Annotated in this window: 174 protein-coding genes, 4 tRNA genes and 4 pseudogenes (1 of these 182 cut by a window edge); 95 read left to right on the top strand and 87 right to left on the bottom strand. The window is 63.0% G+C overall.

The genetic code is table 11. The features are described from left to right. From phbB to ACM6IM_RS17375, 7 genes are all read left to right on the top strand, one after another. Positions 1-88: the final stretch of an acetoacetyl-CoA reductase gene (gene phbB, locus ACM6IM_RS17345; protein ID WP_056854789.1), read on the top strand. Its footprint begins 656 nt before the window's first position; the window shows 88 of its 744 coding nt (coding positions 657-744); the start codon falls outside the window, past its left edge; it ends in the stop codon at positions 86-88. A 120-nt stretch (positions 89-208) separates the two neighbouring features. Further along, positions 209-1543 carry a CitMHS family transporter gene (locus ACM6IM_RS17350; protein WP_414865815.1) on the top strand — a complete coding sequence of 445 codons (1335 nt, stop codon included), beginning with the start codon at positions 209-211 and terminating at the stop codon, positions 1541-1543. 286 nt (positions 1544-1829) lie between these two features. Then, positions 1830-2501, top strand: coding sequence for an FCD domain-containing protein (locus tag ACM6IM_RS17355; RefSeq protein ID WP_201190856.1), 672 nt, complete (start codon positions 1830-1832; stop codon positions 2499-2501). A 107-nt stretch (positions 2502-2608) separates the two neighbouring features. After that, positions 2609-3541, top strand: a complete 933-nt coding sequence (locus tag ACM6IM_RS17360) for a 4-hydroxyproline epimerase (protein WP_414865816.1) — start codon at positions 2609-2611, stop codon at positions 3539-3541. Next, on the top strand, positions 3538-4653 hold the full coding sequence (locus ACM6IM_RS17365; protein WP_414865817.1) for an NAD(P)/FAD-dependent oxidoreductase: 1116 nt from the start codon (positions 3538-3540) through the stop codon (positions 4651-4653). The genes ACM6IM_RS17360 and ACM6IM_RS17365 overlap by 4 nt, the downstream gene beginning before the upstream one ends. Then, positions 4646-4882 (top strand): (2Fe-2S)-binding protein, encoded by a 237-nt coding sequence (locus tag ACM6IM_RS17370; protein WP_414865818.1) that lies wholly within the window; start codon positions 4646-4648, stop codon positions 4880-4882. The genes ACM6IM_RS17365 and ACM6IM_RS17370 overlap by 8 nt, the downstream gene beginning before the upstream one ends. Further along, positions 4879-6135: an FAD-dependent oxidoreductase gene (locus ACM6IM_RS17375; RefSeq protein ID WP_414865819.1), complete on the top strand. Its 1257-nt coding sequence runs from the start codon at positions 4879-4881 to the stop codon at positions 6133-6135. The genes ACM6IM_RS17370 and ACM6IM_RS17375 overlap by 4 nt, the downstream gene beginning before the upstream one ends. Before the next feature lie 140 nt (positions 6136-6275). Here the strand turns inward: ACM6IM_RS17375 and ACM6IM_RS17380 are convergent, their stop codons facing one another. Then, positions 6276-6593 carry a DUF6124 family protein gene (locus tag ACM6IM_RS17380; protein ID WP_201190866.1) on the bottom strand — a complete coding sequence of 106 codons (318 nt, stop codon included), beginning with the start codon at positions 6591-6593 and terminating at the stop codon, positions 6276-6278. 1070 nt (positions 6594-7663) lie between these two features. On the opposite strand from ACM6IM_RS17380, the gene ACM6IM_RS17385 reads away from it, so the two are divergent. From ACM6IM_RS17385 to abaF, 9 genes are all read left to right on the top strand, one after another. Then, entirely contained in the window at positions 7664-8413 is a 750-nt protein-coding gene (locus ACM6IM_RS17385; RefSeq protein ID WP_414865820.1) for a helix-turn-helix domain-containing protein, read from the top strand. Positions 8414-8643: 230 nt separating this feature from the next. Further along, on the top strand, positions 8644-9462 hold the full coding sequence (locus ACM6IM_RS17390; protein ID WP_414865821.1) for a transporter substrate-binding domain-containing protein: 819 nt from the start codon (positions 8644-8646) through the stop codon (positions 9460-9462). 10 nt (positions 9463-9472) lie between these two features. Then, positions 9473-11248, top strand: coding sequence for an aconitase X (locus ACM6IM_RS17395; protein WP_414865822.1), 1776 nt, complete (start codon positions 9473-9475; stop codon positions 11246-11248). Then, positions 11241-11906, top strand: coding sequence for an amino acid ABC transporter permease (locus ACM6IM_RS17400; protein ID WP_201190871.1), 666 nt, complete (start codon positions 11241-11243; stop codon positions 11904-11906). The genes ACM6IM_RS17395 and ACM6IM_RS17400 overlap by 8 nt, the downstream gene beginning before the upstream one ends. Before the next feature lie 10 nt (positions 11907-11916). After that, positions 11917-12567: an amino acid ABC transporter permease gene (locus ACM6IM_RS17405; protein WP_192304507.1), complete on the top strand. Its 651-nt coding sequence runs from the start codon at positions 11917-11919 to the stop codon at positions 12565-12567. Further along, entirely contained in the window at positions 12560-13282 is a 723-nt protein-coding gene (locus ACM6IM_RS17410) for an amino acid ABC transporter ATP-binding protein (RefSeq protein ID WP_192304509.1), read from the top strand. The genes ACM6IM_RS17405 and ACM6IM_RS17410 overlap by 8 nt, the downstream gene beginning before the upstream one ends. 133 nt (positions 13283-13415) lie before the next feature. After that, positions 13416-14444 carry a trans-3-hydroxy-L-proline dehydratase gene (locus ACM6IM_RS17415; protein WP_414865823.1) on the top strand — a complete coding sequence of 343 codons (1029 nt, stop codon included), beginning with the start codon at positions 13416-13418 and terminating at the stop codon, positions 14442-14444. Positions 14445-14571: 127 nt separating this feature from the next. Beyond that, on the top strand, positions 14572-15489 hold the full coding sequence (locus tag ACM6IM_RS17420) for a dihydrodipicolinate synthase family protein (protein ID WP_192304513.1): 918 nt from the start codon (positions 14572-14574) through the stop codon (positions 15487-15489). Positions 15490-15562: 73 nt separating this feature from the next. Continuing rightward, the gene (gene abaF, locus ACM6IM_RS17425) at positions 15563-16960 is read left to right on the top strand and encodes a fosfomycin efflux MFS transporter AbaF (RefSeq protein WP_414865824.1); all 1398 of its coding nucleotides are present in this window, start codon (positions 15563-15565) and stop codon (positions 16958-16960) included. A gap of 125 nt (positions 16961-17085) precedes the next feature. Here the strand turns inward: abaF and ACM6IM_RS17430 are convergent, their stop codons facing one another. Continuing rightward, positions 17086-18093: an Ldh family oxidoreductase gene (locus ACM6IM_RS17430; protein ID WP_414865825.1), complete on the bottom strand. Its 1008-nt coding sequence runs from the start codon at positions 18091-18093 to the stop codon at positions 17086-17088. Between the two features lie 393 nt (positions 18094-18486). Between ACM6IM_RS17430 and ACM6IM_RS17435 the strand changes: the two genes are divergently transcribed. Then, positions 18487-19611, top strand: a complete 1125-nt coding sequence (locus tag ACM6IM_RS17435; RefSeq protein ID WP_414865826.1) for a carbon-nitrogen hydrolase family protein — start codon at positions 18487-18489, stop codon at positions 19609-19611. 3 nt (positions 19612-19614) lie between these two features. Beyond that, positions 19615-20655: an AraC family transcriptional regulator gene (locus ACM6IM_RS17440; RefSeq protein ID WP_414865827.1), complete on the top strand. Its 1041-nt coding sequence runs from the start codon at positions 19615-19617 to the stop codon at positions 20653-20655. A gap of 347 nt (positions 20656-21002) precedes the next feature. Here the strand turns inward: ACM6IM_RS17440 and ACM6IM_RS17445 are convergent, their stop codons facing one another. The 11 genes from ACM6IM_RS17445 to ACM6IM_RS17495 all read right to left on the bottom strand — a co-directional run bounded on the left by ACM6IM_RS17445 (position 21003) and on the right by ACM6IM_RS17495 (position 31464). Next, positions 21003-21839: a DUF2242 domain-containing protein gene (locus ACM6IM_RS17445; RefSeq protein WP_414865828.1), complete on the bottom strand. Its 837-nt coding sequence runs from the start codon at positions 21837-21839 to the stop codon at positions 21003-21005. Positions 21840-22070: 231 nt separating this feature from the next. Further along, on the bottom strand, positions 22071-23942 hold the full coding sequence (locus ACM6IM_RS17450) for a SurA N-terminal domain-containing protein (protein WP_414865829.1): 1872 nt from the start codon (positions 23940-23942) through the stop codon (positions 22071-22073). Between the two features lie 231 nt (positions 23943-24173). Then, on the bottom strand, positions 24174-24446 hold the full coding sequence (locus tag ACM6IM_RS17455) for an HU family DNA-binding protein (protein WP_002552737.1): 273 nt from the start codon (positions 24444-24446) through the stop codon (positions 24174-24176). Positions 24447-24594: 148 nt separating this feature from the next. Beyond that, a complete protein-coding gene (gene lon, locus ACM6IM_RS17460) occupies positions 24595-26991 on the bottom strand; it encodes an endopeptidase La (protein WP_192304527.1) in 2397 nt (798 codons plus the stop codon). A 161-nt stretch (positions 26992-27152) separates the two neighbouring features. Then, positions 27153-28436 (bottom strand): ATP-dependent Clp protease ATP-binding subunit ClpX, encoded by a 1284-nt coding sequence (clpX, locus tag ACM6IM_RS17465; RefSeq protein WP_047527529.1) that lies wholly within the window; start codon positions 28434-28436, stop codon positions 27153-27155. A 113-nt stretch (positions 28437-28549) separates the two neighbouring features. Continuing rightward, positions 28550-29185 (bottom strand): ATP-dependent Clp endopeptidase proteolytic subunit ClpP, encoded by a 636-nt coding sequence (gene clpP, locus ACM6IM_RS17470; protein ID WP_201190882.1) that lies wholly within the window; start codon positions 29183-29185, stop codon positions 28550-28552. 94 nt (positions 29186-29279) lie between these two features. Continuing rightward, a complete protein-coding gene (gene tig, locus ACM6IM_RS17475) occupies positions 29280-30590 on the bottom strand; it encodes a trigger factor (RefSeq protein ID WP_201190885.1) in 1311 nt (436 codons plus the stop codon). Between the two features lie 395 nt (positions 30591-30985). Then, positions 30986-31061, bottom strand: a tRNA-His gene (locus ACM6IM_RS17480). Between the two features lie 76 nt (positions 31062-31137). Then, positions 31138-31222 (bottom strand) — tRNA-Leu (locus ACM6IM_RS17485). A gap of 57 nt (positions 31223-31279) precedes the next feature. Beyond that, positions 31280-31355 (bottom strand) — tRNA-His (locus tag ACM6IM_RS17490). A gap of 32 nt (positions 31356-31387) precedes the next feature. Then, positions 31388-31464 (bottom strand) — tRNA-Arg (locus ACM6IM_RS17495). Between the two features lie 275 nt (positions 31465-31739). Here ACM6IM_RS17495 and folD point away from each other — a divergent pair. Together folD and pbpG are read left to right on the top strand one after the other, a co-directional pair. Further along, on the top strand, positions 31740-32594 hold the full coding sequence (folD, locus tag ACM6IM_RS17500) for a bifunctional methylenetetrahydrofolate dehydrogenase/methenyltetrahydrofolate cyclohydrolase FolD (protein WP_201190887.1): 855 nt from the start codon (positions 31740-31742) through the stop codon (positions 32592-32594). A gap of 238 nt (positions 32595-32832) precedes the next feature. Continuing rightward, the gene (pbpG, locus tag ACM6IM_RS17505) at positions 32833-33771 is read left to right on the top strand and encodes a D-alanyl-D-alanine endopeptidase (protein WP_192304535.1); all 939 of its coding nucleotides are present in this window, start codon (positions 32833-32835) and stop codon (positions 33769-33771) included. A gap of 112 nt (positions 33772-33883) precedes the next feature. Here pbpG and ACM6IM_RS17510 read toward each other — a convergent pair whose 3' ends face one another. From ACM6IM_RS17510 to ACM6IM_RS17520, 3 genes are all read right to left on the bottom strand, one after another. Beyond that, positions 33884-34099 (bottom strand): hypothetical protein, encoded by a 216-nt coding sequence (locus ACM6IM_RS17510; RefSeq protein ID WP_201190891.1) that lies wholly within the window; start codon positions 34097-34099, stop codon positions 33884-33886. An 18-nt stretch (positions 34100-34117) separates the two neighbouring features. Then, positions 34118-34324 carry a DUF6021 family protein gene (locus ACM6IM_RS17515; RefSeq protein WP_192304539.1) on the bottom strand — a complete coding sequence of 69 codons (207 nt, stop codon included), beginning with the start codon at positions 34322-34324 and terminating at the stop codon, positions 34118-34120. Positions 34325-34418: 94 nt separating this feature from the next. Next, positions 34419-35093, bottom strand: a complete 675-nt coding sequence (locus ACM6IM_RS17520) for a peptidase C39 family protein (protein WP_192304541.1) — start codon at positions 35091-35093, stop codon at positions 34419-34421. Positions 35094-35291: 198 nt separating this feature from the next. Between ACM6IM_RS17520 and ACM6IM_RS17525 the strand changes: the two genes are divergently transcribed. Then, positions 35292-35459, top strand: a complete 168-nt coding sequence (locus tag ACM6IM_RS17525; RefSeq protein WP_414865830.1) for a hypothetical protein — start codon at positions 35292-35294, stop codon at positions 35457-35459. A gap of 83 nt (positions 35460-35542) precedes the next feature. On the opposite strand, the gene ACM6IM_RS17530 is transcribed toward ACM6IM_RS17525, so the two are convergent. Then, positions 35543-36292 (bottom strand): TerC family protein, encoded by a 750-nt coding sequence (locus ACM6IM_RS17530; RefSeq protein ID WP_414865831.1) that lies wholly within the window; start codon positions 36290-36292, stop codon positions 35543-35545. 27 nt (positions 36293-36319) lie between these two features. Further along, a complete protein-coding gene (locus tag ACM6IM_RS17535; RefSeq protein ID WP_192304547.1) occupies positions 36320-36562 on the bottom strand; it encodes a hypothetical protein in 243 nt (80 codons plus the stop codon). A 133-nt stretch (positions 36563-36695) separates the two neighbouring features. Here ACM6IM_RS17535 and nhaR point away from each other — a divergent pair, with 133 nt between their 5' ends. Then, positions 36696-37595 carry a transcriptional activator NhaR gene (gene nhaR, locus ACM6IM_RS17540; protein WP_201190898.1) on the top strand — a complete coding sequence of 300 codons (900 nt, stop codon included), beginning with the start codon at positions 36696-36698 and terminating at the stop codon, positions 37593-37595. 3 nt (positions 37596-37598) lie between these two features. Here nhaR and ACM6IM_RS17545 read toward each other — a convergent pair whose 3' ends face one another. Next, positions 37599-38753, bottom strand: coding sequence for an MFS transporter (locus ACM6IM_RS17545; RefSeq protein WP_414865832.1), 1155 nt, complete (start codon positions 38751-38753; stop codon positions 37599-37601). A gap of 283 nt (positions 38754-39036) precedes the next feature. On the opposite strand from ACM6IM_RS17545, the gene sstT reads away from it, so the two are divergent. Beyond that, entirely contained in the window at positions 39037-40257 is a 1221-nt protein-coding gene (gene sstT / locus ACM6IM_RS17550; RefSeq protein ID WP_414865833.1) for a serine/threonine transporter SstT, read from the top strand. Positions 40258-40324: 67 nt separating this feature from the next. On the opposite strand, the gene ACM6IM_RS17555 is transcribed toward sstT, so the two are convergent. Further along, positions 40325-40834 carry a DUF1993 family protein gene (locus ACM6IM_RS17555; protein WP_192304555.1) on the bottom strand — a complete coding sequence of 170 codons (510 nt, stop codon included), beginning with the start codon at positions 40832-40834 and terminating at the stop codon, positions 40325-40327. Between the two features lie 207 nt (positions 40835-41041). Here ACM6IM_RS17555 and ACM6IM_RS17560 point away from each other — a divergent pair, with 207 nt between their 5' ends. Next, positions 41042-41689, top strand: coding sequence for a YceH family protein (locus ACM6IM_RS17560; RefSeq protein ID WP_192304879.1), 648 nt, complete (start codon positions 41042-41044; stop codon positions 41687-41689). Between the two features lie 100 nt (positions 41690-41789). Here the strand turns inward: ACM6IM_RS17560 and ACM6IM_RS17565 are convergent, their stop codons facing one another. After that, the gene (locus ACM6IM_RS17565) at positions 41790-42608 is read right to left on the bottom strand and encodes a shikimate 5-dehydrogenase (protein ID WP_414865834.1); all 819 of its coding nucleotides are present in this window, start codon (positions 42606-42608) and stop codon (positions 41790-41792) included. 245 nt (positions 42609-42853) lie between these two features. Between ACM6IM_RS17565 and ACM6IM_RS17570 the strand changes: the two genes are divergently transcribed. The 3 genes from ACM6IM_RS17570 to ACM6IM_RS17580 all read left to right on the top strand — a co-directional run bounded on the left by ACM6IM_RS17570 (position 42854) and on the right by ACM6IM_RS17580 (position 44031). Further along, the gene (locus ACM6IM_RS17570; RefSeq protein WP_201190906.1) at positions 42854-43225 is read left to right on the top strand and encodes a hypothetical protein; all 372 of its coding nucleotides are present in this window, start codon (positions 42854-42856) and stop codon (positions 43223-43225) included. A 316-nt stretch (positions 43226-43541) separates the two neighbouring features. Beyond that, complete coding sequence (locus ACM6IM_RS17575; RefSeq protein ID WP_192304561.1) at positions 43542-43736, top strand: hypothetical protein; 195 nt, start codon at positions 43542-43544, stop codon at positions 43734-43736. Positions 43737-43848: 112 nt separating this feature from the next. Further along, positions 43849-44031, top strand: coding sequence for a hypothetical protein (locus ACM6IM_RS17580; protein WP_192304563.1), 183 nt, complete (start codon positions 43849-43851; stop codon positions 44029-44031). Here the strand turns inward: ACM6IM_RS17580 and ACM6IM_RS17585 are convergent. Beyond that, a complete protein-coding gene (locus ACM6IM_RS17585) occupies positions 44028-45089 on the bottom strand; it encodes an AI-2E family transporter (RefSeq protein ID WP_192304565.1) in 1062 nt (353 codons plus the stop codon). The genes ACM6IM_RS17580 and ACM6IM_RS17585 overlap by 4 nt on opposite strands. A 162-nt stretch (positions 45090-45251) precedes the next feature. Here ACM6IM_RS17585 and yegQ point away from each other — a divergent pair, with 162 nt between their 5' ends. Then, on the top strand, positions 45252-46577 hold the full coding sequence (yegQ, locus tag ACM6IM_RS17590; RefSeq protein WP_192304567.1) for a tRNA 5-hydroxyuridine modification protein YegQ: 1326 nt from the start codon (positions 45252-45254) through the stop codon (positions 46575-46577). A 34-nt stretch (positions 46578-46611) separates the two neighbouring features. On the opposite strand, the gene ACM6IM_RS17595 is transcribed toward yegQ, so the two are convergent. Then, entirely contained in the window at positions 46612-47475 is an 864-nt protein-coding gene (locus ACM6IM_RS17595) for a LysR family transcriptional regulator (protein ID WP_192304569.1), read from the bottom strand. A 96-nt stretch (positions 47476-47571) separates the two neighbouring features. Here ACM6IM_RS17595 and ACM6IM_RS17600 point away from each other — a divergent pair, with 96 nt between their 5' ends. Both ACM6IM_RS17600 and ACM6IM_RS17605 read left to right on the top strand, forming a co-directional pair. Continuing rightward, complete coding sequence (locus ACM6IM_RS17600; RefSeq protein WP_201190908.1) at positions 47572-48477, top strand: DMT family transporter; 906 nt, start codon at positions 47572-47574, stop codon at positions 48475-48477. A gap of 360 nt (positions 48478-48837) precedes the next feature. Next, a complete protein-coding gene (locus ACM6IM_RS17605) occupies positions 48838-50682 on the top strand; it encodes a methyl-accepting chemotaxis protein (protein ID WP_414865920.1) in 1845 nt (614 codons plus the stop codon). 22 nt (positions 50683-50704) lie between these two features. Here the strand turns inward: ACM6IM_RS17605 and ACM6IM_RS17610 are convergent, their stop codons facing one another. Beyond that, the gene (locus ACM6IM_RS17610; RefSeq protein WP_192304575.1) at positions 50705-51421 is read right to left on the bottom strand and encodes a FadR/GntR family transcriptional regulator; all 717 of its coding nucleotides are present in this window, start codon (positions 51419-51421) and stop codon (positions 50705-50707) included. Between the two features lie 213 nt (positions 51422-51634). On the opposite strand from ACM6IM_RS17610, the gene ACM6IM_RS17615 reads away from it, so the two are divergent. Beyond that, the gene (locus ACM6IM_RS17615; RefSeq protein WP_242525444.1) at positions 51635-53038 is read left to right on the top strand and encodes an MFS transporter; all 1404 of its coding nucleotides are present in this window, start codon (positions 51635-51637) and stop codon (positions 53036-53038) included. 25 nt (positions 53039-53063) lie between these two features. Further along, positions 53064-54407 (top strand): glucarate dehydratase, encoded by a 1344-nt coding sequence (gudD, locus tag ACM6IM_RS17620; RefSeq protein ID WP_414865835.1) that lies wholly within the window; start codon positions 53064-53066, stop codon positions 54405-54407. Between the two features lie 43 nt (positions 54408-54450). Here gudD and ACM6IM_RS17625 read toward each other — a convergent pair whose 3' ends face one another. Continuing rightward, on the bottom strand, positions 54451-55329 hold the full coding sequence (locus ACM6IM_RS17625; RefSeq protein WP_414865836.1) for a LysR family transcriptional regulator: 879 nt from the start codon (positions 55327-55329) through the stop codon (positions 54451-54453). Between the two features lie 233 nt (positions 55330-55562). Between ACM6IM_RS17625 and ampC the strand changes: the two genes are divergently transcribed. After that, complete coding sequence (gene ampC / locus ACM6IM_RS17630) at positions 55563-56657, top strand: class C beta-lactamase (RefSeq protein WP_414865921.1); 1095 nt, start codon at positions 55563-55565, stop codon at positions 56655-56657. Positions 56658-56765: 108 nt separating this feature from the next. Here the strand turns inward: ampC and ACM6IM_RS17635 are convergent, their stop codons facing one another. Continuing rightward, positions 56766-57332 (bottom strand): DUF4174 domain-containing protein, encoded by a 567-nt coding sequence (locus ACM6IM_RS17635; RefSeq protein ID WP_414865837.1) that lies wholly within the window; start codon positions 57330-57332, stop codon positions 56766-56768. A 308-nt stretch (positions 57333-57640) separates the two neighbouring features. Here ACM6IM_RS17635 and ACM6IM_RS17640 point away from each other — a divergent pair, with 308 nt between their 5' ends. From ACM6IM_RS17640 to ACM6IM_RS17660, 5 genes are all read left to right on the top strand, one after another. After that, a complete protein-coding gene (locus tag ACM6IM_RS17640) occupies positions 57641-59254 on the top strand; it encodes an ABC-F family ATP-binding cassette domain-containing protein (protein WP_414865838.1) in 1614 nt (537 codons plus the stop codon). Between the two features lie 250 nt (positions 59255-59504). Beyond that, complete coding sequence (locus ACM6IM_RS17645) at positions 59505-60254, top strand: creatininase family protein (protein WP_201190919.1); 750 nt, start codon at positions 59505-59507, stop codon at positions 60252-60254. A gap of 166 nt (positions 60255-60420) precedes the next feature. After that, on the top strand, positions 60421-60819 hold the full coding sequence (locus tag ACM6IM_RS17650) for a sigma factor (protein ID WP_414865839.1): 399 nt from the start codon (positions 60421-60423) through the stop codon (positions 60817-60819). A gap of 40 nt (positions 60820-60859) precedes the next feature. Beyond that, positions 60860-61282 (top strand): organic hydroperoxide resistance protein, encoded by a 423-nt coding sequence (locus tag ACM6IM_RS17655; protein ID WP_201190923.1) that lies wholly within the window; start codon positions 60860-60862, stop codon positions 61280-61282. Between the two features lie 157 nt (positions 61283-61439). Further along, positions 61440-64337: an ATP-binding protein gene (locus ACM6IM_RS17660; RefSeq protein ID WP_414865840.1), complete on the top strand. Its 2898-nt coding sequence runs from the start codon at positions 61440-61442 to the stop codon at positions 64335-64337. 13 nt (positions 64338-64350) lie between these two features. Here the strand turns inward: ACM6IM_RS17660 and ACM6IM_RS17665 are convergent, their stop codons facing one another. The 3 genes from ACM6IM_RS17665 to ACM6IM_RS17675 form a co-directional block, all read right to left on the bottom strand. Beyond that, the gene (locus ACM6IM_RS17665) at positions 64351-64968 is read right to left on the bottom strand and encodes a response regulator transcription factor (RefSeq protein ID WP_201191126.1); all 618 of its coding nucleotides are present in this window, start codon (positions 64966-64968) and stop codon (positions 64351-64353) included. Positions 64969-65045: 77 nt separating this feature from the next. Further along, a complete protein-coding gene (locus tag ACM6IM_RS17670) occupies positions 65046-65417 on the bottom strand; it encodes a response regulator (RefSeq protein WP_201190927.1) in 372 nt (123 codons plus the stop codon). Further along, entirely contained in the window at positions 65417-68254 is a 2838-nt protein-coding gene (locus ACM6IM_RS17675; RefSeq protein WP_414865841.1) for a PAS domain-containing protein, read from the bottom strand. The genes ACM6IM_RS17670 and ACM6IM_RS17675 overlap by 1 nt, the downstream gene beginning before the upstream one ends. Positions 68255-68474: 220 nt before the next feature. Between ACM6IM_RS17675 and ACM6IM_RS17680 the strand changes: the two genes are divergently transcribed. After that, the gene (locus ACM6IM_RS17680; RefSeq protein WP_201190929.1) at positions 68475-68900 is read left to right on the top strand and encodes an organic hydroperoxide resistance protein; all 426 of its coding nucleotides are present in this window, start codon (positions 68475-68477) and stop codon (positions 68898-68900) included. Positions 68901-68981: 81 nt separating this feature from the next. Further along, a complete protein-coding gene (locus tag ACM6IM_RS17685; RefSeq protein WP_414865842.1) occupies positions 68982-70415 on the top strand; it encodes a catalase in 1434 nt (477 codons plus the stop codon). A 145-nt stretch (positions 70416-70560) separates the two neighbouring features. On the opposite strand, the gene ACM6IM_RS17690 is transcribed toward ACM6IM_RS17685, so the two are convergent. Then, positions 70561-71286, bottom strand: coding sequence for an AraC family transcriptional regulator (locus ACM6IM_RS17690; RefSeq protein WP_414865922.1), 726 nt, complete (start codon positions 71284-71286; stop codon positions 70561-70563). Between the two features lie 191 nt (positions 71287-71477). On the opposite strand from ACM6IM_RS17690, the gene ACM6IM_RS17695 reads away from it, so the two are divergent. Continuing rightward, on the top strand, positions 71478-72692 hold the full coding sequence (locus tag ACM6IM_RS17695) for a CynX/NimT family MFS transporter (protein WP_414865843.1): 1215 nt from the start codon (positions 71478-71480) through the stop codon (positions 72690-72692). Positions 72693-72754: 62 nt separating this feature from the next. Here ACM6IM_RS17695 and ACM6IM_RS17700 read toward each other — a convergent pair whose 3' ends face one another. From ACM6IM_RS17700 to ACM6IM_RS17720, 5 genes are read right to left on the bottom strand one after another with little or no spacing between them, the layout of a single operon-like run. After that, positions 72755-73507 (bottom strand): 3-oxoacyl-ACP reductase family protein, encoded by a 753-nt coding sequence (locus tag ACM6IM_RS17700; RefSeq protein ID WP_414865844.1) that lies wholly within the window; start codon positions 73505-73507, stop codon positions 72755-72757. 50 nt (positions 73508-73557) lie between these two features. Next, positions 73558-74343 carry an alpha/beta fold hydrolase gene (locus tag ACM6IM_RS17705; protein ID WP_414865845.1) on the bottom strand — a complete coding sequence of 262 codons (786 nt, stop codon included), beginning with the start codon at positions 74341-74343 and terminating at the stop codon, positions 73558-73560. Positions 74344-74366: 23 nt separating this feature from the next. Beyond that, positions 74367-74870: a cytochrome P460 family protein gene (locus tag ACM6IM_RS17710; RefSeq protein ID WP_371049656.1), complete on the bottom strand. Its 504-nt coding sequence runs from the start codon at positions 74868-74870 to the stop codon at positions 74367-74369. A gap of 24 nt (positions 74871-74894) precedes the next feature. Further along, positions 74895-75965 carry an alpha/beta fold hydrolase gene (locus ACM6IM_RS17715; RefSeq protein ID WP_414865846.1) on the bottom strand — a complete coding sequence of 357 codons (1071 nt, stop codon included), beginning with the start codon at positions 75963-75965 and terminating at the stop codon, positions 74895-74897. 59 nt (positions 75966-76024) lie between these two features. Further along, the gene (locus ACM6IM_RS17720; RefSeq protein ID WP_414865847.1) at positions 76025-77371 is read right to left on the bottom strand and encodes an epoxide hydrolase family protein; all 1347 of its coding nucleotides are present in this window, start codon (positions 77369-77371) and stop codon (positions 76025-76027) included. A gap of 321 nt (positions 77372-77692) precedes the next feature. Between ACM6IM_RS17720 and ACM6IM_RS17725 the strand changes: the two genes are divergently transcribed. Continuing rightward, positions 77693-78910 carry an MFS transporter gene (locus ACM6IM_RS17725; RefSeq protein ID WP_414865848.1) on the top strand — a complete coding sequence of 406 codons (1218 nt, stop codon included), beginning with the start codon at positions 77693-77695 and terminating at the stop codon, positions 78908-78910. Here ACM6IM_RS17725 and ACM6IM_RS17730 read toward each other — a convergent pair. Both ACM6IM_RS17730 and ACM6IM_RS17735 read right to left on the bottom strand, forming a co-directional pair. After that, the gene (locus tag ACM6IM_RS17730) at positions 78907-79692 is read right to left on the bottom strand and encodes a sulfite exporter TauE/SafE family protein (protein WP_414865849.1); all 786 of its coding nucleotides are present in this window, start codon (positions 79690-79692) and stop codon (positions 78907-78909) included. The genes ACM6IM_RS17725 and ACM6IM_RS17730 overlap by 4 nt on opposite strands. Positions 79693-79805: 113 nt before the next feature. Continuing rightward, positions 79806-80555, bottom strand: coding sequence for a hypothetical protein (locus tag ACM6IM_RS17735; protein ID WP_414865850.1), 750 nt, complete (start codon positions 80553-80555; stop codon positions 79806-79808). A gap of 239 nt (positions 80556-80794) precedes the next feature. On the opposite strand from ACM6IM_RS17735, the gene ACM6IM_RS17740 reads away from it, so the two are divergent. The 3 genes from ACM6IM_RS17740 (at position 80795) to ACM6IM_RS17750 (ending at position 83371) form a co-directional block, all read left to right on the top strand. Next, a complete protein-coding gene (locus ACM6IM_RS17740; RefSeq protein ID WP_414865851.1) occupies positions 80795-81943 on the top strand; it encodes an aldose epimerase family protein in 1149 nt (382 codons plus the stop codon). Positions 81944-82049: 106 nt separating this feature from the next. Next, a complete protein-coding gene (locus ACM6IM_RS17745) occupies positions 82050-82871 on the top strand; it encodes an aldo/keto reductase (RefSeq protein ID WP_414865852.1) in 822 nt (273 codons plus the stop codon). 29 nt (positions 82872-82900) lie between these two features. Continuing rightward, entirely contained in the window at positions 82901-83371 is a 471-nt protein-coding gene (locus ACM6IM_RS17750; RefSeq protein ID WP_414865853.1) for a DUF1810 domain-containing protein, read from the top strand. Here the strand turns inward: ACM6IM_RS17750 and ACM6IM_RS17755 are convergent. Then, entirely contained in the window at positions 83336-85696 is a 2361-nt protein-coding gene (locus ACM6IM_RS17755; RefSeq protein WP_414865923.1) for a DNA polymerase II, read from the bottom strand. The genes ACM6IM_RS17750 and ACM6IM_RS17755 overlap by 36 nt on opposite strands. A 205-nt stretch (positions 85697-85901) precedes the next feature. Here ACM6IM_RS17755 and ACM6IM_RS17760 point away from each other — a divergent pair, with 205 nt between their 5' ends. After that, positions 85902-86342 carry a CBS domain-containing protein gene (locus ACM6IM_RS17760; protein WP_017339904.1) on the top strand — a complete coding sequence of 147 codons (441 nt, stop codon included), beginning with the start codon at positions 85902-85904 and terminating at the stop codon, positions 86340-86342. 128 nt (positions 86343-86470) lie between these two features. Here ACM6IM_RS17760 and ACM6IM_RS17765 read toward each other — a convergent pair whose 3' ends face one another. Beyond that, positions 86471-87094 carry a glutathione S-transferase gene (locus ACM6IM_RS17765; protein ID WP_414865854.1) on the bottom strand — a complete coding sequence of 208 codons (624 nt, stop codon included), beginning with the start codon at positions 87092-87094 and terminating at the stop codon, positions 86471-86473. A gap of 158 nt (positions 87095-87252) precedes the next feature. Between ACM6IM_RS17765 and ACM6IM_RS17770 the strand changes: the two genes are divergently transcribed. The 4 genes from ACM6IM_RS17770 to ACM6IM_RS17785 all read left to right on the top strand — a co-directional run bounded on the left by ACM6IM_RS17770 (position 87253) and on the right by ACM6IM_RS17785 (position 89764). Beyond that, entirely contained in the window at positions 87253-87774 is a 522-nt protein-coding gene (locus ACM6IM_RS17770) for a DUF3455 domain-containing protein (protein WP_414865855.1), read from the top strand. 154 nt (positions 87775-87928) lie between these two features. Further along, positions 87929-88450 carry a sigma-70 family RNA polymerase sigma factor gene (locus ACM6IM_RS17775; RefSeq protein WP_225606902.1) on the top strand — a complete coding sequence of 174 codons (522 nt, stop codon included), beginning with the start codon at positions 87929-87931 and terminating at the stop codon, positions 88448-88450. Continuing rightward, on the top strand, positions 88447-89166 hold the full coding sequence (locus tag ACM6IM_RS17780; protein ID WP_414865856.1) for an anti-sigma factor domain-containing protein: 720 nt from the start codon (positions 88447-88449) through the stop codon (positions 89164-89166). The genes ACM6IM_RS17775 and ACM6IM_RS17780 overlap by 4 nt, the downstream gene beginning before the upstream one ends. A 157-nt stretch (positions 89167-89323) precedes the next feature. After that, a complete protein-coding gene (locus ACM6IM_RS17785) occupies positions 89324-89764 on the top strand; it encodes a phage infection protein (RefSeq protein WP_414865857.1) in 441 nt (146 codons plus the stop codon). A gap of 118 nt (positions 89765-89882) precedes the next feature. On the opposite strand, the gene ACM6IM_RS17790 is transcribed toward ACM6IM_RS17785, so the two are convergent. Next, the gene (locus ACM6IM_RS17790; protein ID WP_414865858.1) at positions 89883-90977 is read right to left on the bottom strand and encodes a DUF1615 domain-containing protein; all 1095 of its coding nucleotides are present in this window, start codon (positions 90975-90977) and stop codon (positions 89883-89885) included. Positions 90978-91148: 171 nt separating this feature from the next. On the opposite strand from ACM6IM_RS17790, the gene ACM6IM_RS17795 reads away from it, so the two are divergent. Continuing rightward, the gene (locus ACM6IM_RS17795; protein ID WP_414865859.1) at positions 91149-92684 is read left to right on the top strand and encodes an FAD-dependent monooxygenase; all 1536 of its coding nucleotides are present in this window, start codon (positions 91149-91151) and stop codon (positions 92682-92684) included. A 98-nt stretch (positions 92685-92782) separates the two neighbouring features. On the opposite strand, the gene hemB is transcribed toward ACM6IM_RS17795, so the two are convergent. Next, positions 92783-93757: a porphobilinogen synthase gene (hemB, locus tag ACM6IM_RS17800; RefSeq protein WP_192304640.1), complete on the bottom strand. Its 975-nt coding sequence runs from the start codon at positions 93755-93757 to the stop codon at positions 92783-92785. 240 nt (positions 93758-93997) lie between these two features. Then, the gene (locus ACM6IM_RS17805; protein WP_414865860.1) at positions 93998-94705 is read right to left on the bottom strand and encodes a glutathione binding-like protein; all 708 of its coding nucleotides are present in this window, start codon (positions 94703-94705) and stop codon (positions 93998-94000) included. Positions 94706-95064: 359 nt separating this feature from the next. Between ACM6IM_RS17805 and ACM6IM_RS17810 the strand changes: the two genes are divergently transcribed. Both ACM6IM_RS17810 and ACM6IM_RS17815 read left to right on the top strand, forming a co-directional pair. Continuing rightward, positions 95065-95739, top strand: coding sequence for a histidine phosphatase family protein (locus ACM6IM_RS17810; protein ID WP_192304644.1), 675 nt, complete (start codon positions 95065-95067; stop codon positions 95737-95739). An 83-nt stretch (positions 95740-95822) separates the two neighbouring features. Beyond that, complete coding sequence (locus ACM6IM_RS17815; RefSeq protein ID WP_192304646.1) at positions 95823-96878, top strand: permease; 1056 nt, start codon at positions 95823-95825, stop codon at positions 96876-96878. A gap of 114 nt (positions 96879-96992) precedes the next feature. Here the strand turns inward: ACM6IM_RS17815 and mnmH are convergent, their stop codons facing one another. The 6 genes from mnmH to ACM6IM_RS17845 all read right to left on the bottom strand — a co-directional run bounded on the left by mnmH (position 96993) and on the right by ACM6IM_RS17845 (position 112290). Then, the gene (gene mnmH / locus ACM6IM_RS17820; RefSeq protein ID WP_414865861.1) at positions 96993-98096 is read right to left on the bottom strand and encodes a tRNA 2-selenouridine(34) synthase MnmH; all 1104 of its coding nucleotides are present in this window, start codon (positions 98094-98096) and stop codon (positions 96993-96995) included. Continuing rightward, the gene (gene selD / locus ACM6IM_RS17825; protein ID WP_371051120.1) at positions 98096-99130 is read right to left on the bottom strand and encodes a selenide, water dikinase SelD; all 1035 of its coding nucleotides are present in this window, start codon (positions 99128-99130) and stop codon (positions 98096-98098) included. The genes mnmH and selD overlap by 1 nt, the downstream gene beginning before the upstream one ends. Positions 99131-99262: 132 nt before the next feature. After that, positions 99263-109795: an autotransporter-associated beta strand repeat-containing protein gene (locus tag ACM6IM_RS17830; protein WP_414865862.1), complete on the bottom strand. Its 10533-nt coding sequence runs from the start codon at positions 109793-109795 to the stop codon at positions 99263-99265. Positions 109796-110124: 329 nt separating this feature from the next. Then, positions 110125-111081 (bottom strand): quinone oxidoreductase family protein, encoded by a 957-nt coding sequence (locus tag ACM6IM_RS17835; protein ID WP_414865863.1) that lies wholly within the window; start codon positions 111079-111081, stop codon positions 110125-110127. 30 nt (positions 111082-111111) lie between these two features. After that, a complete protein-coding gene (locus tag ACM6IM_RS17840) occupies positions 111112-111285 on the bottom strand; it encodes a DUF1427 family protein (protein ID WP_192304656.1) in 174 nt (57 codons plus the stop codon). A 231-nt stretch (positions 111286-111516) separates the two neighbouring features. Next, complete coding sequence (locus ACM6IM_RS17845; RefSeq protein ID WP_192304658.1) at positions 111517-112290, bottom strand: AraC family transcriptional regulator; 774 nt, start codon at positions 112288-112290, stop codon at positions 111517-111519. 145 nt (positions 112291-112435) lie between these two features. Here ACM6IM_RS17845 and ACM6IM_RS17850 point away from each other — a divergent pair, with 145 nt between their 5' ends. Then, entirely contained in the window at positions 112436-112663 is a 228-nt protein-coding gene (locus tag ACM6IM_RS17850; RefSeq protein WP_008152143.1) for a DUF6555 family protein, read from the top strand. 88 nt (positions 112664-112751) lie between these two features. On the opposite strand, the gene ACM6IM_RS17855 is transcribed toward ACM6IM_RS17850, so the two are convergent. The 3 genes from ACM6IM_RS17855 to ACM6IM_RS17865 all read right to left on the bottom strand — a co-directional run bounded on the left by ACM6IM_RS17855 (position 112752) and on the right by ACM6IM_RS17865 (position 113949). After that, entirely contained in the window at positions 112752-112916 is a 165-nt protein-coding gene (locus ACM6IM_RS17855; protein WP_192304660.1) for a metallothionein, read from the bottom strand. A gap of 83 nt (positions 112917-112999) precedes the next feature. Further along, on the bottom strand, positions 113000-113452 hold the full coding sequence (locus ACM6IM_RS17860) for a DMT family transporter (RefSeq protein ID WP_192304662.1): 453 nt from the start codon (positions 113450-113452) through the stop codon (positions 113000-113002). A 2-nt stretch (positions 113453-113454) separates the two neighbouring features. Further along, positions 113455-113949 carry a DMT family transporter gene (locus ACM6IM_RS17865; protein ID WP_414865864.1) on the bottom strand — a complete coding sequence of 165 codons (495 nt, stop codon included), beginning with the start codon at positions 113947-113949 and terminating at the stop codon, positions 113455-113457. A 215-nt stretch (positions 113950-114164) separates the two neighbouring features. Between ACM6IM_RS17865 and ACM6IM_RS17870 the strand changes: the two genes are divergently transcribed. Next, positions 114165-115100, top strand: a complete 936-nt coding sequence (locus tag ACM6IM_RS17870) for a LysR family transcriptional regulator (RefSeq protein ID WP_414865865.1) — start codon at positions 114165-114167, stop codon at positions 115098-115100. Positions 115101-115165: 65 nt separating this feature from the next. Here the strand turns inward: ACM6IM_RS17870 and ACM6IM_RS17875 are convergent, their stop codons facing one another. The 3 genes and pseudogenes from ACM6IM_RS17875 to ACM6IM_RS17885 form a co-directional block, all read right to left on the bottom strand. After that, the gene (locus tag ACM6IM_RS17875; protein WP_371051185.1) at positions 115166-115987 is read right to left on the bottom strand and encodes a methyl-accepting chemotaxis protein; all 822 of its coding nucleotides are present in this window, start codon (positions 115985-115987) and stop codon (positions 115166-115168) included. A gap of 84 nt (positions 115988-116071) precedes the next feature. Next, a pseudogene (locus ACM6IM_RS17880) lies at positions 116072-116848 on the bottom strand (cache domain-containing protein); the annotation flags it as partial. A gap of 224 nt (positions 116849-117072) precedes the next feature. Then, on the bottom strand, positions 117073-118389 hold the full coding sequence (locus ACM6IM_RS17885; protein ID WP_414865924.1) for a Na+/H+ antiporter family protein: 1317 nt from the start codon (positions 118387-118389) through the stop codon (positions 117073-117075). 411 nt (positions 118390-118800) lie between these two features. Here ACM6IM_RS17885 and ACM6IM_RS17890 point away from each other — a divergent pair. Next, positions 118801-119871, top strand: a pseudogene (locus ACM6IM_RS17890) (HAMP domain-containing protein); the annotation flags it as partial. 330 nt (positions 119872-120201) lie between these two features. Next, positions 120202-120729: pseudogene (locus tag ACM6IM_RS17895) on the top strand (methyl-accepting chemotaxis protein); the annotation flags it as partial. Between the two features lie 176 nt (positions 120730-120905). On the opposite strand, the gene ACM6IM_RS17900 reads toward ACM6IM_RS17895, so the two are convergent. The 4 genes from ACM6IM_RS17900 to ACM6IM_RS17915 are packed head-to-tail and all read right to left on the bottom strand — an operon-like array spanning position 120906 to position 123501. Beyond that, complete coding sequence (locus ACM6IM_RS17900) at positions 120906-122219, bottom strand: ATP-binding protein (protein WP_414865866.1); 1314 nt, start codon at positions 122217-122219, stop codon at positions 120906-120908. After that, positions 122216-122884 carry a response regulator transcription factor gene (locus tag ACM6IM_RS17905; protein WP_192304673.1) on the bottom strand — a complete coding sequence of 223 codons (669 nt, stop codon included), beginning with the start codon at positions 122882-122884 and terminating at the stop codon, positions 122216-122218. The genes ACM6IM_RS17900 and ACM6IM_RS17905 overlap by 4 nt, the downstream gene beginning before the upstream one ends. A 3-nt stretch (positions 122885-122887) precedes the next feature. Then, a complete protein-coding gene (locus tag ACM6IM_RS17910) occupies positions 122888-123193 on the bottom strand; it encodes a PepSY domain-containing protein (protein WP_192304675.1) in 306 nt (101 codons plus the stop codon). Further along, complete coding sequence (locus ACM6IM_RS17915; protein WP_192304677.1) at positions 123193-123501, bottom strand: PepSY domain-containing protein; 309 nt, start codon at positions 123499-123501, stop codon at positions 123193-123195. Before ACM6IM_RS17915 ends, ACM6IM_RS17910 begins: the two co-directional genes overlap by 1 nt. A gap of 169 nt (positions 123502-123670) precedes the next feature. On the opposite strand from ACM6IM_RS17915, the gene ACM6IM_RS17920 reads away from it, so the two are divergent. From ACM6IM_RS17920 to codA, 4 genes are all read left to right on the top strand, one after another. After that, positions 123671-124750 carry a patatin-like phospholipase family protein gene (locus tag ACM6IM_RS17920; RefSeq protein WP_414865867.1) on the top strand — a complete coding sequence of 360 codons (1080 nt, stop codon included), beginning with the start codon at positions 123671-123673 and terminating at the stop codon, positions 124748-124750. Positions 124751-124825: 75 nt separating this feature from the next. Next, positions 124826-125182, top strand: a complete 357-nt coding sequence (gene queD / locus ACM6IM_RS17925; protein ID WP_028621713.1) for a 6-carboxytetrahydropterin synthase QueD — start codon at positions 124826-124828, stop codon at positions 125180-125182. A 209-nt stretch (positions 125183-125391) separates the two neighbouring features. Continuing rightward, entirely contained in the window at positions 125392-126222 is an 831-nt protein-coding gene (locus tag ACM6IM_RS17930) for an alpha/beta fold hydrolase (RefSeq protein ID WP_414865868.1), read from the top strand. A gap of 134 nt (positions 126223-126356) precedes the next feature. Continuing rightward, positions 126357-127595 carry a cytosine deaminase gene (codA, locus tag ACM6IM_RS17935; RefSeq protein ID WP_414865869.1) on the top strand — a complete coding sequence of 413 codons (1239 nt, stop codon included), beginning with the start codon at positions 126357-126359 and terminating at the stop codon, positions 127593-127595. A gap of 249 nt (positions 127596-127844) precedes the next feature. Here codA and ACM6IM_RS17940 read toward each other — a convergent pair whose 3' ends face one another. After that, the gene (locus ACM6IM_RS17940) at positions 127845-128837 is read right to left on the bottom strand and encodes a diaminopimelate epimerase (RefSeq protein ID WP_414865870.1); all 993 of its coding nucleotides are present in this window, start codon (positions 128835-128837) and stop codon (positions 127845-127847) included. A 164-nt stretch (positions 128838-129001) separates the two neighbouring features. Here ACM6IM_RS17940 and ACM6IM_RS17945 point away from each other — a divergent pair, with 164 nt between their 5' ends. Beyond that, the gene (locus tag ACM6IM_RS17945) at positions 129002-130153 is read left to right on the top strand and encodes an MFS transporter (protein WP_414865871.1); all 1152 of its coding nucleotides are present in this window, start codon (positions 129002-129004) and stop codon (positions 130151-130153) included. A gap of 120 nt (positions 130154-130273) precedes the next feature. On the opposite strand, the gene ACM6IM_RS17950 is transcribed toward ACM6IM_RS17945, so the two are convergent. The 3 genes from ACM6IM_RS17950 to ACM6IM_RS17960 form a co-directional block, all read right to left on the bottom strand. Continuing rightward, on the bottom strand, positions 130274-132697 hold the full coding sequence (locus ACM6IM_RS17950; RefSeq protein ID WP_414865872.1) for a TonB-dependent siderophore receptor: 2424 nt from the start codon (positions 132695-132697) through the stop codon (positions 130274-130276). A 96-nt stretch (positions 132698-132793) separates the two neighbouring features. After that, positions 132794-133777, bottom strand: coding sequence for a FecR family protein (locus ACM6IM_RS17955; RefSeq protein WP_414865873.1), 984 nt, complete (start codon positions 133775-133777; stop codon positions 132794-132796). 40 nt (positions 133778-133817) lie between these two features. Further along, a complete protein-coding gene (locus ACM6IM_RS17960; RefSeq protein ID WP_192304696.1) occupies positions 133818-134318 on the bottom strand; it encodes a sigma-70 family RNA polymerase sigma factor in 501 nt (166 codons plus the stop codon). A gap of 227 nt (positions 134319-134545) precedes the next feature. On the opposite strand from ACM6IM_RS17960, the gene tynA reads away from it, so the two are divergent. Continuing rightward, positions 134546-136828: a primary-amine oxidase gene (tynA, locus tag ACM6IM_RS17965; protein WP_414865874.1), complete on the top strand. Its 2283-nt coding sequence runs from the start codon at positions 134546-134548 to the stop codon at positions 136826-136828. 47 nt (positions 136829-136875) lie between these two features. Here tynA and feaR read toward each other — a convergent pair whose 3' ends face one another. The 3 genes from feaR to paaY form a co-directional block, all read right to left on the bottom strand. Continuing rightward, complete coding sequence (gene feaR, locus ACM6IM_RS17970) at positions 136876-137790, bottom strand: transcriptional regulator FeaR (protein ID WP_414865875.1); 915 nt, start codon at positions 137788-137790, stop codon at positions 136876-136878. A gap of 85 nt (positions 137791-137875) precedes the next feature. Next, entirely contained in the window at positions 137876-138799 is a 924-nt protein-coding gene (gene paaX, locus ACM6IM_RS17975; protein WP_414865876.1) for a phenylacetic acid degradation operon negative regulatory protein PaaX, read from the bottom strand. A gap of 155 nt (positions 138800-138954) precedes the next feature. Further along, positions 138955-139548: a phenylacetic acid degradation protein PaaY gene (paaY, locus tag ACM6IM_RS17980; RefSeq protein WP_201190999.1), complete on the bottom strand. Its 594-nt coding sequence runs from the start codon at positions 139546-139548 to the stop codon at positions 138955-138957. Between the two features lie 363 nt (positions 139549-139911). Here paaY and paaF point away from each other — a divergent pair, with 363 nt between their 5' ends. The 14 genes from paaF (at position 139912) to paaZ (ending at position 154371) form a co-directional block, all read left to right on the top strand. Continuing rightward, positions 139912-140685, top strand: coding sequence for a 2,3-dehydroadipyl-CoA hydratase PaaF (gene paaF, locus ACM6IM_RS17985; protein ID WP_414865877.1), 774 nt, complete (start codon positions 139912-139914; stop codon positions 140683-140685). Positions 140686-140724: 39 nt separating this feature from the next. Then, positions 140725-141516, top strand: coding sequence for a 2-(1,2-epoxy-1,2-dihydrophenyl)acetyl-CoA isomerase PaaG (gene paaG / locus ACM6IM_RS17990; RefSeq protein WP_414865878.1), 792 nt, complete (start codon positions 140725-140727; stop codon positions 141514-141516). 3 nt (positions 141517-141519) lie between these two features. Then, positions 141520-143043, top strand: coding sequence for a 3-hydroxyacyl-CoA dehydrogenase PaaH (paaH, locus tag ACM6IM_RS17995; protein WP_414865879.1), 1524 nt, complete (start codon positions 141520-141522; stop codon positions 143041-143043). Then, positions 143030-143479 carry a hydroxyphenylacetyl-CoA thioesterase PaaI gene (paaI, locus tag ACM6IM_RS18000; RefSeq protein WP_192304712.1) on the top strand — a complete coding sequence of 150 codons (450 nt, stop codon included), beginning with the start codon at positions 143030-143032 and terminating at the stop codon, positions 143477-143479. The genes paaH and paaI overlap by 14 nt, the downstream gene beginning before the upstream one ends. Next, positions 143472-144683 carry a 3-oxoadipyl-CoA thiolase gene (gene pcaF, locus ACM6IM_RS18005; RefSeq protein ID WP_414865880.1) on the top strand — a complete coding sequence of 404 codons (1212 nt, stop codon included), beginning with the start codon at positions 143472-143474 and terminating at the stop codon, positions 144681-144683. Before paaI ends, pcaF begins: the two co-directional genes overlap by 8 nt. 99 nt (positions 144684-144782) lie before the next feature. Continuing rightward, a complete protein-coding gene (gene paaK, locus ACM6IM_RS18010; protein WP_414865881.1) occupies positions 144783-146108 on the top strand; it encodes a phenylacetate--CoA ligase PaaK in 1326 nt (441 codons plus the stop codon). A 340-nt stretch (positions 146109-146448) separates the two neighbouring features. Then, positions 146449-147438, top strand: coding sequence for a 1,2-phenylacetyl-CoA epoxidase subunit PaaA (gene paaA, locus ACM6IM_RS18015; protein WP_192304718.1), 990 nt, complete (start codon positions 146449-146451; stop codon positions 147436-147438). Between the two features lie 28 nt (positions 147439-147466). Next, entirely contained in the window at positions 147467-147748 is a 282-nt protein-coding gene (paaB, locus tag ACM6IM_RS18020; protein WP_007943393.1) for a 1,2-phenylacetyl-CoA epoxidase subunit PaaB, read from the top strand. A gap of 8 nt (positions 147749-147756) precedes the next feature. Next, positions 147757-148518 (top strand): 1,2-phenylacetyl-CoA epoxidase subunit PaaC, encoded by a 762-nt coding sequence (gene paaC / locus ACM6IM_RS18025; RefSeq protein WP_414865882.1) that lies wholly within the window; start codon positions 147757-147759, stop codon positions 148516-148518. Further along, positions 148505-149038 carry a 1,2-phenylacetyl-CoA epoxidase subunit PaaD gene (paaD, locus tag ACM6IM_RS18030; RefSeq protein ID WP_192304722.1) on the top strand — a complete coding sequence of 178 codons (534 nt, stop codon included), beginning with the start codon at positions 148505-148507 and terminating at the stop codon, positions 149036-149038. Before paaC ends, paaD begins: the two co-directional genes overlap by 14 nt. Before the next feature lie 33 nt (positions 149039-149071). Further along, a complete protein-coding gene (paaE, locus tag ACM6IM_RS18035) occupies positions 149072-150148 on the top strand; it encodes a 1,2-phenylacetyl-CoA epoxidase subunit PaaE (RefSeq protein WP_192304723.1) in 1077 nt (358 codons plus the stop codon). A 171-nt stretch (positions 150149-150319) separates the two neighbouring features. Continuing rightward, a complete protein-coding gene (locus ACM6IM_RS18040) occupies positions 150320-150628 on the top strand; it encodes a DUF485 domain-containing protein (protein WP_201191018.1) in 309 nt (102 codons plus the stop codon). Beyond that, positions 150625-152271 carry a cation acetate symporter gene (locus ACM6IM_RS18045; protein ID WP_414865883.1) on the top strand — a complete coding sequence of 549 codons (1647 nt, stop codon included), beginning with the start codon at positions 150625-150627 and terminating at the stop codon, positions 152269-152271. The genes ACM6IM_RS18040 and ACM6IM_RS18045 overlap by 4 nt, the downstream gene beginning before the upstream one ends. 30 nt (positions 152272-152301) lie before the next feature. After that, entirely contained in the window at positions 152302-154371 is a 2070-nt protein-coding gene (gene paaZ, locus ACM6IM_RS18050; RefSeq protein ID WP_192304729.1) for a phenylacetic acid degradation bifunctional protein PaaZ, read from the top strand. Between the two features lie 92 nt (positions 154372-154463). Here paaZ and ACM6IM_RS18055 read toward each other — a convergent pair whose 3' ends face one another. The 7 genes from ACM6IM_RS18055 to ACM6IM_RS18085 form a co-directional block, all read right to left on the bottom strand. Continuing rightward, positions 154464-155303 carry a helix-turn-helix transcriptional regulator gene (locus ACM6IM_RS18055; protein ID WP_414865884.1) on the bottom strand — a complete coding sequence of 280 codons (840 nt, stop codon included), beginning with the start codon at positions 155301-155303 and terminating at the stop codon, positions 154464-154466. Positions 155304-155356: 53 nt separating this feature from the next. Next, the gene (locus ACM6IM_RS18060; RefSeq protein WP_414865885.1) at positions 155357-156775 is read right to left on the bottom strand and encodes an aminotransferase; all 1419 of its coding nucleotides are present in this window, start codon (positions 156773-156775) and stop codon (positions 155357-155359) included. Between the two features lie 30 nt (positions 156776-156805). Then, positions 156806-157909, bottom strand: coding sequence for a polyamine ABC transporter substrate-binding protein (locus tag ACM6IM_RS18065; RefSeq protein ID WP_192304735.1), 1104 nt, complete (start codon positions 157907-157909; stop codon positions 156806-156808). A gap of 186 nt (positions 157910-158095) precedes the next feature. Further along, entirely contained in the window at positions 158096-159646 is a 1551-nt protein-coding gene (locus tag ACM6IM_RS18070) for a sulfite reductase flavoprotein subunit alpha (RefSeq protein WP_414865886.1), read from the bottom strand. Positions 159647-159652: 6 nt separating this feature from the next. Further along, positions 159653-160072 carry a PAS domain-containing protein gene (locus tag ACM6IM_RS18075; RefSeq protein WP_192304747.1) on the bottom strand — a complete coding sequence of 140 codons (420 nt, stop codon included), beginning with the start codon at positions 160070-160072 and terminating at the stop codon, positions 159653-159655. A gap of 193 nt (positions 160073-160265) precedes the next feature. After that, positions 160266-160616: a hypothetical protein gene (locus ACM6IM_RS18080; RefSeq protein ID WP_414865887.1), complete on the bottom strand. Its 351-nt coding sequence runs from the start codon at positions 160614-160616 to the stop codon at positions 160266-160268. A gap of 165 nt (positions 160617-160781) precedes the next feature. Further along, on the bottom strand, positions 160782-161915 hold the full coding sequence (locus ACM6IM_RS18085; protein ID WP_414865888.1) for an MFS transporter: 1134 nt from the start codon (positions 161913-161915) through the stop codon (positions 160782-160784). Positions 161916-162007: 92 nt separating this feature from the next. Here ACM6IM_RS18085 and ACM6IM_RS18090 point away from each other — a divergent pair, with 92 nt between their 5' ends. The 5 genes from ACM6IM_RS18090 to ACM6IM_RS18110 all read left to right on the top strand — a co-directional run bounded on the left by ACM6IM_RS18090 (position 162008) and on the right by ACM6IM_RS18110 (position 167524). Then, positions 162008-162772 (top strand): AraC family transcriptional regulator, encoded by a 765-nt coding sequence (locus ACM6IM_RS18090; protein ID WP_192304753.1) that lies wholly within the window; start codon positions 162008-162010, stop codon positions 162770-162772. A gap of 96 nt (positions 162773-162868) precedes the next feature. After that, positions 162869-163990, top strand: coding sequence for an HlyD family secretion protein (locus ACM6IM_RS18095; RefSeq protein ID WP_414865889.1), 1122 nt, complete (start codon positions 162869-162871; stop codon positions 163988-163990). Then, on the top strand, positions 163987-165579 hold the full coding sequence (locus ACM6IM_RS18100) for a DHA2 family efflux MFS transporter permease subunit (RefSeq protein WP_414865890.1): 1593 nt from the start codon (positions 163987-163989) through the stop codon (positions 165577-165579). Before ACM6IM_RS18095 ends, ACM6IM_RS18100 begins: the two co-directional genes overlap by 4 nt. Before the next feature lie 206 nt (positions 165580-165785). Further along, positions 165786-167141, top strand: a complete 1356-nt coding sequence (locus ACM6IM_RS18105; RefSeq protein ID WP_414865891.1) for a hypothetical protein — start codon at positions 165786-165788, stop codon at positions 167139-167141. Beyond that, positions 167138-167524, top strand: coding sequence for a hypothetical protein (locus ACM6IM_RS18110; protein WP_201191032.1), 387 nt, complete (start codon positions 167138-167140; stop codon positions 167522-167524). Before ACM6IM_RS18105 ends, ACM6IM_RS18110 begins: the two co-directional genes overlap by 4 nt. A gap of 66 nt (positions 167525-167590) precedes the next feature. Here ACM6IM_RS18110 and ACM6IM_RS18115 read toward each other — a convergent pair whose 3' ends face one another. Further along, the gene (locus ACM6IM_RS18115) at positions 167591-168031 is read right to left on the bottom strand and encodes a carboxymuconolactone decarboxylase family protein (protein WP_192304757.1); all 441 of its coding nucleotides are present in this window, start codon (positions 168029-168031) and stop codon (positions 167591-167593) included. Positions 168032-168244: 213 nt separating this feature from the next. Between ACM6IM_RS18115 and ACM6IM_RS18120 the strand changes: the two genes are divergently transcribed. The 3 genes from ACM6IM_RS18120 (at position 168245) to ACM6IM_RS18130 (ending at position 172239) form a co-directional block, all read left to right on the top strand. After that, complete coding sequence (locus ACM6IM_RS18120; protein ID WP_414865892.1) at positions 168245-168751, top strand: sigma-70 family RNA polymerase sigma factor; 507 nt, start codon at positions 168245-168247, stop codon at positions 168749-168751. Continuing rightward, positions 168751-169707 (top strand): FecR domain-containing protein, encoded by a 957-nt coding sequence (locus ACM6IM_RS18125; protein WP_414865893.1) that lies wholly within the window; start codon positions 168751-168753, stop codon positions 169705-169707. The genes ACM6IM_RS18120 and ACM6IM_RS18125 overlap by 1 nt, the downstream gene beginning before the upstream one ends. Positions 169708-169809: 102 nt before the next feature. After that, positions 169810-172239 (top strand): TonB-dependent siderophore receptor, encoded by a 2430-nt coding sequence (locus ACM6IM_RS18130; protein ID WP_414865894.1) that lies wholly within the window; start codon positions 169810-169812, stop codon positions 172237-172239. 155 nt (positions 172240-172394) lie between these two features. Here ACM6IM_RS18130 and ACM6IM_RS18135 read toward each other — a convergent pair whose 3' ends face one another. After that, the gene (locus ACM6IM_RS18135) at positions 172395-173837 is read right to left on the bottom strand and encodes a mechanosensitive ion channel domain-containing protein (protein WP_192304765.1); all 1443 of its coding nucleotides are present in this window, start codon (positions 173835-173837) and stop codon (positions 172395-172397) included. A gap of 103 nt (positions 173838-173940) precedes the next feature. Then, the gene (locus ACM6IM_RS18140) at positions 173941-174807 is read right to left on the bottom strand and encodes a pirin family protein (protein ID WP_414865895.1); all 867 of its coding nucleotides are present in this window, start codon (positions 174805-174807) and stop codon (positions 173941-173943) included. 202 nt (positions 174808-175009) lie between these two features. Between ACM6IM_RS18140 and ACM6IM_RS18145 the strand changes: the two genes are divergently transcribed. Next, positions 175010-175549: a PaaI family thioesterase gene (locus ACM6IM_RS18145; protein WP_192304769.1), complete on the top strand. Its 540-nt coding sequence runs from the start codon at positions 175010-175012 to the stop codon at positions 175547-175549. Between the two features lie 175 nt (positions 175550-175724). Here the strand turns inward: ACM6IM_RS18145 and ACM6IM_RS18150 are convergent, their stop codons facing one another. The 6 genes from ACM6IM_RS18150 to ACM6IM_RS18175 form a co-directional block, all read right to left on the bottom strand. Continuing rightward, positions 175725-178967, bottom strand: coding sequence for a transporter substrate-binding domain-containing protein (locus ACM6IM_RS18150; protein ID WP_414865896.1), 3243 nt, complete (start codon positions 178965-178967; stop codon positions 175725-175727). Further along, a complete protein-coding gene (locus ACM6IM_RS18155) occupies positions 178968-179594 on the bottom strand; it encodes a response regulator transcription factor (protein WP_192304771.1) in 627 nt (208 codons plus the stop codon). A gap of 109 nt (positions 179595-179703) precedes the next feature. After that, the gene (locus tag ACM6IM_RS18160) at positions 179704-180117 is read right to left on the bottom strand and encodes a response regulator (protein ID WP_414865897.1); all 414 of its coding nucleotides are present in this window, start codon (positions 180115-180117) and stop codon (positions 179704-179706) included. Positions 180118-180281: 164 nt separating this feature from the next. Beyond that, a complete protein-coding gene (mgtA, locus tag ACM6IM_RS18165; RefSeq protein WP_414865898.1) occupies positions 180282-182984 on the bottom strand; it encodes a magnesium-translocating P-type ATPase in 2703 nt (900 codons plus the stop codon). A gap of 521 nt (positions 182985-183505) precedes the next feature. Continuing rightward, positions 183506-184843, bottom strand: coding sequence for a lysine N(6)-hydroxylase/L-ornithine N(5)-oxygenase family protein (locus tag ACM6IM_RS18170; protein ID WP_414865899.1), 1338 nt, complete (start codon positions 184841-184843; stop codon positions 183506-183508). A 148-nt stretch (positions 184844-184991) separates the two neighbouring features. After that, positions 184992-185471, bottom strand: coding sequence for a sigma-70 family RNA polymerase sigma factor (locus ACM6IM_RS18175; protein ID WP_414865900.1), 480 nt, complete (start codon positions 185469-185471; stop codon positions 184992-184994). Between the two features lie 323 nt (positions 185472-185794). On the opposite strand from ACM6IM_RS18175, the gene ACM6IM_RS18180 reads away from it, so the two are divergent. Genes ACM6IM_RS18180 through ACM6IM_RS18190 form a run of 3 tightly spaced genes read left to right on the top strand, consistent with a single transcriptional unit; the run spans position 185795 to position 190343 of the window. Continuing rightward, complete coding sequence (locus tag ACM6IM_RS18180) at positions 185795-186967, top strand: efflux RND transporter periplasmic adaptor subunit (RefSeq protein WP_414865901.1); 1173 nt, start codon at positions 185795-185797, stop codon at positions 186965-186967. Beyond that, positions 186968-188941: a MacB family efflux pump subunit gene (locus tag ACM6IM_RS18185; protein WP_414865902.1), complete on the top strand. Its 1974-nt coding sequence runs from the start codon at positions 186968-186970 to the stop codon at positions 188939-188941. 7 nt (positions 188942-188948) lie between these two features. Next, positions 188949-190343, top strand: a complete 1395-nt coding sequence (locus ACM6IM_RS18190; protein ID WP_414865903.1) for an efflux transporter outer membrane subunit — start codon at positions 188949-188951, stop codon at positions 190341-190343. A gap of 120 nt (positions 190344-190463) precedes the next feature. On the opposite strand, the gene ACM6IM_RS18195 is transcribed toward ACM6IM_RS18190, so the two are convergent. Continuing rightward, positions 190464-192092: a PvdJ/PvdD/PvdP-like protein gene (locus ACM6IM_RS18195; RefSeq protein WP_414865904.1), complete on the bottom strand. Its 1629-nt coding sequence runs from the start codon at positions 192090-192092 to the stop codon at positions 190464-190466. 244 nt (positions 192093-192336) lie between these two features. Between ACM6IM_RS18195 and pvdM the strand changes: the two genes are divergently transcribed. The 5 genes from pvdM (at position 192337) to ACM6IM_RS18220 (ending at position 201922) form a co-directional block, all read left to right on the top strand. Then, positions 192337-193704 carry a pyoverdine-tailoring dipeptidase-like protein PvdM gene (gene pvdM / locus ACM6IM_RS18200; protein WP_414865905.1) on the top strand — a complete coding sequence of 456 codons (1368 nt, stop codon included), beginning with the start codon at positions 192337-192339 and terminating at the stop codon, positions 193702-193704. After that, positions 193701-194984: an aminotransferase class V-fold PLP-dependent enzyme gene (locus ACM6IM_RS18205; protein WP_201191057.1), complete on the top strand. Its 1284-nt coding sequence runs from the start codon at positions 193701-193703 to the stop codon at positions 194982-194984. Before pvdM ends, ACM6IM_RS18205 begins: the two co-directional genes overlap by 4 nt. Before the next feature lie 34 nt (positions 194985-195018). Then, on the top strand, positions 195019-195897 hold the full coding sequence (locus ACM6IM_RS18210; RefSeq protein WP_414865906.1) for a formylglycine-generating enzyme family protein: 879 nt from the start codon (positions 195019-195021) through the stop codon (positions 195895-195897). 215 nt (positions 195898-196112) lie between these two features. Next, complete coding sequence (locus ACM6IM_RS18215; RefSeq protein WP_414865907.1) at positions 196113-197777, top strand: cyclic peptide export ABC transporter; 1665 nt, start codon at positions 196113-196115, stop codon at positions 197775-197777. Further along, positions 197777-201922 (top strand): amino acid adenylation domain-containing protein, encoded by a 4146-nt coding sequence (locus tag ACM6IM_RS18220; protein WP_414865908.1) that lies wholly within the window; start codon positions 197777-197779, stop codon positions 201920-201922. Before ACM6IM_RS18215 ends, ACM6IM_RS18220 begins: the two co-directional genes overlap by 1 nt. 317 nt (positions 201923-202239) lie before the next feature. Here ACM6IM_RS18220 and ACM6IM_RS18225 read toward each other — a convergent pair whose 3' ends face one another. Further along, positions 202240-204717, bottom strand: coding sequence for a TonB-dependent siderophore receptor (locus ACM6IM_RS18225; RefSeq protein ID WP_414865909.1), 2478 nt, complete (start codon positions 204715-204717; stop codon positions 202240-202242). A 670-nt stretch (positions 204718-205387) separates the two neighbouring features. Here ACM6IM_RS18225 and ACM6IM_RS18230 point away from each other — a divergent pair. Continuing rightward, entirely contained in the window at positions 205388-205693 is a 306-nt protein-coding gene (locus ACM6IM_RS18230; RefSeq protein ID WP_414865910.1) for a DUF3077 domain-containing protein, read from the top strand. A gap of 299 nt (positions 205694-205992) precedes the next feature. Here ACM6IM_RS18230 and ACM6IM_RS18235 read toward each other — a convergent pair whose 3' ends face one another. From ACM6IM_RS18235 to ACM6IM_RS18250, 4 genes and pseudogenes are all read right to left on the bottom strand, one after another. After that, positions 205993-209217 (bottom strand): non-ribosomal peptide synthetase, encoded by a 3225-nt coding sequence (locus tag ACM6IM_RS18235; RefSeq protein ID WP_414865911.1) that lies wholly within the window; start codon positions 209215-209217, stop codon positions 205993-205995. Beyond that, entirely contained in the window at positions 209214-219524 is a 10311-nt protein-coding gene (locus ACM6IM_RS18240; protein ID WP_414865925.1) for an amino acid adenylation domain-containing protein, read from the bottom strand. The genes ACM6IM_RS18235 and ACM6IM_RS18240 overlap by 4 nt, the downstream gene beginning before the upstream one ends. Continuing rightward, positions 219498-222557: pseudogene (locus ACM6IM_RS18245) on the bottom strand (amino acid adenylation domain-containing protein); the annotation flags it as partial. The gene ACM6IM_RS18240 and the pseudogene ACM6IM_RS18245, both read right to left, overlap by 27 nt. Before the next feature lie 143 nt (positions 222558-222700). Then, a partial coding sequence (locus ACM6IM_RS18250; protein ID WP_414865912.1) for an AMP-binding enzyme occupies positions 222701-223721 on the bottom strand: 1021 nt, incomplete at its 5' end.

The raw sequence follows: 223721 nt of genomic DNA on the forward strand, positions 1-223721 counted from the left end.
AGCGGTATGCGCCTGGCTGGCCTCCGACGAAGCTGGTTACGCAAACGGCGCCGACTTCTCGCTCAATGGCGGCCTTCACATGAGTTGATACTCGTGTGAGACTCAGCGGCGACCCGCTGGATCAAACCAAAAATACAGCGGGAACCTTGATGCGCTTTTTTGCGCAGATCCCATAAAAACAATTGTACTTTACGTCAAGGTGATACAAATGCTCTCAATACTCGGCTACGGCATGATCGTGACCTTCATGGCACTGATCATGACCAAGCGGTTGTCGCCGTTGGTAGCGATGACAACAGTTCCGATCGTTTTCGCACTCATGGCAGGCTTCGGTCCGGACATGGGCAACATGATGATCGATGGCCTGAAAAAGGTAGCGCCGACCGCGGTCATGGTGATGTTCGCGATCCTCTACTTTGGCGTGATGTTCGATACAGGCCTGTTCGATCCGATCATTCGCAAGTTCATCAAACTGATCAACGGCGACCCGATGAAGGCCGTCGTCTTCGCGACCCTGCTGGCAGGCATGGTGTCGCTGGATGGCGACGGCTCGACCACCTACATGATCACCGTCACCGCGATGCTGCCTCTGTTCAAGCGACTCAGGCTCGAACCCTTGTCGCTGACCTGTGTGGTCATCCTGGCAGCAAGTGTGACAAACCTCTTGCCATGGGGCGGCCCACTTGCGCGCGCCGCAGCTTCCCTGCAGGTCGATACGTCCGAGCTGTTCATCCCGCTTATTCCCGTTATGGTGGTGGGCTTCCTAGGCGTTCTGGCGCTGGCCTACTTCATTGGTATTCGCGAGCGTCAACGTCTCGGAAAACTTCGCCTCTCAGTGGGGGCTGCCGCCACCGTTTTTGACGATGAGACTGACGAAGGTCTGCCTTCGATGTCAGACGAAAATGCCGAACTGCGTCGTCCAAAACTGTTTTGGTTGAACGCAGGCCTGACGATTGCCTTGATGGCTGGCCTGGTGGTGGAAATCCTGCCACTGTCCATTTTGTTCATGGTCGCGTTCTCCGTTGCATTGGTAATCAACTACCCACACATGAACGATCAGCGTCGTCGTATTTCCGCGCACGCTCCAACCGCTCTGAACCAGATTGCGATCTTCCTGGCGGCCGGCATCCTCGCGGGCATTCTCTCCGGGACGGGTATGGTCAACGCGATGTCCGCCAGCTTCCTGGCAATGCTTCCTGCGACCTGGGGCCCGTACATGGCTCCGATCACCGCGCTGGCGAGTATTCCGGGCACATTCTTCATGTCCAATGACGCCTTCTATTATGGTGTGCTTCCAGTACTCGCCAAGGCTGCCGAGGTCTATGGCATTACCCACGCTGAAATCGGCCGGGCCTCGCTGGTAGGTCAACCTGTTCACCTTCTGAGTCCTCTTGTGGCCTCGACCTACTTGCTTTGCGGTCTGGCTGGTGTGGAATTCAGCGACCACCAGAAATACACCATGAAATGGGCGTTTGCGCTTAGTTTCCTGATCCTCCTCGCTTGCTTGCTACTGGGCTTGTTCCCTCTGGCTGCTGGTATCTAAGGGGAAGTGAGGAACAACTGGCATCACCCGCTGCAAACCCTTAAAAAATCCCGGAAACAGCAATGTTTTCGGGATTTTTGGTTTTCGCTCGATTGAAGATCAACTTGGACCTGAAAGCCTGACGAAAATGACGTCACCACCGAAAAAATTGCGCCGCTGCTCGCTGTGCAGCGCCGTGATAGATGCTGCAACAGTTGCGCAATCGTCGGGTGCCGAGCGTTCGTCAAATCAAAGTAAAGGCAAATTCGTATACCATATCTGCAACTCAGTCCGAACGATCGCTGCCGTGACCCTACCCAAATTCAACGCTCCCGACCTGGGCAATGCGCCTTCCACCTCGGAAATCATTACCCGCCACCTGCGTGACGCCATCGTCGCCGGGCATTTCGCCGAGGACGAGCCGATCCGTCAGGACGACATCGCCCGCCAGTTCAACGTCAGCAAGATCCCCGTGCGCGAGGCCCTCAAGCGCCTGGAAGCCGAAGGCCTGGTGATGTTCCAGCGCAATCGCGGGGCGATGGTCACGCGGGTGTCCGATGCCGAACTGGCGCAGATGTTCGAAGTGCGCATGCTGCTCGAAGACAAGGTGCTGCGCCTGGCCATTCCCAACATGACCGAAGCCACCTTCGCCCGCGCCGAACGCATCTGCCAGGAGTTCGTCGGCGAGGATGACGTCGGCCGCTGGGCCGAGCTCAACTGGGAACTGCACGCCTGCCTCTACGAACCGGCGCAACGGCCGTTCCTGGTGAACCTGATCCGCTCGGTCAACGACAAACTGGAGCGTTACCTGCGCATGCAGATGAGCCTGTCGTCCGGCAAGGAGCGCGCCGACCACGAACACCGCGAGATCATCGCCGCCTGCCGCGCCGGTGACGTCGACCGGGCGGTGGGTTTGCTCGACGAACACATCGCCGGCGTGTGCAAGACCCTGTTCGAGCACCTGCCCCACCATCACTGACAGCCTGTGCCGATTTCGTCATCGGCGCAGAATAAAACCATCAAGCCGCCAGGCCCCGCACGGGCCACTCTTGCGTTCATCCATCCGAACGCAAGAGTGGCCCTTTCATGAAACGCATCACCGTGATCGACTCCCACACCGGCGGCGAACCGACCCGCCTGGTGACCGCCGGCTTTCCCGACCTGGGCAACGGCAGCATGGCCGAGCGTCGGCAACGGCTGGCGGAGCAACATGATGATTGGCGTGCCGCTTGCGTCCTCGAACCGCGTGGCAGCGACGTGTTGGTCGGCGCACTGCTGTGCGAGCCGGTCGACCTGAGCGCCTGTGCCGGGGTGATCTTTTTCAACAACACCGGCTACCTGGGCATGTGCGGCCACGGCACCATTGGCCTGGTGGCGTCGCTGGCACACCTGGGCAGAATCGGCCCGGGCGTGCACAGCATCGAAACGCCAGTGGGGACCGTGCAAGCCACCTTGCACCCGGACCACTCCGTCAGCGTACGCAACGTGCCGGCCTACCGTTACCGCAAGGCCGTGGCCGTGCAGGTCCCGGGGATCGGCGAGGTGGTCGGTGACATCGCCTGGGGCGGCAACTGGTTTTTCCTGGTCGCCGAACATGGCCTGCGTGTCGCCGGCGACAACCTCGATGCGTTGACCGCCTTCACCTACGCCGTGCAGCAGGCGCTGGACGTTCAGGGAATACGCGGCGAAGACGGCGGTTTGATCGACCATGTCGAGCTGTTCGCCGACGATGACCGGGCCGACAGCCGCAACTTCGTGCTTTGCCCCGGCAAGGCCTACGACCGTTCCCCTTGCGGCACCGGCACCAGTGCGAAACTGGCGTGCCTGGCCGCCGATGACAAATTGCAGCCCGGGCAGATCTGGCGCCAGGCCAGCGTGATCGGCAGCGAGTTCGAAGGCGCCTACGAATGGCAAGGCGAGCGCATCGTCCCGACGATTCGCGGGCGTGCCTTCATCAGTGCCGAAGCCAGCCTGATCATCGAACAGGACGACCCGTTCGCCTGGGGCATTCGCCCATGAGCCAAGGCCAGGCGGCCGATGTGATCGTGATCGGCGCCGGCATCGTCGGCGCCGCCTGCGCCCAGGCACTGGCCCGGCGCGGCTTGCGCGTGCGGGTGCTGGATGCCGGCCTGCACGGTGCAACGGCGGCGGGCATGGGGCACTTGCTGGTGCTGGACGACAACCCGGCCGAACTGGCCCTGAGCCAATACTCGCTGCAACGCTGGCGCGAGCACGCGCCGGACCTGCCCGACGCTTGCGCCTACCGCAGCAACGGCACGTTGTGGCTGGCGGCCAATGCCGAAGAAATGGCCGTGGCCGAGAGCAAATACCTGAACCTGCAAGCCCAGGGCGTCGCCTGCCAATTGATCGGTCGCCACGCCTTGCGCGAGCGTGAACCGGCGTTGCGCGCAGGCCTCGAGGGCGGGCTGTTGATCAACGGCGACGGCATTCTGTATGCCCCGGCGACCGCCCACTGGATGCTCGACAACGCCCATATCGAACAGCAGCGGGCGCGGGTCAGCGAGGTCGATGGCAACCGCGTGCGCCTCGACGACGGCCAGTGGCTGCACGCCGAAGCCGTCATCCTCGCCAACGGCATCCAGGCCAGCGAACTGTGCCCGGAGTTACCGATCGAGCCGAAGAAGGGCCACTTGCTGATCACCGACCGCTACCCCGGCAATGTCACCCACACGCTGGTGGAACTGGGTTATGTGACCAGCGCCCACAACGCCAAGGGACCTTCGACCGCCTGCAACATCCAGCCGCGTCCGACCGGGCAACTGTTCATCGGCGCCTCACGGCAGTTCGGCACCACCGACCCGCAGGTCGAGGGCTGGATGCTGGCGAAAATGCTCAAACGCGCCACCGAGTACATGCCGGGCCTCGCGCAGCTCAACGGCATCCGCGCCTGGACCGGCTTTCGTGCCGCCAGCCCCGACGGGCTGCCGCTGGTGGGCCAGCACCCGCAACGCAAAGGCCTGTGGCTGGCCGTCGGGCACGAGGGATTGGGGGTCACCACCGCGCCCGGCACCGCCGATCTGCTGGTCGCGCAATTGTTCAACGAGACGCCGCCGCTGGCGGCGCAACCCTATCTGCCGCAACGCTTTCTCGGGGAGGCCGTCTATGCCTGATGTGATTGTGGACGGCCACGCCCTGCGGGTGGCCGAGGGCACGACGATCGCCGCAGCGCTGACCCTGGCCGGTGACGGCAGCAGTCGCACCTCGGTCAGCGGCCAGCGCCGCGCACCGCTGTGCGGCATGGGTATCTGCCAGGAATGCCGGGTGACCATCAACGGCCGCCGCCGGCTGGCCTGCCAGACACTGTGCCAGGACGACATGCAGGTGCAGACCCGACCATGAACGAATACGCCGACCTGTTGATCATCGGTGCCGGCCCCGCCGGCATGAGCGCCGCCCTCGCCGCCGCGTCCAGTGGCGCACGCATTGTGCTGCTCGACGACAACCCGCTGCCCGGCGGCCAGATCTGGCGCGACGGGCCTCAGGCCCACCTGCCGAAACAGGCGCGACAGCTGCGCGAACGCCTGGCCGCCAGGGGCAATATCCACCGCCATCCCGGCACTCGCGTGATCGCCTGTCCCGGGCCCAGACAGTTGCTGGTGGAGAACGCCGATCGCGGATGGCTGATCGACTACGACAAACTGATTCTGTGTACCGGTGCCCGCGAATTGCTGCTGCCCTTCCCCGGCTGGACATTGCCGGGGGTCACCGGGGCGGGAGGACTGCAGGCGCTGATCAAGGGTGGCCTGCCGGTGCGGGGCGAACGCCTGGTGATCGCCGGCAGCGGTCCCTTGCTGCTCGCCAGCGCAGCCACCGCGAAACACAACGGTGCCCAGGTGTTGCGCATCGCCGAACAGGCGGCCTCAGCTGCCGTCGCCGGCTTCGCCGTACAACTGCCGCGCTGGCCGGGCAAGCTCGTACAATCCCTGACCCTGTTCGACCGCCAGTACCGCACCGGCACCCACGTCGTGGCGGCGTTGGGCGAAGAAAAGCTCGAAGGCGTGCGTCTGCGCCAACAGGGCAAAATCATCGAACTGGCCTGTGATCGCCTGGCCTGTGGTTTTGGCCTGATTCCCAACACGCAGTTGGGCCAGGCGCTGGGCTGCGAACTCGCGGGCACGGCACTCGCCGTCGATGCCTGGCAGGCCACGACCCTGGCCGATCACTACGCAGCGGGCGAATGCACCGGTTTCGGCGGCAGTGAACGGGCGCTGGTCGAAGGGGCAATCGCCGGACATGCCGCCGTCGGCAACAGCGCAGCGGCCGAACAGTTGTGGCCACGCCGGGCGCGCTGGCAGGGCTTTGCCCGGGCGCTGAACAAGGCCTTCCGCCTTGACCCACAACTCAAGGCACTGGCACACGCCGACACCTTGGTCTGCCGCTGCGAAGACGTACCCTACGCGGCCATTGCCGGACACACGGATTGGCGTAGCGCCAAACTGGCCAGCCGCTGCGGCATGGGCGCCTGCCAGGGCCGCGTATGTGGCGGGGCCTTGCAGTACCTGTTCGACTGGCAACCCTCGGCCCCCAGACCGCCGTTCAGCCCGGCGCGGATTGAAACGTTGTTGTGTGTGGACGAGACCCCGCCGGGGTGAAGGGGTGATGGGTTGAACACTGGAGATCCAATGTGGCAGCGAGCCTGCTCCGGGCGGCGTTCCGACGAGGGTCTTCAACGATGACGCGAGCCGTCTGAGGGCCCGCGTCGCCTGGGCATTTCTCGCGAGCAAGCGCGCTCCTACACGGGATCGAGGTTATCCAGCGCGCGATTCACCGCCAGGTCGGCGAGCATGATGATTTGCTGGATGCCCAACAGCATGTGCCGTTGCGGGCCGTCGACGAACACCGAGAGATCACCCGCCATGACGCTGGCCGAAGCCAGTGATTCGCACGCACTGGCCAACAGGGTTTCAGTGTCGACGTCCGGGGCGATGAGGAACAGGGTGCTGGGGGTGTGGGGGGATGCGGAATTTGACAGCGTGGGGTCAAAGCCCAAGTCGTCCACTGTTTCGTTTTGTTGGGATGATTCAGGGGGATTCGGTGTTGGTTTTGGCATGATGAAAGCTCCGTTTACAGATTTAGCTGCACCATTCGGTTCCAAGCGAAAGGTGGCAGCTGCACGCGGGTTGGAACCCGGGGTAAACGGAACCCGGCAGACCCGAAGGTCTCCCGCGCACAGCCGCCATAACGAAGTGCTGAAAAGCGCGCAAGCATACGTTATGAAGGGCGCTTTTGCGCCGTTTACTCATCGGGGTTCCACGCCCGACCGCTGAATTGGCAGCGATGCGCAGACATTAGGGAGCCACGCCAAAGCACACAAGCCGGCAGATTCTGGCGAAGTTGTAGGCAAAGGCGCAAGGCAAGACCAATGTGGATTCGTCTGACAGAACCACCCCTGCAGGAGCGAGCTTGCTCCGGGCGGCATTCCGACGAGGGTGGCTCAGACACCGCGAACATTCAGGCAGCCTGCGCTATCGTTGGCGACCCTCGCGAGCAAGCTCGCTCCTACAGGGGTTCGCGATACGCTGCTTTGGCTGTTGATCTTGCTTTTGATCCACCCGCCCCTTCGGCAGGCTGAGTGGAGGCATTCATCCGGGGAGCGGGCGCGCAGCGCCGTGCGGCGAAGCCGCACACATCGAGAGGAGGTGCAGCGCAGCAAACCGGAGGCGATGTCCCCGGATGGATGCCGGAGCGAAGGAACGCCGAGCCCAAGCGAGGGGCCGGACGCTTGGGGCGAGCCTTTTTGGTTACTTTTTTGGCGTTTGAAAAAAGTGACCCGCTGTAAGAGCGGAACCATAGGCGGCCGTTACCGCAGCAATGGATATGTACACCAGCAAGAACAGGGTCGACAGACAAACCGACATCGCGAGCAGGCTCGCTCCCACAGGGGATTGTGTACACCCGAAAAAGCAGCGTCAGCTATAAGGCCGCCATCGCTGGCAAGCCAGCTCCCACAAGGATCGTGTACACCAACAAACCGAGGTCAACTGCACCACTGCCATCGCGAGCAGGCTCGCTCCCACAATGGGAGACACAACCCACTGAGTTAAGCGACCACCCCAAGGGTTCCAGCCACGACGCCGAGTCATTATGATCCCAACGTCGCCCACCAGGCCCCTCCCCCCTATGTTCCCGTCACTCACTGCCTTCAAACCTTGCGACCTGCCCACGCTGCTGAGCAGCCTGCAACCGATCGCCACGCTGCTCGACACCCTGTCGGACGTGGCGTTTTTCATCAAGGACAGCGAGGCGCGCTACGTCTTCGTCAACCAGACACTGGCCTTGCGTTGCGGCTTCAAACAGCGCGAAGACCTGCTCGGTCTGACCGCCGACCAGGTGTTCCCGGCGCGCTATGGCCCGCTGTACACCGCACAGGATCGGCGGGTGCTGTCCACCGGCCGCGAGCTGATCGACCAACTTGAACTGCATCTGTACCTGGGCAACCAGCCGGTCTGGTGCCTGACCCACAAACTCGCGCTGCACAATGAACAAGGGCAGATCGTCGGCCTCGCCGGGATCTCCCGCGACCTGCAACTGCCGCAGTCCAACCATCCAGCCTTCCAGAAACTGGCTGCGGTGGACGCGCACATCCGCCGGCATTTCGCGCGCCCGATCAGCCTCGCCGAGTTGACCGCCATCGCCGGGTTCTCCGTGGCGCAACTGGAGCGCCATTGCAAACGGGTGTTCCAACTCACGCCCCGACAGATGATCCACAAGTCGCGCCTGGAAGAAGGCTCGCGACTGCTGCTGGACACCGACCTGCCCATCACCGACATCGCCCTGCGCTGCGGTTACACCGACCACAGTGCGTTCAGTCGCCAGTTCCGCGCCCTGACCAGCCTCTCTCCCAGCCAGTATCGCGAAGGTCGCCGTTAAAATGTTCCGTTAAGGGGCGCTGCACATTGGCCGTGCTCCCTTCCGTAACACCTTCCTCCTCCCCTTCCTTCCGACAGTCTCCCCTCGTTTTGCGCCAACCGCCCTGACTCGCGGGCTGCTGGCCTTTCGCTCGGAAACGGCCATTTCGGCACGCTGCTTGCTAACAGTTAATATCGTATACGAAATCCTCGATACGATATCTAACAGCACTTTCCGATCACGAGGCTTCTATGAAAAACCCCGCATTTGCCGTAGCCCTCAGCGCTGTTCTCAGTACCTCCTTCATCGCCACCGCCCAGGCCGACAAACTCGACGACATCATCGGCTCGGGCAAGCTGCGCTGCGCCGTCACCCTGGACTTCCCGCCCATGGGCTTTCGCGACGCCAGCAACAACCCGGCCGGTTTCGACGTGGACTATTGCAACGACCTGGCGAAAATCCTCGGGGTCGAGGCAGAAGTGGTCGAGACGCCGTTCCCGGACCGTATTCCGGCGCTGGTCTCCGGGCGGGCCGACGTGATCGTCGCTTCCACTTCCGATACCCTCGAACGCGCCAAGACCGTTGGCCTGACCGTGCCGTATTTCGCCTTCCAGATGGTCGTGCTGACCCGCGACAACACCGGCATCAACAGCTTCAACGACATCAAGGGCAAAGCGCTGGGCAACACCAGCGGCACCTTTGAAGCCATCGCCCTGGAAGCCGACGTGAAGAAATGGGGCAGCGGCACCTTCCGCGCCTATCAGTCGCAGAACGACACCCTGCTGGCGGTCGCCCAGGGCCACATCGACGCCACCGTCGTGACCAACACTGTTGCAGCGGCAACGATCAAGTCGGGCAAATACAAAAACCTGAAGATCGCCGGCAATGCGCCCTACACCATCGACTACGTGTCCCTGGGCGCCAAGCGCAATGAGTACGGCCTGCTCAACTACCTCAACCTGTTCGTCAACCAGCAGGTGCGCAGCGGTCGCTACAACGAGCTGTTCACCAAATGGGTCGGCACTGACATCCCGCCGACCGACCTGACCGTACCGAAGGTCTACTACTAAGGTGTCCGGCATGCCTGGGTCCAATGCTCTCAAAGGTCGCAGCCTGATCCCGGGCAGCGCCCAGGGCGCCTTGCTGTTCGCCGATGTCGGGCTGAGTTTCTGGGGCGGAGTCGACCCTTGCAGCGGTGAGGTGATCGACCGTCACCACCCGCTCTGCGGCGAACACCTGGCCGGGCGTGTGCTGGCCATTCCCAGCGGACGTGGTTCGTGCACCGGCAGCAGCGTGTTGATGGAGCTGATCAGCAACGGCCATGCACCGGCCGCGCTGGTACTGGCCGAAGCCGATGAAATCCTGACCCTGGGCGTGCTGGTGGCGCAGACCATTTTCGGGCGTTCCCTGCCGGTGCTGTGCATCGGCCGGGAGGCCTTCGCCGCCTTGCGCGGCAAAGCCTTTGCCCGCCTTGAGAATACTGCGCTGAGGCTGTTCGATCACGTGCCCGTCGATACCTGGCAAGCAACCGCTGCGCCACCGACCGACGAACCCAGCGAGGTGCTCGAACTCAGCGCGCTCGACCGTGCACTGCTCGACGGCGCGCACGGCAAAGCCGCGCAGATGGCGATGCAGATCGTCTTGCGCATGGCCGAACTGCAAGGCGCGCCGCGGCTGATGGATATCACCCAGGCGCACATCGACGGCTGCATCTACACCGGGCCTGCGAGCCTGCGCTTTGCTGAACGACTGGTGCAGTGGGGCGCGAAGGTTCGCGTTCCCACCACCCTCAATTCGATTTCCGTGGACCAGCGTCGCTGGCGCGAACTGGGCATCGACCCGGCGCTCGGCGAGCCGGCCAGTGCCCTGGGTGATGCGTACATGGCGATGGGAGCGCAGCTGAGTTTTACCTGCGCCCCGTACCTGCTCGACAGCGCGCCCCAGGCCGGCGAGCAGATCGTCTGGGCCGAATCCAATGCGGTGGTCTACGCCAACAGCGTGCTCGGCGCACGGACCCTCAAATACCCGGACTACCTGGACATCTGCATCGCCCTGACCGGCCGCGCGCCCTTGATCGGCTGTCATCTGGACACGCACCGCAAGGCGCAACTGCTGATCGAATTACCGCCGTTGAGTGAACTCGACGATGCGTTCTATCCCTTGCTCGGTTACCACATCGGTGCCCTCGCCGGCAGCCGGATCCCGCTGGTGCTCGGGCTGGAGCAGCGCGCGCCGAACCTCGACGACCTGAAAGCCTTCGGCGCGGCGTTCGCCACCACGTCCGCCGCACCGTTGTTCCATATCGCCGGGGTCACTCCGGAAGCCCTGGACCCGGCGCAGGTGTTGGAAGCGGACACGCCACTGCCTGTGGAAAAGATCCGGTTGCAGGACCTGTTGCTCAGTTGGCGCGAACTCAACAGTGCCCAGGACCTGCGGGTGGGCATCGTGTCCCTGGGCAACCCGCACTTTTCACTCGGCGAGTTCGCCCACCTCGCCCGCCTGTGTCGTGGCCGCAGCAAACACCCCGATGTGGCGCTGGCCATTACCTGCGGTCGCGCGGTGCTGGAACAGGCCCGCACAGCCGGGCACCTCGTCGCGATCGAAGCGTTCGGCGCGACCCTGGTGACCGATACCTGCTGGTGCATGCTCGGTGAGCCGGTGATCCCGCCGGGCGCCACAACCCTGATGACCAACTCGGGCAAATACGCCCACTACGCACCGGGTCTGGTGGGGCGCGCGGTGCACTTCGCCAGCCTCGCCGAATGTGTCGACGCCGCTTGCACTGGCGCCGCCAGCGGACGCTTGCCGACCTGGCTGCAACCCGCCCTGCCGATGGAGAGCCCTGCGCATGTTTGACTACACCTTCCAATGGCGCGCCACCCTGCGCGCCCTGCCGGACATGCTCGCCGGCGCCTGGGTCACGTTCGAGACCGCCGCGCTGTCGATGATTTTCGGCGTGCTGATCGCCCTGGCGCTGACGGTCATGCGCGAAACCAGACAGCCGCTGCTGCGCGGTATCGGCAACGGCTGGGTCTCGATCGCCCGCAACACCCCGTCGCTGTTCCAGATCTACATCCTGTACTTCGGCCTTGGCTCATTGGGCCTGCACGTCAGTTCCTGGATCGCCCTGCTCGCCGGGATCACCTTCAACAACGCAGGCTACCTCGCGGAAAACTTCCGTGGCGGGCTCAAGGCGGTGCCCGGCACGCAAGTGCGCGCGGCTCGCTCATTGGGCATGAGTGCCTTCCAGGCCTACCGGTTGATCATCGTCCCGCAACTGCTGCGGATCGTGTTCTACCCCCTGAGCAACCAGATGGTCTGGGCGGTGCTGATGACCTCGCTGGGCGTGATCGTCGGGCTCAACAACGACCTTACCGGCGTGACCCAGGACTACAACGTCAAGACGTTCCGCACCTTCGAATATTTCACCATCGCCGCGGTGCTGTATTACCTGATCGCCAAGGCGATTGTCGCGACGGCCCGGCTGATGGCCTGGCGGTTGTTCCGTTACTGAGGACGTGACCATGCTTTCCACCAGCTTTACCTGGAACGATCTGTTGTTCCTGCTCAACGGCGCCTGGGTCACGTTGCAACTGACCTGCTGGGCCATCCTGCTTGGCACGTTCGCAGGGCTGCTTTTCGGTGTGCTGCGTGCCCTGTTGCCACGGGCCACGCTGCCACTGGCCTGGGTGCTGGACGTGTTTCGCAGCGTGCCGCTGTTGATCCAGTTCGTGCTGTTCAACTCGCTCAAGAGCATCGCCGGCCTGAACATCAGCGCCTTCAGCGTCGGCTGCATCGTGCTCGGGGTCTACGCGGCGGCGTACTTCACCGAGATCGTGCGCGGCGGCGTGCTCTCGGTGCCGCTGACCCTGCGCCGGGCCAGCCGCTCACTGGGCATGAGTTTCTTCCAGGACCTGCGCTGGATCGTCCTGCCGATGGCCACGCGGGTGGCGTTTCCCGGCTGGCTGAACCTGGTCCTGGGCGTCATGAAAGACACCGCGCTGGTGATGTGGATCGGCATCGTCGAATTGCTGCGCGCCTCGCAAACCATCGTGACCCGCATCCAGGAACCGCTGCTGGTGCTGTGCATTGCGGGCCTCATCTACTACGTCATGAGCCTGGTGGTCGCACGCCTCGGCGCTCGTCTGGAAACAAGGTGGCAGGAAAATGATTGAGATCGACAACGTACACAAATCCTTTGGCGACCTCGACGTGGTCAAGGGTGTCAGCCTGACGGTGAACAAGGGCGAAGTGGTCTCCATCATCGGTGGCTCCGGCTCGGGCAAATCGACCCTGCTGATGTGCATCAATGGCCTGGAGCCGATCCAGAAAGGCAGCATCCGCGTGGACGGTGTCGAAGTGCACCAGCGTGGCACCGACCTCAATCGCCTGCGGCAGAAGATCGGCATCGTGTTCCAGCAATGGAACGCCTTCCCGCACCTGACCGTCCTTGAAAACGTGATGCTGGCGCCGCGCAAGGTACTCGGCAAGAGCAAGGCCGAAGCCGAGGCACTGGCGGTGCAACAACTGACCCACGTCGGCCTGGGCGACAAACTCAAAGTGTTCCCCGGCAAGCTCTCGGGCGGCCAGCAACAGCGCATGGCCATCGCCCGCGCCCTGGCCATGTCGCCGGACTACATGCTGTTCGATGAAGCCACCTCGGCCCTCGACCCGCAGCTGGTCGGCGAAGTGCTGGACACCATGCGCATGCTCGCCGAAGACGGCATGACCATGGTGCTGGTGACGCACGAGATCCGTTTTGCCCGGGACGTGTCCGACCGCGTGGCGTTCTTTCGCAACGGTCTGGTGCATGAGATCGGCGCGCCCGACCAGGTGATCGGTAACCCCGTGCACGCCGAGACGGCGGCGTTTCTCAAGTCGGTGAAATAGCGGTGACGCCATCGCGAGCAGGCTCGCTCCCACAATGGATCTGCGGTGGGATCGAAATTTCCGATCCACAGAAGACCGGTGGGAGCGAGCCTGCTCGCGATAGTGCCCAAACAGACAACCCAAGGAGCAAACCATGCGCTCATCGAAAGTGATTCACGTAGTCAGTTGCCACGCCGAAGGGGAAGTCGGCGACGTGATCGTCGGCGGCGTCGCCCCACCGCCCGGCGCCACCGTGTGGGAACAGTCGCGCTGGATCGCGCAGGATGAAACCCTGCGCAACTTCGTGCTCAACGAACCCCGTGGCGGCGTGTTCCGCCACGTCAACCTGCTGGTGCCGGCCAAGGACCCTCGCGCCCAGATGGCCTGGATCATCATGGAGCCGGCGGACACACCGCCGATGTCCGGCTCCAATTCCCTGTGCGTGGCCACGGTATTGCTCGACACCGGCATCCTGCCGATGACCGAGCCGCAGACCCGGCTGGTGCTCGAAGCGCCGGGAGGCCTGATCGAAGCCGTGGCCGATTGCCGTGATGGCAAGGTCGAGCGGGTGGAGGTCAAGAACGTGCCGTCCTTCGCCGATCGCCTGGACGCCTGGATCGAGGTGGAAGGGCTCGGTGCACTCAAGGTCGACACCGCCTATGGCGGCGACAGTTTCGTCATCGTCGACGCCCAGGGCCTAGGCTTCGCCATCCGCCCCGATGAAGCCGCCGACCTGGTGGCGGTCGGGCTGAAAATCACCCGTGCTGCCAATGAGCAGCTGGGCTTTACCCACCCGCTGAACCCGGAGTGGTCGCACATTTCTTTCTGCCAGATCGCGGCGCCCCTGGTCCACGAGAACGGCATCGCCACCGGCGCCAACGCGGTGGTGATTCAACCGGGCAAGATCGACCGCTCGCCCACTGGCACCGGTTGTTCGGCACGCATGGCGGTGTTGCAGGCCAAGGGCTTGATGCAGGTGGGTGATCGCTTCATCGGTCGCTCGATCATCGGTTCCGAATTCCACTGCCGCATTGACTCGCTGACCGAAGTGACGGGCCGCCCCGCCATCTACCCGTGCATTTCCGGGCGGGCGTGGGTCACCGGCACTCACCAGTTGCTGCTCGACCCGAGCGATCCATGGCCTGAAGGCTACCGGCTCTCGGACACCTGGCCCGGCGCCTGAACGCAGCCGCGCTGCTCAGCCGGGCCGACGGCCCACGAAAATCCTGAAAAAACCGAAATAGCACTAGCCGATTCTTTTCATTTTAAATATCGTATACGAAATACAATTAACAAACCCGGAGGCAACAATGAGCAAGCGTATTAACTGGAGTGGCGTCTTCCCTGCCGTGACCACTCAATTCAACGACGACTTCTCGATCAACCTGGAAAAAACCCACGAGGTGATTTCCAACGTCATTCGTGACGGCGTGTCGGGGCTGGTGGTGTGTGGCTCGGTCGGTGAAAACACCTCGCTGACCGCTGAAGAAAAAATCGCTGTGACCGAAGTGGCGGTCGATGCCTCGCGCGGTCGTGTGCCGGTGATCTGCGGCGTGGCCGAGTTCACCAGCGTGCAAGCGGCCAAGGTGGCCAACTCGGTGCGCAAGGTCGGTGTCGATGGCGTGATGCTGATGCCGGCGCTGGTCTACGGTTCCAAGCCGTTCGAAACCGCCGAGCATTACCGCTACGTGGCGAAAAACGCCGACGTGCCGCTGATGGTCTACAACAACCCTCCGATCTACAAAAACGACGTGACCCCGGACATCCTGATTTCCCTGGCCGACTGCGACAACGTGGTGTGTTTCAAGGATTCCTCGGGCGACACCCGCCGCTTCATCGATGTGCGCAATGAAGTCGGTGACCGTTTCGTGCTGTTCGCCGGCCTCGACGACGTGGTGCTGGAAAGCATCGCCGTGGGCGCCGAAGGCTGGGTATCGGGCATGTCCAACGTGTTCCCGAAAGAAGGCGAAACCATCTTCCGCCTGGCCAAGGCCGGTCGCTTTGCAGAAGCCATGCCGATCTACGAATGGCTGATGCCGATCCTGCACCTGGACGCCCGCGCCGACCTGGTGCAATGCATCAAGTTGTGCGAAGCCATCGCCGGTCGCGGCAGCGCGCTGACCCGCCCACCACGCCTGGCCCTGCCGGAAGCCGATCGCGTGTTCGTCGAGCAGATCATGGCCAAGGCCCTGGCCAACCGTCCGCACCTGCCGGACGTCGGTCTCTGAGTGATTGCCGGGCGGGTCCTCGCGGACCCGGCCCGGTTGCCTGTTTTTTTGCGCCGCTACAGGAAACGTCAGCATGCCCAACACTCAACACGCCTCAAGCGCAACCACACCCTCGGGACTCAAGCGTGTCGTGGCCGCCGCCATGGCCGGCACCGTCGCCGAATGGTATGAATTCTTCCTTTATGGCACCGCTTCGGCACTGGTCTTCGGCCAGCTGTTCTTCCGCCAGACCGGCAGCGCCATCGACGGCATCATCGCCGCTTTTGCCCTGTATGCCGTGGGCTTCCTCGCCCGCCCGCTGGGCGGCCTGGTGTTCGGTCACTACGGTGACAAGTTCGGGCGCAAGCGCCTGCTGCAGTTGAGCTTGGTGGTGGTCGGCATCACCACCTTCCTGATGGGTTGCCTGCCCGGCTTCAACGAAATCGGCTACGCCGCGCCGGTGCTGCTGGTGTTGCTGCGACTGATCCAGGGCTTCGCCTTCGGTGGCGAATGGGGCGGTGCGATCCTGCTGGTGTCCGAGCACTGCCCGGACAATCGCCGGGGCTTCTGGGCCAGTTGGCCGCAAGCCGGAGTACCGGCGGGCAACCTGGTGGCGACGGTGGCCTTGCTGCTGTTGTCGTCGAACCTGTCGGAGGAAGCCTTCCTCGCCTGGGGCTGGCGCGTGGCGTTCTGGTTCTCGGCGGTCGTGGTGTTGATCGGCTACTGGATTCGCACCAGCGTCGATGACGCACCGATTTTCAAGGAAGCCCAGGCCCGTCAGGCGCAGACCAAACAACAGCAACTGGGCGTCGTCGAAGTGCTGCGCCACCACTGGCGCTCGGTGCTGGTCGGCATCGGCGCACGGTTCGCCGAAAACATCCTCTACTACACCGTCGTGACGTTCTCGATCACTTACCTGAAACTGGTGGTGCACAAGGACACGACGGAAATTCTGCTGCTGATGTTCGGTGCCCACCTGCTGCACTTCTTCATGATTCCGCTGATGGGCTACCTGTCCGACCTGGTGGGGCGCAAACCGGTGTACCTGACCGGCGCGGTTTTCACTGCATTCTGGGGCTTCGTCGGCTTCCCGATGATGGACACCGGCAACGCCTGGCTGATCATGGCCGCCATCACCCTGGGCCTGGCCATCGAGTCGATGACCTACGCGCCCTACTCGGCGTTGATGGCCGAAATGTTCCCGACCCACGTGCGCTACACCGCGTTGTCGCTGTGCTACCAGGTGGCGCCGATCTTCGCCGGCTCTCTCGCGCCGCTGATCGCCATCACCCTGCTCAACAAGTACCAGAGCTCGACACCCATCGCGTTGTATCTGGTCGCCGCTTCGCTGATCTCCATCGTCGCCGTCGGCCTGACTCGGGAAACCCGTGGCAAGTCGCTGCATCTGGTCGACAGCGAGTCCGCCGCGCGCGTCGCCGCCGTCAACGGCAACGCGGCGGGTGCCACCCGCCCGGACGGTTCGCTGGCCTGACGTGCGACCCTGCGGGAGCCGGTTCACGGGCTCCCGCAGCCGATATCACATGCCTTCATCGCAGGAGTCTGCCTGAGCGCCAGCCACTGCCAATCGGTGGCGCTCTCTTCTCCTCCCGACCCGTCCTATCCCAGCATCGCCTGCAGATCGTGATACAACGCCTCGGGGATCTGCACGCCTTCCACCAGGCTGCGCGCGCGCGCCTCATACCGCCGCTGCGACGGCAACCGTGCGCCCTGGCCCTGGATGCTCTCGAACAACACTTCGGCCCGTGCCAGGTGATGCCCGCTGGCCTCACCGAGAAAACGCTGTGGATCGAAAGCGATGATCAGTTCGCCATGGTAAGGCGAGGACTTGCTGCCAGCGTCGTATGCCAGTGATTCGGCACTGGTGAGGTCGCCGATCAACGGCCCGGCGATCAGTTCGACCATGGCCGCCAGCGCCGAGCCTTTGTGCCCACCGAACGTCAGCATCGCGCCGGCATCGAGCACCACGTTGGCATCGGTGCTCGGCTGCCCCTGCGCGTCGACGCCCCAGCCCTCGGGAATCGACTTGCCCGCGCGTCGATGCAGTTCGATGTCGCCCCGGGCAATCGCACTGGTGGCGAAGTCGAAGACAAACGGCTCCTTGCCCGGACGCGGCCAGCCGAACGCAATGGGGTTGGTGCCAAACACCGGTTGATGGCCACCCGCCGGCGCGACCCAGGCATGGCTGGGGTTGCAGGCCAGGGCCACGAGCCCGGCGGCGGTCAGTTGCTCGATCTCGACCCACAGCGCAGAAAAATGCACACAGCGGTTGATCGCCAGCGCGGCAATCCCGTTGGCCCGGGTTTTCTCCATCAGCAACGGCAGCCCGGCCTGGAACGCCAGCTGCGAGAACCCGCCGGCGGCATCGACACGCACGATCGACGGCGCCTGATCGATCACCTGCGGCTCGGCAGCGGCCGCCACCTTGCCCGCTCTGAGCGAATTCACGCAGCCCAGCACCCGGTACAGGCCATGGGAGGCGCAACCATCGCGCTCGCCGGCAATCACCGTGGCGGACACGGCCTGGGCGTGGGCAAGGTTGAAACCGTTGTGCAGCAAGATCGATTCGGCCAGCTCGCGAGCCTCGGCCAGGGTCAGTCGGATCATAATCCACTCCTTGAACAGACCGTCCAGACTGGCTCACTCGCCGCGCCGAGGCTTGATCGCTTTAGGCAGGGACAATGACGAATTCAGCACATTGGCGATCAAGCCGCAGCAGCGCCCACACTGAACCGGTGTGCGAACGACTGAAACCATCGGTGGAGCGAGCCTGCTCGCGACAGCGGGCTGACAGCCAGCATCGCAGTGCCTGTACAGCCGTTATCGCGAGCAGGCTCGCTCCCACACTGGATTCCGGTCGTTCACGGAATGTGCACGCACAACAAAAAAAATGAAAAAAACAGGGCTGGATCTCCCCCTAAGCCGTTGTTTTACCGTAGCCTCGAACCCACGCTGAATGCCAAATCATCCACCCTGTACACGGCTGTAGACTGTTTTCCCATGCGCAAACTTTTGTACCTGACGTTCTCCATGGCGTTGATCGCCGTCCTGACGACCTACGCCATGTGGGCCGCGGATCGTCCGGCGGGGCATTACCTGTCGGACCTGCGGATCGACCTGGCCATCGACCAGGGCACGCCTGCCGACCGTGGCAACCTGCTGGGCATCCAGCCGGAACTGTTTCCCACCGACTATCAGAGCCCCGACCGCCTGCACCGCAAACTCGCGGCCTATCTGCAAAAAGCCCAGGCGCAGGGCCTGCTGAACGAGAAAACCATCGTCGTACTGCCCGAACACGTCGGCACCTGGTTGATGGTCAGCGGTGAAAAAGACGAGCTGTACCAGGCCAATACCATCAAGGAAGCCATGAACTGGCTGGCGGTGAGCAACCCCGTGAAGTTCTTGCGCGCCCTGATCAGCGCCCGCGGTGAAAACCGCCTGGATGATGCGCACTTGCGCATGAAAGCCAAAGGCATGGCCAAGGATTACCAGGCGCTGTTCGGTGGCCTGGCGAAAGAGTTTCATGTGACGCTGGTCGCCGGCTCCATCGTGCTGCCCGAGCCGAGTGTCATCGACGGCACCCTGAAAGTCGGCCCAGGCGCGCTGTACAACAGCAGCATCGTGTTTGGCAGCGACGGTGTACCGATTGGCCAACCCCAGCGCCAGATGCACCCGGTGTTCGCCCGCAACGATGAGACAACGCCCCCTGGCAAGCCATCGCTGACGGTCATCGATACCCCCGCCGGGCGCCTCGGCGTGCTGATCGGTCGCGACAGCTGGTACCCCGACAACTACCGCCAGCTCGACGCTCAGGGTGCACAATTGGTGGCCGTGCCAGCGTTCGTCAACGGGCGCGGAACGTGGGATCAACCCTGGCGCGGTTTGAAGGACCTGACCTCCGCCGCTGTCAGCCTCAAGGCCGGCGAAGTCAGTGAAGGCCAGGCCTGGCACCGCCTCACACTCACCACGCAACCGGGCAGCCAGGCCATCGCGGGCATGAGCGTGTTCCTGCGTGGACAGTTCTGGGACCAGGGCAGCGCCGGGCAAAGTTTCCTCAGCCGCAATGGACAGCATTTCGCCAGCGACCCCGTGCGTGGTGCGCGTTTGCTGAACCTGTGGCTGTAATCGATGAAACCTACACCGATGCGCCTGGGCGACCTCTCGGTCGGCTTTGTTCACAGCCTGGCCGATGCGGTACGCAGCCACGGCATCGACCCGCAGCCGTTGCTCGAACAATACGGCCTGGACCCGGCCCGGTTGGGCGAAGCCTGCGCGCGCCTGTCGATCCCCCGCTACATGCGCCTGGGTCACAGCGCCATTCAGCTGACCGACAACCCGGGTCTGGGCTTGCGCATGGGCCAGCTCAGCCGCCTGAGCCAGGCGGGTCTGGCCGGGGTCACCGCCGCCCAGGCGCCGACGGTCCGGGAAGCGGCACGTTGCCTGATTCGTTTCGAAGCCCTGTACGGCTCAAACTACCGCGGCCAATCGAGCTTTCATGAAGACGCCCAGGGGGCCTGGCTGCGCTTCTACTCCATCAGCCCGTACAACGCCTATAACCGCTTCGTGGTGGATTCGATCATCGCCGGCTGGTTGCAGCAATTGTCCAGCGTCAGCGCCACGCCGCTGCGCGCCGAACGCATCGAGATCGAATTCGCTGAACCGGATTACCGCGAGGCCTATGCCGTACTCGGGGATTGTCCGATCCAGTTCGACGCCGAACAGAACCAGTTGCGCCTGGGCCTGGCCGCCCTCGCCCAGCGCAACCCGGTGCACTGCCCCAGTACCTGGCGACACCTGCTGCAATTGTGTGAACGGGAACTGGAGCAACTGACACGCACCCGCAGCCTGCGTGAACGCATCACTCAGTTACTGGGCCCGTTGCTCAATGGCGGTCGGGAACCCGACCTGGAAGAAGTGGCGGCACGCCTGAAGCTGCCCACCTGGACCTTGCGTCGCAGACTCGCCGAGGAAGGTACGCAGTTTCGCGCCATTCTCAACGACACCCGTCGCGACCTGGCCATGACCTACATTCGCGATACCGAACTGGCGTTCGGTGAAATCGCCTACCTGCTGGGCTTTGCCTCAGCCGAAGCGTTTCAACGCGCATTCAAACGATGGAGCGGTCAGACACCCGGCGAGTTCCGCCGCAGTCACCGCCAGTCCGCCTGACGCTTACAGCTCGGTAGCGTCTTCGGCCGGCTCCAGTGGGTCGAGTTCGAACGCCTGGTACTCGAGCAGCTCTTCCTGATAATCGTCCATTTCGAATCCTCCTGATAAATAACCTGATCAACTGACCAGTCTCTTGAGCATAAAGTGCCTGCGTGAAAGAAAAATGACGCACGCGACGCTTCGTCGCTACTGAATAAAACGTAGCAGCGAGTCAGGAATTTATCACAGGATTTTTTCACGACAGAGCGCGGGAATGGGCCGGGCTTGACCAGGATCAAGCCTGAACGCGTGCCGGGATCGCGGCCCGTCAGACGATCCCGGGACGGCGGGCCAACTCTACCGGCCGATCACAGGGCGGGAATCGGTTCGCTCGGTGGCGGCAGGTCCGACTGAGGGGGTGGCGTGACGGTTTCCGACGACGGGGCTGGCTCGGTACTTTGCGCCGGGGTCAGCGGGGCGGGCTCAGGTGGCGCTGCAACCGGTTGCGAGACGGGCTCCGGGGTCGCTGCCGGAGCAGGCTCCTGGGCCGGGGTCGGCGTCGGCGTCGGTTCGGCAGCAGGTGCCGGCGCTGGCGCCAAGGGGGCCGGGGCAGCCTGGGGTTCAGGCACACCCAGATCGGTTTTCGGCTTCTCGACGATGTGTGCGGCTTTCTTCGCTTCCGCCGGCAGGAACAACTCGACCAGGGCGAAGAAGCGCTCGTAGAACTTGGCCGACGAGACAGTCTCGCTCGCCACCTTGACCATCGAATCGTCCGACGAGCCAATCGGCATCGACACGGACCCCAGCACACCCACGCCCAGGCTGGCGGAATTGTTGGTCTTCTTCAGTGCGTAGCTGTCCTGCAGGGCGTTGGCGAACATGGTCGCGTGATGCCCTTCGCTGCCGTCGTCGGCACACACCACGCTGAAGCTGATCTCCATGTGCGTCTCGCCGGTCTGCTGGAAGCTCTTGTGACCGGCAATCAGTTTCGGATCGCTGCTGGTGATGATGTAACCCTGACTGAGCAATGCGCGACGGGCGGCTTCGCAGCTCTGCTTGTCGGTGACCGGGTAGTTACGCGAAAAGGTACCGGAATCATCAAAGTTCTCATGCTCATAGATGGCGGCTTTCTTCGACGAGCACCCGGCTGCGGCGGCCAGCACCAACGCCAGCCCGACAACCCGTACGGGAAATGATTTAAACATTGAGCATCCTGATGAAAACGGTCCGACGCGTATTGTGCAACAGATCGTTGCTTAGCGTCGCATCGATTAGTGTCTTGAAACAGTTACAGTGTACTGACCGACATTTACCGCAAAAAGTCGTTCGACAAAAACTTCAGGTGACAGACAGCATCGGCCTGTTCTTCCTGGGCCCACAAAAAAACCCCGGTCTTTCGACCGGGGTTTTCAGGGTGCGGGAAACTCAGCCAGGCCTCAGTAGCGCTGGATGTCCGCTTCGGTTTCCAGCTGCTTGCGGTACGCCGCGAAGTCCTGCTGGCCAATGCGCGACGCAAGGAAGCGACGGTATTGCGCCTTCTCTTCTTCGGTCGGAGCGGCCGCTTCGTTGACAGCGTTCAGGCGCACGATCACCAGGCTACCATCGGCCAGGGTCACGCTGCTGAAGGTCGGCTTGTCCTTGCTAGCCGGTTTCGGCATGCGGAACAGTGCCTGCAACACAGCCGGGTCAACCCCTTCCTGAGCGCGGGTTGCAGTGGCGGTGACCTTCCAGTTCTGACCGTCGATGGCCTTGTCCAGTGGCGCCTTGCCATCGCGCAGGTCGGCGATCAGCTTGTCAGCCCGGGTCTTGGCATCAGCACTGGCGTGCTCCTTGGTCAGCTGGCCACGGATGGCGGCAGACACGCTTTCCAGCGGCAGTTGCGAAGGCTTCAGGTGCTCCTTGGCGCGCAGCACGATCACGGTTTCCGGATCGAGTTCGATGGCGGTGCTGTTGGCACCCTCATCCAGCACTTCAGGACTGAACGCAGCAGCGATCACCGCACGGTTGGCGGCAACACCCTCGCCACCTTCCCGGCCAAACGGCTTGGAGGTGTGAACGGTCAGCTTCAGGTCCTGCGCCGGCTGGGCCAGGTCGGAGGACTCGAACGACGAATCTTCCAATTGCTTGGTCGCCTCGACGAAACGCTGTTCGACCTGTTGGGTTTTCAGCTCGCGGGTCAGTTTGTCCTTGAGGCTGGCGAGGGTCGGAACCTCTGGCGCTTCGACACCCAGCAGCTTGATCAGGTGGAAACCGAAGTCGGTGCGAACCGGCGCGGACACTTGATCCTTGGCCAGCGCGTACAGCGCGGTTTCGAACGCAGGATCGTAGACGCCAGGGCCTGCGTAACCGAGGTCACCGCCGTTGTTCGCCGAGCCTGGGTCCTGGGACAGTTCCTTGGCCAGGGCCTCGAACTTCTCACCCTTGGCCAGACGTGCCTGGATTTCCTCGATTTTGGCCTTGGCTTGCGCCTCGGTCACCTTGTCGTTCACTTCGATCAGAATGTGCGCAGCCCGGCGTTGCTCGGACAGGTTGGCGATTTCTTTCTGATACGCCGCTTGCAGGTCTTCATCCTTGACGGCGACCTGATCGAAGAAGGACGACTTCTTCAATTCGATGTAATCGATGATCACCTGATCAGGTGTCATGAATTCCTTGGCATGCTCGTCGTAGTAGGCCTTGACCTCATCGTCGGTCAACTTGACCGCTGCCGGGTCAGCCTTGACGTTGATGGACGCGAAGTCGCGGGTCTGTTTTTCCAGACGGGCGAAAGCCAGAACCTGGGCATCGGTGACGAAACCGCTGCCGGCCAGACCTGCGCGCAACTGACCGATCAGCATTTCCTGAGCCAGCATCTGGCGGAATTGCATGCGGCTGTAGCCCAGCTGACGAATGACCTGATCGAAGCGCTCCGGACTGAACTTGCCGTCCACCTGGAATTCAGGCGTTTGCAGAATCACCTGGTCCAGCGCCGCCTCGGAGAAAGCGAACTTGGATTTTTCCGCGCCTTGCAGCAGCAGCTTGCGATCGATCAGACCCTTGAGGGCCGCTTCGCGCAGCATTTTTTCGTCGAGCAAGGACGCATCGAAATCCTTACCGAGCTGTTGCATGAGCTGGCGGCGTTGCATATCCACCGCCTGGCTCAGCTCGTTCTGGCTGATTTCGTCGCCATTGACCTTGGCCGCATCATTCTTGTGCGTCGTAGCCTGAAAGATGGCGTCGAAACCGGTCAAGGCCATCAGTACAACGATGACCCCGATAATGGTCTTGGCAATCCAGCCTTGTGAATTGTCCCTGATATTTTGCAGCATGCGTCCCCCAGAAACGGTTGAACTTCAAAAATAGGCAACCGTGGAGCGTGGGTAGAATCCGGATAGAAGAAAGGCGCATCCGAGGATGCGCCTTCTCGTAACTGGCGAAGCGGACCAAGAATTCGAATTTGCGACCCTTGGTGTCTCGGACCGGCAATCTGCCGGCTGGCCTACCGCTCCGCTGCCAGGTCAGGCTTGAGCCCGACCCGGACAGGTAAAACCTGAATCAACTTAGTTGACAGCTTCTTTCAGCGCTTTACCGGCTTTGAAACCTGGTTTTTTAGCGGCGGCGATTTCCAGTGTCTTACCGGTCTGTGGGTTACGACCGATGCGAGCTGGACGATCAGTCACGGAGAAAGTACCGAAACCAACCAGAACTACGGAGTCGCCAGCCTTGAGAGCGCCAGTGACGGATTCGATTACAGCGTCCAGCGCACGGCCAGCAGCAGCTTTCGGGATATCAGCGGATGCAGCGATAGCATCAATCAGTTCCGACTTGTTCACTCTAAAGTCCCCTTATATCTATTTGAGTATGATTCTAAGTTTTTTGGTGAAAGCAAAAACGAGTGCTGAATGGCCTACAGACACTTAAGAGCCGCTTTATAACAAGGGCTCTAAAAAGCTGTCAACAAGCCCCCCAGGCAAATGCGTATTAATGCGTGCTAATTCTTTCCTTAGAGTCAGACTCGCGTTTTTCATCCTTTGCGACGATCTCCGGAGCTACATCGGGCAAGGGCTCCGGCGCGTATTGCAGCGCAATTTGCAGGACCTCGTCAATCCATTTAACCGGTTTAATCTGCAGATCCTGCTTGATATTGTCAGGAATTTCCTTCAAATCGCGGACGTTCTCTTCAGGAATGATCACGGTCTTGATACCACCGCGGTGAGCCGCGAGCAGTTTTTCCTTCAGGCCGCCAATCGCCAATACCTGACCCCGCAGGGTGATTTCGCCGGTCATCGCGACATCGGCACGCACCGGAATGCCGGTCAACGCCGATACCAGTGCCGTGCACATGCCTACGCCCGCGCTCGGGCCATCCTTCGGCGTCGCCCCTTCCGGCATGTGGATGTGCGTGTCGCGCTTCTCGTGGAAGTCCAGGGGAATCCCCAGGCTTTTCGCACGGCTGCGCACGACAGTCTGGGCCGCAGTGATCGACTCGACCATCACGTCACCCAGCGAACCGGTCTTGATCAACTGGCCTTTGCCCGGCACCACGGCCGCTTCGATGGTCAGCAACTCGCCACCCACCTGAGTCCACGCCAGACCGGTCACCTGACCGATCTGGTCCTGGGATTCGGCCAGGCCGTAGCGGAATTTACGTACGCCGAGGAAGTCCTCGAGCATCGACGCGGTGACCTTCACCGAGAAGCGTTTTTCCAGCGCATGCTCTTTGACCGCCTTGCGGCAGACCTTGGCAATCTGGCGCTCCAGCCCACGTACACCGGCTTCGCGGGTGTAGTAGCGGATGATGTCGCGAATGGCGTCTTCTTCGAATTCCAGCTCGCCTTTCTTCAGGCCGTTGGCCGTGATCTGCTTGGGCGAGAGGTATTTGACGGCAATGTTGATCTTCTCGTCTTCGGTGTAGCCCGGCAGACGAATGACTTCCATCCGGTCAAGCAGCGCCGGCGGAATGTTCATGGAGTTCGAGGTGCACAGGAACATCACATCCGACAGGTCGTAGTCGACTTCCAGGTAGTGATCGTTGAAGTTGTGGTTCTGCTCCGGATCGAGCACTTCCAGCAACGCCGATGCCGGATCGCCACGCATGTCGCTGCCCATCTTGTCGATTTCATCGAGCAGGAACAGCGGGTTGCGGACCCCCACTTTTGTCATCTTTTGAATCAATCTTCCTGGCATCGAACCGATGTAGGTCCGGCGATGGCCGCGAATTTCAGCTTCATCGCGCACGCCACCCAGGGCCATGCGTACGAATTTGCGGTTGGTGGCGTGAGCGATCGACTCGGCCAGGGAGGTTTTACCCACACCTGGAGGGCCCACCAGGCACAACACCGGACCACGAATTTTCTTCACGCGCTTCTGCACGGCGAGGTATTCGAGAATACGTTCCTTGACCTCTTCCAGACCGTAGTGGTCGGCATCGAGGATGTCTTCCGCGCGCGCCAGGTCCAGACGCACCTTGCTCTGGGCCTTCCACGGCACCTGGACCAGCCAGTCGATGTAGGAACGCACCACGGTCGCCTCTGCGGACATTGGCGACATCTGCTTGAGCTTGTTCAGCTCACCCTGGGCCTTGGCCAGGGCATCTTTCGGCAGGCCGGCGGCATCGATGCGCTTTTTCAGCTCTTCGATTTCATTGTGGCCTTCGTCGCTGTCGCCCAGCTCTTTCTGAATGGCCTTCATCTGCTCATTCAGGTAGTACTCGCGCTGGCTGCGCTCCATCTGCTTCTTGACGCGACCACGAATGCGTTTTTCGACCTGCAGCAGGTCGATCTCGGCATCCAGCAGCGCCAGGACGTGTTCGACCCGGGCCGACAAATCGATGATTTCGAGAATTTCCTGCTTCTGCTCGATCTTCAGGGCCATGTGTGCGGCCATGGTATCGACCAGGCGACCCGGTTCATCGATGCTGTTGAGCGACGACAGGACTTCAGCCGGGACTTTCTTGCCCAACTGCACATATTGCTCGAACTGGGCCAACAGGCTGCGCACGAACACTTCCGACTCGCGCTCGGGCGCGTCGACTTCATCGATCAGCGAGACTTCGGCACGGCAGTGACCGTCCACTTCGCTGAAGCGCTCGACGGTACCGCGTTGCTCGCCTTCGACCAGAACCTTGACCGTGCCATCAGGCAGCTTCAGCAGCTGCAGGACGGTCGCAATGGTGCCCACGCGATAAAGTGCATCTTCACCGGGATCGTCGTCGGCAGGGTTTCTCTGGGCCAGCAGAAGGATCTGCTTGTCGCCCGTCATCGCGGCCTCGAGGGCTTCGATGGATTTCTCGCGCCCCACGAACAGCGGGATAACCATGTGCGGATAAACCACGACATCACGCAATGGCAAGAGAGGCAATTCGATGGTTGTCTTCATGATTTCGCCTCTACGGCGGCCACAAGGCCGGAAACAGATGGAATTGAGCTTGAAACCAAGATGGGGGCTGCCTTGAAAAAAAACAAGCGCAAAGACAGGGTTAAAACGCGGAAAAAGCAAAGGGGCCCGAAGGCCCCTTCCCTGTTCCAGCTGCGGGACGCTTAGGCGTCTGGCGCAGCCTTGGCAGCCGGCTCACTGTTTTCGTAGATATACAGTGGCTTGGACTTGCCTTCTATGACGCTTTCATCGATCACGACTTTACTCACCTCGGACTGCGAGGGGATTTCGTACATGGTGTCGAGCAGCACACCTTCGAGAATCGATCGCAGGCCACGGGCACCGGTCTTGCGTTCCAGGGCACGTTTGGCCACCGACTTCAGTGCGTCGGCCCGGAACTCCAGGTCCACGCCTTCCATTTCGAACAACTTGGCGTATTGCTTGGTCAAGGCATTCTTCGGCTCGGTGAGGATCTGCATCAACGCAGCCTCATCAAGCTCGTCCAGCGTGGCAAGCACTGGCAGACGACCGACGAATTCCGGGATCAGACCGAACTTGACCAGATCGTCAGGCTCGACTTCACGCAGGGACTCGCCCACCTTCTTGCCTTCTTCCTTGCTGCGCACTTCTGCGTTGAAACCGATGCCACCCTTGGTGGAACGGTTCTGAATGACTTTCTCCAGACCGGAGAACGCACCACCGCAGATGAACAGGATGTTACGGGTGTCGACCTGAAGGAATTCCTGCTGCGGATGCTTGCGACCACCCTGGGGCGGAACGGAAGCGACCGTACCTTCGATCAACTTGAGCAAGGCCTGCTGCACACCTTCACCGGACACATCACGGGTGATGGACGGGTTGTCGGACTTGCGCGAGATCTTGTCGATCTCATCGATGTAGACAATGCCCATCTGGGCCTTTTCCACGTCGTAGTCGCACTTCTGCAGCAGCTTCTGAATGATGTTCTCGACATCCTCACCCACGTAACCCGCCTCGGTGAGGGTGGTTGCGTCGGCGATGGTGAACGGAACGTTCAGCAAGCGGGCCAGTGTTTCGGCAAGCAGGGTCTTACCCGAGCCTGTCGGGCCGATCAGCAAGATGTTGCTCTTGCCGAGTTCGACGTCGTCATTCTTTTTGTCACGCTGATTCAGACGCTTGTAGTGGTTGTACACCGCTACGGCCAGAATCTTTTTCGCGCGTTCCTGACCAATCACGTATTGATCAAGAATGCCGCTGATTTCTTTAGGCGAAGGCAATTTATGCGCGCTGCTCTCGGCCTGTGCTTCCTGCACCTCCTCACGGATGATGTCATTGCACAGGTCGACGCACTCGTCGCAGATAAAGACCGAGGGGCCGGCAATCAACTTGCGTACTTCATGCTGGCTTTTGCCACAGAAGGAGCAATAGAGCAGCTTGCCGTTGTCCTCGCCGTTGCGGGTGTCAGTCATTCGTTCGATCCAAATCCGATAGGCTTGCAACACAAGATGAAGGCTATTGCGGGCTTTTTCAAGCCCGCCGATGATCGGACACGCCGACCAAGCCCTATTTTGAGCCGCTTATTTTACGCTGGGCGCGAAGTGATCACTTCATCGATCAGACCGTACTCACGGGCGGCTTCTGCACTCATGAAGTTATCGCGGTTGGTGTCGCGCTCGATTTCTTCCAGAGTACGCCCGCTGTGCTGGGCCATCAGCTTATTGAGGCGCTCGCGGATGAACAGGATTTCCTTGGCATGGATCTCGATATCCGAGGCCTGGCCCTGAAAACCGCCCAGTGGCTGGTGAATCATCACGCGCGAGTTCGGCAGGCAGTAGCGCTTGCCCGGAGCACCGGCGGTCAGCAGGAAAGCGCCCATGCTGCAGGCCTGGCCGATGCAGGTGGTCGACACGTTGGGCTTGATGAACTGCATGGTGTCGTAGATCGACATGCCCGCCGTCACGGAACCGCCTGGGGAGTTGATATAGAGATGGATGTCCTTGTCCGGGTTTTCCGCTTCAAGGAACAGCAATTGCGCACAGATCAGGTTGGCCATGTAGTCCTCTACCGGACCAACCAGGAAGATCACTCGCTCCTTGAGAAGACGCGAATAGATATCGTAGGCGCGCTCGCCACGAGCAGACTGCTCGACAACCATCGGGACCAGGCCGCCGGCGGCCTGGATATCAGAGTTCTGCTGAATATACGAATTACGGAACATGCTCTGCAGTCACTCCCAAAATAGTTATGTCTTGAAAACGCATAAGCCAGCACGAATGCTGGCTTATGGTGTGTACGTCTTAACGCAGGAACAATCAATCGGCTTGTGGAGCTTCTACCGGCTTGACCGCTTCTTCGTAAGAGACCGATTTGTCGGTCACGCTAGCTTTCTGCAGAACAGTATCCACAACTTGCTCTTCCAGCACAACCGAACGGACTTCGTTCAGTTGCTGGTCGTTCTTGTAGTACCAGGACACGACCTGCTCAGGCTCCTGATAGGCCGAAGCCATTTCCTGGATCATGTCGCGAACGCGCGCTTCGTCAGGCTTGAGTTCGTACTGCTTGACCACTTCAGCCACGATCAGACCCAGCACGACGCGACGCTTGGCTTGCTCTTCGAACAGCTCGGCCGGCAGTTGGTCAGGCTTGATGTTGCCGCCGAACTGCTGAACGGCCTGCACGCGCAGACGATCGACTTCGTTGGACAGCAGGGCCTTCGGCACTTCGATCGGGTTGGAGGCCAGCAGACCGTCCATGACCTGGTTCTTGACCTTGGACTTGATCGCCTGACGCAGTTCACGCTCCATGTTCTTGCGAACTTCGGCGCGGAAGCCTTCCAGGCCGGTTTCCTTGATGCCGAATTGAGCGAAGAACTCTTCGTTCAGCTCTGGCAGCGTTGGCGCGGAAACAGTGTTCACGGTCACGGTGAACTCGGCAGTCTTGCCAGCCAGGTCGAGGTTCTGATAATCCTCTGGGAAAGTCAGGTTCAGAACACGTTCTTCGCCGGCTTTGGCGCCAACCAGACCGTCTTCGAAACCAGGGATCATGCGACCCGAACCCAGTACCAGTTGAGTACCCTTGGCGGAACCGCCAGCGAATACTTCACCGTCAACCTTGCCAACGAAATCGATGTTCAGCTGATCATCGTTCTGGGCAGCGCGATCGGCCACTTCGAAACGGGTGTTCTGCTTGCGCAGCACGTCCAGCATCTTGTCCAGATCCGCATCCGCCACGTCGGCGCTCAGGCGCTCGACACTGATGCCTTCGAAACCGGCAACGGTGAATTCAGGGAACACTTCGAATACGGCAACGTATTCCAGGTCCTTGCCAGCTTCCAGGGATTTCGGCTCGATCGACGGCGAACCCGCCGGGTTCAGCTTCTGCTCGACCACAGCTTCATAGAAGGAGGACTGGATCACATCGCCCACAGCTTCCTGACGCGCATCAGCACCGAAACGCTGACGAATCACGCTCATTGGCACCTTGCCTGGACGGAAGCCGGCAATCTTGGCCTTTTGGGCAGTCTGTTGCAGACGCTTGTTGACCTGAGTCTCGATGCGCTCAGCCGGCACGGTGATGCTCATGCGGCGCTCAAGAGCAGAAGTATTTTCAACAGAAACTTGCATGGATATTCCTCGTTGCACAGACGTTAGCCGGCCGTTACCGACCCAAGAATCAAGGGCATGCATTCTAGAGGGTCAAACTCAAGAAGTCACCCTACTGAAAACGGGTAAAAACACAGCAGGCAATTTAGAGGGAAGAGCGCACCAATGCACCCCGCCCCGACAGCAAATACAACCCCTCACGCCAGGGCTCTGCGACAACCCTTCTATATATAGAAGGAGCCGCCGACCGATACCCTGGCCGTCGCCGCTGCCAGAAAAAGCGGCCAGCAGCGTGGCAGCATCGAGAAACATAAATTCGACGAAACGCCCTGCTCGCGTGGCCCTTGACCCGCCACCACTCAAACCACTGAAACAAAAAAGGCGCCAGACTGTTAAATCTGGCGCCTTTCGGAATATGGGGTGGACGATGGGGATCGAACCCACGACAACGGGAGTCACAATCCCGTGCTCTACCAACTGAGCTACGCCCACCATATTGCGTGACAAAGAAGCCAAACAACCTCTTTGCAGAACTCCAGCCAGGCCAGCGGCTTGAATGAAGCTTATTTGGTGCGGATGAAGAGACTCGAACTCTTACGCCTCGCGGCGCTGGAACCTAAATCCAGTGTGTCTACCAATTCCACCACATCCGCGGATTGAAGCGGTTAAAGCAAAGGCGCCAGACTGTTAATCTGGCGCCTTTCGAAATATGGGGTGGACGATGGGGATCGAACCCACGACAACGGGAGTCACAATCCCGTGCTCTACCAACTGAGCTACGCCCACCATATCGCGTTACTTGTGCCAAAGCTGCCTAATGGCGCACCCGGCAGGACTCGAACCTGCGACCATCCGCTTAGAAGGCGGATGCTCTATCCAGCTGAGCTACGGGCGCCTTATTAATCTGTACCCTTGGAGGACTACAAACTAAGTGCTTTCCGGTTTCGCAAAACCTTGATTCTGCTTGACCTTCATAACCAGTGCTAGGCTGTGCCCGACAAGTGCGACGAATAGTATAGAGCGCCCCAAGGGTCGTCAAATCCTTTTTATAAAAAATTCATTTAATTAAAGGGGTTAGGGGAATTTGCAGACCAAGCGCCTTTGCCCTCACCGCCTGACATGCGAGAATGCGTTCTCTTTTTTTCCCCTCTCGATGGTTAATCACGCGCAATGACTGCACAACTAATCGACGGCAAATCGATCGCCGCCAGCCTGCGCCAGCAGATCGCCAAACGCGTTACCGAGCGCCGCCAGCAAGGCCTGCGCACACCCGGTCTTGCGGTGATCCTGGTCGGCAGCGATCCCGCCTCTCAGGTTTATGTCTCGCACAAGCGTAAAGACTGTGAAGAGGTCGGCTTCATTTCCCAAGCCTACGACCTGCCTTCCGAAACCACCCAGCAAGCGCTGACCGACCTGATCGATCGCCTGAACGAAGACCCGGCAATCGACGGCGTTCTGCTTCAGTTGCCTCTGCCGGAACACCTGGACGCCTCCAAACTGCTGGAGCGCATCCGCCCGGACAAAGACGTCGACGGTTTCCACCCTTATAACGTCGGCCGCCTGGCCCAGCGCATTCCATTGCTGCGTCCGTGCACGCCCAAGGGCATCATGGCGCTGCTGGAAAGCACCGGGGCGGACCTGTATGGCATGGACGCCGTGGTCGTCGGCGCCTCCAACATCGTCGGTCGGCCGATGGCGATGGAATTGCTGCTTGCCGGTTGCACCGTGACCGTCACCCATCGCTTCACCAAGGACCTGGCAGGCCACGTCGGTCGCGCCGACCTGGTGGTGGTGGCTGCCGGCAAGCCCGGCCTGGTCAAGGGTGAGTGGATCAAGGAAGGCGCGATCGTGATCGACGTCGGCATCAATCGCCAAGACGACGGCAAGCTGGTCGGCGACGTCGTCTACGATACCGCCCTGCCCCGTGCCGGCTGGATCACCCCGGTCCCGGGTGGCGTGGGCCCGATGACCCGTGCCTGCCTGCTGGAAAACACCTTGTATGCAGCCGAAACCCTGCACAGCTGAGTCCACGCGGCAAGCCAGGCGACAAACACAGGAACCCCGCCATTGGCGGGGTTCTTTTTGCCCGCAGGTTTAACATGACCACTCGCCGGAAACCTGCTGTTTTGTAGGGGATTTCGAGGACTTTCACCTGTTGATTGAACAACCATCGACAGTTCTTCAGCCATACTCCTAAAATGCGTCGGCTTGAAGAAATAGCCCGTTACAAAACGACTAATCCATACCTTATGAGTCTGCCAGCGTGAAAATTCGTCTTTCCATCCTGAGCCTGTTTTTCGCCTTTACAGGGACGTTCCTCACGCCAACGGTCAATGCAGCCGACACCACCGCCGCCCCCCGAGACGCCAAGCAACTGAAGATCGCCTCCGGCAGTGCCCTGTTGATGGACCTGCAAACCAACAAAGTCATCTACGCCAGCAACCCGGACGTGGTTGTCCCGATCGCCTCGGTCAGCAAACTGATGACCGCATTGGTGGTGGTCGAAGCCAGGCAGAACATGGACGAGTACATTTCCATCAACATCAGCGACACCCCGGAAATGAAGGGCGTGTTTTCCCGGGTCAAGCTCAACAGCGAAATGCCGCGTCGGGAAATGCTGCTGATTGCCTTGATGTCCTCGGAAAACCGCGCCGCTGCCAGCCTGGCCCACCACTATCCGGGTGGCTACGCCGCATTCATTGCCGCGATGAACGCCAAGGCTCGGGCGCTGGGAATGACCAACACCCACTATGTCGAACCGACCGGCCTGTCGCCGCGTAACGTGTCGACGGCGCGCGACTTGAGCAAACTGCTGATCGCTGCCCACAAGTACCCGATCCTGACCGAACTGAGCACCACCAAGGAAAAAACCGTTTCGTTCCGCAAACCCAATTACAGCCTGGGTTTTCGCAACACCGACCATCTGGTCGGCAAACCGAACTGGGATATTTCGCTGACCAAGACCGGCTTTACCAATGAAGCCGGCCACTGCCTGGTGTTGGTGACGCGCATGGGTAACCGCCCGGTGGCGCTGGTGATTCTCGATGCATTCGGCAAGTACACACACTTCGCCGATGCCAGCCGCATTCGCAACTGGGTAGAGACTGGCAAGAGCGCCGACGTTCCATCGGTGGCTTTGCAGTACAAGTCGGAAAAGAACCTGAAGCAACGCCAGGGTGGCGTGGCCGAGGCTTCCAAGTAACGGCCTTCACCCTGTGGGAGCGAGCCTTCCAGCGATGCATGCACTGCAGGCACCTCAGGGTGACTGTCAGCTGGCAATCGCGAGCGGGCTCGTCCCCACAGGGTTTCAACGCTCAGTCATTGGGCAACGGCATCTGGTCATCGTCGGGTATACCGTCTCCGGCGCTCGGATCCCTGGTACCCCGAGGAGGCTCGGTCGGCACCACCGCAGGCCTGGCCAGGGGGTCACGCAGCGGGCTGTCGGGATCCATCACCGGGTCAACGTCGTCTTCCGGGGTGGTGGGAACGCTGTCCGGATGCTTGTCGTCAAAACTCGAATCGGTAGACATACACACCTCACTCGAACGTCAGGGTTTCAGGTCGGCCAATGGGTCGTAGGGTTTGGCGGGCGCTTTGTCGTCCTCGCCCGGCTTGACGTCCCTCGGTGCCTTGGCTGGTCCGGCAGGGTCTACTTGCGGATCGGCCAGGTCGGGAGAATCAGGGTCGAATCCCAGCTCGTCGCCTGAGGAATGCTCGGACGAATGCGGGCCGGAAGGATGCTTGGAATCGGTCATGGGTGCCTCCAGGATCTGGCCCGGAAACATCCGGGCACTTACCCTTCAGAGGACGATCGCACGAGGCCGTGCGATGCAGATGACGAACGGAAGGTTATTGCGCGTCAAGCGCCTTGCGCGCGCGGGCCGCGGCCTGTTCCTGGCCGGCCTGGGCCAGTTCGCTCGCTGCATTCAACCAGCGTTGCCGGTCGACGTTGGCTGGAATCTGGTTCGGCTTCTGGATCAGTACCGCCCAGCCACCGGCGCTCTCGAAGGCAGACTCGAACGAGCCAAAGCTCATCGACTCCCGGCGATTCATCCCGGCTCGCAGCAACACCGTCTGTTTCTGCCGGTCGTAACCGGAAAGAATGACGTAGCGCGACTCAGCCCAGAACGCCGACCCTTCGGTAAACCGCACCATCACCGGGTAGCCGGCGGCCACCTGGGCCAGCAAAGCAGGCAGGTTGCTATCGAGGGGGTAAACGACCATGCCGTATTCACGTGCCAGGTTCGGAATGCTTTGCTGCAACTTCGCTTCAGCGCCCGGGAGATGCAGGGGCTTCTCGAGCAAACCTGGGGTGATGACCACTCCTTGCTGGGACAACAGGCTCGCCAAGACCTGCGGACCGCTTTGATAACTGGTTCCGCGGTAGAACGTGCCACTGAGCTCCACCCGCTCCGGCAGGCGTTTGACCTCCGGTGCCACGCTGCCCGCACAGCCCGCCAGGCCCACCATGCAACCGGCAATCAATGCTGCCATTCGAATTCGCGACATTGCCCGCACCCTCATCCCTCTCTATTCAATCCAAGTGCTGGATCATAGGGCGCCAATCGGCGGCGGTATAGCTTTTACCGGCAGTCACACGATTTCGATAGAGCGAAGTGGTTGGTCACAGGCGACCTTTGGTCAATAGCTTGAAACACAGCACCGACTAGACTGTCACTGGTAAAGAGTGTGTGCCCGTTGCAGGGCAAAGAGGAGGCACTGATGAGCCTGACAATGACCATCGTGATGTTGATTTCCGGCTGGCTGGCGGTCGCCGCCGCCATGTTGTGGGGGGTCCTGCGAATTGCACGCCGGCACCACCACCCTGCCCCGACGGCGCGGGTGGAAAAGATCGAAAAAACTACTGTACGCCACGCCACCGCGCACTGACGGGCAACCGTCACCCATTGCGAATAAATGAAAAGGCCGCCTGGGCTCTTGCGAGCGCAGGCGGCCGTTTTGTTCATCCCCTGTCAGGCTTCGGCAGCCACACGCTTCTGTTTGGCCCGCCGCGACATCATGTTCAGAACTTCGATAGCGGCCGAGAACGCCATGGCTGCGTAGACGTAGCCCTTCGGTACGTGGGCGCCGAAACCTTCGGCGATCAACGTCATGCCGATCATGATCAGGAAGCCCAGCGCCAGCATCACCACCGTCGGGTTGTCGTTGATGAACTTCGCCAGCGGGTCAGCCGCCAGCAACATCACCAGCACCGAGACCACCACCGCGATGATCATGATCGGCAAGTGCTCGGTCATGCCGACGGCGGTAATGATGCTGTCGATGGAGAACACCAGGTCGAGCATCAGGATCTGCCCGATCGCCGCGGCAAAACCCAAGGTCACCGTCGACGTTGCCGTTTTCGGATCCTGCGGAGCCGGGTCCATGCTGTGATGGATCTCGGTCGTTGCCTTCCACAACAGGAACAGGCCGCCGGCGATCAGGATCATGTCCTTCCAGGAGAAGGCATGGCCGAGGATTTCAATGACCGGCGCGGTCAATTGCACGATGAACGCGATGGTGCTCAATAGCGCCAGTCGCATGATCAGCGCCATGCCGATACCCACGCGCCGGGCTCTCTGCCGATATTGCTCAGGCAGTTTATTGGTCAGGATCGAGATGAAAATCAGGTTGTCGATGCCGAGCACGATTTCCATCACCACCAGCGTGGCCAAGGCGACCCAGGCGGTGGGGCTTGCAGCAAGTTCCAAAAGGTATTCCATGGGTCAGTCCTGATTCTTGATGACGGTTTAGATTTCCTGGGACGAAGATTCGGTTTTTTCCTGATCTTCGCCTGACGATTCTTTCTTGCTGATCAGCCCGCCGGTGGCGTCGCTGAGCGCCTGCTCGGCGGCTTTGTGCGTATCGTCGATCGCCTGCTTGGCGCTTTCGGCCGCCTTGCCCATCAGTTGCTGGGCGCTTTTTTCGGCTTGCTCGCAACCGGCCAGTAGCAGCAGAGACGCGGCCAGTAACGCCGTGGTCTTAAGGTTCATGGTGCTTCCTCGATTGAACAGATCGGGCCGCATCGGCAGCCGTTGATAGCGAGGCATTCTAGGCAAGCAAACACTTCAGGAAAATTCGTATTTTTACCGGTTATACTTCGATTTTTACGAACTGTAGAACGCCATGATCAACTATCGCCAATTGCATTACTTCTGGGTGGTGGCCAAGACCGGCAGCATCGTGCGGGCCTGCGAGCAACTGAACCTGACGCCACAGACCATCAGCGGGCAGATCTCCCTGCTGGAACAGACCTACGGCATCGAATTGTTTCGGCGAGTGGGGCGACAGCTGGAACTCACCGAAGCCGGGCGCCAGACCCTGCCGTACGCCGAACAGATGTTTCAGCTCGGTGGTGAACTGGAGTTGATGCTGCGGGCGCAACCCAATGAACAGCAGATCCTGTTTCGGGTCGGCGTGGCCGACGTCGTGCCCAAGTCCATCGTCTACCGCCTGATCGCGCCCACCATGGAACTGCACGAACCGCTGCGCATCACCTGTCGCGAAGACAAACTCGAACGCTTGCTCGCCGACCTGGCGATCCAGCGCCTCGACCTGGTGATTTCCGACAGCCCGATGCCCTCGCACCTGGACATCAAGGGCTACAGCCAGAAGCTCGGCGAATGCGGGATCAGTTTCTTCGCCACCGCCGAACTGGCGGCGCAATACGGTCAGGACTTCCCGCACAGCCTGCAGGGTGCACCGCTGTTGATTCCGGGGCCGGAAACCGTGGTGCGCAGCCGTTTGCAGCGCTGGTTCGCCGAGCAGCAGATCCAGCCACGGATTGTTGGCGAGTTCGACGACAGTGCCTTGATGCAGGCATTCGGGCAATCGGGAAGCGGAATCTTCATCGGCCCGAGCGTGATTGCCGATGAAGTGAAACGTCAGTATGGCGTGCAGTTGCTCGGCCAGACCGACGCGGTCACCGAATCGTTCTACGCCATTTCAGTGGAACGCAAGGTCAAGCACCCCGGTATCGTTGCGATTACCGAAGGTGCCCGACGCGAGCTGTTTACCGCCCTGTAGGACTCAGGCGCAGACTTCCCGGGGCTTGAAGGTCATCAGTGCCATGGCCAGCAGAATCGACATCAGGATCAGGCCGGCCGCCGCAAAGCCCAGGCCTTGCAGGCCGACGCTGTCGATCACCCGACCACCGATCATGGCGCCCAGGCCAATACCGAGGTTGGCCCCGGCAATGTTCAACGACGCGGCAAAGGCTGGCGCCTCGGGCGCGGCCTTCATCAAGCGCACATGGCTGACCAGGAACAGCGCCGCCTGGGTCACGCCCCAGATGCCCATCGCCGCCGCCAGCCCCAGCGGCGAGTGAATGTTCGGCACTAACGTCACCATGCCGGCAATCATGAAGGCGCAAAATGTCATCGAGGCGATCAGCGGGTGACGATCCACCGCGCGCCCACCCAGCGAGTTGCCGATCAGGCCCACCGCGCCGAAGCCCATCAGGCACCAACCGACCACCGTGCCGTTGAAGCCGGCCAGGCGCTCGAGAATATCCGCGAGGTAGGTGTAAGCCGTGAACATGCCGCTGAACACCACGATCGACAGCACGACATGGCCCAGCATTAAGGGGCTGCGCAGGATCTTGAACTGCGAACGCAAACTCACCTGATGCTGGTGCAGGCTGGTTTTCGGCAGGTAGATAAACAGCAGCAGAGCCTTGGCAAAGGCGATCACCGCCAGGATGCCAAAGGCGCTGCGCCAGCCGAATGCATCGGAAATCAGCGTGCCGACCGGGATGCCGAACACCGTTGCGCAGACAATGCCAAAGCCGATCTTGGCGATGGCGCGCCCCGCGTAATCCGGCCCGACGATGTCCACTGCCGTCTCACTGGCCAGGGCCCAGAACACCGGCAACCCCAGCGCGGGCACCAGACGGGCGAACGCCATCACCCAGATGTTCGGCGCGAATGCCGCGAGGGTGTTGGCCAGGCCAAACATGATCAGCACCGAGATGAACAGCTTGCGCCGTTCGAAACGCGCGAAGTATGCCGTCAGGAACGGACCGAATGCCGCCACGGTGAAGGCGAACAGGGTCACCAGCAGGCCGGCCTGGGGAATCGTGACCTCGAGGTCCCGGGCGATGGCCGGCAGCAGGCCGACAATGATGAATTCCGTGGTCAACACCGTGAAACCGGCGGCGGACAACAGGAGGATGGGCAACAGCATGCAGAACTCCAGAAAAACGACGACACCAGCGATAGCCCGAAGGCCCACTGGCAGAGATGAAAATGAGGATGGCCGATGTTAACAGAGTGCTGGCCATCACGGTTGCACGAACCTGCAAATCCAGTGGGCCAATGGGGTGACAGTTGGTCACAGACCGGAAGGCGGAACACGACCAGCGCTGTGATAAAGTCCGCACCCTGCGATTTCCAACCCCTGTCCATCCGCCAGTGACTGGCCCCGATGTCGCAACACCCTCGCACCTGACCCATCAGAGATGTCGTTTATGACTGCTTCATCCCCTTCGCTGTTGCAACGCCTGAAAGGCTTGAGCCTGGTTTCGCAAATCATCATCGGCCTGATCGCGGGCATTGCCGTGGCGCTGATCGCGCCCGAAGTGGCGAAGTCCACGGCGTTCATCGGCAAAGTGTTCGTCTCGGCGCTGAAGGCCGTCGCGCCGATCCTGGTGTTCGTGCTGGTCATGGCGTCGATCGCCAATCACAGGCACGGCCAGGAAACTCACATCCGGCCCATTCTGTTCCTGTACCTGCTCGGCACCTTTGCCGCTGCGGTGGTCGCGGTCGTGGCCAGCATGATGTTCCCGTCGAATCTGGTGCTGAGCACCCACGACGTGGCCGTGACGGCACCGGGTGGCATCGCTGAAGTGCTGCAAAGCCTGCTGTTGAGCGTGGTGGACAACCCGGTCAGTGCCCTGATGAACGCCAACTTCATCGGTATTCTGGCGTGGGCCATCGGCATGGGTATCGCAATTCGCCATGCCGGCGAGACCACGCGCGAAGTGCTCGGCGACCTGTCCAACGGTGTCACCCTGATCGTTCGCCTGGTGATTCGTTTTGCTCCGCTGGGGATCTTCGGCCTGGTGGCTTCGACCCTCGCGACCTCCGGCTTCGGCGCGCTGGTCGGCTATGTGCAACTGCTGGCGGTGCTGCTCGGCTGCATGCTGTTCGTGGCGCTGGTCATGAACCCGCTGATCGTGTTCTGGAAGTTGCGCCGCAACCCCTACCCGCTGGTGATCACTTGCCTGCGCGAAAGCGGGATCACGGCGTTCTTCACCCGCAGCTCGGCGGCGAACATTCCGGTCAATCTGGAGTTGAGCAAGCGCCTGGGTCTGCACGAAGACACCTACTCCGTATCGATCCCGCTGGGCGCGACGATCAACATGGCGGGCGCGGCGATCACCATCACCGTGCTGACCCTGGCAGCCGTGAATACGCTGGGCATCGCCGTGGACATTCCTACCGCCATTCTGTTGAGTGTCGTCGCAGCCATCTGCGCGTGCGGCGCGTCAGGTGTGGCGGGCGGCTCATTGCTGCTGATTCCACTGGCCTGCAGCCTGTTCGGCATCCCCAGCGAAATTGCCATGCAGGTGGTGGCGGTCGGTTTCATCATCGGTGTGTTGCAGGACTCGGCGGAGACGGCGCTGAACTCCTCCACCGATGTACTGTTCACGGCGGCGGCCTGCCTGGGTGAAGAACAGAAGGCGTAGGCTTTTTGCAGCCATGAAAAAGCCCCCGCAACCCAAGGCTGCGGGGGCTTTTTTTGTATCCGGCGGTTTAGAACGCGCCCATGTAATCACGCTTGCCCACTTCCACGCCGTTGTGGCGCAGCAGTGCATAGGCGGTGGTGACGTGGAAGAAGAACTGCGGCAAGCCATAGCTCAGCAGGTAGGCCTGGCCGGAGAAGCGCTTCTCTTTCGGCGTGCCTGGGCGCGTGACGATCTCGATGCCTTCCTTGCCATTGACCTGTTCGGGCTTGATCTCGCCGATGTAGGCCAGAACCTTGGTCAGCAGCGCCTGCAGCTCGGCGAAGGTGGTTTCGGTGTCTTCGTACTTCGGCACTTCGACCTCGGCCAGGCGCGAGGAAACGCCCTTGGCGAAATCAACGGCGATCTGCACCTGGCGCACCAGCGGGAACATGTCCGGGTACAGGCGCGCCTGCAGGAACGCGTTGGCATCGATGTTGCGGGCGGTGGCGTGGGCCTCGGCCTTGTGAAGAACGTCGCTCAGGGCGGTGAGCATTTGCTTGAAAACCGGGATGGAGGCGTCGTACAGGGAAATGGTCATGGCAGTCTCGTGTGATGACAGGAGTGAAACGTGGGAGCGATTATAGCGATGCACGAACCCTGCGGTGCCCGCCGGATGGTAAAAAATAAAGTGAAGCGCCGAGGGGCCTTGGTGACCCGCCAGCGACGAATTCAGTTGCCATTGGCGTGCGCCAATCTAAAGTGCATGCCAGCAGGAGAAGAATATGAACCGGGGTAAGGACGCAGCATCATGAGTGAACAAGAAACCACGTTCGACGAGCCACGGCTCAACAGCACGGAAATCCGCATTCTGGGCTCGTTGATCGAGAAACAGGCCACCAGCCCGGAAACCTATCCGCTGACCCTCAATGCGCTGGTGATCGCCTGCAACCAGAAAACCAGCCGCGAACCGGTCATGAACCTCACCCAGGGTCAGGTCGGCCAGAGCCTGCGTGCCCTCGAGGGACGCGGCTTCACCCGGCTGGTGATGGGCAGTCGCGCAGACCGCTGGGAGCACCGGGTCGACAAGGCCCTGGAATTGGTGCCGGCGCAGGTGATTCTCACTGGACTGCTGTTCCTGCGTGGTCCGCAGACCGTCAATGAACTGCTGACCCGCAGCGGGCGCATGCATGACTTCGAGGATGCCGAGCAGGTCGTGCACCAACTGGAGCGCTTGATCGCTCGCGGGCTGGCCGTGCTGATCCCACGCCAGGCCGGGCAGCGTGAAGACCGCTATACCCATGCCCTGGGTGACCCGGCGGACATCGAAGCGATCCTCGCGGCCCGTCAGAACCCGACCGAGCGCAGCACCGGCGGCGGTGTTTCACTCGAGCGGATCGAAGAGCTGGAGGCGCGGATTGCTGCGCTGGAGGAGCGCTTGGCGCGTCTCGAGTAGTCAGATCCCCGCATTGCCGCCTTCGCGAGCAAGCCGGCTCCCCCAATGGGTCGCAAACCCTGTGGGAGCGAGCCGGCTCGCGACAGGGCTCGCGCAGGCCTCAACCGCGAGCAAATGCCACCGCCTTGCGAAACTGTTCATCCGTCGGACGCACGCCGGTGTACAGCACGAACTGCTCCAGCGCCTGGATCGCAATCACTTCCAGACCGGTGATCACCCGCTTGCCCTCGGCGCGAGCCCTCACGATCAGTGGCGTCTCCACAGGAATGGCCACCACGTCGAAGACCGTCTGCGCAGCCGCGATCGCTTCGCCATCAAAGGCCAACTGATCGGCCTCGGGACCGCCGGTCATGCCGATCGGGGTCACGTTGATCAACATCTGCGGGCGGCGCGCGCCCAACTCGGCTTGCCACTCATACCCCAGCGATTGCGCCAGGGCTCGCCCGGTGTTTTCGTTACGGGCGACGAGCACGCCGTTGCCGTACCCGCCATCGCGCAGGGCACTGGCCACGGCCTTGGCCATGCCACCGCTGCCACGCAGGGCGAAGGTCGATTCCCTGGGCACCTGATGGGTCTCCAGCAATTGAGCGACGGCAATGTAATCGGTGTTGTAGGCCTTGAGATGGCCATGGGTATTGACGATGGTATTGATCGATTGAATGGCGGCGGCGGACGCGTCCAGTTCGTCGACCAGGGCAATGCAGGCTTCCTTGAACGGCATCGAAACGCCGCAACCGCGGATGCCCAGGGCACGGATGCCGCCAACGGCCCCGGTCAAGTCCTGGCTGCTGAACGCCTTGTAATAGAAATTCAGGCCTAATTGCTCGTACAGGTGATTGTGAAAGCGCAGGCCAAAATTCCCCGGACGCCCCGACAGGGACATGCACAGCTGGGTGTCTTTGTTGGGGTTCATTTGCATGAAAAATCTCCTTCGACAGCACTTTCAGATGGACGGGATTAGCCAGGCCATCGCGATCCGTTCGATCATAAGGGTGTGCCTGCCGATGGCAGCGCACACGGTAAAGAAGCCGGTACAGACCTTACACAAAATTTACCCAACGGCTGTGCAGATTTTCCAAATAACGTTGTCTTAGAAGTATCCCCGCGACGATCCCTGGGTCTATTGCAGACACAGGCGCCGGGTTGAAGAACCGAGGAATTATCATGATCCGTAAAATCCCCGCAGTTGCCTTGCTGATCGGCGCTCTGGCTGTCACAGGGCAGGCAGAAGCGCATGGCGGTGGTGGTTGGCAAGGTCCGGCGGTATTTGGCGCGATCGTTGGCTCGGCCATCGTCGGTTCGGCCATCATCAACAGCAACCGACCGGTCTATGTCGCGCCGCAGCCTGTCTACGCGCAGCCTGCACCGGTGTATTACGCGCCACCGCCTCCACCGGTCTATTACCAGCCGGCGCCGGTGTACGTTCAACAACCGGTCTATTACCGCCCCGCTCCGGTCTACTACGGACCACCCCGCGGCTACTACGGGCCGCCACGCGGTTACTACGGACCTCCCCACGGTTATGGCCGCTGGTGAACACGCCCCGCCCTATGGCGGGGCTTTCTTTTGTGGATGCGAGACTGTCTCGCCGAAGGTCTGAATACCTGCGTTGTGCGGGTGACGCTCGCGAGCCGGCGGGCCCAGTCGCACATAGGGCTCATGTCCCCCAGCCATTCGTCGCAAAGGTCTGAATTTCTCTATTAGAGGTCGCTCTCGGGACAGCACGGGTTGCGCAAGCAGGCAAGATTGACTCGCCCCCTTCCCTGCGGAAGCGGTCATATTTTTGTCATGTCAGGCCCGCACGCTGGGACCTGTCCGTCAATAACAGCTTGATTACAACAAGGACGAGCTCATGCCCACGCAAAATCCGCATCGCGATATCAGCTTGTGCACTTCCGGCAAGGTGTACAGCGCCCTGACCGAACTCAAGCACCTCGAGGGTCACCGCAGCGCCAAGTTTCTTTCGCTGATGGCGGAAAACCTGGTGCGCAAAGGGCTGCTCAACGAGCAGGAAGTGGTTCATTTGCTGGACCTGGTGGTCGACTGACCGACAGACGGTCACTTGGGCATGCTTGCGTCAATGACGACTATTGAAAGCGTTGATTTCTCGTTCAAGCGCCAGCCCCTTAAGGTAGCTCCATAGATTGATGGAGGTACTTATGTCCCAGGTTCAGATCATGTCCGTTATCGGTAGCGCGGTTCCCGCATCGCTCAGAGAGCTGGGATTGCTCGCCTGCTGGTACCTGATGCAGGACGGCGAACCGATCAGCGGTCCGCTCACTTCGCTCAATGCCGCCAAGGCCCTGTCGCAACGCCTCGACACCGAGCGATTCAGCGCCTAAGGCAACTGCACCCGCGGTTTGGTTTCGATGAAGATCGCCCAGCTCGACATGAACAGCGCCGCGATCAAGGGCCCGATGACAAAGCCGTTGAGCCCGAAAATCGCCAGGCCGCCCAAGGTCGAGATGAGAATCAGGTAGTCGGGCATCTTGGTGTCCTTGCCGACCAGTATCGGTCGCAGCACGTTGTCCACCAGGCCGATCACGAACACGCCGAACAACCCCAGCACCACCCCCTGCCAGATCGCCCCGCTGAGCAGGAAAAACGCTGCGACCGGTGCCCAGACAATTCCCGCGCCGACCGCCGGCAGCAACGACAGAAAAGCCATCAGCACGGCCCAGAGCAGCGAGCTCGGGATATCGAGAAACCAGAAGATGATTCCGCCGAGTGCGCCCTGGGTGATGGCCACCAGCAGGTTGCCTTTGACCGTGGCCCGCACCACGCGGTTGAACTTGAGCTGCAAACGGCGTTTCTGGTGTTCTTCGAGCGGCACTGCGGTGCGCATTTTGCGCGCCAGCTCCGCACCGTCGCGCAAAAAGAAGAACAGCAGGTAGAGCATGATGAAAAAGCTCACCAGGAATTCGAACGTGCCTTGGCCAAAGCTGAAGGCCTGGTTGGCGATGAACTCGTTGCCACTCACCGCACTCTTGACGATCTTTTCGCGCAGCCCCTCCAGCTCACCGACACCGGCACGATCCAGCAGGTGCTGGAAGTAGTTCGGCAGGCTGTGCTTGAAATGCGAAACATAACCGGCGATGTCCAGCTCGCCACTTTCGATGCGCTTGTACAGCGCAGCGCCCTCTTGGACCAGCAGGATACTGAGAACGATCACCGGCAGAATGGCGATGACCAGGGCAATGCCCAGGGTCAGTCCCGCCGTCAGGTTGCGTTGCCAGCCCAGCTTCAATTGCAGCCGCCGCTGCATCGGCGCAAAGAGAATGCCGAGGATCACCGCCCAGAATACTGCGCCGTAGAACGGCAGCAAAATCCAGATAAACGCCGCCGTGACCAGCCAGAGCAGAATCACCAGCGACTTGTTGTGTACCGTCTGTTCATTCATGTTCGATCCATGTCAGTCCAAAGCCACGCCTGTTGCGCCCTGATGCTTAGTCCGCCACGGTTCGCACGAGTGCCATCCGTTTGTTCATCAAGCATAGATCCAGATCAATGAAACTCGCGGGCAAGACGATTACCCTCGCCGGCTTTTGCGATCGACACGCTCATGACCCTGGCCACACCCGAACTGCTCGCCCCCGCCGGCACCCTGAAAAACATGCGTTACGCCTTCGCCTATGGCGCCGATGCGGTCTACGCCGGCCAGCCGCGCTATAGCCTGCGGGTACGCAACAACGAATTCGATCACGCCAACCTCGCGCTCGGGATCCGCGAGGCGCAGGCCCAGGGCAAGCGTTTCTACGTGGTGGTCAACATCGCCCCGCACAACGCCAAGCTGAAGACGTTCCTCAAGGATCTGGAACCGGTGATCGCCATGGCGCCGGACGCGCTGATCATGTCCGACCCTGGCCTGATCATGCTGGTACGCCGGCACTTCCCACAGATGCCGATTCACCTCTCGGTGCAGGCCAACACGGTCAATTGGGCGAGCGTCGAGTTCTGGCAATTGCAAGGGGTGAGCCGGATCATCCTGTCCCGGGAGCTGTCCCTGGAGGAAATCGATGAAATCCGCCAGCAAGTGCCGGCCATGGAGCTCGAAGTGTTCGTCCATGGCGCGTTGTGCATGGCCTACTCCGGGCGCTGCCTGCTGTCGGGCTACATGAACAGGCGCGACGCCAACCAGGGTACCTGCACCAACGCCTGTCGCTGGAAGTACTCGGCGCAGCAGGCCACGGAGAATACGCTCGGCGAGATCGTGCAGACCTTCGAGCCCGAACCGACCCTGGGCATCGGGGCACCGACCGACCAAGTATTCCTGTTGCAGGAAGCCAATCGCCCCGACGAACTGATGCCCGCGTTCGAGGACGAACACGGCACCTACATCATGAACGCCAAGGATCTGCGCGCCGTGCAGCACGTCGAACGCCTGACGCGGATGGGCGTGCACTCGCTGAAAATCGAAGGCCGGACCAAATCACACTTCTACTGCGCGCGCACCACCCAGGTGTACCGGCAGGCCATCGACGATGCCGTGGCCGGCCGCGCCTTCGACCGCAGCCTGATGACCGATCTGGAATCCCTCGCCCAACGCGGCTACACCGAAGGTTTCCTGCGCCGGCATGTGCATGACGAGTACCAGAACTACCAGAACGGCAGTTCGGTGTCGGAACGTCAGCAGTTCGTGGGCGAACTGACCGGCGAGCGGCGAGACCGGCTGGCGGAGGTCAAGGTCAAGAACCGCTTTGCCCTGGGGGATCACATGGAGCTGATGACCCCCAAAGGCAACTTCCACTTCGACTTGCATCAGTTGCAGGACAGGGACGGCCAATCCATCGACGTCGCGCCGGGGGACGGGCACACCGTGTACCTGCCGATACCGGATGCCGTGGACCTGCGTTTCGGCCTGCTGATGCGCGATCTGGCCAAGGCCTGATCGGTCCGGGCGCACCGTGGCCATGCCAGGGGTGTTACACGAATTCCTCCCGCAACATGGCCACGAAGGCTTCCCGCGCCGGGTGCACCCCGGCGTTTTCGTGCCAGTAGAACAGGTTGTCGATCGCCGTCAGTTCAGGGAACTCGAACCCCGCGCAACCGGCGCCCCTGGCGTATTGATCGAACACACCCCGGGGCACCAGGGCCACCCCCGCCCCCGCGCTCACGCAACCGACAATCGCGCCATAGCTGGCGAGGCTGACGATGGGCAGTGCCTGCCCCTGTCGCAACAGCCAGTGCTCCAGCGCCGCACGATAGGGGCAGCCCTGGGGCCACATGAACACGGTCTTGTCGCGCAAATCGGCAATGTCACGCACCGGCCCCAGTGAGGTCGAGGCGATCAACAACAACTCCTCGCGGTACATGGGTGTGCGTTTGAGGTGCGAGCGCTCGACATCCACCGCGACGATTGCACCGTCGAGCCGATGGCTGACCGTGTCATCGAGCAATTGCCCCCAACTGCCGGTGGTCAGCTCCAGCGCCACCGCCGGGTAACGCTTGTGGAACCTGGCAAGCAGCCGAGGCAGGCGACCGGTGGCGGACGATTCGATGGCACCGATGCGCAGCGGACCCGAGGGTTCGGCCGCAGGATCGACCGCGCGTTTGGCCTCGGCGGTGAGCGCGAGGATCTTCGAGGCGTAGGCGAGGAAGGTCTGCCCAGAGGGGCTGATGCGCAACCCCCGGCCCTCGCGCAGAAACAGCGCGACGCCCAGCTCCGCCTCCAGTGCCTTGATCCGCGCCGTAATGTTCGAGGGCACGCAATGCAACAACTCGGCGGCACGGGCAATGCTGCCGACGTCGGCAACGGTCTTGAACATGCGAATCTGCGACAGCTCCATACATCACCCAAAGTGAACTATCGTCGCAGTATAAGTCAGTTGTGGCGAATGGTCTGACTTCCGATACTCGCAGCACCTGCCTGCCGGTGCCCGACCATGAAAACGCTGCCCCCCACCCCGCTGCACCCCGTCAAAATCATTCTGGCCATGGCGTTTGTCGTGGCGTGCTGGGGCTACTCCCCCAGCGGCATTCACATCGGCCTGCAAGCCTATGACCCCGGGCACCTGGCGTTATTGCGGTTTCTGGTGGCGTCGGCACTCATGGCGCTGATTGCGTCGATCAAGGGCATCAGCCTGCCCCGGCTTCGCGATCTGCCGCTGCTGTTCGGACTCGGATTTTTCGCCGTTAGCCTGCACCACGTGGCGATCAATGTTGGCCAGCAGGGTGTCAGTGCCGGCGCATCGAGTGTCCTGGCGCAATCCACGCCCCTGTTCAGCACGCTGCTGGCGCGATTCGTCTTCAAGGACTGTGTCAGCGCCTGGCGCTGGGGTTGTGTGTTGCTCGGCCTGGCCGGCGTATTGATGGTGGTGGCCGGCGACCGAGGTCTGGGCAGTATCGATGGCCACGGCCTGTTGATCCTGCTGGCGGCGCTGTCCTGGAGCCTTTACTTTGCCCTGCAGAAGCACCATGGCGGGCGTTACGACGGGCTGACGCTGGTGTGCTGCACGGTGTGGTCGGGGACGGTGTTGCTGCTGGTGTATCTGCCGGGACTGGCGACCCAGGTGAGCAACGCCCCGCCCCAGGTGCAACTGGCCGTCCTGGCATTGGGGGTGTTTCCCAGTGCCCTCGCCTACCTGGCCTGGGCATTCGTGCTGGCACACGTCGATCTGAGCCGGGCGACGATGACGCTGTACCTGGTGCCCCCGACCGCCATGGCGATGGCGTCCGTTGCCTTGGGCGAGCGTCCGACCCTGATGATCGTCGGCGGTGCGCTGGTCGTGCTGATCAGCGTGCTGGCGCTGAACCTGGAACGCAAGCCAGCGGTGATCACCGATGCCTGAACGTGCGGCCACCGCGAACGTACCCGGACTGTTTGCTGGCAAACAACGCGTTTGTTGACCCAGGTCAAAACAACTGCAAATGAGCCCCCCGGGACAGTGTATTGGCGCAAAAGTCGACGCCTTTTGCAGTGATAGCACTTAGCCACTCACGTAAGATGGGTCACAGGATGTGCGCAGATAAAAATAGCGGTTCGACAACCTGGCGCCTCAATGAATTCAATATGGACTGAGGTGTAAAGGGCAATGCTCAAGAATGCTCCGCTACGTTTGAAACTGCTGTTGATCCTGGCACTTCCGCTGCTCGGTTTTTTGCTGTTATCCGGTCTGTTTGTCACAAGCAACTATGAAACCTTGCGCGACATGAATACGACGGTAACGGCCAGCGCTACCGCGCAGAAGTTGAGTCGACTGATCACCGCACTGCAACGCGAACGGGGTGCCAGCGGTGTGTTTCTGGGCAGCGGCGGTAAGTCCATGGCCGAGCAGATGGCCTCACTTCGCAAGGACTCCGATGTGTCGATCGAGGCCGTGCGCGGGTTGTCTGCCCAGGGGAACATCCCACTGTCAGATGCCATTCGCGCATTGGAAGGGGTCGCGGCCACGCGCGTACACGTTGATCAATTGAGCATCAGCGGCGTCGACTCGGGCACGCGTTATACCGGGATCGTCAACACCCTGATTGGTTACACCCACTCCCTGGAAGCCAGCGTCAACAACGCAACGGTCATTCACGCACTCAGCGCACTCAATCAGTTCATCGAAATGAAAGAACGGGCCGGGCGCGAGCGGGTACTGCTCGGTCTGGTCTTCAACCAGGGGCATTTCGACGAAACACTGTTGTCGCGTTTCAGCAGTAACCTGGGGGAGTTCTCCGCTTATGCCGATGCGTTCCGGCGCAAGGCTCCGCCCGCCTTGCTGAAACAGTTCGATGAACAGATGCAAACGCCGATTGCCCTCGAAGTTGCCAAGTTGCAACGCCTGGCCTTCGAAATTCCATTGGGACAGCCACTGAACATCAAACCCGAGATGTGGTTTCAAACCTCGACCCAACGCATTGACTTGATGAGCCAGATCGAAGATGCCCTGGGTCAAAGTGTCAGCAACCTGGCGATGCACGAACGGGATCTGGCCAGTCGCGCCCTGTGGCTGACGCTTGGCGCAGTGGTCGTGGCGCTGTTGGTGGTGTCGCTGCTCTCCTTCATCATCATCCGCACCATCAACCGGGCGGTCAGCGACGTCAACCGGGTACTGGACGGGTTGGCACAGCGCGACCTCACGGCGCGCGCCACCTATGAGAGCAAGGACGAGTTCGGCCAGATCTCCCTCAACCTCAACCGCATGGCCGAAGAGATCAGGGGCGTCGTGCAGGAAATCGGCAATGCCACGGCACAAGTGGCGACTGCGGCGGAAGAATCGTCGGCGGTGACGATCCAGACCAGCCAAAGTGTTGGCCAGCAACGCCAGGGCACCGAACAGGTCGCCACCGCAATCAACGAAATGAGCGCGACGGTGCGCGAAGTGGCGCAAAGCACCAACGATGCCGCGCAGATGTCGCGACAGGTCAATCTCAGTACCGAGCAAGGACGCGCGGAGATCGAAAGCACCATCGGACTGATTCGCCAGTTGTCAGGCCAGGCCGAGGACACCGCGCAGATCATCGGCAACCTGAAGGATGAAAGCCACGCGATCTCCTCTGTACTCGACGTGATTCGCGGCATCGCCGAACAGACCAACCTGCTGGCGCTGAACGCGGCGATCGAAGCGGCGCGGGCCGGGGAATTCGGGCGTGGTTTTGCGGTGGTCGCCTCCGAGGTGCGCACCCTGGCGCAGAAGACCCAGGAATCCACAGGCAGCATTCAGCAGATGATCAGCAACCTGCAGGCCGGTTCGGACCATGCGGTCACCTCCATGCAACAGACCCTGGACAAGGCCCAAGATGGGGCGACCAAGGTCGAACGAGCGGGCGAATTGCTGGTGGAGATTGCCGACGGTGTCGCCCGCATCAACGACCGCAACATTCAGATCGCATCCGCCGCCGAAGAGCAGAGCGCCGTGTCGGAAGACATCAATCGCAACGTGAACGAGATCAACGACCTGGTGATCCAGGTGAGTGCCGGCGCCGAACAGACGGCCATTACCAGCCAGGAGCTGGCACGCCTGGCGGAGTACCAGCAACGACTGGTCAATCGCTTCAAGATGGCCTGATCGCTAGCGGGCAGGTCCCCGCTCAGTCGCCACCGGCAAGAAACCGGTCGCGACTGTTGGTCAGGTGCAGCCACATGGCAGCCCGTGCCGCATCCGCATCCTGGCGCTTGATGGCATTGAGAATCGCCTCGTGCTCGAGGTTGGCGAGCTGCCCCAGCTTGCTCAAATCCGTGGCGCCGCGTTCGGCAGCGTTGACTCGGGTCCGGGGAATCATCGCACTGCCCAGGTGCTGCATGATTTCGCTGAAACAGACGTTGCCGGTGGCTTCGGCGATCAACAAGTGAAAGCGCCGGTCGGCCTCGACGCAACTGTCGTTGTTGGCGAGCAGGCTTTGATAGTCGTCCAGGGCCTGGCGCATCTGCGCCAGCTGCGGTTCAGTGCGGCGCACCGCCGCCAGCGCGGCAGCCTGGGTTTCGAGCCCCAGGCGCAACTCCAGAATGCTGCGCACACCCAGCGCGGTATCGACGTTGAGCCGCAACCCCTGCTCCGGCGCGCGCTCGATAACGAAGGTGCCGATGCCGTGCCGCGTTTCTACCAGCCCCGACGCCTGCAACTTCGAGATCGCCTCGCGCACCACCGTGCGACTGACGCCATGTTCGGCAACGATGCTGTTCTCCGACGGCAACTTGTCCCCCGGCAGCAACTGGCCGAGCAGGATGCTCTGGGTCAGTTTGCCGACCAGGTCATGGGCCAGGTTGTGGGTGCGCTTGCGGGCAGGCGCTTCCAGGTCTTCTTGCATGGGGATCATCCAAAAACACGGTTGACGGAATCCTAGCACCGCGGATGGACGGAAGCCTCAACAAACGCACACCAACTTGTATGACAACACTCAACAATTTCGGTAAAACCAGTGAAATCCGACGGATAACCAGGTAGCGAATAATCACGAAATCCCGATTAAATCTCCATAATGCTGGGCAATAGCGCTTGCGAAACAAAAAAATGCAGTTGTATGATGTCTTTCAACAACGCAACACCCCGCATAAAAATAATCAGTGGGAGACATCAAGTGAAAACACCCCTCACCGGGACGCACGGCGGTCTCGATCCGACCCTGCAATCCGCCATCTCGAAAGTGAAACGCCACGTTCTGCCGCTCTTCGTCATCATGTTCATCGTCAACTACATCGACCGCGTGAACATCGGCTTCGTCCGTACCCACATGGAACACGACCTGGGCATTGGCGCTGCCGCCTACGGCTTGGGTGCCGGCCTGTTCTTCATCGGTTACGCGCTGTTCGAAGTCCCCTCCAACCTCCTCCTGCAAAAAGTCGGCGCCCGCGTCTGGCTGACCCGGATCATGCTGACCTGGGGCCTGGTCGCCGCCGGCATGGCGTTCATCCAGAACGAAACCCACTTCTATATTCTGCGATTTTTGCTCGGGGTGGCTGAAGCCGGGTTCTTCCCGGGGGTCATCTACTACTTCACCCGCTGGTTGCCCGGCGTCGAACGCGGCAAGGCCATCGCGATTTTCCTCAGTGGCTCGGCGATTGCCTCGTTGATCTCCGGCCCACTGTCCGGGTTGCTCCTGCAAATCGACGGGCTCGGCCTGCATGGCTGGCAATGGATGTACTTCATTGAAGGCATGTTCTCGGTGGGCCTGTGCGCATTCGTCTGGTTCTGGCTCGACTCCAGACCCCACGACGCCAAATGGCTCGACCGCGCCGAACAGGACGCACTGGTCAAGGCCATCGACGCCGAACAACTGGCCCGCGAAGCCGCGACGCCCGTCAAGCCGTCCCTGGGCACGCTGCTCAAGGATCGTCAGATCATCCTGTTCTGCCTGATCTATTTCTTCATTCAGCTGACCATCTATGCCGCAACGTTCTGGTTGCCGAGCATCATCAAGAAGATGGGCGACCTCAGCGACATTCAGGTCGGGTTGTTCAACTCGATCCCGTGGCTGTTGTCGATCGTCGGCATGTACGCCTTCGCTTCGCTGTCGGCGAAATGGAAACACCAGCAAGCCTGGGTGGCCGCGGCCCTGCTGATCGCGGCGGCGGGGATGTTCATGTCCACCACCGGCGGGCCGATCTTCGCGTTCGTGGCGATCTGTTTCGCGGCGCTGGGGTTCAAGTCGGCCTCGTCACTGTTCTGGCCGATTCCCCAGGCCTACCTCGATGCGCGTATCGCCGCGGGGGTGATCGCGCTGATCAACTCGGTGGGCAACCTCGGCGGCTTCGTGGCCCCCACCACCTTCGGTCTGCTGGAACAACACACCGGCTCGATCCAGGGCGGGCTGTACGGCCTGGCTGCAACCTCGATCATCGCCGCGATCATCGTGTTCGCCGCCCGCAACACGCCCAAGGCCGCATCGCCGACGGCATCGGACAAACCCGCGCCCCAACACGCCTGAACATGGCTTTCAAAAGGATAACAACATGACCGCACATGACACCGCCAAAGCCCCGATCATCACCAGCATGCAAGTCGTTCCAGTGGCTGGCCACGACGGCATGCTGCTCAACCTGAGCGGCGCCCACGGGCCCTTTTTCACCCGCAACATCGTGATCCTCAAGGACAACGCCGGTCACACCGGGGTCGGCGAAGTGCCGGGCGGCGAGAAGATCCGCCAGACCCTGGAAGATGCCCGCTCACTGGTGGTCGGCAGCCCGATCGGCACCTGGCAGAAGATTCTCAATCAAGTGCGCCGGACCTTCGCCGACCGCGACGCCGGTGGGCGCGGCTTGCAGACGTTCGACCTGCGCATCACCATCCACGCCGTCACGGGCCTGGAAGCGGCACTCCTGGATTTGCTCGGTCAGCACCTCGACGTGCCGGTTGCCGCCCTGCTCGGCGAAGGCCAGCAACGCGACGAGGTGAAGATGCTTGGTTATCTGTTTTATGTCGGTGATCGCCAGCAGACGGACCTGGCCTACCGCAGCGAACCGGACGCCGACAATGACTGGTTCCGCCTGCGTCATGAAAAAGCCATGACCGCCGAGGCGGTGGTCCGCCTGGCCGAGGCCGCCCACGCTCGTTATGGTTTCCAGGACTTCAAGCTCAAGGGTGGCGTGCTCAGCGGCGACGAGGAAATCCAGGCCGTCACCGCGCTGGCCGAACGCTTCCCCGATGCGCGCATCACCCTCGATCCGAACGGTGCGTGGTCGCTGAAGGAGGCGATTCGTCTGTGCCGCGACCAACACCACGTCCTGGCCTACGCCGAAGACCCCTGCGGCGCGGAAAACGGTTACTCGGGCCGTGAAGTCATGGCTGAGTTCCGCCGTGCCACCGGCCTGAAAACCGCGACCAACATGATCGCCACCGACTGGCGGGAAATGGGTCATGCGATCCAGTTGCAATCGGTGGACATCCCGTTGGCCGACCCGCATTTCTGGACCATGCAGGGCTCGGTGCGCGTGGCGCAGATGTGCCACGAGTGGGGCCTGACCTGGGGCTCGCACTCCAACAACCACTTCGATATTTCCCTGGCGATGTTCACCCATGTCGCGGCAGCGGCACCGGGTGACATCACCGCCATCGACACCCACTGGATCTGGCAGGACGGCCAGCGCCTGACCAAGGCTCCGCTGCAGATCGTCGACGGTTGTGTGCAGGTGCCGAAGAAACCGGGACTGGGTATCGAGCTGGACATGGACCAACTGGCCAAGGCCCACGAGCTGTACAAGGGCATGGGACTGGGCGCGCGCAATGACAGCGTGGCGATGCAGTTTCTGATTCCGGGTTGGACGTTCGATAACAAGCGGCCGTGTCTGGTGCGGTGATCCAACAGGCATTCAGCGCTCCCACAGGGTCATGGGGTGTCCGCTAGTGCGGGTGGGCCGCCTGCAACAACCACCCCTTGAATGCCGCCATCGCCGACGTTTCCGCACGCGATTGCAAGCGAGTCAGCCAGTAGCTGCCGGTGGTGATGCCGATGGCGAACGGCTGCTCGATGGCGCCCGACGCCAGTTGTCGGGCAAACATCAGGGGCGGCGCCAGCGCCACGCCGGCGCCTTGCAGGGCCGCCTCCATCATCGCCAGCGACGAGTCGAAGACGATGCTGCGCGTCGATGCGACATGGGGCGCCAGGCCAGTGACCTGAAACCACTCAGGCCACTCGTCCGTGCGATAGGATCGCAGCAGCGTCTGCTGCAACAGATCGTCGGGGGCCTGCAATTGCCGGGCAATCTGCGGCACGCACAACACCGACAACGGCGCTTCGATCAGGCGCACTGCTTCAATGCCGTGCCACGCGCCCGCGCCAAACCGGATGGCATAATCCAGGCCCTCGGCGGCAACATCCACCCGGTTGTTGTTGGTCGACAGGCGCAGATCTATGAATGGATGTTTCGCCTGGAAGTCGGCCAGTCGCGGCAGCAACCACCCCACCGCGAACGTCCCCACCGCGCCCACCGTCAACACTTCGCGAAAATGCCCGCCCTCGAAGCGCTCCAGGGTTTGAGCGATACGGTCGAATGAATCGCGCAATACCGGCAGCAGGGTTTCGCCTTCGCTGGTCAGCATCAGCCCGCGTGGCAAGCGCTTGAACAGCGTCACCTTGAGCTGGGCTTCCAGACTCTTGACCTGATGACTCACCGCCGCCTGGGTGACACACAACTCCACTGCCGCCCGGGTGAAACTCAGGTGTCGCGCCGAGGCCTCGAAAGCACGCAGGGCGTTAAGCGGTAGTTGTGGGCGAATCATGCCGACTCCCAAATTTTTCTAATGGCCAGGCCGAGATAACGTCGTTTGTCGCGACTCGGCAAAGTGAATAGATTTTGCCACGCTCATCGGCAGGCCCATTCCACAATCGCTCGGAGTGGGCGGGTACACCCGATAACAATCACATGGACAGCGGCGCACACATGCATAACTTCAAACTCAGCAAGGCCTTATCCTACAGTGCTTTCGGACTTTTCCTCGGCGCAGGTTCCTGCATGGCCGGCAAGGCTGCGGACTCACAGATCGAAGCGGTCGTGAACGGCGCCGTGCTGCCCGTCATGCAACAGCAGAGCATTCCCGGCATGGCAGTGGCGGTCACCGTCAATGGCAAGGCACATTACTTTAACTACGGCGTAGCTTCGAAGGAAACCGGCCAGGCGGTCACTGCCGACACCCTGTTCGAAATCGGTTCTGTGAGCAAGACCTTCACCGCCACCCTCGCCGCCTACGCCCAGGCCAGCGGCAAACTGTCCCTGTCCGACAAGGCCAGCCAGGTCTGGCCAGCCTTGCAGGGCAGCGCATTCGACACTGTCAGCGTGTTGCAACTGGGCACCTACTCGGGCGGTGGATTGCCGCTGCAATTCCCGGCCGAGGCCGACTCGCCGCAGACAATGCTGGCGTACTTCAAACAGTGGAAACCGCTGTATGCCCCCGGCAGCCATCGCCAGTATTCCAACCCGAGCCTGGGGCTGTTCGGCTACCTGGCCGCGCAAAGCCTGGGTGTGCCGTTCGATGACGCCATGGAAAACACCCTGCTGCCCAAGCTGGGGTTGAAGCACACCTACCTCAGGGTGCCGCAGGATCAGATGGGACTTTATGCCCAGGGTTACAACAAGGACGACAAGCCGGTGCGAGTCGGCCCGGGAGCGCTGGATTCGGAGGCTTATGGGGTGAAGACCAGCGCGTCGGACCTGCTGCGCTACGTGCAGGCGAACCTGCAGCCGGCGAGCCTGGAAAAACCCTTGCAGCAAGCCATCGCCATCACCCATACCGGTTACTACCAGGTGGGCAACACGACCCAGGGACTGGGCTGGGAGTTCTACCCGTACCCGGTCAGGCTCGACACCCTGCTGGCGGGCAACTCGGCGCAGATGGCCTATGAGCCGAACACGGTGCAATGGCTCACGCCAGCGCAAGCGCCTCGCCCGGATGCATTGTTCAACAAGACCGGCTCAACCAGCGGCTTCGGTGCGTATGTGGCGTATGTCCCGGGAAAACGGATCGGCATCGTGATCCTGGCCAACCGCAATTATCCGAATGCGGAGCGCGTCAGGATTGCTCATGCGGTGTTGGGTGCGTTGAGCCACTAGTCGGACACCGTGAGAATGCTCGCGATGGCAATCACAGTCGACCTGGTCGCTGCCTGTCACGCCACCATCACCAACAAGTCGGTGGCTCTACCTCGGTAGCGCTGCGGCTCAATCGTCCGGCTGCTCGGGTGGCTTGGCCGGTTTCGCCGGCTTGGCGGGTTTGGCATTCTTGACGCCCTTGGCCGGGGCGGGCTCGGCGGCTGGAGGTGCCGGTGGTGCGGCAGCCGCTGCTTCCTTCTCGGCCATGGGCATGGCGTCGATGGTGGCGAAGATTTTCTGCAGGTCCAGCGCCCTTGATTCTTCGCCCGAGCTTTCGAGTTTCTTCTCTCCGTCCTTGCCCACCAGAATCACTTTGGGCAGCGGCCCTGCCCCCAGCTTCAGGGCACGGATCAGGGCCATCGTGTCCTGTTGGCCGATGTCCTTGCCATCCAGCTGGCCGGACATGTTCAGCACGCTGTACACCTTGATATTGCGGTCGGCGATCCCTTGCTTGTTGGCCGGGTCTTCCAGCGATTTCTTCAGGCTGACCCACGTTGGGTCCACAGTGCTTTGGGCGATGACGATCAGCGGACGGGCCAGGCCTTTGAAGACATCCAATGGCGAATCACCATCAGCGGCGAACAGGGGACCGGTGAAGGCCAGCAGGGTTGTCAGGGTCAGTGACCTGATGAGCATGCGCATCTCCTTTTGATATCCACGCTCTAATGATTGCGCATCGCGGCGATCGTTCCGGGTGACGCACCGCAATTGTGTTTCGCCATGTCCCAAGCTTAGGTCAGGGCAGTCAATGCGCAACAGGCTGGCGATACTGACAATCGGTGATTGCCCCATTGGCCTGTCCGATTTCATAATCGCCGTTCTTTCCGCTTCGCTTGAGGTGTTCGTCCGATGCGCAATTGATGCCGCCGTCCTTTTTGACGGTCCCGTCTTCATTTTTTCCCACACCGTGGGGAAATGATCATTGGCATCCATTGAGAACACCCATGCCCCATTACTGCCTGACGCTGGACAGCGTTGCCTTTTCCCTGCCCGATGGCCGGGCTGTCTTCTCCGACCTTTGCATTGAATTCGATCAGCAAGCCACCGGCCTGGTAGGCCGCAACGGGGTCGGCAAGAGCCTGCTGGCACAGATGCTGGCCGGTAAGCTCGAGCCCACCAGCGGCCGATGTTTGCGCGAAGGCTCTGTCCACTACCTGGCGCAGCAAATCGATCATCCGTCCGCCCTCAGCGTCGCCGGCCTGACGGGCGTGGAACCGGTGCTGCAGGCACTGCAACGCATCGAAGCGGGCAGCGTCGAGCCTGCGGACTTCGACATCGTCGGTGATCGCTGGGATATCCGCCGGCGCCTGCAAGCCGAGCTGCAGGCCCATGGCCTTGGCCATCTCTCGCTGGAACAGCCCGTCCGTCATCTCAGTGGCGGCGAAGCCATGCGTGTGGCGCTGGTGGGTGCGTGGGTCGCCGACCCCGACCTGCTGATTCTCGATGAACCGACCAACCACCTCGATCATGCCAGTCGCCAGGCGTTCATGGCGCAATTGAGCCAATGGCCCAAAGGGTTGCTGGTGATCAGTCATGATCGGGCATTGCTGCGAAAGATGTCGCGCATCGTCGAACTGTCGACACTCGGCTTGCAGAGCTATGGCGGCAATTATGATTTTTATCGGCAGTGCAAGGCGCAGGAAAGTGAAAACGCCCTGCGGCAATTGCAACAGTGCAAGCACGAGCGCAAGCGTGGCGAGCGCGAGCTTGCCCAGCAGCGCGAACGACTGGAGCGTCGCCAGGCCCAGGGCAACCGAAACGCGCGCGAGGCCAATCAGGCGCCCATCCTGCTGGGCCGCCGCAAAGAGCAGAGCGAGCTCAGCCTGGGCAAATCCCGGGCCCAGGAGGCCGCCGCCCGCGAACAGATGAACCTGCGCGTGCGCCAGGCGGCGCAACAGGTCGAGCGGGACGCGGCCATTCGTTTGCATTCGCCCCGGGACCCCGCCGTACATCGAAGTCAGGTCGCCAGGCTCGATGCGCTACGCCTGCCCTTCCGGCCCGCGGGCGTTGGTGCGATCAAGCTGACGATTGGCGGCGGACAGCGTATCGGCCTGGTCGGCGATAACGGCACTGGAAAATCCACCTTGCTGAAAGTACTGGCCGGTCTGTTACCACCGCTGTCGGGCGCCTGTTCGGTGCAGGTGCCCTTCGCCTATCTGGATCAACAGTGCGCAACCCTGGACCCGCACAGACCGGTGCTCGAACAGGTGCTCGACAGCAACCGCAGCCTCAGCGAAGGCGAATGGCGCACTCGCCTGGCGCACCTCGATCTGGACGCTGCAAAACTGCAACAACCCAGCGGCTTGCTCAGCGGTGGCGAACGCCTCAAGGCCGCCATGGCCTGTATGCTGTACGCCGACGAACCGGCGCAATTGTTGCTGCTGGACGAGCCGGGCAACCATCTGGACCTGGCTTCGCTGGACGCACTGGAAGCCATGCTCGGGCAATTCCAGGGCACGCTGATGATCGCCTCTCACGATGGTGACTTCCTCGAACGCTTGAAGCTCACCCATTACCTGCATCTGCGCACCGACGGATGGGAATGGCAGCCCCTGTAGAAGCGAGCTTGCCCGCGAAAAACGCACGGCCGATACGGGCATCCGACAGCCCACATCATCGTTGACGACCCTCGTCGGAACGCCGCCCGGAGCAGGCTCGCTCCCACTGGGAGCGACACCATCGTGTAATGTCTTCCCTGCGCCCCCCGTGCTGTCATGGTTGGGCGGGCAGTCGGACCTGTGACCCGACATGGCCGCGTCCCCAGAATGTCCCACGCTCCGAATGGAGCCATCGATTTGCGAGGCTAAAATGCTATTACCTCTGTCAACCTGGTCCGAGATCGAGCAATTTCTCGAACGCTCGCGCACCATCGTCATTCCCATCGGCTCGAATGAGCAGCACGGCCCGATCGGTTTGCTGGGCACCGACTGGATGTGCCCGGAGATCATCGCCCACCAGGCCCAGAAATCGGCGGATATCCTCATCGCCCCGACCTTCAATATCGGCATGGCCCAGCACCACCTCGGCTTCCCCGGGACCATTACCCTGCGCCCCTCGACCTTCATCGCCGCCATTGGCGACTGGACGCGCTCGCTGGTTGCCCACGGTTTCGAGAAAATCTTTTTCCTCAACGGCCATGGCGGCAACATCGCCTCGATCGAGGCCGCGTTCTCGGAGCTTTATGCCGAAGCCAGTTTCGCTCGCCGCCCGGCAGGGTTCTCGTTGAAGCTGTGTAACTGGTGGGACCTCGAAGGCGTTGCCGCACTGGCCAACCAACAGTTCCCGACCGGCCACGGCATCCATGCCACCCCCTCCGAAATTGCCGTCACCCAGTGGGCCTACCCGGACTCGATCAAGTCGGCGCAGTACTCACCGCAGATTGCCAACTCCGGCCCGATCCGCGAAGCCCACGATTTCCGCGCACGCTTCCCCGATGGCCGGATGGGCTCGGACCCGGCCCAGGCGACGCCGGAAAAAGGCGGCCAACTGGTCATGCTGGCGGCACAAAGCCTGATTCGGGAACTGGATGCGTTCAGTCGTGAGCAACTTGCGCGCTAACGTCGACTGCACTGATCGGCGCCAGCTAACAAGCGCTAACACCGCATAACTGGTGATCCCGGCACTGAGGCATCACTCTTGAGCCTGACCACTGCACGCATGGCCACTGCGGCTTCCTGCCGTTGACCATGACCAGTTGAACCGATGGCTCAAGAGGGATCCGAACATGGCCAAACACTATTGCGGCAGCTGCCTGGACGGAGTCCACCGCCCGGGAAATGACGAACTGTGTGCATGGATGGCCGATGTCTTCGAAAATGACACGCCGGCATCCCTGCAACTGATCGCCACGGTGACGCCCTTGTTGCAGGCGTTTTTCGAGGGGCAGGTTCAGGCCGCCCGGGTCGGGCACGACAGTGTCGAGCCCCTGGTTCAACAAGCGTTCATGGCGCTGCATCGACGCCGTGCCGACTACGATTCGAACAAGCCCTTTCGCGCGTGGCTGATTGAAAACGCCCGCGACACCCTGCTTGAGCACTTGCGCAGCCAGCGTGGCGAACAAGCCACCCCGCCTCTGGCCAGCCCACCTTCACTCGAACGTCATCCAGCCCCGCGGGCCATTTGAAGCCCCCCCGAATGCCATCCGCGCCTGCCAGGAAATGTCCATGATCCGCATCGAAAAGGTCCTCTACACCGGCCACACCCATACGACCGGGGGCCGTGAAGGGAGGGGACGCAGCCAGGACGGTCGACTGGACCTCAAGCTGTCCGCGCCCGGGGCACCTGGCGAGGGCACGAATCCGGAACAGCTGTTGGCGGTTGGCTGGTCGGCCTGTTTCCTGGGGTCCTTGCGTCACGCTTGCAACGCTCGAAAAATAGGCTTTCCGGCAAACGCCGCCGTCGATGCACAGATTGATCTGGTGCACGGTGAACAGGGGTTTTTCCTGCAAGCACGCCTGGCCGTCTCACTGCCTGACATAGCACCGGATATCGCCCGACAGCTTATCGACGCGGCCCACCAGAACTGCCCTTATTCCAAAGCCACCCGCAGCAACATCGACGTCGACATCGCCCTCGCCCTCGCCTGATCTCCCGCCGCGCCCCTCGCCCGCGCCATGCTCCGATCCGTCACGCCCGCCTGACGGTATTGGAGCACTTGAACGTTGAATCAAAACACCTATCATGCAGACTTGCGCGCACCTTCTTTTGCAGCGAAAACACAGACCCTTTCAGAGAGCGTTCCTTGTGGAGTCCGTCCCAGACGATTTGCATGAATCCCTGAACCTGCAACTCGCCTTCGGGCCCTTCTGCGTCACACCGGGCAAGCGCCTGCTCACCAAAAGCGGCAGCGCGGTGGACATTGGCGGGCGGGCCCTGGACTTGCTGATCGCGCTGCTCGAGCGCCCCGGTCGAGTGCTGTCCAAGCACGAGCTGATCAAACAGGTCTGGCCCAACATCGTGGTTTCCGAAGGCAGCCTGCGTTTTCACATGACCGGCTTGCGCAAGATCCTCGGCGATGGAGAAGACGGGGCGCGCTACATCTCCACGCAGGTAGGCGTCGGCTACGCCTTCGTCGCCCCTATCGAACGCCTGCAGTCCGATCCGGACTTGGCCACCCGCCCGGCCCTCCCGCTCCGGGAACCAGGCAAGCGCCCGGTCAGTGGCGTCGGTGACCTGCCGGTGCGTGCCCGTCTGGTCGGTCGCGACGAGGACGCGCAAATGCTCGTCGATCGGCTGCAGGAACCCAAGCTCTTCACCGTCGTCGGCCCTGGCGGGGTCGGCAAGACCAGCCTGGCGATCGAGGTCGGCCACCGGATCTGCGCCGGGCACGATGAACGCGTGCGCTTCATCGACCTCGCCCAGGTCGAAGACGCCACCCTGGTGACTTCGTCGCTGGCCGCTGCGCTGGGTATTTCCGTGCAGGCCGAAGATCCGCTGCACGTGCTGCTGGCGCATCTGCGGGAACGCAAGCGGGTATTGATCATCGACAACTGCGAGCACCTCATCGATGCCGTTTCGGCACTCGTCGAGCGGATCCGGGAGGCGGCGCCCGACGTCGCGCTGCTGGCCACCAGCCGCGAACCCCTGCGTGCCTTGGGCGAACATGTGCATTGGCTCAGTCCGCTGGGCTTTCCCGGTGAGTCACAGACGCTGGCCGCCGACGAGTTGCTGGCGTTTCCGGCGGTGAAGCTGTTCGTCGAACGCGCCTCGTCGGGCAATGCGTCACTGCTGCTGGAGCCCGGCGATGCGCAGCGGGTTGCCGACATGTGTCGACGTCTCGAGGGCATGGCGCTGCCAATCGAACTGGCGGCCATGCGTGTCGCCACGCACGGGGTGCAAGCCACCCACGCACTGCTTGGAGAGCGGTTTTCCCTGGGCTGGTCAGGGCGGCGAACGGCGTTGCCGCGCCATCAGACACTGCGCGCGATGCTCGACTGGAGCTACGCCCTGCTGAGCGGCAGCGAGCATCTCGTGTTTGATCGGCTGGCGATTTTCGTCGGGCCGTTTTCGCTTGAAGCCGCCTCACAGATTCTCGCTGACGGACACATCGACTCGGTCAGCGCAGCAGCGGCGCTGGATGAACTGGCGGCAAAGGGTTTGGTCGCCGTCGATCACAGCGACGCCATGGCGACCTATCGCCTGCTGGAGATGACTCGAGCCTATGCCCGGGAAAAACTCGCCGAACGCGGGGAGGCCGAGGCGCATGCCCTGGCCTTCCGGCACGCCGCTTATTTCACCGGGCTGCTCGATCATCTGGGCACGACGCCCAGGGAGATTTATGAGCGCTGTTCGCGCCTCGCCAGCCAGCTCGGCAATATCAGGAGTGCGCTGGAATGGAGTTTCGGCCCCCAGGGCGATCCGGGACTCGCGCTGCCATTGGCCGCGGCCAGTGCTCCCCTGTTCCTGCATTTCTCATTGATGGTCGAATGCCGGGCCTGGTGTTCCCGGGCAACCGAGCTGCTGGAGCTGGGCTACTTCGGCACGCCGACTGAAATGGAATTGCAGGCCGCCCTGGGGTTGGTGCTGATGTTCACCCGTGGCAACAGCGAAGCCGCGCAAACAGCATTGCTGAGGGCGCTGGACATTGCCCAGGCACTTGGCGATCACTGGTCGCAACTGCGGGTGCTGGGGCGACTGCAGATATTTTCCGAACGCATTGGCGACTTCCCCTCGTCGCTGGCCTGGGCCGAGAAAGCCGTGGACGTGGGCAACGAGATCGGCAAGCCGGAGGCCATCGCCGTGGCCGCCTCGTTGGCCGGCATTTGCCACCACCTGCTCGGCAATCAGCGTCTCGCTCGCCAGGAGCTGGAAAAATCCCTACGCCACAGCTTGCCGTCCGAACGCAGCAGCACCGTTCATTACGGTTTCGACCATCGTAACCGCACCGGCCTGGCGCTGGCGCGCACGCTCTGGCTGCTGGGCTTTCCCGATCAGGCCCGGCAGTGGGCCGAGCAGGTCGAGGCCGAGGCTGCCGCACTGGATCACTCGGTGACCTATTGCATCGCCCTGGTCTGGACACTGTGCATCTACATCTGGACCGGCGATCTGGACAAGGCCGCGGCGAGTCTCGACACGTTCAGCAAAATTGCCGAGGCGAATGCCCTGGCGCCCTATGTCGCGGCAACCCTGGGCGTGCAAGGGGCCATTGCGATCCGCGCCGGGCAGCCAGGCAACGCGGTGGCCTTGCTCGAGGAAAGCCTGGCGCGCCTCCAGGGCATGCGTTACGAACTGCTGACCACCTCCTTCGAAATGTCACTGATCGAAGGCCTGGTGTTGAACGGCCAGCACGAAAAAGCGCTTGGGCAGGCCGAGCGCACCATCCACCATTGCCGCCAGAGTGGCGACGCTTATGCGCTCCCCGAACTGCTGCGCATCAAGGCGAACATTCTCAGGACCCTGGAGCCTGCCAACCCCGTCGTGACCGAGAACATGCTCATGGAGTCGATCACACTGAGCCGCCAGCAGGGCGCCCGATCCTGGGAACTGAGAACCTCGATGGACCTCGCTCGTCTGTGGCTGGAACAGGAAAAAACGGCGCAGGCCAGGGAACTGCTGAGCGCCTGTCGCGAGCAGATGTGCGAGGGCCATGACAGCCTCGACAGGCGGCAGCTGGAAATACTCTGGCACAGCGTGCCGAAGTGATCGGCACGCCGACTCAATCGGCCTGAGGCGAAAGCTGTGCGACCTTTTTCACCAGGTCGGCCAGGGAGCGCGCCTTCATCTTGCGCATGACCTTGCCGCGATGGGCCTTGACCGTGATTTCGCTGATGCCCAGGTCCGAGGCGATGACCTTGTTCATGCACCCTGCCACGACCATGCCCAGGACCTCCTGCTCACGGGGGGTCAAGGTCGCGTGGGCCTCGCGCAAGACACGCAGGTCGCCCTCCCGGTCCAGTGCGACACGACTGCTCTGCAAGGCATCGGCGATGGCGGTGAGCAGGACTTCATCGTCGAACGGCTTGGTCAGGAACTCCACCGCCCCGGCCTTCATGGCCCGTACCGAGCGCGGCACATCGCCGTAACCGGTGATGAAGATGATCGGTATTCTCGGGCGGTCACCGGCAATCGCGTTCTGCAGGTCCAGCCCGTTGAAATCCGGCAGGTTGATATCGAGCACCAGGCAACTGGGCACCGGTGGTCGGGGGTGGGCGAGGAAAGCCTGTGCGGAGTCGAACAATTGCGCTCGCCACTGGGCGTGGCCGATCAGCAGTTCCAGCGACTCGCGCACGGAAATATCGTCGTCGACCACGAACACGATGGGCGTGCCTTGCATCGCGGTGCTGGCCTGATCCGGGGCTGACAGGTTATTGGCATTCAACAGAGCAGTCTCCTCGTGGATTTGATCAGCGCTCAACTGACCGGCAACGCGGCGCTGAGGGCCTTGAGCAGTTCCGCCTCGCTGAACGGCTTCAGCAGGCAGTCCACCGCGCCCTGGCTCATCAGGAACGGGCGCTGCCCGGCATCGCCCAGCGCGGTGATGAAGATGATCGGGATCGTGTAACGCTGCGAGGCGAGCACCTTTTGCAACTCCGGACCGGACATGCCAGGCATGGCGACGTCCAGGATCAGGCACCGCGTCCGTTCAAGATACTCGGACGCCAGAAAGGCCTGTGCCGACGAAAAGGCCTGCACCGCAAAACCGAATTCCCTGAGCAGATCGGGCAACGCCTCGCGTACGGACTCGTCGTCGTCAACCACTGCTATGAGCAAAGGCTTGTCCATCAAAAACCCTCTCTGGTGTGATCACGGTCGCTTCCCGCGTCCGGCCTTGGGGTGTCGTTCATGTCGACGGCCTGTTCATGTCCCGGACGAAACGGGATCGAAAAACGAAAGGTCGCGCCGGGGCCGATCTCGTTGGCACGAGCCCACAGGCGACCGTCATGCCTGTCGATGATCGAATGGCTGACCGACAACCCGATGCCCATGCCTGAGCGCTTGGTCGTATAGAACGCGTTGAACAGGCGCTCGGCGTCCTGTGGATCGAACCCGGCCCCGTTATCCCTCACTTCGAGAAAAACCTGATGGCCCTGTTGGCCGGTACTGACTTGCAGGTGCCGTGATCGGTCGGTGTTCGTATTCATCGCCTCGTTGGCATTGAGGATCAGGTTGAGGATGACCTGCTGCAACTGCACGCGATCGCCCCTGACCGTCGGCAGCCCATCAGCGAATACAGGGTTGAGGATCACCCTGCCGCGCTGCAATTCGCCGAGCAACAGCGCAATCACCTCGCGCGCCGCTTCGTTGAGGTCGACATCTTCCAGCGTGATGCTGTTCTTGGAGAACAACACCCGCAGGCGCTTGATGACATCGGCGGCACGGTTGCCGTCGCGAATGGTCCGCCGCGCCGTTTCCAGGGCACCCTCGACGTTCGGCGGGCTGGCACCGAGCATGCGCAGGCAGGTGCTGGCATTGGTGATGATGCCGGCCAGGGGCTGATTGACCTCATGGGCGATGGAAGCGGTCAATGCCCCCAGGCTCGCGACCCGCGCCAGGTGCGTCAGCTCCGAGCGAACCTCGCCGAGCGCGGTTTCGGAAAGACGTCGCTGGGTCACGTCCTGCAAGGCGGCGATGTACTCCAGGCCGCCGTCTTCATCCGGTATCGCGTGGGCCACCAGGTGCACATGCTTGATCGTGCCGTCCGGCAGTTGCAGGCGGTGTTCGTGCTCGAAGTCGCGACCTTTCTTGCGCTGGCTGCGGATCATCTCCTTGTAACTGGAGAGATCGTCCGGATGGATGCGGGTGTACAGCAGGTCGAACGTGGGCCTCACGCCGGGGTCCAGGTCGAGTATCCGATAGACTTCCTCGGACCAGGTGATGCCGTCCGAACCCACTCGCCACGAGAACGTCCCGGTGGAGCTCAGCCGTTGGGCCTTGGCCAGGAACGCCTCGCTCTGGCGCAGCGCCGCCTCGCCGTGCGCCCGGTCGATAGCGATGCTGGCGAGGTGGGTGAACTGGGCAATCAGGTTTTGCTGCAGGGCATTGGGCACGCCCGGCACGCGAAAAAGCACGCAAAGGACGCCGGTCACATGGCCGTTGGTGGAGGTCACGGGGGTTGACCAACTGGCCCGCAGGCCATGGGCCAATGCGATGGCGCGCCAACGCGGCCAGCGCTGCTCACAGGTCAGGTCCTGGCAAATCACCTGTTCGTTGCGAATCGCCACCAGGGCGTTGGGACATCCGGCCGCGTCCACGGGGTGACCGTCGGGAGCGGGTATCAGGTCGGGCGGCAGATTCGGCGCTGCACCCGGCAGCAGGCGGGGCACGGCTTTGGGCACCCGATAAGAACCATTGGGGTCGACCTGCACGATGCTGCACACGCCGCCGTCGAAGCTCGCTTCAACCAACCCGCACAGGGCTTCGAGTATGAGCCTGAGCGGGGTGCCACCGGCGATCAGTCCCAGCAGGTGTTTTTCTCCCCCCAGCAGCATCTCGGCACGCTTGCGATCTTCGATATCGGTGTTTTCCCCGTACCAGCGCACCACCCGCCCCCACTCGTCGTGCTGCGGTACCGCACGGACCAGGAACCAGCGGAAGACGCCATCGAAGCGGCGCAGGCGGGCCTCGAACTCTCCGGGCTGACCCGACGCCAGCACCCGCCGATAGGACGCCAGCACATCGTGGTCATCCGGATGAATAGAGGCCATCCAGCCATCGCCGCAGGCCTCCTGCAGGGCGATGCCGGTGTAGTCGCACCAACGCTGGTTGAGAAAACTGACCTGTCCATCCGGCGCGGCACTCCAGACAAATCCGGGAACGGCGTTGATCAGGCTACGAAAACGCGCTTCCGAGGCACTGATCTCGACCAGCGCCTGGGCGATCAATGCCTTGTCGCGCTTGTGTTCGTCGATGTCGACCGTGATCACCCACCAGCGGGCGATGCGACCACTGTCGTCGCGCATCGGAATGCCATTGGCAGCGAACCAGTGATAGGCACCGTCCGCACGGCGGATCCGCTGTTCCTCATGAAACGGCTCGCCGGTTGTCACCGAATGCGTCCAGCTTTGCATGACCCGGGGCTTGTCGTCGGGGTGGATGATGTCACTGGTGGTCCAGCCCCTCAGCTCCTCGAGTGTGGTGCCCATGTATTGGAGGTTGTGATTGTTCACGTACTCCAGCTCTCCGTCGGGCGTCATCAGCGAAACCAGTGCGGGAATGCTGTCGATGAGCGTGCGCAGGTCGGGTTCGAGCGCAGGTGCGGCCGGGGTAGCGAGGCAGTGATCCTCGATGTCGGTGCACAATCCACACCACTTGCCGTCCGCAGCGCCCGTCAGTGGGCTCACACGCAGGACGAAGCGACGATAGACGCCATCGGCGCGGCGCAGGCGCGCGCAGATGTCGCGGGGCTCGCCACTGGCGAGGATGGCGTGCCAGCGCTCTGACACCTGGGGACGGTCGTCGGGATGGAGGAATGACTGCCAGCCCGCGTCCATGGCCTCTTCGCGGGCACGCCCGGTGTAGCGGCACCAGTACTGATTCACGTAGTCGACACGACCATCGGCGAGTGCGGTCCACGCCACACCCGGCAGCACATCGATGACGTGGTCGAGCTCGTTGTCCATACCGATCCTGTGTGTGCGGTCGTCATTTCGCGAGGATGCCCCCGCCAGCCATACGCCGCCTATCATACCTTGGTGTCGCATGCCGGCATCAGTGTAGCGGCGGGTGCGCACGTCGCCGGGACCGTCAGGGCAAGGCCCACTAACACCTTCGTGCAATTGAGACCGCGGCGGACGATTTGGTGACATGAAATTTCATCAAACCTCCAAAAAGGAAATCGCCATGCCTGCTCCGACCGCCCCCGAGAATGTGCTCTACACCGCCAACGTCCATACCACCGGTGGCCGCGACGGTCACGCCCGCAGCCATGACGGACGTCTGGACATCTCGCTCTCCAGCCCAGGCTCTGCAGGGGCCGGCACCAACCCGGAGCAACTGTTCGCCGCCGGTTGGTCCGCCTGCTTCGAAGGCGCACTGCGCCTGGCCGCACGGCGCATGAGCATCAATCTGCCGCAACCGGTCGCCATCGATGCGCAAGTGGACCTGTGCTCGGCCGAGGGCAGTTACTTCCTGCAGGCGCGCCTGAATGTCAGCGTGCCGGGTGTGGATCGCGAATCCGCCCAGGCCCTGGTCGATGCCGCCCATGAAACCTGCCCGTATTCGAAGCTGTCGCGCAACAACATTGCCGTGCAGATCACCCTCGCCTGAGTGGCTGCAACCCATCCGAACCGGGCGGCCCGCGCCTGAACCGATCGCCCGGTTCCGCCCCAAAACCGTAGGGAGCTGATGATGAACAAGCTGACAACCGCCGCCGGTGCCCCGGTGGTCGACAACAACAATTCACAAACGGCGGGCCCCCGGGGCCCGGTGTTATTGCAGGACGTGTGGCTGCTGGAAAAGCTCGCGCATTTTGACCGCGAAGTGATTCCAGAGCGACGCATGCATGCCAAGGGCTCGGGGGCCCACGGCACCTTCACCGTGACCCACGACATCACCCGCTACACCAAGGCCAGACTGTTTTCCCACATCGGCAAGACCACCGATATCTTTGTCCGGTTCTCGACCGTGGCAGGCGAACGTGGCGCCGCCGACGCCGAACGTGACATTCGCGGGTTTGCCATCAAGTTCTACACCGAGCAAGGCAACTGGGACCTGGTGGGCAACAACACGCCGGTGTTCTTCCTGCGCGACCCGCTGAAGTTTCCCGACCTCAATCACGCGGTCAAGCGCGACCCACGCACCAACCTGCGCAGCGCCAACAACAACTGGGACTTCTGGACCTTGCTGCCCGAAGCCCTGCATCAGGTCACCATCGTCATGAGTGACCGTGGCCTGCCGCAGTCCTATCGGCACATGCACGGTTTCGGCAGCCATACGTTCAGTTTCATCAGCCCGGACAACCAACGCTCGTGGGTCAAGTTCACCTGGAAAACCGAACAGGGCATCGCCAACCTCACCGACGCCGAGGCCGGCGCCGTGATCGCTTCCGACCGGGAAAGCGCCCAACGGGACCTGTATGAAAGCATCGAGCAGGGAAATTTCCCACGCTGGAAACTGTTCGTGCAGGTGATGCCAGAGACGGACGCCGCCACGTACCCGATCAACCCGTTCGACCTGACGAAAGTCTGGCCCCATGCCGACTATCCGTTGATCGAAGTGGGCGTGCTGGAGCTCAATCGCAACCCCGACAACTACTTCGCCGACGTCGAGCAAGCGGCGTTCAACCCGGCCAACGTGGTGCCCGGCATCAGCTTCTCTCCGGACAAGATGTTGCAGGCGCGGCTGTTTTCCTATGGCGATGCCCAGCGCTATCGCGTCGGGGTCAACCACCATCAGATTCCGGTGAACGCGGCCCGCTGCCCGGTGCACAGCTACCATCGCGACGGGCAGATGCGCATCAATGCCAATGCCGGCAGTACCCTCGGGTACGAACCCAACAGTTACCAGGAATGGGTGGAACAACCGGACTTCCGTGAGCCGCCACTGGCCTTGCAGGGCAGCGCCGATCACTGGAATCACCGCGAAGACGCCGACTATTTTTCCCAGCCGGGGGCGTTGTTCCGGTTGATGGACGCGGCGCAGAAACAGGTGCTGTTCGACAACACCGCACGCTCGATCCAGGGCGCCTCGGCACAGGTCAAGCAGCGCCATATCGACAACTGCACGGCGGCCGATCCGGAATATGGATCGGGTGTCGCGCGGGCCATTGAAGCGTTGGGCTGATACCAGACCGGCGGGAGCGAGCCTGCTCGCGATAAGGGCGGCCCAGTCAACTCGGCTGTCAGATTGCATTCGCGAGCGGGCTCGCTCCCACAGTGGTTGACGGGGCAATCACGACGCTGCATCCGCCTTGAAATGTGTGGGTGCGTCAGCCACGCGCCATGAACTCCCGGGGCGACTCGCCCATCAGACGCCGGAACATGGCGCTGAAGGCGCTCTGGCTGCCATAGCCCAGGTCGCGGGCGATGCGGCTGATGGCGTGTCCCTTGTCGAGCCGGTCAATCGCCGTCGCCAGACGGACTTGTTGGACCCAATGACGAAAATTCAAGCCGGTCTCGTTTTGAAAAAGCCGGATCAGCGTGCGTGAACTGGCACCGACCCGGTCCGCCCAGTAGTCCACCGAGTGGGCTTGTTCGGGGTTCTCCAGGATGGCGCTGCAGACCGTGAGCAGCCGGCGATCCCGGGGCCATGGAATCTGCAGGGGCAGGGTTCGTGCGACGTCGAGTTCGCTGAGGATCAGGGCCACGACGTGAGCATTGCGCCCCTCCGACGGGTACTCGATCGACTGATCCGCCAGGGCCAGGATCAATTCACGCAGCAAGGGCGAGATTTCCACCACCTTGCAGTGATCACCGAAACGCTGCGCGGCCTCGGGTTCGATGTAGACCGAGCGCATCTTCACCGGGCTGAGCATGAGCTGGTCATGGACGATTTGCGCCGGAATCCACAACGCCCGTTTCGGCGGCAATACCCACAGCCCGGTCTGCGTCGCCACCCGCATCACCCCGCTCGACGCATACAACAACTGCCCGTGCCGATGGGTATGCGGTTCGTTGTACTCGCCAGTGTGCTGATCGCGCACCAGCACGGTCATCAGGCGCGGCACGTTCTGGTAATCCAGGTAATTTTCGCTGCGCGGTGCCCGTGTTTCACCGTCGACAACGCGTCGTTCTGCTCGCTTCACTGGCGGGGCCTCCCGATGTCACTTTTGCGACAACACATGGCATATACCATTGATCTGCCGTTGTTAGCCTTGTTCCTGTTATTCCTGACGAGGCCGCACACATGGCACATTCCCCTGATTCTCCAGGCAACACACACAGCATGGCCGCGGTGATCGGCCTGCTGGTGCTGTCCCTCGCATTGCGCCCAGCGATCATATCGGTGGGACCGATTCTGCTGCTGATCCAGCAACACTTCCAGTTGAGCTACACCCAGGCTGCGCTGCTGACCTCCATTCCCGATGTCTGCATGGGGCTCTTCGCCCTGATGGTGCCGGGGCTGGCCCGGCGCTTCGGCATCGACCGTTGCGTGGTGGTCGCGTTGCTGCTGCTCGGCATCGCCACCCTGCTGCGGGCGCTGTCACCCAATGCGGTTTTCCTGCTGGGCAGTACCTTCGTTGCCAGCGTCGGCATCGCCATCGCCGGCGCCATGACCGGAGGCTGGATCAAGACCCATTTCCCCCACCGGGCCGCATTGTTCATGGGCATTTATGCCGCCGGACTCAGCGTCGGCGCCACACTTGCCGCAGTCTTCAGTGCACCGATTGCCGAGCTGGCGCAGAGCTGGCGTGTCAGTGCCGGGGTCTGGAGCGTGCTGTGCCTGACCGCCGTGGCCAGCTGGATGTGGATGACCAGGACCTTCGCCACGCCCTCGCCGCTCTCGCCCTCACGCCCCCGTCCGACGGCCCGCCTGCCATGGCGCCACCCGCAAGCCTGGTGGGTGGCGTTGAACTTCGGGGCCGGTCAATTCGTGGTCTACGCCCTCTTCGCCTGGATGGCACCGGCCTCGACAGAAGCGGCCGTGTCGACAGGGTCCCCTGGCATCCTGCTCGGGGTTTTCACCGCCGTGTTCGCCGTGGCCAGTGTCTGTGCCGGCATGCTTCCCGGCAAGGCGCATGATCGCCGGGGCCTGCTGGGGCTCTCGACATTGCTGGCGATACTGGGCGTCGCCGGGATGGCTTTCTTCCCCACAGGGCTGCCGATTCTTTACATCGTCCTGGCGGCCATCGGCCTGGGCATGGGCTTTACCGTCGCCATGACCTTGCCGCTGGATAACGCCGCCAACGCGGAACAGGCCGGCGTGTGGACCGTGTTCATGTTGTTCGTTGGCTACCTGGTCGCAGCGCTTGGCCCGCTGCTGTTCGGTGCCTTGCGTGACTACAGCGGCCACTTCGGCCCGGCCTACACGCTGTTGTTTGGCGTATTGATACTGATGCTGTGCATCACCCCGCTGCTCAAGCCGGCGGTCGAGCACACGCCTCAGGTCGCTGCGGCCTGAAACCTCTGACACCGCTGTGGGCAGGCAGCGAACCGGCCCACAGCGGCTGAACACGAGGACGATCAGGCCAGGTAGCCCCCATCGACCGTCAGGCTCGCACCGGTGACGAACGAAGCCTCCTCGCTGGCCAGGTAAGCGGCCATGCCGGCGATCTCGTCGGCATGGCCCAGACGTCCCAGCGGCACCAGACTGATGACGTGCTCCAGATAGGGAGCGTCAGCCGGGTTCATGTCGGTAGCGGTAGGACCGGGCTGAATGTTGTTGACCGTGATGCCCCGCGCGGCGAAGTCCAGGGCCAGGCCGCGGACCAGACCGGTCATCGCGGACTTGCTCATGGAGTAGCCGCTGGTGCCGGGGAAACCGGAACGCTCGCCGGCGACACTGCCGATCGTGATAATCCGGTCGCCACGGTTCATGACCTTGGAACAGGCCCGCGCGGCGATGTACGTGGCACGCACGTTGACAGCGTACAGCTCGTCGAGTGCCTCGACGGTGAATTCATCGACCGCGCCCAGCGCGAGTATGCCGGCGTTGTTCACCAGAATGTTCAACGCGCCCAACTTCTGCACGGTAAAGCTGACGGCATGCTCGATGTCCTGGGCGAATTTGCTGTCGGCCCTGATGGCCAACGCCTTGCCCCCCTCGCCTTCGATGCTGGCGACCAGCGCCTGGGCTTTCTCTTCGGATGCCGAGTACGTGAAGGCGACGGCGGCGCCTTCCCTGGCCAGGCGGCGGACGATGGCGGCGCCGATGCCGCGCGAGCCTCCGGTGACCAATGCCGTCCTGCCGGTTAAACGCTGTGTGAGTGTGGACATGTTCAATACCTGTGTTGGTGTGGAAGGCAGGGACGATTCCTGCGGGCGAATTACAGGGAGGCGGAAGCCGCCGCAGCTTTTTCGATCAGCCGGGCGACGGGCTCGGGGTTGGACACCATCACCACGTGGGAGGCGCCCTTGACCACGTCCACCTCTTTGGCACCGGCGCGGCTGGCCATGAAGGCCATGGCCTGTGGAGGAATGTTCTTGTCCTGGTCGCCATAGATGAACCAGGAAGACACCGTCTTCCAGGCCGGTTGGCCGGCCTTCTCATTCAGCGCCGCGTCGGTGACCGGACGCTGGGTCGCCGCCATCAAGGCCGCCTCCGGCGCGAGTACATCGGCGGCAAACTGGTCGTGGAACTTGTCCTGCTGGATGTACAGGTCCTTGCCGCCGTCGGCCAGAGTGACCGGCGCGGCCAGGGTCGGGCCGAGGGTGCTGCCGGGGAATTTTCCGGCCAGGCCGGCGACGGTTTCACCGGCCTCGGGTGCGAAGGCACTGACATAGACCAGCGCCTTCACCGTGGGGTGGCCGTTCGCTGCCGAGCTGATGACATTGCCGCCATAGGAATGGCCGACCAATACCACCGGCGACTTGATGCTCGACAACAACGCGGAAACCGCCGCGCCATCGCTTTTCACACTGCGCAGCGGATTGGCGGCGGCCACCACGGTGTAGCCATCCTGCTCGAGGATCTTCACCACACCGCTCCAGCTGGAGGCGTCGGCGAACGCGCCGTGCACCAGCACGACCGTGGGTTTTTCAGGCTGGGCAACGGCGTGGGTGGCGGCGATCAGGCTGACGCTGATCGCCAGTGCAGTCATGACTCTTTTCATGGGTGAACCCTTTTCGTGAAGGTTTAGAAAGCCAACCGGGTGAAGACGTAATCGTGGTTCTGCACGCGCGCCTGATGGCAGGCGAAGCAGGTCTGGTGCTGTGCCTCATCGGCCGGCTGACCGTTGATGAAGCGGCCGAACCCCCAGCCGCCGGTTGATGCATATTTTTTCGAGTCCTTGACCATCACCTGAACGGTGGTCGCCGCACCGGGGATCGAGGCGGGCTCGAACTCCGTGGACTGCACGCGTTTCCAGGCCAGCTTGACCAGCACCGTGCCGTCGGGAAACGGCAGCGTCGAGGCTTGATACGCCTTGATCGCCTGCGGGTTGCCGACCACTGCCCGCAGTTCATCCAGGGGCGCGGCTTCCACCGCTGGAGCGACCAATGGCCACTGGCGATAACCCTCGGGAAGTGTCACGCCGTAGATCGGCGAGGCGGCGCTGCTGTCGCCCAGGGCAATACCGGTCGCGACCAGCGCAGCCGAAGCAAGGGCCGTGGACAACACGGCCAGACAGGTGAGTTTCATCGTGGTTCTCCCGCGCATTGCCAATCAGAGATGGTCGGCGTCGATAACGGCCTGGGCGAAGGCTTGCGGGGCCTCCTGGGGCAAGTTGTGACCAATGCCGCCTTCGATCAGCCGGTGCTCGTACTTGCCCGTGAATCGCTTGGCATAGGCTTCGGCCGGTGGATGAGGCGCACCGTTGGCATCGCCCTCCATCGTGATGGTCGGCACACTGATGGACGGGCCCTGTGCGAGTTTTTTCTCCAGTGCGTCGTACCGCGCCTCGCCCTTGGTCAGGCCCAGACGCCAGCGATAGTTGAAGATCGACACGGCGACGTGATCGGGGTTTTGCAAGGCGGCGGCGCTGCGCTCGTAAGTCGCGTCATCGAACGCCCACTTGGGCGAAGCCAGTGTCCAGATCAGCTTGGCGAAATCGTGGGTGTTTTTTTCGTACCCCAGGCGACCGCGTTCGGTCGCGAAGTAGAACTGGTACCACCACTGCAATTCGGCAGCGGGCGGCAGCGGTGCCTTGCCCGCCTCTTGGCTGCCGATCAGGTAACCACTGACCGCCACCAGCGCCTTGACCCGCTCCGGCCACAAGGCCGCCACGATGTCGGCGGTGCGTGCGCCCCAGTCATAGCCACCGAACACGGCCTGCTTGATGTGCAGCGCGTCCATGAAATCGATGACGTCCGTGGCCAGCGCGGCGGGCTGGCCGTTGCGAACGGTTTTGGCGGACAGGAACTGCGTGTCGCCGTAACCCCGCGCGTAGGGCACCAGCACCCGATAGCCCCGCTCTGCCAGAGCCGGCGCGACATCAGCGTAACTGTGGATATCGTAGGGCCAGCCATGCAGCAGGATGACCACCGGCCCGTCGGCCGGGCCCAGGTCGGCGTAGGCGACATCCAGCAGGCCGGCCTTGACATGCTTGAGCGGGCCGAGGGACGTGTGAGCGCCCGGCGTCAGGGTGCCGAGGGTGCCGGCGGCCACCTCGGCGGCGTTGGCGGGCGACGAGGTCAGCGTCAGGGCCCCGAGTTGCATGAAGGCCGCCGTCAGAACCGTGCAGGCAAAAAAACGCAGATGACGCGGGACAGCTTGAGGATTCAGCAGGATGCTCATGGTCATTCTCCGGGCGACGGCCCCATGGCCGTCGCGTGATCGATCGGTCATGCAGGGGCTTACGGGGCGGTGTTCGCGACCGCTTTGTTCGCTGCCGTGCGCAAAGGCCGGAACGCGGCGCGCAGTTCTTCGCTGAACAATTGCGGCTGTTCCCAGGACGCGAAATGGCCGCCCTTGCTGACTTCGTTGAAATAGGCGAGCGAGGGATAGGCGCGTTGTGCCCAGCTTTTCGGGGCACGGTAGATTTCGTGCGGGAACACCGTGATCGCCACCGGGACTTTGATCTCGGCGGTCTTCTGCGCCGCAGCGCTGAAGTTATTGTTGTTGTTCTCCCAGTAGAAACGGGAGGACGACGCGCCGGCGTTGGTCAGCCAGTACAGGCTGATGTCGTCGAGTATTTCGTCGCGGGTCAGGACGCGCTCGGGCTTGCCGTCGCTGTCAGTCCAGGCGGCGATCTTCTCGTACATCCACGCCGCCGTGCCGGCCGGAGAATCGGCCAGCAGATAACCGATGGTCTGCGGTCGAGTGACCATCATCGCGCCGTAGGCAGCGTTGCGCCCGAAGAAGGTGCTCAGCGAGTTGAAGGCGGTGCGTTCCGGATCGCCCAGTCCGCTCGGCGCCGGATCGCCGCTGAAGATCGGCTTGACCAGCTCCGGCGGTATGGTGGCCGGCATGTTCAGGTGGATGCCCAGTAATCCCGGCGGTGCCAGGCGGCCCAACGCATCGGAAACCACCGAACCATGATCGCCACCCTGGGAGACGTAATGGCTGTAGCCCAGGCGTTTCATCAACACGTCCCAGGCCTTGGCCACCCGGTCCGGTCCCCACCCGAGTTCGGTCGGTTTACCGGAGAACCCATGGCCGGGAATCGACGGAATCACCACGTCGAAGGAATCTTCGATGCGACCGCCGTAAGCGGTGGGATCGGTCAACGGCCCGATGGTCTTGAGGAACTCGAATTGCGAACCCGGCCAGCCGTGAGTGAGGATCAGCGGCATGGCGTTGGGATTGCGCGAACGGACGTGGATGAACTGGATGTCGACGCCGTCAATCGTGGTCACGAACTCGGGCAAGGCATTGAGTTTCACCTCGGCCTTGCGCCAGTCGTAGTCGCTGCCCCAATACTTCACCAGCGCCTGCACCTGGGCAAGTTGCACACCCTGGCTGACGTCGCTGACGGTCTCCTTGTCGGGCCAGCGGGTATCGGCGATGCGCTTGCGCAGGTCGGTCAGTTGCGCTTCATCGACGTGGATACGGTAGGGCCGAATGGCCTCCGATTGTGCCGATGCCGCATTGGCGGCCCATGCGCCACTGCTGCCGGCGAGCAGAGCAAGACCGAGCAGATGCAACCTGGCGGATGAAGCCAGGCAGCGGTGCCAGGTGAGAACGGACGAAACTGCAAGCATGTTCAATCTCCTTTGAGTAAGTGGCCTACAGGCGCAGCGCGAATGGCTGGAGCGGCTACCGGGCCGTGGCCACGGTCATTGCCTCACTCCAGCGCTCGCAGGCTTGATAAAACCACCCGCTTACCCCCGGGACGATTGCACGTAGGTGTCGGTCGATACCTAAGTATCACTTGCCAGCCCATGCCCCTGAATGGTGTCGTCAGCAGCGCGGAACGCGCCCGGGAGGGTGCGAGGTTGAACGTATCGACGTACAGGACAGCACCGGATGGATGGCCAATGAGTGGGGGCACGCTGCACGAGGGGATAAACGAAACGGCGCTGATGGCCACTCGCTGGGCAGTGGTCGGCCTGTGCATGCTCTTCAACGTGGTCGATGGCATGAACGCCATGGTCATGGCCTTCACCGCAGCCAGCGTTTCGGCGCAATGGGGTTTGAACGGGGTCGAACTGGGGATGCTGCTCAGTGCCAGCCTGATCGGGATGGCCGGCGGCTCGCTGTTCGCCGCGCCGATGGCGGACCGCTACGGGCGTCGCCCCTTGCTGCTGGCCGGCCTGTCATTCAGCGGCCTGTGCATGCTGCTGTCCTTCTGGAGCCAGGGCCTGAGCGCGTTGATGCTGCTGCGCACCTTGACGGGCATTGGCCTGGGGGCGGTCCTCGTGGGGGCCAACGTGTTGACCCATGAGCATGCCAGTGCGCATCGACGCGGCCTGGCAATCGCCCTGCAATCACTGGCCTTCGCCCTCGGCGTAAGCCTGGCGGGCGTGCTGGCACACCTGTTCAATGAAAGCCTCGGCTGGCGCTACGTCTTTCTCGCAGGGGGTTTGATCACGTTCATCGTGACCTGCGCCGGCGTGCTGTGGCTGAGCGAATCGCAGGCGTTCCTGGCGCTGCAGCAAGGGCGCCGCGACGCGCGACTGGCAGACGCCAGCCCCATTCGTGAAAAGGAATTCGGGCAGTTGTTTGCGTCTGGCCAGTGGCGCCAGACCACGTCGCTGGCGCTGGCCTTCTTCCTCATCATGTTCTGCTTCTACTTCGTGATGAGCTGGACCCCGACACTGATGGTGCAGAACGGCTTTTCGCAGGAGCAAGGCGCAGCGGGCGGGATTCTGCTGAGCCTGGGCGGCATGCTCGGCGCTCTGTTGATGGGCCTGGGGGCGCATCGTTTCGGCGGCAATCGGCTGTTGCTGGGGTTTGTGCTGCTCAACAGCGTGCTGATGACGTTGATGGTGCCGGCCACTGCCGTGCAGAGCCTGGCGGTGGCCATCGGTTTCAGCAGCGGGTTGTTGCTCAATGGCGCCATCGCCGCGCTGTTTACATTGGCGCCGCAGGCTTTCGCCGCGTCCATCCGCAGCCGTGGCGTCGGTCTGGTGCTGGCAGGGGGGCGTCTCGGCGCGATCCTGTCGCCGGCCGTCGCCGGTCTGCTGCTGGATGCTCAGTGGAGCCCGCTGGGCCTGTTCAGCTTTTTTGCCGGCAGCCAAGTGTTGGCGGCAATGTTGATCTGGCGCGGCGCCAGGCCGAGCTCAACGAAACGAACCTAGAACGCCAGCTTGTACCCGATCAGCACCAGCATGGTCGCCAGGCACGGGCGCAGCCAGTCATCGGAGATGCGCCCGGTCAGGTGGCTGCCCAGGTAGATGCCCGGCAGCGAACCCACCAGCAGGAAACCCAGCACCTGCCAGTCCATGTTGCCCATGCTGGCGTGGCCAAGGCCTGCCACCAGGGTCAGCGGCACGGCGTGTGCGATTTCAGTGCCCACCAGGCGGCGGGTTGGCAACAGCGGGTAGAGGATGAACAACGCCACCGTGCCCAGGGCGCCGGCGCCAATCGAGGTCAGCGCCACCATGGTGCCGAGGACCAGGCCGGTGATCACGGTCAGTGCGTTCAAGCGCCGACCGCTGGGGTTGTAGTGGCCGCCGGCGCGTTTATGGGCGAAATCGAGCAGGCGTTTCTTGAAGAAAATCGCCAGCGCCGTGGCAAACAACACGAAGCCCAGCGCCTGCTTGATGACGGCGTTCATCGCCTCGGGCGAGGTTTGCAAGGTGCTCAGGAACCACAGAGTCAGCGCCACGGCCGGCACGCTGCCGAGGGTCAGCCAACCGGTAATGGCCCAATCGATGTTCTTGTTCTTGCGATGAACCAGCACGCCACTGGATTTGGTAATCGCCGCGTACAACAAATCCGTGCCCACCGCCGTAGCCGGGTTGACGCCGAACCACAACAGGATCGGCGTCATCAGCGAACCACCCCCCACCCCGGTCATGCCGACGATGAAACCCACCACCAGGCCTGCCACGATTAAGCCGAAATCACCGAATTCCATCAAAACGCCCACGAAGCAGGAAAAAACTGGCCCGCAGGATAGCGATTTTTCTTATAACGACTTATATCGATGCGATCTATGTTTATTCCATAAACAATTTACCTGCGGGGTGGTCACTGCACCGGCAGGAAATTGAGGAACAACAGGCTTTGCGCGTAGTTCAGGCCGATCCGCCGGTAGCGTTCGTCCAGCATCTGGGTCAGCAGGTCGAGGCGCGCGACGATCTTGCCGAATTCCACGGCAAAACTCAGGTTGCTGCCCTCCTCCGAGATTTCGTTGGAAAACAACAACGGCTGGCCATCGACCGTTTGCCGCTGGCTCAGGATCCAGGTGGCTTTCTCGATGTTGCGCGCGGCGTTGTTGACGAAGGTCGGGTTGATCGCATCGGTCATGTAGAACTCCAGCCGGTTGCCGTGCGCGGTGACCAGCATGCTGCCGATGGCGTAGATGAAGGCGCCCACCCGGTCGCCGAGAAACTCCGGACTCATGGCATAACTCAGTGCCGCCAGGTCCTTCCTGCCACCCAGGGTCGGCAACGGTTGTTGCTGTTCGATGGCCAGGCGCACCTGTTTCCCGGCCGTACGGGCGTCGAGAAAACCGGATTTTTTCAGTTCCTGCGGGTTGCGCAGGTAGAGCTTGCCCATCAACAGATAGAGGCTCTCGAGGTTGTCGCGCATGGCCAGGGTGGCCATGCGGTCGACGCTGGTCTGGAGAAATTCCTGGGGCCTGCCCTCGCGGAACTGGCTGACGATGTCACGCCCTTGCTGCTGGCTGCACCCGGAAGTGAACAGCATCGACAGCAGGGCCAGCAGCAGGCAATGGCGGCGGGTGGGCACAACGCTGAAGGGTAAAACTCGGGCCATGGGGACGTGGACTTGGGCATGGGCCGGCGGTGGGGATCGCCGCAGGCTGGCCAAGGATAGAGCCGGGAATTACGAAAAAGTGCAGTGCCGGCAATTCACTCACTCAACCCTGAAAACACAATAGTCATACTTTATTAGTGCAAAACCATCAAAACCCGCTATAAATCCCCACACGTCGAATTTTCAATCGACTACTAGTATGACTACTTATCCAAAAACAACAAAAAGGAAGGTTGACCATGCTTCAATCCCGCTCTCCGTTGTGCCTCCTTGGACTGTCACTGATGATCGCCACCCTCTCCGCCCAGGCTGCCGGCCTGTCCAGCGAACACAAAAACTTCGGTAAAACCCGCGACGGCACGCCCGTCGAGCAATACGTGCTGCGCAACAGCCACGGCATGCAGGCCACCGTGATCACTTACGGTGCGACCCTGCAGGCGCTGGAGGTGCCGGACAAGCACGGCAAGGTTGAAGACGTGGTGCTCGGTTTTGATGATGTGCAGGGTTATGAGACCGGCAAGGCCTACTTCGGCGCGACCATCGGACGCTTCGGCAATCGCCTGGCCAACGGCGCTTTCGAACTCGACGGCAAACGCTATCAGGTGCCGCAAAACGATGGTTCCAATGCACTGCACGGCGGTCCGCAGGGTTTTGACAAGCATGTCTGGAAAGCCAGACCGACCCAGGGCAAAGACTCGGTGGGTGTGACCCTGACGTACCGCTCGGCAGACGGTGAAATGGGTTTCCCCGGCAACCTGGAAACCGAGGTCACCTACAGCCTCAATGATCGCAACGAATTGCGCATCGACTACAAGGCTTCCACCGACAAACCCACGGTGCTCAACCTGACCAACCACAGCTACTTCAACCTGGCGGGTGCGGGCAACGGCGATGTGTTGCAACAGCTCGCGACCCTGCACGCCAGCCGTTACACCCCGGTCAACGGCACGTTGATCCCGACCGGTGAACTGGCAGCGGTGGCCGGTACGCCGATGGATTTCACAAAGCCCACCGCCATCGGCAAGAACATCAAGGCCAACCATCCGCAACTGAAATTCGCCGAGCCGAAACAAGGCGGTTTCGACTTCAACTGGGTGCTGGATGCCAAGGGCGACCTGGGCAAGCTCGCCGCCGACGTCAGCGATCCGCAGTCCGGGCGCCGCCTGCAGCTCTATACCACCGAGCCCGGCGTGCAGTTCTACACCAGCAATTTCCTCGACGGTTCGGTCAAGGGCAAGGCGGGCAAGACCTACGCACACTGGAGCGCGTTCACCCTGGAAACCCAACATTATCCGGACGCGCCCAATCAGCCGGGTTTCCCGTCCACCCGCCTGGACCCAGGCAAGACCTACACCCAGAACACTGTGCTGAAATTCAGCGCCCAATAAGTCCGCCCGCCGCCAGCCCCTTCCGGGCCGGCGGCTAACGGCAAAGGGAACCCGTGGGCTATTCTGCTGCCAACTGGAATAGTCCTGGTGTTCAGTGGAGGTTTGCATGCGGGTTCTCGAATTGGCGGGCGTCAAGGTTCCCGTGATTGGCCAGGGCACCTGGCGCATGGGCGAAGATCCGGCCCGACACGCCGAAGAAGTCGCTGCATTGCGCCTTGGCATCGAACTGGGTATGACCCTGATCGACACCGCCGAAATGTACGCCGAAGGGGGCGCCGAGGAAGTGGTCGGCGAAGCGATTGCCGGGCGGCGCGACCAGGTGTTCCTCGTCAGCAAGGTCTACCCGCACAATGCCAGCCGCCGGGGTGTGCCCCAGGCCTGCGAACGCAGCCTGCGCCGGTTGAACACCGATTACCTGGACCTGTACCTGCTGCACTGGCGCGGCCAGTATCCCCTCGAAGAAACCATCGAGGCCTTCGAACGTCTGCGCGAAGACGGCCGGATCGGCGCCTGGGGCGTGTCCAATTTCGACGTGGATGACGTGCAGGCACTCAACGCCCCGGCGTGCGCCACCAACCAGGTGCTGTACAACCTGGAGGAACGCGGCATCGAATTTGACCTGTTGCCGGCGTGCCAGCGGCATCGCCAGCCATTGATGGCATACTGTCCAATAGGCCAGGGCGGGCAATTGCTGGCCCACCCGACGCTGGCCCAAGTGGCCGCCCGTCACGCGGCGACCCCGGCGCAGGTAGCGCTGGCATGGATTCTGCGACAGGATGGCGTGATAGCCATCCCCAAGGCGGTTCGGCCCGAACACGTGCACCTGAATGCACAGGCCGCGCAATTGCAACTTGAGATCGGGGATCTGGAGGCGCTGGACCAAGCGTTTCGCGCGCCACAACGCAAACAGCGACTGGCCATGGTCTGAGCCATCGCGGTTTTGTCGGAGGGCTTCTCATGAGAAGCACCGATCAGCTCGATGCCTTCAATCTGCAGCGCTTTGTCCTGGCGCAGAATCCTGTGTTGCAGCGCGTGCACAACGAACTCGGCGCCGGCCACAAACGCAGTCACTGGATGTGGTTCATCTTTCCGCAGCTCGCCGGGTTGGGCGACAGCGAAATGTCCCGACGTTTTGCCATTCGCTCCAGCGATGAAGCCACGGCCTACCTCGAACATGCCCTGCTGGGTCCTCGGCTGCTCACCTGCACGCAACTCGTGCTGGATATCCGGGAACGTTCGATTGCCGAGGTGTTCGGTCATCCTGACGACCTGAAATTCCATTCATCGATGACCCTGTTCGCCCAGTTTGCCCCACAGGCCAGCCTGTACCACCAAGCACTGGAGCGTTACTTCCATGGCATTCCGGACGAATGGACGCTGACGCTGCTGGACTCAAAACAGGCCCAGTTGCCCCCCAACCAGGGTTGAGAAATCATCGTCGACAAAGGGCAGTATCGCGTCGGCCACCGGTTGCAACTGGCGCGTGACGTAGTGATCGTAGTCGATGGGCGCGTTGCGGATTTCCAGCGGCTCGGGGCCGGCAACGGTGATCACGTAGCTGATCCAGCCGCCATTCTGGTATTGGCGTGGCCGTCCCTGGCGATCGTTGAAGTCGTCGGCGATCCGCGCCGCGCGAACATGCGGCGGCACATTGCGTTCATAGTCATCCAGGGTCCGGCGCAGACGCTTGCGGTAGACCAGCCGATCATCGAACTCGCCGGCCAGGGTCTTGCGCACATACTCGCGCACGTAGTCTTGGTGGGGCTTGCGATGAAAGATCAGCGAGTACAGCTCCTGCTGGAACTGTCGGGCCAACAATGACCAGTCGGTGCGTACGGTTTCCAGCCCCTTGTAGACCATTTCGTCGCGACCGTCGTCGCGCGTCACCAACCCGGCATAACGTTTCTTGCTGCCCTCCTCCGCCCCGCGGATGGTGGGCATCAGAAAGCGTTTGTAGTGGGTTTCGAACTGCAGTTCCAGGGCGCTGTGCAAACCGTATTGCTGCTGCACATGCTCGCGCCACCACTGGTTGACGTGATCCACCAGGGCATGGCCGATCTGCGCCGCTTCCTGTTGGCCGTGGGCGCGGCGCAGCCAGACGAACGTCGAGTCGGTGTCGCCGTAGATCACCGTATGGCCCTGGGCTTCGATCAGTTGCCGGGTGCGCAACATGATTTCGTGCCCACGCAAAGTGATAGACGAGGCCAGCCGCGTGTCGAAGAAGCGGCAGCCGCTGGAACCGAGCACGCCGTAGAAGGCATTCATGATGATCTTCAGGGCCTGGGACAACGGCGCATTGTGCTCGCGCTTGGCCGTTTCGCGACCCTCGGCGACTCGCGCGACAATGGCCGGCAGGCAATGGCGGGTCCGGGAGAAACGCGCGCCGCGAAAGCCCGGCACCGACTCGCTGTCTTCGGGGTGCCTGAGCCCCTCGATCAATCCCACCGGGTCGATGAGGAACGTGCGGATGATCGACGGATAGAGGCTTTTGTAATCGAGGACCAGCACCGATTCGTACAGGCCCGGTTGCGAGTCCATGACAAACCCGCCGGGACTGGCCTGGGCCGGTTTGCTGCCCAGGTTCGGTGCCACGAACCCCTGGCGGTGCATCAGCGGCATGTACAGGTGAGTGAACGCCGCCACCGAGCCGCCGCTGCGGTCGGCCGGCAGACCGGTGACACTGGCCCGCTCCAGCAGGAACGTGAGCAACTGGGTCTTGGCGAAAATCCGCGTGACCAGTTCGCAGTCCTTGAGGTTGTAGGTGGCCAGGGCCGGCTTGTCCTCGGCGAACATGCGGTTGATTTCATCCATGCGCTGGTACGGCGTGCTGATCGCCTTGCCTTCGCCCAACAGGGTTTGCGCGACGTTTTCCAGGCTGAAGGAGGGAAAACTCCAGGTCGCCGAGCGCAGGGACTCGATGCCATCGATGATCAACCGCCCCGCCGCTGAGGCGAAATAGTGGTTGCGGCTGCCATGTTCGCGCCATTGCATCTCTTCGCCGCCACGCCCCAGCTTGAGCGGCACCCCCAGCCGTCGCGCATGTTCGTGCAGCACCCGCAGGTCGAACTGCACGACGTTCCAGCCGATGATCGCATCAGGGTCGTGCCGGGCGAACCATTCGTTGAGTTTCTTCAGCAACAGCGTGCGCGAATCGCAGTACTCGAGCTGGAAATCCACTGCACTGGCGTCGCCGTTAGGCGGGCCGAGCATATAGACCTGGCGTTCACCGCAGCCTTCCAGGGCAATGGAATACAGCTCGCCCTGGGCGGTGGTTTCGATGTCCAGGGACACCAGCCTGAGGCTCGGCCGATAATCGGGATCCGCTTTCATCTGCGCGTCGAGCAGCAGGCTCTCGGCATCCGGCGTACCGCCGAAGACCACCGGCGCGGTGATGAAACGCTCCATCATGTAGCGTTCCGGAGGCCGAACATCACCTTCGAACATCTCGACGCCAGCTTTGCGCAGCGCGGTTTCCAGGCGCATCAACTGGCCGTGCTGGCGACAATACAGGCCAAGCACCGGGCGGTGGTCGAAATCCTTCAGTGCCAGGGGCTTGAGCTCGACGTTTTTTTCGCCCAGTAGCACCGCTTCGGCCTGTTCGCGCTGCTCGGCCGCAATGAACGCCACCGACGGTTGAGGCGGCAGGCGAATGCGCCGGGGGCCGCTGTCGGTCGCCAGCCAGAATTCGACTTCCGTACCGTTCGGGGTGTCGCGCCAATGCCGGGTCAGGACGAAGCCCCGCTGTAAATCCACCACTGCAACCTCAATGTCGATCAGGAACGCAATTCTACGCGTCATTGCCGGGGATAGCGCCTCCGTCAAAGCGCCGCTCCCACGGGGTCAGGCAAGAAAAACCGCGAAATGACGTTTTTTGCACGTTATCTGCCGCTTTGCGCCTTGCTCTCGACGTCAGGGTCTACGATTCTTCAGGAACAACGACAACACCCGAGAAGCCACCATGAAAACCGTCGCCCAACTGCTCAAGTTGAAAGATCAGAAGAATCAGGAAGTGCACCAGATCAAACCCGACCACATGGTGCTCGAAGCGCTGATGAAAATGGCCGAGAAGAACGTCGGTGCCCTGCTGGTGGTGGAGAATGAAGAAGTACTGGGGATCATCAGTGAACGCGACTACGCGCGCAAACTGGTGCTGCACGGGCGCTCCTCGGTGGGCACGCCAGTGCGCGACATCATGGTGTCGCCGGTGATTACCGTGGACACCCACCAGACCGTCGATACCTGCCTGGGCATCATGTCCGACAAGCGCCTGCGCCACTTGCCGGTGGTGGAGAACGGCAAACTGATCGGCTTGCTGTCGATCGGCGACCTGGTCAAGGAAGCGATTGCGGAACAGGCGGAACTGATCCGGCAGCTGGAGCAGTATATTCGCGGGGAATAAGCCCAAGCACCACGCCTTCCCTGTGGGAGCGGGCTTGCTCGCGAAGGCTGCAGAACATTCAACAGAGTTGAGCCTGACACGCCGCCTTCGCGAGCAAGCCCGCTCCCACATTCTGGTCTGCGCTGTGCTCAACCCGGCCAATGCCGCGCAAACACCGGCGCCAGGGTCGGGTGCCGGTCGATCCGCTCCAGCCAGGCGAAAAAGCCCGGTCGGGCGCTGCGCAAATGCTCGCGGCTGCCGGCCCAGCGCGTAACCACCGCCGCCAGCACATCCAGTGCCCCGGGCGTTTCGTCCCCCAGGTACAACTCGCCGGAAAACTCATCGGCAAACACCTCCCAGCTCCAGTGCAGCCGCTCGCGGGCGCCGGCCACGAGGTTTTCCCGGGCCGCCTGATCGGCCACCGCCAGCCAGCGCTCGGGGTAATCGATGATGCCGATGGCCGCGTAACAATTGCTGACGATGTACGCCAGGCCACGAATGGCCTGGTCGCGCTCGAGCGGTTTACTCGGCAACAGGCCCGACTGGGGAAAGCTCAGCCCGAGATGGATCAGGATCGCCGCACTCTCGGTGAGGATGCTGCCATCGGGCAGTTGCAGGGTCGGGATCTGCTTGAGCGGGTTTAGTTTCTCCAGGGCGTGGGCGTCCTCGGTGGATTGCTCGACGTCGATGAAGCGGTACGCGATCTCGCAGAGTTCCAACGCGGCTTCGATGGCGGCGGCGCCGGAATTGCGGTGTCCGTAGAGTTGATACATAAACACCTCCACTGTGGTGCTCTCTTTGTAGCAGCTGACTCCGGGCTTGCTGGAAAATTTCTTTTTTCAGCCCTGCATCCAAATGGCTTTCCGACGGGTAGTACCTGTAGCAGCCGTATTGGCTGCGCAGCGAATGACTCACTTACGGAGAGAATTTCATGAACGCCAGACAGCTGATGTGCCTTGCCGGTTTGTTCGCCGCTATTCCTGCGGCGTTTGCCCAGAACGGGCTGCCCGACAGTATCAAGGTGCCGGAGGGGCACAAGGTGGCAATGGAAACTACCGGAGTCGGTGAAATCACCTACGAATGCCGCGACAAGGCCAACGCCGCCGGGCAGACCGAGTGGTTCTTCGTCGGCCCCAAGGCGGTGCTCAATGATCGCAGTGGCAAACAGGTCGGTACCTACTTCGGCCCGCCCGCCACCTGGCAAGCAAAGGACGGCTCGACCGTCACCGGCACCCAACTGGCCGTCGCCCCGTCGAGTCCGGGCAACCTGCCTTATCAACTGGTCAAGGCCAATCCGGCCGAGGGCAAGGGCGCGATGAACGGCGTCAGTTACATCCAGCGCGTGGCGCTCAAGGGCGGCGTGGCCCCGAGTACGGCATGCACGACGGCCAACAAAGGCCAGCAGGAAGTGGTGAAATACCAGGCGGACTACATTTTCTGGGCAGCCAGCTAAGCCCTGTGGGAGCGAGCCTGCCCGCGACTGCGCCGGGTCGGTCAGGACAATGGTCATTGGCCCGTCGATTTCGCGAGCAGGTGCGTTCCCACACGATTCGGGTTTGTTTGCTAGATTGCATTGGATACCCACCGAACGACTGAGCGTTGTGCCCTTGCCTGACACCCTTTTCGACTATGAAGCCCACCTCCTCGCCTGTGGTCGGGGCGAGCGTCAGGCCCTGCGGGCTCTGTATGAGCAGGAAAGCCCTCGATTGCTCGGCGTGGCCAGGCGTCTGGTGCGTGACAACGCGCTGGCCGAAGACATCGTCCACGATGCGTTTATTAAAATCTGGGCCGGCGCGGCGCGTTTCGACCCGACGCGGGGAACGGCGCGGGGCTGGATGTACAGTGTGACGCGGCACCTGGCGCTGAATTTTCTCCGCGACAACAACCGCGAGATACAGGGCGATATCGACCTGTACCGCGACGCTGAAGCCTTCGATGCACAGGCTCACTCGTCACGCATTCATCGGTGCCTGGAGCAACTGGAACCGGCGCGGCGCGATTGCATCCTGCACGCCTACGTCGACGGTTACTCCCACGCGCAGATTTCACACAAGCTCGGCACGCCACTGGGCACCGTCAAAGCCTGGATCAAACGCAGCCTGACCGCCTTGCGGGAGTGTATGGGATGACCACTCGACCTGTGGATGAGACCCCGGAGGAACGCGACGAACTGGCCGGCGAGTATGTGCTGGGCACGCTCTCGCCCGAACGACGCACCGAGGTTCAACAGCGCCTGCGCGACGACAGCGCGTTGCGCACGGCGGTCGATGGCTGGGAACGTCGCCTGCTCGGCCTGACTGACCTGGCCGAGCCCGTAACCCCGTCGCCCCCTCTGTGGCACCGCATCGAGCGCAGTCTCAACGCCTCGATGCCACGATCGGCAACCGCCGCGACCGCACCGCCTTCCTGGTGGAACCGGCTGGGGTTATGGCGCGGCTTTGCCGGTGCCGGGCTGGCGGCGACGCTGGTGCTGGGCACATTGCTGTTGACGCAAGCCACGGTCAAACCGACCTACCTGGTGGTGCTCGTCGCGCCGCAGGACAAAGCGCCAGGCTGGGTGATCCAGGCCAGCAACGCCAGGGAGATCCAGCTGATTCCTCTCGGGGTTGCGCAGGTTCCGGAAGACAAGGCCCTGGAGTTCTGGACCAAGGCCGAAGGCTGGCAAGGGCCGGTGTCCCTGGGCCTGGTCAAGCCTGGACAAACCCTGTCGGTGCCGCTGGACAAACTGCCGCCGCTGCAGCCGGACCAGTTGTTCGAACTGACCCTGGAAAACCGCACCGGCTCGCCGATCGGCAAGCCGACCGGGCCGATTCAATTCATCGGTCGCGCGGTGAAGGTCATCTGAACCCCTTCCCTCGACGAACCATCAACCTCACGCGCAGGGAGTCTGCCAAATCATCACTGGCGTCGATGTTCAACATCACGTCAATGAAGTTCTCTTAAAAATTCCGGGGCGTAACATCACACCCATACCAACCAATAACACCCCGGAGCACACCACCATGAAACGCCAAATCATCCTCAGCATCGTTCTCTCGGTACTCGCCGCTAACGCCTTCGCCGCCAAAGCACCGCGCACCATGATCGCCGAAGGCGGCTCTGATCGCCTGATCGAACGCCGTGTCGCCGAAGGTGGTTCGGACCGTCTGATCGAACGTCGCGTTGCCGAAGGTGGTTCGGATCGTCTGATCGAACGTCGCGTCGCCGAAGGCGGTTCGGACCGTCTGATCGAACGCCGAGTGGCCGAAGGTGGTTCGGATCGTCTGATCGAACGCCGTGTAGCCGAAGGTGGTTCGGATCGTCTGATCGAACGCCGTGTAGCCGAAGGTGGTTCGGATCGTCTGATCGAACGCCGCGTTGCCGAAGGTGGTTCGGATCGTCTGATCGAACGTCGCGTTGCCGAAGGTGGTTCCGACCGTCTGATCGAAAGCCGCGCCGTATGAAGCCTCGCTCCAGCGCAATACCCAACAAAAAGCCCGGCCTGATCAGCCGGGCTTTTTCGTGTGCAAGGGGTTACCTGTGGGAGCGAGCAGGCTCGCCCCCACAAAAAACTGCCCTCGCTCACTTCCCCGCCCGCGCCATGCAGCGCTGATAACGCTCGTCGACACGCTTGGCAAACCACGCCGTGGTGAGTTTGCGGGTGATTTTCGGGCTTTGCAGGACAATCCCCGGCAATACCGCCCGCGGTAACGCACGACCATCGGCCTGTTCGGCCAGTTCGAACACCCGTCGATAGAGTTCGGTGTCCTCGAACTCAAGGCTTTTGCCCTTTTCCAGTTGATCGCGAATGGTCGGATGACGCATGTCCAGGCGTTTGCCAAGGGCCCGCACGGCCAGCTCGGTGCTCCCGGGCATGATCGAGCCATAGCGCACCAGATCGCCATCCAGCGTCAGCGGGATGCCCGAAGCGCGGCTCAGCGCATTCTGAAACGCCGCATTACGGCTCGCGTACCACCCGGCGTTGAAATCGGCGAAGCGGTACAACGGCTGGGTGTAGCTCACCGGATAACCGAGCAAGTGGGCGATGCCGAAATACATGCCGCCGCGACGGCTGAACACTTCACGGCGAATCGTACCGTCGACCGGGTAGGGATAGTTGCGCGCCTGCCGTTCGGCGAACTCGATGCTGACCTGCATCGGGCCGCCGGTGTGCACCGGGTTGAAGCTGCCGAACAGCGTACGCCCCATGGGCACCATGCCGATGAAATCATCGAAAATCGCACTCAGCTCTTTTTCGCTGCGCGCGGCATTGAGCCGCTCGCTATAGCTTTTGCCGTTGCTGGAGCGCACCTGCAACGCAGCGCTCACCAGTAACCCGGGCACATGGACCTTGGCGGCGCGACGGTCGATTTCATCCCGGGCGATCTTGCCCAGGCCCGGCACCGGCGGATCCACTTGAAAGGTCGATTCCTGTTCGGTGACCGCGAGCACGGAACACAGGTTTTGCGTCGAAGGATCGATGCCCTGCGCGGCAAACGCGGCGTAGATGTCGGTGGCCCAGCCCTGGCGATCAGCGGTCCTGGCCGGCAGCAGGCGCACGATCTCGGCCTTGACTTCGGCGGGCGGCCGGGGCGCCACCGGCTGGGTGCGCTGGGTGCCGCAACCGGCCAGTAGCAGCAGCGCCGCGATACCGGTGATCAAGCGATTGACTTGCATGCTGCTCCTTCCAATCCGTTGAACCGGGTTAACCATACGACCAATGGCATGGCGCATGCTATGACTGCAACGCGCCGCGGCCGTTCCTGAACGCGAGGCGCCCGACGGACTGCGCCTGCCCGTTGACCTCGACTGGACCATAATGGGGCGGACACACCAGGAGGCACGCACATGAACCGTAGCGACGTGTTGATCGTCGGCGCCGGTCCCACCGGGCTGGTGCTCGCGCTGTGGCTGAGAAAACTGAAGGTTCGCGTGCGCATCATCGACAGGACCTCGGCCCCCGGCACCACGTCACGGGCGCTGGCCGTGCAGGCGCGAACCCTGGAGTTGTATCGCCAGCTGGACCTCAGCGAGGCCGTGCTCAAGGGCGGTCATCGCGTGGCGGCAGCCAACTTCTGGGTCAAGGGTGAACCGGTCACGCGCCTGCCCCTGAGCAAGGTCGGCGAAGGCCTGACGCCGTACGCCTTCCTCGAAATCTTTCCCCAGGACGAGCACGAACGTTTGCTGATCGAACGTCTGGAAAGCTTCGGCGTGCGGGTCGAACGCAACACCTCGCTCGAGGGGTTCGAGGAAACCGGCGACACCCTGACCGCCCGGTTGCGCCTGCCCGATGGTCGCGAGGAAATCTGCCAGGCGTGTTACCTCGGCGGCTGCGACGGTGCCCGCTCGATCGTGCGCAAGACCCTGGACACCGGGTTTCCCGGCGGCACCTACCAGCAGATATTCTACGTCGCCGACGTGCAGGCCAGCGGGCCGGCCCTCAATGGCGAGCTGCACCTGGACCTCGATGAAGCGGATTTCCTCGCCGTGTTCCCGCTGGCCGGCGAAGGCCGGGCGCGCCTGATCGGCACGGTGCGCGACGAGCGCGCCGAAGCTGTCGACACCCTGCAGTTCGAGGACGTCAGCCGCCGCGCCATCGACCACCTGAAAGTGCAGATCGAACGGGTCAACTGGTTCTCGACCTACCGCGTGCATCATCGGGTGGCCGAGCACTTTCGCAGCGGTCGCGTGTTCTTGCTGGGCGACGCCGCCCATGTGCACAGCCCGGCGGGCGGCCAGGGCATGAACACCGGCATTGGCGATGCCATCAACCTGGCCTGGAAACTGGCCGCCGTGCTGAACGGCAGCGCCACGGCACAACTGCTCGACACCTACGAAACCGAACGTATCGCTTTCGCGCGCAAACTGGTCGCCACCACCGACCGGGTGTTCAGCTTCGTCACCGCCGAAGGGGGCGTGGCCGATCTGCTGCGCACACGCCTGGCGCCGTTCCTGCTGCCGAAAATGGCGTCGTTCGCCACGACCCGCCAGTTCCTGTTTCGCACGGTGTCGCAGATCACCCTGAATTATCGCGGGATGCCGTTAAGCACCGGCAGCGCCGGACAGGTGCACGGTGGCGACCGGTTGCCCTGGGCGCATGACGGTGAAGGGGATAATTTTGAAGCGCTGAAATGCCCGAACTGGCAGGTGCATGTGTATGGCGACACCAGCGACGAAATGATCGCCTGGTGCAACGAACACCACCTGCCGTTGCACGTGTTCGACTGGCGGCCGGCATTCGAAGCCGCCGGGCTTGGGCGCAACGGCTTTTACCTGCTGCGTCCGGACACCTACGTGGCGATCGCCGAAACCTGCTCGGACCCGAAGGTGATCGAGCGCTATTTCCGTGATCACGGAATCCGGCCGTTCATGGGGGCTTACTGACCTGACAAAGGGGGGAGACCTGCGAGGAGTCTGGCTGCCCCATCGCGAGCAGGCTCGCTCCCACGCAGACTGATCCCACACAGGTTCGGCCGTGTGTATCAGATCCCGGCCAGCGCCAGGTCCATCGCGAAGTAGGTGAAGATCAGGTCAGCCCCTGCCCGCTTGATCGCTCCGAGGCTCTCGCGCACCACACGGTCTTCGTCGATCGCCCCGGCCTGGGCGCCGAACTTGATCATCGCGTACTCGCCACTCACCTGGTACGCCGACAGCGGCAGGTTCGAGGCCTCGCGGATGTCGCGAATGATGTCCAGGTAGGCACCGGCCGGCTTGACCATCAGCGCGTCGGCACCTTCCTGTTCGTCCAGCAGCGATTCACGCAGCGCTTCGCGGCGGTTCATCGGGTTCATCTGGTAGCTTTTGCGGTCGCCCTTGAGCGCGCTGCCACCGGCTTCACGGAACGGGCCGTAGAGCGCCGAGGCGAACTTGGTCGAATAGGCCATGATCGCGGTCTGGGTGAAGCCGGCGGCGTCCAGGGCCCGGCGAATCGCCTGGACCTGCCCGTCCATGGCCGCCGACGGCGCAATCACATCGGCCCCCGCACGCGCGGCCGCCACGGCCTGCTTGCCGAGGTTGATCAGCGTCTGGTCGTTGTCGACTTCATGGTTGTGCAGCACACCGCAGTGCCCGTGATCGGTGTACTCACAAAAGCAGGTGTCGGACATGACGATCATCTCCGGCACCGCGTCCTTGGCAATGCGCGACATGCGCGACACCAGGCCATTGTCGCTCCAGGTGTCGCTGCCCTGGCTGTCCAGATGGTGCGAGACACCGAAGGTCATCACCGACTTGATCCCGGCCCGGGCATATCGTTCGATCTCGCCGGCCAGCTTCGATTCCGGAATACGCATCACGCCGGGCATGCTTTTGATCGGCACGAAATCGTCGATCTCTTCCTCGACGAAGATCGGCAGCACCAGGTCGTTCAGGCTGAACTCGGTTTCCTGGAACAGGCTGCGCAGGCTCGCATTGCGGCGCAGACGGCGTGGACGTGCTTCGGGGAACTGGCTGGACATGAACATTCCTGGAAATCGGAGGATAAGACGAAAGTCGTAGGGGGCGAGAGCTTATGCCCTATGGGGACGGATACAAACTTCAGCCGCGCAAAAAACCCTTACCACTTCAACAACAATTGTTCGGGAGCGATGGGGCGACGATTCGACTGGCTCGCGAAGGCAGTGGGTCAGTCACGGCATCGTGGACTGACACATCGCCTTCGCGAGCAGGCTCGCTCCCACAGGGCATGGCAGCGATGATCAGGAAACCGCCTTCGGAATTTCCAACCCGCGCACCACCGCCGGCCGCGCCAGGAAACGCTCCAGCACCCGAGTCACGTTGGGGAAGTTGCCGATGCCCACCAGATCGCCCGCTTCATAGAAGCCGATCAGGTTACGCACCCACGGGAACGTGGCGATGTCGGCGATGGTGTAGCGATCGCCCATGATCCAGTCGCCCCCTTGCAGGCGGCCATCGAGGACTTTCAGCAGGCGTTTGCTTTCCTCGACGTAGCGGTCGCGCGGGCGCTTGTCCTCGTAGTCCTTGCCGGCAAACTTGTTGAAGAAACCGAGCTGGCCGAACATCGGTCCGATGCCCCCCATCTGGAACATCAGCCACTGGATCGTCTCGTAGCGAGCGGCCGCGTCCTGAGGCAGCAATTGCCCGCTCTTGTCCGCGAGGTAGATCAGGATCGCCCCGGACTCGAACAACGCCAGCGGCTTCTCGCCCGGACCGTGGGGGTCGAGGATCGCCGGGATCTTGTTGTTGGGGTTCAGCGAGAGAAATTCGGCGGACAACTGATCATTGTTTTCGAAACCCACCCGATGCGGCTCATAGGGCAGGCCGATCTCTTCGAGCATGATCGAGACCTTGACGCCATTGGGGGTCGGCAACGAGTAAAGCTGAATCCACTCAGGGTATTGAGCAGGCCATTTGCGGGTAATGGGAAACGCAGACAGATCAGTCATAGGTTTGGATCTACCAGAAGATTCAAAGCCACGATCATAGTGGCAACCGCCCCTTTTGGCGTATCAAATTTGCTGATAGGCAAGATCAGCGCAATCCAGGGGGCGTCGGCACCGACGCCGTGTACCCTGTCCATAAATTCGCAACATCTCGTCGATAATCTCTGCTGCAACCCGTCAGAGGATGTCGGTACCTTGTTGAGCTCTTCACCGGAATCGAACCAAACGGGCTTCAGTGGACTCTGAGTTTTGCCCTTTCGGACACGGACCGGCTTCACGACATGGAAAACACCCGACGCTGGGAGCTCGGTGTGCAAGGGTTTGTCAGCCTTAACCGAACGCGCTGAAGAAACGCCAACCCCATGATGAACCCTTTGAAATACCTCCGACGCCTGAAGCCCCGTGCGTGGGTCCTGTTACCTTCGCTGCTGGCGGTCGGCGGTCTGTTCCTGTCGCTCGAGTCCAGCGAGAGCCGCGCCCAGCCGGTCAACGGCACCCAGACGCTGGTCTTCCTGCGCCACGCCGAAAAGCCTGAAGGCGGCCTGGGCCAGCTCAACTGCCAGGGCCTGAACCGCGCCATCGACCTGGCAACGCTGCTCCCGGAAAAATTCGGCAAGGCCAACTACGTGTTCGCTGCCAACCCGACGCGCAATGTCGAGGAAGGCGAACTGGACAATTCCTACAGCTACATTCGCCCGCTGATGACCATCAGCCCCAGTGCGATCAAGCTCGGCCTGCCGGTGAACATCGAGTATTCGGCCAACGACACCAGCGACCTGGCCGACGAACTGCTGAACAACAAGTACCACAACTCGGTGATCTATACCGCCTGGTCCCACGGCTACCTGCCCGAGCTGATCAACAAGGTCGCCGGCGAAGCCGTCGGCAAGAAACAGAACATCACCGATGACTGGGCCTCCAGCGACTTCGACTCGCTGTTCGTGCTGACCCTGACCTGGCGCAACGGCAAGGCCAGCCTGCAGAGCCACAGCTACAAGCAAGGCCTGGATAACGGCCAGGAAACCTGCCCGAGCTGATCAGCGCCGGCGGCCCGTTCGCTGGCGGGCGCTTGAGGGACTGGGCTATCCTGCATGCCCACCTCATTTGCCGGAACATCACCATGCCTCTTTCAACCGCCGCCGCCCCCACCCGGGGCTGGTCGTTCTGGTGGAAACCCGCCCTGTTCATCCTGGTGGCCTGCATCGGCCTCTATTACGTCAAGTGGTCGCCCTACTACGTGAAAGCGTTCGTGGCGGCGGACAACCACAGCATCGGCGCCTCGATCCTCAACGATTCGCAGACCGCCCCCCTGGCCGCCGCGCTGGCTTACGCCAAGGTGTATTTCCTGGCGATCTGGAAAGCCGCGGTGCTGGCGGTGATTCTCGGCTCGCTGCTGCAAGTGCTGATCCCGCGAGACTGGCTGCTGCGCCTGTTCGGCCGCGCCGGTGTGGCCTCCACCGTGCGCGGCGGCCTGTTTGCCCTGCCGGGGATGATGTGCTCGTGCTGCGCGGCGCCGGTGGCCGCCAGCATGCGCCGCTCGAACGTGTCGGTCGGCGCGGCACTGGCGTTCTGGATCGGCAACCCGGTGCTCAACCCGGCGACTCTGGTGTTCATGGGGTTCGTGCTGGGCTGGGGCTTCACCGCGATCCGCCTGGTGGCCGGGATTGTGCTGGTGTTCGGGGTGTCACTGCTCGCCCAGCGCATCTCCGGCCCCGAGGCATTGCCGGAAGCGGCCGTCGAAGCGGTGGCCAACGTCAGCGAAAAAGATCCTCAGCCGTTCCTCGCGCGTTGGGGCAAAACCCTGTGGCAGCTGTTCTGGAGCACCATCCCGATCTACATCCTCGCCGTGCTGGTGCTGGGCGCGGTGCGGGTCTGGGTGTTTCCGCACCTGGACGGCGCCATGGCCAACGGCCTGTTGTGGCTGGTGCCGCTGGCGATCATCGGCACGCTGTTCGTGATCCCGACCGCAGCGGAAATCCCCATCGTGCAAACCATGATGACCCTGGGCATGGGCACCGCACCGGCGGTGGCGCTGCTGATGACCCTGCCGAGCATCAGCCTGCCGTCGCTGCTGATGCTGCGCAAGGATTTCGACAGCCGGGTGCTGGTGAGCGTGGCGTTGATGACCATGGGCATCGGGGTGATCAGCGGGTTGGTCGGCGCGGCGCTGCTCTGAGGTTTTGCCGACGGTCATGGCCGCATCGCTCCCACACTGATCCGTAGCGTTCACACGATCAATGCGGGAGCGACGACTCGACCTGCTCGCGATGGAGTCTGCCGACTCGACACATCACCCTGCGCGCTGACTGCGCTCGCGCAAGTACTCGAACACCTCGTCCCTGCCGCCGGCGAATTCGATCCGCAGGCCTTTCTTCTCCCGCTGAAACGCGTACATCGGGTCGTAGTACTCGCGCAGCAAGCCCTCGATCCAGCCCCGGTGCAAGGCCACTGCCCCGCTGCGGGCCTGCTCCGCCAGTGCGTCTTCCATGAGCACCAGCATCCGCCGATGACGCTCGCCGCCCAGGCGCTTCTGCACGTTGTTCAGGCTGGCCAGCAAGCGCTCGGCAAACAGCCCGAAGCCCTCTTCGCCATGCAGGTCGACGAACTCGGCACACAGGTCCACCACGTAGTCGCGCAGGATCCGTTCGACCCGCCCTTCAAGGCTGTCCTCCAGCCAGACCATCGGGAACCGCTGCATGCCCTGGAACAGCGGCAACGGCAAGGCGCAGCTGCCGACCATGCGGCTCTCGTCTTCCAGCACGAACTGCTCGATACCGCGGCTGCGCTTTTTCAGCACGTCCACCGCCAGGCGGTTTTCAAAGTCGATGTTGGATGGCTGCCCCGTGGCGCGCTTACCGAAACTGGAACCACGGTGGTTGGCGTGGCCTTCCAGGTCCAGGCCGTTGCGCAGCTGCGTCAGCACTTCGGTCTTGCCGGTGCCGGTCATGCCGCCGAGCAAGACGAAATCACACTGGGCGACGGCCTGGTCAAGGGTCTGCAGCAGGAAGGTGCGCATGGCCTTGTAGCCGCCACCGACCCGCGGGTAATCGATGCCCGCCTCGTCCTTCAGCCATTGCTGGACGATCTGCGAGCGCAAGCCGCCGCGAAAACAATACAAATAGCCGTCGGGATGCGCCCGGGCAAAATCGGCCCAGGCCTGGATACGCTCGGCCTTGATGGCCCCGGACACCAATTGGTGCCCCATCACGATCGCCGCCTGCTGCCCCTGCTCCTTGTAGCAGGTGCCGACGCGCTGCCGCTCGCTGTCGTTCATCAGCGGCAGGTTGACCACCCCCGGAAACGAACCCTTGATGAATTCGATCGGTGCCCGGGCATCCATCATGGGCCGGTCATTGAGGAACAGATCGCGGTAATCGGTGAACTGGGCGGACATCAGAACACCTCGACCGCGTGGGTCTGTCGCTCGACCAGTTCACCGATCGGCGCAAGGCTCAGGCCCAGTTCTGCAGCCACTTCAAGGAATGCTTCGTTGCCTTGCGGCGTCACCGCCACCAGCAGCCCGCCGCTGGTTTGCGGATCGCACAGCACACGCTTGTGCAGTTCCTGGAGGCGTCCGAGCTGACGGGCATAGCTGTCGAAATTGCGCAGCGTCCCCCCCGGCACGCAACCCTGGTCGAGGTAATACTCGACGCCCGGCAGGCGCGGAACGCGGTCGTACTCGATACGCGCCGTCAGGTGGCTGCCGTCGGCCATTTCCACCAGATGCCCGAGCAAGCCGAAACCGGTGACGTCGGTCATCGCGGTCACGCCGTCGAGCTTGCCGAAGCGGCTGCCGGGTTTGTTCAGGGTGCACATCCAGTCGCGGGCCAGGCCGATGTCGCCCTGGCGCAACTTGCCCTTCTTTTCGGCGGTCGTGAGGATGCCGATGCCCAGGGGTTTGGTGAGGTAGAGCAGGCAACCGGCCGTCGCCGTGTCATTGCGCTTCAGGTGGCGCTTTTCCACCAGGCCGGTCACGGCGAGGCCGAAGATCGGCTCCGGCGCGTCGATGGAATGGCCGCCGGCCAGGGGAATACCGGCGGCGTCACACACCGCACGCCCGCCGCGAATCACTTCCCGGGCAATTTCCGGTGCCAGCACATTCACCGGCCAGCCGAGGATCGCAATGGCCATCAACGGATCGCCGCCCATGGCGTAGATATCGCTGATGGCATTGGTGGCGGCGATGCGCCCGAAATCGAACGGGTCGTCGACGATCGGCATGAAGAAATCGGTGGTCGAGACCACGCCGCGCTCTTCATCGATCGAGTACACCGCCGCGTCATCGCGCGAGGCATTGCCGACCCACAGCCTGGGGTCCAGGTTCTGCGCCCCGCTGCCGGCCAGGATCACTTCCAGCACTTGTGGGGAAATCTTGCAGCCACAGCCAGCGCCATGGCTGTACTGGGTCAGGCGGATCGGTTCGCTCATGGGGCACCTCGTCGGAACAATGGCGCCGATTCTAACAGAGCGTTGCCCGTGAAATTCGGCCGCCCGGGCGCGCAGTCGAGCAGCGGTCAAAAAAAACCGCCCTTGCGGGCGGTCAAAGTCCTTCACCTGTTCTCAGAAACCCATGCTGAAACTGATCGTCATCGCATGATCCCGGCTTTCTTTCGACACCTGCCCCGAGTAGCCAATGCCCAGTTTCCCGGCCTCACTGACCTGGAAGTCCACGCCCGCCTCCAGCACGGCGCTGTCCCTGGCGATCGGCACGCCCTGGGTGGTGAACGAAGCGCCGCCGTCGATGAAGGTCAGGTCGGCGTCCGGCTTGGTGTCGCCGAAGGCGTGGCGCCAGCCGATGGCTGCACGCGGGGTGAACTGGCCACCGTTGGCCAGGGTGATGCGCTTGCCGGCGCGCAGGCCCACGGTGGAGAAGGTGATGTCCTGATCGGCATCGCCCTTGAGTCGCCCCACCCCGCCTTTCTCCTTGGCGGTGTCGCTGTCGTAATTGACGTAGGACAGACCGGCAAACGGTTCCAGGGCGACGCCCGCCGCCTCGACGGTGTAGCCGACCTCGCCGAACACCTGGGCGCTGCGGGCATCGTAGTGCGCCTTCAAGCGGTCGTTGTAGGCGCCGACGCTGACATCGCGCTTGCTTTCGATGTCATGCCAGCTGTAGGCCGCGCCCAGGCGCACGGCCAACGCATCGAACTGCGAGTTCAGGTACGCCGCCAGGTGATAGCTCTCGATGGTGGCGTCCGAACGCCGATCACTGGCGTCGATATCGCTGCGGGTGTAGCCGGCGGCCATGCCGACGCGCCACTGATCGTCGAGCTGCTTGTCGGTGCCAAGCATGAAGCCGCTGAGGTTGCGATCGAGGCTGGCGCTGTTGCTGTCGCCATCCGATTCGCCCCAGGCGCCCAGCGCGCGCATCCAGCCGACCATTTCGCCGTGGCAGCCGCTGCTGCTCAGTTGGTTGTCGCTCGGCGCCAGTGCCCGGCGCGGATCGTCGGCAGCACTGCAGGACGGTTGGCGCATGCGGTCGTTGACGGCGTCGCGAATGTAGCGCGAATCCTCGAGGACGGCACTGGCGGTGCTGGCGTGGATTTCCCCGGACAGGTTGTCGAACGCAGCACGGGCACCACCGGTGCTGAGGTTGAGGATTTCATTCTGCAACGTGGCACCGGCCGCGCCGTTGTTCATCAACGCCAACGCGGTGCCGCTCTGGTTGCCGGTGGCGGCGACATCGACGAACGAACTGCCATTGCGCGTGACCGCCAGGTTCAGCGCGTTGGCGTTGTAGGCCAGCAGCGTGTCGAAGAACGCGTATTGCGGCAGGTCGACGCTGCTGAAGGTGCCGGTCAGCCCGCCGCCCGCAGTGATCAGCGAATACACGGCGCTGCTGCTGAACGGGGCCAGGCTGCGCACCTGCAGGCTGCCACCGAGGCTCGCCGTGCCGCCGATCACCAGCGGTGTCGCCGTGGGCGAACTGACGGTCAACGCCAGCAGGCCGTCAGCGGCATTGGTCAGATTGCCGGTCACGCTCAAGGTCCCGGCCTCGGCGCCGGACGCGACCACGCCGTGGTTGACCACCCCACCGACGCTGCCGTTACCGCTGAGCCCCGCGCCATTGGCCACGGTCACCTGGCCGGCGAGCGATGCCCTCTCGGCCAGACTGCCGACCTGCAGCACGCCCTGGTCCACCGACACCGCACCGCTGAACGGGTGGTTGCCCGTCAGCAGCAACGTCCCGGCGCCGCGCTTGAGCAGGGTCCCGACACCGCTGAGCACCCCGTTGAAGCGACCGGCAAAATTCTGCTGGAACAACAGCCGTGCGTTGTTGAGGAAATTGCCCTGCAGGCTGGTGCTGTTCCCGACCAGCGTACCGCCACTGACCGTCGTGCCCCCGCTGTAGGTGTTGGCGCCGCTGAGGATCAGGGTGCCCGCATCGAGTTTTTCCAGGCCGCCACTGCCCACCAGCGGTGCGCTGATTTCCGTGGTCACGCCCGCGTTGACCCGCACCGGGGCAAGACTGCCGCCCACGCCGTTGACCGGGGTCAGACTGCCACCGGCGCCGGCCACCAGGCTGTAGCCGTTGTCGAGAAATTGCAGGCCGGTGAAGCTCTGGTTGCCCACCACGGTCACCGTGCCGCCCTGCCCGCCGAAGATCGCGAACTGACCGTTCGACGCCAGTGCCTGGGTACCGGTCGGATCGGTCCAGACGGTGCCCGGGCCCCATACGCCGCTGCCACCACCGATGGTGCCGTTCGGGTTGGTGTTACCGCCATTCCAGAACTGCACGGTGCCCGGCGCGCCCTGCACCAGCAGATTGACCTGGTTGGCCAGCGCCGTTTGCAGAGTCAGGTTCGCCGCCGACACGGGCAGGCTGCCGTAGACCAGGCCGTTGTCCGTCAGGCTACCGCCGTAACGGAACAGTTGATAGACCCCGGTGCCGAAGCCGCCCGCATTACTGATGTTCAGCGTGCCGTCGAGGATCAGGTCGCCGGCGACGTCGATCACTGTGGTCGAGCTGGCCGCAGCGCCCAGGCTGAAGTCCAGTTGGGTGCCCGAGGACAATGCCAGCGAACCGACCGACAACGGCGATGCGCCACTGCCACCGAGCAGCGTCGCGCCGCTCGCCAGTTGCACCGCCCCACCCAATTGCCCGCTGCCACCCAGTTTGACACCGCTGGCAATCGACACATTGGCGCTGCTCAGGCTGCCGTCGACCCGCAACACACCGGCTTGTACATCGGTGTTGCCGGTGAAGCCGTTCTGGCCGGTCAGCAGCAGTTCGCCCGTGCCGGTTTTGCTGAGCGTGCCAGTGCCGGTCAGGTTGCCGGTATAGCGGCCGTCGCTGTTCTGCTCGAAGGTCAGCGCCGCGTTGTTGACGATCGCCCCTTGCAGGCTGCTGGTGTCGCCACGGGTGGTGCCCGCGTTCAGGGTGGTGCCGCCGCTGTAGGTGTTGGCGCCGCTGAGCAGCAGGTTGCCGCTGCCGTTTTTCACCAGGCTGCCGCTGCCGGTGATTGCGCCGATCAGGGTTGTGTCCTGAGTGCCGGCCAGGGTCAGCTGCGCGCCGAGGTTGATCGCGTTGGCCAGTTGCAGAGCCGACGTGCTGTCGAGGCTGCCATTGCCCAGGACACTCAACGCACCGCTGCCCAGCGCGCCGTTGTTGCCAAGCACGAGCGAGCCGCCCGTGAGCCGGGTCCCGCCACTGTAAGTGTTGATGCCGTCGAGGGTCAGGCTGGAGGCGCCGGCCTTGATCAGGCTGCCAGCGCCGCTGACCGCACCGCCGAGGGTCATGGCATTGGAACCGGCGATCGTCAGTGCGCCGTTGAGCAGTACGCCGTTGGCGATGTTGACCGCCGTGTTGCTGTCCAGCGCGGTACCGTCAGCCGCGGTCAACAGCCCGGTGCCGAGGGCGGCGTTGTTGCCCAGCACCAGTTTGCCGCCGTTGAGCGCAGTGCCACCGGTGTAGCCGTTGGCGGCATTGAGCACCAGGGTCCCGGTGTCGTATTTGCCGAGGGTGCCGCTGCCATTAAGTGCCACGCCTATCGTGGCCGTTGCATTCGGATCGACCCGCACGCTGGCGTTGCCCAACGAACCGTTGACCAGGTTGAGCGAACCGGCGGTGCCGTTCTGCAGGCTGTAGCCATCGCTGACGAATTGCAGACCGGTGATGCTTTGCGCGCCGTTCACCGTGACCGTGCCGGCGCTGCCCTGGAACACTGCGAAACTGTTGGCCCAGGCCTGGTTCAGCGTGCCATCGATGTTGGTCCAGTTGCTGGTGCCGCTGCCCCAGGTGCCGCTGCCGCCATCGATCGCGCCGTTGGCCACCAGTTGCCCGCCGTCCCAGAACTGCACGTTGACGCCGGGCGCGCTGACCAGCAGGTTGACCTGGTTGGCCAGCGCGGTTTGCAGTTGCAGCTCGCCGGGGGTGACGCTGCCCGGCACGCTGCCGATCAGCATGCCGTTGTCGGTCAGGCCACCGGTGTAGTTGATCAGGCGATACACGCCGCTGCCGAAGCCGCCGATGTCACTGACATTGAGTGTGCCGTCCAGGGTCAGGTTGCCGCCGACGTTGACCAGTGCATTGCCGCCACCGGACACCGGCGTGCCCAGACCGACGTCAAAGTTGGAATTGCCGTTGAACACCAGGGAACCCACCGACAAGGTGCTGCCGGTCACGCCCGCCAGATGCCCGCCGTCGGCCACCGTCACCGCGCCAGCCAATGTGCCGCTGCCGCCGAGGGTCGCGCCGCTGTTGACCAGCACATTGGCGCTGGCCAGCGAACCGTTGACCTGCAGGGTGCCGGCATTGACGTTGGTGTCACCGGTCAGGTCGCTGATGCCGCTCAGGGTCAGGGTGCCGGTGCCGAGTTTGGTCAGCCCGCCGTCACCGCTGAGGATGCCGGCGAAGGTGCTGCTGACGTTATTGCCACCCAGGCTCAATGTATTGCCGGTGCCCACCAGCGCGGTGCCGCTGCCGGTGAGGCTGGCCAGACTGCCCGAGGCGCCGAGGTTGAGTGCCGCGCCAGCGGCGAGATTGACCGTGGCGTCATTGCCCAGTGCTCCGGCGCTCAAGGTGGTGAGGCTGCCGGACTGCACGTCGAAGGTGCCGCTGAAGGTGTTGTTGCCAGCCAGGGTCACGTCGGCCAGACCATTTTTGGTCAGGGTGCCGGCGCCGGCGATCACACCGCCGAGGGTCAGGTTGTTGTTACCGGCCAGACTCAGGTTGGCATTGACGTCGAGGTTGTTGGCCAGCACCAGCGGCGCGCTGTTGTCCAGGGTCGAGGCCCCGGCGACGGTCAGGGCGCCGCTGCCCAGCGATCCGCCCGTTCCGAGGGTCAGGGTGCCCGCATTCAACGTGGTGCCGCCGGACCAGGTGTTGATGCCATTGAGGGTCAGGTTGGACGCGCCATTCTTGATCAGGCCGCCCGTACCACTGACGACGCCGCCAAGGGTCAGGTCATTGCTGCCGGCGTTGGTGAGGTTGGCGTTGAGCACAACATTGTTGCCAAGGCTCAGCGCGCTGTTGCTGTCCAGGGTCGAAGCGCCGGCCACGGTGAGGTTGCCAAGGCCCAGTGCCGAATTGCTGCCGACGGTCAGGGTGCCCGCGTTGAGCGTGGTACCGCCCAGAAAGTTGTTGTTGCCATTCAGGGTCAGGTTGGCCGCGCCATTCTTGGTCAGGCTGCCTGCGCCGTTGATCGCACCGGTCAACGTCAGGTCGTTGCTGCCGACGATGCCGAGGTTGCCCGCCAGGTTGAGCGCATTGTTCACGCTGACTGCGGTGGCGCTGTCCAGTGTCGTGCCGTTCGCCGCGTTCAGCGTGCCCGAGCCCAGCGCCGAGTTCGACCCCAGAATCAACCCGCCGGCGTTCAAGGCGACCGGGCCGAGAAAGGCGTTGTTGCCGCCGAGGGTCAGGTTCGCTGCGCCGTTCTTGATCAGGCCGCCGGTGCCGCCGATCACGCCGTTGAGGGTCAGCGCATTGCTGCCGAGCACCGTGAGGTTGCCATTGAGCGTCGCGGCATTGCCGAGGGTCACCGCCTGGTTGCTGTCCAGTTGCGTGCCGGCATTGGCGGTCAGCGCACCACTGCCCAGCGCGGTATTGCTACCGACAACGATCTTGCCGCCATCCAGTTGCGTCCCACCGCTGTAGGTATTGGCGCCGTTGAGCACCAGGGTGCCGCTGTCGAGTTTATTGAGAATGCCGCTGCCATCGATGTTGACGCCAACGGTCGCGGTCACGCCCGGGTCGACCCGAATCGCCGTGGTCCCGCCACTGCCGTTGACCGCCGTCAGTTGCCCCGCCGCGCCGTTGACCAGGTTGTAGCCGTCGGTGAGGAACTGCAGACCGGTGAACAACTGGGTGCCATTCACCGTCACCGTGCCGGCGGTGCCCTGGAATACCGCGAAATCGCCGGCCCACGGTTGGTTCACCAGGCCGTTGGCATCGGTCCAGTTGGTGCCGACCGCGCTCCAGGCGCCGCTGCCACCGTCGACGACGCCGTTGGCGATGGTCTGGCTGCCGTCCCAATAGCGGATGTTCGAGTTCGGTGCCGACACTTGAATATTGATCTGGTTGGCAACGCCGGTCTGCACCACCAGGTCGCCGAGGGCATAGCCGATGGGCACGCTGGCGACGTCCAGGCCCAGGTTGTTCAGGCTGCCGCTGTAGTTAAACAGGCGGTAGACACCGACACCGAAGCCGCCGGCATCGGTGACGTTGAGATTGCCGTCGAGGGTCAGGTTGCCGCCGATGTTCATCAGCGACGTGGTCGAAGGCGTGGCGAGGCTGACATCGACGTTGCTGCCGGCACCCAGTACCAACGCGCCGGCCGACAGTTGGTTGCCCGAAGACAACGCCAGATGCCCGCCACTGTTGACGTTGACCGTACCGATCGCCGAGCCGGTGCCGGTAAGGGTGCCGCCGGTGTTGACGTTGACCTGTGCACTGGCCAGCGAACCGCTGAGGTCCAGGGTGCCGCCGTTGATCGCGGTATTGCCGGTGAGGCCGCTGATGCCGGTCAGGTTCAGGGTGCCGCTGCCGACCTTGATCAGGCCGCCGCTGCCACTGAGGTCGCCATCGAAGGTGCTGGTGCTGCTTACGCCGCCGACCGTCAGGGTATTGCTGCCCACGATCAGCACACTGCCGCTGCCCGTCAGCGCGCCGAGGCTGGCATTGCTCGCCAGGTTGAGCCCGGCGCCGGCGCTGATGTTCACCCCGGACGCGTTGCCCAGCGCATCGCTGTTGAGCGTGGTGACACTGCCCGAGACGATGTTCAGCGCACCGGTGAAGGTATTGCTGCCGGCCAGGGTCAGGTCCGACAGGCCGTCCTTGGTCAGGCTGCCGGCGCCGTCGATCACGCCGTTCAGGCTCAGATCATTGTTGCCGGCCACGGTCAGCCCGGCGTTGAGGGTGATGGCATTGCCGATACCGAACGCGGCGCTGTTGTCCAGCGTCGCCGCGCCGCCGACGATCAATCCGCCACTGCCCAGGCCGTTGGCATTGCCCAGGGTCAGCGTGCCGGCGTTGAGCGTGGTGCCGCCGCTGAACGTGTTGTTGCCGTTGAGGGTCAGGTTGGCCGTGCCGTTCTTGATCAACTGGCCAGTGCCGCTGGTGACGCCACCGAGGGTCAGGTTCTGAGTGCCGCCGACGGTCAGTGCGGCGTTCAGGCCGATGGCGTTGCTCAGGCTGACCAACGGCGAGTTGCTGTCCAGGGTCGCCGCGCCAGCGACCGTCAGTGCTGCGGAACCCAATGCCGAACTGTTGCCGACGGTCAGAGTGCCGGCATTCAGGGTGGTGCCGCCGAGGAAGTTGTTGGCTGCATTGAGGATCAGGTTGGCCGCGCCGTTTTTCACCAGGCTGCCGGCACCGCCGATCGGGCCGGTCAGGACCAGGTCGGCGCTGCCGCCGACGTTGAGGGCACCGGCCAGGCTCAGCGCGTTATTCAGACTGACGGCGGTGTTGGCATCCAGGGTGGTGTTGGCTGCGGCGTTCAACGTACCGGAACCGAGCGCGGTGTTGCTGCCGACAATCAGTTTTCCGCTGTTGAGCGCCGTATTGCCCAGGTAACTGTTTGCGCCGTTGAGGGTCAGGTCGGCGGCGCCGTTCTTGATCAGTCCGCCGATACCGGCGACCACGCCCCCCAGGGTCAGCGCATTGCTGCCGCCCAGGGTCAGGGTGCCGCCGAGGTTGACGTTGTTGGCCAGGGTGGCCGCCGTGTTGGCGTCCAGCGTGGTGCCGTTCGACGCATTCACCGAGCCCGTGCCGAGTGCGGTGCTGGAACCGACGATCAGCGTGCCGGCGTTCAGCGCGGTGGTGCCGGTGTAGGTGTTGCTGCCATTGAGGGTCAGGCTGGATGCGCCGGTCTTTATCAGGCCATTGGCGCCACTGATCACGCCGCCGAGGGTCATCGCGTTGGCGCCGCCCGCCGTCAGGTTGGCGTTGAGGATGATGGCGTTGTTCAGGGTCACGGCCGCAGAACTGTTGAGGCTGCCCGCGCCTTCCACCGACAGGGCACCGCTGCCCAGTGCGCCGCCGTTGGCGACGGTCAGGCTGCCGGCATTGAGCGTCGTGCCACCGGTGTAGGTGTTGACGCCCCCCAGCGTCAGGTTGGCCGCGCCATTCTTGACCAGTTGGCTGACGCCGCTGATCACGCCGCCGAGGGTCAGGCCGCTGCTGCCACCGATACCCAGGCTGTTGTTGAGGATGATGTTGTTGTTCAGGGTGACAGCGGTATTGCTGTCGAGCGTCGCCACACCGCCCACCGTGATGTTGCCGCTGCCCAGCGCGGCGGCATGCCCCGCCGTGACGGTCCCGGCGTTCAACGCCACGCCACCGAGGAACGTGTTGGCGCCGTTGAGAATCAGGTTGGCCGCGCCGTTTTTGGTCAGGCCGCCACTGCCACTGACCACGCCGCCCAGGGTCAGGTTGGCGCTGCCGCCGATGTTCAGGTTGCCGCCGAGGCTGACCGCGTTGGTCAGCGCCACCGTGGTGCTGGCGTCGAGGGTGGTCCCCGCCGCCGTGGTCAATGCGCCGGTGCCCAGCGCCGTGTTGGAGCCGACCGACAGCGTCCCGGCATTCAGCGCGGTGCCGCCAGAAAACGTGTTGTTGCCGCTGAGGGACAGACTCGCGTTACCGTTCTTGATCAGATTCCCCACGCCACTGACGACCCCACTCAGGCCCAGCGCCTGAGTGCCGCCAAGGGTCAGTCCGCCCGCCAGCCCAACGGCGTTGGCCAGAGTCACCGCCGTGTTCGCATCCAGCGTGGTGCCGGCGGCGGCGCTCAGTGCGCCGGTGCCGAGCGCGGTGTTGCTGCCGACGAACAGGCTGCCGCCGTTGAGCAGGGTGTTGCCGGCGTAGGTGTTGTTGCCACTCAGGCTCAGGGCGGCGGTGCCGGACTTGGTGATGCCACCGGTGCCGGACAGCACGCCGGCCAGGGTCAGGGCATTGCTGCCGAGCACGTTGAGGACGCCGGTCATCGCGACATTGTTGTTCAGGGTCACGTTGGCGGTGCTGTCGAGAGCGGTGCCGGCGGCGGTGTTCAGCGCCCCGCTGCCCAGCGAGTTGTCATTGCTCACCCGCAAGCTGCCGGCGCTCAAGGTGGTGGTGCCGGTGTAACCGGTATTGGCGCCAGCGAGGGTCAGGCTGCCGCTGCCGGTCTTGGTGATGCCGCTGCTGCCGCTGATCAAGCCGCCCAGGGTCAGGGCCCCTGTCCCGGTGGCGGTCATCGTGCCGCCCAGGCTGATCGCGTTGTTCAGGGTGATGGTGCCCGGCGCCGACAGGCTCGTCGCCCCGGTGAAGTTGATCGTGCCGGTGCTCAGCGCCAGGTTGTTGCCCAACTGCACCGTACCGCCGTTGAGCGTGGTAGTGCCCAGGTAGGTGTTGGCGGCACTGAGGTTCAACTGGCCGGTGCCGGTCTTGACGAGGCCCCCGCTTCCGGAGATCACGCCACTCAGGGTCGTGCCGTTGGTGCCCTGCACGGTCAAGCCAGCGGCGCCGAGCGAGACCAGGTTGCTGATGTTCAACCCGGCGTTGCTCGCCTCGATGGTCCCGCCGTTGGAGGTCAGCACGCCGCTGCCAAAGGTGGCGTTGTTATTGAATCGGGCGACACCGCCATTGAGCGTGGTGGAGCCACTGACCAATGGCCCCTGCAAGGTCCAGGTGCCGCTGTTCACGGTCAGGTTGTTGAAGTTGACGTAAGTGGCGCTCGAAGCCGTGCCGGTGCTGCCTGTACCACCGCCAATCCCCCCGGCATTTTGCAGGACCAGGCGGTTGTTGCCGCCGGCACCGCCGTCGACCTGCCCGGTGGGGGCGAACGTCAGGTTGATGTTGAGCAGGCCGCCAAGACCGACGCTGATCTGCACACCGTCCCCCACATTGACCGACGAGCCGGTGACGGCGGTGAAGGTGTTGGTGCTGCCCGCCCCCATCGACACGCCGCCGGTGATGGCACCGGCGTTGGTGAAGGTGTTGCCCGTCGCTGAGCTTTCGAAGGCGATCCGCCCGTTGATCACGCCGGTGCTGCTGTTGGTCATGTTGACCTGAGAGCCGCCGTAGATGCCGACCACCGGGGTATCGGCCAGGGTCACGCCGCCAATCGACAGGCCTGTCGAAGTGATGGTGCCGTGGTTGGTGATGTTGGTGGTGCCTGTCGCCGCGTTGTTCACGCCGATGGCCAAGCCGTCGATGCTGGTCAGGTTGAGCCCGAGCAGCGCGCCGGTCCCGCGTATGTACGCGCCGGCATTGTTGACCACATTGACCAGGCTGACCCCACCGTTGCCGATGAACACGCCACCGCTGAGCAGCGAGATCGCGCCCAGAATCGCCGGATCGATGATGCCGGCGTTGTTCAGGCTGATGTTGACCCCGGTCAGGCTCAACACCCTGCCGCCGAGTGCCGCGTTCATTTGTGCAGCGCTGTCGACGTTCACGGTCAGGCCGTTGGCGGCGCTGCTGAAGTCATTGGGAAACAGCGGCAGCCCCGGCAGGCCCGGTAAACCGGTGCAGGTCACCGTCGAGCCGGACACCGAGCAGGCGGCAAGCGCTTCGGGGCTCACTGCCCCGAACAACAACCCGGCGAGCCCCAGACGCACCGCGAAGCGAAGGGTGGAAAAACCTGTACCCGAGGCGATACCGAACCTTGCTTGCACGGCGGACTCCTTGTGGTCGAACCACTCTTCCATGAAGGCCGTACAGCAATGGCGGGCAACCGCCGATGCGAGATCCGAACTGCTACGACCGTAAATGCTGTTTCATTGTTGACACACGGTAGTAGAGGCGCCGCATCGGGACACACTCGAAATAGCGTTAATACTTTCCTACAGGAAGGCTCTGGGACGAGCAATTGCAGGGGTCTCGCCCAGAAAGGGGGGGCGAAAAAAAGGTGGGAGCGAGCCTGCTCGCGAAGGCGCTCGGTCAGTCAAAGGTGTTCTGGCCGACACAACGCTATCGCGAGCAGGCTCGCTCCCACCTCACAGGATCAAGGCATCAGGATGACTTTGTCGCCACGACCCTGATTGACCTCGGCGTAGCGCTCCAGTCCCTGTTCCAACGGCGATTCCACCAGGCCTTTGGGCAGCGGCAGAAGCGCCTGGTCGAAGAACCGGCCGAATTGATCGAGCATCGCTGCACAGGCCTGTACGCCATACAGCAACGAGTTGATCCCCACCACCGAACCGCCCTTGCGGTACAGCGCCAGGGCCGGCAACTGCACCAGGCCATCCACCGGGGCGGCGATGATGGCGATGCGGCCGAAGGTGGCCAGCGCCGCGACGGAGGCCGGGAGCCAGAAACCGGTGGTGTCGAAGATCACCTCGGCGCCACCGCTGAACACCTCATTGACCTGGGCGCCCAGGTCCTCGGGTTTTTCCAGTTGCAGCGTCTGATACCCTTGGGCGTGCAAATCCTTGACCTGCTCCGGCCGACGCGCCGCCGCCAGCACCCGGGCGCCGCGCACCTTCGCCAAGGCCAGCGCGGCCGTGGCCACCGCCCCGCCGCCGATCACCAGCAAGCGGGTATTGGCCGTCACCAGGCTGCGCTCCAGCGCATCCCACGCGGTGGTGTAGGGCACGCCGAGGCTGGCGGCCTGGGCGAAGCTCAAATGCGTGGGCTTGAGGGCGACACCGTTGGCCGGCAGCTTGACGAACTGCGCGTGGGAACCATCGGCGAAAAAGCCCAGCTCACGGCCCGTGCCCCAGACCTCCCGGCCCAACAACGCCTGTGGTCCCTCGACCACGACCCCGGCGAAGTCACGACCGGGGATGCGCGGCAACGTGGTGTAGGGGAAACGTCCGAGCACGTTCTTCACATCGCTGGGGTTGAGACCGGCGGCCTTGATCTCGACCAGCACGTCATCGGCGCCGGGAACGGGGGTCGGCACCTCGACAAGGCGCAAGGCTGCGAGGTCACCGGTTTTATCGAACTGCAATGCTTTCATGGGTGTGTCCATCGAACAGGGAGAGGGAATTCAAGAGATCCAGCCAGCCACCAGCTGCCGACCCATCGGCCACAGTTTTTCACCGGCGAGCATGCCAAGCAGGCCGATCAGCGCGATGGCGGGCGGTGCGGGGGAACGAAAGTCCAGTGCGCCGTAAAGCAGGCCGACGCCCAGACCGATGACCAGCGAGATGAAGTAACTCATGGCAGACTCCGTGGGCCATTGGGGTAGGCGCACAGTCTAGGGAGGGGCCACGGCGAGCACCGGCCATGTGCTTCTGAATTTCGGACAAACCGTGCGCATGCCGGCTCACTGCAGGAGCGAGCTTGCTCGCGAGCATCACAAGAACACCGCTGGATGTCAGGCTGCCAGCGTCATCGTTGACGACCCTCGCGAGCGAGCTCGCGCCGACAGAGAATCAGGGTATCGGCGCGATCAGGATTGGTTCGCCGCAAACTGCGAAGGCGCGACGCCCAGTTCGCGGCGGAACATGTCGCTGAAGCTGCTGGGCGAATAACCCAGTTCCCGGGCGATGGTGCTGACGGCCACGCCCTGGATCAGCTCGGCTGCCGCGATGGCCAGTTGCACCTGACGACGCCACTCGGCGAAGCCCATGCCCAGGCCGTCCTTGAACAGCCGCGCCAGGGTGCGCACGCTGGCGCCGGCGTTTTCGGCGTGCTGTTCGAAGGGGATGTCCAGCGACGGTGCGGCCATGACGGCCTGGCACAGGTTCATCAGGCGTCGGTCGGAGTCGTCGGGCAAGGGGATTTTCAACCGCGAACGCCGGGCTCGTTGCAGCTCAAGCAGCGCCAGGCCGACCAGCGCCTCGTAATACTCCGGTGCACCGTCATCCCCCTGTTCCACCAGCCCGACAATCAGCTCGCGCAGCAGGCCGCCGACCTCGATCACCTGCACCGTGGCATCCAGGGTTGCCGCCAATGCCGGGCGCAGGTAGATATTGCGCATCTGCAGGTCCGACACCACACGTATCCCATGGGGCACACCGGGAGGCAGCCACACGGCCCGTTGCGGCGGCACCACCAGGGCTTCGTGCGGGGTTTCGACCCACATCACCCCGCTCATCGCATACAGCAACTGGCCCCAGGCATGCTCGTGCGGCTCGATGTACAAGCCACGCGGATAGGTGCGTGCCAGCGGTTGCACGGGCACATCGGTGTCGCTCAGGTCAGGGGGGGCGGCAAGGGCCATGGGCAGCAATCATTGGGCTTTCTGAAGCCTGCATGGTAACCAGCCGCACGCCCCGTCGCCACTCGCAGCCACCGTCTGACAATCCGACTGAATTTTCCGCGACCCGCACGATCCTTCTATTACTACAGGGAGGAATACGGGTTTTATGAACAACGCAAAACTTTTCGTGATTGAGTACACCCTTCATGGCGCCCCCAAGTCGTTCATTATCCGCCTGGACAAGATGGATAACGCCGAGGCCTGGCACTGGGCGAGCTGCGACGCCGGCGTGGGTCGGATTCCACGCTTTGGTCGGGAGAAGGTGCAAAAGACCAGCAAGCCGATGGCTGAAAAGTTCGGCGTGGAGAACGTCAAGTGGCGCCCGGCGAACTGATCGATGAAAGGTGATTCGAGCGATCGGTGATCCGCGCCTGAAACGGCGAGTGGAGCCTGAACAGGCTCCACTTTTTTATGCGTGGCCGCTAGCCATGGGCGCACTTGCAGCCTTTGCTCGAGCACGCCTCACCGTGCTCGTGATGCTTGGCGCAGGCTTCGCAGCAGTAGTGCTTGCCGTGGCGGGCAATGGGATGCGCGCCCAGTTTGCAGGAACATTTGGGGCAGTCGCAGGTACTTTCGCTATCGATCATGAGTCTGACTCCGTGGTGTGGTCGTCCGGTCTCGCGAATACGATCCGTCTTCTCAGTTTAGGAGTCGCTGCACGAAGCGGAGTTCAAGCGGTGCGGGTACTGCTGCGGTACATGAACACCAGCGCCAGTCCCAGCAACACCATCGCCAGAATCCGACTGCCCGACAGCTCGATCGACGGGTTGCCCAGCCAGCCGAAGTTGTCGATCAGCATGCCCATGCCCAGTTGCCCGACGATCACCGCCACCGTCGCCACGGCCGTACCGACCCGCGGCACCGCACCGACCATGACCATCATGTACACCACCCCGAACAACGCGCCGCTGAGTTGCCATTTCGGCACGTCGAGCAGGGTCACGGCATGGGCCGGTTCGAAGAACAGGATCAGCAACCCGGTGCTCACCGCCCCCACCACGAAGGTCAGCAGACTGCTGCGCAAAACGCCGACGGTCTCACCCAGGCGGCCGTTGATTGCTGCCTGCACGCTCAGCACCGCACCGGCAGCCACGACCACCACCAACAACATAATCAGATTCATCATCAACCCCGAGCGATCAGAACAAGTGCCGCGACAATCAACAGCAAGGCCAGCCAGCGCTCACCGTTGACTTTCTTGCGGATGGCGCCGAACCAGCCGAAATGGTCGATCAGCACGCTTTTGCCCACCTGGCCGGACAGGATCGCGATCATCGTCATGGCAATGCCGATGTGCGGCGTGGCCAGGGTCAGCACCACCACGTACATCGGCCCCAGGAAACCGCCGATCAACTGCCAGCGCGGCAGGTCGCCGAGGGCCGGCCCCTTTTGCGGGCCACTGAACAACAGCAACAGGAACAGAATCGCCGAGCCGACACCGAAGATGCTCAAGGTCGCCCACAGGTGACCGACCTGCCCGCCCAGCGGCCCGAGCAACCCGGCCTCCACGGACAAGCCCATGCCGGCGAGGATGACCAGGGGCAACAGCAACAGGCGCAGCCCGGGTTTGGTTTTGGACGTCGTGACGACGCTGACGTCGTCGATTGAAGAAGATTGCATTTGCAAGGCACCTACCGTTGAAACACCGAAAACCCTGTGGGAGCGAGCCTGCTCGCGATAGCGGTGGGTCAGCCGATATCAATTCACCTGACAGACCGCTATCGCGAGCAGGCTCGCTCCCACAGGTTGTGCGCCATTATCCTGTGGTGTCGCTTTGCGATAAATGGGAGCATCCTGACAACACTTTTGCGCAACTCGCACAGCAGGATGAATCCATGCACGGCCTCAACGAACTGGGCTTCAAGGCCCTTCGACTGTTTGTCGCAGTACTCGACCACGGCAGTTTTTCCGAAGTCGCCCGTCGCGAAGGCCTGGCGCCGTCGTCGATTTCCCGGCAGATCCAGTTGATGGAGCACGCGCTGAGCCAGCAATTGCTCTACCGCCATACCCGCGCAGTCACGCCCACCGAAGCCGGGCGCATGCTCGGGCATCATGCGCGGCTGGTGCTGGTGCAACTGGAGGAAGCCGAGCAAGCCTTGCAGGAACAGCAAAGCGAACCCACGGGACTGGTCCGGCTCAACGCACCGGTGGTGTTCGGGCAACGCCACCTGACACCCTGGCTCGGTCGCTTGTGCGAGCGCTATCCGAAACTGCAACTGGATATCCAGCAGACCGACAGCTACATCGACCCGCTACAGGAAGGCGCCGACCTGCTGTTCCGGATTGGCCCGCTGCACGATTCCAGCATGCAGGCGCGCATACTCGCGCCCCATCGCTTTCAGGTGGCGGCCAGCCCGGCCTACCTCGAACGCCATGGCACTCCGCAACACCCCGCCGACCTGGCGGCGCATCAATGCCTGGCCTACAAGGGCGTGACCGGCCAGCAGCGCTGGTTTTTCCGCCAGGGCCAGGGGGACTGGACGCCGTACTCGGTCAGGGGGCCGATCACCGGCAACCACGCCGACACCCTGACCCAGGCCGCCGAACAAGGCCTGGGGCTGGTGATGTTTCCGTCCTGGTTGATTGGCGAGGCGGTGCGCAACGGCACGCTGGTGCCTGTGCTGGGCAATTACCAGGTGTCCAACAGCCTGGAGCCGCAACAGATCGCCGTGCTCTGGCCAGGGAGCCGCCGGTTGTCGGTGAAGGTGCGCACGGTGATCGATTTCTTTGTCGAGTGCTTCGGGCCGGTGCCCTATTGGGACAGGCCCTAGCTCAAGCACCCCAATGTGGGAGCGACGGTGCGACGATTCGCCTTGCTCGCTCCCACACCGGTCGCTTAGATGCGGAACTGCCCCACCAGGCTGCCCAGGCGCTGACCGAGGTCCGCCAGGCTGCGGGACGTCTGCGCACCGAGCTGGGTTTCACCGGCGACGTTATCCACGGCCTCGGCGATCTGATGCACGCTGCGGTTGATCTCTTCGGCCACGGCGGTCTGCTCTTCGGCGGCGCTGGCGATCTGCGCGTTCATCGAGTTGATGGTGGCGATCAGTTGCGCCATGGTGTCCAGCGACGCTCCGGCTTCATTGGCCTGGGCCGAGGTGCCGTCGCCAGCCTCGCTGGAACGGCGCATCGCCTCCACCGCCGACTGGGTGCCGGCCTGCAAGCGGTCGATCATGCCCTGGATTTCCTGGGTGCTGATCTGCGTGCGACTGGCCAGCGCACGGACCTCATCGGCCACCACCGCAAAACCACGCCCGGCTTCACCGGCACGGGCCGCTTCGATGGCGGCGTTGAGCGCCAGCAGATTGGTCTGCTCGGCAATCGAACGAATTACCCCGAGCACACTGACAATCGATGCCACGTCCTTCTGCAGGCTGTCGAGGGACACCCCGCTGCTGCGGATGTCGTCGACCAGCGCATGGATCTTCACGATGCTGCCCGCCACCACGCGCTTGGCGGCCTGGCCTTCCTCGTCGGTCTGCTGGGCGGCGACGGCGGCGTTCTGCGCGCTCTTGGCCACTTCCTGGGCAGCCGCCGACATCTCATTGATCGCCGTGGCGACCTGATCGGTCTCGTGGCGCTGACGCTCCATCGCCTGGTCCGAACGATGGGCCTGGTCCGAGACCTGATGCACCAGCCCGGTCAGTTGCGACGTCATTTCGGTGATCTGGCGCACCAGGCCGTGGATTTTGTCGACGAAACGGTTGAACGAACCGGCGAGTTCACCCAGTTCATCCTGGCTGGTGATGGTCAGGCGTCGGGTCAGGTCGCCCTCGCCGGCTGCGATGTCATCGAGGTTGGCCTTCATCAGGTGCAACGGCCGCAGGATGGTGTTGGCCAGCAGCATGCCGGCGGCGGCAATCACCAGCAGTACCACGGTGGCGATGCCGATGATGCTCAGCAATACGCCCTCCATGCGTTCCTTGACCTTGGCTTCGACCACCGCCACCTGCGCCTCGATACCATCGAGGTTGACCGAGGTGCCGACCGCCATGTCCCATTTGGCCAGGTACTCGGTGTAGCCGAGTTTGGGCACCAGCACCGCATTGTTGCTGGGCAGTGGCGAGCTGTATTGCAGGTAGTGGGTGCCGTCCTTGGCGACCTGCACCAGGTCGCGGTTGACGTAGACGCCGTTCGGATCGCGGTTGTCCTTGAAGCTCTTGCCCACGCCTTCGGGGCTGTTGGCCTTGAACAGGCGCACGGTGTTGGAGTCGTAGCCGAAGAAGTAGCCTTCTTTGTCGTAACTGATGTTCGACAGCAGCTTGATCACTTGCGCCCGCGCCGCGTCATCGCCCGGCGCGGCGGCGTCGTAGAGCGGCTTGATCGCCGTCATGGCCACGGCCACGTAGCTTTTCAGCGTGTCCTTGGCATTACTGAGCAACCGTTCGCGCGTCTCCTCGACTTCCTTGCGCGCCTGTTCCTGCAGCACGAAAAACGTGGTCAGGCTGATGACCAGCGCAAAGAGCAACACCGGGAGAACGGCAAGGGACAGGACTTTAGCCTTCAGGCTCATGCGCATGACGGATCACTCTTTTGAATTTATTGGCGTGGTCAAAGGGTATAACGGCACGCCGGGTCAAAAGTTGAGTCAGGTCATGACTGTGAAGATCAGCGCCCCCCCCCCCCCGTAGGAGCGAGCTTGCTCGCGAAGGTGGTCAACGATAACGCTGGACATCTGATACCCAGCGGTGGTCTTGCGTCCTTCGCGAGCAAGCTCGCTCCTACAGAAGAGTGCCGCGCTGGTCAGAGGACCATCGCGGCCACCCAGCCGAACGCCAGCAGCGGCAGGTTGTAATGCAGGAAGGTCGGGACCACGGTGTCCCAGATGTGGTGGTGCTGACCATCGATGTTCAGGCCGGAAGTCGGTCCCAGCGTCGAGTCCGAGGCGGGTGAACCGGCGTCGCCCAAGGCTCCGGCGGTGCCGACGATGCACACGATGGCGATCGGGCTGAACCCCAGTTGCACGCACAGCGGCACGAAGATCGCGGCGAGGATCGGCACGGTGGAGAACGACGAACCGATGCCCATGGTCACCAGCAGGCCGACCAGCAACATCAACAACGCGCCGACGCCCTGGCTGTGGCCGATCCACGCCGCCGACGCTTCGACCAGCGTCTGCACCTGGCCGGTGGCTTTCATCACCTCGGCGAAACCCGAGGCGGCGATCATGATGAAACCGATCATCGCCATCATCTTCATGCCTTCGGTGAACAGATCGTCGGTCTCGCGCCACTTGACGATGCCCGATACCGAGAAGATCAGGAACCCCACCAGCGCACCGATGATCATCGAGTCCAGCAACAGCTGGATGATGAAGGCCGCCGCGATGGCCACGCCGGCCACCATCAGGCTCAACGGGTTGTACGTGACCGCGACCTGCTCGACCTGCTCGATCCTGGTCAGATCGTAGACGCGTTTCTTGCGGTAACTGATAAAGGCGACCGCCAACCCCACCAGCATGCCCAGCGCCGGAATGCCCATGGCATGGGTGACGTTGATGCCGCTGATGTCCACGCCGCTGCGGGCGACGTTGGCCAGGAGGATCTCATTGAGAAAGATGTTGCCGAAACCCACCGGCAGGAACATGTACGGGGTGATCAGGCCGAACGTCATGACGCAGGCGATCAACCGGCGATCGAGTTGCAGCTTGGTCAGCACATACAACAGCGGCGGGACCAGCAACGGAATAAAAGCGATATGTATCGGCAGAATGTTCTGTGAAGCGATGGCCACCGCCCACAGCAAACCGATCAACAGCCATTTGACCTGGCGACCGCCCGTGGCGTGTTGTCGATCGACCATGGCCAGGGCCTTGTCCGCCAGCGCATGGGCCAGGCCGGATTTGGCAATCGCCACCGCGAAAGCGCCGAGCAAGGCGTAGGACAGCGCCACCGTCGCCCCACCGCCCAGGCCGCTGTTGAACGCCTTGAGGGTGGCGTCGATGCCCAGGCCGCCGCTCAGGCCACCGACCAGTGCGCCGACAATCAGCGCGATCACAACGTGCACGCGGGACAGGCTGAGTATCAGCATGACGCCGACCGCGGCAATTACAGCATTAATCATCGTTACCTCAAGGCAGGCGAAAAGCGTCCGGCCGGCAGTCTGCGATGAGCGGCCAGCGGATACGGAATCGGGTTTTATCAGAGGGCGGGCACTTTGCAGCAAGCGCGCACCGGCTGCAACCCTCAAGAAAGTCGATTGTGCGCCGCTATAGTGCAAAGTCTTGGATATTTATCGAATAAGGACAGCCCCATGTCACGGCGACAACTTTCCATCCAATGGAAAATCACCCTCCTCGCCGGCCTTTGCCTGGCGGGTATCGTGACTTTGCTGGTCGGGCTTTCGCTGTATCGCATGGAGCACAGCTCCGAGCTGGTGAAAGCCTCGAGCATGGAGATGCTGACCGAAGCGGCCCAGGCCCGTATCGAATCCCAGGGCGAGGTCCAGGCGCTGAATATTCGCCGCCAGTTCATGGATGCCTATCAGTATGGCCATGGCTTTTCGCGGCAGGTGCTGTTCCTGCGCGATCAGGCGGAAAAGCGTTTCCTCGATGCCTTCGACCTGCGTGAGGACCTGACCCGCCAGGTCAAATCGGCGCTGCAGGCCAACCCGGAGCTGCTGGGCCTGTCCCTGGTGTTCGAGCCCAATGCGCTGGACGGCAAGGACGACCTGTTCGCCGAACAGGCGGAACTGGGCAGTAACGACAAGGGCCGCTTCGCGCTGTACTGGTCGCAACCGACACCCGGCAAGTTGACCTCGATGGCGCTGCCGGAAAGCGACATCGCCGACACCCGCACCGGGCCCAGCGGCGAGCCCGCCAACACCTGGTTCACCTGCCCGCGGACCTCGCTCAAGCCCTGTGTGATCGAACCTTATTTCTACAAGATCGACGGCCAGGACGTGCTGATGACCAGCATCGTGTTCCCGTTGATGCTCAACGGCAAGGTCATCGCCTCACTGTCCGTGGACCTCAACCTCAACAGCCTGCAGGCGGTCAGTCAGGACGTGAGCAAGAAACTCTATGACGGCCAGACCCGCGTCAGCATCATCAGCCCGGCCGGCCTGCTCGCCGGCTACAGCCCGGATGCCGGCAAGCTCGGCCAGCGCCTGGAGGCCGTGGACAAGACCAATGGCACCGAACTGACCCGCCTGCTGGCGGCCAGCCGCACAACCACCAGCCTGCACAGCGAACATCAGTTGAAAGTGCTGTCGCCCTTCCAGGCGATCCCCGATGGCAAGCCCTGGGGCGTGTTGCTCGATGTGCCGGAAAAAGTCCTGGTCGGCCCGGCGGAAACGCTGAAGAAACAACTGGACGACAACAACACCACAGGCAGCCTGATTGAACTGGGCCTGGGCGTCCTCGCGGCGCTGATCGGCCTGGTGCTGGTGTGGTTGATGGCACGCAGCGTGACCCGACCGATCCTGGGCGTGGCGCACATGCTCGAAGACATCGCCAGCGGCGAAGGCGACCTGACCCGTCGGCTGGCCTACGACAAGCCGGATGAACTGGGTCAGTTGGCCGGCTGGTTCAACCGTTTTCTCGACAAGCTGCAACCGATCATCGCCGACGTCAAAAGCTCGGTACAGGACGCCCGCAACACGGCGGACCAATCCTCCGCCATCGCCACGCAAACCAGCGCCGGCATGGAACAGCAGTACCGCCAGGTCGACCAGGTGGCGACCGCCTCCCACGAAATGAGCGCCACCGCCCAGGACGTCGCCCGCAGCGCGGCGCAGGCGGCACAGGCGGCCAGGGAGGCGGATCAGGCGACCCGTCGCGGATTGACGGTGATCGACCAGACCACCAGCAGCATCGATCACCTGGCCGCCGACATGAGCGCCGCCATGGTGCAAGTCGAAGGGCTGGCGGCCAACAGCGAGAAAATCGGGTCGGTGCTGGAAGTGATACGTGCCATCGCCGAGCAGACCAACCTGCTGGCCCTCAACGCCGCCATCGAAGCGGCCCGCGCCGGTGAAGCCGGACGCGGTTTCGCCGTGGTCGCCGACGAAGTGCGCAACCTGGCGCAACGCACCCAGGCGTCGGTTGAAGAAACCCGTCTGGTGATCGAACAGCTGCAAAGCGGCACCCGGGATGTCGTGGGGTCGATGAACAACAGCCATCGCCAGGCCCAGGGCAGCGTCGAACAGGTCAGCCACGCCGTGACGGCGTTACGCCAGATCGGCGACGCGGTCACCGTGATCAGCGACATGAACCTGCAGATTGCCAGCGCCGCGGAACAGCAAAGCGCGGTCGCGGAAGAGATCAACAGCAACGTCGCGACGATTCGCGATGTCACCGAGTCGCTCTCGGGGCAGGCCAATGAATCGGCCCGGGTGAGCCAGTCGCTCAATAGCCTGGCGAACCAGCAGCAGGGGTTGATGGACCAGTTCAGGGTATAAACCGGATCCCGTGTCCCTTGGGTTCAGTTGTCGAACACAAATGGAGGGCTCGACATTGAACCAGTGTGGGAGCGGGCTTGCTCGCGAAGAGGGTATGTCAGGCGACTTTCATGCCGTCTGACACACCCTCTTCGCGAGCAAGCCCGCTCCCACAGTTTTTATCGAAGGCGTCAGGATCAACGCTTGGGCAGTTCGATCACCACCTTCAACCCGCCCCACTCGCTCTCCTCCAGCCGCAACACCCCACCCCAGGTGTCGACGATGTCGCGCACGATCCCCAGGCCCAACCCGTGGCCGTCGGTCTGTTCGTCCAGGCGGGTGCCGCGGTTGAGCACCTGGTCCCGTCGGTCCAGCGGAATGCCGGGGCCGTCGTCTTCCACGTTCAGCGCAAATCCCGTCGCCGTCTCGACCACGCTCAAGCGCACCTCGGCGTCCGCCCACTTGCAGGCGTTGTCCAACAGATTGCCCAGCAGTTCCAGCACGTCCTCACGGTCCCACGGCAATTGCAGACCCGCCGGAGCGCGATAACTCAGTTCGAGGTGCTCGCCGTGAATCATGTTCAGCGTGGCCAGCAGCCCCGGCAGCTCCCCATCGCAATCGAACAGCGCCCCCGGCAGTGCATCGCCGGACAGGCGCGCACGGTTGAGCTCGCGGCCCAGTCGCTGCTGCACCTGTTCCAGTTGCGCCGTGAGCAGTTTGCGCAGCTCGGGGTGGGCATCGAGTTTTTCGCTGGAGGCCACGCTCAGCAACACCGCCAGCGGGGTCTTCAAGGCATGGCCGAGGTTGCCCAGGGCATTGCGCGAACGCTTGAGGCTGTCTTCGGTGTGGGCGAGCAAGTGGTTGATCTGCGCCACCAGCGGTTCAAGCTCCACCGGCACCTGGTCATCCAGCTGTGAGCGCTGGCCCTGTTGCAACTGTGCGATCTGCTCGCGGGCCCGCTCCAGTGGCCGCAGTGCACGGCGCACGGTGACCCGCTGCATCAGCAGAATCACCAGCAACCCGAACACCCCCAACGCCAGCCCCACCTGCTGCACGCGCTTGAAGCTGTCGCGCACCGGGGTGTAGTCCTGGGCGACGCTGATGGAAATCGACTGGCCCAGGCGGCGATAGTCCGAGCGCAACACCAGCAGTTGTTGCCCTTCCGGCCCCAGTTGCAGGTTGCTGTGCAGGCCGGGATGGTCGAGCCTCGGCAGCTCCTGGTCCCACAAGGAGCGGGAGCGCCAATGGCTGTCGGCAAAATCGATGCGGAAGTAATGCCCGGAGAAGGGTCGCTGATAGGCCGGCGACAGCCGCCGCTCATCCAGTTGCAAGCCTTGCGGCCCGCGCACCAGGGCGACCAGCAGGTTCTCGCTGTCGTTGCGCAGTCCGGCCTCGAGGTAACGCTGCAAGCCTATTTCGAACAGCCACAGGCTGGTTTGCGCCAGCACCAGGCCGACGATCACCATCACGCTGATCAGCCCCAGGCTCAAGCGGCGCTGGATCGACCTCACTGCGCCTGGCCGCCGAACAGATAACCCTGGCCGCGCCGGGTTTCGATCACGCTGCGCCCGAGTTTGCGCCGCAAGTGGTTGACGTGGACTTCCAGCACGTTGGAGTCGCGCTCGGTTTCACCGTCATACAGGTGTTCGGCGAGGTGGCTCTTGGAAAGGATCTGCTCGGGGTGCAGCATGAAATAGCGCAGAAGGCGAAATTCCGCCGCCGTCAGTTGAATGTCGGCGCCGTCGCGGGTCACGCACTGGCGGCCTTCGTCCAGATGCAGGCCCGCCGACTGCAACGTCGGTTGATTGACCTGGCCATGGGAGCGACGCAACAGCGCCTGGATGCGCAGGTGCAGCTCCTCGGGGTGAAAGGGCTTGCTCAGGTAATCGTCGGCACCGGCCTTGAGGCCTTCGATCCGTTCGGCCCAGGAACCGCGTGCCGTCAGGATCAACACTGGCGTGGCCAACCCGCCCGCGCGCCATTGCGTCAGCACCTCGAGCCCCGGCACACCCGGGAGGCCGAGGTCGAGGATGATCAGGTCATAGGGTTCGCTGCTGCCCTGATACACCGCGTCGCGACCGTCGGCCAGCCAGTCCACGGCGTAACCCTGACGGTTGAGGCCGGCCAGCAACTCATCGGCCAGCGGCACATGGTCTTCCACCAAAAGCAAACGCATCGGTCAATCTTCCTCGTCTTTGAGTAACTGGCCCGTGCTGGCGTTGACGTCCAGCTCACGGACCACACCTTCGGTGGTCAACAGCTCGACTTCATAAATGTAGACGTCGTGCTTCTCCTCGAGCTCGGCTTCCAGCAGTTTCGATCCGGGGTAGCGGTCCAGGGCCTGCTTCAACAATTGCTCGAGGGGCAGGATAACGCCCTGCTGACGCAGGCGCAGGGCCTCGTCCTGGTCGAGGTCGCGGGCCAGCACCACCGAACAGAATGCCAGCAGCACCAGCGCCATGCGTGAAACCGAACACACCTTCATTACGTATCCTGATGATCCTTGAGCACCTGGCCGCTGACAGCGTCTAATTCCAGGTCCCATTCAATGCCTTGCGGGTCGCGCAGCTCCACCTGATAGATGTACTTGCCGTACTCTTCTTCCAGCTCGGTTTCGGTGATGGTCGATCCGGGGTGTTTGGTCAGTGCGGTGGCGTTGAGCTTCTCGAAAGACACGATAGTACCAGCGTCGCGCAGTCGCAGGGCTTCGTCGGGGCCAAGGTCGCGGGCCTGGGCCATGCTCGCGGTCAGGCCGATGAGGGTGGCGGTCAACAGGGCAGTCAGGGTTTTCATGGGTGTCTCCGTATTTTTTTTGCTGTTGCGTAAGGCGCTACCTTAGCGAGGCGAACTTAATTGAAACTGAATGGCCATCATTGTTCGACGCCAACCGCTCCCACCCTGTGTCGAGTCGAATGATCACGCGCACGTTTATAATCCCCGCCTGCCCGACAGCGAGACCGGTATGACCGCCATCCACATCAAGTTTCCCACCCTGACCCTGAAGGCCGGCCCTCGTGCCTTCGCGCGCATTCGCGAGAACGGTTTGAACGCTGCCGACGTTGGCACGCTGCCCGGCGCTGCCGGTGGGCCCAAGGCGCTGGGGATTCAGGGGCTGGACCTGGCGCTGTTCGGTGAATGGCTGCCCGCCGTGCCCCGTGAACGTTCGCTGATCGGCGCCTCGGTGGGCTCCTGGCGTTTCGCCAGCGCCTGCCTGCCGGACGCCGCCGAAGGCCTGCGCCGCCTCGGGCATCTGTACACCGAGCAGCATTTCGCCAAGGGCGTGACCATGGCGCAGATCAGCGAAAGCTCCCGGCGCATGCTCGACGACCTGCTGGACGGTCGTGACGCAACGATCCTCGACAATGCCCATTACCGCCTGAACATCATGGTCGTCAAAAGCCACGGCCTACTCGCCGACGATCACCGCGGGCGCCTTGGCCTGGGCCTCTCCTCGGTGATCGCCGACAACCTGCGCGGCCGGGCACGGTTGTCGCGGCACTTCGAGCGGCTGATCATTCACGACCCACGCCTGGCACCGCCGGTCAATGCGTTGAACGATTTCCCGTCGCGCTTTATCGCCTTGAATGCCGCAAACCTGCGCCAGGCGCTGCTGGCGTCGGGCTCGATCCCGATGGTGATGCAAGGCGTACGCGACTTGCCAGGCGCCGGCGCCGGAACCTTCCGCGACGGCGGCCTGCTGGATTATCACCTCGACCTGCCCTACAGCGGTGATGACATCGTGCTTTACCCGCACTTCACCGACCGGATCATTCCCGGCTGGTTCGACAAGACCCTGCCCTGGCGCCGCGCCTGCCCGGCGCGTCTGCAAAACGCCCTGTTGCTGGCGCCGTCCAGGGAATACCTGGCCCGCCTGCCCTACGGCAAACTGCCGGACCGCAACGACTTCAAACGCTTCATGGGCGATGCGCCGAGCCGGCGCAAATACTGGCGCACGGCGATGGACGAGAGCCGGCGCATGGGCGACGAATTCCTCGAGCTGGCGGCCAATGGTCGCCTTGGCGAACGCTTGCTGACCCTTTAGTCAGGACAAGCTGGTAAACTCGCCGCCTGCCCCTATCGCCGCGGCGATCGCCACCTGACAGAGCTGAAAACACCTGTGGAAATCTTCAAAGAATTTACCTTCGAATCCGCCCACCGCCTGCCCCACGTTCCGGACGGTCACAAGTGCGGGCGCCTGCACGGTCACTCGTTCAAGGTAGCGATTCATTTGAGCGGCGACCTCGACCCGCACACCGGCTGGATCCGCGACTTTTCCGAGATCAAGGCGATCTTCAAACCGCTGTACGAGCGTCTCGATCACAACTATCTGAATGACATTCCGGGGTTGGAGAATCCGACCAGTGAAGTGCTGGCCAAGTGGATCTGGGGCGAGCTGAAGCCGTTGTTGCCGGAGCTGAGTGCGATTCGGATTCATGAGACGTGTACGAGTGGGTGTATTTATCGCGGGGAGTGAAGCTTGAGTTGATAAGCCACCGATAGAGGTGGTTTATCAGTACTCCAACGCACTGAAAGCCGCATTGCGTACCATGAACTTCTCAGCCGACCGCATGGGTTGCCGGCGCTCATCTCGAAGGTCCCATACTCAAAGCGCTCCATCACTCGCGCGACAGTATTTTCCCAAGGCCTATGCTTCTGCGCTTACACCCGCCAAAGGACGCGACCATGACTGACTGGCCACTGCCTCAGACCTATCGTTTCAACGGACATTGCGTTCGCTATGCGGTACGGGGCGACGGCCCGCCGCTGGTGTTCGTGCACGGCACACCCTTTTCTTCGTTCGTCTGGCACCGGATTGCGCCGCACTTCATCACTTCGCATCGGGTGCATTACTTCGACCTGCTCGGTTACGGGCTGTCCGACAAACCGGTGGCCGATGTTTCCCTGGGTGTGCAAAACGAGTTGTTGGCGCAGTTGCTGGAGCATTGGGGCCTGGCGTGCCCGGACGTGGTGGCCCACGATTTCGGCGGGGCCACGGTGCTGCGCACGCATTTGCTCAACGGCAAGGATTATCGCAGCCTGACGCTGATCGATCCGGTGGCGTTGTCGCCCTGGGGATCGCCGTTCGTGCAGCATGTGCGCCAGCATGAAACGGCGTTCAGCGGTGTGCCCGATTACATTCAACGGGCGATCGTGCCGGCCTATGTCCGCGGGGCGATCAAGCGCGATATCGCCGATGAGGAACTCGCGCCGTACGTGCAGCCTTGGCTGGGTGATCAGGGACAGGCAGCGTTCTATCGGCAAATTGCCCAGATGGATCAGCGGTATACCGACGAAGTTGAAACGCTGTACCCAGGCATTCGCTGCCCGGTGCAGATTCTCTGGGGCGAGGACGACCAGTGGATTCCCATCGAACGAGGCCGCGCGCTCCAGCAGATGATCCCCGGGGCGCAGTTTCTGCCCGTCCCCCATGCCGGGCATCTGGTACAGGAGGATGCGCCCGAAGCGGTTGTCGCGGCGTTGATGCGGTTTTTACCCTCGTCCACTTCTTTCTGAAGAGGCCATTCCCCTGTGGGAGCGGGCTCGCCCCGACCTTTTGATTGCCCGTGATGAATGCCTCTGGCGAGGACAGCCGCCACCGGGCTAACGTAGGGACACCGTGTGAACGCATGACAACAAGGACTCGCCCGATGCACATCATCAACGCCCGACTGCGCAACCAAGATGGCCTGCATGAATTGCACTTGGAAAACGGCCTGATCAGCAACATTTCCCGCCAGACCGAAGCGCCGACCCTGGGCCCCGATGACCTGGACGCCGGGGGCAACCTGGTGGTGCCACCCTTCGTCGAACCGCACATTCACCTCGACGCCACGCTCACCGCCGGCGAACCTCGCTGGAACATGAGCGGCACGCTGTTCGAGGGGATCGAATGCTGGGGCGAGCGCAAGGCGACGATCACTGCGCAAGACACCAAAACCCGCGCCAAGCAAACCATCCAGGCCCTCGCCGCCCACGGCATCCAGCATGTGCGCACCCACGTCGATGTCACCGACCCGCAGCTCACCGCACTGCAGGCGATGCTTGAAGTGCGCGAGGAGAGTCGTCACCTGGTCGACATGCAAATCGTCGCGTTCCCCCAGGAGGGTATCGAGTCGTACCGCGACGGCCGGGCGTTGATGGAGCAAGCGATCCGCCTCGGCGCCGACGTGGTCGGCGGGATTCCGCATTTCGAGTACACCCGCGACCAGGGCGTGAGCTCGGTGAAGTTCCTGATGGACCTGGCCGAACGCACCGGCTGCCTGGTGGATGTGCATTGCGACGAAACCGACGACCCGCATTCGCGCTTTCTCGAAGTGCTGGCCGAAGAGGCACGCAGCCGCGACATGGGTTCACGGGTCACGGCCAGTCACACCACGGCCATGGGTTCCTATGACAACGCCTACTGCGCCAAGCTGTTCCGGTTGCTCGGGCATTCGGGGATCAGTTTTGTCTCCTGCCCGACCGAAAGCATTCACCTGCAGGGCCGCTTCGACAACTTCCCGAAACGCCGTGGCGTGACCCGGGTCAATGAACTGCTCGAGGCGGGGATGAACGTGTGTTTTGGCCAGGACTCAATCGTCGACCCCTGGTATCCGCTGGGCAACGGCAACATCCTGCGGGTGCTTGAAGCCGGCCTGCATATTTGCCACATGCTCGGCTATCGCAACCTGCAAGGCGCCCTGGACCTGGTCACCGAGAACAGCGCCAAGGCATTGAACCTGGGCGATCGCTACGGACTGGAGCGCGGGCGGCCGGCGAATCTGCTGATCCTGTCGGCCGACAGTGACTACGAGGTGATCCGCAGCCAGGGGCTGCCGCTGTATTCAGTGCGTGGCGGCAAGGTGTTGATGAAGCGGCAGATGCCGGCGGTGCAATGGGCTGACTGATCCGGGATTTGCGCTGGCCGCATCGCGAGCAGGCTCGCTCCCACACCGGACCTGTGTTGACCACACATTCCCCTGTGGAAGTGGACTTGTGGTGCTCACACACTCCCCCTGTGGAAGTGGACTTGTGGTGCTCACACACTCCCCCTGTGGGAGTGGACTTGTGGTGCTCACACTCCCCCTGTGGAAGTGGACTTGTGGTGCTCACACTCCCCCTGTGGGAGCGAGCCTGCTCGCGAAGGGACTTCGAGGTCACCCCATCAACCGAGCCGTTCCAAACAGGCTGACCCGGCTCAATTCCCCCTCCACTTCCTCCAGCAGAATCGGCGCCGTGCCGCCGGGCATGACCACCTTCACTTCGCCCGCTGTCACCCAGCCCACACGCCAGGCCGCACACGCCACGGCGCTGGCGCTGGTGCCGGATGACGCAGTCGGCCCTTCTCCGCGTTCGAACACCCGTGCCGCAATGCGCTGCTCTGATTCACGCATCGCCCATTGCAGGTTGATCCCCGCCGGACACGGGCGCCCCGCTCCAGTCGGCATGGCATAGGCAATCGCCGTCAACCCTTCGGACAAAGCGGCCTGGCGCATGTGTTCATTGGCCGGCAAGGCATCGGCCTCGTCCACCAGGGTCACGCAATGCGGATTGCCCACCCGCACGAACTGGCTGCGCTGCCAGGCGGGATTCAGCGCCGACAACGGCTGTACATGACTGAGCATCCGAGCATTGAAGGTCACTTCGTCGGTCCCCAGGGCACTCACCGCCCCGGGCCCGAAGGCCGGTTTGCCCAGGTCCAGCCAGAAGCCCTGCACCTGCTCGACACGGGCGGCCTTTACCGAGGTTTCACCGGGCGAAGGCGTATCGGCCTTGTCGTGGTGAACCCTGAGCAAACAGGCATGATCTGCTGGAAACAGCCCCTGGTCGGTGAGCGCCTGGGAAAAAATCGTCAAACCGTTGCCACTGCGCTCGGCCAGGGTGCCGTCGGTGTTGACGATCAACAGGTCGAACGGCGGCGCGGATTGAAACGGACCGACCAGCAGTCCATCACTGCGATGGTCCTTGCTGCCGGGCGGTTGCGTGCCGGGCGCCCAGTTGCAGATGGCCGCGATGGCCGACGGTGCCCAGGCGGCACGGGTTTGCGCCGCCAGGCTGGCCTGTTCCGGCAGATCGATCCCGGCACGGCGCAGCGCCTCCGGCGCCACCACCGCGTAAACATTGCCCCGCGCATCGTAAAACGGCGTCATCGCGCCTCCTGTCCACCGATCGAAAGACGACAACATATCGCGAAACGACGACGGGCTGTGCAAGGATGTCGCCCTGCCTGAACGCGAAACGCCCAGGACGCTGATCGAACCTCACGGGTCAGTCACGGTCCTTTGCGCACGCATTGTTTTTGCCAAGGATCGATATGAGCAGCCTCAACACCCAGACCCCCTTCGTACCCGGACGACTGCAACAGATGTCCACCCGCGTGGCCTTTTTCATCGCCGGGTTCGGGATTGCCGCGTGGGCGCCCCTGGTGCCTTACGCCAAGGCCCGTGCCGGGCTGGATGAAGGGACTCTCGGCTTGCTGTTGTTGTGCCTGGGCGTGGGCTCGATCCTGGCGATGCCGATGGCCGGGATGCTGTCCACCCGATTCGGTTGCCGCCGGGTCGCGGTCGGCGGAACGCTGCTGATCTGCGCCGCCCTGCCCCTGCTGGCCACGGTCTCGGCGGTTCCGGCGCTGATGGCGGCGTTGTTCATGTTCGGTGCCGGCCTGGGCACCGTGGATTCCACGGTGAACCTGCAAGCGGTGATCGTCGAGCGGGCCAGCGGCAAGACCATGATGTCGGGCTTCCACGGGCTGTTCAGCCTCGGCGGGATTGTCGGCGCGGCGGGCGTCAGCGCTTTGCTCGGCCTGGGCATTTCACCGTTGGGGGCGACGCTGGTGGTGGTGCTGGTATTGATCGCGGCACTGTTCAAGGCCGCCCCGCACATGCTGCCCTACGGCAGCGAAAGCTCCGGGCCGGCGTTCGCGGTGCCCCATGGCATCGTGTTGTTCATCGGTGGGATGTGCTTCATCGTGTTTCTGGCCGAGGGCGCGGCCCTCGACTGGAGCGCGGTGTTCCTGGTGCAGGAACGCGGCATCGCCACGGCCTATGCCGGCCTGGGGTATGCCGCGTTTGCACTGACCATGACCGTGGGGCGCCTGACCGGCGACACCCTGGTCCACCGCCTCGGGGCGACGCGGGTCATCGTGTGTGGCGGGCTGCTGGCGGCCGGTGGGCTGTTCCTGGCGACATTCGCGCCGGACTGGGAAGTGGCATTGGTCGGCTATGCGATGCTCGGCGCAGGCTGCTCGAACATCGTGCCGGTGTTGTACACCGCCGTGGGCAAACAGACTGTCATGCCGGAAAGCATCGCGGTCCCGGCCATCACCACCCTCGGTTATGCGGGCATCCTGGCAGGGCCCGCAGTGATCGGCTTTATCGCCCACGGCAGCAGTTTGAGTTTTGCCTTTGGCCTGATGGCGCTGCTGCTGGTGGCCGTGGCGATTGGCGGGAAAGTGTTGAAGGTGTGAGCGCCCGAAGCGCTCCTGTGGGACCGGGCCTCTCGCGAAGGCCGCCGACAGTCACTGTCTGCACGGCCATCATCGCGAGAGGCTCGCTCCCACAGGGAAGGGTCAAACACCCGCGAGCGATCAGAACCCGACGCTGGCCTGCACGAAGAACGTGCGCGGTGTGCCGACGTACATGCCTGCGTTGTTGTCGCTGGAACGGGTGAAGTATTGCTTGTCGAAGAGGTTTTTCACCCCGGCGCCCAGCTTCAGGTTGGACAATTGCGGACCGAAGTCATAACCACCGCGCACGTTCCAGGTCACGTAACCCGGAATGTCGCCGTAGCGACCGTCGGCGGTGCCTTCGGTGATGTAGTTGTTGGTGAAGCTGCCGTTGGCGTTCACTGCAACGCCCGGTGAGCGCTGCCTGGATTGGGCGAAGGCATCGATGTTCCAGGTCCAGCGATCGATGTCATAGCGCAGGCCGGCCGTCGCCACCTGGCGCGAATAGAACGGCAGGTCGCGGCCCTTGAAGCCCGGGATTTCCCCTTCATACACCGCACGAGTGTAGGTGATGCCCGCGTTGGCGGTCAGGCCGTCGAGCCGCGGGTCCAGGGCCGACATATCGTAATGCAGCGAAGCTTCGATGCCCTGGTGCGTGGTCGCCCCCAGGTTGGTCCAGCCCGCATCGTTGCTGATGTATTGCAGTTCCTTGTCGAAGTCGATGTAGAACAGCGTCACTTCACCGCCCCACACATCATCGTTGTAGCGCGTGCCGACCTCATAGGTCTTGGCCTTCTCCGGCTCCAGCCCGTTCGCCGTGCTGTCACCCGTCCCTCCCTGACCGAGCTGGAAATACTGCAGGCTGCCGAACGACGTTTCGTAGTTGGCGAACAGTTTCCACGCATCGGAGAGGTGATACATCACGCTCAACGCCGGCAGCGGCTCGTTGCTTTCGATGCTGCGATTCTTTTCCTGCACGCGTCTGCCGGCGGTATCCAGCACCGGGCGGTCGTGCCAGTCGGTGCTGATGTGTTCGAAACGGATGCCGGGAGTGAGGGTCCAGTTGCCGACATCGATCTTGTTATCGATGTACACCGAGTTGGCTTCCGTGCCACCGGTACGGTCCTGGTACACATGGCCATCGGAGCCAGGGGTCGCAACCGGCGTGTTGTTGACCAACGCCAGACGACTGGCCTCTTCGTGCATGCCTTCCTTGAGGTAGCGATAACCGACGCTGACCTCCTGGGTGGTCGGGCCGACATCGAACACATGCGACACCCGCGGCTCGATGCCGAAGGTGTAGTAGGTGCGCGGGAACGAGCCGATGGTTTTCTGATCGATGGCGGCGATGTTGCTGCCCCGGAAACTGTCGGAGTAGTAGGTCAGCACTTCGGCCTGGGTGCGCTCGTCGATCTGCCGGAGCCACTTGAACGAGATGTCCTTGCGGCGCCCGCTGAAATTGTCGTTGTTGCGGTCGGACTGGAACGGGTTGGCGTCGTATTGCGCCTGGGTCAGGCCACCTGGCATGTCGGCGCTGGCGTCGTAGTAATGCAGGTTGAGGCTGAAATCGTCGACATCGGTCGGCGCCCAGTGGGTCTTGAGCAACACGTCGTCGATGTCGTTGCCGTTGTTGCGCTCGCGGTAACCGTTGCCGTTGACGCCCGAGTACAGCAACGCCACACCGATGCCGTTATCCGCAGTGCCGCCGGCAAACGCCGTGTCGATGTGCTTCCAGCCACCGTGCTGCGAGGTTTCCAGGGTGGTGCCGATCTCGGCGGAGGCCTTTTCCGGGATCGCCCGGGTCACGAAGTTGATCACACCGCCCACGTTCTGTGGCCCGTAGCGCACGGAACCGGCCCCGCGTACCACGTCGATGCTGTCCAGGTTACCCGAGGAAATCGGCGCCATGGACAACTGAGGCTGGCCGTACGGAGCGAAAGCGGCGGGAACGCCGTCGATCAGCACCGTGGAGCGTGGCGACAGGCGCGAGGTCAGGCCACGCACGCCGACGTTCAGAGAAATATCGCTGCCACCCGTCCCGTTGGCCTCCTGCACTTGTACGCCGGGCACACGCTTGAGCACGTCGCCCACGTTCATCGCGCCCTGCTCGACCATGGCCTCGCGGCGAATCACCGTGCGCGCGCCGGGGTGGTTCTGCACCACGGCGGCATCGGCGTCACCGAGCCAGTCACCCACCACCTTGATGTCGGTCACGCCCAGTTCCAGCGGGCCATTGGCCGCAGAAGTCGGCGCCGGCGTCAGGGTCACCGAGCCTTCGTCGATCTGGTATTCAAGGCCACTGCCCTGCAGCAACTGGCGCAGGGCCTGTTCCGGCGAGAGATTGCCGTCCACCGCCGGGGCCTGCTTGCCCGCCACCAGCTCCGGGCTGAAGAACACCTGCAGCGAGGTCTGCTGACCCAGCTCGCTCAGGGCCTGGCCCAGGGGTTGCGCCGCGATGTGAATGCTGTCGGCGGCAAATGCCTGGGGCAGTGCCACGTTGACTGCCAACGCGAGCGCCAGCGGCAACCAGGAAGATTTATTGTTTTTTGCAGTGGATTTTTTCACGTCGAACAGCGTCCTGTGAGCGCAAGAAAGTGCGTCTGTTAATGCAAACCAGTTGCAGTTGGACAAGAAGACGATGAACTCGAAAAAAACCTGAATTTATTTTGCAATTATTTCCTGGCTGCCATCGGCGTGGGTGCGCACGGCCACCGGCAGGATGTTTGGCAAGGCCTTGAGCAAGGCGTCGGTGTTGTCGGATTTGAACACGCTGGTCAGGCGCAAATGGCCGACCTTGTCGTTGCTGACAGTCAGCGGCCTGTCGCGATAGCGCGACACTTCCTCGACCACTTCGCTGAGACTGGCGTTGTCGAACACCAGTTTGCCGCTGCGCCAGGCGGTCAGTTGCGCCGCGTTGACCGTATAGGCCGGCGCCACGTTGCCGCGTGCATCGATCCGTGTACCGAGGCCGGCGGTGAGGCTGACGAAGGCGTCGTCGGGCGCCTCGCGCCCCTGGACCTTGACGGTGCCCTGCTCCACCACGACCCGGGTGTCGTGGGTGTCGCGCCGCACATCGAAGCGGGTGCCGGTGACCGTGACCTTGCCGCTGCCGGCTTCGACCACGAACGGCCGATCACTGTCGTGCGCGACGTTGAACAGGGCCTCGCCTTCAGTCAGCTCGATGCGGCGATGATCTTTTTCAAAACGCACCTGAAGGCGGCTGCGACTGTTCAGGTCAATCACCGAACCGTCCGGCAACGCCACATGACGGCGCTCGCCCAGCGCCGTCGAGTACTCGGCGGAGTAAGTCGCCGATTGATTCAAACCGCTGAACAGGCCCAGGCCGAGCGCCACCGCCAGGACACTGGCCGCCACCGCATAACGCACCAGCGGCCGACGCGGGCTGCGGGCCGGCGGTGCTTCGCACAAGGCTTGCAGACGCGCAGCGGGGAGCAGGTCTGCGGCGGACCACAGGCCCTGGAGCAATTGAAATTCGTCACGGTGCTGAGGGTGTTCGTTCAGCCAGCGCTCGAAATCCAGATGTTCCTCGATGGCCACGGCTGGCTCCCGCAGACGCACAAACCACCGCGCCGCCTCATCGCGAACCGTTGTTTGCCCGCACGCGCAATCACGGTTATCCATCATGGAAGTTCCTGTGTGGCTGGGGATGAAAAGGCACGGCCGATCATGAGTGCAGTCCGTCGAGGCGGTCGCGCAGATGCCGCAAGGTGCGGATCATATACTTTTCCACCATGTTCTTGGACAGTCCCAGGCGTTCGGCGATTTCCGCCTGGGTCAGGCCTTCGATCTTCTGCCAGACGAACACCTTGCGACAATTGACCGGCAACTCGCTGAGCGCCCGCTCGATGGAATCAGCCAACTGGACCGCATGCATGAAATGCTCCGGGTCGCCGGACGACGACACACCGTGATCGATCGCCTCTGACTCCATGGCACCCCGCCGGTCCTCACGCCGATAACCATCCACCGCGATGTTGCGGGCGGTCTGGTGCAGATACGCCCGGGGCTGCTGCACGGCCGCCGAATCGGACTCAAGCACCCGAACGAAGGTGTCGTGGGCCAGGTCCTCGGCCTGCTGACGATTTCTCAGGCGTCGGGTCCAGGTGCCAACCAACTCTTCGTAATGCTCGAAAAAGCCGTGTCTGCGGGGCAGCTTGGGGATCATTGCGGTGTGCTATGAAGACGGGGCGTGAATAGTAATGCTTCCTATTAACTGGAAGCAATGGCTACCGGACCAGCGCCGCGCGACCGGGTTTTATCCGCCAGAGCGGCGGGAAATGTTGATTTAGGCACGCAGCCAAAGGATTCTGGCAGACATGCCAAAGCAGCCAGGCAGTGGCTGTAGCACAGTGCGGTAATGCCAGTCATCGGCTTTTGCCCGGGAACCCTTCCATGTTCAGCACCTTCGCCTCATTCAAGAGAAAACCGTTGGCCCGCCTCGCGCTGGCCATCACCCTCGGCACACTGGGCCTGCCCGGCTGGATAGAGCAGGCCAGCGCCCACGGCGGTCATGCCGAAATGGTGCCGCTGCAATCGGAACTCGAAGCGTTCGGGGCCACGGTCAAATGGGATGACTACGCCGACCTGTTCGTGATTGCCAAGGACGGCGTTTACCTCAAGGTCAAACCGGGCAGCAAGGTGGCGATGCTCAACGGCAAGCGCATGGAGTTGACCGTCCCGGTGGTGTTCAAGGGCAAGACCGCCTACATGTCTCGGGATTTCATCAACCAGGTCTTCCAGTCCGGCCTGGACAAGACCTTTGTCGTCGAGACCCGGCCGAACCCGCTCAACCCGTTGAGCGCGGACGAAATCAACAGCGCGGTGAACATCGTCAAGCAATCGCCGCACTACCGGCCGGGCTTTCGCTTCACCGAAGTCTCGGTCAAGGAACCGCCGAAGGACCAGGTGTGGAATTTCGTCTACACCGGGCAGAACGTCACCCAGCCGCGCCAGGCCAACATCGTGGTGCTCGACGGCAAGCATGTGATCGAGGCCCTGGTCGACCTCGACAGCAAGACACTGACCTCATGGAAAGCCATCGAAGGCGCCCACGGCATGGTCTTGCTGGACGACTTCGCCACCGTGCAATCGGCCATCGAGGCCAGCGCCGATTACGCCCAGGCCCTGGCCAGGCGCGGCATCAACGATGTGAAGCAGGTGGTGGCCACGCCACTGACCGTCGGCTACTTCGACGGCAAGGACGGCCTGGCGCAGGACAAGCGCCTGCTGAAAATCGTCAGCTACCTGAACACCGGCGATGGCAATTACTGGGCACACCCTATCGAGGGACTGGTGGCGGTGGTCGACCTGGAGCAGAAAAAGCTGATCAAGATCGAAGACGACGCGGTGATTCCGGTGCCGATGAAGCCGACGCCGTACGACGGGCGCGGGCGCAAGACAGCGTCGGTCAAGCCGTTGGAGATCATCGAGCCGGAGGGGAAAAACTACACCATCACCGGCAACAGCATTCATTGGCAGAACTGGGATTTCCACGTGCGCCTCGACTCCCGGGTCGGGCCGATCCTGTCCACCGTCACCTTTGACGACAAAGGCAGGAAACGCAAAGTCATGTACGAAGGTTCGCTGGGCGGCATGATCGTGCCTTACGGCGATCCCGATGGCGGCTGGTACTTCAAGGCGTACCTGGACTCGGGCGACTACGGCATGGGCACCCTGACGTCGCCGATTGCGCGCGGCAAGGATGCACCGCAAAACGCCGTGCTGCTGGACGCGACCATCGCCGACTACACCGGCGCACCGACGTCCATCCCACGAGCCATGGCGGTGTTCGAACGCTACGCCGGCCCGGAATACAAACACCAGGAAATGGGCCAGCCCAACCTCAGCACCGAGCGCCGCGAACTGGTGGTGCGCTGGATCAGCACCGTCGGCAACTATGACTACATCTTCGACTGGGTCTTCCAGCAGAACGGCACCCTGGGCATCGATGCCGGCGCCACGGGGATCGAAGCGGTCAAGGGTGTGAAATCGAAAACCATGCACGAGGCCACGGCCAAGGAAGACACGCGCTACGGCACCCTGCTGGACCACAACATCGTCGGCACCACGCACCAGCACATCTACAACTTCCGCCTGGACATGGACGTGGACGGCGAAAACAACTCACTGGTGGAAGTGAACCCGGTCATCGCCCCGAACGACCGTGGCGGGCCGCGGACCAGCACCATGCAGACCGAAACCCGGGTGGTGAGCAGCGAACAGCAGGCCGCGCAGAAGTTCGACCCGTCGACCATTCGCCTGCTGAGCAACCCGAACAAGGAAAACAAGGTCGGCAACCCGGTTTCCTACCAGTTGATCCCGTATGCCGGCGGCACCCATCCGGTGGCCAAGGGCGCCAACTTCGGCAAGGACGAATGGCTCTATCACCGCCTGAGTTTCATGGATAAACAACTGTGGGTGACGCGCTACAACCCGGACGAAAAATACCCGGAAGGCAAATACCCGAACCGCTCCGACAAGGACTCGGGCCTGGGGCAGTTCACCCACGACGACCAGTCCATCGAGAACACCGACGACGTGGTCTGGCTGACCACCGGCACCACCCACGTCGCCCGGGCCGAAGAATGGCCGATCATGCCGACCGAGTGGGTGCACGTACTGCTCAAGCCATGGAACTTCTTCGACGAGACGCCGACGCTGAACCTTGCGAAATGAACGCACGGTGGGAGCGATCTTGTTCGCTCCCACCGGTTACTCAGGCGTCACGCATGCTTCTTGCGGTACTCGCCCGGTGAAATGCCGAAGCGGGATTTGAACGCGGTCGAGAAATAGCTCGAATCGGAAAACCCCCACGAATACCCCAGCACCGACAACTTCTGTTCGGTGCGGTTCTGGCGCAAGGATTCGGCGCACAGGTCCAGTCGCCGGTTCTTGATGTAGCGCGCCACCACCAGGCCCTTGCGGGCAAACATCCGGTACAGGCCTCGCGTCGACATGCCGATCTCGCGGGCCAGCCATTCGGGGCACAGGGCTTCGGAGCGGATGTGCTCGTCAATGAAACCCAGGGTCTTGCGGAACGTGCGCTCGTGCACATCCAGGCACTCGTCGCTGTGGCTGATGGCCGGACGCAGCAAGCTGACGATGGCCTCCAGCGTCGCTTCGCTTTCGGCCTGGCTGAGGCTTTGCTGATGCGTCGCGTCGAGGATCAAGCGGTGCGACAGCAGCGCAATCGGCGAGGTCGCGGCAATCCGGTGGCCGCACTTGACCTGATTGAAACGCAGGGTCTGCTCGACCAGTTGCGAGGGCAGAATCAGCGACAACTGCCGCGAGTTCTCGCTGTACGTAAAGTCACTGGGGCGCGAGGCGTCGATCAGGGTGATGTCGCCGGCCGACAGCATCGCCCGGCTGTCGCCCTGGGCCATGCTCGCCGTACCGTCGAGCTGGAACACCGCGAAATACTTGCCGCCCTCGCCCGCCGCGACTTCCTGGGGCGTGCGATACAGCCGAGCCTGGCAGGCATCGACAAAACTGAGCTTCAGCGCGCCGTCCTGGTGCTCGCGGATCTGACCGGCAAATTCCTCGCCCAGGGGTTGGGCGCTGAAGGCGCCGCAAATCCGGTTGATCTGGTGAATCCACAGATCGAAGCCATCACGGCGCTGTGCAATTGAAGAAATCATGTCGGGCCTCACGCAGGCTTGTTTTTATTATCTACGCCAATCCACGGGTTCTCCTGAACGGTGCCACTCCCAGAAAGCGAACGGGTTACTTGAGCCCGCCAAAACGTCGATAGAAGCTTTCGCCCACATCCGGCAACGGACCGTCGGCGGTTTCCAGGGCACTGTTCAACCATTCCTCGGCCTTGGCGTAGATCAGCCGATAGATATTGCGACACAACTGCCGGGCTGCCCGACCTTCCCAATCGCCGGGCAACAACTCGTCCGGTAACTGCGGGTCGCGCAACAGCAATTTGCGGTATTCGTGAATAAGCAGGACACGTGCCAGGAAGCAGTCGGACGGCTGCAGGTTCTCCTGCTCGCGAAGCGCTTGCCAGAGCGGTCGGAACAACTGGATGAACTCGCTGTAATGGGCGGCCAGTTCCTCGATGTTCCAGCTCTCGCGCACCTGCAGGCGCAGGGCCTTGGAGGCCAGTACGTCCTGGGCGGTGGTTTCGAAAACGATGGTGTCTTCCTGGGCGCCGAGGTCGATCAGGGTCGCGTTGAGGTCCGAGCGATCGCTGCGCGGGCAGGCCAGCACCGCCGGCGAGATCGCACCAAAACCTTGCCATTCCAGTTCTTCGCGCACCTGTTTGCGCTTGTCCTGGGTCAGCTGCGTCAGCATCACCAGGCACCAGGAGCCGTCCCATGCCGGAACGGTGGAGCTGTAGACCCGCTTGAACGCCTTGTCGAAACGTCGCCGGCCGGTGCCGGTCAGGCTGTAGTAGCTGCGCCGCCCGACTTTCTCGGCCGTCAGCCAGCCTTCCTTGGTCAGGCGAAAAATCGAGGTGCGGATCAGTCGCTCATTGATGCCGATGGGTTCGAGCAGTTGAATCAGGCTGCCTAGCCATACCGTACCGCCGTGGGGCTCGATGGCATCCCCGTACAGCGTGATGATCAGGGAGCTGGCGCGGATCGGCGTCTGCTCCTGGAAACGGGTAATCAGTTGGTTCAAGGGTGTCAGGGACGACATGGGCGTACCGAGCGGAAAAAGAAAAGGAATATACCGAAAGCACGATCCCCTGTGGGAGCGAGCCTGCACGTGAAAGCGGTGTATCCGTCAGCCTCGATGTTCAATCGCAGACCGCTTCGCGAGCAGGCTCGCCCTCACAGGAGCAACGGTGTTCATCAAGCACTGCCCTTGGGCCGCAAGCCGCTGTCGCTGATGCGCGGGCGATCCGCTTCCGGCTCGGTCAACGGCTCGCAGGCTTGCATCTGCTCCAGGCAACGCCTGGCCAGCTGCTGATACTCGCGGGTGCCGGCCTGTTTCCAGGCCACTTCCTGGTCGCTGAGGGTGCGCTTGACACTGGCCGGCGCGCCCATGATCAACGACTGCTCGGGGCCCTCGAACCCGGCCTTGACGAAAGCGGCCGCCGAGACGAAGGAGCGCGCACCGATGCGCGCGTTGTCCATCACCACCGCGTTCATCCCCACCAGCGCGTCGGCCCCGATCCGGCAACCATGCAGCACCGCACCATGGCCGATGTGGCCATTGCGTTCGACCACGGTGTCGCTGTCCGGGAAACCGTGCATCACGCAGGTGTCCTGCACGTTGGCGCCCTCCTCCAGGACGATCCGGCCGAAATCCCCGCGCAGGCTCGCCAACGGCCCGACGTAGCAATGCGGACCGACGATCACATCACCGATCAGGACGGCCGAGGGGTGCACATAGGCGGTCGGATCAACCACCGGGGTCAAGCCATCGAGGCTGTAGCAGGTCATGGGCGTGTTCCTTTCAGGGCATTTCACAAAGCGATGCCGATACAGGTTTATTTTGTATCACATCGCTTTTAATAGAACAAAGGCAAAAAATCGTATCACTTGTGAATCCCGCGCTCGAGCCGAGGAAATCACCCCCTAAAAACAGGCTTAAACCCCAATAAACAAGCCGATCTACGGTTACAACGCACCCCATAAGCGTATCCATGAAAATCAGAATTCCGACCAATAAGACACATTAAATGAACTTTTCATTTGCATTTACGTATCACGTTGTAGGTATACTCGGGCAAAACCGGCCCCCATCGAGCCGATCCAACAATGAGCCGGCACTGCAGCCGAGCGTGCACCGTGAGGGCATCCGCCATGCCTCTAACCCTTGCCGTCGATTTCATCGAGCCGGGCGTTCGCCTGATCACTCTGCAACGTCCACAAGCGTTGAACGCACTGAACACCGAGTTGCTCGGCGAGCTGGCCGACGAACTGAACGCCGCCCAGGCTGACGCCGACACCCGCGTCGTGGTCCTGACCGGCAGCCGCAAGGCCTTCGCCGCCGGCGCCGACATCAAGGAAATGGCCGAGCGCAATCTGGTGGGCATCCTCGACGACCCGCGCCAGGCGTCCTGGCACACCATCACCCGTTTCAACAAACCGCTGATCGCCGCCGTCAACGGCTTCGCCCTCGGCGGTGGCTGCGAACTGGCGATGCACGCCGACATCATCATTGCCGGCGAAGACGCCCGTTTCGGGCAGCCGGAGATCAACCTGGGGATCATGCCCGGCGCCGGTGGCACCCAACGCCTGCTGCGCGCGGTCGGCAAATCCATGGCCATGCAGATGGTCCTGACCGGCGAACCGATCGACGCCCGCCACGCCCAGCGTGCCGGCCTGGTCAGCGAAGTGACGCAACCGGAATTCACCGTCGAGCGCGCCCTGCAGATCGCCCGCAGCATCGCCCGCAAAGCACCGCTGGCGGTGCGCCTGGCCAAGGAAGCGCTGCTCAAGGCGATGGACACCGACCTGGCCAGCGGCCTGCGCTTCGAGCGCCACGCCTTCACCGTGCTGGCCGGCACCCGCGACCGCGACGAAGGCATCGCGGCGTTCCAGGAAAAACGCACGCCGACCTTTACCGGCCAGTGACCACCGAATTCGAACGACCTCTCAGAGAGCGCCAAGACCATGACCTTCGAACACATCCTGTTTTCCATCGAGGCCGGCGTTGCCCTGCTCAGCCTCAATCGCCCGGACCAGCTCAACAGCTTCAACACACCGATGCATGACGAAGTGAAAGAAGCGCTGAAACAGGTGCGGCAGAACCCGGAGGTGCGCGTGCTGTTGCTGACCGGTGAAGGTCGCGGTTTCTGCGCCGGGCAGGACCTCAGCGATCGCAACGTCGCACCCGGCAGCGCCGTGCCGGACCTGGGCGAGTCCATCGAGAAGTTCTACAACCCGCTGATCCGTCAACTGCGCGACCTTCCGCTGCCGGTGATCTGTGCGGTCAACGGCGTGGCGGCCGGTGCGGGCGCCAATATCCCCCTGGCCTGTGACCTGGTTCTGGCGGCACGCTCGGCGAGCTTTATCCAGGCCTTTTGCAAGATCGGCCTGATCCCCGATTCCGGTGGCACCTGGACCTTGCCGCGCCTGGTGGGCATGGCTCGGGCCAAGGCCCTGGCCCTGCTCGGCAACCGCCTGACGGCCGAGCAGGCCGAGCAATGGGGTTTGATCTACCGCGTCGTCGACGACGCCGCACTGCGCGAGGAAGCCCTGACCCTCGCCCGCCACCTGGCCACCCAGCCGACTTACGGCCTGGCATTGATCAAACGCAGCCTCAACGCCAGCCTGAGCAACAGTTTCGACGAACAGCTTGAACTTGAGCGGGACCTGCAACGTCTGGCCGGGCGCAGCGAGGATTACCGTGAAGGCGTCAGCGCCTTCATGGAAAAGCGCAGCCCACAGTTCAAGGGGCGCTGAGTCATGACGGCTCTGGATAACCACGCACGCATCGCGGTGATCGGTGCCGGGGCCATGGGCGCCGGCATTGCCCAGGTCGCGGCACAGGCTGGCCATGCCGTGCTGTTACTGGACAATCGCCCGGGTGCCGCCGCACAGGCCATCGAAGGCATTGACCGCCAACTGGGCAAACGCGTCGAAAACGGCAAGCTGTCCGCCGAATCGCGCAGCGCGACCGTCGCTCGCCTGCAAGCCGTGCAAGACATCGAAGCCTTGGCCGATTGCGCACTGATCATCGAAGCCATCGTCGAGAATCTTGAAGTCAAGCGCGCCCTGTTCCGCCAACTGGAAGAGATCTGCGGCGAACACTGCATCCTGGCCAGCAACACTTCGTCGCTGTCGATTACCAGCATCGCCGCGCAACTGCGCCACCCGCAACGCCTGCTCGGCCTGCACTTCTTCAACCCGGCGCCGGTCATGGCCCTGGTGGAAATCGTTTCCGGCCTGGCCAGCGATCCAGCCCTGGCGGCCTGCCTGTACGACACGGCCCGGGCCTGGGGCAAACAACCGGTGCACACCCGTTCGACGCCGGGGTTCATCGTCAACCGCGTGGCCCGGCCGTTCTACGCCGAAAGCCTGCGCCTGGTGCAGGAAGGCGCGGCCGACAGCCCGACACTCGACGCCCTGATGCGCGAGGCCGGCGGTTTTGCCATGGGCGCGTTCGAACTGACCGACCTGATCGGTCACGACGTCAACTATGCCGTGACCTGTTCGGTGTTCGACGCCTACTACGGCGACACGCGTTTCCTGCCTTCGCTGATCCAGAAAGAGCTGGTGGACGCCGGACGCTTGGGGCGCAAAAGCGGCCATGGCTTCTACCGCTACGCCGAAGGGGCGCAGCGCCCACAACCGGCCTCCGTCAGCAGTGATCGCAGCGTGAGCACCTGTGTGCTCGAAGGTGACCTGGGCATCGCCAACGGCTTGATCCCGCGCCTGCTGGAACAGGGCGTCGAGGTTATCCGGCGCGACGGCCAGGGCCTGTTGCGCACGGGCGATGCGGTGCTGGCCCTGAGCGACGGGCGCATGGCGTGCCAGCGGGCCAGGGAAGACGGCCTGCGCAATCTGATACTGCTGGACCTGGCCGGTGACTACACCAAGGCCAGACGACTGGCGATCAGTTGCGTCGCCGACATCGAACCTGCCGCTCTCGAACAGGGCATCGCGCTCTTGCAACAGGCCGGCTTCACCGTCAGCCGACTCAGTGACAGCCCGGCGCTGGCGGTGTTGCGCACCGTGGCCATGCTCGCCAACGAAGGCGCCGACGCGCTGCTGCACGGCGTGGCCTCGGCCGCCGACATCGATCTGGCGATGCGCGCCGGGGTCAACTACCCGCAAGGCCCACTGGCCTGGGCGGACAGCATCGGCCTGGCGTACATCCTCAAGGTCCTGGAAAACCTGCAAGCCAGTTATGGCGAAGAACGCTATCGACCGTCGCTGCTGTTACGCCGCCGCGTCGCCGAAGGGAGGACATTGCATGACCAACCATGAAGCCATGAACCTGGCCAGTGCCTGCGCGCAGGCGCTGTTCAAACGCGACACCGCCAGCCAGGCAATGGGCATGCGCCTGCTGTCTGCGGCGCCGGGCTGCGCCCGGGTCGGCATGAGCGTGCGCGCCGACATGCTCCAGGGCCATGGCACCTGCCACGGCGGCTACCTGTTCGCCCTCGCCGACTCGGCGTTTGCCTTCGCCTGCAACAGCTACAACGAGGCCACGGTGGCCATCGGTTGCAGCATCGATTACATCGCCCCGGCGCACCTGGGCGACACCCTGAATGCCGATTGTGTGGAGCAGAGCCGTTCCGGACGCACCGGCAACTACGACGTACGCATTGAAAACCAACTGGGCCAGCTGATCGCGCTGTTCCACGGCAAATCCTACAAAGTGCGCGGCACTGTGCTGACGCAGGAGACTCCCAATGAATGATGCCCTGATCATCGATGCGGTGCGCACCCCGATCGGCCGCTACGCTGGTGCCTTGAGCAGCGTGCGCGCCGACGACCTCGGCGCGGTGCCGCTGCGTGAACTGCTGCGCCGTCACCCGCAGGTCGACTGGAACAGCGTGGACGACGTGGTGTACGGCTGTGCCAACCAGGCTGGCGAAGACAACCGCAACGTTGCGCGCATGTCGGCGCTGCTGGCCGGGTTGCCGGTCAGCGTGCCGGGCACCACCCTCAATCGCCTGTGCGGTTCCGGGCTGGATGCCATCGGCAGCGCGGCGCGGGCGATCCGCTGTGGCGAGGCCGGCCTGATGCTGGTCGGCGGCGTCGAATCGATGTCCCGCGCGCCCCTGGTCATGGGCAAGGCCGAACAGGCCTTCTCCCGTGACGCACAGGTCTACGACACCACCATTGGCTGGCGCTTCGTCAATCCGCTGATGAAAAAGGCCTACGGCATCGACTCCATGCCCGAGACTGCGGAGAACGTCGCCGAGCAGTTCAACATCTCCCGCGCCGACCAGGATGCCTTTGCTTTGCGCAGCCAGCAGCGCGCGGCCGCCGCCCAGGCCAGCGGACGTCTTGCCCGGGAAATCGTCGCGGTCGAGATTCCCCAGCGCAAAGGCCCGGCCAAGGTCGTCGAGCACGATGAACACCCCCGCGGCGACACCACGCTCGAGCAATTGCAGAAACTCGGCACGCCGTTTCGCGACGGTGGCAGCGTCACCGCCGGCAACGCCTCCGGGGTGAACGATGGCGCCTGCGCGCTGCTGCTGGCCAGCCCGGCGATCGCCAGCCGCCACGGACTGAAGGCGCGTGGCCGGGTGGTCGCCATGGCCACGGCCGGCGTCGAACCGCGCATCATGGGCATTGGCCCGGTGCCGGCCACACGCAAGGTCCTGGAACTGGCCAATCTCAGCCTCGCCGACATGGACGTGATCGAACTCAACGAAGCCTTCGCCGCCCAGGGCCTGGCGGTGCTGCGCGAGTTGGGGCTGAGCGACAGCGACCCGCGGGTCAACCCGAACGGCGGCGCGATTGCCCTCGGCCACCCGTTGGGCATGAGCGGCGCACGGCTGGTGACCACGGCCCTGCACGAACTGGAGGAACGCCAGGGTCGCTACGCCTTGTGCACCATGTGCATCGGCGTTGGCCAGGGCATTGCGCTGATCATCGAGCGCCTGTCCGTCTAAAGAATCGCGATTCCCGGGGAGCCGAGAGGTATCCTTGGCGCATGCACTCAAAGCCTTGCTGCGGCGGGGCCGGAACACAAAAATAATTCGAGTGAAGTTATGAACATGCCAATTGCCAAAGCCGTGCTTGAACCTGTGCTGGACCCGCTGGAAACCGCCAGCATCGACGAGCTGCGTCAGCACCAGCTGGACCGTCTGCGCTGGTCCCTCAACCACGCCTACAATAACGTGCCGCTGTATCGTCAGCGCTTCGATGCCCTGGGTGTGCATCCCGACGACATCAAATCCCTGGAAGACCTGGCGCAGTTTCCGTTCACCACCAAGAACGACCTGCGCGACAACTACCCCTACGGCATGTTCGCCGTGCCGATGCACGACGTGGTGCGCCTGCACGCTTCCAGCGGTACCACCGGCAAACCGACCGTCGTCGGCTACACCCAGAACGACATCGACACCTGGGCCAACGTGGTTGCCCGCTCGATCCGCGCGGCGGGTGGCCGACGCGGCGACAAAGTGCACATTTCCTACGGCTACGGCCTGTTCACCGGCGGCCTGGGCGCGCATTACGGCGCCGAACGCCTGGGCTGCACGGTGATTCCGATGTCCGGCGGGCAGACGGAAAAACAGGTGCAACTGATCAAGGATTTCCAGCCGGACATCATCATGGTCACGCCGTCCTACATGCTCAACATCGCCGATGAACTTGAACGCCAGGGCGTCGACCCGCACAAACTGGCCCTGCGTCTGGGCATCTTCGGTGCCGAGCCGTGGACCGGCGAACTGCGCAGCGCCATCGAGCACCGCCTGGGCATTACCGCGCTGGACATCTACGGCCTCTCGGAAATCATGGGACCGGGTGTTGCCATGGAGTGCGCCGAGACCAAGGACGGGCCGACCCTCTGGGAAGACCACTTCTACCCGGAAATCATCGACCCGGTCACCGGTGAAGTGCTGCCCGACGGGCAGATGGGCGAACTGGTGTTCACCTCGCTGAGCAAGGAAGCCCTGCCGATGATCCGCTACCGCACCCGCGACCTGACGCGCCTGCTGCCGGGCACCGCACGCCCGATGCGCCGCATCGACAAGATCACTGGGCGCAGCGATGACATGCTGATCATCCGTGGCGTCAACGTGTTCCCGACGCAGATCGAGGAACAGGTGCTGAAAGTCAAACAGCTTGCCGAGTGTTATGAGATCCATCTGTATCGCAACGGCAACCTGGACAGCGTCGACGTGCACGTGGAACTCAAGGCCGAACACCAGCACCTGGGCGACGACCAGCAAAAAGCCGTGTGCGCCGAATTGAGCCGGCACATCAAGACCTACATCGGAATCAGCTCGCGGATCGTGCTGCAGCCGTTCCACTCGATCAAGCGTTCCGAAGGCAAGGCCTGCCACGTCCTGGACAAACGCCCTAAAGCATGACTGCTGCACCCTTTTGAGCCCCGCTTTTGCGGGGCTTTTTTTTGGCTTGCTGACTGCCGCGCAAGGTGGATCAGGGTTGACTGGAAGGCCGTCATCGCGAGCAAGCCCGCTTACACCGGGAGTTGGGGAGTGTCGGGAAGTTGCAGCCACACAAGCTCCTGCGGGAGCGAGCCTGCTCGCGATGGCTGAGTGTCAGGCAACAGCGATGCGACCATCCCATCTCATCCAGCAAAGCGATACAAAAAACAAATACGACACGTCATTTACTGTTTGATATTAATTTCTGTATCGCTTATAAAGTTCTCCATGCCCTCGATCAGATTCAAGGCGGGAGACCCCCATGTACGCACAGCTCGTAGAAACCGGTGTTAAGCGCATCAAGGACCTGTCGGAAATGTCCGAACAGGAACGCGCCTTCCAGGAAAAAATCGATTCGGAAATCAAGATCGAAGCCAAGAACTGGATGCCGGATGCCTATCGCCAGACGCTGATCCGGCAGATCTCGCAGCACGCTCACTCCGAAATCGTCGGCATGCTGCCCGAAGGCAACTGGGTCACCCGCGCCCCCACGCTCAAACGCAAACTGCAATTGATGGCGAAGATCCAGGACGAAGCCGGCCACGGCCTGTACCTGTACAGCGCCATGGAAACCCTGGGCGCCGATCGCGATGAGGAAATCGCCAAACTGCACAGCGGCAAGGCCAAGTACTCGAGCATCTTCAACTACCCGACGCTGAACTGGGCCGACATGGGTGCCGTGGGCTGGCTGGTGGATGGCGCCGCCATCGTCAATCAGGTGGTGCTGCAGCGCACCTCCTATGGCCCCTACTCCCGGGCGATGGTCCGGATCTGCAAGGAAGAGAGCTTCCACCAGCGCCAGGGCTACGAAATCCTCCTGACCATGATGCGCCACGGCAATCAGGCGCAAAAAGACATGGTCCAGGACGCGATCAACCGCCTGTGGTGGCCGGCGCTGATGATGTTCGGCCCCAGCGACGAACATTCGCCCAACAGCGCCCAGTCCATGGCCTGGAAGATCAAGCGCCAGAGCAACGACGAACTGCGCCAGCGCTTCATCGACCAGACCATCCCGCAACTGGAACTGCTGGGCTGCACCTGCCCCGACCCGGACCTGAAGTGGAACGCCGAGCGGGGCCACTACGACTTCGGCGAGATCCAGTGGAGCGAGTTCTACGAGGTGCTCAAGGGCAACGGCCCGTGCAACACCGAGCGCGTCGCTACCCGCCGCAAAGCCATTGAAGACGGTGCCTGGGTGCGCGAAGCCGCCGTTGCCCACGCCCGCAAAAAACAAAACAAGAACGCCGCCTGATCCGGCCACCTGATGTGGAGTAACTGAAATGTCCGAGTGGACCCTCTTCGAAGTCTTCGTGCGCAGCAAGCACGGCCTCAACCACAAGCATGTCGGCAGCGTGCATGCCGCCGACACCACCATGGCCATCGAGAACGCGCGCGAGCTCTACACCCGGCGCAGCGAAGGCGTGAGCCTGTGGGTGGTGCCATCGGCACTGATCACCGCCTCGTCACCGGACGAAAAGGACCCGTTGTTCGATCCGTCGGACGACAAGGTCTATCGCCACGCCAGCTTCTACGAGTTGCCGGCTGAAGTCGGGCACATGTGAGGGCGACCATGAACAACAAGACCGATCTGATCGAATACCTGCTGCGTCTGGGCGACAGCGCCCTGATCCAGGGCCAGCGCCTGTGCCAGTGGTGCGGCAAGGCCCCGGCACTGGAAGAAGAACTGGCGCTGATGAACGTCGGCCTCGACCTCGTCGGCCAGGCGCGCCACTGGCTCGAGTACGCCGCCGAGCTGCTGGATGACGGCCGTGACGCCGATCACCTGGCGTTCCGCCGCGACGAGCGCGCCTATCGCAACCTGCTGTTGGTGGAGCAACCCAACGGCGACTACGCGGTGACCCTCCTCAAGCAGTTCCTCTATGACGCCTGGCACCTGCCGGTGCTCACGGGCCTGAGCCAGTCCAGCGATGAGCGCATCGCCGGAATCGCCGCCAAGGCCGTCAAGGAAGTCACCTATCACCTGCGCCGCTCCGGCGAATGGGTCGAACGCCTGGGCGATGGCACCGAGGAAAGCCACCGGCGCATGCTCGCGGCCATCCCTGAAGTCTGGCGCTTTACCGTTGAACTGATCGCCGCCGATGACAGCGAGCAGCGCCTGTGCGAAGCCGGCATCACCCCGGACATCGCCACGACCGCCGCTGCCTGGCAAGCCAGCGTCGAAGCGATCTTCGCCAGCGCCACCCTGCCGGTGCCGACCGCGCCGAGCTACTTCTACCTGGACGCGCGCAAAGGCCTGCACACCGAACACCTGGGCATCCTGCTGGCCGAAATGCAGTTCCTGCCCCGAGCGTACCCCGATGCAACCTGGTGAACTGATCGCCAGCGACCTCGGGGCGCGGCCGGCACAACCGACCGACCTGGGCGCGGCCTGGGCGATCCTGTCCGAGGTCATGGACCCGGAGGTGCCGGTGGTCAGCGTGGTGGACCTGGGCATCGTCCGCGACCTGGACTGGCAGGCCGGGCATCTGCACGTGGTGGTCACGCCGACCTACTCCGGCTGCCCGGCGACCGAAGTGATCGAAAGCGACATCCGCGACGCACTGGAGCTCGCCGGTTTCAGGGCGCCGCAACTGGAACGCCGGCTGACCCCGGCGTGGACCACCGACTGGATCAGCGCCAGCGGCCGCGAACGCCTGCGCGCCTACGGCATCGCGCCGCCCGAGGGCAGCACCAGCAAGCGCAGCCTGCTCGGCGAAAGCCCGGTGATCCGCTGCCCGCAATGCGGCAGCGCCCACACCGAGGTGCTCAGCGAGTTCGGCTCCACGGCGTGCAAGGCCCTGTATCGCTGCGTCGAGTGCCGCGAACCGTTCGACTATTTCAAGTGCATCTGAGCGGCGCTCGGCCGTCCCAGTTGGAGAACAAGCATGAGCAAATTTCACAGTCTGACCATCAAGGACGTGCGCGCGGAAACCCGTGACGCGGTGTCCATTGCCTTCGAGATTCCGCAGGCATTGCAGGACAGCTTTCACTTCACCCAGGGCCAGCACCTGGTGATGCGCACCCTGCTGGACGGCGAGGAAGTACGCCGCTCCTATTCAATCTGCACCGGGGTCAACGACGGCGAGCTGCGCATCGCAGTCAAGCGCGTCGCCGGCGGGCGTTTTTCCGCCTTCGCCAACGAGCAGCTGAAAGTCGGGCACAGCCTGGAAGTCATGCCGCCGGCCGGGCACTTCCATGTCGAGCTCGATCCGGCTCGTCATGGTCACTATCTGGCGGTCGCCGCCGGCAGCGGCATCACGCCGATCCTGTCGATCATCAAGACCACCCTGGAAACCGAACCGCACAGCCGCGTCACCTTGCTGTATGGCAATCGATCCAGTTCCGGTGCGCTGTTTCGCGAACAGCTCGAAGACCTGAAGAACCGCTACCTGCAACGCCTGAACCTGATCTTCGTGTTCAGTCGCGAGCAGCAGGACGTCGACCTGTACAACGGTCGGATCAATGCCGAGAAATGCGAGCAACTGTTCAGCCGCTGGCTCGACGTGAAAGCCCTCGACGCCGCCTTCATCTGCGGCCCGCAGGAAATGACCGAGACCGTGCGCGACAGCCTGAAAGCCAAAGGCCTGGCACCTGAACGCATCCATTTCGAGCTGTTCGCCGCCGCGGGCAGTCAGCAGAAACGCGAGGCCCGTGAAGCCGCCCGGCAAGTGGACGCCGCCGTCAGCCAGATCACCGTCATCAGCGACGGCCGCGCCCTGGCCTTCGACCTGCCGCGCAACAGCCAGAGCATCCTCGACGCCGGCAACGCCCAGGGCGCCGAATTGCCCTACTCGTGCAAGGCCGGCGTGTGCTCGACCTGCAAGTGCAAGGTCATCGAAGGCGAGGTGGAAATGGACAGCAACCACGCCCTGGAAGACTACGAAGTCGCCGCCGGCTATGTGCTGTCGTGCCAGGCGTTTCCGATCACCGACAAAGTGGTCCTGGATTTCGATCAGCTCTGAAATCCGCAGCGCTGTAAAAACTGTGGGAGCGAGCCTGCTCGCGATGCTCCCGAGATCGACGCGTTTATCCAGAAGGCACGCGTCATCGTTGACGACCATCGCGAGCAGGCTCGCTCCCACAGGGACCGCGCCGTTTCACCCCACAACAAAAACAACAACCGAGAGCGTGCCATGACCCCACAAGACATAGAACTCATCCGCCAGCACCCCGACTTCATCCAGTTGGTGCGTCGCAAACAGAAGCTCTACTGGTCGCTGTCGCTGATCATGCTGGTGATCTATTTCGGTTTTGTCCTGCTGGTGGCCTTCTCCCCCGCCACCCTCGGCCAGTCCCTGAATGGCGGCGTGACGTCGGTCGGCATGCTGGTGGGCGTGGTCATGGTGCTGCTGGCGTTCGCCCTGACCGGCTTCTATGTCTATCGCGCCAACCACGTGATCGATCCGCTCAACGACAAACTGAAGCAGGAGTGCGCCCGATGAGTCGCCTCCTCGCGCTGTTCCTGCTGCCGCTGGCGGTGGTCACCGACCTGGCCGTTGCCGCCGAAGGCACGTCCCGCCCCTTGAACTGGAACGCCATCGGCATGTTCCTGGTGTTCGTGCTGTTCACCCTCGGCGTCACGCGCTGGGCGGCGTTGCGCACCCGCTCGGCCAGCGACTTCTACACCGCTGGCGGTGGCATGAGCGGTTTCCAGAATGGCCTGGCGATTGCCGGCGACATGATCTCCGCCGCCTCGTTCCTCGGCATCTCCGCGATGATGTTCCTCAATGGCTACGACGGTTTGCTCTATGCCCTGGGCGTGCTGGCCGGCTGGCCGATCATCCTGTTCCTGATCGCCGAACGCCTGCGCAACCTGGGCAAGTACACCTTTGCCGACGTGGTCTCCTATCGCCTGGAACAGACCCCGGTGCGCCTGACCTCGGCCTTCGGCACGCTGACCGTGGCCCTGATGTACCTGGTGGCGCAGATGGTCGGTGCCGGCAAACTGATCGAGTTGCTGTTCGGCATCGACTACCTCTACGCCGTGATGCTGGTCGGCGTGTTGATGGTGTTCTACGTGACCTTCGGCGGCATGCTCGCCACCACCTGGGTGCAGATCATCAAGGCGGTGATGCTGCTGTTCGGCACCAGCTTCATGGCGTTCATGGTACTCAGGCATTTCGGTTTCAGTACCGAGGCGATGTTCGCCGGCGCCACCGCCGTGCACGCCAAGGGCACGGCAATCATGGCCCCCGGTGGCCTGCTGTCGAACCCGATCGATGCGATTTCCCTGGGGCTGGGCATGATGTTCGGCACCGCCGGCCTGCCGCACATCCTGATGCGTTTCTTCACCGTCAGCGATGCCAAGGAAGCGCGCAAAAGCGTGTTCTACGCCACGGGCTTCATCGGTTATTTCTACCTGCTGCTGATCGTCGTCGGCTTTGGCGCCATCGTCATGGTCGGTACCGAGCCGTCGTACCGCGACGCCAGCGGCGCGATCATCGGCGGCGGCAACATGGTCGCCGTGCATCTGGCGCAAGCCGTGGGCGGCAACCTGTTCCTCGGCTTCATTTCGGCGGTGGCCTTCGCCACCATTCTCGCCGTGGTGGCCGGGCTGGCCCTGTCGGGCGCCTCGGCGGTGTCCCACGATTTGTATGCCTGTGTGATCCGCAAGGGCCAGGCCAGCGAACAACAGGAAATGCGCATGTCACGCATCGCCACCCTGTGCATCGGCGTGCTGGCGATCATCCTCGGCCTGCTGTTCGAATCGCAGAACATCGCCTTCCTTTCCGGCCTGGTGCTGGCCATCGCGGCCTCGGTGAATTTCCCGGTGCTGTTCCTTTCGATGTACTGGAAAGGCCTGACCACCCGCGGCGCGGTGATGGGCAGCCTGATGGGGCTGGTCTCGGCCATCGTCCTGCTGGTGCTCAGCCCGGCGGTCTGGGTCAACGTCATGCATCACGACAAGGCCCTGTTCCCGTACTCGAACCCGGCACTGTTTTCCATGAGCCTGGCGTTCTTCAGCGCCTGGCTGTTTTCGGTCACCGACAGCTCGCCGCGAGCGGCACTCGAACGCGGCCGCTACCTGGCGCAGTTCATCCGCTCGATGACCGGCATTGGCGCCTCGGGCGCCAGCAACCACTGATCCCCTGTTCGATAACACGGAGCAATCCTGATGTCCTCCTCACCTGTTTTGCACGCCCCTACACTGCAGAGTTTCATCGCCGGTCGCTGGATCGGCCAACACGGCGCGCAGGTTCTGCGCAGCGCCATCGACGGGCACGAAATCGCCCGCACCCACGAAGAGCGTCCGGATTTCGCCGAAGCCATCGAACACGGCCGTCGCCAGGGCGTCAGCGGCCTGATGGCCCTGGACTTCCAGCAACGGGCCCAGCGCCTGAAGGCGCTGGCCTTATACCTGAGCGAACGCAAGGAACAGCTCTACGCCATCTCCCACCACAGCGGTGCCACCCGCGCCGACAGCTGGATCGACATCGAGGGCGGCAACAGCACGCTGTTCACCTACGCCAGCCTCGGCTCCCGGGAGCTGCCGTCGGGCAACGTGGTCCACGAAGGCCCGGCGCTGCAACTGAGCAAGGCGGGCACCTTCGCCGGTACGCACATCCTGGTGCCGCGCGGCGGCGTGGCGGTGCACATCAACGCCTTCAACTTCCCGATCTGGGGCATGCTGGAGAAATTCGCGCCGAGCTTTCTCGCCGGCATGCCGTGCATCGTCAAACCGGCCAGCGCCACCAGCTACCTGACCGAGGCCGTGGTGCGCCTGATGGACGAGTCCGGCCTGTTGCCGGCGGGCAGCCTGCAACTGATCATCGGCGGCACCGGGGATCTGCTCGATCGCCTGCAAGGCCAGGACGTGGTGACCTTCACCGGTTCGGCCGACACCGCGGCCAAGCTGCGGGTCAACCCGAACCTGATTCGTCATTCGGTGCCGTTCACCGCCGAGGCCGATTCGCTGAACTGCGCGATCCTCGCCCCGGACGTCACCCCGGACGACGAAGAATTCGAGCTGTTCATCAAGGAAGTCGCCCGGGAAATGACCACCAAGGCCGGGCAGAAATGCACCGCGATCCGCCGCGCCATCGTGCCGGCCAAACACCTGGATGCCGTGGCCGAACGCCTGCGTGAGCGCCTGGCCAGGGTGGTGGTCGGCGACCCGTCGGTGGAAGGCGTGCGCATGGGCGCACTGGCCTCCCACGATCAGCAGAAGGACGTGGCCGAGCGCCTGGAAACCCTGCTGCAGAGCAGCGACATGCTGTTCGGTGCCCGCGACGGCTTCGAGCCCCGTGGCGAAAACGTCAGCCAGGGCGCGTTCTTCGCCCCGACCCTGTTGCAGGCCCGTGACCCGCATGCCGAAGGCGGCGCCCATGACATCGAAGCGTTCGGCCCCGTCAGCACCTTGATGGCCTACGACGACCTGGATGAAGCACTGGCGCTGGCCGCACGCGGCAAGGGCAGCCTGGTCGCCAGCCTGGTGACCAAAGACCCGCAGGTGGCCGCCAAGGCCATTCCGGTGGCGGCGGCCCTGCACGGACGCCTGTTGGTACTGGACCGCCACTGCGCCGGCGAATCCACCGGCCACGGTTCGCCATTGCCGCAACTCAAGCACGGCGGCCCGGGTCGTGCCGGCGGCGGTGAAGAACTCGGCGGTCTGCGTGCGGTGAAACACTACCTGCAACGCGCGGCGGTCCAGGGCTCGCCGACCATGCTGGCAGCGGTCACCGGGGAATACGTGCGCGGCGCGAACGTCATCGAGACCGAGGTCCACCCCTTCCGCCGGTACTTCCAGGACCTGCAGATCGGCGAATCCCTGCTGACCCACCGCCGCACCGTGACCGAGGCGGACCTGGTGAACTTCGGCTGCCTGTCCGGCGACCACTTCTACATGCACTTCGACGACATCGCGGCCAAGGAGTCGCAGTTCGGCAAGCGCATCGCCCACGGTTACTTCGTGCTGTCGGCGGCGGCCGGGCTGTTCGTTTCACCCGCGCCAGGACCGGTGCTGGCCAACTATGGCCTGGACACCCTGCGCTTCATCAACCCGGTGGGCATCGGCGACACCATCCAGGCGCGCCTGACCTGCAAACGCAAGATCGACCAGGGCAAGAAGAGCCCGCAGGGCATCCCGCAAGGCGTGGTGGCGTGGGACGTGGAAGTCACCAACCAGCTGGGCGAGTTGGTGGCCAGTTACGACATCCTGACCCTGGTGGTCAAGCGCGAGGACTGATTACGAGCTTGTGCCGAACCGGCTGGCCTCATCGCGGGCAAACCCGCTCCCACCCAAGCACCTGTGGGAGCGAGCCTGCTCGCGAGGGGCCATCAATGCCGGCGCAACCACTCGATAAACAGCGCAAACAACTCCGACTGCGAACCGACCTCCAGCTTCAGGTACAAATTCTTGCGGTGCATGCGCACCGTCTCCGGCGAGATGTTCAACTGGCTGGCCGTGGACTTCACCGAATGCCCTCGAAGCACCATGTGCGCCACTTCCCGCTCGCGCTCGGTGAGCACGTCGCTGCCGAAATGCTCGAACGCCGACTGCACCCGCTGCTTGAGATCGTCACGCCCGCCGGCTTCGTGATCAGCACGCTGCGGCAAGCCCCGCCGGCCAAACTCGGCGATCAACTCGCGCACCAGGGGCTCGACGGCCCGCAACAGGTTCAGTTGTTCGACCCGCAGGCTCTCTCCGCCAAACCCCTGGAACAGGCTCACGGAAATCTGCGTGTCATGGCCGGTATCCACCAGGTAAAAACTGTCCTCGGAGCTGCCCGCCTTCAGGTAGTAGGTCTTGTAGTACTCGCTGTCGAAAAAGTGATCCGGGGCGATTTCCTCCAGGTGATAAAAGCCCTCGGCCAGGCCCTGCTCCACGGCCAGGCAAAACGGGTCGAGCAGGTAGCCCACGGAAAAATAGCGCTCCAGCAACGCCACCCGGTACTGCTCCGGGATGCCCTGCTGGTACAGCAACTGCGGCGCGCGGTCCCTGTGTTCGAGGCTGATCATCACTGACTCGATCGACACCAGGTGCCCGAACGCGCAGGCCAGGTGGTGCAGCGCGTCGGGCTCGTCGATATGGGCGAAGGCCTTGCGCAGCTCGCCATGCCATTTGTGCAAGGCGCCGAAGGGCAAGGCAATCAGTGTGTCGTCGTTGGGTTTGCTCATGCCTCGCAGTCTAGCGGGTGAACCGGGGCCCCGTAACCGGCGATCGCTCAAACTCATTGGCCGCCATACTGACCGCTTTGTTCAAGCTCGACCGCCACTTCAAGGATGCAGACGCGTAACGTCTCGACGATTTCATCCACCTGGGCGTGCGTCAGGATCAGCGGCGGCGACATCACGTTGAGGTGCATGATCGGCCGCACCAGCAGGCCACGGGCCTGCGCACGGGAATGAATGCGCTCACCGATGTTGATCTCGTCGGCAAACAGCGCCTTGGTGCGCTTGTCGGCGACGAATTCCACGCAGGCCATCAATTTCTCGCAGCGCACATCGCCCACCAGCGGCAGGTCGCTGAGGGTAGCCAGACGCTGTTCCAGGTAGGTGCCGACCACCTCGACATGCTCCAGCAGATTTTCCCGCTCGATGATCTCGATGTTCTTCAACGCCGCCGTGCAGCACACCGGATGCCCGCTGTAGGTGAAGCCGTGGGTGAAGCAACGCCCCTTGCCCGGCTCGGCGATGACTTTCCAGATTCGCTCGGAAAAAATGCAGGCGCCCAGCGGCAGGTACGCGGAAGTCAGACCCTTGGCCGTGGTGATGATGTCAGGCTGGACCTCGAACACATCGTAAGACGCGAAGAACTTGCCCAGGCGGCCGAAGGAGGTCACCACTTCATCGGCGACAAACAGAATGTCGTAGCGCTGGCAGACCTCCCACATGCGCTTGAGATAGCCCTTGGGCGGAATGATCACGCCGCCAGACCCCATGATCGGCTCGGCGAAGAAACCGCCGACCTTGTGGGCGCCGATGGCCAGGATCTTGTCTTCGAACTCCTGCACCAGGAACTCGAGGAACTGCGCTTCGTCCATCCCCGCCGGCGCGCGGTAGGGGTTGGGGTTCGAGACGTGATCAATCAGGTCGTTGGCGTAATCGAACTCCGGCACGCGGTCGGCGGCCTTGTTGCCGATCGACATGGTCAGCGTGGTCGAGCCGTGATAGGCGTTGAAGCGCGCGATGACATGCTTCTTGTCCGGTTTGCCACGGCAGTTCTGGTAGTACTGGATCAGCCGGTAGGCGGTGTCCACGGCAGTCGACCCGCCCGTGGTCAAAAACACATGGTCGAGGTCCCCCGGCGCCAGGCTGGCGAGTTTCTCGCACAACTGGATGGCGACGTTGTTGGACATGTCGGAAAACGGGTTCGAATAGGCCAGCTGCCGCACCTGGTCGGCAATGGCCAGTGCCATTTCCTCGCGGCCCAGGCCGATGTTGGTGCACCACATGCCGCCGACGGCATCGAGAAAGCGGTTGCCCTGGGTGTCGTAGATGTAGGCGCCGTCACCGGCCACGATGTTCAGCGAGCCCTGCTCGGCATGCTCGTCGAACATGTGATAGCCGTGCATGTAGTGCGCCTTGTCGGCCTTGACCAGCCGCGATGCATCGGCGGCGGACAGTACGTCATGAGTGGGAGTAGCCATACGAAAACCTCGAACCGAAGGGTTGAACGATCAGATCCCGCTTTTCACCGTGCTCCAGACCCGCGTGATGGCGCGCATATCCTTGGGGTCCTGAGTCTTTTGCGGAAACAGCCGCTGACGGGTTTCCTCATCGGGATAGATGGCGGGGTTGTTGCGCACATCGGCCTCCAGCAACGGCGTCGCGGCCGCGTTGCTGTTGGCGTAATGGATGTAATCCGTCACATCGGCCATCACCTGCGGCTTCATCAGGAAGTCGAGGAACTTGTGCGCGTTGGTCACATGCGGGGCATCGGCCGGGATGTACAGGTTGTCAAACCAGATCAGGGAGCCTTCCCGGGGAATGAAGTACGCCAGGTTGATCTTCAATTTGGCTTCTTCGGCGCGGGCCATGGCGGTCGCGTAGTCGCCGGACCAGGTCATGGCCATGCACACATCGCCGTTGGGCAGGCTGGTCAGGTAGTTGACCGAGTCGAACTTGCGAATATAGGGCCGCACCGACAGCAGCAACTCCTGCGCCGCCTTCAGGTCCGCCGGCGCCGCACTGCGCGGGTCGCGCCCCAGGTACTTCAGGGCCAGGGGTATGACTTCGGTCGGGGCGTCCACCAGGGTGACGCCGCAGTCGGCGAAACGCGACACGATCTTCGGATCGAAGATCATCGCCAGCGACCCGATCGGCGCGTCGGGCATGCGCTCCCTGATCTTGTCGACGTTGTAGGTGATGCCGTTGCTGCCCCAGGTGTAAGGCGCGGAATACTGCATGCCGGCATCGAAGCCCTGCATGTCCTGCAGCACTTTGTCATCGAGGTTGGCCCAGCCCGGCAGCAGTTTTTTATTCAGTGGCTGGAACACCCCGGCCTTGATCAGTGGCGGCGCCAGCGACGCATTGAGCACCACCAGGTCATAACCGGAGTGGCCGGTGAGCAACTTGGCCTGGACGGTTTCATAGGCGTCGAACGTGTCGTAGATGACCTTGATGCCGGTGGCTTTCTCGAAATCCGCCAGGGTGTTTTCACCGATGTAATCCGCCCAGTTGTAGAGCCTGAGGGTTTTACTGTCGTCCACCTCGGCGGCCTGGGCGTGGATCAGCAGGGAAACGAGAAAAAAGCTGGAAATCACTGTGAGGGCCTTGCGCATAGCAAATCCACCTTATCAAGCGAGTTCGGCTCTGGATGAGCGGGTGAATCCACTATTGGCGGATTCGACGCGAGGCGCCATACCCCGAATGGGTGTGTGCCCGCCCCCACGGGTGTCCGCGTTTCCCTGCAAAAAAAAAGACGCGCAGACGAGTTGCGGCTCGTCCACGCGTCAAAACGGGAAGCTTCAATACAGTTCTTTGTGGACGCGATGGGTGCTCGCCAGGTCGGCGACGAATGTCTGCGCCACCTCCTCGCTGAGGTGGCCAAAGGTCATGGCGATGTTGACCAGCGCTGCGTCAATGGCCCGTTCCAGGTTGCTTTTGTTGCCACAGACGTACAAATGCGCGCCCTGGTTGAGCAGTGCCCACAGGTAGGCGCCGTGTTCGAGCATGGCATCCTGCACGTAGTAGCGACTTTCGCCATCCCTCGAAAACGCCGTGATGAGCGTATCCAGTACCCCGCTGGCCTGCCATTTTTCCAGGCGTGACTGATAGAGGAAGTCCGACGCCCGACGGCGGTCGCCGAAGATCAGGCAGCTTTGCGCCGGGCTGTTCTGCTGCTCGATCTGCTCCAGCAGGGCGATCAACGGTGCGATGCCCGTGCCGGTCCCGATCATGATCACCGGGTGCTCGACCTGGCGCGGCAGGTGGAACGGCGGGTTGCTGCGCACAAACACCCGGGCCTCGGGATGCGGCCCGACCAGGTGCCCGGTGGCGGTGCCGGTACGCGAACGGCCAGCCATGTCATAGGCGACTTCACGGATGCACAGGTCCACGTAACCGGGGTTGTCGTGGGAGGCAATCGAATACGCCCGTGGCAGCACATCGGGCAGCCACTCGACCAGGTCTTCCACACTCAATTGGTCAGGCTCACAGAAATCATTGAGCACATCGAGCAGGTCCCGGCCATACAGGTAGGCCTCCAGCTCTTTGCGGTTGCTGACCTTCAACAGGCCTTTCAAGGTTTCATGCTGGCTGACCTTGGCGATATCGCGCAGCATCGACTTGCTCAGTTGGCGCAGCTCCTTGTCGGCGAGCAACGTGCGGGCATCGTCGCGGCCGAACCACTTACCCACTTGCACCAGCAGTTGCTCATCGTTGTGCGCCAGCACATAAAGGTTGTCGCCGGCGCGGTACTTGATGCCGCTGCCTTCGATGTCCAGGCGCACCTGCCAGGCGTAAGGCGCCGTGCCATTGAGCCGGGTTCGCGAGATCACCCGCGCCGGCCAGGTGGCCTTTTCACCGTAGGCGGTGACTTGCAGATTCAAGGTGCTGCCGGCACGCCGGTCGCCCTTGAGCACCGCTTCGAGCGTGGCGCACCAGGTGTCGAAAAAGCCCTCGAAATCGGTGTCCGCGTCGACGCGATTGATCCAGGGCTCGGCCTGTTTCTGCAGGAGCGTGGCGTCCAGCAGCTTGCTGTAGCCGCAGAACGTCGGGTACGCGGTGTCGCCCAGGCCGAAGATTGCATAAGGCTGGTCGATCAACGATGCGAACTCGTTCAGTTGATCCATGAAGCAATCGGCATTGCCCGGGGGTTCGCCGTCACCGAAGGAGCTGCACACGATGATCAGCAGGTCCCGCGGGGTCAGGCTATCGAGCTTCAGGGCGTTGAGATCCTGCACGGCCAATTCGTACGGCTGCAAGCAAGGCAGACGCAACAGGCGTTGCGTCAACCCTCGGGCATTGCCGGACTCAGAGCCATAACCGATCACGATGCGTTCGATTAAAGCTGGCATGGCCGCTTACCTGTCGTAGTGTTCGTCGAAAGTTTCCTTGGAAAACTCCAGGCCTTCGAAGTCGCTCATCAGGTCGTTGATCACCCGGCGAATGCTGATGTACTCGACGATGTTGCCCTGCTCGTCGAACAGCGGCTGCACCGTGGTATCGACCACATACAGGCCGCCGCCCTTGCCCACGTTGGGGATCACGCCGGTCCAGATTTCGCCTTTCTTGATGGTGTCCCACATCTGCTTGTAGGTGCTCTTGGGCACGGCAGGATGGCGCACGAGGCTGTGCGGCTGGCCCACCAGCTCTTCACGGGTGTAACCGGTCAGCTTGCAGAACAGATCGTTGACGTAAGTGATGTTGCCTTGCAGGTCGGTGGTGGAGATCACCATGACGTTTTCCAGTGCGCTCAAGACTTTGGCGTTGATGGCTTGCATTGTGTTACCCCTCGATTGATTGAAAATGGCGACAGTGATTTCAGGTCTGGCCAACGCACCGCATTACTGCTTTTAGTCTTTATAAATCAATCAGTTAATATCACTGACTGCGGATGGCGCTGAGAAAAAAAGGATCCGATCCACGAGCGGATCCTGAAAAGGAGTTCGGGATGAAACGGCGCGGGCACCGGGTTCAGCTTTCCTGCGACTGCAGGCGCGAACCTTTGCGAGTCACCTGCTGGCCGGGTTCGAAACGCGCATTGGGCGAACGAACGGTGCTGACTTCGCCCTGGGCGTCTTTCACTTCATAAGCGGTTTCTGTCAGGCCGGCCGCCTCCTGTACCGAGCTGCCGGCGAAGAACCCGGCACCGGCACCGATCAGCGCGCCGATCGGGCCGCCCACGGCGCCGACCATCAACCCGGTGACCACACCGGCACCTTTGCCGGCCGTGGTATCCGGCACTTCGCGAACCACTTGATCGGCCATGCACAAGGGGGAGAACAACAGGCAGAGGGTGAAGCTGAAGGGGATGGTACGAGTCATGATCATTTCCTGCTTGGGTTGGGGTTGCCCTAAGCATTCCATTAACCGTGCCAACTTTTTAATTCATATATTTCAGTAACTTGAATGAATACGATGTCTTTATGACAACAGCCAAATAAAGTCATTAAGACTACGCAATTGTCATTGTGACTAGACCTTGAGCGGTCAGGCAGCGGGTTGGGTTTTCAACGTCAGCAAGCCGGCCAGCGCACCGCAGGCGACCAACACTTCACCCAGTGCCTGGGCCCAGACCGCCAACATCAGCCCACCGCCCATCAACAGGTAATACAGAAAACCGAACAGCGCGCCGGCAGTTCCCAATCGATCGGTGTAACGGCCCAACGCAGCCCCCAGAATGTTCGGGATGGCCATGCCGAAAGCCAACACCACCGGCAGCATCGCCAACACGAACAGGACGCTGCCCTGAAGCAGCCATACGCCGATCCCGCCAGACAACGCCAACCCCGCCGCCAGGCGGATCAACTGTGAGCCGTCGAGACCGCGCCGAAGCAGGCACTTGTTGAGCCAGGCGCCGAGACCTGAAGCCAGCGCCAGGATCACACCGCTGTAGCCGAACCACTGCGCGTTCAAGCCCAAGCGCTGAAACTCGAAAGGGCCCAGGCTGTAGTAGCTGAACAGGGCCACGTTGAAAAGCGCCACCAGTGACGCCGACCGCCATATCTGCAGATCGCCCAGCATGCGCCCGAGCGTTTCGAACAAAGGCGGTATGGGCATTCGCTGCGGCCGCGTTTCCGGCAAGGCGTACAGGCAGCCCAGCGCCAACGCCGACGACAACAGCAACAAGCCCCCCGCCACACCCCGATAACCGAAGCCCTGGACCAGGCTCGCGCCGACGAACAGTCCAATCGCCGGACTGACCGCGAGCGCGATGCCGATCACCGAAAACACCTGTGCCAGGTCCGCGCCTTTGAACCGGTCGCGCAACACGGTCTGTGTCACCACCGAGCCCACTGCTGCACCGAACGCAGCCAGCGCCTGCGCGGCCAGCAACCCGTTGAAGGTGCTGACCCTCATCGCCAGTACCGAGGCCACCGCGTACAGGGCCAACCCCGACAGCATCGAAGGCCGCCGGCCGATCCGATCGCAGAGCAGGCCCCACGTCACCACGCCTGAGGCGAACGCCAGGAAAAATACCGACAGCATTCGCCCAGCGGTGTGTGGCCCGACGCAAAACACCTGGCCAATGTTGGTCAGCGCCGGGCTATAGAGGGTTTGCGCCAGCTGCGTGAACATCAGCAAGGCAATGGCCATTACCCGCAGTGGAGTGTGATTCGTCATGGCTTCGCTCTCAGAAAAAGAGAGCAGCCTAGTGGAGCACCAGCTGACGTATTATCGAAATCAGGACAATAAATCGATGAGATCGGACAAACATGGCTTGGCTGGATTCCCGCGCACGGTTCGACCCTGATGCGTTTACAGCACCGGTTATCGGTATCGCTGCCACGCTCGGCAATCACGATTCGGGCCTGCATCAACATCAGCGCGGCCAGCTGTTGTTCACCCGCCAGGGCTGTATGCGCATTACGCTGGCCCAGCAGTTATGCCTGCTGCCGCCTTCTCGCGCCGCATGGATTCCGTCGGGAGTGCGTCACCGTGCCGTCATGCAGCAGAGTGTCGACTATCGCTCGATCTACCTGACACCGGCCTTGTGCGCCGAGCTGCCGCAACATGTCTGCGTGATGGAAGTCAGCGCGTTGCTGCACGCGGTTTTGGAACCAATGGCCTTCTGCGACTTCGACACGGATTGGCAGCAGGGCAAATTCTTTCATTTGCTGGGCCTGTGCCTCGGCGAAATTCGCGACGCTGCGCAGCAACCCATGCTGCTGCCGCTGCCGTGGGACAAACGCCTGGCACCGCTGCTCGAATCCCTCGATCGGTTGCCTCCCGAACTTCAGGCATTGCAAGCGCAAATAGGCGCCAGCGGCCGCACCATCGGCCGGATTTTCCAGCGCGAAACCGGCATGAGCTATCAGCAATGGCGACAACAGTGGCGGTTGATGCGAGCCATTGAATTGCTCGCGACCGGACGAACCATCAGTTACAGCGCTTTCGAATTGGGATTTGCCAGCGACAGCGCATTCATCGCGTTCTTCAAGGCCATGACCGGTGTCACTCCGGGCGCCTGGTTGAATTGAGCACCTGACCACTGGCGACAGAATTCAATTGCAAGCAAATATTACATACGTCATATTATGTGCGTAATGTATATCCGTTGCCAAAGGTATTCCCTGATGACCAGCATGCCCAGCCCTGAATCCGATCTCGCTGTTGCGGCGCGCGCGCCACGGTCACCCCTGCTCAAGCGCCTGGTTCTGCTGACGCTGGCCATGTCCGCACTGGTATTGGCTGGGTTGTACGCCGCGCACTGGTGGACGGCAGGCCGTTTCATCGAGGAAACCGACGACGCCTACATCGGCGGCGATGTGACGGTGATCGGGCCGAAGGTCGCCGGTTACATAGAAGAAGTGCTGGTCAGCGACAACCAGCGCGTGAAGGCCGGCGATGTGCTGATTCGCCTCGATTCCCGCGACTACCGCGCCCACCTGGCCAAGGCCGAGGGTGCGGTCGCCGCCGAAGAAGCCTTGCTGGCCAATCTCGACGCCACAGAACAACTGCAACAGGCCGTGATCGGCCAGGCCCGCGCCGGGATCGAGGCCGCGGGTGCCGAAACCGCACGCTCCCGGGATGACAACCTGCGCTACAAGAAGCTGGTGGGCAGCAATGCCGTGTCGGTGGAGAGCGCCCAGCGCGCCGACGCCACGTTCAAGACCGCCCAGGCCCTGAGTTCAAGGGCCCAGGCCGAACTGCTCGCCGCGCAACGGCAATTGAACGTGATCGAAACCCAGAAACAGCAGGCCCGGGCCGCGCTGATGCAGGCCCGGGCCGAACGTGACCTGGCGCAACTGAATGTCGGCTACACCGAACTGCGCGCGCCCATCGACGGCGTCATCGGCAACCGCCGTGCACGGGTCGGCGCGTATGCACAGGCCGGTTCGCAACAGTTGTCGGTGGTGCCCTCGAGCGGGCTGTGGGTCGATGCCAATTTCAAGGAAGATCAACTGGCGCACATGACCCCCGGCCAGCCGGTGGTGATCCGCGCCGACGTGCTTTCGGGGCAGCAATTCCACGGTCACCTCGACAGCCTTGCCCCCGCCAGTGGCTCCCAGTTCAGCGTGCTGCCACCGGAAAACGCCACCGGCAACTTCACCAAGATCGTCCAGCGGGTGCCGGTGCGTATCCGGCTCGATCCGGCGGACAGCGTGCTCGGCCACCTGCGTCCAGGGTTGTCGGTGACCGCCGAGGTGGACACGCGCCAGGCACCTGAATCCGCCGCCGTGGCCAGTGCGCCATGAGCCGCGCCCTCGCCGCTCCCGCCCAACCGTTCAACGCGGCGGACATGGCGACGGCGACCAAGGTGTTCGCCTTCGCCAGCATGTGCATCGGCATGTTCATTGCGCTGCTGGACATTCAGATTGTCTCGGCGTCATTGCGCGATATCGGCGGCGGGTTGTCAGCCGGGACGGATGAAACCGCGTGGGTGCAGACCAGCTACCTGATCGCCGAAATCATCGTGATACCGTTGTCAGGCTGGCTGTCGCGCGTGTTTTCGACCCGCTGGCTGTTCTGCGCGTCCGCCGTGGGCTTCACCCTGGCCAGCCTGCTCTGCGGCGCGGCCTGGAACATCCAGAGCATGATCGCCTTCCGCGCACTGCAGGGGTTCCTGGGCGGCTCGATGATCCCCTTGGTGTTCACCACCGCGTTCTTTTTCTTCACCGGCAAGCAACGGGTCATCGCCGCCGCGACCATCGGCGCCGTCGCGTCACTGGCGCCCACCCTGGGGCCGGTGATCGGCGGCTGGATCACTGACGTGTCGTCGTGGCACTGGCTGTTCTACATCAACTTGGTGCCGGGTATCTTCGTCGCGGTGGCGGTGCCACTGCTGGTGAAAATCGATCAGCCGGAGCTGTCCCTGCTCAAGGGCGCCGACTACCTGAGCATGGTGTTCCTGGCGCTGTTTCTTGGCTGCCTGGAATACACCCTGGAAGAAGGTCCACGCTGGAACTGGTTCAGCGACCGCACGATACTGACGACGGCCTGGATCAGTGGCCTGGCGGGCCTGGCATTTATCGGTCGCACCCTGCACGTGGCCAATCCGATCGTCGATTTGCGCGCCCTGAAAGACCGCAACTTCGCCCTCGGCTGCTTCTTCTCGTTCGTTACCGGGATCGGCCTGTTCGCCACAATTTACCTGACACCGCTGTTTCTCGGCCGGGTGCGTGGCTATGGCGCGCTGGACATTGGCCTGGCGGTTTTCTCCACCGGGGTGTTCCAGATCATGGCCATTCCGCTGTATGCCTTTCTGGCCAACCGCCTCGACCTGCGCTGGATCATGATGACCGGCCTGGGCCTGTTCGCGTTGTCGATGTGGGATTTCAGCCCGATCACCCATGACTGGGGCGCCAGGGAATTGATGTTGCCGCAGGCCCTGCGCGGGATTGCCCAGCAACTGGCGGTGCCGCCGGCGGTGACCCTGACCCTCGGCGGGCTGGCACCGGCCCGGCTCAAACATGCCTCCGGGTTGTTCAACCTGATGCGAAACCTCGGGGGCGCCATTGGCATCGCCGCCTGCGCAACCATCCTCAACGACCGCACCAACCTGCACTTCACCCGGCTGGCGGAAAACCTCAACAGCAGCAACGAGGCCCTGAACCAGTGGCTGTCCCAGGTCGGCCACAACTTCGCCGCCCTGGGCCAGAGCGGCGACATCGGCGTCACCGCCAGCCTGCATCAGCTCTGGTTGCTGACCTACCGCGAAGCGCAGACGCAAACCTATGGCGACACCTTCCTGCTGATCGGCGCCTGCTTCGTCATCGCCACGGCGCTGGTGCCCTTGATGCGCAAGGTGCAACCACCGGCCGCACCGAGTGCTGATGGGCATTGAGCGAGGCTCAGGTCAGGCGTCAGAGAAATGCGTAGGAATACTTAAGTACGGTCATGTAGGACCGCTCCCTTTCTCCTTTTTGCCCCCATTATTTCCCGGTTAACGGCGGCCACGATGCTTTAGCTTTAGAGCAAATTGGCCGTGGGGCACTTCCTCGATAGATCGACCTCGGCCGCGCTCATTCATCCTCTTGGGGATAGTTTCCTGTGCGCCTGATTCATCGACATGATCGCGAACGCCAGGGCATCAGCCTGCGCAATATCGAATCGCCTTTTTTTGCAAAGTCCGCAGTTCAAGAGGTTTTCGCAGGGCGGTCTCTTCGATCGATTGACGGGCTCAAGGTGTGGACGCATGGCCAGGCCTGGAGCGATCAAAAAATCCTCGACGCGGTGGGAGAAGGTGATCTGCTGCTGGTCTCGGACGACCCCTTCGATCCACTGAGCAGCGATACATCCGGCCGGTATTGGTTTATCACCGAGGACAGCGGGTTTTTCGGCGGGTTGCAGCGTCCTGCTGCCCAAGGCGTGTCCACGCGGCCACCCGCTGAACCCTGGGTCAAACCGCCGCCACAGGAACCCGGCTTTTATGTCGTACCGAAGAGCACAACCGCCGAGCAGCTGAAAGCAACGCTGTTCGCGACGCAAAACCCCTCGGTGATGCGCAAATTTGAGGCGCTGAACCACGGTCTTGGCGAGGTGAAGGCGGGCACGATGATCGTGCTCAGCGATCCGCACAACCTGCAATGCACCCGCGAAGAGGCCCTGTTGACGGAGGCCGCGGCCAAGACCAATAGCGCTCTGGAGGTGTTGAGCCCGCAAGAGGCGGACTTCATGGTCCGCCACCGCCACGAAATCGAAACCTTCCTGGCCGAGGGATCAACGGCGATCGGTGTGGGCGAGGCGATTTTCAGCAGCAACCTGAAAAACATGCAGGTCCTCCTGAAGGACATCGAAGCGCTGCACGTGCGCACGTTCAACGCACACGGGCATCTACGCTCACCGGAGTTTTTTGCCGAGCGCAAACGACTGCTCAACCAACTCAACACCCACCTGACCGCCCTGAGCCGCAAGGGTATTGGCTTACCGGACCATCCAAATCTGAAAAACGCGCTGGGCATCTCCAGTCGCAGCCTGGTCCACCGCTGGACCAAGGCCGGAGCCGCCGGACAGATTCCCGGCTACGCGACGCACATCGAAGGCGTGGCCAAAGCGGCGAAGGTGGTCAAGTACGGCGGCTGGGTTGGCACTGCGATTGGCGGTGGGGCGTCTTATATGAAGGTGCAGGATGTCTGCGCTGAAGGCGATGCCGAGGCGTGCAGGAAGATCAAGTTTACCGAGACTGGTAGTTTTACAGGTGGGGTCATAGGGGGAACGTTGGCTGGTGGTCTCTTGGGCAGTAGCGCCGCTGGAACCGTTTGCGTCGCGTTGGGCGTGCCCACCTTAGGTACCGGCACGCTGGTGTGCGGTGTGGTTGTAGTCGGAGTGGCTTCACTTGCAACGAGTATTCTCACCAACTGGGGTGGCGAATATATTGGCGAAATCATTTATGAGCACTCTCGATGAGCATCGTACAGCTGATAGTTGTGGGCGTGGGCGGACTGTCCATAGTCAGCGGTTACATCTGGTTCTGCTTTGTCTTTTATATGACATTCACTGAGTTGGAGGCCGTTCTGGGCCACCTGGAAAACAGCCCGGACGTGGTGTTTTTATCCCGAACCCGAAGAAGCGGCTTCGTCGGAAAGTCTCGCTTGATGATCGAATTGTCTGGAATTGTGACGTTTCCACGCTTTCACTCCCGAGTCGTCAAATTAAGCCCAGACGATCTGTCCAATATACCCGTGTCGATCAAGCGAAAACTGGCAATCATGCAATGGAGCGGCATCGTCATATTGGTCTCCATGATTGTGTCATTCGGTATCGGAAAAATTGCTGGCCTGTACCGTTAAATTTCCACCTCGAAGAATCCTTGGGCGCACCGGTGCCGATGTTCACTCACCGGCACCAAAGCTCCTTCAAGCCTGAGGCATTTTGCGAAAGCCCACCGCCAGGCGGTTCCAGCTGTTGATGGTGGAAATCGCCACGGTCAGGTCGACCATTTCCTTGGGGCTGAACTGCGCAGCGACGTATTCGTAGACATCGTCCGGAGCGTGGGTCTGGCTGAGTTCGGTCAGGGACTCGGTCCACGCCAGCGCGGCGCGTTCGCGATCGCTGAAGAACGGCGCCTCACGCCAGGCCGTCACGGCGAACAGGCGGCGCGTGGTTTCTCCGCCCTTGAGGGCATCGGTGGTGTGCATGTCGATGCAGAAGGCGCAGCCGTTGATTTGCGAGGCGCGCAGCTTGACCAGTTCGATCAGGCTCTTCTCCAGCGGCAGCTTCGAAACGGCACCTTCCAGGGCCATCATGGCTTTGAGTGCATCGGGGGAAGCGGTGTAGAAATCGATACGAGGTTGCATGGCGGGCTCCAGGGGTTAGTGGGGTGTCACTAAGTTAATCCCGTGCACCGGCGAGACAAATAACCAATATTCCAGAAGTCGAGGAGGCCATTGCGCCTGCGAAAAAATAAAAGTACGCCGGGCTGATTGCCAGCGGTCGGTCCGCGCCACTAGAATGCGATCAATTCTTAATTGCAGTCAGGCCAGGGCGCCCGAATCGAGTACCTGCTCCCCATGTCGTCGACCGACCACCCTTCGAACCAGCAAATCCACACCCTCTACAGCGAACATCACGGTTGGCTGCAGGGATGGCTGCATCGAAAACTCGGAAACCGCTGCGATGCGGCCGACCTGGCCCACGACACCTTCCTGCGCCTGCTGACCCGTCAGGTCATCAAACCCCTGGGCAGCGAACCGCGGGCGCTGCTGACCCATATCGCCAAAGGCCTGGTGATCGACCGCTGGCGGCGCCAGGACCTTGAGCGTGCCTACCTGGACACCATCGCTCAACTGCCCGCGTGCGAGGTGCCTTCGCCGGAAACCCGCCTGCTGATTCTCGAAACCCTGACGCGGATCGAAGCGCTGCTGCGCGAATTGCCGGCGGTCACCCGCGACACCTTCCTGCTGTCACAGATCGAAGGCCTGACGTACGGCCAGATCGCCGAGCGCCTCGGCGTGTCGCTGATCACCGTGAAACGGCACATGCGCGCCGCCTTCATTGCCTGCCTGAGTGTCGCCTGATGAACCCGATGATCAATCCGCAAATCATCGGCGAAGCCGCCGACTGGCTGGTGCAGTTGCACTCGGGATCCGCCACGCCGTCCGACCATCAGGCCATTGCCCAGTGGCGCAACCGCAGCGCCGAGCATGCCCAGGCATGGCTGCGGGCCGAAGCGCTGCTCGGGGAATTTCGCAGCGTGCCGCCCAACCTCGCCCTGCAGACCCTGCAACGGGCGGCGCGCAAGGATGGCCTCAGCCGCCGCCAGACCCTGACGCGCCTGGGCCTGTTGCTCATGGCCGGCCCCGTGGGCATCGCCGCGCAACATGTGCCGTGGCAACAATGGAACCCCGATCAGCGCACCGCCGTCGGCGAGCAGAAACAGTTGCAATTGCCCGACGGCAGCCAGTTGTTGCTCAACACGCAAAGTGCCGTGAACATTGCCTTCAGCCCGCGGGAACGGCGCATCACACTGCTGGATGGCGAAGTGTTGATCAGTACCGCCAGGGACGACCAGGCGCGGCCGTTTATCGTTGAAACCCCGCAAGCCATTGCCCGCGCACTGGGGACGCGCTTCTGCGTGCGCACCCACGACTCGCTCAGCCAGGTGTCCGTGCTCGAGGGGCAGGTGGAAGTCACCCCACTGTTGCTGTCACAAGGCACGACCCTCAAGGCCGGAGAGCGCCAATCGTTCAAAGCCGACCGGTTCGACCCGGTGGAACGCTTCGACACCAGTTCCCTGGCCTGGGACAAAGGCATGTTGTTGGCCAACAACATGCGCCTGGACGAATTGCTCGGTGAGTTGAGCCGCTACCGTCCCGGCATCCTGCGCTGCCATGCCGATGTCGCGGGGCTGCGGGTGTCGGGGGCGTTTTCCCTGAGCGATACCGACGCCAGCCTGCGCCTGCTCAGCGATACGCTGCCACTGCGAATCAGCAGCCTGACCCGCTACTGGATGTCGGTCGAACCCCGGGCCTGACCGCCTGCTGAAATTTTTTCCCTGCCCCCTGATACCTTTTTGCGTTTCGTTCGGTGTGTGGATCAGACCTCTTCAATTCCACGCGCTCGACAGGAACGCCGAATGACTTCAACGCTGCTGCACCGCCCCGCCGAATTCCCGCTCAAGGCCCTGAGCCTGAGCGTTGCCCTGGCCTTTACCCTGTTGGTGCCCGTCAGCAGCCAGGCTGCCGACAGCGTCAGTGAAAGCACCGCCCGCAACGTCAACATCGCACCGGGCCTGCTCAGCCATGCCCTGGCGCAATTTGCCGTGGCGGTCGGGGTGCCGCTGTCGTTCGATCCGGCACAACTGGGCAATCGCCAGAGCCCGGGATTGCAAGGCAACTACAGCGCGCAAGCGGGCTTCGCGCAATTGCTGGAAGGCAGTGGTTTCGAACTGATCAGCACCGGCGGCAACGGCTACACCGTGGCGCCGCGAGTGTCCGCCGATGGCGCACTGGAACTGGGGGCAACCAACGTCAGTGCCCTGCGCGACGACAACACCGAGACCTACGGCGGTGGCCAGGTTGCCAAGGTGGCGCAGGTCGGCATCTTAGGCAGTCAGGCCTTGAAAGACCTGCCCTTCAGCGTCACCAGCTACACCGCCAAGACCATTGCAGACCAGCAGGCCCAGACCGTCGGCGACGTGTTGCTCAACGATGCTTCGGTGCGCCAGTCCTCCGGTTTCGGCAACTTCTCCCAGGTGTTCATGATTCGCGGTTTGCCGCTGGTGTCTGACGACATTTCCTACAACGGCTTGTACGGCATCCTGCCCCGGCAGATCGTCGCCACCGAGGCACTGGAGCGGGTCGACCTGTTCAAGGGCCCGAACGCTTTCGTCAACGGCGTCACCCCCAGTGGCAGCGGGATCGGCGGCGGCGTCAACCTGCAACCCAAACGCGCCCAGGATGTGCCGACCCGCAGCATCACCCTCGAACACAGCAGCGATGGCCAGGTCGGCGGGCACCTGGACCTGGGCCAGCGCTTTGGCGAAGACAACCGGTTCGGTGCGCGAGTCAACCTGATGCAACGCGAAGGTGACACCGCCGTCGATGACGAAGACCGACGCTCGTCGCTGATCAGCCTCGGCCTGGACTATCGCGGTGATCGCCTGCGCCTGTCGGCGGACCTGGGCTACCAGAAACAGGTAATCAACCAGGGACGCTCGGTGATCTACGTCGATTCGGCCCTGAGCAAGGCGCCCAAGGTGCCGCACGCCAATGCCAGTTACGCGCAGAGCTGGAGCTATTCACAGCTGGAAGACACCTTCGGCATGGCCCGCGCCGAGTACGACCTCAGCGACAACTGGACCGCCTATGTCTCCGGTGGCGCCAAACACACCCGGGAGAATGGCGTGTATTCGTCGTTGACCGTCACCAATCTCAACGGCAACGCCAAGGGCGGCATGCTCTACTCGCCCCACGACGAAGACAACAAAAGCCTGATGGCCGGCCTCAATGGCCACTTCAACACCGGGCCGGTCAGCCATCAATTGAACTTCGGCCTGGCGGGCATCTGGGGCCAGCAGCGCTCCGCGTTCGAAACCATCGGCGCCGCCTCGCGCTACGACAGCAACCTCTACGATGTCACCGACAAGCCGCGTCCACGCCCGACATCCTTTGCCAGCGACATCTCCGATCCGCGCATCGTCGGCAAGAACACCCTGCGCAGCGCTGCGGTGTCCGACACCCTGGGCTTGCTCGACGATCGTGTCTTACTGACCCTCGGCGTGCGCAAGCAGACGATGAACGTCGACGGCTGGAACACCGCCAGCGGCGCGCGCACCTCAAGCTACGAAGAATCGATCACCACTCCGGTCTACGGCCTGGTGATCAAACCGTGGGAACACGTTTCGTTCTACGCCAACCGCATCGAAGGCCTGGCCAAGGGCCCGACGCCGCCGACCACCGCGATCAACCGCGACGAAACCTTCGCCCCGGTGCGCAGCAAACAGATCGAAGCCGGCGTGCGCCTGGACATGGACAGCTACGGTGCCAGCCTGGGCGTGTATCGCATCGAACAGCCTTCGAGCTACACCCAGGGCGGGATCTTCCGGGTCGACGGTCAGCAGGAAAACAAGGGCGTTGAGCTGAACCTTTACGGCGAACCCCTGGACGGCCTGCGTCTGCTGAGCGGCGCCACCCTGATGAAGACCGAAATCGAAGGCAGCACCAACGGCGTCAACGACGGCAACCGCGCGGTCGGCGTGCCACGCTTCCAGTTCAACCTGGGTGCCGACTGGGATGTGCCGGGCATCGAAGGCGCAGCCGTCAGCGCGCGGATGTTGCGCACCGGCGGGCAATACCTGAATGCCGCCAACACCCAGAGCATTCCGACGTGGAACCGCTTCGATCTGGGCTCGCGTTACGCGTTCAAGCTCGACGACAAGGAAATCACCCTGCGCGCCAACCTGGAGAACGTGGCGAACAAGGCGTATTGGGCATCGGCGTATGGGGGTTACCTGACGCAGGGCACGCCGCGGACATTGAAGGTGTCGGCGACGCTGGATTTCTGATTCGCAGCGCGCCGTTTGCCCTCTTCGTCGGCACGCCGCCCGGAGCAGGCCCGCATCCACATTCGACCCGGTCTCATCAATGGAACAGGGTCAACCGTGGGAGCGGATTTGCTCCGGGCCTGCGACGAACCGCGCAACGGCCATCCACCCGAGCCTCAGGCGCGGTTGCGCAACCACTGCAAGAACCCTCTCTTCGGCGCCACCTTCGGCACTTCCTCGGTCAACGTCTGCGCCCGGTGCAAGCGATAATCGAGCAGCGCCTTCATCGCCTCGCCAATGTCATGCCGCGCTTCCAGGCAAGGCTTGAGATAATCCTTCTCGATCCGGTACAGACTGCAGGCTGTCTTGGCGCTGAATTCGGCGGGCAGCGAAGTGTCCGACAGGATGCCGCCCTCGCCGATCACCTCGCCCGGCCCCATGCGCCCGGACTCGAACTTGACCCCGGCACGGCTCAGCGCCACCGTCACCACGCCGGATTCGACGATGAACAAATGGTCGCTGACCTCCCCGGCCGGCAGAATCGTTTCCCCGGCACGGAAGGTCTGCAGGGTCATGTGCTGACTGAAGGTTTCCTTTTCCTCCTGGCGCAGGGTGGAGAAAATCGCCGAGCTTTCCAGCAACGCCCGTGGCCGTGACAGATTCGCCGGCGCATTCGACTCGACACTCGACAACAGGCTCACGCCCGATGCCTGCAAGTGCCGGAACGCCAGGTCGAACAGCAGATTGCGCACCATGCGCTTCTGGTCCATCGACACCACGAAACCACTGATTTCGTATTCCACGCCGGTGGCGCTCGAACCTTTGAGCGCGACGCTGGGCGCCGGCTTGCTCAACAGATGACGGCAGCCCTCCACCGCCCGTTCCAGCGCATCGATCACCGTCTGTGGACGGGCATGCGGGCTGAGCTGCAGGCTGATCGACACGCCGAACATATCGCTCGGTCGGCTGAAATTGATGATCTTGGCCTTGGCCGCCAGCGAGTTGGGGATGACTGCCATGCTGCCCTGGGACGTTTGCAGGCGCGTGGCGCGCCAGTCGATGTCGGTGACTCGGCCTTCGGTGCCGTCGATGGAGATCCAGTCATCCAGTTGATAGGGTTTGGTGGTGTTGAGCACAATCCCCGAGAACACGTCGCTGAGGGTGCTTTGCAAGGCCAGGCCGACGATGATCGCCAATGCGCCGGAGGTCGCCAGCACGCCTTTTACCGGCAAGTCCAGCACGTAGGCCAGTGCGGCAATGATCGCGATCAGGAAAATCACCGCGCCGAGCAGGTCCTGCAGCAGGCGCCCGGTGTGCCCCACCCGCTGCATCATCCCCGCCCCGATCAGCACCGTCAGCGTGCGCGCACCGAACAGCCACCAGCCGATCTGCAAACCGGTCGCCGCCAGGTGCAGCGGTACGTTGTCGGCCCAGGGCGCAGGCTCCAGCGGGTTCAACCCTTCGTTGAACAGCAGGATGCTGAACAGCGAAAAAATCAGCAGCCGCACCACCAGCTTCCAGTTGCTGCCATTGGCGCTGATCAGGCGCCATAACCCCAAGTCGATCAGGATCAGGATCAGCGCGCAGATCAACGGGTGATTGGTGAGCAATGACAGCATCGAACAGCTCCAGCCGGATACGGATGGGCACAGTGTAGGAGCAATTACCGGTCCGGGAGCAATACAAAAAAGCCTGTTCGAGGGGCTGGATGGCGCCCGTGCTTCAAGCGCTCATCTGCCCGAAGCGCCCCGAGTGGAAATCAGCGAACGCCTGGTGGATCTCCTCCTCGCTGTTCATCACGAACGGACCGTGGCCGACGATGGGCTCGTCGATCGGTTCGCCGCTGAGCAGCAGCACGACAGCGTCGTTGTTGGCTTCCAGGCTGAGCTGCTGACCCGCGCGTTCGAACAACGCCAGTTGCCCTTCCCGCACCAGCTCCTGGCCGTTGACCTGAACCGTACCGCGCAGCACCACCAACGCAGTGTTGCGGCCTTCGTGCAGGTCGAGGGTCAGCAACTTGCCGCCATTGAGGCGCATATCCCAGACATCGATCGGGGTGAAGGTTCGCGCCGGACCGGTACGCCCCTCGAATTCCCCGGCGATCAGGCGCAGGCTGCCGGCCTGGTCCTTGAGCGGGATGTTCGCAATGTCGCTGTCGAGAATCGTCTGGTAACCCGGGTCGGCCATCTTGTCCTTCGCCGGCAGGTTGACCCACAGCTGGACCATTTCCAGGGCGCCGCCGGATCTGGCGAAGGCTTCGGAATGGAACTCTTCGTGGAGAATCCCCGACGCCGCCGTCATCCACTGCACATCACCGGGACCGATCTTGCCGCCACTGCCCGTGGAATCGCGGTGCTCCACCTCGCCTTCGTAGACGATGGTCACCGTCTCGAAACCGCGGTGCGGGTGTTGGCCTACACCGCGACGTTCAGTGGTCGGTAAGAATTGCGCAGGGCCGGCGTGGTCCAGCAGCAAAAACGGGCTGATGTGCTTAGCCAGGTTGTCGTAGGAAAACAGCGTGCGAACCGGAAAGCCGTCACCGACCCAATGGGTTCGTGGGCTGGTGTAAACGCCGATGAGGTTTTTCATGAAGTCTCCAAATCTGTGGTGTGACCCGATGGAGAAAGCTTAAAACTGAACCCTTTGGAGCGCTAGACGGCAAAAACAAGCTTGAGCGTTCCACATGGAGGACGATGCTGGACGATACACGGGGCTGACATTGATTTTATTTCGGGCATAATATTAAACGAAATTACAACCATAATATCGTTATCCGCCCGAGGACATGCTCATGCAAAACCCGACCCGCGAAACCACCCTGGCGCAATGGATCGCCGAGGAGGACGCCATGCGCGCGCGCCTGGCAGAGCCCGGCAGCCTGTCGCTGGCCGAGGTCAGCGCGTTGTCGCCCAGCGAATTCTTCGACGGCATCGGCAACGGCGAACTGCCCTCCCCGCCTATTGGCACGCTGATGGATTTCATCCCGATCCAATGGTCGGCCGGGCTGTTCGTCTTCCAGGGCACACCGGATTCGCGGCACTACAACCCACTGGGCAGCGTGCATGGTGGTTACGCCGCGACCCTGCTGGACTCGTGCATGGGTTGCGCGATCCACACACAGCTGAAAAAGGGCCAGGGCTACACTACACTGGATCTGCGCATCAGCTATGTGCGCGCGCTGACGGGCGCCAGTGGGCCGGTGCGGGCCGAAGGCAAGATCGTGCACCTGGGACGCTCGACGGCACTGGCCGAGGGACGGATCTATGACGTGGATGGGCGCTTGTATGCCACGGGTTCGACCACCTGCATGATTCTCGAGGCGCGCCAGTAAGCCAGCGAAAATCCCGAAACACACGGCGCCTGGCCCCCCGCCATCGCGAGCAGGCTCGCTCCCACAGGTCCTGGGCTGGGCACAGATTTCGTGGACGACTCAAATCGCTGTGGGAGCGAGCCTGCTCGCGATTCGGCCCGCACGGCCACCATCAACGGCGCCTGAAATCCCGGCTTCAGCCCTGGGAAAGCTGTTGGTCCAGCCGCGCCATGGCCTGCTGCAACTGATCGACGGCGTCGTCGATCCGTTCAGCACGACCATCGCCGCAGGCACGCTCCAGTGCCTCGCAGCACTCGATCAGGGACGATGCCCTGACCATCAGCGCTCCGCCCTTGATACGATGGGCAAGCGTGCACAGGCCCGATTCATCGCCCGAGGCATGTGCCTTGAGCAATTCCTCCCGATCGGACCGGTTGCTCAGCAGCAGGTCTCGCAACAACTGCTCGATCAGTTCATGGTCCTCACCGACGTACTGTTGCAGGCCGCTCAAGTCGAACTCGGACCCGGTTGGGGGTGGCTCGGCAGGCACCACCACGGGTTCCCCGGAAAATTTCGCCGCCAGCCAGGCGCTCAGGTCGGCCAGGCGGATCGGTTTGAACAGGCAGTCGTCCATGCCCGCCTCCAGGCAACGGGTTTTTTCCTCGGGTTGCGCATTGGCGGTAAACCCCAGGATCAGGGTCGGCGGCAGTCCCTGCGCGCGCTCTTTTTCGCGGATCGCCTGCGCCAACTCATAGCCGCTGAGCACCGGCATATTGCAGTCGGTGATCAGCACATCGAAATCCGCCTCGCACCACTTCTCGAAACCTTGTCGGCCATCCTCCGCCGCCGTGACGCGGTGCCCGAGGTAATTCAATTGCCGGGTCATCAACAGCCGGTTCGCCGGGTAATCGTCGACCACCAGAATCGTCAAGGCACGGGTTTGCGCAGGGGCCGGGGTCTCGGGCACCGGATTGCTCGCGTCGGGTTTCAAGATCGGCAACTCGAGACTGACGTCGATCCGCGTTCCCCGGCCCATGTCACTGTCGAGTTGCAGCCGGCCCCCCATCATTTCACACAGGGTCCGGCTGATCACCAACCCCAGCCCGGAACCCTGCCGGTCAGACTGCCGGCTGTTGCCGGCCTGGACGAAGGGGCTGAACAGGCGCTGCTGGTCGAACGCGCTGATTCCGACACCGGTGTCCTCGAGGCGCAGATGGATCGCCAGATACCCCGACACTTGCGGCTCGACCCGCAAGGTCAGGCTCACTTCGCCCTCGTGGGTGAACTTGATCGCGTTGCTCAGCAGATTGGACAGCACCTGCTTGAAGCGGGTGGGATCGATCAACACATCGCAGTCGCTGTGCTCGTCCAGATCGACCCGCCACTCCAGGTTCTTCTGCCGCGCCAACCCCTCGAACACCCGACACACCGAGGTCACCAGCGCACGCAGGTTGGCGCGTTCCGGAGTCAGGGACAAATGCCCGGACTCGATGCGCGCAATGTCCAGAATGTCACCGATCAACGCCAGCAACTGTTGCCCGGCATTCGACGCCACTTCGATGGCACCACGGTCGGTGATGCCGTCATCCGCACGCTTGAGCGCCAGCTCGAGCATGCCCAGCAGGGCATTCATCGGTGTGCGGATTTCATGGCTCATGGTAGCCAGGAACGTAGTCTTGGCGCGGTTGGCATCGTCCGCCGCATCCTTGGCTTCCTGCAATTGGCTGAGCAGTTGCTGACGCAGGCGGATCTGCCGGCGCTGCCAGGCGATCCAGGCCAGCGCCAGCAACAGCAAGCCCCCAGCGGCGACAAAGGCCTGGAGGATGCCCTGACGGTGACGCAGCCAGAAGCTCTGTTCGACCATCAGGTCGTTGCGCCAGTAACCGGTCATTTCATCGATTTCTTCCGGGGCGATGCTGAGCAGGGCCTTGTCCAGGATCGAGTGCAGCTCCACCGCATCGCGCGCGGTGGCCAGGGTGCTGCGGGCCGGATCGGTGCCGACCGTACTGGTCACTTGCAGACGGTCACGGTACTGTCGCGAAATCATGATCCGCGCCCCGATCAACGAGTTGATCGCGCCGTCGGTCTTGCCCTGAGCAACCATCTCCATGCCATCGGCGGTCAACGGTGCATTGACCAGCTCGACCTGCGGGAAATGCTGGCGGGTGAACTCACCGGCACTGTTGCCCTGGGTCACCGCCAGCGTCTTGCCCGCCATGTCGTCCAGTGTCCTGGGGCTGTCGGGACCGACCCGGGTCACCAGCACATTCGGGCTGGTCAGGAACGGCCGGGTGAAACGCAGCTCGGTTTCGCGCTCGATGCTCGGGCTGACCCCCGCCACCACGTCGATCTGCCCGCTCTTGATGCCCTCGAGCATTTGCGCCACGGATTGCACCGGCTGAAAATCAAACTTCAAGCCGGTGCGCACGCTGATTTTTGCCAACACATCGATGCTGATGCCGCGGTACTTGCCTTCACTGTCGATAAAGGAGATCGGCATGAGATTTCCGTTGATCGCCACTTTCAGGCGCGGATGCTGATCGAGCCAGCGTTGTTCGGCCACACTGAATTGCAACGCCTGGGTACCGGCGATGGACGATCCGCTGGCCCCCCACCGACGCAGGATATTGATCCGTTCATTGGTCGGGACCGCGGCCAGCGCCTGGTTGACGATGCGTTGCAACTGGCCGCTGCCGCTGGCCATCGCGAACGCGAAGCGCCCCGGCTCCATGGGGGAAAAATCCGCCAGCTGAACATTGTTGAGGTAATTTTTGCTGATCAGGTAATGGGCGCTGATGGCATCGCCCATGAACACGTCCGATTGGCCGAAGGCGACCGCCCCCACGGCGCCCAGCGTCGAAGGAAACAGTTGCACGTTCGCCTTGGGATAGAACGCCCGCACCTGCTGCTCGGGCAGATAGTGATACAACATCGCCAGGCGCTTGCCGGCCAGTTCCGGGTCCAGGGGCAGTGGCGAATCGGTGCGCGTCACCAACACCGGCTGATCGTCGGCATAGGCGCTGGATTTGCGTAACTGCGGGTCCTGCGTCTCATACCGGTTGGCCGTCCCCAGCAGGTCAGCCGCGCCGTCCTTGATCGCGCGTACCGCCTCGTCCCGTGACGCGTAGCGGTGAACCTCGATCTCCACGTGCAGCAATTGCTGGAGCAAACCGGCGTAATCTGCAGTCAAGCCCTCGTAGTCGGTACCGGTGGTGGTGATGTCGAAGGGCGGGTAATCCGGCGCCGTGACCGCGAGCACCAATCGGCCCTTGTCCCGCAGCCAGGTCGAATCGCTCTCCGACAGCGTGACGTCGTAACCATCGACGTTCGAGCGCCCCAGCAATGTGAGGGTCTGCGGCTGAGCCTCAGCACTGGATGCCCAGAAGCCAGCCACCAGGATGAGGGCGACCAGGCAACCGGGTCGTCGAAAAGTCTTCATTCAGATCAGTTGATTACGCTTGGCGAAATCCCTCAGGTGAACCTTGGATTCCACGTTGAGTTTTTCCACCAGACGGGTTTTGTAGGTACTGACCGTCTTATGGCTCAGGTTCATGATTTCGGCAATCTCCTTGTTGCCCATCCCGCGCGCCAGGTACTGGAAGATCGTCAGCTCGCGGTCGGAGAGCTTGTCGATCATTTCCGTTTCGCTGCGCTGCAGTGCACTCATCGAGACCGAACTCGTCTCCAGCTGGATGAAGTAGGAGTAGCCGGACCTGACCGCGTGGACCGCCTTGTGCAAATGCTGCAGATCATTGGTCTTGGACACATACGCCACGGCACCGGCACGCATGCATCGTTCCTGATAGAAACGGGCCTCCTGGCCGGTGAAGACCACGACCCGACAGCGCACGTCACTGGCCTGGATTCTGGCCAGCACATCCAGCCCGTCCAGTCCTGGCAACGCCAGGTCCAGGATCACCAGGTCGAGGTGATGCTCACGCAAGGCGGGCAGTACCTCGTTGCCGGTGGAAACCTCGCAAATCTGGTTGAACCCTTCCTGTTTGAGCAGGATTTTCACAGCAGCGCGAACCACCGGATGATCGTCCGCTATCAACGCTGACTTCATGGCAACTCCCTGTGCAAATACACGACGACCGGGCGAGGAATGCCCGGGGTCGGACCCGGGTTAGACGCAGTAGCTGCGCGATGACTTTTGCATGTCGCGGCGCGCAAGACTAGCTGACAGAAATGACAGTGCCGACGAACGGTTGGCGTGACTCGATGATCGCCATCGACCGTTCTAGGAACGGCAGTTCGGGCATGGATGCCTGGATCACCTGGATCCTTTGCTGCCCATCGGCGGACACCGCGGGCAATCGCGCGACGTCAGCGTCATAGATCAGGACGTGATGAACCTGTGGGTGATCGAGAAAAAAGTCGTACAGGTTCAACTCGCCTTCAGCCATCGAGGCGTTGATGACCACCAGATCGAAGGGCACGCCCCCGTAATCGACCAGGGTCAGCAATTCCGCCAGGTTGTGCACGGGCACCACGCGGTAGTAATCGAGCTGGTTGAACAAACGCTCGATTCTCATGCGTTGAAAATGTTGCTCGTCGGCAATCAGGATACGTAACGCTTTGTTCGACAACCGGGACCACCAGAAGGCTTTCAGATTCGGAGGGTCGCAAGGCTACGGAAGAGCCGTCGAGCTTTCTGTAGGACTATTCCTAAATTCGAGGTATCTCCTCGAGTGTGACCTGTGAGGCTGCGGATCCTGCTTGCGCGCAAGCAAGTAGGATCCGTACCCAACGCCTATTGCCAGCCGAACCGGCGAATGTAAAAACCTTTCACCGCCTGGGTCAGCGCCATGTACGCCAGCAGAATCACCGGCAGGAAAACGAAGTACAGCGACGGCAGCGCCTGTAATTTGAAGTAGTGCGCCAGCGGGCCCATTGGCAGGAAAATGCCCACGGCCATGATGATCCCGGTCATCACCATCAGCGGCATGGCCGCGCGACTTTGCAGGAAGGGAATTTTCGGCGTGCGGATCATGTGCACGATCAGCGTCTGGGTCAGCAGCCCGACCACGAACCAGCCGGACTGGAACAGGGTCTGGTGGTCCGGCGTGTTGGCGTCGAACACGTACCACATCAGGGCAAAGGTGCCGATGTCGAAGATCGAGCTGATCGGCCCGAAGAACAGCATGAAACGCCCGACATCCGCCGGTTGCCAGCGCTGCGGCTGCTTGAGCATGTCCTCGTCGACGTGATCGAAGGGAATGGCGATCTGCGAAATGTCGTAGAGCAGGTTCTGCACCAGCAGGTGCATCGGCAGCATCGGCAGGAACGGGATGAACGCGCTCGCCACCAGCACCGAAAACACGTTGCCGAAGTTCGAGCTCGCGGTCATCTTGATGTACTTGAGCATGTTGGCGAAGGTACGGCGCCCTTCCAGCACGCCCTCCTCCAGCACCATCAGGCTTTTTTCCAGGAGGATGATGTCCGCCGCCTCCTTGGCGATGTCCACGGCGCTGTCCACCGATATGCCAATATCCGCCGTGCGTAGCGCCGGGGCGTCGTTGATGCCGTCCCCCATGAACCCGACCACATGCCCGTTGCCCTTGAGCAGCCGGACGATGCGTTCCTTGTGGCTCGGGGTCAATCGGGCGAAGACGTTGGTGGTCTCCACCACCACGGCCAGTTCGGCGTCGCTGATGCGTTCGATGTCGTTGCCCAGCAGCAAGCCTTGCTGATCCAGACCGACTTCGCGGCAGATCTTCGCGGTCACCAGCTCGTTGTCACCGGTCAGCACTTTCACCGCCACGCCATGCGCAGCCAACGCCTTCAAGGCCGGCGCGGTGCTTTCCTTCGGCGGATCGAGAAACGCCACGTAGCCGATCAGCGTCAGCGCCTGCTCATCCGCCAGGCCATAGGTGTCGCGCCCCTCGATCATGGGCCGGGCAGCCACGGCCACCACGCGCAGGCCCTCGGCATTGAAGTGGGCGGTGACCTGGCGAATCCGCGCCAGCAGGCCGTCCTCCAGTGCTTCGTCGACCACGCCATGGCGAACCCGGGTGCACACCGCCAGCACTTCTTCCACCGCCCCCTTGCAGATCAGCAGGTGTGAATGATCACGCTCGGCGACCACCACCGACATGCGCCGGCGGGTAAAGTCGAACGGGATTTCGTCGACCTTGCGAAACGCCGTGCCGACCTTCAGTTGCCGGTGGACCTCGACGTGCTCGAGCACCGCCACATCCAGCAGGTTTTTCAAACCGGTCTGGTAGTAACTGTTGAGGTAGGCCATTTCCAGCACGTCATCGCTGTCGTTGCCCCAGACATCGACATGGCGCGCCAGAAAAATCCTGTCCTGGGTCAGGGTGCCGGTCTTGTCGGTGCACAGCACGTCCATGGCACCGAAATTCTGGATCGCGTCCAGGCGCTTGACGATGACCTTCTTGCGCGACAGGAACACGGCGCCTTTGGCCAGGGTCGAGGTGACGATCATCGGCAGCATTTCCGGGGTCAGGCCCACGGCAATCGACAATGCGAACAGCAGCGCTTCGGTCCAGTCGCCCTTGGTGAAGCCGTTGATGAACAGCACCAGCGGTGCCATGACGAACATGAAGCGAATCAGCAGCCAACTGATGTTGTTGACCCCGGTCTGGAAAGACGTCGGCGCGCGGTCAGTGGCCCCGACCCGCTGGGCCAGGGCGCCGAAATAGGTGCTGTTGCCGGTTGTCAGGATCAGCGCAATCGCGGTGCCGGACACCACGTTGGTGCCCATGAACAGAATGTTGTCGAGGTCCAGCGGATTGCGGGTGTCCCGGTCCTGCTGGCGCGGGAATTTTTCCACGGGCATGGATTCACCGGTCATGGCCGCCTGACTGACGAACAGGTCCTTGGCGTTGAGCACCCGACAGTCGGCGGGAATCATGTCACCGGCCGACAGCACGATGAGGTCGCCCGGCACCAGCCGCTTGATCGGCACTTCACTGCGCGGTGCATCGCGGCGCATCACCGTGGCCGTGTTGCTGACCATCGCCTTGAGCGCATCGGCGGCCTGGTTGGATTTGCTTTCCTGCCAGAAGCGCAACAGGGTCGAGAGCACCACCATCGAAAAAATCACCACAGCGGCTTTCATGTCTTCGGTCAGCCAGGAAATCACCGAGAGCACGGTCAGCAGCAGGTTGAACGGATTGCGGTAGCAGTGCCACAGGTGAACCCACCACGGCAGCGGTTGCTCGTGCTCGACTTCGTTGAGGCCAAATTGCTCGCGCAGTGCCGTGGATTCGGCCTCGCTCAGGCCGTCGCGGTGGCTGCCGAGTTGCGCCAGCAGTGCGCCGGTGTCACAGCGGGCGGCGCTCACCAGCGTTTGTGCCAGGGTCGGCGGCACTTCGCGGCTGACCGTGGTGTCGGTGAAGTTGTCCAGCAGCGCCAGACGCCGGAAGTGGCGGGCGATGTGGCGGGTGCGCAGAAATCCGGCGAAGAATTCCTTGAGCAGGTTCAGGTTCATGGCAGTTCCCCCAGGGTCAGCCGGGAAACCTTCGAGCAGGCGTGTCGGTGCGCCGCGATGACGACTGGCAGTCGAACATCACGCATGGTTCAGCGTCGATGAGAGGACGTCGGGAATCCGACCGGGACCGGCCAGGAATCGGGAAGCCGCTGCTCGCTTTTACGGCGAGACAACGGCACGAAAGGCAGTGCGTTATCTTGCCGGGAAGTTGCCGGTTATCGAAACCGGCCGACTACTGTCACTCGAACAAGTACCCACTGTGGGTCTCCGCTATTGATGAAAACGCGCGAAGCTTACGCCCCGGTTTTTGGAGAGTAAACGCAGAATCGGCGTGAGCTGGGGGAACTTCGGAGTTCTTCAGGGAGGGTTCAGGATTCGGCGTTGTGTCGTGCCAGTGCGACCGTCTTCGCGGGCAAGCCCGCTCCCACAGGTTCCTCTGTCTGACACACAATCTGTGTTCACTGAAGATCCCTGTGGGAGCTGGCTTGCCAGCGAAGGCGGCCTGCCAGGCACCGATGCTGTCAGCTGGCAGTCGCCAGCAACAAGTCCGCCACCGAGCGGCCATGCCCGCGATGCTTGCCATGCTCATACAGCGAACCGGCGATTTCATCCGCGCGGATCGGCAGGATCGACAGCAAGGTATCGCTCAGGCCATGGCTTGCCTGGCAGAAGCCCTGCATGTAAAGGCCGGCCTTGCAGCGCTCGTCGGTGATCAGCTTGTAGTGGCGATCCACCTCGAACTCACCCAGGTATTCTTCCAGCGGCGCCAGCAGCTTGCGGTGCATCTGCCGTTCGTAACCGGTGGCCAGCACCACGGCGTCGTATTGCCGGGCCGAGACTTCGCCGGTGGCGTTGTTGCGCACCACCAGTTCGATGCCGTGCCCGGTGGCGGTGGCTTTTTCGATGGTGGTCAGGGTGCGGAAGGCGTGCCGGGCAATGCCCGAGACTTTCTGACGGTAGAAAATGCCGTAGATGCGTTCGATCAGGTCAAGGTCCACCACCGAATAATTGGTGTTGTGATACTCGTTGACCAGGCGCTCACGTTCACTGCTTTTCTGCTGGTAGATCAGGTCGGTGAATTCCGGCGAGAACACCTCGTTGACGAACGGGCTGTCATCCGCCGGTTTCAGCGCCGAACCCCGCAGGATCATGTCCACCTGGACCGAGGGGAAGCTGTCGTTCAAATCGATGAAGGCTTCTGCGGCACTCTGCCCGCCACCGATGATCGCAATGCTCATCGGCTGGTTGTTCACGCACGGTTGCCCGGCAATCCCGGCCAGGTACTGCGAGTGGTGGAACACCCGCCCGTCATCCTTCAGCGCCTTGAAGGCCTCGGGAATGCGCGGTGTGCCACCGGCACTCACCACCACCGAACGGGCGGTGCGCACGTGTTGCTGGCCCTGGCTGTCACGCGAGATCACGCGCAGCGCTTCGACCTGCTGGTTGTGCAGCACCGGCTCGATGGTCAGCACCTCCTCACCGTAGCGGCTCTGCGCGGCGAACTGCCCCGCCACCCAGCACAGGTAGTCGTTGTACTCCATGCGGCACGGGTAGAAGGTGCCCAGGTTGATGAAGTCCACCAGGCGACCGTGCTGCTTGAGGTAATTGACGAAGGAGTAAGGGCTGGTCGGGTTGCGCAGGGTCACCAGGTCCTTGAGGAAGGAAATCTGCAACTCGCTCTGGGTGACCAGGGTGTTGCCGTGCCAGCGATAGTTGGCCTGCTTGTCGAGAAACAGCACATCCAGCTCACCCTGGCTCGATGCGCGCTCTTGCAGCGCGATGGCCAGCGCCAGGTTCGAAGGGCCGAAGCCCACACCGATCAGGTCGTGAACGATGGGCGATGCAATTGCCTGTGTCATTTCCAGTGTCCTCTGGATGAACCGCTCAACCGCGGGGAGTAAACCTCAATGACCTGAGCAGCCTGGAGCAGGACAGCAGGTCGTCTGTTGATAGGGAACGAGGACAGTGAAATAAAATTTAAGCGAACGTGCCGGCTGTTGGCGACGATCAGTGAGCGTCCCACCGACGCATCTGCACGCGGCAGTGCTTCATCGCGTTGACGATGTGCTTCTCCACCAGCGCCCGGGAAATCCCCAGGCGTTCGGCGATTTCCGGATGCGACAGGCCGTCGAGCTTGCGCAGCAGGAAGCTCTCGCGGCATGGCGCCGGCAATTCGTCGAGCGCGCGCTGGAGCATCTCGAGGCGCTGGCCGTGGTCGAGGCTGTTCAGGGGGGATGGGATGAAATAGCGCTCTTCGTTGTCGAGCACGTCCAGGGATTCGACCTGGCGCAGGGCATTGCGCCGGTGGTCGTCGATGACCAGATTGAGCGCGGTGCGATAAAGGAAAGCCCGGGGTTGCTCGATCGGCGTGTCGCTGGAACGCTCCAGAACCCGCAGATAAGCGTCATGCACCACATCTTCGGCGACCTGGCGGTTGCCCAGCTTGGCGTTCAGGAAACACACCAGCTCGCGATAGTAGTTTTCCAACCATGACTCCCGGCCGCACGCGTGCGACGTCTGTCCTTGAGCCAGATCCGCGACCGCCAGATGGACGGTGGCACGATGGTGGCAATTTCGAGTGTGTAATTTATAGTAATTCTCATATAGATTTAAAGTGCTGTTTGAATTTGCTGCATAAATAGTACTTTCCTACACAGCTGTAACGCTGTGTTTCAAAGGTTAAATTCCTTCGCGAGTCCATCGTTTACAGGACAGCTCCCCGTTTCTGTCGGCCCACCGACAGCGTTCGCCTGGCGCCCTTTGTGAGCGCCACCTGAATGACGGGCCGAATCCATTGGCCGGAACCCTGCATGAAACGTCCCCGTCACGCCCGACGCGCCCTGCTTGTCGCCCTCTGCCTGATCCCGATCATCGCCGTTTCGGCCTGGCAGGTGCTGCCGCCGGGGCGTGATCAATACGCCACGGTGCAAGTCGCCCGTGGCGACATCGAAAGCAGCGTCACCGCCCTGGGCACCCTGCAACCGCGACGCTATGTCGACGTCGGCGCCCAGGCATCCGGACAGATCCAGAAGATCCACGTGGAAGTCGGCGACGTGGTCAAGGAAGGCCAATTGCTGGTGGAGATCGACCCGTCCACGCAACAGGCCAAACTCGACGCCGGACGCTTTTCCATCGATAACCTCAAGGCTCAGCTTCAGGAGCAACGGGCGCTGCACGACCTGGCGCAACAGAAACACAAACGCCAGCAGCACCTCGCCGCCGGTGGCGCGACCCGTGACGAAGACGTGCAGACCGCCCAGGCGGAGCTGCGCACCACCCAGGCACGCATCGACATGTTTCAGGCGCAGATCCGCCAGGCCCAGGCCAGTCTGCGCAGCGACCAGGCCGAACTTGGCTACACCCGCATCTACGCGCCCATGAGTGGCACGGTGGTCGCCCTCGATGCCCGGGAAGGCCAGACCCTCAATGCCCAGCAGCAGACACCGCTGATCCTGCGCATCGCCAAGCTTTCACCGATGACCGTCTGGGCCGAGGTCTCGGAGGCCGACATCGGCCACGTCAAACCGGGCATGACCGCCTGGTTCACCACCCTCAGTGGCGGCCAGCGGCGCTGGAGCAGCACCGTACGGCAAATCCTGCCGATCCCGCCCAAGCCGCTGGATCAGACCAGCCAGGGCGGCGGCAGCCCGGCCAGTTCGAGCAAAAGCGGGTCCGGGCGCGTGGTGCTCTACACCGTGCTGCTGGATGTGGATAACGCCGACAACGCGCTGATGGCGGAAATGACCACCCAGGTGTTCTTCGTCTCCAATCAGGCGAAAAACGTCCTCACCGCGCCCATCGCGGCATTGCAGGGCAGCGCGCAGCCCGACACCCAGACCGCCACGGTGGTCGCCAAAAACGGTGAAATCCAGCAACGCAAGGTGCGCACCGGCATCAGCGACCGCCTGAAAGTGCAGATCCTCGACGGCCTCGAGGAAGGCGATCACCTGTTGATCGGCCCTGCCGACGGGAGTGGCGGCTGAATGCAGACGCCCCTGATCGAACTGCAGGACATCCGCAAGGCCTACGGCGGCGGTGATTCCCCGCAGGTTCACGTGCTGCGCGGCATCGACCTGTCGATCCATGCCGGCGAATTCGTGGCGATCGTAGGTGCCTCCGGCTCCGGCAAGTCGACGCTGATGAACATCCTCGGTTGCCTCGACCGCCCGACCTCCGGCGAATACCGGTTTGCCGGGGAAAACGTCGCCGGGCTCGACAGCGACGAGCTGGCCTGGCTGCGGCGCGAGGCGTTCGGCTTCGTGTTCCAGGGCTACCACCTGATTCCGTCCGGCTCGGCCCAGGAAAACGTCGAGATGCCGGCGATCTACGCCGGCTTGCCGGCCGCCGAACGCCACGCCCGCGCCGCCGCCCTGCTCGACCGGCTCGGCCTGGCCTCGCGCACCGGCAACCGCCCGCACCAGTTGTCCGGCGGCCAGCAGCAACGGGTGTCGATCGCCCGGGCGCTGATGAACGGCGGGCACATCATTCTCGCCGACGAACCCACCGGCGCCCTCGACAGCCACAGCGGCGCCGAGGTCATGAACCTGCTCGACGAACTGGCCAGCCAGGGCCACGTGGTGATCCTGATCACCCACGACCGCGAAGTCGCGGCGCGGGCCAAACGCATCATCGAGATTCGCGACGGGTTGATCATCAGCGACAGCGCCCTCGACAACCCGCTGGTGCAGGCATCAGCCAACCCCGGCGCCCTGCAGGCAGTGGATCTGCGCAAGCGTCTCAGCGAAGGCGCCGAAGCCACCGGGGCGTGGAAAGGCGAACTGGTGGATGCCGTGCACGCGGCGTGGCGGGTGATGTGGATCAACAAGTTTCGCACCGCGCTGACGCTCCTGGGGATCATCATCGGCGTGGCCTCGGTGGTGGTGATGCTGGCGGTCGGTGAAGGCAGCAAGCGCCAGGTGATGGCGCAAATGGGGGCCTTCGGTTCGAACATCATTTACCTCAGCGGCTCGACGCCCAACCCGCGCACGCCGCCGGGCATCGTCACCCTCGATAACGTCGCGGCCCTGGCCAGCCTGCCGCAAGTGATGCGCATCATGCCAGTCAACGGCTCCGAAGCCGGCGTGCGCTTCGGCAACCTCGACCACATGAGCTACGTCGGCGGCAATGACACCAACTTCCCGGCCATCTTCAACTGGCCCGTGGTCGAAGGCAGTTACTTCACCGAGGCTGATGAACAGAACGCCGCCGCCGTCGCGGTGATTGGCCACAAGGTCCGCAACAAGCTGCTCAAGGATGTCGCCAATCCCATTGGCCAGTACATCCTGATTGAAAACGTGCCGTTCCAGGTGGTGGGCGTGCTCGCGGAAAAAGGCGCCAGTTCCGGCGACTCCGACAGCGACGACCGTATTGCCGTGCCCTACTCGGCGGCCAGCGTCCGCCTGTTCGGCACCCATGACCCGGAATACGTCGCCATCGCCGCTGCCGATGCGCGCAAGGTCAAGGAGACCGAAATGGCCATCGAACAATTGATGTTGCGCCTGCACAACGGCAAGAAGGATTTCGAACTGACCAACAACGCCGCGATGATCCAGGCCGAGGCGCGCACGCAAAACACCCTGTCGCTGATGCTCGGCTCGATTGCCGCGATCTCGCTGCTGGTGGGCGGGATCGGCGTGATGAACATCATGCTCATGACCGTGCGCGAACGCACCCGCGAGATCGGCATCCGCATGGCCACCGGCGCCCGTCAGCGCGACATCCTGCGCCAGTTCCTCACCGAAGCGGTGATGCTGTCGGTGGTCGGCGGCCTCGCGGGCATCGCCCTGGCGCTGATCGTCGGTGGCGTGCTGATCCTCGGCAAAGTCGCCGTGGCCTTTTCCGTGATGGCGGTGCTCGGGGCGTTTGCCTGCGCCCTGGTCACCGGTGTTGTCTTCGGCTTCATGCCGGCCCGCAAAGCTGCCCGGCTCGACCCGGTCACGGCCCTTACCAGTGAATGATCTCGCCATGAAACCGCGTCTCAGCCTGTTGACCTTGTGCCTGATGCTCAGCGCCTGCGGCAGTAACGCCCCGCGCCCGGACAGCGGCCTGGCTCCGCCTGCCGAGTGGCAGTCGCCCCACACGAAAGACGCGGCTCGCAGCAACGCGCAATGGTGGACCCGCTTCGGCAGCCCGGAACTGGACCGCCTGATCGAACAGGCCCGGGCCGGCAGTTTCGACCTGGCCGCCGCCGTGGCCCGGGTGCGTCAGGCCCAGGCAGGCACCGTGATTGCCGGCGCTTCGCAGTTGCCGGACCTGAAGGCCGCGGCGAATGCCAATCGCCAGAAGCTGCTGCGCGGCAACGGCTATAACCAGCTCGACGCCGACAGCGACAACAAGGCCGTGGACTACTTCGACGCCAGCCTCACCGCCAGTTATGAAATCGACTTCTGGGGTGGCAAGCGCGCAGCCCGCGACAGCGCCCGGTTCGGTTTGCAGGCCAGTGAGTTCGATCAGGCCACGGTGGAACTGACCTTGCTCAGCGGCGTGGCCAGCCGCTACGCGCAGACCCTGTCGCTGCATGAGCAACGGCGCATTGCCGAACTCAACCTGGCCAATGCCCAGCGAGTCTTGAACCTGGTGCAGACGCGCTTCGATTCCGGCTCGGCCACAGCCCTGGAGCTGGCGCAACAGAAAAGCCTGGTGGCGGCGCAGCAACGGCAATTGCCGACGGTGCAACAACAGGCCATGGACGCACGCATCAGCCTCGCCGCCCTGCTCGGCCGTCCGGTGCAGGATCTGGCCCCGCTGCAGGAGACGTTCGAACGCCTGCAGTGGCCGACGATTGACAGCGGCGTCCCCAGTGACCTGCTCAGTCGTCGTCCGGACATTGCCCGCGCCGAAGCACAACTGGCTGCCGCCCAGGCCGACGTGCGCGTGGCCCGCGCCGCCATGCTGCCCGCGGTAACCCTCAGCGCCAACTTCGGCTCCGGTGCCAACACGGCCGCCGATGTCCTGCGCAGCCCGTTCTACAACCTCACCGCCGGGCTGGTCGCGCCGATCTTCAACAACGGCCGGCTCGGTGCCGAGCGCGACAAGGCCAGCGCCCGGCAACAGGAACTGCTGGAGAATTATCGCGCCAGCATCGTCGATGGCTTCGCCGATGTCGAAAAAGCGCTGAACAGCATTCGCGGCCTCGACGAACAACGCCAGTGGCAAGGCGAGGAACTGGCCCAGGCACAGACCGCGTTCAACATCGCCCAGAGCCGCTACCAGGCCGGGGCCGAGGACTTGCTGACGGTGCTGGAAACCCAACGCACGCTGTATGCGGCGCAAGACCTGAATGTACAACTGAGACTGTCGCGGTTGCAGGCGAGCATTGCGCTGTACAAGGCGCTTGGGGGTGGCTGGCAGGCGTTGTGATGGGCGGAGACTGGCCGTCCTCCTCGCGAGCAGGCTCGCTCCCACACGGGATCTTCAATGCTCAAGCGTCCGCTGTGGGAGCGAGCCTGCTCGCGATGAACGATAACGCGGTATCGGCGCCTAGCGGCTGATCGGGTCAACCTTCAAATGCCGTGCATACCACGGCCGTTGCGGCACGCGACGCAACAGTCCGGCGAGTTTCTGCTCATCGTCGATGAAGGTGATGCGCAAGGCCAGCTTCATGGTTTCCGGGTCCATTTCCACCGATTTGCCCACCTGCAGGCCTGGCGTGGTACTGCAACCATGGGTCACCGGTCCCAGCCACGGATCAGCCACTTCCACCCAGCGTCCCGGGGCAAACCACGGTACACCCTTGACCTCCAGCCGACTGACTTCCCCGGGATGGAAGCGCTCGTGGGCGCGGAACCAGTCTTCCAGGCGATCGTCGATCCAGCCGTGGAAGCGCCAGAACACCGGGCTGACATGGGAAGAAAACGGATCGCCGAGGAAATCGTTTTCCGGCGCATACCAGCGCGCGGCGAAGTCCGCCGGGTCCCTGGCAAATGGCACGGGCTGGCCGTTCGACGGGTCCCGTGGCACCGAGGCCCAGCGCATGTGCAACCAGTCATGCAGGCCCAGTTCGACCTCCGAGCCGAATTGGCCCAGGGTCATCTGCGACAGGTAACGCGGGTCGCGGTAGCGTGATTCCCAGACTTCGAAATTGCTGTGGTAAGTCTCCGCGGTCTTGATGTCGCTGACCCACTGGGTGTACTCGGTGTCTTCAGCGGCCAGCCATGTGGGCGGCAGCGCCATGCCGTCGTGATTGTCGAAGTAGCGGGCGAACCCCTGGCGATCACGCTCGAGTTCCGGCTGGGGCAGGGGAAAACTCGGCCAGGAAGGCAAGTCCTGCATCGAACGCGCCGTACCGAGCATGTGCCGGTGCATGAAGAAAAAGTCGATACCCGAGCCATTGCGATCCTTGCGCGGTCCACGCGCATCGCGCTCCTGGCCCCGAGGGCCGGGCTGCCAGCCGATACCGCGCAACGCCTCACGCTTGTCTTCGGGCAGGCTGTGCCATTTGTCCCGGCTGGCGTGCCATAGCTGGTGGAACAGGCGATGCTCGGGGGACACCAGCCACGCCAAGAGCGTCGGGTTCAGGCCGGCGCGCTCGCGGGCTTCCGGGAACAGGCGCTTGCGGGCGACAAATCGATTGTCCTGCTCCGGCTCGCCGAGCGGACGGTCCAGGCGCAGCAGGCGACCGCTGAGTGTGGCGCTGCCGGCATTGCCGAAATCCGCCCAGACTTCGTCGAGCACGACCGCCAGCTCATAGGCCGGCGCCCCCTCGGCGCTGCGGGTGTCGAACAGACGCCAGTAACGTTCGCTCGCTTGTGCCTGCACCAGATCGCCGATCAAGCGATAGCGGGGTTGCCCTTCTGCGCGCAGTTGTTCGGCGGTATCGAGGTAACCGCGTAAGCCGCGACCCCGCTGGGCAACATCGAGAAACAGTTCCAGGCCCACTCGCGGCAACCCCTCGAGACCCGCGTGCGAGCCTTCGAAACGCACGTCCCAGACACCGCGCAGCGTGTCGGCCAACTGTTGACCGGCGGTGTCGGCCAGTTCGACCGTGGCTTCGCCCGGGGTAATCGTCGGGTCTGGCTTCGTCCATTGGCGATGCCCATAAAACGCCGCAGGCGCAGCGACACCCGTCAGCGCCAGGCCAGCCATGAACCATCGTCGAGAAATCTTCATTGCCCTACCTGTGTCAGCCATGAAGCAGGCTTTATCCAAGCTAGAACGTTTGTTGCCCCTGCAAATTTAAAAGCTATCGCGAGCAGGCTCGCTCCCACAGAGCAATATGCAAACCCTGTGGGAGCGAGCCTGCTCTGGGCGGCATTCCGACGATGAAGTACGCACAAACACTTAAATTCCCGCGCCAGCCACTCGTTCCTCCCAGATAGCAAAGGCCCTGCGGGCGAACCTGACTGAGACGGCAATGAAAAGACCACGTTCGAAAAAGGCTCTTTATATCGGCCTGCCATTGGCCCTGGCGATTGGCGCCGTCGGCGGTTTTGCAGCCTGGGACCACTGGTTCAGCGACGATCTCGGGTACCCGGCCAAAGTGGTCAAACAAGCCGACGAATTGCACCAGCGCCTGCTCTCCTTCGACAGCCACGTCAGTCTCACGCAAAATTTCGGCACCGACGGCAACGAGGCGGACAAGGACGGCGAGGGTCAGTTCGATCTGGTCAAGGCCAACCGTGGCCAGTTGTCCGGCGCGGCCCTGACGATTTTCGGCTGGCCGGAAATCTGGAACGGCGCCAACGCACCGCACAAGCCCACCGACGGTTTTGTCGACGAGGCGCGCAACCAGCAGGAAATCCGCTACAAGATCATCACCGGCATGGTCCGCGACTTTCCCAACCAGGTCGCCATCGCCTACACCCCGGATGATTTCCGACGCCTGCACGGTGAAGGCAAATTCGCGATTTTCATCAGCATGCTCAACGCCTACCCGCTGGGCCACGACCTGAGTCAGCTGGACCGGTGGACGGCGCGCGGCATGCGCATGTTCGGCTTCAGCTACATCGGCAACAACGACTGGGCCGACTCCTCGCGACCGCTGCCGTTTTTCAACGACTCGCCCGATGCGCTCAATGGCCTGTCGGACCTGGGCAAGCAAGCGGTCGGCCGCCTGAACGACCTGGGCGTGATCATCGATGTCTCGCAGATGTCGACCCTGGCCCTGGAACAGGTCGCGCAGTTGAGTCGCACGCCGATGGTGGCCTCGCATTCGGCGCCGCGGGCGATGGTCGACATTCCGCGCAACCTCAGCGACAAGGAAATGCAGCTGATCAAGAACAGCGGCGGCGTGGTCCAGGTGGTGGGCTTTTCGCAGTACCTCAAGCCGCTGACGCAGAACACCCAGGACAAACTCAACGAATTGCGCAAGGCATTCGATCTGCCGCCCCTGCCCAACCTGGCCGTGGCGCTGATGCCAGGCGACCCGATCATCGCCGCCTGGTCCGAGGAAAAATTCGGCAAATACGCCAGCCGCCTCTACGCGATCCTCGAGGAAGAACCCAAGGCCAGTCTCAAGGACCTGGGCGACGCCATCGACTACACGGTGCGCAAGATCGGCATCGATCACGTGGGTATCAGTTCCGACTTCAACGAGGGCGGCGGCGTCAAAGGCTGGGAGAACGTCGGTGAAATCCGCAACGTCACCGCCGAGCTGATTTCCCGCGGCTACTCCGAGGCCGACATCGCCAAGCTGTGGGGCGGCAACTTCCTGCGGGTCTGGGACCAGGTGCAGAAAGCCGCCAAACCGGCGCTGATTTCACAGCAAGGCACTCGACCATGACCGATCGTCGTACATTCCTGAAGCAGGCGGGGCTCTTCGCCGCCAGCCTGCCCCTGAGCGCCGGTCTGCACAACGTCGCCAGCGCTGCCCCACTGGCGCCCCCCCTGCCACGGGACAAATGGGCGCAACTGCGGCAGCTGTTCGACCAGGATCCGGACTACCTGCACTTCTCCAATTTCCTCGTCACCTCGCACCCCAAACCGGTGCGCGACGCCATCGCCCTGCATCGCGCCGCCCTCGACCGCAATCCCGGGCTGGCGATGGACTGGGACCTGGGCGTGAGCGAACAACGCGAGGAGCAAGTGCGCGTCTGGGCCGGTCGCTACCTCAAGGCCGATGCCCGGCAGATCGCCCTGACCGGCAGCACCACCCAGGGCCTGGCCATGATCTATGGCGGCGTGCAGGTGCGCCCGGATCAGGAAATCCTCACCACCGTCCACGAGCACTACGCGACCCACACCATCCTGGACCTGCGCCAGCAACGGGACGGCACCCGTGTGCGCAAGATCGAATTGTTCAAGGACCCGCAAACCCTGTCGCGCCAGGAAATCCTCGACAACATCGACCAGGCCATCCAGCCGCAAACCCGCGTGCTGGGCATGACCTGGGTGCATTCGGGCAGCGGCGTCAAACTGCCGATTGCCGATATCGGGGCGCTGGTGGACAAGCACAACCGCAACCGCAGCGAACAGGACCGTATCGTTTACCTGGTGGACGGCGTGCACGGCTTCGGTGTCGAGGACCTGGACTTCCCCGGCATGAACTGCGACTTCTTCATCGCCGGCACCCATAAATGGATGTTCGGCCCCCGCGGCACCGGCATCGTGTGCAGCCGCAGCACCGAGCTCAAGTACGTCACGCCGATCATCCCGACCTTCTCCGAGGCCACGGCGTTTTCCACCACCATGACCCCGGGCGGCTATCACGCCTTCGAGCATCGCTGGGCGCTCGATGAGGCGTTCAAACTGCATTTGCAACTGGGCAAGGCCGAGGTCCAGGCGCGCATCCATGAACTCAATACCTACCTGAAACAACGCCTGGCGCAACACCCGCAGATCGAACTGGTGACGCCGCGCAGCCCGGAATTCTCCTCGGGCTTCACGTTCTTCCGGGTCAAGGACAAGGACTGCGACGAGATCGCCGCCTACCTGATGCACAACCGTGTGGTCGCCGATGCCGTGGAGCGCGATGTCGGCCCGGTGGTCCGCACCGCCCCCGGCCTGCTCAACAATGAGAGCGAAATCGAGCGTTTCATGCAGTTGCTGACCACGCAGCTCTGAATCCGCCCCTATCCACTTGTCAACGAGAGAAACGATGAACAGTGTGCTATCAGGTTATTCCCTGAGGACGCTCGCGGCCCTGGCCTTCGCCACTGCCGCGCTGCTGCCGGTCAGTGCCCAGGCGGGTGCCATCGCGCCGGGCAACGTGTTCAGGGACTGCAAGGACTGCCCGGAAATGGTGGTGCTGCCCGCCGGCACCTTCACCATGGGCACGCCGGAGGATGAGGTCGGGCACGAGCCCGATGAAAGCCCGCAGCACCCGGTGACGTTCGCCCGTCCGGTGGCGATCAGCCGCTTCCAGGTGCTGGCCGGCGAATGGAACGCCTACCTGCGCGACACCGGTTACGTCATGCCGGACGGTGACGACCGCCCTGGCCGCGAGTGCAAGGCCGGCATTCCACGCTACGAATACACCGCCCGCCATCCGGCCGTGTGCATGGACCTCGAGGAAGCCACGGCCTATGTCGCCTGGCTGTCGAAAAAATCCGGCAAGCATTACCGCCTGGTCAGCGAATCCCTGCGCGAGTACGCCGCCCGCGCCGGCAGCAGCGGACCATTCCCCTTCCCGTTCGATGAAGGCAAGGAATACAGCATTGCCAAACACGCCAACACCTACGGTGCAGCCGACGGCTACAACTTCACCTCGCCGGCAGGACGCTTCCCGGCCAACGCCTTTGGCGTCTACGACATGCACGGCAACGTCTACGAATGGACGGCCGATTGCTACACCGAAAACTACGTGGGCGCGCCGAGCGACGGCAGCGCCTGGCTGACCGAGGATTGCAAGGTCCAGCGCCTGCGCGGCAACGACTGGGGCGAAGCACCGGTGTTCTCGCGCTCGGGCAATCGCAACGCCGCCTACGCCGACGCCCGTGGCGACTGGCTGGGTTTTCGGGTGGCGCGGGATTTGTAAACGCACAGGGTTTGAAACAACCACAAACACTGTGGCAACGAGCCTGCTCGCGAAGGCGCTGGGTCAGTCAGCGAGGGCGCACCCGCCCCCCTCATTCCGTCGCCCCGTCCTCAAACAAACCCGTGCGCGGCTAAATCGTCGTCCACGGGTTTCGTCTTTTAACCAGCCAAACCCTTGAACCTCTGCCCTTGCCGGCACCTGAAGCGGAACCCCCCATGACCTCAAAACCCCGCGGAGCCATCAGTGAAGTCCTCGGCCTGCTCAGGCCTTTCCGGGTCGTCGTGGTGTTGTCCATCCTCCTCGGCATGCTGGGAGGCCTGAGCATCACCGCGCTGCTGGCGACCATCAACGACGCCCTGAACGCCGACGGCAGCCCTTCGCCACAGGTCCTGGCGACCTTCATCGGCCTGTGCGCGGCGGCGCTGCTGACCTCGATCCTGTCCGACATCGGCACCAACCATGTCGGCCAGCACATCATTGCCGGCCTGCGTAAATCGTTGGGGGAAAAGGTGCTGCTGGCGCCCATCGAGCAGATCGAGCGGTTCCGCACCCATCGCCTGATTCCAGTGCTGACCCACGACGTCGACACCGTCAGCGATTTCGCCTTTTCCTTCGCGCCGCTCGCCATCGCCTTCACCGTGACCCTCGGTTGCCTGGGTTACCTGGCGTACCTGTCACTGCCGATGTTCGCCCTGTTGCTGGTCGCCATCGTGATCGGCACCGTGGTCCAGTACGTGGCCCGGGCGAAAGGCATCAAGGGCTTCGAAGCCGCCCGCGAAGCCGAAGACGAACTGCAAAAGCACTACAGCGCCATTGCCGCCGGGGCCAAGGAGCTGCGCATCCACCGCCCGCGTCGCCAACGCATGTTCAGCCAGCGCATCGAAGGCACGGCCGACTACATCTGCAACACGCACATCCGCTCGATCAACACCTTCGTGATCGCCAAGACCTTCGGCTCGATGCTGTTCTTCGTGGTGATCGGCCTGGCGCTGGCCCTGCAATCGTTCTGGCTGGGCACCGACAAAGCGGTGCTCAGCGGCTTCGTGCTGGTGCTGCTGTACATGAAAGGCCCGCTGGAATACCTGGTGACCACCCTGCCGGTGGTCAGCCGCGCCAACATTGCCTTCCAGCGCATCGCCGAACTGGCGGAACAGTTCTCTTCGCCGGAACCGCATCTGCTGCTGCGCGAAACCGGCACCGAGAAGAAAGCCACGGTACAGCAGTTGCAAATGCACGACGTGCACTACGCCTTCCCTGCCGTCAAAGGCAGCGCCGCCTTCGAACTCGGCCCGGTCAACCTGACGATCAACCAGGGCGAAATCGTGTTCATCGTCGGTGAAAACGGCGGCGGCAAGACCACCCTGATCAAACTGCTGCTGGGGCTCTATGCGCCGCAACGCGGTGAAGTACGGGTCGACGGCCAGACGGTCGGCGCCGAAGGGCGAGACGATTACCGCCAGCTGTTCACCACCATCTTCGCCGACTACTACCTGTTCGATGAACTGGTGCAGGGCGACCAGCAGGTGCCGGAAGACGCCAACCGCTATCTGGAACGCCTGGAAATCGCCCACAAGGTCAGCATCCAGGAAGGCGCCTTCAGCACCACCGACCTGTCCACCGGCCAACGCAAGCGCCTGGCCCTGCTCAATGCCTGGCTGGAGGAGCGGCCGGTGCTGGTGTTCGACGAATGGGCCGCCGATCAAGACCCGGCGTTCCGGCGGATTTTCTACACCGAACTGCTGCCCGAGCTCAAAGACCTGGGCAAGACCATCATTGTGATTTCCCATGACGACCGCTACTTCGAGGTGGCGGATCAACTGGTGCGCATGGAAGGTGGGCGGGTTGTCGCCCAGAAGCAGCTGCTGGCCGCGAGAGCATGATGAACGACTTGATCGATGACGATGTACTGGCACTGCTGCTGGCGGAAGCCGCTGATCAGCCCCAGGGCATCACCGCCCGCGACCACCGCGCGCCGGCGCCGATGTCCTTCGCCCAGCAACGCTTGTGGTTCCTGCAGCAACTGTCGCCGGACAGCGCCGCCTACAACCTGCCCCGGGTCATTCGCATCCGTGGCACGTTAGACCCGCAACGCCTGGAAAATGCCCTGAACCAGGTGCTGGCGCGGCACGACATCCTGCGCACGGCGTTCCGCGAGAGGGACGGCGTGGCGCTGCAGGTGGTCGACGAACAGGCCCGCCTGGTACTCGGCCGGGAAGACCTGTCGACCCTGGCGGAACACCCCCGCGCCCGTGAGATTGCCCGGCGCATCGAGGCCCAGGCGGGCACACCGTTCGACCTGCGCCAGGCCCCGCTGATGCGGGCGACGCTGCTGAAGGTCGGCCCCCATGACCAACTGCTGCTGATGGACATGCACCACATCGTTTCCGACGCTTGGTCCAATGCGATCCTGATGCAGGACCTGACCCGTGCCTTCGCCCAGGCCACGCCACTGCCGCGCCCGGCGATTCAATACGCCGACTACGCCGCCTGGCAACGGGATGAATACCTGAACGGCCCGGCGTGCGCCAACAGCGCCGCCTACTGGCAAGACTACCTGGGCAAACCGCTGCCGACCCTGGACATGCCGGTGGACTTCCCGCGCAGCGAGCAACACCGCCACCCGGCCGGGCATCACGACGTCCGGCTGCCGGACGAGCTGTGTACCACCCTGAACCGCTTCTGCCAGCAACGGGGCCTGACGCCCTTCGTGGTCGCCTTCGGGGCCTGGCAATTGTTGTTGAGCCGCTACAGCGGCCAGCAGGACTTCACCGTCGGCGTGCCCAACGCCACCCGCAATCGCAGCGAAACCCAGGAGCTGGTCGGCTGCTTCGTCAGCAGCCAGGTGTATCGCGTGCGCATCGACCCACTGCTGCCGGCCATCGATTTCCTGCAACGCCTGCGCCGCGAATCCCTGGCGGCCCTGGATCACGGCGACTATCCACTGGAGTTGAGTTTCGATGCCCTGCAATTGCAGGCCAGCGCGCAACCCAATCCCCTGTTCCAGGTACTGTTCAACTGGCGCACCGACAACGGTGAGTCCGAGCGGATCGATCTGGACGGCCTGACCCTGGAGTTTCTCGACAGCGGTCCGAGCCAGGCCAAGTTCGACCTGGCGCTGGACGTCAGCTACTCGCGGCACGGCATCGAGGCAAACGTGGAATACAGTCGCGACCTCTACCGGTCGGCGACCATCGAGCGCATGACCCGGCACTGGCTGAACCTGCTCCGGGCGCTCATCGCCGAACCGGCCCGTACGCTGGGCGAACTGCCGCTGCTGGACGATGCCGAACGCCAGGTGCAATTGCGCCAGTGGAACCCACCGCTGTCGGCGCCGCCCGAGCATGGCGTGCATCAGTTGTTCGAACGCCAGGCACAGTCCACGCCGCAGGCGCTGGCGCTGATCTGCAACGACCTTGCCCTGAGCTATGGGCAGCTCAACGCCGCCGCCAACGAGCTCGCCCATGGGCTGATAGCCCAGGGAGTCGGGCCCGAAGTCCTGGTGGGGATCGCCGTGGAGCGTTCGGCGTCGATGATCATCAGCCTGCTGGCGGTGCTCAAGGCCGGTGGCGCCTATGTGCCGCTGGACCCGGACTACCCGCAGGAGCGATTGACCTGGATGATCGAAGACAGCGGCCTGAGCGTGCTGCTGACCCAGCAGTCGTTGCTCGGCCGGCTACCGTCGCAGCCGGGCGTGCAGATACGCTGCGTCGATGACCTTGACGTGCGGGGCACGTTGAATGCGCTCAATCCACCCTGCCGGACGACGGGCAGCAACCTGGCCTACGTGATGTTCACCTCCGGCTCCACCGGTCGCCCCAAAGGCGTCGGCATCACCCAGGCGGCGTTGACCCGCCACGCCCAGGTGGCGCTGGAGTTTCTCGGCCTCACGCCGCAGGACCGCTCGCTGCAGTTCGCCACGTTCAATTTCGATGCCTTCGTCGAGCAGCTTTACCCAGCGCTGATCTGCGGCGCGTCCGTGGTGCTGCGCGGGCCGGACATCTGGGACAGTGCCACCTGGTATCGCGAATTGCTCGACAAGCAGTTCACCACCAGCGACCTGACCACCACCTACTGGAACATGCTGGCCAAGGACTTTGCTGCGGCCGGCCTGCGCGACTACGGTGCGTTGCGCCAGGTGATCGTCGGCGGCGAAGCCATGCCGCCGGAAGGCGTGGCGGCCTGGGGCGAGGCCGGGCTCGGGCCTGTGAAACTGCTCAACACCTATGGCCCGACGGAAACCACGGTCAGTGCCACCCTGCTCGATTGCAGCGACTACGTGACCGGGCAGCTAGCCCTGCCCAAAAGCATGCCGATCGGTCGACCGCTGGGCGGACGAGCGATCTACCTGCTGGACAACGGCGGCCAGCCGGTCCCGGTGGGCGTCGTCGGCGAACTGATGATTGCGGGCGACCTGCTCGCACGGGGCTACTTCAAGCGTCCGCAGCTCACCGCCGAACGTTTCATCCCCGACCCGTTCGACACCCGTGGTGGCGGGCGCCTGTATCGCACCGGCGACCTGGCGCGTTATCGCGCCGACGGCGTGATCGAGTATGTCGGGCGCCTGGATCACCAGGTGAAGATTCGCGGCTTCCGCATCGAACTCGGTGAAATCGAATCCTGCCTGCTGCAATCGCCTGACGTCCGCGAAGCCCTGGTGGTGGCGCGGGAAGGTTCGGCCGGCATGCAACTGGTCGCCTACGTGGTCGCCCGCGATGCGAACCTGAGTGAGCCGCAACAACTCGAGTTGCGCGAAACCCTCAAAGCCGAACTCAAGGCCAGCCTGCCAGGCTATATGGTGCCGGCTTACCTCCTGGTCCTGGCAGCCATGCCCGTCAGCCCCAATGGCAAGCTCGACCGCAAGGCATTGCCGCTGCCCGACCTGAGTCAGGCCCAGCGCCCCTTCATCGCCCCCGAAACGCCGTTGGAGCAAGGGTTGGCCCAGCTCTGGCAGGAGGCGTTGCAGATCGAGCGGGTCAGCCTCGACGACAACTTCTTCGAACTGGGCGGTCACTCGATCCTGGCCATCCAGTTCATCTCGGCGCTGCATGCCCGCCTCGGCATCAAGCTGGCGCTGCAACAGATGCTGGCGCACCCGACCATCGAAGCCCTGGCGCGGTTCATCGCCCTGGAACATCAACAGAACGTGCAATGCGTGGTCGAGCTCAATGCCTCGACGCCGAAGGCACCACCGTTGTTCTGCCTGCACCCCAGTGGTGGCATCGTGTTCTGCTACCAGCCCCTGGCGAAAAAACTGGCTGCCCATGCCAGGACGTATGGCGTGATGCACAAGGGTTTTGCCGACAAGGAGTCGAACCCGCAGAGCTGGGCCGAGATGATTGACGACTACAGCGCGCAGATTGTCGACAAACAACCCCACGGCCCTTATCGGCTGATGGGTTGGTCGCTGGGCGGCGCCATCGCCATGGACGTGGCAGCCCACCTCGAACGACAGGGCCGCGAGGTAAGTTTTCTCGGCCTGGTCGACACCACCCTTCCGGACCGTGACTTGCCGGCCGATCTGCCACGCAAACCGTTGGAAGAAGACAACCCGAACCACCTCAGCCCGGAAAACGAGCTGTTGGCGGCCCTTGAAGTGTTCAGCCTGATGTTTGCGCACCTGGAAGAAGCCGCGTCGGCCTTCATCGCCGAACACCCGACGACCGACCTCAAGGCGTTCTATCAGTGGGCCAGCTCACAGACCGCCACCGGGGAGCAGGACCTGATCGCGACCCTGGAAGGCATCAAGCAGGAGATCATGAACGCCCAGGCCTACGCGATTCATGACCGTCTGGTGCAGGCGTTCGACGCCTTCACCCTGCCGATGCTCAAGGTCCAGGCCAGTTGCTGGTGGTCGCTGTCGCATAAAACCCTGGAGCAGGTGCTGCACTCGGAACAGGTCCTCAGGGCGCACAATGTGACTGGCCAGTTGCAAGGCTCGATACACTCCCCCCTGCCCCACCGCAGCATGATCTACAGCGAGCCGCTGCTGGCGTCGTTCACCGAGGTGTTCCTCAAAACCCTGTAGGAACGGGCTTGCTCGCGAGGGTCGCCAACGATAATGCGGGCGGCCTGACCCCCTGCAGCGGTCTCATGTCCATCGCGAGCAGGCTCGCTCCCACAGAGAAAACCCGATCCCCTGTAGGAGCGAGCTTGCTCGCGAGGGTCGCCAACGATAACGCGGGCGGCCTGACACCCTGCAGCGGTCTCATGTCCATCGCGAGCAGGCTCGCTCCCACAGAGAAACACGCTCCTACAGAAAAGCGATCTTCCCTGTGGGGTCCACAAAAAAAAACGCAGAAGCCTGGGCTTCTGCGTTTTTGTTTTCAGCGGCGTTTCAGTGAATCAAAACTCCGGGGTGTATTTCACGCTGAACATCACGTTGCGTGGATCGCCGTAGTTGTTGTTGCCGTCAAACTGGTTGTAGCCGGCAGTGAAGTACGTCTTGTCGAACAGGTTGTTGGCGTTCATCGCCAGCTCGACTTCCGGCGTCAGTTGGTAACCGACACGGGCGTTCCATACGGTGTAACCCGGTACGTTGACGTCGTGATCGAAGCCCACGGTGTGGGTCTGGGCGGTGAAGCCCAGGCCGGTGCTCACGCGGTTCCAGTCGCCGCCCCACTGGTAGTTACCCCAAACGCGAACCATGTGCTTGGGCGTCCACCAGCTGAAGATCTTGCCTTCGTTGGTTGGGTCGTCCAGGTACTTGGTGGTGTTGTAGGTGTAACCGGCAAACAATTGCAGACCGTCCAGCACTTCGCCGCTGATTTCGGCGTCGATGCCCTGGCTACGCACTTTCCCCGAGGCCTTCGAGCAGTACCAGCCGTCGCAGATCTGCGGACCGTCCGTATCGAGCGTGGCGCGGTTTTCCTGGTCGTAACGGAACACTGCCAAGGACGTGTTGACCCTACCATCCATCAGTTCGCCCTTGAGGCCGATCTCATAGTTGGTGCCGATGATCGGCTTGATCACCGAGCCCCCCGTGTCGCGTTCGGTCTGCGGCGTGAACACGTCGGTATAGCTGGCATAAACCGCCCACTCGCGGCTCAAGTCGTAGACGACACCGGCGTACGGCGTGACCTCGCCGGTTTCGTTGGAGGTGCTGTCAGGGTTGGCCGTCAGGCTGGTTGCATCCTGGCTCCAGGATTTGTAGCTGTAGTCATACCAGCTCACCCGCGAACCGACGACAAAGGTCAGATCATCGACCGGCTTGATGCGCCAGCTGCCATACAGGCCTTTCTGGCGAATGTCATATTTGCTTGGTGTGCCGAAACCGCCGGACTCGAGCAGGCCCTCGTAGCTGATTTCCGGACGGTTGTGATCGATATCAAAAATGTTGCCGGTGCCGCCATCGAACGTACGGGCGTATTTATCGTTGGAGGTGTACTTGGAGTAGTTGCCCCCGAGCATGACTTCCTGCTGCATGGAAAAGGCTTCGAATTTCCCGGTGATGTTCGTGTCGATGCCAAGCTTGGTGGAGTCGGTGTCCGTCACGAAGTCCGCATACTGCAAACCACCGCCATCGGGATCAAGACCGTTACCAAAGGCTTGCGAGCGCTGGTTTTTCGCCTTGTTGGTTTCGCTCATGCGCACGGCACCGATCTTGAACGCCCAGTCTTCGTTGAAGCGGTGTTCCAGATCGGTGTAGAGCGTGGTGACGTCGATGTCCGTGTGGTTCCACTTCGCGCCCGTGTAGGTCTTGCGCGGCAGGTCGACCGGCTTGCCGTCCGCATAGCGCGGGAAACCACGAACGTTGCTGCGCGAGGTGCCATCGGAATTACTGACGGCAAAGCCCAGGGTGGTGTCTTCGCTCAGGTCGAAGTCCAATGCGCCGTACAGCGAAGTGGTCTTGTACCACTCGGAATCGATGAACGAATGACTGTTGTCCTGATCGGCCACGAATCGACCGCGAATGGTACCGGTCTGGTTCAGCGGACCGCCCGCATCCAGCTGCAGACCGTAGTGATCCCACGAACCGGCCTTGGCGGTAATCGCCACGGTCGGCGCAATCTGGCCACGCTTGCGCACCATGTTCACCGCACCACCGGGGCTGCCCGTACCTTGCAGCAAACCGGAGGCGCCGCGCAGAATTTCCATGCGATCGAAGAAGATCAGGTCTTGCGTGGCCCAGTTACCCAGCGCATAGGTGTTGCGCGGGATTGGCACACCGTCGTACTGCCAGTCATCAATCTGAAAACCCCGCGAGCTGAGGATCATGCCCCGGCCCACACCCTGGGCGCCGACCAGACCGGTAGTCTTGTTGGCTGCGTCCTTGAGGTCGACGATGTCCTGATCGTCCAGCTGCTTGCGGGTCATCACCGTGACCGACTGCGGAATTTCCTTGAGGGTGTGGGTGCCCTTGCCGATGGTCACGGCATTGGAGGTGTAGGAGTTGGAACCTTCGGTGGTGGCCTCGACCCGTTGCCCATTGATAGTGGTGGCGCCCAGTTCCAGACTTTCGCCCGTGGCGCCGCGCACCAGCATCAGCGTGTTGCCTTCGAAGCTGTAGCGCACGCCAGTGCCCTTGAGCAATTCGGCGATCGCCGCTTCCGGGCTGAGCTTGCCGCTGACGCGATTGCTGCGCAGGTCCGCCATCTCGCTGGCGTCGTAGACCACCTGCCGGTTGGTCTGGTTGCCAAAGGCCTTCAAGGCCTGCGGCAGCGACTGCGCCGGAATGTTGATCGCGAACTCTTCAGCCATCACCTGCGCACTCAACGGCAACAGGCAAGCCATGCCCAGCCCGGCCAGCGCGTGGCGCGGGCGAAGGCTGCGGCAAATGACCAAAGCCTTGAACAGAGGTTTCAACTCGAAAATTGCTGACATCGTGCTCTCTATTATTGGTAGAAGGATTAGACGGCCAACCGCTGCCAAGACCTCGTCACCACCGCCAATGCGCACTTTTCAGCGGCACATCAGCCAACGGCCTGACCGAACCCCTCCCCGGGCAGCGGTCGTCTGGACAACGGAAAAATTCTTGTAGCGCCGCACAAATCGGACACCTGAGGGCAGCCTCGCCCCACCGGTTTTGCGTGCTCACAGAAGTGAGACGCAGCACCGGGGAAAAACCGGAATGAGTTTATTTATCATTTGTAGAAAATTATTAAAAAGAAACCCAGAGGGGCGTGGGACTCTGTTTAATTTCGTTGACTTGAGAGGACGAAATATCGGATGACGCCTACAACCCTTTGTAGGCAAACTCCGAATCTTGCGGTTGGGCACTTTGATGCCTTGTTGCGTGTTTCTTCGGCGGGCTAGTCTCCGGTCGTCGCTGCCCCTTCAGCGACCGGGCTTGGAAACCCGTCGAACCGCAACGCATCAGCACCCTGCAGAGACGCAGCCTTTTTCGGGACTGCGATCTCACGTTATGGCGGCTGTGCGTGGGACGCCCTCGGGCGTGCCGGTTCCTCGGTTCCCGGTTTTCCAACCTGCGTACAGCTGCCACCCCTTCGCTTGGAAACGAAAACGGCAGCTCCTCGAACCCAGGAGTTAACCCATGAAGAATCCATCCGCCCCACCAGAACTGAAGACCATCGGCCTCACGCCGCTCATCTATTGCTCGAACCAACCCCTGTTCCACGTCACCCGCGATGTGCCGCTCAGCGATGCGCTGGCCATGGCTTCCGATTTCCTGTTTCTCGCCAAGGGGCTGACCCAGGATGCGGCCTACGCCCGCGACTCCGACCGGCATGCCTGGGCGGCGCACTACCTGACGGAATTGAGCAAGGCCTTGGTTGATGATGTGGTGAAGGTGCTGGAACCTTCGCCCGCCCGGACCAAGGCCGATTCCAAAAAAGCTTGAGCCCCCCCATTGTGGGCGCGAGCCTGCTCGCGAAAAACCAGAGACCGCCGCTGGGTGTCAGACAACCCGCGTCATCGTTCACGGCCATCGCGAGCAGGCTCGCTCCCACAGGTTGCTGCCTGTTTCATTTCGTTGACTTGAGAGGCGCCCGCCCGGACCGAGGTCGATTCCAAAAAAGCTTGAGCCCCCGTTGTGGGAGCGAGCCTGCTCGCGAAAAACCAGAGACCGCCGCTGGGTGTCAGACAACCCGCGGCGCCTTCCAGTCCATCGCGAGCAAGGACTAGGCGTCCCCCTCGCTCCTACAGGGTTTGTGCGGCTTTGGCTTGTTGCAGCTGCCGGGCTTTCTCGGTCAGCAACGCTTTCTCTTCCGGGCTCATGGTGTCCAGGCGCAAGCGGGCCTGGGCGATTTTTTCCAGTTGGCCGGGGCTGCTTTCGCCGGCGCGTAGCGCCTGGGCCAGACCGGCCACGGTCGGGTGATCGAACACCAGGCCCGGCTGGATCTCGCACTGCAGCAACTTGCGAATGCCTGCCACCAGTTTGATCACCAGCAACGAATGGCCACCGGCGGCGAAGAAGTCGCGGTCGATGCCCAGGCGTGGCAGGTCGAGCAGTTGCGCCATGCGCGCCGCGAGCAGTTGCTCGAGGGAATCGCGGGGGGCCAGGCCAACGTCGGCGGCGGAGGTTGCACCGAGCTGCTGCAACGCCTTGCGGTCGATCTTGCCGTTGGCCAGACGCGGGAAGCTGTCAACCGCCTGGATCTGCTGCGGCAGCATCACGCTGGGCAGGCGCAGGGCCAGTTCTTCGCGCAGGTGCTCGAGCCAGTCGGCCGCAGGCGTCTGCCGGGGCACGACGAAGGCCAGCAGGCCCTCTTGCGCCGTAGAGCCCGGCAGTACCAGGGCTTGCGCGACCTGTGGCAGGCGCAGCAATTGGGCTTCAATCTCGGCCAGCTCGATGCGGAAACCCCGCACCTTGACCTGCTGATCGCGCCGCCCCTGCAACTGGATCGACAGGTCCGGACGGTAGCGCGCCAGATCCCCGGTGCGATACAGCCGCTGCGAGGCGTCGAAGGGGCTCTGGATAAACGCCTGCGCATCCGCGTCGGCGTTGAGGTAGCCCCGACACAGCTGTGCGCCGCCCAGGTACAACTCGCCCGGCACACCGACCGGCGCCAGTTGCAGCGCTTCATCGAGCACGTACACCTGATTGTTGCCCAGCACCTGACTGAGCGCGGCCGTGTCCGGGGTATTTAGCGCCAGCGGATGGACCAGCACCCCCACCGTCGCTTCGGTCGGACCGTAGTGATTGAACACCCGGCAATCGCTGCGCAGGTCAGCGATGCGCGTGATCAAGGCCGGAGCAATCGGTTCGCCGCCAAGAATCAGCGTGTGCGGCAGTTGCGCGTGCTCACTGTCGAGCAACGCAGCGAGGTGCGACGGCACGATCTTCAGGCAATCGATGGCCTGCTGTTGCAGGAACGCGCCGAACAGCGCGCCGTCCTGCATCTGCTCGTCCGTGGCCACGTGCAGCGTGGCGCCGTTGAACAGCGCACCGAACAATGCGGTGTTGCCCAGGTCCGCCGCCACCGTGGAGGTGAAGCCCACGTGCCGGCACTGGTCCAGTCCCAGCGCCACGCTGACCTGCGCGGTGTAGTTGAGCAATTGGCGATGTTCGATGACCACGCCTTTGGGGATACCGGTGGAGCCCGAGGTGAACAGCACGTAGGCGGCCTCCTCACCCTGTGTCGCGGGCTCGCTTGTACGAGTGACCACCGGTGTCGCGTTCAGCAACTGCGTCAATGTACTCACGCGTAACCCGGTGCCCTGCCACTGTTCGAGCTGCGCGGCATCGACCAACAACAGGTTGGCGGCGGCCTGCTCCAGCATCAGGGCCTGACGCGCCTTTGGCCATTGCGGGTCCAGCGGCAGATACGCCGCCCCCACCTGCCAGGCCGCCAGTATCGCCACCACCAGATCAGCCGAACGGGGCAGCGCCAGCGCGACGATCGCGCCACGCCTCACCCCTTGGGCATGCAGGGCATCCGCCAGTGTCGTCACCTGGGCCTGCAATTGCCCGTAGCTCAGGCGTTGCGTGGCGTCGGTCAGGGCAATCGCCTGCGGCGTGGCGCGGGCGTGTTCGGCAATGCGTTGCGGCAGGTAGCGAGCCTCCACGGCGTGCGGCGCCGGGTTGATTGCCAACAGGCGCTGCTGTTCGTCAGGGCCCAGCAACGACAACCGGCCAAGTTCGGCCTCGGGCGTGGCGACGATGGCGGCAAGCAATACTTTGAACTGGGCGATCAAGCCGTCCATCGCCTGCACGCTGTAGCGCGACGCGGCGAATTGCAGGTGCAACGCCAACGGGTTTTCGCCATCGTCCAACTCGGTTTGCAGCAGCAATTCCACGTTGGCTTGCGGCTGTGGACGCTGCACCGGAAGCCAATGCAACGCGCTGGTCTCGGCACGCGGCGCGCGCCACCGGGCGAAACCATACGCCGGCAGCGCCGCTGCCGGCGCCAGTTCGGGCGACCAGTATTCCTGCCAGGTGCGATGTTCATCCAAGCGGGTCGCCAGGTCTTTCAGCCAGCGGTCGAATGGCGTCGTCGTCGGCAGCGACAGGTTCAGCGGCAGGCTGCGCTCGAAAACGCCCACGGCGTCGGCGAAATACTCGTAATCCTCGCGGCTGTCATGACGCAGCCCCACCAGCATCTGCTCATGCCCGCTCAAACGGCCGAGCAATAACCACCAGGCCGCTTGCAACAACAGGGCAGGCGGATGTTGCAGCGCATCGGAGACCCGGCGCAAACCACTTTGCAGTGAAGACCCCAGAGCGCTGCTCAGTAATGACGTGCCCGCCGCTGCTTCACCACTCGAATCACGATAGGCCAACCACGGGCTGGACAGCTCGACGTCTGCGCCTTGCAGGTGTTGCTGCCAATAGTGGCGCGCTCCGGCGGCGTCCTCGTCGAGCACCACTTCGCTGCGCCATTCCAGGTACTGGGTGAACTCGCCTGGCGCGTCGTCGTCCCCTGGCAACCCCTGTTCATAGGCCAGACGCAGCTGCTGATCAAGCCGCTGCAAGCCGTTTTCATCGGTGCTGTGCCGGGCAATACCGATCACCAGTTTCCACTGATCGTCCGCCAGACGGTAAAGCACCGCCTGAGCATTCTCCGACTCGCCCACCACAAACGAGCGCGCCGCCCACTCCGCGATTTGCGCCTGGATGCCAGCCTCGGTGTCGATGCGGGCCTGGACCGTCAACGGGAAGCGCCCGGCCGCCGCCGCGAACTGCCGAAGGCCATGCAGCCCCGCCACCCTGCCCAGGTGCGCGAGCAGCATCGGCTGTTGCGCCAGCACTGCATCCAGGGCGGTTTGCAGGCGCTGCGGGTCGAGTGCGCCGTTGATCGCGACTTCGAGGAAGTGCAGCGCATCGGCGCAGCGCGACACCTTCGGCAATTGCTCCAGCACCCGTTGCTGCTCCGGTGTCAGGGCGTAACCCAGGTCCTGCGGGTCCATCGATAGTGGGTTCATGCGCCGGTTTCCTCGGTGTTCGTTGCGCCCTGGGCGGTTGTCGCCGAGGGCTGCGCATCCAGGGCGCTGTGGTCGTACATGTCGCCCATGGCGACAACGATTTTGCGGGGGCCTTCGTACGGATCACGGGCATGGGCCACCAGCATGTTGTCCAGCAGGATCGCGTCGCCCTTCTGCCAGTCGAAACGCACCGCGCATTCCTCGTACAGATCGCCGATGCGCTGCATGACGTCGTCTTCAATCGGCGTGCCGTCGCCGTAGAACACGTGGCGGGGCATGCGGTCCAGGCCGAACATCGACAGCAGGTCCTCGCGCACCTGCGGCTCCAGCCAGTAGATGTGATGCAGCTGCACCTGGTTGAAGAACGACTTGGCGCCGGTCACCGGGTGACGAATGATCGCCGGGCCCGGCGTGCGGGTTTGCAGTTCATCGTTGTCGAGCCAGCGCCACTCGATGCCACCGGCGCGGCAACGGGCTTCGACTTCGGCGCGGTCGTCGGTCTTGAAGAAGTGCTGCCAGGACACGTCGAGTTTGTCGGTGAAGGTGCGCACGTACAGCAGGCCCTTGTCCTCGAACTTGTCGCGCAGGTCCGCCGGCAGCTTTTCGTACATCAACCGGCAATCGACCACCGGGGTTGCGCCGCCGGACAGCGACGGCTGCTCGCAATAGAACATCTGCTTGCGCGGCCAGCGGTCCTGATGGGAGCTCTCGTTGTGGAACAGGATCATCTTGCGCTCCGGGTACGGCGTGGAGCGGTAGGTGTTCTTGCCACCCTCCTTCTTCGGCAGGTCACCGTACTGCCCGTAGAGGCCCGGCTGGATCGCCTCGGCGAAGGCTTCGAAACCCTGGATGCCGTCCAGCGCAAAACCACGGAACAGAATACCGGCGTGCTCGGCGAGTTTCTGTTCGATCAACGGCCGGTTCTGCCTGATCCACTCGATCAGGTCCAGCTGCGGTTCGTTCGGCTCCATCAACAGGGGAAACGGCTGCGGCGCGGCCAGCAGCGATTCACGCACGGGCGCGGGGCGGATTTTGGCGACGGTGGTCGCCGAACGTTTGAGGAATTTGCCGAGTTTGTCGGCTTTCGGTCCCGGCGCAGCGGGCCTGGCGGCCACGGCTGAATGTTCGACTGGCATGCTGATAGCTCCCAATTGAATGTCCTGATCAGCGACGATCTGTTCCAACAGGGCTATCCAGGCCTTGACCAGGGACTGAATGCGCTCGTGTCCGAACAAGGTTGTGGCGAATTGCCAATTACCCAGCAATTGCCCTTCTTCATCGTCAACGAACAACGCCATGTCGAATTTAGAATGGGACTCCAGCACCGGCAGCGTTTCCACGCTCAAACCGCCGAGGGTCTGCACGCTGCCGGGCAGGTTGTTCATCACGAACAACACCTGCACCAGCGGGTTCATGCCTTTGTGGCGCGGCACCCCCGACGTGTCGACGATCATGTCGAAGGGCAGGTCCTGATGCTCCAGGGCGCCGAGCAGGGTTTGCTGGGTGCGGGCCAGGAAGCTGGAGAACGTGGAACCGGCGTCGAACCGCGAACGCAGGGGCAGGACGTTGACGAAGAAGCCGATCAGGCGTTCCAGTTCCGGCTGCCCGCGACCGGCGACATCGGCGCCGACCAGCACGTCCGCCGCGCCGCTGACCTGGTGCAACAGCACCTGGAAGGACGCCAGCAGCGTGCTGTACAAGGTCACGCCGGCCTGGGTGGAATGCTGGCGCAGGGCGCGGGTCAACCCGGCCTCCAGGCGGAACTGCACCGAGTCGCCCTCGAACGAGGGCACCAGGCCGCGAGGGTTGTCCGTCGGCAGCGACAATTGGCCGCTGCAACCGGCCAGTTGGCCTTTCCAGTACGCCGCCTGCTGGTCGAGTACGCCTCGCTGTTCCAGCGCCTGTTGCCACAGGGCGAAATCCGAATACTGCACGTCCAGCGCCGGCAATGGTGTGCGGTCGAGGCCCTCGCTCTGGTGGTAGATCCGCACCAGTTCGTTGACCAGCACCCCCATCGACCAACCGTCGGAAATGATGTGGTGCATGCCATACAGCATCACATGCTCGGTCGGTCCCAGGTGCAGGATTCGCCCACGCCACAGCGGCGCCTGCTCCAGGTCGATCGGCGTGCGCACGTTGTCCAGCGCCGCCTGGGCCACCTGTTCCTCCTGGGCACTGCGTGACAATCCGGACAGATCGGTCACCGGGAAGTCGACCGCCACCTGTTCGCTGATCAGCGCAATCGGGTCGCCCTCATCGTCCTGGACATACGCCGTGCGCAGCACTTCATGACGACGCACCACTTCGGCAAAACTGCTCACCAGGCGCTCGATGGACAACTCGCCGCGCAGGCGCAGGGCCATCGGCATGCCATAGGCCGAGGTGCCACCGGACAGCTGTTCGGCGATCCACAGGCGCCGTTGCACCAGCGACAGCGGCGCGACGGTTTTACGGCCGTGCGCCAGCAGCGGCGGCACCTCGACCAACGGCCTGTCCTGCGCCTGCATCCACATCGCCAGGTCCTGCAGCTGTGGATGGTTGAACAGGTCGCGCAGGCTCAACGGACAATCGGTGAGTTTGCGCAAGCGTGAGACCACCTGGGTCGCCAGCAGCGAATGCCCGCCCAGCTCGAAGAAGTGATCGGTGCGCCCGACCTGTTCCAGCTCCAGCACGTCCTGCCAGACCGTGGCGATCTGCTGTTCCAGCGGGCCGACGGGGGCGACAAAATCACCGCTGGCTGCGCTGGCATCGACCCCCGGCAAGGCTTTGCGGTCGATCTTGCCGTTGGGGCTCATCGGCAGGGTTTCGAGCAGCAGCACATGCGCCGGCACCATGTAATCCGGCAGGCTGGCGCGCAACCGCGCCTTGAGGCCCTCACGCAAAAGCGCCTGCGCCGAAGCGTCGCCGCGTGCCAATGCCGGGTCATCGAACGCCACGTAGGCCACCAGTTGCTGACCGATGGCCGCCGGTTGCGCCACCACCAGGGCCTGGCGTACCGAGGGCGCCTGGAGCAGGTGGGTCTCGATTTCACCCAGCTCGATGCGGAAGCCGCGAATCTTCACCTGATGGTCGAGACGCCCGGCGTAGTCGATCAACCCGTCGGGGCGATAACGCGCCAGGTCGCCGGTGCGGTACAGGCGCCCGCCGCCCAGCGGGTCGAACGGGTCGGGAATGAACCGCTCGGCCGTCAGGTCCGGCCGGTTGAAGTAACCACGGGCCAGCAGATCGCCGCCGATCACCAGCTCGCCGACCACGCCGACCGGTGCCGGTTGGCCGTGGATGTCCAGCACATGCAGGCCGCGTCCCTGCAACGCATGGCCAATCGGCATGGTTGCCGGCAACGGCTTGAGGCCCAAGGCGTAATCAGCGCAATCGAGTTCGGTGGCACTGACCGTGGCCTCGGTCGGGCCATAGGTGTTGAGCAACTGCACGTGGCCCAGGCCTGCCTTGGCCCAGGTGGCCACGCCTTCGGGCGGCATCGCTTCGCCGCCGACGCTGACCAGTCGCAGCACGCCATAGTCGCGGGGAGCGCTGGCTGCGAAATCCTTGACCAGCATGTTCCAGTAGGCCGTGGTCAGGTCGCTGACCGTGATCCGGTGGTCCAGCACCTGGCGATGCCAGGTTTCGCTGTCCCAGATGTCCGGGCCGCGCAGGATCACCGTGGCCCCGCAGATCAGCGGTGGATAAAGCTGCTCGACGAAGGCATCGAAGTTGAAGGTAGCGAATTGCAGGCAGCGATCGGCGGCGCTGAGACCATGGAAACCCACGGTCGTCTGGGCATGCCGCGACAACGCCGAATGGTCGATGGCCACGCCTTTGGGGCGCCCGGTGGAACCGGAGGTGAACATCACATAGGCGAGGTTCTGCGCGCCGCATCGCACCGGCAGGTTGTCGTTCTGCGCTGGCAACTGGAGTTGATCGAGGCTGAGCACGCTGACGTCTTGCACGACGGGCAACGCACCCAGCAAATGGCCCTGGGTCAGCAACACGCGCAGTCCGCTGTCTTCGATCATCGCCCCGAGTCGCTCGGCCGGGTATTCCGGGTCCAGCGGCACGTAGGCGCCACCGGCCTTGAGCACCGCCAGCAGGCTGACAATCATCTGCACCGAACGCTCGACCGCGATCCCCACCAGCACATCCGGGCCGACGCCCTGCTGCACCAGCACATGCGCCAGCTGGTTGGCCTGGGCGTTGAGCGCGGTGTAGCTCAGGCGCTGCTCGTTGTAGATCAACGCGATTGCCTCCGGGGTCCTGGCCACCTGCTGCTCGAACATCTGCTGCACGCGGTGCTCATCGCCCGGTTGCACCAGGACTTCGCGCAGCGCCACCGGCACCAGGGTCAGCTCACCCAGGCAACGCTCGGCCGGGGCCTGGACCATCTGCTGCAAGAGCTGGTCGAGGCAGGCTGCCAGTTGCTCGATCACCGCGCCATCGAACTGTTGACGGTTGTAGCTGAACTGCATCGACAACTGCTCGCCGAGCATGACCGACAGCGTCAGCGGGTAGTTGGTCTGTTCGAAGTTCGCCACCTCGCCAAAGCGCAGGTCCTGCGACCCGCCCTGTTGCAAGGCGTCGGCAATCGGGTAGTTCTCGAACACCAGGATGTTGTCGAACAGCGCTTCACCGCCCTGCCCGGCCCAACGCTGGATGTCGAACAGCGGCGTGTGTTCCTGCTCGCGCAGCAGCAGGTTCTGCCCCTGCACCTGTTGCAGCCATTGCTGCAACGGTTGCTCGGCGCGCGGGCTGGCAATGACCGGCAAGGTGTTGATGAACAGGCCGATCTGCTGTTCGACGCCGCTCAGTTGCGCCGGACGCCCGGACACCGTGGCGCCGAAACACACCGTGTCCTGACCGGTGCAGCGCTGCAACAGCAACAGCCACGCGGCCTGCACCAGGGTGTTGGCGGTGATCTTGTGCGCTCGCGAAAATTGCTGGAGTTCGGTGGTGCGCCGGGTGTCGAGGTCGAGGAAATACTCGCCCTGGCCCGCGCCTTCGCGGCCACGGTGAATCAATGCCTTGGCCAGGCAGGTCGGCTCCTCGAATTCAGTCAGTTGTGCCTTCCAGAAGGTTTCGCTGGCCTGCCCGTCCTGACGCGCCAGCCATTCGATGTAGTCGCGATAACGCCCGCCACCGAGCGACGGAGCCTGCCCGTTGTAGCGCTGCAAGACGTCGCCCAGCAATTGCGAATTGCTCCAGCCGTCCATCAGGATGTGGTGGCTGGTGTAGATCAGGTGATAACGCCCGTCACCCACCTGCACCAGCACCAGACGCAACAGCGGCGCGGCATGCAGGTCGAAGCCCTGCCGCCGTTGCTCGCTCGCCAGTTCCGCCAGCGCCTGCGGCAGATCGCTGCGCTCGCGCCAGTCCAGAACGCTGAACGGCACCGCCAGGTCCTTGTGGATCACTTGCAGCGGACGCTGCACATCGCCGTCCCAGACAAAGCTGCTGCGCAGCACATCGTGGACGTCCATCGCCGCCTGCCAGGCTTCGCGGAAGCGTTCGACGTGCAGACCGTCCACGTTCACGCACAGCTGATTGATGTAATCGCCCGCCTGTTGTTCGTAGAGGGTGTGGAACAGCATGCCTTGCTGCATCGGCGACAGCGGGTAGATGTCTTCGATTCGGCGCGGGGTGAGCGCCAGCGCGTCGAGTTGCGCCTGGGTCAGCCCGGCCAGCGGGAAGTCGGACGGCGTCAGCCCCTGGTGCTGCGGCTGGCAGCAATGCTCGATCACACGCTCCAGCTCGCGGCCATAGGCCTGGGCCAGGCGCGAGAGAGTCGATTCATCGAACATCTGCCCGCTGAAGGTCCAGTCAATGTGCAATTCGCCGCCATACACCCGGCCATTCAGCGTCAGCCAGTTGTCCAGCGTGGCCAGCGGACTCTGGGGGGCGCCCGCCGACTCGGTGGCCGGGGTGAACAAGGCGCCGGCGTCTTCGGCGAAACCGGCGTCGAACTGGCCCAGGTAGTTGAAGGTGATGCGCGGCACCGGCAGTGCCTTGAGGGCCTGCCGGGTGGCGTCGTTGCCCAGGTAGCGCAATGCGCCAAACCCCAGGCCCTTGTCGGGGATGGCACGCAGTTGTTCCTTGATGGCCTTGATCGACGCACCGGTTTCGGTGGTCGGGGTCAGGCGCACCGGGAACAGGCTGGTGAACCAGCCGACACTGCGGCTCAGGTCGAGCTCGTCGAACAACGCTTCGCGGCCATGGCCTTCAAGCTGGATCAAGGTCGATGTCTCGCCCGTCCACTCGCCGATCACCCGCGCCAGCGCGGTCAGCAGCAGATCGTTGATCTGTGTGCGGTAGGCGGCTGGCGCCTGCTGCAACAGGTGGCGCGTCTGCACCGGGTCGAGCCGGGTCTGTACGTGCCGGGCATGCCGATTGTGCAACTCGCCCTGTGGCCGTTCACACGGCAGGTCCGCCCGCGCCCCTTGCAGTTGCGCGCGCCAGAAGCCGAGCTGGGCCTGCGTCGCCGGACTGTCGGCATGGGCCTGAAGACGGCGGGCCCAGGCCTGGGTGGAACTGGTCTTGGGCGGCAGCTGGAGAACCTGGCCGGCCTGCAATTGCTCATAAGCCTGTTGCAGGTCTTCCAGCAGAATGCGCCAGGACACGCCATCCACCACCAGGTGATGAATCACCAGCAGCAAGCGCTGGCTGCCATCGGCCAGGTTCGCCAGCACCGCACGCACCAGCGGACCGTTGCCCAGGTCGAGGCTGCGCTGGGCTTGCTCGGCCCATTGCTCGAGGGCCGCTGCATCGGCCACGTCCGCTTGCCACAGCAACGACGCCGGTTGACCGGACAGGGAACGATGGGTGGCAAGCGGTTGGCCGTGTTCGATGCTGAACGCCAGGCGCAACGCATCGTGATGCGCGACCAGCGCCTGCAACGCCTGCTCCAGGTGCCCGGCGTGGAGCGGTCGGGCAGTCTTGAGCAGCACGGACTGGTTCCAGTGGTGCGGTTCGGCGAGGTCGCGTTCGAAGAACAGGTGCTGGAACGGCAGCAGCGGCGTCGGGCCGGTGACCGGACCCTGATCGATGCTCAGCGCCCCCTCGCCCGTCGTTGCCACCGTCGCCAGGCTTTGCACGGTCTGGTGCAGGAACAGGTCTTTGGGGCTGAAATGAATCCCCGCCTGACGGGCGCGACTGACCACTTGAATGGAAATGATCGAGTCACCGCCCAGCTCGAAGAAGTTGTCGCCGGTGCCCACGGGCGCACGCCCCAGCACGCTTTGCCAGATTTCCACCAGCGCCTGTTCGATGGCCGTGGTTGGCGCACTGTAGGCGTCGCGGCTGACCTGAGTATCGGCTTTCGGCAGCGCCTTGCGTTCAAGCTTGCCGTTCGGGCTGACCGGCATTTTTTCCAGCCACAGCCAGTGCTGCGGCACCATGTACTCCGGCAGGCTTTGGCTCAGGTGCACTTTCAACACTTGCGCCAGTGCGCGACGCGTCGCGTCATCGGCGTGCAGCAGCGCCGCATCGTGCGGCACCACGTAGGCCACCAGCAGCGTGTTGTCCTGGGCGATGACCACGGTTTCGCGGACGTCGGCGTGTTCAGCCAGGCGTGCTTCGATTTCGCCCAGCTCGATGCGCAAGCCACGGATCTTCACCTGATGGTCGATGCGCCCGGCGTATTCGATCACGCCATCGGCGCGGTAGCGCGCCAGGTCGCCCGTGCGGTACAGGCGAGCGCCGGCACCGAACGGGCTGGTGACGAAACGCTCGGCGGTCAGCGAGGGACGGCGGTGGTAACCACGGGCCAGGCCTTCGCCGCCCAGGTACAGCTCGCCGATCACCCCGACCGGCAGCGGTGCCAGTTCGGCGTCGAGGACGTAGGTCGACAGGTTGGCAATGGGCTGGCCGATCGGCACCACGTCGCGCCCTTCGTCCACGCAGGTCCAGTGGGTGACGTCGATGGCCGCCTCGGTCGGACCGTACAGGTTGTACAGGCCGGCGTTCGGCAACTGGGCGAATACCTGCTGCTGCGCATCCACTGGCAGGGCCTCGCCGCTGCAAACGATGCGGGTCAGGCTGGTGCAGGTGGCCACGGCCGGGTCCTGCACGAACGCCTGCAACATCGACGGCACGAAGTGCAGCGTGGTGATCCGCTGCGCGGTGATCAACTCGATCAGTTGCGCCGGATCGCGGTGTGCGCCCGGGGCGGCGACCACCAGGGTAGAACCGGTCAGCAGCGGCCAGAAGAACTCCCAGACCGACACGTCAAAACTGAACGGGGTCTTTTGCAGGACCTTGTCCGACGCGTCGAGGCCATAGGCCTGCTGCATCCAGCACAAGCGATTGACCAGGGCCGAATGGCGGTTGGCCGCGCCCTTGGGTTTGCCGGTGGAGCCAGAGGTGTAGATCACGTAGGCGAGGTTTTCGCCATTGAGCAGCGGATGCGGGTTGGCGTCGCTGCGTCCGTCCAGCCAACCGTCATCCTGATCCAGCACCAGGCTGCGGATGCCCGCCGGAATCGGCAGTTGCTCCAGCAGGTGATGTTGCGTCAGCAGCAGTTCGATGCCGCTGTCGTCGAACATATAGGCCAGGCGTTCCGCCGGATACTCCGGGTCCAACGGCACATAGGCGCCACCGGCCTTGAGAATCGCCAGCAGACCAACGACCATTTCCACCGAGCGCTCGAGCGCGATGCCCACCAGCACATCCGGACCGACGCCCTGCTCGATCAACACCTGGGCCAACTGATTGGCCCGCGCATTGAGCGCGGCGTAGCTCAGGCGCTGCCCGGCGAATACCAGCGCGCAGGCGTGCGGCGTTCTCTGCACCTGATCCTCGATCAACCCCTGCACGGTGCGCTGCAATGGGTAGTCGGCGGCGGTGGCGTTCCAGGCAACGACATGCTGTTGCCGCTCGCGTTCATCCAGCAGCGCCAGGTGCGCCACCGGACGATTGACGTCAGCCACCAGGTCGCGCAACAGGTTCAGCCAGTGACGCCCCATGCGCTCGATGGTCGACGCCTCGAACAGGTCGGTGGCGTAGGTCAGCGCGGCGTGCAGCCCCTGGGGGTTGTCGCTGGTGTCCAGGGTCAGGTCGAATTGCGCGTTGCGGTGCTCCCAGGCGAGGGGGTCCAGCTCGATGCCCGGCAACGCGGCGGCCATGCCTGATTCGACTTCGCTGCGATGGTTGAACATCGCTTGGAACAATGGGCTGTGGCTGAGGTTGCGCTGCACCTGCAAGGCATCGACCAGTTGCTCGAACGGCAGGTCCTGGTGCATCTGCGCCGCCATCGCCGTCTGCTTGACCTGTTGCAGCAATTGCGCCGCCGTCAGGTGTTCATCGAACGCCGCGCGCAACACCTGGGTGTTGACGAAGAAGCCGATCAGGCGCTCGGTTTCCAGGCGATTGCGGTTGGCAATCGGCACGCCGACGCGAATGTCGCTCTGGCCGCTGTAGCGGTGCAACAAGGCCTGGAACGAACCGAGCAACAGCATGAACAGGGTGACGTTTTCGCGACGGGCCAGGGCTTTCAGGTCCAGGGCCAGGGCGTCGTCGATCGGGATGGACCAGCGCGCACCGCGAAAACTCTGCTGCGCCGGGCGCGCATGATCGGTCGGCAGTTCCAGCAACGGTTGTTCGCTGCCCAGTTGCCCGGTCCAGTACGCCAGTTGGCGCTCCCGCTCACCGGCCGCCATCCAATGGCGCTGCCACACCGCGTAATCGGCATATTGCACGGGCAATGCCGGCAGTTCGACGGCCGAATACAGGGCCAGCAAGTCATCGACCAGCACCTGCAACGACCAGGCGTCGGCGACGATATGGTGCAGCGTCAGCACCAGCACATGGTCCTGCTCGCCCACCTGCAGCAGCACGCAGCGCACCAGCGCACCGTCGAGCAGATCGAACGGGCGTTGTGTCTCGTGCTCGACAAAGGCCTTGATGCCCGCCTCGTCAGCGTCTGCCAGACGCTGCTCGGTGAAGCTGACGCGCCCCTGCGCCTGGATCACCTGCGAGGTGTGCCCGTCTTGCTCGATGAACGCCGTGCGCAGGCTTTCATGGCGCTCGACCAGCGCCCGGAAGCTGCGTTGCAGGGCGTCCTTGTCCAGCGTGCCACGCAGGCGCAAGGCCGTGGGGATGTTGTAGGCGGCACTGTGCGGGTCCATTTTCCACAGGAACCATTGGCGTTCCTGGGCGAAAGACAACGGCAGCGGCTGCTCGCGCGACACCGAGTTGATCGCCGGAGTCCGGGCACCCTGCCCGGCGCCCAGCGACTGCACGAAATCCTCCAGTACGCTGTGCTCGAACAGGCTGCGCAACGGCACCTGAATGTCCAGCACCCGGCGTACCCGCGATACCACCTGCGTGACCAGCAGCGAGTGGCCGCCCAGTTCGAAGAAGTTGTCGTTCAAGCCGACGCGATCGAGCTTGAGCACGTCCTGCCAGATAGCGGCGACCTGCTGCTCGCGCTCGCTGCGGGGCGCCCGATAGTGCGTCTGCAACTGGCTGACGTCCGCCGCCGGCAGGGCCTTGCGATTGAGTTTGCCGTTGGGCGTCAGGGGCAGACGCGCCAGGAACAGCAGGTGCGCAGGCACCATGAATTCCGGCAGGCACGCCTTGAGCGCGGCCTTGAGTTCATCGCGCAGACGCTGCTGCTCGTCGGCCGCGTCGAGATCCAGCGGCGAGGCGACCACGTAGGCCACCAGTTGCTGGCTGCCCAACGCATCCTGGGCCAGCACCGCCACTTCCCGCACGCGGGGCTGTTCGAGCAGGCGCGCTTCGATTTCACCCAGTTCGATGCGGAAGCCGCGAATCTTCACCTGATGGTCGATCCGCCCCATGTATTCGAGCACGCCGTCGTGCCGGTGGCGCGCCAGGTCGCCGGTGCGGTACAGCCGCGTGCCGTTACCGAATGGATCGGGCAGGAAACGCTCGGCGGTCAGCGCCGGACGATCGTGATAACCACGGGCCAGGCCGTCGCCGCCAATCAGCAGTTCACCGATGGCGCCCGCCGGGTTCGGCGCCAGCTCGTCACCGAGGATGTACAGCGTGGTGTTGGCAATCGGTTGGCCAAGGTACGGCCGACGGTGTTCCTCGGTCAGTTGCCAGGCCGCCGACCAGATGGTGGTTTCGGTCGGGCCATAGAGGTTCCACACCTGCCCCGCCAGGCCGAGCATGCGCTGGGCCAGGTCGTCGGCCAGTGCTTCACCGCCACAGAGGAACGTGCAGCCGCGCAGGACCGACGCCTGCTCGTGGTCGAGCAGCATGCGCCAGGTGGATGGCGTGGCCTGCACGACACTGACCTGTTGCTCGGCGATCATGTCCAGCAGCGCTTGCGGGTCCTGGGCGGTCTGCTTGTCGACCAGCACCACACTGGCGCCGCAGAGCAAGGGGCCGTAGATCTCCAGGCCGAAAATATCGAACGAAAAGGTGGTCAGCGACAGTATGCGGTCGCGGGCGTCCAGCCCGGGCTCGCGCACCATGCTGGTGACGAAGTTCACCAGCGCCTGATGACGGACCATCACGCCCTTGGGCTTGCCGGTGGAACCGGAAGTGTAAATCGCGTAGGCGAGGTTTTCGCCGTCGAGGGCCACCTGCGGATCGGCGTCGCTGTAGCCTCGGGCGTGCTCGCCCTGCGGGTCGAGCAGCAGGGTCCGCACCCCATCGGGAATCGGCAACTGTTCGAGCAGGTGGGCCTGGGTCAGCAGCAATTGCAGGCCGCTGTCCTCGATCATGTGTGCCAGGCGGTCCTGCGGGTACTGCGGGTCGAGCGGCACGTAGGCACCGCCGGCCTTGAGAATCGCCAACAGGCCCACGAGCATTTCCAGGCTGCGATCAATGGCGATGCCGACCAGTCGATCCGGGCCGACACCGAGTTCGATCAGCCGGTGCGCCAGTTGATTGGCCTGGCGGTTGAGCTGCGCGTAATCCATCGCCTGCCCTTCGAACACCAGGGCCGTAGCCTCTGGCGTGCGCAGGGCCTGGGCTTCGATCAATTGATGAATGCAGCGATCACGAGGGTAATCCGCGCCGCTGTGGTTCCAGTCCACCAACACTTGCCGTCGCTCGTCCGCGTCCAGCAGCGCCAGCTCGCCGACCCGTTGCTGCGGGTCGGCGACAAGGCTGTTCAACAGGTTCTGCCAATGCCGGGCCAGACGCTCGATGGTCTCGCGCTCGAACAGATCGGTGGCGTAGGTCAACTGCGCGCCGAGCCCTTGCGCCTCGTCGAAGGTTTCCAGGGTCAGGTCGAACTGCGCGGTGCGCGCAGGCTGGTGCAGGTGGCGAATGGTCAGCGCCGATGGATCGGCGGCCTGGGCATTGCGGGTCGCGCCGCTGCTCTGGTGGTTGTACATGACCTGGAACAGCGGGCTGTAGCTCAGGCTGCGTTCCGGTTGCAGCGCCTCGACCAACTGCTCGAACGGCAGGTCCTGGTGGGCCTGGGCGGCCATCACCGAGTGTTTGACCTGGGCCAGCAGCGTGCTGAAGCGCGCCTGTGGATCGAACTCACTGCGCAACACCTGGGTGTTGACGAAGAAGCCGACCAGTCGCTCGGTTTCGACGCGGTTGCGGTTGGCCGTCGGTACGCCGACACGGATGTCGGCCTGACCGCTGTAACGGTGCAGCAAGGTCTGGAACGATGCCAGCAACACCATGAACAGCGTGACGTCCTGCGCCTTGGCCAGCGCCTTGAGCCGGTCGGCCAGCGCCGCCGGCAAGGCCAGTTCAACCCGCGCACCGCGCAGGCTCTGCACCGCCGGGCGCGGATGGTCGGCCGGCAGTTCCAGCACCGGGTGTTCGCTGCCCAACTGGGCCTGCCAGTAAGCCAACTGACGCTCGCGCTCACCGGCCTCCATCCAGTGCCGCTGCCAGATGCCGTAGTCGGCGTACTGGATCGACAGTGGCGGCAGCGTTGGCGCCTGGCCCTGACGGTAAGCGTCATACAGGTGCAGCAACTCCTCGACCATGACCCGCATCGACCCGCCATCCGAGGCGATGTGATGCTGGGTCAAGGTCAGGACATGCTCCCGGGCGCCAAGGCGCAGCAGGCTGACGCGCAACAGCGGGCCGTTGATCAGGTCGAAGGGCCGTGCGGTCTGTTCAGCGACGAACGCGTCGATCCGCGCTTCGCTCGGCAGCGTTGGGTCCGCGTCCTGCACGTCGATGGTCATGGCCATGTGCGGATGGATCACCTGCACCGCCCGGTCATCCTGTTGCTGGAAGGTGGTGCGCAGGCTCTGATGGCGCTCGATCAGGGCATTGAAGGCGCGTTCGAGCGCCGCCACGTCGAGCTCGCCCTGCAACTGCAGGGCACTGGGGATGTTGTAGGCGGCGCTGTCCGGGTCCATTTGCCAGAGGAACCACTGGCGCTCCTGGGCGAAGGACAACGGCACCGGATCGAACTGCGACTGGGTTTGCGGGATCGGCAGGTTGGCCGGCGACACCCCTTCCTCGAGCATCTTCTGCAGATACACCCTGCGCTTGTCGAGCGGCAAAGTAATGAAGCGCCGCGCAATCTTCAAAGCGACATTGGTATCCATCAAGCTTCCTCCATTTCGTCAAGCAGGGCGTCCAGCTTGCTCAGTTTCAACGTGTCGACCTGCTCACCGGCAGCGGCCAGACGGCTGACGAAATCTGTCAGTACGGGGTATTGAAAAATCAGTTGCGGGGTCAGTTTCAGCCCCAGTTCCAGTTGCAGCCGCGACACCACGTTCACCGCCAGCAGCGAGTGACCGCCGAGTTCGAAGAAGTGGTCATTCAGGCCGACCCGCTCCAGCTCCAGCACTTGCTGCCAGATCGCGGCCACCTGTTGCTCCAGCTCGCTGACGGGGGCGACGTAGCCGGCCTGCAACTGGCTGGCGTCCGCCGCCGGCAGCGCCTTGCGGTCGAGCTTGCCGTTGGGGGTCAAAGGCAACCGGGCGATGAACAGCAGATGGGCGGGCACCATGTACTCGGGCAGGCTGTCCTTGAGCCGCGCCTTGAGTGCTTCGCGCAGACGGCGTTGCGCTTCGGCATCGTCAGGCGCCAGCGACTCGGCGACCACGTAGGCCACCAGTTGCTGACCACCGAGACCGTCCTGCGCCAGCACCGCCACTTCGTCGACGCCGGGTTGTTGCAGCAGGCGGGCTTCGATTTCACTCAGCTCGATGCGGAAACCGCGGATTTTCACTTGATGGTCGATACGCCCGCGGTACTCGATCACACCGTCGGCCTGATAACGCACCAGGTCACCGGTGCGGTACAGGCGCTCGCCATTTCGGGCGAACGGGTTCGGCACGTACTTCTCGGCGGTCATCGCCGCACGCCCCAGGTAGCCACGGGTGATGCCCGCACCGGCCAGGTACAGCTCGGCCGAGACGCCTTGCGGCACCGGTTGCAGGTCGGCATCCAGCACGTAGCTGGCGGTGTGGTGCAGCGGCCGGCCGATGTTCGCCGTGCCCCCGGCGCTGCGGCGGGTCCAGGTGGAATAGGTGGTGTCTTCCGAGGGGCCGTACAGGTCGTAGACGTGCTCGACCGTTGACTGCTCGTAGAGCGCGTCCACCAGCGTTTGCTTCAGCGGC

It is taken from the genome of Pseudomonas sp. IT-P12, from assembly GCF_949767465.1.
Lineage (GTDB): Bacteria > Pseudomonadota > Gammaproteobacteria > Pseudomonadales > Pseudomonadaceae > Aquipseudomonas.

Excerpts from the sequence above, each read along its gene's own strand:
- ACM6IM_RS18195 (WP_414865904.1), bottom strand. The coding sequence starts at position 192,092 with ATGAAGATTTCTCGACGATGGTTCATGGCTGGCCTGGCGCTGACGGGT.
- ACM6IM_RS17445 (WP_414865828.1), bottom strand. The coding sequence starts at position 21,839 with ATGTTTAAATCATTTCCCGTACGGGTTGTCGGGCTGGCGTTGGTGCTG.
- ACM6IM_RS18170 (WP_414865899.1), bottom strand. The coding sequence starts at position 184,843 with ATGACACAGGCAATTGCATCGCCCATCGTTCACGACCTGATCGGTGTG.
- ACM6IM_RS17955 (WP_414865873.1), bottom strand. The coding sequence starts at position 133,777 with ATGATGGATAACCGTGATTGCGCGTGCGGGCAAACAACGGTTCGCGAT.
- ACM6IM_RS17665 (WP_201191126.1), bottom strand. The coding sequence starts at position 64,968 with ATGCAAGGCACGCCCATCGTGTTCGTGGTCGACGACGATATTTCCGTG.
- ACM6IM_RS17430 (WP_414865825.1), bottom strand. The coding sequence starts at position 18,093 with ATGATCCGACTGACCCTGGCCGAGGCTCGCGAGCTGGCCGAATCGATC.
- ACM6IM_RS17645 (WP_201190919.1), top strand. The coding sequence starts at position 59,505 with ATGCTATTACCTCTGTCAACCTGGTCCGAGATCGAGCAATTTCTCGAA.
- ACM6IM_RS18110 (WP_201191032.1), top strand. The coding sequence starts at position 167,138 with ATGAGCATCGTACAGCTGATAGTTGTGGGCGTGGGCGGACTGTCCATA.
- hemB (WP_192304640.1), bottom strand. The coding sequence starts at position 93,757 with ATGTCCAGCCAGTTCCCCGAAGCACGTCCACGCCGTCTGCGCCGCAAT.
- ACM6IM_RS18150 (WP_414865896.1), bottom strand. The coding sequence starts at position 178,967 with ATGAAGACTTTTCGACGACCCGGTTGCCTGGTCGCCCTCATCCTGGTG.
- ACM6IM_RS17835 (WP_414865863.1), bottom strand. The coding sequence starts at position 111,081 with ATGAAAGCATTGCAGTTCGATAAAACCGGTGACCTCGCAGCCTTGCGC.
- ACM6IM_RS17940 (WP_414865870.1), bottom strand. The coding sequence starts at position 128,837 with ATGACGCCGTTTTACGATGCGCGGGGCAATGTTTACGCGGTGGTGGCG.
- ACM6IM_RS17615 (WP_242525444.1), top strand. The coding sequence starts at position 51,635 with ATGATGTCTTTCAACAACGCAACACCCCGCATAAAAATAATCAGTGGG.
- ACM6IM_RS18180 (WP_414865901.1), top strand. The coding sequence starts at position 185,795 with ATGAAACGTCCCCGTCACGCCCGACGCGCCCTGCTTGTCGCCCTCTGC.
- ACM6IM_RS17790 (WP_414865858.1), bottom strand. The coding sequence starts at position 90,977 with ATGCAAGTCAATCGCTTGATCACCGGTATCGCGGCGCTGCTGCTACTG.
- ACM6IM_RS17570 (WP_201190906.1), top strand. The coding sequence starts at position 42,854 with ATGATCCGTAAAATCCCCGCAGTTGCCTTGCTGATCGGCGCTCTGGCT.
- ACM6IM_RS17700 (WP_414865844.1), bottom strand. The coding sequence starts at position 73,507 with ATGTCCACACTCACACAGCGTTTAACCGGCAGGACGGCATTGGTCACC.
- ACM6IM_RS17705 (WP_414865845.1), bottom strand. The coding sequence starts at position 74,343 with ATGAAAAGAGTCATGACTGCACTGGCGATCAGCGTCAGCCTGATCGCC.
- paaF (WP_414865877.1), top strand. The coding sequence starts at position 139,912 with ATGCCTCTAACCCTTGCCGTCGATTTCATCGAGCCGGGCGTTCGCCTG.
- ACM6IM_RS17850 (WP_008152143.1), top strand. The coding sequence starts at position 112,436 with ATGAACAACGCAAAACTTTTCGTGATTGAGTACACCCTTCATGGCGCC.
- paaY (WP_201190999.1), bottom strand. The coding sequence starts at position 139,548 with ATGACCTGCTACAGCCTCGATGGCTTGACCCCGGTGGTTGATCCGACC.
- paaI (WP_192304712.1), top strand. The coding sequence starts at position 143,030 with ATGACCAACCATGAAGCCATGAACCTGGCCAGTGCCTGCGCGCAGGCG.
- ACM6IM_RS18155 (WP_192304771.1), bottom strand. The coding sequence starts at position 179,594 with ATGAAGTCAGCGTTGATAGCGGACGATCATCCGGTGGTTCGCGCTGCT.
- paaG (WP_414865878.1), top strand. The coding sequence starts at position 140,725 with ATGACCTTCGAACACATCCTGTTTTCCATCGAGGCCGGCGTTGCCCTG.
- ACM6IM_RS18220 (WP_414865908.1), top strand. The coding sequence starts at position 197,777 with ATGAACGACTTGATCGATGACGATGTACTGGCACTGCTGCTGGCGGAA.
- ACM6IM_RS18115 (WP_192304757.1), bottom strand. The coding sequence starts at position 168,031 with ATGCAACCTCGTATCGATTTCTACACCGCTTCCCCCGATGCACTCAAA.
- ACM6IM_RS17370 (WP_414865818.1), top strand. The coding sequence starts at position 4,646 with ATGCCTGATGTGATTGTGGACGGCCACGCCCTGCGGGTGGCCGAGGGC.
- ACM6IM_RS18040 (WP_201191018.1), top strand. The coding sequence starts at position 150,320 with ATGACCCCACAAGACATAGAACTCATCCGCCAGCACCCCGACTTCATC.
- paaA (WP_192304718.1), top strand. The coding sequence starts at position 146,449 with ATGTACGCACAGCTCGTAGAAACCGGTGTTAAGCGCATCAAGGACCTG.
- ACM6IM_RS17515 (WP_192304539.1), bottom strand. The coding sequence starts at position 34,324 with ATGACCGATTCCAAGCATCCTTCCGGCCCGCATTCGTCCGAGCATTCC.
- ACM6IM_RS17545 (WP_414865832.1), bottom strand. The coding sequence starts at position 38,753 with ATGCTGTTGCCCATCCTCCTGTTGTCCGCCGCCGGTTTCACGGTGTTG.
- ampC (WP_414865921.1), top strand. The coding sequence starts at position 55,563 with ATGGCCGGCAAGGCTGCGGACTCACAGATCGAAGCGGTCGTGAACGGC.
- ACM6IM_RS17875 (WP_371051185.1), bottom strand. The coding sequence starts at position 115,987 with ATGACGTCGCAACTGACCGGGCTGGTGCATCAGGTCTCGGACCAGGCC.
- ACM6IM_RS18205 (WP_201191057.1), top strand. The coding sequence starts at position 193,701 with ATGACCGATCGTCGTACATTCCTGAAGCAGGCGGGGCTCTTCGCCGCC.
- ACM6IM_RS18120 (WP_414865892.1), top strand. The coding sequence starts at position 168,245 with ATGTCGTCGACCGACCACCCTTCGAACCAGCAAATCCACACCCTCTAC.
- ACM6IM_RS18075 (WP_192304747.1), bottom strand. The coding sequence starts at position 160,072 with ATGCAAGCCATCAACGCCAAAGTCTTGAGCGCACTGGAAAACGTCATG.
- ACM6IM_RS17555 (WP_192304555.1), bottom strand. The coding sequence starts at position 40,834 with ATGACCATTTCCCTGTACGACGCCTCCATCCCGGTTTTCAAGCAAATG.
- paaK (WP_414865881.1), top strand. The coding sequence starts at position 144,783 with ATGAACATGCCAATTGCCAAAGCCGTGCTTGAACCTGTGCTGGACCCG.
- ACM6IM_RS18185 (WP_414865902.1), top strand. The coding sequence starts at position 186,968 with ATGCAGACGCCCCTGATCGAACTGCAGGACATCCGCAAGGCCTACGGC.
- folD (WP_201190887.1), top strand. The coding sequence starts at position 31,740 with ATGACTGCACAACTAATCGACGGCAAATCGATCGCCGCCAGCCTGCGC.
- mgtA (WP_414865898.1), bottom strand. The coding sequence starts at position 182,984 with ATGAACCTGAACCTGCTCAAGGAATTCTTCGCCGGATTTCTGCGCACC.
- ACM6IM_RS17375 (WP_414865819.1), top strand. The coding sequence starts at position 4,879 with ATGAACGAATACGCCGACCTGTTGATCATCGGTGCCGGCCCCGCCGGC.
- ACM6IM_RS17720 (WP_414865847.1), bottom strand. The coding sequence starts at position 77,371 with ATGCTTGCAGTTTCGTCCGTTCTCACCTGGCACCGCTGCCTGGCTTCA.
- ACM6IM_RS17815 (WP_192304646.1), top strand. The coding sequence starts at position 95,823 with ATGCCTCTTTCAACCGCCGCCGCCCCCACCCGGGGCTGGTCGTTCTGG.
- ACM6IM_RS18230 (WP_414865910.1), top strand. The coding sequence starts at position 205,388 with ATGAAGAATCCATCCGCCCCACCAGAACTGAAGACCATCGGCCTCACG.
- ACM6IM_RS17650 (WP_414865839.1), top strand. The coding sequence starts at position 60,421 with ATGGCCAAACACTATTGCGGCAGCTGCCTGGACGGAGTCCACCGCCCG.
- ACM6IM_RS17580 (WP_192304563.1), top strand. The coding sequence starts at position 43,849 with ATGTCCCAGGTTCAGATCATGTCCGTTATCGGTAGCGCGGTTCCCGCA.
- paaH (WP_414865879.1), top strand. The coding sequence starts at position 141,520 with ATGACGGCTCTGGATAACCACGCACGCATCGCGGTGATCGGTGCCGGG.
- ACM6IM_RS17595 (WP_192304569.1), bottom strand. The coding sequence starts at position 47,475 with ATGGAGCTGTCGCAGATTCGCATGTTCAAGACCGTTGCCGACGTCGGC.
- ACM6IM_RS17870 (WP_414865865.1), top strand. The coding sequence starts at position 114,165 with ATGCACGGCCTCAACGAACTGGGCTTCAAGGCCCTTCGACTGTTTGTC.
- ACM6IM_RS17930 (WP_414865868.1), top strand. The coding sequence starts at position 125,392 with ATGACTGACTGGCCACTGCCTCAGACCTATCGTTTCAACGGACATTGC.
- ACM6IM_RS18045 (WP_414865883.1), top strand. The coding sequence starts at position 150,625 with ATGAGTCGCCTCCTCGCGCTGTTCCTGCTGCCGCTGGCGGTGGTCACC.
- ACM6IM_RS17675 (WP_414865841.1), bottom strand. The coding sequence starts at position 68,254 with ATGGACAACGAGCTCGACCACGTCATCGATGTGCTGCCGGGTGTGGCG.
- ACM6IM_RS17860 (WP_192304662.1), bottom strand. The coding sequence starts at position 113,452 with ATGAATCTGATTATGTTGTTGGTGGTGGTCGTGGCTGCCGGTGCGGTG.
- ACM6IM_RS17565 (WP_414865834.1), bottom strand. The coding sequence starts at position 42,608 with ATGCAAATGAACCCCAACAAAGACACCCAGCTGTGCATGTCCCTGTCG.
- ACM6IM_RS18125 (WP_414865893.1), top strand. The coding sequence starts at position 168,751 with ATGAACCCGATGATCAATCCGCAAATCATCGGCGAAGCCGCCGACTGG.
- selD (WP_371051120.1), bottom strand. The coding sequence starts at position 99,130 with ATGAGCGAACCGATCCGCCTGACCCAGTACAGCCATGGCGCTGGCTGT.
- ACM6IM_RS17405 (WP_192304507.1), top strand. The coding sequence starts at position 11,917 with ATGCTTTCCACCAGCTTTACCTGGAACGATCTGTTGTTCCTGCTCAAC.
- mnmH (WP_414865861.1), bottom strand. The coding sequence starts at position 98,096 with ATGTCCGCCCAGTTCACCGATTACCGCGATCTGTTCCTCAATGACCGG.
- ACM6IM_RS17415 (WP_414865823.1), top strand. The coding sequence starts at position 13,416 with ATGCGCTCATCGAAAGTGATTCACGTAGTCAGTTGCCACGCCGAAGGG.
- ACM6IM_RS18090 (WP_192304753.1), top strand. The coding sequence starts at position 162,008 with ATGGCTTGGCTGGATTCCCGCGCACGGTTCGACCCTGATGCGTTTACA.
- ACM6IM_RS17710 (WP_371049656.1), bottom strand. The coding sequence starts at position 74,870 with ATGAAACTCACCTGTCTGGCCGTGTTGTCCACGGCCCTTGCTTCGGCT.
- ACM6IM_RS17600 (WP_201190908.1), top strand. The coding sequence starts at position 47,572 with ATGAAAACGCTGCCCCCCACCCCGCTGCACCCCGTCAAAATCATTCTG.
- yegQ (WP_192304567.1), top strand. The coding sequence starts at position 45,252 with ATGACCCTGGCCACACCCGAACTGCTCGCCCCCGCCGGCACCCTGAAA.
- ACM6IM_RS18060 (WP_414865885.1), bottom strand. The coding sequence starts at position 156,775 with ATGGCTACTCCCACTCATGACGTACTGTCCGCCGCCGATGCATCGCGG.
- ACM6IM_RS17745 (WP_414865852.1), top strand. The coding sequence starts at position 82,050 with ATGCGGGTTCTCGAATTGGCGGGCGTCAAGGTTCCCGTGATTGGCCAG.
- ACM6IM_RS18225 (WP_414865909.1), bottom strand. The coding sequence starts at position 204,717 with ATGTCAGCAATTTTCGAGTTGAAACCTCTGTTCAAGGCTTTGGTCATT.
- pvdM (WP_414865905.1), top strand. The coding sequence starts at position 192,337 with ATGAAAAGACCACGTTCGAAAAAGGCTCTTTATATCGGCCTGCCATTG.
- ACM6IM_RS17365 (WP_414865817.1), top strand. The coding sequence starts at position 3,538 with ATGAGCCAAGGCCAGGCGGCCGATGTGATCGTGATCGGCGCCGGCATC.
- clpP (WP_201190882.1), bottom strand. The coding sequence starts at position 29,185 with ATGTTCCGTAATTCGTATATTCAGCAGAACTCTGATATCCAGGCCGCC.
- ACM6IM_RS18080 (WP_414865887.1), bottom strand. The coding sequence starts at position 160,616 with ATGACTCGTACCATCCCCTTCAGCTTCACCCTCTGCCTGTTGTTCTCC.
- ACM6IM_RS17785 (WP_414865857.1), top strand. The coding sequence starts at position 89,324 with ATGAAACGCCAAATCATCCTCAGCATCGTTCTCTCGGTACTCGCCGCT.
- ACM6IM_RS17655 (WP_201190923.1), top strand. The coding sequence starts at position 60,860 with ATGATCCGCATCGAAAAGGTCCTCTACACCGGCCACACCCATACGACC.
- ACM6IM_RS18085 (WP_414865888.1), bottom strand. The coding sequence starts at position 161,915 with ATGACGAATCACACTCCACTGCGGGTAATGGCCATTGCCTTGCTGATG.
- ACM6IM_RS17530 (WP_414865831.1), bottom strand. The coding sequence starts at position 36,292 with ATGGAATACCTTTTGGAACTTGCTGCAAGCCCCACCGCCTGGGTCGCC.
- tynA (WP_414865874.1), top strand. The coding sequence starts at position 134,546 with ATGTTCAGCACCTTCGCCTCATTCAAGAGAAAACCGTTGGCCCGCCTC.
- ACM6IM_RS17410 (WP_192304509.1), top strand. The coding sequence starts at position 12,560 with ATGATTGAGATCGACAACGTACACAAATCCTTTGGCGACCTCGACGTG.
- ACM6IM_RS17725 (WP_414865848.1), top strand. The coding sequence starts at position 77,693 with ATGGCCACTCGCTGGGCAGTGGTCGGCCTGTGCATGCTCTTCAACGTG.
- paaX (WP_414865876.1), bottom strand. The coding sequence starts at position 138,799 with ATGTCGTCCCTGACACCCTTGAACCAACTGATTACCCGTTTCCAGGAG.
- ACM6IM_RS17635 (WP_414865837.1), bottom strand. The coding sequence starts at position 57,332 with ATGCTCATCAGGTCACTGACCCTGACAACCCTGCTGGCCTTCACCGGT.
- ACM6IM_RS17840 (WP_192304656.1), bottom strand. The coding sequence starts at position 111,285 with ATGAGTTACTTCATCTCGCTGGTCATCGGTCTGGGCGTCGGCCTGCTT.
- ACM6IM_RS17395 (WP_414865822.1), top strand. The coding sequence starts at position 9,473 with ATGCCTGGGTCCAATGCTCTCAAAGGTCGCAGCCTGATCCCGGGCAGC.
- ACM6IM_RS17795 (WP_414865859.1), top strand. The coding sequence starts at position 91,149 with ATGAACCGTAGCGACGTGTTGATCGTCGGCGCCGGTCCCACCGGGCTG.
- ACM6IM_RS17735 (WP_414865850.1), bottom strand. The coding sequence starts at position 80,555 with ATGGCCCGAGTTTTACCCTTCAGCGTTGTGCCCACCCGCCGCCATTGC.
- ACM6IM_RS18145 (WP_192304769.1), top strand. The coding sequence starts at position 175,010 with ATGCAAAACCCGACCCGCGAAACCACCCTGGCGCAATGGATCGCCGAG.
- ACM6IM_RS17535 (WP_192304547.1), bottom strand. The coding sequence starts at position 36,562 with ATGAACCTTAAGACCACGGCGTTACTGGCCGCGTCTCTGCTGCTACTG.
- ACM6IM_RS17525 (WP_414865830.1), top strand. The coding sequence starts at position 35,292 with ATGAGCCTGACAATGACCATCGTGATGTTGATTTCCGGCTGGCTGGCG.
- ACM6IM_RS17390 (WP_414865821.1), top strand. The coding sequence starts at position 8,644 with ATGAAAAACCCCGCATTTGCCGTAGCCCTCAGCGCTGTTCTCAGTACC.
- paaD (WP_192304722.1), top strand. The coding sequence starts at position 148,505 with ATGCAACCTGGTGAACTGATCGCCAGCGACCTCGGGGCGCGGCCGGCA.
- ACM6IM_RS17625 (WP_414865836.1), bottom strand. The coding sequence starts at position 55,329 with ATGATTCGCCCACAACTACCGCTTAACGCCCTGCGTGCTTTCGAGGCC.
- ACM6IM_RS17385 (WP_414865820.1), top strand. The coding sequence starts at position 7,664 with ATGTTCCCGTCACTCACTGCCTTCAAACCTTGCGACCTGCCCACGCTG.
- ACM6IM_RS17805 (WP_414865860.1), bottom strand. The coding sequence starts at position 94,705 with ATGACTGATCTGTCTGCGTTTCCCATTACCCGCAAATGGCCTGCTCAA.
- ACM6IM_RS17680 (WP_201190929.1), top strand. The coding sequence starts at position 68,475 with ATGCCTGCTCCGACCGCCCCCGAGAATGTGCTCTACACCGCCAACGTC.
- ACM6IM_RS17770 (WP_414865855.1), top strand. The coding sequence starts at position 87,253 with ATGAACGCCAGACAGCTGATGTGCCTTGCCGGTTTGTTCGCCGCTATT.
- ACM6IM_RS17380 (WP_201190866.1), bottom strand. The coding sequence starts at position 6,593 with ATGCCAAAACCAACACCGAATCCCCCTGAATCATCCCAACAAAACGAA.
- ACM6IM_RS17695 (WP_414865843.1), top strand. The coding sequence starts at position 71,478 with ATGGCACATTCCCCTGATTCTCCAGGCAACACACACAGCATGGCCGCG.
- ACM6IM_RS17420 (WP_192304513.1), top strand. The coding sequence starts at position 14,572 with ATGAGCAAGCGTATTAACTGGAGTGGCGTCTTCCCTGCCGTGACCACT.
- ACM6IM_RS17435 (WP_414865826.1), top strand. The coding sequence starts at position 18,487 with ATGCGCAAACTTTTGTACCTGACGTTCTCCATGGCGTTGATCGCCGTC.
- clpX (WP_047527529.1), bottom strand. The coding sequence starts at position 28,436 with ATGACTGACACCCGCAACGGCGAGGACAACGGCAAGCTGCTCTATTGC.
- ACM6IM_RS17910 (WP_192304675.1), bottom strand. The coding sequence starts at position 123,193 with ATGAAGGTGTGTTCGGTTTCACGCATGGCGCTGGTGCTGCTGGCATTC.
- ACM6IM_RS17730 (WP_414865849.1), bottom strand. The coding sequence starts at position 79,692 with ATGGAATTCGGTGATTTCGGCTTAATCGTGGCAGGCCTGGTGGTGGGT.
- ACM6IM_RS17855 (WP_192304660.1), bottom strand. The coding sequence starts at position 112,916 with ATGATCGATAGCGAAAGTACCTGCGACTGCCCCAAATGTTCCTGCAAA.
- feaR (WP_414865875.1), bottom strand. The coding sequence starts at position 137,790 with ATGATTTCTTCAATTGCACAGCGCCGTGATGGCTTCGATCTGTGGATT.
- ACM6IM_RS17440 (WP_414865827.1), top strand. The coding sequence starts at position 19,615 with ATGAAACCTACACCGATGCGCCTGGGCGACCTCTCGGTCGGCTTTGTT.
- ACM6IM_RS17400 (WP_201190871.1), top strand. The coding sequence starts at position 11,241 with ATGTTTGACTACACCTTCCAATGGCGCGCCACCCTGCGCGCCCTGCCG.
- ACM6IM_RS18065 (WP_192304735.1), bottom strand. The coding sequence starts at position 157,909 with ATGCGCAAGGCCCTCACAGTGATTTCCAGCTTTTTTCTCGTTTCCCTG.
- ACM6IM_RS18190 (WP_414865903.1), top strand. The coding sequence starts at position 188,949 with ATGAAACCGCGTCTCAGCCTGTTGACCTTGTGCCTGATGCTCAGCGCC.
- ACM6IM_RS17685 (WP_414865842.1), top strand. The coding sequence starts at position 68,982 with ATGAACAAGCTGACAACCGCCGCCGGTGCCCCGGTGGTCGACAACAAC.
- ACM6IM_RS17585 (WP_192304565.1), bottom strand. The coding sequence starts at position 45,089 with ATGAATGAACAGACGGTACACAACAAGTCGCTGGTGATTCTGCTCTGG.
- gudD (WP_414865835.1), top strand. The coding sequence starts at position 53,064 with ATGACCGCACATGACACCGCCAAAGCCCCGATCATCACCAGCATGCAA.
- ACM6IM_RS18070 (WP_414865886.1), bottom strand. The coding sequence starts at position 159,646 with ATGCCAGCTTTAATCGAACGCATCGTGATCGGTTATGGCTCTGAGTCC.
- ACM6IM_RS18235 (WP_414865911.1), bottom strand. The coding sequence starts at position 209,217 with ATGAACCCACTATCGATGGACCCGCAGGACCTGGGTTACGCCCTGACA.
- ACM6IM_RS17960 (WP_192304696.1), bottom strand. The coding sequence starts at position 134,318 with ATGATCCCCAAGCTGCCCCGCAGACACGGCTTTTTCGAGCATTACGAA.
- ACM6IM_RS18100 (WP_414865890.1), top strand. The coding sequence starts at position 163,987 with ATGAGCCGCGCCCTCGCCGCTCCCGCCCAACCGTTCAACGCGGCGGAC.
- ACM6IM_RS17510 (WP_201190891.1), bottom strand. The coding sequence starts at position 34,099 with ATGTCTACCGATTCGAGTTTTGACGACAAGCATCCGGACAGCGTTCCC.
- ACM6IM_RS17920 (WP_414865867.1), top strand. The coding sequence starts at position 123,671 with ATGACCGCCATCCACATCAAGTTTCCCACCCTGACCCTGAAGGCCGGC.
- ACM6IM_RS18215 (WP_414865907.1), top strand. The coding sequence starts at position 196,113 with ATGACCTCAAAACCCCGCGGAGCCATCAGTGAAGTCCTCGGCCTGCTC.
- sstT (WP_414865833.1), top strand. The coding sequence starts at position 39,037 with ATGACTGCTTCATCCCCTTCGCTGTTGCAACGCCTGAAAGGCTTGAGC.
- paaB (WP_007943393.1), top strand. The coding sequence starts at position 147,467 with ATGTCCGAGTGGACCCTCTTCGAAGTCTTCGTGCGCAGCAAGCACGGC.
- ACM6IM_RS17750 (WP_414865853.1), top strand. The coding sequence starts at position 82,901 with ATGAGAAGCACCGATCAGCTCGATGCCTTCAATCTGCAGCGCTTTGTC.
- paaE (WP_192304723.1), top strand. The coding sequence starts at position 149,072 with ATGAGCAAATTTCACAGTCTGACCATCAAGGACGTGCGCGCGGAAACC.
- ACM6IM_RS17520 (WP_192304541.1), bottom strand. The coding sequence starts at position 35,093 with ATGAGGGTGCGGGCAATGTCGCGAATTCGAATGGCAGCATTGATTGCC.
- ACM6IM_RS17760 (WP_017339904.1), top strand. The coding sequence starts at position 85,902 with ATGAAAACCGTCGCCCAACTGCTCAAGTTGAAAGATCAGAAGAATCAG.
- paaZ (WP_192304729.1), top strand. The coding sequence starts at position 152,302 with ATGTCCTCCTCACCTGTTTTGCACGCCCCTACACTGCAGAGTTTCATC.
- nhaR (WP_201190898.1), top strand. The coding sequence starts at position 36,696 with ATGATCAACTATCGCCAATTGCATTACTTCTGGGTGGTGGCCAAGACC.
- abaF (WP_414865824.1), top strand. The coding sequence starts at position 15,563 with ATGCCCAACACTCAACACGCCTCAAGCGCAACCACACCCTCGGGACTC.
- ACM6IM_RS17575 (WP_192304561.1), top strand. The coding sequence starts at position 43,542 with ATGCCCACGCAAAATCCGCATCGCGATATCAGCTTGTGCACTTCCGGC.
- lon (WP_192304527.1), bottom strand. The coding sequence starts at position 26,991 with ATGAAGACAACCATCGAATTGCCTCTCTTGCCATTGCGTGATGTCGTG.
- ACM6IM_RS17360 (WP_414865816.1), top strand. The coding sequence starts at position 2,609 with ATGAAACGCATCACCGTGATCGACTCCCACACCGGCGGCGAACCGACC.
- ACM6IM_RS17810 (WP_192304644.1), top strand. The coding sequence starts at position 95,065 with ATGATGAACCCTTTGAAATACCTCCGACGCCTGAAGCCCCGTGCGTGG.
- paaC (WP_414865882.1), top strand. The coding sequence starts at position 147,757 with ATGAACAACAAGACCGATCTGATCGAATACCTGCTGCGTCTGGGCGAC.
- ACM6IM_RS18055 (WP_414865884.1), bottom strand. The coding sequence starts at position 155,303 with ATGAGCAAACCCAACGACGACACACTGATTGCCTTGCCCTTCGGCGCC.
- ACM6IM_RS17780 (WP_414865856.1), top strand. The coding sequence starts at position 88,447 with ATGACCACTCGACCTGTGGATGAGACCCCGGAGGAACGCGACGAACTG.
- codA (WP_414865869.1), top strand. The coding sequence starts at position 126,357 with ATGCACATCATCAACGCCCGACTGCGCAACCAAGATGGCCTGCATGAA.
- ACM6IM_RS17740 (WP_414865851.1), top strand. The coding sequence starts at position 80,795 with ATGCTTCAATCCCGCTCTCCGTTGTGCCTCCTTGGACTGTCACTGATG.
- pcaF (WP_414865880.1), top strand. The coding sequence starts at position 143,472 with ATGAATGATGCCCTGATCATCGATGCGGTGCGCACCCCGATCGGCCGC.
- tig (WP_201190885.1), bottom strand. The coding sequence starts at position 30,590 with ATGCAAGTTTCTGTTGAAAATACTTCTGCTCTTGAGCGCCGCATGAGC.
- ACM6IM_RS17865 (WP_414865864.1), bottom strand. The coding sequence starts at position 113,949 with ATGCAATCTTCTTCAATCGACGACGTCAGCGTCGTCACGACGTCCAAA.
- ACM6IM_RS18210 (WP_414865906.1), top strand. The coding sequence starts at position 195,019 with ATGAACAGTGTGCTATCAGGTTATTCCCTGAGGACGCTCGCGGCCCTG.
- ACM6IM_RS17715 (WP_414865846.1), bottom strand. The coding sequence starts at position 75,965 with ATGAGCATCCTGCTGAATCCTCAAGCTGTCCCGCGTCATCTGCGTTTT.
- ACM6IM_RS18135 (WP_192304765.1), bottom strand. The coding sequence starts at position 173,837 with ATGCTGTCATTGCTCACCAATCACCCGTTGATCTGCGCGCTGATCCTG.
- ACM6IM_RS17450 (WP_414865829.1), bottom strand. The coding sequence starts at position 23,942 with ATGCTGCAAAATATCAGGGACAATTCACAAGGCTGGATTGCCAAGACC.
- ACM6IM_RS17350 (WP_414865815.1), top strand. The coding sequence starts at position 209 with ATGCTCTCAATACTCGGCTACGGCATGATCGTGACCTTCATGGCACTG.
- ACM6IM_RS17915 (WP_192304677.1), bottom strand. The coding sequence starts at position 123,501 with ATGAAAACCCTGACTGCCCTGTTGACCGCCACCCTCATCGGCCTGACC.
- ACM6IM_RS17610 (WP_192304575.1), bottom strand. The coding sequence starts at position 51,421 with ATGCAAGAAGACCTGGAAGCGCCTGCCCGCAAGCGCACCCACAACCTG.
- ACM6IM_RS18130 (WP_414865894.1), top strand. The coding sequence starts at position 169,810 with ATGACTTCAACGCTGCTGCACCGCCCCGCCGAATTCCCGCTCAAGGCC.
- ACM6IM_RS18095 (WP_414865889.1), top strand. The coding sequence starts at position 162,869 with ATGACCAGCATGCCCAGCCCTGAATCCGATCTCGCTGTTGCGGCGCGC.
- ACM6IM_RS18140 (WP_414865895.1), bottom strand. The coding sequence starts at position 174,807 with ATGAAAAACCTCATCGGCGTTTACACCAGCCCACGAACCCATTGGGTC.
- ACM6IM_RS17605 (WP_414865920.1), top strand. The coding sequence starts at position 48,838 with ATGAATACGACGGTAACGGCCAGCGCTACCGCGCAGAAGTTGAGTCGA.
- ACM6IM_RS17670 (WP_201190927.1), bottom strand. The coding sequence starts at position 65,417 with ATGGACAAGCCTTTGCTCATAGCAGTGGTTGACGACGACGAGTCCGTA.
- ACM6IM_RS17640 (WP_414865838.1), top strand. The coding sequence starts at position 57,641 with ATGCCCCATTACTGCCTGACGCTGGACAGCGTTGCCTTTTCCCTGCCC.
- ACM6IM_RS17945 (WP_414865871.1), top strand. The coding sequence starts at position 129,002 with ATGAGCAGCCTCAACACCCAGACCCCCTTCGTACCCGGACGACTGCAA.
- ACM6IM_RS17690 (WP_414865922.1), bottom strand. The coding sequence starts at position 71,286 with ATGACCGTGCTGGTGCGCGATCAGCACACTGGCGAGTACAACGAACCG.
- ACM6IM_RS17765 (WP_414865854.1), bottom strand. The coding sequence starts at position 87,094 with ATGTATCAACTCTACGGACACCGCAATTCCGGCGCCGCCGCCATCGAA.
- ACM6IM_RS17845 (WP_192304658.1), bottom strand. The coding sequence starts at position 112,290 with ATGGCCCTTGCCGCCCCCCCTGACCTGAGCGACACCGATGTGCCCGTG.
- ACM6IM_RS17905 (WP_192304673.1), bottom strand. The coding sequence starts at position 122,884 with ATGCGTTTGCTTTTGGTGGAAGACCATGTGCCGCTGGCCGATGAGTTG.